Below are 229199 nucleotides of genomic sequence, written 5' to 3'. Positions count from 1 at the left end.
CCGTTAATCAACTGTCCATAGCTGTCTGCGTGAAAGGTATGCTTTCCGATGAACCTGGTATCCAGGTCAAATGAGAACGTGAATAGCGCAGAGGATACTTCAACATAGTATACCATCTGACCGCTTGAGCTCCCTCCTTCACTCATCGACACGAACTTGGTTCCCAAAGCATATCTGCTGTGAAGCTGAGGGTCTATGGAAGTAGCCTTAAGCACTTCCCTGACTGGAATCATGTATCCAGTGAAGAAGCTGGAGGTTCTCTTCACGTTGGGATTTCCAGCATATAGAAAACCGCCTATATCTTCAACCCCACAGTTAGCTACTATTTTTTCTTCAATTTCTTTTTCTGCATTTTCTTCAACTTCTTTTTCCGTTTCTTCTTGTTTTTGTCCGGACTTTTGCCCTTTCTTTTCGGTCTTCTTCGGGGGTTCACTCTTTGTTACCATATTGTAGACTTCAGCATTAGTGCTTTTGAGGAAAATCCCCTTCTCGCAGAGCGGACAAACATTCTCATTCAGCTTTTTGAGCTCTTCGGCCAAAACTACCTGATATGCGTGGGCAATGCTTTCACCAGATATCGCTGGAACAAAAAATGTCAAGTAATTCCCTCCCTCTTTTACCATAACAGGAACTCTCCTTTGCTTCACATAGTTCCCTACGCTTTCAACCATATTAGCAGCTTCAGCCTGGAGCCAAATCCTTCCTCTTACCGATACGTATACCATTACTGCCCACCTCCACTCTTTGTTGGTTCGTTCTGCATTTTCCTTTCAATTTTAGCTGCCTCTGATAGCGCTTGTGCTGATATCAGTGATACAACTTCCCTCAGATCAGCGATACTTTTTGCTTCTCTAATTTCATTTAACTCTTTTTCTAAATCAGTAAATGATATGTAGGAGGCTATATCTTTAGCTTTTTCAAACCCTCTATTCAGCAATGAGTAAAAGTCTCTCAATGCCTCTCTAATATAATAAAGAGCAACATCCTTCGATGAAGCTTGAGAAAGCTTATCTATATAAGTGAAGCTTTCCCGCTCTATGGTTAGAGCCGCTAGAACCTTAGATATTTCGTATATTTCCGGTCGGCTCAAAATTAAGCACCAACTATTTCTTGGGCGCTTCAATATAAAAATTTTATTTCAACGAAAACAGTCGAAAACAAAGGAGTTTTTAAATTGCTGTACAGGATTTTACTGACTTAATAGAGGATGTTTAAAAATATATGAGCTTAAGCCAATAAGCACAACTTTGTAGAGTTTTCCATTTTATCTACCAAAGCTAATTTTTATCTGTATTTGTATAAAATACGCTTAGGGTAAGGGAGACAGAATCTTGTAGAAAGGGGTTTTCAACGCGGAAACTTTTAGCTTCAAATTTGCTGAAAAAAGAGCTCGTAAATGAATGGTTATCAGCTCAAAGCTCTGCTGAGATGAGGAGCTCTTTTTCTTCGGAGGAGTGCCGCGCATGACCTCACCATGGCTGTCTGCACTCCTCCAGATGAAAAGTATTAAAGGAAGCGTGGGGAATTATAAAAGGAGAGAAAGGTCCGCACAGAAGCCCCGAAGGACCTCAGTATCAATTAAGAATGAATTGAAAGGCTCGCTCCAGCCGCCAGTCCATGATTCCGTTATTTGAACAACGTATCAATTAAGAATGAATTGAAAGATTCGCCCAATTCTGAGCAAATGTTTTAGGATCTACTTTGTATCAATTAAGAATGAATTGAAAGACTATGCAGTACACCCCGCACGAAAACGTTATCTCAGAACGAGTATCAATTAAGAATGAATTGAAAGTTCAATCCACCTCAATATTCCATATATTAATATTAAGAAGTATCAATTAAGAATGAATTGAAAGTTTCTATTTCTTTTTGAAACTCACTTTCTTTTTCACTCGTATCAATTAAGAATGAATTGAAAGGGCTTTGAATCTATCCTTAGATGCAACGGCTTTTTTGCTTGGGTATCAATTAAGAATGAATTGAAAGATGTTGAAGAAGGAATGAAGAAAGTTGGAATCAAAACGTATCAATTAAGAATGAATTGAAAGTAGGCGATATCGAAACAATCGACTTCAAGAGATTAGAGAGTATCAATTAAGAATGAATTGAAAGAAATACCGCAACCCGAAGAAGGGGAAGCAACAGTTCCGTATCAATTAAGAATGAATTGAAAGTATCATATAGCAAAATAATGGCTCTTTGCTTTTTTCACAAGTATCAATTAAGAATGAATTGAAAGAGCGTAGTGTTGATATCATTCACCGCGCGGTCTATTATCGGTATCAATTAAGAATGAATTGAAAGGATAGATAGGGGTATGGGGTACAGCGGAGATGTATACGTATCAATTAAGAATGAATTGAAAGTGATGGCCTCCTCGAGGATCCTTCTCAGCTTCAAAGTCTCAGGTATCAATTAAGAATGAATTGAAAGGAGCAGCAACATAGGTTCCGCTCACTACCGCACTCTTTGCTCCCGTATCAACGAAGAATGAATTGAAAGACCATTACATTTAAAAGTTCCTATGTTATTATCATATTGCGTATCAATGCAGAATGAATTGAAAGTTCTGAGATGCTCAGCATAAAAGAGTTTCAGAAGAAAGATGTATCAATACAGAATGAATTGAAAGATAACAGATGCTAGATTTACAGCTCTTTTAAAAAACCTAGTATCAATGAAGAATGAATTGAAAGCCTATAATCTTGGACCTGACGCATGGAATAAACTACACCATATCAATTAAGAATGAATTGTTAAGTTACTTTCGCTTCTTTTGTCCCTTTCTGCTTCTCCCTTTCCACTGAGCTCCACTTTGACAACCCCATAGCCGCCGCTTCTGTTGCCTCCTATGTTGGTAACCTCGCCGATCTTCAACAGCCAAGCTATCAGCTTTCTGGTCTCCGGCTTCGCCTGTTCTTTGAATCTAATCTTTGCCCAGCCGACGAAACCTGTAGGCGCCTCGCCGCTCATCTCCTTTATGTACGGGGTCTTTATATCTACTCCGCTCAGAAAAATTTCGCTGCTCAGCTCCTCGGGTCTAGGGAGGCTCAACCCGAGCGTTCTGTGGAGAAGGGATAATTGAGAGGCCAGCATTAAAGTCAAGTCTGGAACTATGATCTTGTACTTCATATCTCCATGCAATGGATTGAAATATGTCGGCGTTATGAACTTCAGGTCGATCTCCTCCGCATCATTGGGTTGAGAGTCCAGGAGCTGCATCGGTTCAACCAAGCTGAGGCTTATCCTCTCAATGCTGAACTCGTATCCCTTGATGCTTAACTTCATTCCATGGGCTTTTGTTACTAGCTGAGTAACCAGATTGCTAGCCAGTTTTTCATCGAATAGGGCAACGGACATAACAGCTGATGCTTGAGGGGCAAAGACAACGTTTCCATCCACAGGGTATTTTCTGAAGTTGTTAGGAAAGACTAGCTTAAAATTAGAGGTGAAAGTTAATGGCTTCAATGAATAAACTGAGCGCCTGGTACCGCCGAAGTCAATACAATCATGAAGAAGGCTTCCAAGATCTTGGTTGAATGCGGAAGCCAGCGATATGAAAGCAGATCTGCTTTCGTGGCCAACAAACCAGGGCATTGTTCCAGCAGATTGAGAAGATAGGCCGAACTCAATGATAACCCACATAGGAGCATCAACTATTTGGATCCTTCGATTGTTTACTTAAAAATAATTTTTCTTCGGAGGAGTGCCGCGCATGACCTCACCATGGCTGTCTGCACTCCTCCAGATGAAAAGTATTAAAGGAAGCGTGGGGAATTATAAAAGGAGAGAAGGGTCCGCACAGAAGCCCCGAAGGACCTCGGTATCAATGAAGAATGAATTGAAAGAAATGATGAGATTGAGCTGAAGGTGCAGAAAGCAAAGGAGTATCAATGAAGAATGAATTGAAAGGAGATATTCTACTAATAGAGCATATTCCGGATTGTTTCCATGTATCAATGAAGAATGAATTGAAAGTTAAGCGTTGTGCTGGATCCTGTTATGTTTACATTAAACGTGTATCAATGAAGAATGAATTGAAAGTTACTAATCAACTTATCACCTAATTGGTCAAATAAGTTGTGTATCAATGAAGAATGAATTGAAAGGAATACAAAGATCTTTCATCCGCTATTCCCATCGGTTCAGTATCAATGAAGAATGAATTGAAAGATTCATATAATAGCGTTGAGTATGTCAGTGGTTCGAGTGACCTGTATCAATGAAGAATGAATTGAAAGCCTAAATGCTTGCGGTTCGTAAAAGTTCGGCAATTCGGAGTATCAATGAAGAATGAATTGAAAGAGCGTAAAACACTTCTGATAAAAAGCCTTTTCCTTTTGTATCAATGAAGAATGAATTGAAAGAGCGAACTCATGTATATGTGTTCAACGTGCCTGTGTGCGCTGTATCAATGAAGAATGAATTGAAAGAACTCATGATTTTCTGGGGGTTTCTAATTGCTCCATAAGAAGGTATCAATGAAGAATGAATTGAAAGTTATTGAGGTGCGAAGAGCCCATAAAACATTAGTTTTCGTGTATCAATGAAGAATGAATTGAAAGTAAAAGCAGACACAAACGGCACCTACATCTGCAAGATCTGTATCAATGAAGAATGAATTGAAAGAACAACTTCTCTGCCCTAACCTCCCCGTTATAATAACTCAGTATCAATGAAGAATGAATTGAAAGGTGGGCAAGAAACCCGTGGTTGAACCCCAACAGCAAGCTGGTATCAATGAAGAATGAATAGAAAGTTCAGATACTCAATCAAATATGGCCTGCATTTCTCGGGGGTATCAATGAAGAATGAATTGAAAGCTGCCAAGCGGGGTGTTCTCAGTGATGTTCGATCCCAACTCGTATCAATGAAGAATGAATTGAAAGTTATAATATGCCATAGCATAAGTTGCAGGCATTGAAATACATGTATCAATGAAGAATGAATTGAAAGGCGTCTATGTAAAACAGCTCGGTTCGGCCAAACTCATCTCTGTATCAATTGAGAATGAATTGAAAGTATTCGACAAATATGTGGACTATTTCTACAAGATGAAGCTCGTATCAATTGAGAATGAATTGAAAGAAATTCTGCATATATACGCTCTCAGCTTTTCTCCACATCTGGTATCAATTGAGAATGAATTGAAAGCTTTATCTGAAAAAAGCGCCATATCAAGAAATAATATTTGTATCAATGAAGAATGAATTGAAAGGCTGAGCTTGAGGAAATGACATATTCTCACCTCTTGAAAGCTGTATCAATGAAGAATGAATTGAAAGATTTAAAAGCAACGATAACAGAAGCTGGAGCATTTGGCGCTTCAATGTGGAACCAAATTGAAGCGATTTTATGCCTTTGTCAACACTAAAATTTCATGTTTGATTTTAATCTCGTGACAAGTTGAAGCTTTATCAAGAGCTTTTTATATAGATATATAGATTACAGAAGTATTTTTATATAATTACAAACAATTTGCTTTTCCGCTTTTTTTGGCTCAATAAATTTATAAATTTTGGCTGAAGATGCTAATATAGAAGAAATCATAATAAAAAGTACCTAAATTAGGTGGGAATTAATGTCAAATATATATAAAACGTCCTTAATTAGTATATCTGGCATAATACTGCTAATTGCTTTAGCAGCGGGAGCTTATTACTTCTACGAAAGCAAGCATGCGCAATCTCCGACTGGGACTCAACCAAGCTCTTCGGCGATTAGCTCTGCAACTGCAACTTCTAGCACACCGCAGCAGCAGACAACCGCTCCAGCAACAAGTTCGACTGCTGTTTCGACAACTACTTATTCACCTACCGCAACGCAGTCACTGCCGAAAAATGTGGTAGTTACGGGAGGCGGTTCCTCCTTCATAAACCCGCAGATGCAAGCTTGGATAAAGGTTTTCGTTGACATGCACAATGATTCGAATATCGTGATAAACTACCAGTCGATTGGGAGCGGTGCCGGCGAATCAAAGCTGCTCGATGGCTCTCTGGACTTCTCGGGGACAGATGTTCCTATAAGCAATCAGTCAGTAAGCAAGCTCAAAGCAGCTAATGCATCCTTCCTCCAGATACCGATAATAGCTGGGGCTACAGCGATAGTGTACAACGTTCCTGAGTGGAATGACTCTTCCTGCGGGCCAATTAAGCTCACCGGAGAAGTTCTGGCAGACATATACATGGGGAAGATAATTTATTGGGACGACAGCAGGATAAAGGAGCTTCAGTCTGCGCAGTGCGCTTCCCAGCTTCCCCACAAGGAGATTATAGGAGTCCATAGATCGGACGGGAGCGGGACGACCGCGCTCTTCACAACCTACCTCTCGATGCTCAGCAGCGAGTGGAACTCGACCGTGGGGCATGGATACACGGTTCAGTGGCCCAGGGACAGCATGGGGTTTGGGCTAGGCGCCAAAGGAAGCGAAGGAGTCTCTGCGACGGTCAAGTCAACCCCGTACTCTCTGAGCTATGTGGAATATGGTTATGCCATAAGCCTCAACCTCAGCATGGCATTGCTCAAGAACAAATACGGCAATTTCGTACTTCCAAATACCACGACGGTTTCCTCAGCGCTGAACAGCGTAGATTTCTCCAACATACCGAAGCAGGGCGAATACTGGGGGGATTATGCAGCGAAGCTCCTCAACACTGGAGGGCAGCTGTCGTATCCGATTGTCGGTACTCCAATAATAACGCTGAGGCTGGATATTCAGCCGAGCAAGCTTCAAGTCCTTCAAGCATTCCTCATATGGGCCCTTACCGAGGGGCAGAAGGAAAAATACATAGTTCAGGGCTACCTTCCTCTGCCTTCTCAATTCGCTCAGGTCTTCGTCGACCAGCTCAAGGCTATTAATGTGAAGTAGGAGGTGGCTTCCGCTTGAAGGCCAGGAAAAGATCAGATGTTTTTTCATTCTTCAAAATTTCGAACATAGTTATAATAGCTGCCGTTGCGCTTGCAGCGGCGGTCCTCTTTTATAAGAGCGAGTCGATCTTCCAGAGGGAAGGCTTGAGCTTTCTGACTCAGAGCACCTGGAATCCTGCGGTAGAGAGGTACGGAGTGCTCTTTGCAGTTGGGGGCACTCTTCTCACAGCAGCAATTGCGGTGAGCCTCTCCTTGTTCCTCTCCATCGCCTCCTCTGTTGCAATTGTGGAGCTCATTCCCAAGAGGATGAAGAGCGCCTTTTCCGCTCTCATAGATGCTGCTGCGGCCATCCCCAGCGTCATATACGGCCTCTGGGGGCTCCTCATCCTCTCCCCCATTCTGAAGGCGTACGTAATGGATCCCTTCTACAGGGCTTTCGGGCCTGTGCTGGGAATCCCCAGGGGTTTGGGGACTTCGCTGTTCTCAGCATCGGTTGTTCTAGCGATCATGGTGCTCCCTTTTGCAACGAGCATCATAAGGGAGAGGCTTTATTCAGTCCCCCCAGCAATAAAGGAGGCCCTCATATCCCTCGGCATGACCAGATGGGAGTACATAAGGGCAGAGATCAGCTACATCAGGAGGAGCATCATTTCCGCCGTCCTCGTGGCGTACGGGAGGGCCATTGGAGAGACCGCCGCAGTTGCTTTAGTCGTTGGAAATATGGTGGCGCCGGACTTCTACAAGATCTTCAACCCAGGCTACACAATATCGAGCCTCATAGCTAACCAATACATGAACGCGGGCTCCTACGAATACATGGAGAGCGCCATCTTCGGGGCAGCCTTGATCCTGTTTGCACTGAGCGCAGTGATAAACTTGCTCATTGCGCGCTTCTTTGGTGAAAAGCTATGAACGACCTTAAGCTGAGGAAGGTGAAGTCAAACGTGATGCTGGCTTTTTTGTCTGCAGTATTCATAATATCCATACTGCCCATCCTCCACTTGATAGGAAGCATATCGGTCAATGGAATCAGGGTGATCTCTTCAAACTTTCCAGGGATATTCACAGAAACTCGTCCGATCCCAGGAACAACCGATGTGGGGGGAATAGGCCCTTACATATTCGGATCTCTGCTGCTCACTGGAATTGCATCGCTGATTGCCGTGGCTTTAGCTCTGAGCGCTGCTGTCTTCACCTCAGAGTCCATATCGAGGGGAGAGAGGAGGTTGGGGAGAGCTACGAAGCTCTTCTCCAACATGCTCATTGAATTCCCAACGATAATAATCGGGCTCACAGTCTATGAAATTGTGGTAGCTGCAGGAAAACTGACCGGTTCAAGTATTCCGGGATTCAGCGCTCTTTCTGGTATAATAGCCCTCGTCCTCGTAGCGGTCCCGTATATATTTTCGCAAATAGAGGATGCCCTCAGGAGCATTCCGGCTAACATAAGGGAAGCCGTCTACTCCGTTGGAGCTTCGAGGTTCAGGACTTCAACTGTCCTGCTGGGGTATATCAGATCCGCATTCTTCGCCTCAATAACCATTGGGGTTGCCAGGATGCTGGGGGAAACAGCTTCTCTATTATTCACTGCTTTTGGAAGCGACTACTACACATACAGCGAGCCCGGCTTCCTCTTGAAGCCTATAGGAACTCTGACCCTTGCCATATACAACTTCGCCGCTTCCCCCTATGAGAACTGGGTGAACCTGAGCTGGGCAGCGGCCTTCGTTCTCCTTCTCATGACGCTCTCCCTCTTCGCTGCATCCCGCGCCCTTGCTGGGAAGAGGTGATCTCCGTGAGCAAGCCGATTCTCAGAGTGAGGGATTTGAAGGTGAGGATCGGGGGCAGAGAGATAATAAAGGGGGTATCCTTCGATGTTCCAAATAACTCGATATTCACAATTATGGGCCCCTCCGGAAGCGGCAAGTCCACCCTGCTCAGGGCAATAAACAGGCTCCTCGATTTGTACGAGGATGTGAGCGTTGAAGGGAAGATATTCGTCGACGGCGTCGAAGTATATTCTCCCTCCACTGATGCTATAGAGGTCAGAAGATTGGTTGGCATGGTTTTCCAGATACCCAACCCCCTGCCTCATCTCTCTATTTATGATAATGTTGCTCTGGGGCCCAAGATAAACCGCTACGTCCGAAACAAGAGAGAGCTCGATGAGATAGTCAGGTGGGCTCTGGAAAAGGCCTACCTATGGGAAGAGGTCAAGGACAGGCTGCATGTTCAAGCCTCGAAGCTGTCGGGAGGTCAGCAGCAGAGGCTGTGCATAGCAAGAGCTCTAGCTATGAAGCCGAAAATTCTGCTGATGGATGAGCCTACTTCCAATCTGGATCCTGTAGCTACTTCGAAGATAGAGGAGCTGCTCAGCGGATTGAAGGAGGAAACGACCATCGTCCTCGTTACCCACAACCCCCACCAGGCGCGAAGGGTGTCCGATTACGTACTGTTCATGTACAACGGTAGGATCGTTGAGAGCGACAGGGCTGAGCGAATATTCAGGAGCCCATCGTCGGAGCTGACGGAGAGGTATATCAATGGGGCCTTCGGGTGATGAAGAGAAGAAGGCCGAGAGAGTTTTTGCTCTGGAATTGATTGCCAAAAAAATTCTGGGCCTTCATTGCTAATCGAGCAGCTTTTTGAGAGAATCTTCCCAGCTTCCCCTGGCTATGCCCTTCTCTGTAACAATAGCAGCTACAAACTCAGGAGGAGTTATGTCGAAGGCGGGGTTGTATGCTCTCGCCTTCTCCGGAGCTATCCTGAGCTTCCCGAGAACGGTTGTTACTTCATCCTCCGACCTGTTCTCTATCTTCACATCCTCAACTTTTGTTTTTCTGTCGATTGTGGATGTTGGGGCAGCGACGTAGAATGGGTAGCCGTGGATGTGGGCCATTGAAGCAACTACGTAGGTCCCGATCTTGTTAATGACGTGGCCGCTCATGAGGATTCTGTCAGCCCCAACGATTGCCTTGTTGGCTAGTCTGTTTGCGAATGCGTATCCTACCATTCCATCGGTGATGAGCCTGTAGGGGATCCCCTCCTTTTCAAGCTCCCAAGCCGTGAGCCTCGCTCCCTGCAAGAGAGGCCTCGTCTCATCAGCAACTACGGAGATCTCCTTCCCCTTCCTCCAGGCAGTCTTTATGACTCCAAGAGCAGTTCCGTAGCCTCCTGTAGCAAGAGATCCCGTGTTGCAGTGGGTAAGGATCCTGTCCCCGCTCTCGAATAGAGATTCCCCGATCTCCCCCATCTTCAGGTTCCCTTCTATGTCCTCTATGTGTATCGAGAGGGCTTCAGCCAGCAGCTCCTCCTTTATGTCATCTGCGCTGAGGTTCGAGGCCTCCTCTATTTTCTTCTTCATCCTCTCTATGGCCCAGAACAGGTTCACTGCAGTGGGCCTCGTTCTCGAGAGCCTTTCTGCAGCTTTCAAAGTATCTTTGATTACGTCTTCTGCCTTTCCCTTGGAATTGTGGGCCGCCATGGCTATGCCGAGGGCTGTAGCTATCCCAATGGCCGGGGCCCCCCTTATCTCGAGCCTGACTATGGCTTCAGCCAGCCTCTCAACGCTCGAAGTTTCCACGTACTCCTCCTTCCAAGGGATCTGGGTCACGTCGAGCCAGGAGACCTTCCCGTCCTTCCAGAAAACTGGGACTATTCCAACAGTTTCCTTGAGCTGGAAGAATTTCTTCAAGAGGTGATCCGACTTCCCCATGAAAACCGCCTCACGAAACGTACCTGCATGATGTGACTAGGATCTGCCTTATTTTCTCCAGGCTGTACCCCTCCTTAAGCTTTACTACAACGATGTTTCCATGCCCTCCAGCATCGGTTCCTATGCCCTGAGAGAGGAGCTCATCTGCTATTAACTTCGCGGCATTGTTCCTCGTCCTTATAACTAGGATCTCCCCTCCCTTGACCGAGGCGAGGAGGGCGACTGGAGACCTGAGCTTCCTGGAGAGCCTCGTTGCAAGGCTCGAAACCCCCCTCCTCCTCCACTTCTTTCTCGCATCGACGAACCTGAAGCAGCCCCACCTCTGTGCCCCTATAGAGAAGTCCTCCACAGCCCTCTCGAGCTCTTCATCCCTCTTCTTCGCCTCCTCGCTTACCCTGTTGAGTATTTCGAGGTCTCCCTTGCTCATGGGTATGGGGAGGGGATTGGACATCCACCTGACCATTTTCACCCAGAAGCTGCTGTCCCTCTCGAGCTTGAGCGCCCTCGCTATGGAAGCAACTAGCGAGACCGCGTTCATGAGCTCATCTGGAGGCCTCTTCCCCAGCTCTATGTAGCCAACAGCCTTTGCGAAGACCTCAAGCCTCTCGGGAAGGGGCTTTCCGAGCTCGTGGGCGATCTCAGCTAAGTGCATTGAAGTAGGCTTGCTGCTCCCCACCCTCAGCTTAGAGACGTGCTGCCTGAGCTCCTTCAGGCACTCGAGCGTTGAGAAGTGGTGGTCTATGTAGATGACCTCCGTGGAGGGGCACCTGCTTTTTAAGCTCCCCAGAGAGTCGAGGATGCCCTGGTTGCACGCTATGTCGAGAAATGCTATGTATGAGGGGCAGCCCGCGATCGATTTCAGGATGCTGGGAGCATCCCTCGGCCCTCCAGGAACGAGGTTGACGTTCAGCTTCTTCTTCTGGGGGAAGAGCTCTGAGCTCTGGAGGTAGAGGAGGATCGCTGCAGAGACCGCGCCGTCGGCGTCCCAGTCAGAGATTACGAGGGCATCTTCACCGCTCAGCAGCATGGCAAAACGCACTTCCCCTGCCTTCCAAGATCTGCTCAAGCAACAGCTTTTTGTTATTATCGGATAAAAGAAGCTATATATTTTTCCAGCATACCCAGGCTCAACATTTTTATATTTTTTTAACCAAATAAATGAAAGGTGGTAAGGACTTGCCTGAATACGATCTTGTAATCAGAAATGCGAAGACGAGGGAGTTTCCGAACAGGCTCGTGGATATAGCGATCTCAGAAGGGAAGATTGCCGAGATCAGAGAGAAGATTGAAGCGAAGGGGAACGAAGAGATAGATGCTGGGGGGAAACTCGTCTCTCCTCCGTTCGTTGATGCCCACCTGCACATGTGCAAGGTCTACACGTACCTCATGATAGGGGAGGAGGCCATAAGGCACTACCACGAGAGCGAGATGGGGACATCCGAGCTCGCTATTCTGCTCGCCTCCAAGATAAAGGAGAAGTACAGTGAATCGTGGATATATGAGAATGCGAAGAGGGCTGCCCTCGAAGCCATAGAGTACGGGACGCTGTACATAAGGGCGTTCGTCGATACAGATACGAAGGCGAAGCTTGAAGGGATAAAGGCCCTCCTGAGGGTGAGGGATGAGCTCAAAGACAAGATAACGATACAGGTCGTTGCGTTCCCCCAGGACGGAGTTGTGAGGGATCCGGGGGCTGAGGAGTACGTGAGGAAGGCTGTGGAGATGGGGGCAGATGTCGTGGGAGGGATCCCGTGGATCGAGATAACCTCCGAGGACGAGGATGCCCACATTGACAGGATGTTCGAGATAGCTAAGGAGCACAACAGAGATGTAGCTATGCTCACCGATGATACAGGGGATCCGGGGCTCAGGACCACGGAGAAGCTTGCGAAGAAGGCTGTTAAGGAGAACTGGAAGGGGAGAGTCACTGCAAACCACGCGAGGGCTGCCAGCATGTACACGAAGCCTTACCTAACGAAGCTTGCCCAGCTTCTCAAGATGGCCGACATGAGCTTGGTCACTGATCCACACACCGGGCCGCTGCACATACCCGTCAAGTTCTTCCTGTCCCAAGGAGTAAACGTCGCGCTTGGGCAGGACGACATAGCGGATGCATACTATCCATACGGAAACAACAACATGCTTGAAATAGCGTTCCTCAACTCCCACATCCTGTGGATGACGACGCTCCAGGACATGGACACCCTGTTCAGCATGATAACATACAATGCGGCGAAGGCCATGAGGATAAGCGACTACGGGCTGAAAGTTGGGGGGAGAGGAGACCTAGTCGTACTCAACGCTGGAAGCGTCTACGAGGCCATATGGAGACACGAGAAGCCCCTAAAGGTGATAAGGGGAGGAAAGGTCATAAAATAATCAGGAGCTTTTTTGCCCTTTCCTTCTGTCCTCGATCACTTTCGCTACAAACTGGTAGCCGCTTACGGTTACTGCAAAGAAGTTGAGGACTGAAAAAACTACATCCCTCTGGAGGAAGGCGTAGATGAAGAGCATGAGGCTTCCCAGAGAATAGAGCCCGCTCAGCGAAGCTGGAGGCTTGTTTTTTATCGAAGTGACCCAGCCGAGAGATATCAAGATTAACCCAATAATACCAATATAGCTGACAGCATCCATGAGCAGCACCCGAAGAAATGGATGCTAATGCAGAATATAAATGTTGGCCGTGATGCTTCTATGGTTAAGTGCGACAGGTGCGGGGCTAATGAAGCTGTCTACTACCAGCACCACACAGGCTTGAAGCTGTGCAGCAAATGCCTCGTGGAGGACGTAAGGAACAGGATCAGGGGGGAGATCGAGCGCTTCCAGCTGATAAAGGAAGGGGACACGGTGCTGCTGGCCCTCAGCGGGGGGAAGGACAGCTTCGTCCTCCTTGATTCTCTTTCGAGCATAGTCAGCCCAAGCAGGCTCATAGCCTTTTCCATAGTGGAGGGGATCCCGGGGTACAACAGGGAAGAGTACATAGATAGGCTGAAGCAGTACGCCCGGGAGAGGGGGGTGGAGATCGTCGTTTCCAGCCTGAAGGAAATCTTTGGCTACTCCCTCTCTGAGGTTGTAAGCATGGCGAGGGAGAGGAGCGAGACGAAGGAGCTCTCTCCATGCACTTTCTGCGGAGCAATGAGGAGGAGGGCCATAAACGTGGCTGCGAGGGAGCTTGGAGCAACAAAGACAGCAACCGCTCACAACCTTGATGATGAAGTCCAGACAATATTCATGAACATACTGAGGGGGGATCCGGAGAGGCTGATCAGGCAGCACCCCCTCGCCCCAAGGCTGAGCGACCTCCTGGTGCAGAGGATAAAGCCGATGAGGAAGATATATGAGAGAGAGGCTACAGCCTACTCCTACGTCCTCGGCTACAGGTTCCAGGAGACGGAGTGCCCCTACATAATTCACCAGCCAACGCTGAGGGCCAGGATAAGGCACTGGCTCTACATGCTCGAGAAGGAAACCCCGGGCTCAATGCTCTCTATATTGGAGACATTCGATTCGCTTATTCTGAAGAGGATGGAATCTTCGAAGTACGAGAGGCTTCCGACATGCAAGCTTTGCGGAGAGCCGACAAGCATAGGGAGAGATATATGCAAGCTGTGCGAGCTCATGGGAAAGCTGGGAATCGAGCCCTCTCCTCCAAAAAAGCTGAGGTTGGCGACGAGCCTCAGCTCGAAAGCGAAGGGCTAAAGCTGGGAGACAGCTCAATCCTTTGGTGGAGCTTATTTTCGAGGTTAGAATTCTACCTGCTCAGCTATACCAGCCAATGCATAAGGAAGATCGCCCGAAAGGAAGAGAAGAAGAAAGCCATCATTCACAGCTGGGATGATGGGTCAGAATTCGTAGAAGTAATCGGGGATCTCAGCAGTCCTCTTCCCAGCAACGATCTGATCCACTCCGTGAACAGCAGCCCCAAACTCATCGAGTGCTTCCTTGAGCTCCGCCATGTCTATGTCCTCTCCCTCTACAACGACCAGCAGCGTTTCAGTATTGACGTCGAACTCCTTCACAGTTATATTCACGGATTCGACGCCCTTCACGCGCTCAATCCTTGTAGCGAGCCCTTCGATTCCGAGGCCCCTTATCGGGATCAAAACATCGAGGACTACCCTCCTTATGCCCATGAGACCACGCACCTGCAGAATCAGCATAATTACTCTCTGCTTCTTTCTTTAAATCTCTTTTCGATGAACTTCGCCTCGCCGCCGTCGTTCCATATCAAGCGGAGGATGTAGGACTTTGAGTCTTTAGGCGTCTTCGCCCTCATCTCTCTGCTCACTTCTGCATAGGGCATGAGCTCCCCTATGAACTCCCTGTTCACGACCATGCCGGAGGCGAGGCCTATGAGGGAAACTCTCTTCATGGTTCTCCCCGTCAGGTTCTTCACCTTTGCAAGAACAACGACATCGCCGTCCTCGGCTCTCCTCACGTGGGCTTCAAGATCCATCTCGCGCTCCTCCTCCCTGCTCGCGACTATGCTCATGGAAGCTAGTATGGTGTGGCCCTTCTTCTTCCCGAGGAGGTCCTTCAGCCTCCTCAAGGCTATTCCTCTGATCTCGGGTGCGGTAAAGGCCAGCTCAACATCTTCCGCCTTTCTGATTATGTCCAGAGCTCTCGCAACCCTGTCGTTCAGGAGGACTTCGAATGAGTGAGGGGGATCCCTTGCTATGAAGACCCCGTTGAATTTCACGAGGGTGTACTTATCATCATCCAGCCTGAACTCCCTCGACTCTCCCCCTGCAAAAGGCATTCCCCCTCCAGGATAGATCACCTTCTTTTCGCCCCCGCCCTCGAAGAGCGCGAACATGGAAGTGTGGGTCACGAAAAAAGGAGAGGAGCCGTTGTTGAGAACAACGATTCTGCTCCTCGCCCTCGCGGCCTCTCTCTTCAGCAGGGGGGAGACATCTATCAGAATGGATGAGAATATGCTTCCATCAACGCTGAGGCTGAAGTTGGGGCGGAACTCCTTTGCAAGAGAAATTCCATCCATCCAGACCCTCAGCCTCACTTCGCTCGACGGCTCGTGAACGATCCCGATGTCTAGGATCCCCTTTTCGAGAGAGTCCTTCGACGGGATATCGAAGTTCGATACGGCCTTTGTGTGGTTGTACAGGCCCCCCAGAGTTCTTCCAATTGGAACAATCATGTGCTTAACTTTGCTCTTCATTGATGCATTGATCAGCTGCGGGATATCGTCTGACACCGTTCAGCACCACTGGACAGATTCTAAACATTAATCAGTAATACGCTATATAAAACTGACCTCATCCCAGAGGAATTGAAAGCTTCGAACACAGCTGCTTTCCCAGACTTTATATAGAGAGAGCTCCCAATATTTTGCAGAAGATTTTGTGATGAAGGCTGGAGGTGGTTCTTTTTGGGGAAAAAGTGGTGGGTTCTCTCCCACGGAGATGGAGATGGAGTAGCGAGCGCTGCTGTTGCTTCAGCAGTCTTGGGAGATGATGTGAAGGGAATATACTTCACCCACCCAGCGGGCCTCGCTGAGGACTTGAGGATAGTTGAAAGGGGAGACAGCGTGATAATAATGGACATAGCCCTCTCGGCTGGGATGACGGAGAAGGTGATCGAGGAGCTCAGCCGCATAGCGAGAGAAGGCGGTTCTGTTGTTTACATAGATCACCACCCGATCCCCCCTGGCTTTGATCCTCGAGAGATCCCCGGGAGCTTCGTGCACAGCGAGTGCTGCTGCGCTTCCGAGCTGACTTTCCGTTATCTTCAGAAAACTTCCAGCGGAAGCGGTCTGAAAAGCAGGGAGCTTGAGAAGATCGCTCTCTACGGGGCTATCAGCGACTACCTGGATGATACTGAATGGGCGAAGAGGGCTCTGGACAACTGGGACAAGCGCTACATATATTACGAAGCAGGCGTCCTTTCTCAGGGGCTCGAGGGCATGAGGAGGCAGCACAACCTGAAGAGGGAGATAGTCAAGGCTCTCGTTGCTGGAGAGGATCCGAGCTCTATAAGCGAGCTGGTCGTCAACAGCATATTCATGAGCAGGAACGAAAAGGCTCTCATCGAATACGTTTCAAGCCACTACAAAGTTGTTGGGGAAGTGGCTTATGTCCAAGATCCCCCCGGCAGCGTGCCGAGGGCCGCTACCTACGCGAGGGCCGCTTCCGGGAAGAAGGTCGGGGCCGCTTTCGAAATAAGGAAGGGGATGGCTTCAATGAGCTTGAGGGCTTCCGATGCTTCGCTGAGGCTGAACGAAATAGCGATGAGGCTTGCCCCTAAGTTCGGGGGGAACGCTGGGGGGCATCCCCAGGCGTGCGGTGCCAGGATCCCAGTGGAGAAGATAAATGAATTCTTCGAAGCTGTCTCGGAGGCGCTGGGGAAGTGAACTTGTGGGAGCTGGTGAAGGGAAGCGTTAATGATTCGGTGGATTCCCCGAGGAAAGCGGGGGAAAAGCTTGAAGGATACGCAGCTGCTATGAAAGATCAAAAGAATAAAAGGATCGCTGAGAGGGAGTACCGCGGCAGGGTCTTCTTCATAGGGGACATACACGGAGATCTGGAAACGCTGAGCAAGATGCTCAGCAGGATCGAGGTCTCTTCTCTGGAAAGGGAAGAGGCCTTCCTCGTGTTCCTGGGAGACTACATAGACAGGGGACCGAGGCAACTTGAATCCCTCTTCACTGCGCTCGAGGTCTGGTCCCTCTATCCTAGTAGCGTTGTGGTGCTCAGGGGAAACCACGAACCCCTGAGCAGCGTTTCTCCATATCCGCACGACTTTCCAGAAGAGCTCGTCATGAGGTTCGGCTACGAGAAGGGGAGCGAGCTGTACTGGAAGGCCAGGGAGCTGTTCGAGCTGCTTCCCATGGCTTCCATCATAAACGGAGAGATCGCAGCTGTCCACGGAGGGATCCCTACTCTGACTTACCAGAGGAGCGAGAGCGTCTTGGAGTACCTCAGCGGAAGAGATGACGAAGAGAGGATGAAGGTTTCCGTTGAGCTCCTCTGGAATGACCCGACAGATGATCCTGTTGTGAGGCTCCCTTCGCCGAGGGGAGCCGGCTACCTCTGGGGCCCAAAGGTAACGGAGTGGGCGAGGAAAAAGTTCGGGCTGAAGCAGATAGTGAGGGGGCATGAAGCCTGCGATATGGGCTACAAGTTCAACCACGGCGGAGCCGTTCTGACGCTCTTTTCTAGAACAGGACCGCCGTACTTCAACAGATCTGCTGCCTACGCGGTGCTCGACCTCTCAAGGGAAGATTGGACAGAGAGCATCCTCTCCTCGATTTTCTTCATAACCACTTCGTAGCGCTTCAAGAGGAAATTGGAAAGACCGCTGACCGCTCCCTTTTTTAAGCTCTTGCTCGGAGATGCGGAGAACCTCGCTGTGCAATGAGGCTTGTAAAAATCACGGGTTGAGCCTGAAGTAGATCCTTCTGTTGTTTTTCCCTTTATTTTCAAGCTTTATGAAGGCAATTTCCCCAACTTCCGAGGTGTTTGAAACGTGCGGCCCTCCATCAGCCTGTATATCCACTCCCTCTATCTCGACTATCCTCAGCTTCTCCACATCTGGAGGCATGGCCTTGGCGAGCTTCACTATCCCCTCGATCTTCATGGCCTCATCTCTGCTCAGATAGTAGATCTTAACCCTGTGGCCCTCCTTCAGGATCCTGTTGGCTTCGCTTATGACGGAGAGGACGAGGTCTCTGTCAGGCTTTTCCAGGTTGAGATCCACTCTAGAGACGTCTTCTGTTACCTGGTTTCCAGTCACGAGAGCCCCGGCAGTCCTGTTGAAGATGGAGATAAGCACGTGGAGGGCCGTGTGTGCTCTCATTATCCTGTATCTCCTCTCCCAATCGAGAACGACTTTGACCTTTGCTCCTTTCTCAAGGAGAGCTGGCTCCGAGAGAATGTGGTAGACCTCGCCACCCTCTTCCACAGCTTCAGCGATTCTGAACTCTCGGTCTCCGGCTATCAGCTTCCCTGTATCGGAAACGAGCCCCCCAGATCTAGGGTGAATGACTGTTCTGTCCAGAACAACTCTCCCTGGAGAGCCGTCTATGACCTCTGCTTCCGCCTCTCTGAGGTATGAATCATCTTGATACAAAAGCTTAGTCCTCATTGAGACCACTTATCAAGTCTATTCGCACCCGACTCCTTTTAAAGTTTCACGAAGAGTAGAGTTCTGATGCAGGAGATCGGAATGATGAGAGTGGTCTATTTCAGGGACCTCAGCACAGAGGCAAGCTTGGGTGAAAGGAAGCTGAGAGACGCTATTCTCGGGATCTCCAGGAAGTACAAGCTGAAGGTCGATTTCCTCTCGATTGTAATACCAGACATCGAGAGGGATTTCCGCTCAGCTATCAAGGTAAATGAGGGAAGAGCTGTGGAGCTGGAAAGCTTCAATGAATCCCTCCTCGAGGAAGTTCTGCTGAGCGAGATGGCCGGTGGCATTCACTTTGCACACCCGGCTTCAGGAAGGAGCATAGCACAGGAGATGGAGGCTTAGGGCCACTGCAGGGAAAGCTAAAGCAAGAAAAAGGATCAGTGGGTCAGAAATTCGTCAATATGCACAGCGGCATCGATTCCGCTCTTCAGCGCAATCCCTATCTTAGATGGCCCCACCACAACGTCTCCAGCTGCAAACACCCCCTTCCTGGAGGTCATCTGCTTTTCATCGACCTGTATTGTTCCGTCATCCTTCACGGCTACTCCCAGCTTTTCCAGTCCAGGAGGAGGCGTTGGCTTAGCACCGATGGCATTTATCGCAGAGAGGAAGTCTATTTTAACTTCTTCCCCGTAGGCTAGAGCTGCTTCTCTGCTTTTTCCTCCGACCATGAAAGTCTTGAGGAAGATCCCTCCCAACAGCTCACCGGTTTCGCTGCATATGAATTCCTTGGGGGAGAGGTTCTCGAGGAACTCTGCTCCACCCTTCTCCAGCCTCGAGATCTCCGCTTTTCCCATAGGGGCGACATCCTTCGTCCTCCTGTATATTATCTTCGTTCGGTGCTTGAGCTCAAAGAGCGAGACGTGGGCGGCATCAGCTGCTGTTAGGCCGCCTCCTATTATAGCTACGGGATCCCTGAGGGTGAAGTCTTGGTATCCAAACATGGGCTTGTATCCGAGCTTGACTCTGTGGTAGTCTATGAGCCACTCAACCGAGGGGAAAACGTTGGGAGATTCCTCGCACTTGATGCCGATCCTCTTGGTCTTGAGGGTTCCAGTTGAGATGAGCAGAGCCTCAGCTCCATCCAGGGCTTCTCCTGCTTCTATATCCAAGCCGACCATCTTGTTCGTGAAGAAGGAGACCCTTCCCGTTGAGATAAGCTCCCTCACACCTTCGCGGACGCCCTCTTTGCTCAGCCTGTAGTCTGGGATTCCGAAGAGCAGCAGTCCCCCAGGCTCTGGATGAGCATCATAGACAACGACTTCGTATCCGCGGCAGAGCAGATAACCTGCTGCTCCCAGCCCGGCAGGGCCTGCTCCTATTATGGAAACCCTCTTGCCATTTTTTGCTGGAATTTTCGAACTATCACATTTGAGAAACCTCAAGGAAGCTCACCAGTCGAGTCGTTCAGTGATCAGAGTTTGAATCCTTCCTTAATAAGAAATTTCTTCAGAACCTCTGGGATCTTCACATCTATTTTAGAGCACGGAGACTTAGGTATGTAGAGAGGCCTGGGGTATTTAGGGCCCTCTATGATGACACCAACTACTTCCCCCTCTCTGGAGGTGAGGAAAGTTATCCTGTAGCTGCCGACGAATTCAACCCTCTGTTCCTTTACTCCAGACTTAACTCCCATGGAATCATCAACTTTTGGTGGGAAGCTTCTATTATTTCAATAAAAATAATTTCATCCCAAATATAATAACATTATCTATTTTTGTATTGTTGAAATAATGGGAGGCAGGGCATTTTTATGTTAGCCAAAGCAGGTTCGCTTCAGAACTGCCAAGAAGAGCAAAGTACGTTGTAAAAGCTCTGGGAAACGTGGTTCAAGCTTTGAAAAGATGCGCGGTTCAAGTGATTTGATGGTGGACCGGCCGGGATTTGAACCCGGGACCTCTCGGATGCCAACCGAGCGCTCTTCCAGGCTGAGCTACCGGCCCGCGACATTATTCACTTAATACTTGAGGTTTTTAAAATTTAGTTTTGCGGGTGAAAGGATGCTGTATGAAGACATCGGCGTTGAGACCTTCGTTACATCTACGCCCGGAAGCCTTGTTAATGGGTTCATGGACAAGTGCTCCGACTTCATAGTCGTCGAGAGCTCTGTTATTCATCCCCAGGACTACGGAAATTTCCACGCTTATTATCTCATAAAAAGCGGGGTTTCTACAGAGAAAGCGAGGAGGAAGCTTTCTGGAATTGGATACAGAGGAGGCTTTTTCTACTATGGTCTGAAGGACAGCAATTCGCTCTCCGTACAGAGAATAGCCTTAAGCTCATTTGTTGGAAAGGAGCTCTGCATTGAAGGGAAAATCAAGCTCGTATACATCGGAAAAACGCCCTTCGTTCCGAAAAGGGGCGGCTTCGAAGGCAACATCTTCGCAATAAGGATTCCGAGAAGCCAAACGAGTATAGAAACGCTGGAGGAGCTGAAAAAGATCCCATTCATTCCCAACTTCTACGGCCACCAGAGGTTCGGCACGAAGAAGCCTTTGAACCATGAAATTGCTGTCGAGAAGCTGATGAAGGGGGATCTCGACCTGCGGGGCTTTGAGGGGAAGCTTCTGGCCGAATCTCTTCAGAGCTACATATTCAACAGGTGCCTGTCGAGGCTTAAACTGGAGGGAAACATAGGAAAGGCGGGAGTCCTTTTGGGAAGGGGGCACGAAAAGCTCTCTGAGAAAGATATAGCTTCAAAGGAGCACTACAAGTGCTCCCTGGAGGTTTCGAGGGAGCTTGGAGTGCTTGAGCTGATGAGCAGCAGAGATTTCCTCAAGACAAGCATGAGGTTGCTGTACATCGAAAATCCACTGCTGCGGTACTACAGCACCAATGAGAGAATCGTGGTGTTGCTCAAAATGCCCCCAGGAAGCTATGCATCGATCTTCATAAGGGAATTTTTCAAGCGAGACGAGAGCTGGATATACAAGAAGTGCCTCCCGGAGAAGTTGTGCTGAGCAGATCGCAGTGATCGGTAGGGGATCACTACTTATATTAATCTGTTATGCTAATGATAAGATTCTTGAGCTTGAAAAAAGAAGTTCGATTCTGCTGCTGAGCGACGGCGGAGGTGTCGAAAATAGTAAAGATACCCCTCGACTACATCTGCGTCAAGACAGGGATACTCTGTCCCCGATGCCAGAGGCTCGTCGAAACCGGGAAGGTGTCTCGAGAAGAGATCCCGATAATGAAGGCTCTCATCGAGCTTGAAGACGACAAGGAGTTCAAGCAGCTGAAGGAACTGCATTATGAGAGGGCAATATCCGCCAAGGATCTTGTTGTCATAATTGTCAAGAGCGGGGACGCGGATCCTCTCTTCCTGAAGAAGACAGCAAAAGCCTTGAGCGAATCTCTGGGAAAGAGGGTGCAGATAGTTGAGCAGAGCAAAGACCTCAAGAGGCTGGCTTCCGAGCTCCTCAGCCCCGTCAGGATAAACGGCGTGAACACCGTCTGGCTTCCAGACGGAAGCACCGAATACATAGTGAGGATAAGCAGGTTCGATTTGAAGTCCCTCCCCTCGAAAATAGATGTTCTTGAGGAGATCCTTTCTAAGATAATCGGAGCCCCCGCAAGGATAAGGCCAGAATGAGAGGAGCAGCTCTCCGATGATCAGTAGAGCTTCAGGCTCCCCGTTATCTTGTCTACCGCTTCATCGGGAGCCGGTCCTATTCCCACAGCAGTAGCTGTTCCAGGCTCAAGCTCAGTCAGTCCAGCATCGTTTATGAAAGAAGCCGGCAGATTCATGGCCTTAGCTTTCTCGTAGACAATCCCAAGCTCCTCTTGGCTGTTCACCCTCACCACGACCTTCTTCTGCCCCTCACTGATCCACCTTTTCAGCCACTCTTTCCACTCTCTGTTCGATGACTCAATTATGAGGAGGACGCAGGACACGCTGGCATGAGCTACCTGAACAGCCAGCTTGCCGGCGCTCATGTTGAGATCCTTCCTCGCAGCGATCACCTGCTTCAAGGCCAGCCACCTTCCCTGCTAGTTTTATTTAAAATATTTATTAACGATTGTGTCAAGACCGATATGAAGAGCAGAGGGAAGGATCATGCAGGTTAGCTATCCATCAACGAAACTTAGCGTTCATGAAACTGTGAAAACGCGTGTGTGCTCAAGCTGCAAGAGGACAATATCTCCGGATGAGAAGCCAGTAATCTTCATGTGCCCCAACTGCGGCAAGGTTGAGATAATAAGGTGCAGCAAGTGCAGGAAGCAGGGGGTCAAGTACGTCTGCCCAGTCTGCGGCTTCGTCGGGCCTTGAGGTGCATGAGGAATGGCCAGAGTCCTGGCATCTGTGAAAGTATTTCCGAGCGACAGCGAGGCTGACAGAGGAAAGATCCTCGATGAGATAAGGAAGGCGCTCCCCGAGGAATACCACATCCTGAGGGCTGCGGAAGAGCCGATAGCTTTTGGATACGTAGCGCTCAAGCTGTACATAACGTTTCCGGAGGATACTGAAGGGGGAACCGAAAAGCTCGAGCAGCTGCTGAGGTCAGTGAACGGCATCGATGACTTGGAAATAGAGAGCGTATCAAGGCTTAGCAGCTTCTGAGATCCTCAGAGAGCGAATAAAACTTATTTTAACTATTGAGCAATATTATAACACGCGGGTAGGGCCGGGGGCTCGCCCTCCCCAAACCCGAAGTGGGCGTAAGGCGGGGGCCAGTAATCCCGCAGAGTGCAGTTGAAGCGGGAGAGGATCCCCAGATAGCAGTGAGCCCCGCCCCGTGGGGTCGAGGGAAGGGGCTCGCCTGCTGGAGGGCAGGCGGGACTCCTCTCACCGGAGAAAAACGGCCAGGCCCGGAAGGGAGCAACCTATCTCCGGACCTCGACGTTCACGGGTCACCGGGGGGAGCGATTCTGGGGGGAGATCCTCTCCTGCGTAAGCTGCACCTGCGGGAAGCCGCATAACAAAGCGGTGATAGATATGAGCAAATCGAGTAAAGGTACAGTGGAATCGATAATGAGCAAGCCGCCTATAGTAGTCCACAAGGACAATACAGCTCAGGATGCCGCAAAGCTGATGTTCAACAACAGGATAGGTTCTGTTCTAGTAGTTGATGATGACGGCAAGCTGATTGGAATAGTTACCGAGAGGGACCTCGTTTACCTCGTATCTCTCGGCAAATCTCACCTGGCGAGCGAGTATCCTGTGTGGCAGCTTATGACTGAAAACCCTGTCACAGCGAAGCCCACCGACACCATCGAGGAGGCGCTCGCAAGAATGAAGGAGATCAATGTGAGGCATCTTCCAGTTGTTGACGAGGATGGGAGGCCGATTGGGGTGATTTCGATAAGAGATATAATTGATTTCATGCTGAGGCTGATTAGAATTATCCACGGCTAGCAGCACAGCTCAGCTGCAACATTTATAACTCCAAAGTAAAAACAGATTTGAATAACGCAATGCCGGGGTCGCCCAGCCTGGTAGGGCGCCGGCCTGCTAAGCCGGTGGGGGAAACCCCGCGCGGGTTCAAATCCCGCCCCCGGCGCTTCTGCTTTCTCCTAGTATTCGGCTGAACGTGAAAAAGCCTTCGATGTGAAGGAACATGCGTTGCTCGAACTCGTATCACTGACCTCCATCAAAAGCATGATTTGCATTTTGTGAGAAAAGTCACACTTGAAGGGGAGAAGCATTGGAAAAGAAGTGCTTCAAAGATATTGGATGCATATCTTCCCTCGGAATGGGAACATGGGGTATTGGGGGAGGCTTCTGGTCTCCCGACTACTCCCGCGACAGAGAAAGCATTGAGGCCCTCAGATATGGCATAGAAAACGGAATAACAGTTATTGATACGGCCGAGATGTACGGAGGAGGCCATGCAGAGGAGCTGGTTGGGCAGGCCATAAAGGGCTTCAATAGAGAAGACCTGTTCATAGTAACGAAAGTCTGGAATACAAATGCTTCATATGATAGAGTTCTCAGCTCTGCAAGGGCGAGCTCAAAGAGGCTCGGCACCTACATAGATCTCTATCTTCTCCACTGGCCGAGCAGCAGCGTCAGCATCTGCGAAACGATAAGAGCCTTTGAGCACCTCGTCGACGTGGGAACAGTTAGATTCTACGGAGTTAGCAACTTCTCTCTGGAAATGCTGGAGGAAGCCCTTAGCTGTCAGAGAAAGCATGAGCTGGCAGCGGTGGAAAACCAGCTCAGCTTGGGGAGGAAAGACGATCTCCATGGAGTTGTTGAATATGCGGAGAAGCGGAGAATGCTTTACTTAGCCTACACTCCGATCGACAAGGGAGCAGTCAGGAAGAGCAGGATCCTCGAGGAGATCGGCAGAAAATATGGAAAAACGCCCATTCAGGTCGCCCTGAACTGGCTCTTCATGATCCCTCCAGTCGTCCCAATACCGAAGAGCGCAAATAAAGAACACATAAGAGAGAACCTCGGGGCTGTAGGTTGGAGAATGGAATATGAGGACTGGAAGCTGCTCGAAAGAGCAGAAATCCTGTGAAGCATTTCCCTCGTGACGCTCTCTCTGTGCAGTGAAGCGCGTCCTCACTTCGTTCACTAAAAGAGCGGAGGGAGCACAGGACCAAAGAGGAGCTTGGCAAGCTTCAGATACCTGGGAATATATACGTTCTTCTTTTTTTTCTTTGCAATCCCATCATAAATGGCTTCAGCTACTTCTTCCGGCTTGAGCCCCTTCATCGATGCTCTCGAGCCAGCCCTGCTGTGGAAGTTAGTAAGCACAACGCCGGGATAAACGTTCATCAGGTGGATCCCCCTCTCCGCAAGCTCCCTCCTCAGGGCTTCGGAAGCATAGTGCAGGGCGAGCTTGGTAGCGCCATAGAGAGGAAGCTTCCTCATGAGAACAAAGGCTCCTCCGCTTATCACGTTGACTACAGCGGAACCCTCCCTCATAGCCTCCACGAGATTTTTCGTCAGCAGTAGCGGAGCAATGAAATTCACGGAGGTCATGCTGATCACCTCCGAGTCAGTCATCTCGAGTATGCCTCTGTATGCTCCAAAGCCAGCGTTGTTGATGAGCAGGTCCAGAGGCGCAAATCTTTCCTCTACAACTTGAACAAGATCTCTTATCGAAGAGAGATCCGAGAGGTCGCAAATGGCATATTCGAAGTTGCTGCCGCAGGTTCGCTTTATCTCTTCCAAAGCATCGCGGTTTCTGCCTACTCCCAAGATCCTCCAGCCGTCTTTTCCGCATCCCTTCAGGGAGAGAGCTCTTCCTATTCCAGAGGAAGCCCCAGTTATCAAAACGTTCATTTTTCATTCAGCCTCCAAACGGACGATTATGCTAATGTTATTATGTACAAAGCAGTTAAGAGCTATTTCATTCAAAAAGAAATATCCTCCATATATATCAAAAGTTGATAATATAGTGAGGCAATCTTAGCGTTGGAGATAGAAAATGTGCATGTTCTGTTACGGAGGCTGGATGCCTTTTGGATGGGTAGATCCCTGGCAATTTATGCTCTGGTGGGCACTGGGCTTCACCATTTTCATCATCATAGCTGCGGTTGCGGTCTTCGCAGTCGTGAGGCTGCTGAGAGAGAGTAACAGCAGAAAGATTGAGAGGGAGCTTGAAGAGCTGAAGGAGAAAGTGAGGGAGATGGAAAAGAGTCATTAGAGCACCTGAGTTAGGTGGGAGAAAAAGCATTGATGAAGGTTTTGGGAATTCCCGGGTCTTTGAGGAGCAGATCTTACAACAGGCTGCTTCTGGAAAATGCCAGTAGGGTTCTCCCCAGCGGAGTTGAAATGGAGATTTTTCCGCTGAACGAGATCCCTCTGTTCAATGAAGATGAAGAAAACAGGCCTCCTCGTTCGGTTGTAGAATTGAAAAAGGCCATAAGGGAATCGGATGCTGTAGTAATTTCGACTCCTGAATACAACTATTCTATCTCTGGAGTGCTGAAAAATGCCATAGATTGGATAAGCAGGCCTCCTCAGGAGAACCCCCTCGATGGCAAAGCCGTAGCAATAATGAGTGCCTCCACAGGCATTTTGGGAGGAGCTAGGGCTCATTACCACCTCAGGCAGATTCTGGTCTCTCTCAACGCTTGGGTGATAAACAGACCAGAAGTCATGCTTGCTCAAGCAAACAAAAAATTCGACGATAACGGAAATCTGATAGACGAAAGAGCAGTTCAGCTCCTGTCGCAGCTCATGAGCAATCTGATAGCTTTTGCGAAGCAGCTGAAGAAGTGAGCTTTTCATTAGAGAGCTGAAGCACTGAACCTCAATGTAAATTTTTACTTTAAAGCATTGAATCCTTGAATAAGCCGAGGCTGAACCCGTATTAATTTTCGCAGTTGAACCATCCTTGGACGGTGGATATATTCATTTTTGAAAAGAATGTGCGCATATGATGAAGCATTAAATATCGATGCTTATGCTTCAGTTAGACAGCGAAAATGAGAAATATAACATCCAGAGCAGAAAGAATTATCGGGCCCGTGGCCAAGCCAGGATCAAGGCACCGGCCTTCGGAGCCGGGGATCCCGGGTTCAAATCCCGGCGGGCCCGCCATTTATATACCCCATATATAAGCTTTTCTCTTTTTTCAAGGTAAAGTTTTTATACCTGACTATATGTTTCCAACTCATGGATTCTCTGGAAACTCAAGGGTGAACATCACGAGTGATAATGCAAGCGATGGTGGGAGAAGGTAGACATAAGCAGGATAGACCAGGAAACCAGGCGCTCTCTCCTACTCAAGCTCAGGGAAAAGTATCCTACAAGCGAGCTTCTAGCCAACCTTGCTATAAAGATTAGAGCAACACTAACAAAATACCTGAAGTATGGTCGGAGGATACCAGACGAAGTCGTTGCCAGGATGCTTGAGAATTTTGAAGAGGAAGAGTTCTGGAGCTTATTGAGCGGAAGAAAGAAGCTAGAAGCAATAGGCCTCATAGACAGTCAAACCGGGAAAGTCGACTATCAGGGAGTGATGGAGCTATTGAAGCTCGCAATACGGGAGCCAATATTGAAAAAAAATATTCTTAGAATTCATTTCGAAGTACATGCGCAATGAACTATCCAGCTAATGCCTGCTAAGCTGCCAGCAATAGAGATATAAAGTGGACGAACGAGTTCGAAGACTAATTGAGGAATGAGAAAAAATACAGGACGAGGACACAATAAAATACTACAAGAACCTCTTTAAAACACCTGGAAGAAAAGGAGCTAAATGAAAAGCTTGTTAGGAAGATACGCAATGCACCGTCCTGGGTGCGTGTAGTGTTTAGACATTACGTGCGTTACCTGTTCTTTTATAGGAAAATCGATGAAGACACCTTCGCATGGTTACTAACTTTCGTCCCAGGCCGCTCTTATCCGAAGGAGACCTATATACTCAGAATACAACCTAGACAACATACAGAGAACCTTCGAGAAACTATACAACCATGACATAAAGCTGTACTGGTTTTATCGTCTTGTATTAGAGAGCGGAGCACGGCCAGAGCATGTCGCCGAGATGTTAAAAAACTGGAACCCCAACGAGGTCGTGAGCATAAAAGAGCTTCGAGGGCATAGCGAGCCGAGACTAGTATGCTTCGAGGACTTCTGCCGCTATTATATGGGAATCAAGAGGAGAAACAAGCAGGCGGGATGGATATACATGAGCAGAGAAACCTACAAGTACTTCTCAGCAATAGCGCCGATAAGAATAACAAAGGATATAGGCAAGAAGTATAGGAGAAAACATGGACTGCTAAAGCCTAGTGATATGCGTAAGATAGCGGAGCAATGGATGAAAAGCGAATTCTCAAGGAAACCAGATTTACTTGAAGGCGACAGTCCAGAAACAATTATGGCGTTTGTTCAGTTTAGAACCGGGGAGCTGAAGGTTAGTCATCGTCATTATGATAACTTAAGACGTAAAGCTGACAAATTATATCCCTTTTATCATAAATATTTAGAAGAGACGCTATAGAACAACATCATGGTTAAAGCAAGCGACCAGACTAATGCTTTAGATCAGCGGTACACTCGTAACTACATCCATGTTGAATGAGGCTTCAAGGAACTGTCTTGCATAGGAAGCAACTCTAAAAATGTGTCTTCAGTCAATGCGTGTACCTTTATGCAGTTTTCATAGATTCGATAATTGTTGAATTAGTTGTGTGGAGGGCATGTAAATTAGTCCATAATTGGTCTCATGTTTTTCGATTATCGGTTCGAGCGGCAGTCCTTGCCGTATTACTGTAAGGAGCGGTTCATTGGTTTCATTAAGTTTGTCAAATAGTTCGTGAATTTTTTTGTAATATTGATAGACAAGATTGAGTTGTTCATCTTCGAATGTCTTTACCCGAATCTCTATGCGTTTAGCTTCTTCAATATGTATGACTTGCCCGTGATACATGTAAGACTTTACCAATCTACTAGCAATTTCTCTAGCGGTGGATTCTGAGTCCCGGAACATTCTCTTTTTGAGGAGGTCTTCTGCTAGATATTGTATGTGTTCTACAAGGGAGTCATAATGCCCTAACTCAACAATTGGTATCCTCTCGATTAACTCTTTGGTTACTTGTGTATCGGATATACCCACTTCTTTAAGCGTTTTTATGACTTGTTTTAGAGAGCCGGCTATTGCCTTGGCAGATATCCACCTGCCAGTTTCTCTCACGTATATCTGCGGGTCTATTGGTCCAAGTTCTGCTATAGGTGTTAAAAGTATCTCGTCAGCAGCGCATGCCAGAAGCGTCCCGGCCGATTTAGCGTATCTAGGAACTATTACGTAAAGCTTTTTATTCTCTGGTACATAGCTCTGTAGTCTGATTCCAATGTGGTATGCTGCGTCAGGGTCACCACCCATTGTATGAAGGATTACGTAAAGGTCTTCGTTCACTTTGTCCTTATGTTTCTCACGTATGTAGAATTCTAAATCATCTACTACGTCGCGCGTAATGCTGGCAAGCTCGTGGAAGATGAGATGTATTACTTTACCGTTTAGCTGTTTTTCCAAATCATTAACAATGGTATCAATTTCTTTTACTACTTCGTTTACGTTAATGCTTGTCCTCTCCACGTCTTGTTCACCTCTTGCTATAGAGGTCATAGCGCTTTTGCCACTCCTTAACTCGTTCTCTAATTATACTCTGCGTAGTGTATTCCGGGTACTTCCTGTACAAGTATGCGAGAAGGTAGGTAATTGGAAGAGTTGCATAAGCACGTACCCGGGTGTAGAGCATCAAGGCGAGAGCAGGGTTTGTCTGAAGCAGACCTCTGAAGGCTTCTTTACCCTGTTCTACTAAAGACTTACTAGCCTTGTACACCTTTACTGCGCGCTCCTGAAATTCTTTAGGCTCATATTCCTCAACACTTAGCTCTCCTCGCCTTATCAACTCTTGTACTAAGTCTTCGAGTTCTTTCGACCAGGGCCCATATTTTGATGCTATAAATTCGAAGCCCCCCAAACCAAGCTCCTTCTGTAATAAGAAGACTATCTTCTGTAGCCTAGTAGCTCCCTCGACAGCTCCACCTGCTACATAGAACAATAATGCTAGAAGTTCACTTCCTGCTGGCATAATATCTCCCCTTTATTGTATGTATTTTATTTCATGGGGTTAAAATGTTACTACGACTACACACGCTACATGAACTACGAGTTTTTTTCTCATAGGGATGATAATAAACTTATACTTTTATCTTTAAATGTCTCCTGTAGAAGCCTAATGTATGCTGGGTACTGTCAGTCTGCTTCTCTTAGAAGGTCTTCGTATCTGGCCCCTGAGGCTCGTAGATCTCCGAAAGAGCTCTTCACGAACCTAGCTGCCTCCTAGCTCATAGTTTCACCATTAGCATACAGACAGTCTTCCTCATATATTTTGGTAGCAGTAGGTTGTATTTGCATGCTTCTTAACCTGGTGCCTGTTGGTGCGCTACCTAGCAACTTCAGAGAATGCACAGAGAAGCATATCCATTTGCAAGGCCAAGTTCCTTTTCTTAGCCCCATATAGTGTGGCAGAAACTCCTGTCATTGAGGCACACTATTCCTCGTAACAATACTGGTACTAGGTGTCTCAACCCTCTTGTCCAGGTTCCACAGCTCAATCATTCTGAGTACAGAGCGAGGCTGTAGTCTATAGTTCCATCATCTCTGAGTATGCCTAGGGCCTTAACTTCTCCCATACTGATACAAACTCTTCAAATTCTTCTCCAGATAGTGGCTTGACGTACTCTTTTGACTGGAGACTTCCTCTCCAAGAGCCTACATAATGTGACCCAGCTGATATCTGCCTCTTCTTGTTGGCCATGATAATCAAAAATAACGAGCCATCATAAAAACGTTCATTTACTACTAGTTTAGACTTTATGGTTTCATTGTCGCAAGGTATTGGTGGTGTCAGCCAAAAAAAAGTCACATCAAGTGAAAGAGGCTGTTGGAGTGTCTACATACCACAATGGTATGTATTAATCTTTTATTGATTATTTAGTGCTTGCTAGCTTGAGTATTAGGCTTGGATGTCTAGTATGTATTGGAATTAGCTTCTTCGGTTTTATTGAGTCTAATATGTTTCTAAGTTCGTGTGGATAGTAGTGTCCTGAGAGTCTTACTCTGTAGAGCTGTATTCCTAGTGTGTATAGCCAGTATGCAAGTGTTTCCTCCTCGGCCTCTGACTCAGCCTCCAAGGGCTCTGGTGTAGTTATGATAGCCGTAGAACCTCTTGGCAATTTTTCTCTCCAAATACTCATCTGCCTGAGCATTTCCAGGAAACCCACGGGTTCTTGTACTAGTAGATAGCTACCAGGATGCTCTAACACGTCCTGTTTTAAACTAATGTAGTCTACTGGTGCTAGGGATGGTTTCTCTAACTCAGCTGCTACGGCCAACTCTAAGTTATCCATCCTGAACAAGGTAAGCCATTGTGGGAGAACGTCAACTAGTCTAAAAGATGATATGACGACTCTTCTACCATTGAGCGTCGCAAGTTCAGAAATTGCTGTGAACAATTCGAAGTCTAATGGGTCGATTGAGATTATTGTCAGCCCACTTTCCATGAGAACTTTGTTCAAAATGCTCTTGAACTCTTCGGGACCTATAGGCGTTTCTATATCACCTATATTGGTTCCCTCTATTAAAGCAATGTCAGTGCTTCCGGAGCCAAGAGCTTTCTCTAAATTTTGTATGGTATTAATTCTGGGGCCTAGTGGTCCGTTAACTCGTAAGTCACCACTATAGAATACCGTCTTGTCGTGCCCATTGTAGACTAATGCGTAGGAGGGGTAAGCGCTATGGCTTACCGGTATAGGGGTTACTCCAAGCTCGTCTTCTTGGTATGGTTTTAGCTCAATGACGTCTACGTGTAGCTTGTGAGGCAGTTCAGCCATCCATGTAGGGGTTGCCTTATACTATTCCTCAATCGCTTCAAGTATGCTTATTGACGGAACATAGACCCTGGTTCCGGGAGGGAGTGCTCCAAGTAATCCTAAATGGTCCAGATGAAAATGAGATATGTAGAGTGCCTCTATACCCTAGAATACATTTAATGGCGGTATAGCGCCAATGCTTCTCAGCTCGTTTATGCCGCAGGGGCTGTATCCTCCCGCGATAGTACTTCTTGAGCACCTGGAACCTAATACCATTGTCAAATACTATCTTTCTGTTTCTGTCCTTGACGACTACGCAGTTTCCACCAATCTCTCTATACCCGCCATAGAACTCAAGGGTTATCGAACCCTCACTTACAATCAGTTGCGGGTTCAAGATTGACACCTACTCTGGCTTGAACCTATACCTCCTAACGCTGACCTCATTCCACTTCATGTTATTAACAGGGTCATGGACCGCTAAGAGCCTAGGCTTCTCCGTTCCAATCCCATAGACTATATAGAGCCAATATCTCTCGCCTTTCTCCCTGGCAACCTCAAACTCTGTCTCAGTAAGCTCTATTTCGAGGTCTAAGCCAGACTTCCCCTTAACCTCTATAAACCGTATCTCGCCAGTTCGAGGATTCCTACTTAGAATATCAAAATGCTCTTTCATACTGACATCCTCTGGTATTCTTCCTGACCCTTTCTCGTATTCCATGGCTAGTCTCATTGCGATTTCTTCTACTTCCTTGACTCTAATTGGTGGAACAGTCCCGCCAGTACTAGCTTCGGAAGAGGTTGCGAAAATAATTGCTCCAAGATACTCAGACATATCGCTGTATACACTCAAGTCCCTGGGTTCCCAATCTTGATGACGTGTGCTAAATCCCAGCCTCTCAAGTTTCGATACATATTCAACTAATTCCTTTGTCGCTGATAGTGCGACTCTGTTCAGGACAGTCTTTGAGGCTCTCACCTTGAGGGCTTGTAGGAGTTCATCCGAGATATAGTAGTCCTGTGCACTAGATATAACTTGGCTTGGCGATAAAGCATTAGCAATTACATCAAGTAGTTTCCTTTCTCTGAGCAACTCGATAGAACTAGCCTTAACTCCGACTCCCACGGTTTCAGAATAAACAGGTATATTCTTAAAGAATATAATAACCTTGAATAAATGTAACTCCTTCAAATCCTCTAGTTGCGCCGAGGAGACTAGGTAAACAGGTTTGTCTATGCTACCAATATTTGAGAGAAGTGATACAGTACTACTATAAAAATCATGTATATTATTTAGCCTAAATGTGCCTGCGAATACCCTATCCCCATCAATTTTGGTACGTAGCCCTCCTAGCTCTGCTGTTACTACGAATAGTTCTCTGAGTATCCTATCTAGCTCATTTCCTCGGAAATCGCCTAGAACGTCGCTAAGTAGCTTTTCAATTCTAAATGCAACATTTCTCCTACTTAGCCCTACTCTTTCAAGGTTTTTCTTTAGAGACGCTAGAGCATTTATAATACTTTGAACATATTGCTCTAGTCCATTGCGGCCCTCACGCATGTATGTTAATAGTGCTTTGTACTCACTGTATCTTGGTGTTCCCTTCGCTACATCAATAGGGATGGTTGTAGAACCTTCCTCGGTCATCATGTCTATGACTACTTCCTCTCCAATAGATACCCTGGATTCTTGGAGGGAACGGCCCCAGGCTAGTAGCTTCTTGTATAACACGTCTAGAATATCCTTGTCACTCCTATTGGCTGGAAACAGTGTATAGCTTGTTACCTCCTTCTCTTGACCAAGCCTCCATACTCTCCCAAGGCGTTGCTCTACTTTAATAGGGCTCCAGGTGGGCTCATAGTTTATAATGATGTTTGCTACCTGTAGGTTCAATCCCTCCGATGCTATGTCCGTTGAGATAATGAGCTTTACCCGTCCAAGCTGGAGGTATCGTTTCAAGTCCTCAATACTGGGCCTTCTATACCCCCTCCAGCCTGGAATAATTATTCCGTCGGAAGTAATGAGTGCCGTCTCATCAATTATATTAGGCATGTCTTCCTCTAACTTTTCGTAGATGTAGCTAGCGGTATCCTTATACTCCGTAAACACGACAATCTTGTCTCCCTTATCTAGGTGCTCTCGTATAAGCTTGAAAACCCCTCTTAGCCGGCTATCGTTAGGTTTTTCGATGCTTTTCGCAAGACTGGAGAGCCGTTTTAATACCTCTAAGTCTTGTTCTTCTAGAAGGACACTGCATTTCTCTGCAAACTCGTTGATATGCTCGTCAGGTTCTTTCACCTTGTCCGAGTCCCCTACTTCGCCATAATCCTCAAAGCCTAGACCCAGATAAGCCTCAACCATGCTTTCAGCTTCTTCATCGAGCTTGCTTGCTTCAACTAGTGAGGGGGCCTTTCCCTCAACTACCAGAGACCTCCTATGCAACATTCTCTGTAGAGTCAGCATAGCAGCACGCGGGCTCGATGAAGCCCTCTTAGCTATGAGTGCAAGTAGCAGGGGAAGAGCTTTAGGCTCTTCTCCAACGAACTCATAGTACTTCAATAGTTTATCTCTAAGGAAACGGAATAGGAGTTCATTAAACTCGGCCTCTTCACGTGTAGCGCCTATGACTCTAGCGACAAATCTGGCTTTCTTGAATATTTCTCTATGCTCGTAAACCTCGTTTACGTCCATCTTTGTTCTACGTATTACAATCGAGTCACGAGTGAGCATGTAGAATGAATCGTTATCTAGTTCCTTCTCACCTAAAAGGTAAGGGTCAACAAGCTTTAACCTGGAAATATAGTCGATAGCGTGTCCTCTATGCGGAGTTGCTGATAGCAGAATGATGTTTCGATTCGTTTTCTTTGCCAACTCCTCTACAAGTTCATACCTCTCAGTAATTCTCTTCGCGCCTGACACAGTTTTTCCTACTCTATGGGCCTCGTCAACGACAACTACATCCCAGTCTGCACTAATTATCTTCGGCAAGTGTTCCTCCCCCTTAGCGAGGTCGATAGAAGCAATGTACCATCCTTCGGGGAAACCTTGCTGGGCGAGAATAGAGACGTTACTCCTCTCTATGACCTTTGCGTGAATCCCGAACCTCTTAAGCTCTGACCTCCATTGCTCCACAAGAATCCTAGGAACAAGTAGTAGTACCCTTCTAACTCCATCTCTTTTTTCAAGGAGTTTAACTGCGAGTATTGCCTCAATGGTCTTACCTAGTCCTATTTCATCACCAACGAGAATCCTCACGGGCTTACGGAACGCTAATCTTAAAACCAACTCTGTCTGATGGGCAAAGGGCAGTACTGGAGGGTCAGCTCTAGTATTCAGGATAAAAAAGAAGGGATGAAACTCATACCCCCTAATAATTCTGTAGAGAAGGTGTAGGGCCTGCTCTCTAGTCGATTCTGTGGAGGACCCTGAAGGCCTTTGCAACCCCGCACACCCCCCAGAAACCCCTTTTCTCGTACTCTTCGAGGATTTTGCTGTACCAGAAGATTGCCTCGAACTCACCAAGACCAGCTATCACTTCAACAACCTCTGATATTTTTGAAGATGCTCTCAGACACTGTCTACAACCAGCCAGAATAATCAGCTTTCTCAAGAGCTCCTCTGCTCTAGCCCCCTCCAAGTATATTGTCTTACCAGTTCTACTCCGGCCCACCGATCCATTCGTCCTTTCAAGGAAACCCGAAATAACTCCGCGCTCACAATGAGCAAGAAATACTTTACCGCCTGTTGAACTGTAAAAATGGATGACCTCTACAGGTTTCCTATGCTCTCCAATCCTTCTAATGGAAAAACGCAGGACTACTCGTTTCTTACTCTCATCCATGGGTTATCACCTCTCTTCGAATACATTGTAGGTCATATAGTTTTCAATGTCTCTCACCTCATCTTCAGTGAATTTTGGAGCCATAATGTACTCTCCACTACGTGGCCTTAACCTAATCCGATACCGCATGTGACTCACAGAGATTCCGTATCTCTGCGCGATAGCCGGGAAAATGCTCTTCACGTCATCGAGAGCCACGCCATTGAGCTCTAAAGTTGCTTTGGGCCTCCTATTAGCTATTTCAGCTTCTAGTTCAAGTACTGCTTCCTCGACTTCGCACTCCGAACCGAATTTTGTGTCTATTATCCTAAGTGGTTTGAAGTTAAAGGCAGAGACCTCGACTTCTACTAACGAGATCTTCGTGCCCTTAGGCGGAACACCCTTGATCGCTTTAGGACCTCTCGGCTTAACTATGATTGTTACTGAGGAAGTTTTTAGCACCCCTCCTGAGGCTCCCATAATACTCACTTCATAGCTGTATGTACCTGGCTCCTCTGGTACCTTTATTCTCCAATCTATTGTTGCTGACGGCCTCTCGCCACTGATACTGAGTGCTGTAGAGCTCAGTTCGCCGCTCGTAGCTGTCAGAGATAAATCTCCTTTGAAATTGCCAACTCTCTCTATAAGTATCGTTATTGTCACCTCTTCGCCTGGAGAAGCAGTTACTTCGTTCTTGTCTAGTTTAACGTCTAAACCCTCCTCCATGAACTCCGTGATTCTAACTAATGGACTATATTGGAGTGTCTCAAGGTCTAAGCCCTCCAAAGCCTTAGATACAGGCACTAGGTTTCCATCAATATAGAACGCGTACCATATCCTTCTTATTCCACCAGCAACCCTCTCTTCTTTGACCTCCTTCAGACCTTCGAGTTGTTCCTGGAGAGCCATTTTCCATGATAGTATCAAATCAGCTGCCTCTAAGTTATCTGGAGCTGCTCCTACCTCCACCGAAGGAGGGTTGCAGTCTTGTCTAGACCTACATTCATGCACCTTCTTGAAGAATATCTTGCCTGACCTCTTTACTCCAATTCTTAGTTTTTTTACACCATCAATTAGAGCGTCTCTAATGGTCTCTTCTTTCACCATGGGTAGTCTGGGATTAGAGTAGAAATAGTCAACGATATCTGAGACTAGTCTTCCGGATTCCCCCTCGGTTAAGTTGATACCGACCTGAGATAGCATGTATTCGAGCTGCTCAAAGTCCAGCTCGTCGTATAGTTTTGGAGGTCTAGTGCTTCTAAGAGCACGTGTAGCTGTCTCGATTATAGTATCTGCCATAGATGCTCCGTAAGCTTGAACGTGTTCCTATGACTGTTCTCATCGAAGGTTGGATACGCAACAAGGTTTAGGCCAGTAAGTATATTTATGACAAGCTTGCCCTCTACTCCTTCCATTCCCTTACAGTACTTTTCAAGCTTCTTCCTCATGACCTCACGGACTTCGCTATCCTCGTAGGTGGAGTCTAGCTCATCACCTACTATATCACACGCAATCAAGTGCTTGGCAAACCCAATCATCTGCGAAACACTATTACTATCACGTGGATATATAAGGTAGACAGTGTTAGTGTATCTTCTCGATCCACCACTCGGTGTCTCATAGATTATTTTCTCTACTTCGCTCTCCCGAACAGGTGAAAGAATAGCCGCCAATATGTAGTCTCTAGACTCATGGTCCACGAGTTTGGGCTCAGCTAAGACCAGGCTGGAGCTGGCGTTGAAGGGCGAGCTTGTCTCTCCTCCCCTTTGGCTACGCCTTTGCGAACCCAATACTACATCCTCATAAGGCTTAGTTAAGAGCTTCCATGCGTACTCTTCGACCTTTTTAAGCGCCTCATGGTCATCCACAGTTCTAGCCGTCATCTCAACCCTCCGTATAGGTGAGGCGAACTGAGTAAACCAGTAGCGTCCACCCTCGCTTAGAAGGTATACAAGGTTGCTAGAAGCCCACTCCAATGCATCTAGGTAGTCCTTGGGTTGCAGATTAAGCTCTCTCGCCATGCTAGGCTCGAAGGATGATATTATGACTTCGTGTTTATCAGGGTATAGTTGATGATGTCTTGTCGAGCCAGCATAAACGAAGGTTTTAACGAGTATCGTCTTAGCTATAGTCTTGGCTAGCTCTGGTCTATCATATCTCTTAGTTCTCTCAACCACATCCTCTTCCACTACAGTTGCATACTGTCTATAGAGTTCGTGAGAGAGCAGCGTACCCCTTATCTCTCTGTCCTCAACATCGATATGGAAGGGCATAACGAGTTCAACAGGGTTCTTCGCCTCTGCCAGCTTCCTGATAACCTTCCTAGTAATCCTGATAGAATCCCTGGTCTTCTCTAGACCCTCATGCTTATCCACAATGTCTACAAGGGTCTCAATATAGGATGGATGGAACGGGTAAGTCTTCTCGGCTAGATGAGTCTTCCTAACTGCATCCTCCCCGAAAAACTCCCTGTTCTCCTCGGCTCCATATATCTTGACGAGGCCGGAGGATACCGCCTTAGCCGCTCTATGATCTATGCTCTCGAAAATCCTCACCTTGAGTATGCTCGGGATATCTGAGGGGGCTACAGGAACTATCCTCCTCGACGCAACCCTGCTCACAGACTTATATAGGCTTGTAACCACGCTGAGCTGAGACTTGTAGCGCTCCTCAACCTCGAGCCCTTCCCCCCTCTCTTCTAGAGGCATTGAAACTATGAGGACAGAGCGCCTAGACAAGTCGACAGCCTTGGCGAGAGACTCAACGAACGCCAAAACCTGGTCAGCATAACTTCTGAGCCCGGGGTCGCCGGAGGACTTAAGCCTGACAACGTAGTCAGCGAGCTCATCAACTAGAATCAGTACGGGCTCGTCCCCGCAGTCTAGCTATCACGTCGGCTGGGGGGGGCTAGTAGTTTCTCATCGTTCTCCCTCACCTCTCCGAGGCGGCCTAGCTGGTGTGCCAGAGACCCCCAGATAGTCTGGACCCTATAGCCACCAAGAACAATTAGAGGGTTAACCGGGGTCGGGGCAAGCTCGCTAAAGTAGCCATCAATCACAACTACTCTTATACTACCTATCCCGGACAATTCATCAGCTAGCCTACGAATACGCTCCCTTGCCTCACTATCCTCAGTCTTAGCCTCCAAGAGAGCAGCCGGGTTACGGAAAGCATTATAGATAGTGAGCAATGTGTGAGTCTTACCGCCGCCAAACAGCGATAGAAGCATGACCAGCTTATTGCCGCCCTTATCCAGGAGAGCGTCGGCAACATTCTCAAGAGCCTCAGCCATATGTCTGGTGACAAGAGTTCTCCTAAAGAATTCAACCGAGTCAGTGTATATCGTCTCCTCTTTACCCAAGTGTACTCCTCCTAGGCTCGGAGCCGCCTTCTCGTCAAGCCTAGGCTCAAGCACGTCACTCCAAAGCTTAGCGTGGTTTAGGAACACCATCACCTACCACCCCGTAGCCATTTGTCAAGACCGGCCTGGCCAGGTGCAAGCACACTAACAACACGGTTCACAAGCTCACGCTCCGGGTCATTAGACGGGAGAACCTCTGCAAGAAGAAGAGCCAAGCCTAGAGCCTCCTCATACAACGCTGGATACCTGCCACGAAGCTCTTCAACCCTCCTAGTAAACTCGTTCTTAGGCAGAGTCACGGCAAAGTACTCAAGGAGATGCATCATGTCTATGGCAGTCCGGATTGCGGGATTTCTCGGATTAACACCCTTCTTCTCCAAGACAGATCTCACGGAACGAGCCAAGTCATGCTCCCCCCAAGCAGGCTCAAGTAAACGGAACTTGTCACGTTCTTGCTCCACGACCCCGAATTCCTTCAACTTCCTTACTTCATTACGAGTGCCAATAGCCAAAATAGCTATAGTACTCCTGTCTAGAGTCCTCCTAACCTGACGGGGCCTCCTCGCAATGAGCACCTTACCCAGTAGATAGAAAAGGGATGCACCTATAAGCCTCCCAGCAAGCTCTCCTCCTCCAAGAACGCGGGCAATAGCCTCGGCCGTAGCCGGGTACACGTACTTCTTCACAAGCTCATTAGTGCTCTTAACACCAACAACCCTCTCATACTTAGTGAATACCGATAACACGCAGCCTAAAACGCCCACAAACAGGTTAACGCCATCAAACCCCTTCTTTAAAAGGGTTCTCGCATACTCCGTACACTCGTCAAGAGCCTTGAAGTGGGCCTCATCAACATGTATCTGGCCGACCACATCCTTACGCCAGACAGCGACAATGCTAACATCGAGGCCAGCCTTGCCACAAGCCGTGACACGGTGCCTAGACTCAGTAACCACCGCATGAGCTGCCGATACCTGGAGACCGACACCCCTCCAACCAGCATCGAGCAAAGCCTCCCAAGCATCCGGGCTAGTATGAGCATAATACGTAACAAGAACACCATTACCAACTAGCCTGTCAGCCATATTTTGGAAGGAATTAAGAAGGAGACGCTTAAAATATCCTAACCTTCCAACATCTTCCCCAAAGTACGTAGCACGTCCGTCACTTTCACTAACCTCCTTATCAGCAAAGTACTTCCACTGAATCTCAGTCTCGGTTCCGTTCTTGAAGAAAGCCTCAGCAATGAAGCGAGGTTGTCTAACAACTAGGCCACCCACATCAACGACATCGTTCAGAGCACGCTTAAGCCACACGTAGTAGAAGTCGCTTAGCTCAGCATATGGCACATCATCACTATAAGGCGGATCCGTTACAATAACATCAAACTTCTCACCATCAAGCTTTTCCAGCTTGGTAGCATCGTCAAGCAGAACCCTAACTCTGCTAGGACTACCAGAAACATTGGAGATAAGATAAGACAAACCATTGACTTCTTTTTCTATGCATTTAATCCAAGAATTTGTTCTTATCAATCCTCTAGTAATGGCAAAAGGATTAGTATCACCCCAGTTCCATTGCATAGCAATGCCTCTCATCGATAACGCATGTGCTACTTCAACACCTATGGGATTTGATGGATGTAGTAATGTGACAACATTATTATGGTCTACAAACCTTGCTATTGCTATTGCTAGGTATGTTGTTACTGCTTCTGCGTATCTGTATGCTTCCTCCTTGCTCCAGCCCTCCTTCAGCTTCTCTTCTTCAACTTTCTTACCGACTTCGCGTATGAGCTTGACTAGCTTGACTAGGGTTAGGAGCTGGCGTGGATTGAAGAGCTTGAACCATTTGCAGGCTCCAGTAGATGTACATATCATCAATTGTCTTCTCTCGTATTCTGGTATTGGTTCTATTGGTATGTCTAGGTCTCCCCATATCCGCCTGAGTTTCTCTAGTGCTTTCCAGAGCTTCTCGTTATCCTCCTGTGTTGTCGGCTCAAATACTAGGTCGTTACTGGCTATCTTGACTTTGACTAGGAGTCTCGGCCTCGCCTTAGCTGTCTCCCTAAGTGCTTGGAGGTCTATTTGCCCTGAGAGGTATTGCTCTAACTTCTGGTTCCAATCCTTTATAGCCTCCTTGACATACCATTCCTCTTGTCCTTTCCTTATAGTGTTGTTGCAGTGGAGACAAGTGGTAATCTCTCTTCTTGGGTCAATGTTTTTCTGTGGCACTCTGTAAGTCTTGCCATCAACTACTATTGTGCCTTGGCTGGCGTTAACCTTTGCTCTTAGGGTCTTTCTTCCCAGCTCCTTGTTTAGGTCTACTATTTTGATTGCTATGCGCTCCCCAGCCTTGACCGGTTCCATCCATGCTAGCCGCTTGAATGTGCCGCTCCTTGCGCCTTCTTCCTCTTCTTCCTCTCCTTCCTCGCTCGCTTTTTTGGATACGCGTGCTAGCCACCAGTTTCCTACTAGCGATGTCCACCTACCGCAGTGTGGGCACTTTATCTCCCATGTGCCTATGTAGGCTGCTGTGTCCTCGTCGTATAGCTCCCTTATGTCTGGGTCTTCCCTGAGCTTCTCTGTTATCCGTTTGCCCCAGTGCTCCACGTCCTCGACTAGCTTCTGTCCCAGGCCCAGCTCGACAGCCCACTTCGGATATTCAAGAACCGCTTTTAGGAACACGTAAGCTGTGGGTAGTAGCTCGGCTGCAACTATCTCGCCTACTCCGAGCCTCATGGCCTCTAGGGTATGCTCCCAAAGCCCGCGAAGGGGTCCAGTAGCTCGGCTTTGTTGAATATCTCCCTCCAACTAGGTGGTATATTCGGGTTTTTCTCGTGCGCAATGCTCTCGGGAAAGCGCAGGTTATACCGGAACTCACCAGGATTAGTATCCGCAGGTAGCAGCGCTCCAGCTATAACGGCTCTAGCACCAGTTAGGGGTTTCCGAGTCCACCAGAACACCATCTCCCAATAAGGTGGACGACCACCACCTTGCTTCTCCTTAGCAGAAGCCTCATTGACCTCATCAACGGGAAAGTCTGGCGTCTCGATGAACCTCTTGTCGTTTCTACTGCTCACGGTTTCCACCTTTCACATGTTTCTGATAACAATTTTGCTGTCCTCAAAAAGCCATGCTACTTCATCTCCTTCTCGCAAGTTCAATAGCTTGCGTACTTCGCCGGGTATGGTTGTTCGATTGTACTTTCCGACCCGGGTAATCCTGAGGAGCTTCCTGCCGGCAATGGACACTCAGTAAACACCACTATATAGTTTCTTGTAGTGAATATTATAAATATCGTTATCGTTGTAGGATTATCTATAGCGTGGTGTAGGTTCTAATGGACGAGACTTTGAAAGCCAAGAAAGGCCTCATAACTAAAAAGCTAGGCCAGCTTCGGAAAAATCAGTTGTTAACGCTGGCAAGAGCCTTTGACCTAGACGTTAGTGAAGCTATGAGGAAGGCAGATATTATCGATGAAATTGTAAACAATAGGTTCAAGGAAGTCTATGAGTTCTTTGAGAACCTGGAGAAGTTGAAAAGAGGCCTCACTATGTCACAAGCACTTAAAGTTGCAACAGACGTTCTTGGGATTTCTCCTAGCGAGCTACTCAATGTAAAGAGCAAGAGAGACTTACTTGTTATCAATTATGTGAAGTTTGGGATTAATCAGGTTTCAAGCAAAGTAGACGAAATGCTAGATTATGCGAATAAATTAAAGGGTGGAAGGATAGTACGTCATATCCGAGTTGTAACTAAGAAACCTGTCAGTTTTGATGATATTATTTCTAGGCTTAAGGAGTACCAGGAGGAGTATAATAAGAATAGTTTCTTCTGGATTCTCGTAAATGCCAGAATCCAAGGAGATACCTTGAATATTGGTGCTCACGAGGAATATTCTATCAAGTATACGAAGGAATTCGACCCATACCCGTCTATTAGGAGTAAGGAGTATAAGCCTCTTAAGGACCTACGACTAATCATTAGAAAGATGAATGATACAGAATTCGATGCTATTGCCCATTATCGTGTCGATGAGTACAAGAAATTAGGTACCAATCTTCTTGAAAGAATATTTCCGGAAGCCTCCATCGAGTTTATCCACAAGAACATTGCTAGAGATGTGACCGAAAAAATAAGTGATGCCCTCTTAAGTGTTGAAAGAATTGAATCACTATTTGACAGCTTCAGAGAGATGAGGGATTATACTAAGAACGTGGTGCGAGCCTCGAATCTAAGCTATGAAGAACAAGGTGCCCTCCTAAAGGTTCTAGACAACATAGAATTAGTTGGGTTCGCAGTAAATAGGGAAGACTTTAGCTTCGTTATTGAGACAAAGGACTTCAAGTCCTTCCTGAGTAGAGTCTCGTCTCTGCTGTTAACTGATTTACTCAAACAGCTAGTAAGCTCCTATGGAAAAGAGGCCGTAACTATAGAGATGCTAGTCAATGGGAAACCTGTTACAATATCCCTAGCTAAGGGAGTAGAAGGGGCTGGTCTTAGTGAAGAGGAATACAGAGCTTTAGAGCTCTTCGCAAACACGATTAAGGAATCGTTATAGGCGGTGAAGAGCAGATGAGAAGGAGCATCAAGAGCTTGTTGCCCAAGTTTCTTAGAGTATTAGACGAACCCCGGGGCTATAGGATTGACGCCAAGCTACTTCAAAATTACTTAAACCCGGAGGAACTCAACGAGCTCGTTTCTATGAATGTTCTTGAGTCAATAGTACGGGTAAAAGAGGGCGAGGTACTTGAGTCCCAATTCAGGGTATCAAAAATAGACAGAGAACAAAGAATCGTTCAATTAATTAATGTACATAACCCGGGTCCTCCTGAGATTAGGCCCTTACATGAGTACATGGACTATAATATTAGAATAGAGCCTTTTATGATGGCGTTACTAGAGTTAATTGCTGAAAAACTTGAGCTCAAATTACATCTCGAAGAAACTAAGTGCATGGCCTTGTCGGATTATGTCAAATGTAATGTTATATTGAATAGTAGGGAGTTTGCGTTTTTCTTTCAGTTTAAGAGAGTGTATATACCAGAATTTTTGATAGAACTGGCTAGGAATGTTGAGCTTAAGAAACCCGTGGTACTGGTGCTTTCTTCTAACTCTATTGTAAATCTAATGAATTTTGTTGAGCTTGTTACAGTTGGGGCCTTAGCCTATATAGTGACGTTTGTGGACTTAGCGAGACTCATAGAGGGAGATAGGGAAGTTATTAATGATTTTGAGAAGTGGCTAGGTTACGTCTTTGATGTTTTAGAGCTTGAGGATATTGTGTTATCGCGTTTAAGAGATGAAAGGTTTAGGGAATTACGTGAGCTTCTTGTGAAAATTGATACTAATCCTAAATATCTAGTTACAATGTTATCTTTGTTTAAGGTTGCGCAGAAGGCCAAAGGTAAAGATGCTTGGAAACTTTTTGAGGACCTCGTGGGTGTAGCATTGTCTTTCCTTTATGGTGGGGAAGTATTTCAGTTAGGGTACAAGATGGGCTTTGAGAATGTCCCAGATAGCGTTTTTATTGTTAGAAGAAGTAAGCCCGAACCAGGCCGAAGCGAAATAGAACTCGTCGGTATGGTTGATGCAAAATCTGGAGAGTTTGAGTTAAGTCCCTATGATGTATCAAAATATGAGAAGTATTTTGACCTCATACGTGAGTATCCTTGGATAAGTACGTCAAGTGGTGGTCAGCTGGTCATCTTGTACTTTGTTACATTAAACAATTGTGACGAGATAAAGAGAAAGTATTATCGAAGTAGCGAGGATAAAGGCTTGAAAGGTTTCTACAATGAAATGCAAAGTCTACTGCGAAGTAACGAGTACATAGCTGTACTACCCGTAGAATCACTTCTCCTATTCATCGATAACTATATGAGCGCTATTAGAAGAATGAGGCTTCAGCGTGCATGGTCCAGTATATATGATTTTTATAGAGCTATTCTGAGACCAGACAGTAAGTACAGTGATTACATTACGGCAAGAATTGCTGATAGATTTTACTGCATAGATTCTCAAAAGCTCAGGAACCTAGTTAAATCAGAATCAGAGTTTGCAAAAGACATATTAAACGAACTACTTAAAATTGAGAAAAACTAGCTAAGTAAAGCCTTGCTGGCTTAATGGAAATATGTTTCTTCGTTGGGTTCGTAGATGTGTTCGTAGGGGGTATACTGGCTTGATTTCTCTCTTCACCACTAGTTTGTCTGCTATGTTTTCCTCGTATAGCATCTCGTTCATATTGTTGTCCCGTAGTCTTGCTCCAATGTCTCCGTCCTCGTAATGTATTATCTCAACATTGTATATCTCGTCGCCGTATCCAATGTAGCCCTGTCTTTTGAGTTCGTAGTGCAGTCTGCGGGATAGCTGGTTGCTTTCATAGTACTTCCTAACATATTTATTGGCTGTGTTCATCGCATCTAGGTGCTCCTGGCTTTGCTTGCACATTATCCCCTCTCTTAGTCCCAGGAGTTGGAAGTATTGGGAAAGTAGCTGGGAGTAGAAGTAGTGGCAGAAATCCGTTTTCTGCTCGCAGTAAACGAACATAGCATTTAGCCACATCAATAGGTGGCCCGTCCCCCTCACTCCAGCCAAGCTGTATACTAGGAAGTATGCTGCCGCCAGGGAACCATGCTTTCTAGCTATCTTCTGCGCCTTCCTGAACGCAATTCTGGCTAAGTAAGGCTCCTTAGCTGTGCTCCCCTCAATGTGCGAGGACTCCTCCTTTTTGTCCGTGTTTACACCTTTAAGTGAGGGTGTTATCCTTACCTGCGTCTCATCTATCCTACTAAATGCTACTTCCTCCCTTGTCACCAGCGGGTAGTATTTTCCGTCCTCACTCTTGCTTACTAGGCCTTTCTTGATCATGCGCCTGAGTATAACTGCTACAGTAGATTTCCTTACGGGACTACCGCGGGCTAGTTCGTACGCCTTTTTCAGCTCAGTAAAGCTGACTCCATTCGCGTAAACCTTCGTAACAAGGTACCATAGTACTCCCTGCGCTCCGAGCTCCTTGTATATCCTTCTAAGCCTAGTGTAGTATCTCGCTACGCTCTTATCCAGGTTCTTAGGTAATATCAAGAAACCAAGTGGTTCAACGCCGAGAGTCCTTCTTTCCGTCTGCTCTATTATCCAGAAGTCGAAATAGTAGAGGCCCGGAAGTGCCCCTTCATTGACTCTATCTCTATCTCTGAAACGAAGGGTGCAACGCTGCTACCCGGGCTAATTGCAATGCTAGCTATAGATTGCGGGAAACCCTTTTCATATATATCGATTCTGTGGCCTGGAGGTCCATTCACTGCGAGAGAGAACGTTATGCTCTCCCCAGGATACACTACCAGGACATTGACATTCTTTGAGCTGCTCAGTGCTTGCTTCTCTTCCTGACTAGCTTCCTCTGCTCTTTCACGCCTTTTATCTTCAAATAATAGACTCAAGGCGCTCACCATTATTAAAATAGGAGTGAAGCAATAATTATGGGAGACAAATAATCATAGTCTTATAGTGAGAAGCGTTGGACCAGAACAATATTGTTATCGCCAACAAGTTCTTGGAGATTGCCAAAGAGGACTTGAAAGCCGCCGAGGTACTATATGTGAACGAATTGATGCGTCCAAGTCTTTATCACTTAGAGCAGGCATCCGAGAAAATACTAAAGGCATACCCTTATTGGCGTACTGTTCAATCCCATGAAGTTTTTTGTCAATACTGCTGAAAAAGTAGGTACGGCAGAAAAGTTTAGAAATATACACAACAAGTTAAAAGATGCCATAAAAAAATATATAGACCCAAAGAATTTGGGTCACTACTTCAGCGAGTTTACGAATAAATTCCTCCCAGAACTATTTGAAATCTATTGTTCGAGAAGACTAGTCGACTATGTAAGCTTAACCGTGAGTGCTTGGCTCTCTAGCAAGGAAATAAGTAGAGAGCGTGTAATCGCCAAGGTCGTGAAGCAAGGAGTTCCTATGGAGATAGCAGAGAAAGCGTATGACCTGCTTATCCTCACTCTCTCACTACTAACACCTACAGCTATAGTGGGAGATGACCGGAAGGAATTGTGCGAAAAGGCAAAGTCAGAGTTCGGGGCATTCTTAGAAAAGCTGAGAAACAAGAAAAGCCCTGTCTCGAAAAAACAACTCCCTACATAGAAGATGAATCGGCCGAGAAGGCATATAACGATATAATATCAAAATATAATAGAGAACTTCTAGGTAAGAAGATTGGAGAAATACTAGGAGCTGCGAGCCTTAATGATATACTCCCAAAGAGCATCCTTGAAGAAAAAATAGAGGAATTACTAAAATTCCTCATAATAAGTAATGTTTTAATCTTTATGATGGTCCCGCTACAATTCTGTCTATCCAATTACTATAACGCCACACTATATGGCGATGGAACAGTCCCAGAAGAAGAGTTCAAAGCCATACCTATCACCATAGAGAAGCTGAACCACCTCCACGAGCTAACGAGAAGTCTAATATCACTGAGCCTACAGACCAGCCAGCAGGCCTAGATGAATCCGGGTAGACGCAAGCCGTCCGTCTATTCCCAGAATGGATGCGCCTACCCCATAATGAGTAATGGCTCATTCTCGGATAAGGTCCGGTATAACAATAAAGTTTTACTTGTTATTACTAGAATCATTAGGATTATTGTTTAGAAATTCTTTAACTAAATCCAAGACATCCTTTCCAAATCTATCGCTTAGCTTGCTAGCTGCATCGACCGCCCTCTCTAACCTCTCAACTTTTTCCGTGCTGGATGCTCCACCATGAAACAAATTATTCCTAATATCGCACACACACCATTCCTTTCCTTCAACTTCGTAATTAAAGCAGATACCATACTTTTCTCTTATTTCATCTATTACATAAGAGTTTAGGTCATCATAGCCCAGAACCCGTTTCACGAATATCTCTAGTGCTATATAAAAGTATATGAATCTATCCACAGGGTCATAGTCTACAGCGCCTTTATTCCAGAATTTTAATGCTCTTAGAAGCCACTCTTCCTTAATATTATCAAGCCCTTTAATCTTACCAAGATATCGTATTAGTTCTCTCTTAAAATCTTCAGGATTCTTACTTACCTCTGCTACAACGTGCACTTTGATAACTTCACTTAATACTATACCAATAGTGCCTGCCTCTTCATAACGTAAATTTATATCGCTAGGATTGAATTCCATGCCACAATTTGTCATAAGTATGAGACACGGCAGTACCTCTTTCTCAATACGGTCGGCCAGAATCTTTCTAGCCTCATTCTCGTCCGTTATATCGAGATTTACAGAAATTTCTCCATGAAAAACTAAGTTCTCGTCGTCAAACCTGATCTTGAATTCTTCAAGAACAATTTCACTAGTAGGTTTGACAACAGTATTGCAGATAGGCTTTATATAGAAATAAGCTATCCATTTCCTAGACACCATTATCACCATAATTTATAGTCCATCAGACCCTCTGTCAATTATTCATAAAAGTTTTTCCTCTAATACCTGTTTTGGCATAGGGTTCTCATCAGCGAAAAACTTCAAGTACAAAAAGTGGTTAAGGAGTAGATACAACGATAGTTTCCATATAGAAATCGTTAAGTTATCTACCCTCGATACCAGCAAGGTCACTCAGCGGATAAATTAAGATATCTTCCTAACTTCTAGTATTATTATTTTTAGATAGACGCATCCCCTTCGAAAATAACCGAGCGCCTTGTGTCTACCTGACGAGGTAGCTAGTGCTAAATGCTGAGGGATGTCTTCAAATCATATGCTGGATTGCCTTGCTGATGTCTGAGGTTGATAATTATTTAATGATTTCTACAGGGACACCAACATGATATATATCCTCATACCCCTCCTTAAATAATTCAAAAATAATTATTAAGAGTCTTTGAACTTCGTTAATGTTATAATGGCGGTATTTTTTGCTAGGGCAGTTCTTTTATTTAATAACTTTGATTAAGGCTTACTTCCACCTAATTAGGGGATATACAGGTAAAATTACAAAATAGGAGACAAATAGATAAGGTTGCTAAAAAGTGGGACTATCTCCCACCGAGATATGTTAGGATTTTTACACTCCGAAAAATGAGAAGGTGCTGGGAGACAATGATGTTTACTGTTTTGTTGTCGGGAAATTTTGAGATTTGAGTGTCAGTCGGCGACACTATCGACACTATATGGATTTACCCGCTGAAGCTGATTCTATTTATATCAGAATATAGAACATATAAGCAGGGTGCTGCAGGATGCCGCTAACATATATGCTTGACGAAAAATGGTGCAGGAAGATACTCAGCAATCAAGAGGAGACTAGTATTGATGACTCAGAATGGATACGCAATGCTTGCCGCGAGTGGTATACCGACCATGAAATTCCCAGCAAATAAAATCTTCAACTCTTCATAGCAGGCGCAGCGTCGATAGCGAGGAATATCATAATGGTATCCATGGAGGATAATTTGAAGGTTTAAGGGGTATTTGTCTTCCAGCTTTCTGTAGTAGATACCTTGATGGTATCTACCTCCAATTATTTGATGGTTTCTTGAGAGGATATCATAATGATATTGAAGGTAGATATCATGCCGGTTTCTGGAGTAGATATCATTAAATTATCTAGAGGGGAAGCCCTTAAGATTTCTATACCAAATAATTTGACGATATCTCCCGGGGGACAAATCCACAATATAGCACATTTTATATTCATAATTTATCTAATTTAAAAATTTATATAATAAAACAAATATAAATTTTTAATGTCTAAACAAAAGAATAAAAGTTAATATTAAAAGTATTAATGTCATAGTTGAAATTAGAATATTAATGATAGCATTACCTATGTTCTCTGTGGCTTTTTCTAGAGAGACTTGTTTTTTACTATCAATAACTTTATCTATATAATTCCTTACTTCAGGAAGCCTTATCGGCTCTAGGCTTAAGTTCCTGTAAAATAAGAATGCATCATTCAAATATGACGGAGGAAAGAGTATATATTTTAAGAATTTTATTAACAATTTATTTTTATGCGGATTTAATAATTCCTCATACATATACCTTAAATTCTCCTCTATGAACCCTGAAAATTCTAACGACAATAAGCCTAAATATCTTAGTGGGGGATACTCAGCTATTAAGTCGTATTCATTATATTTGCTCTTTCCATTATTATCTATGTGTAATTTACAGCTACGCTCATTGTAGAATTTACTACTACACACATTGCCCCCACTATCAATAGAAGGCAAAAGTGTCTCACAATGATCATAATAAATATCTTTAGGAAATCCCGCAGAAATTGAAACCATCCCTCCAGGCTGGAAGAAGTTTCGATAAAAATTAGCTGTACTAAAGTTATACTCATTGAGATAGCTTTTAGCTTTACTTTCATCTATTCCTTTGGGATGGAGGATAAGTAATCTATATATATTTATGTAATTATCTTCCCATTTTCTTATTTGCTCTTCATTTAAGTTACATACGGAAATGTAGGTATAAAATGTAACAGGATACGTAAATTCCCTGTGTTTAAACACTCCTTCTTCTCCATTCAATTTCATTAGCTCCCTTAAAGAATTAAAAGGGATATTCTCGGGTTTACTCTGGTAATTGATGTATATTTCACCATAAATTCTTGATATCTTTTCGAGGAAAGCGTCATCTTTATCATTCCAATTAAAGTTTTGTTTCTCAAAAATAAAATGGATGTGAAGCGAATAAACATTATGATAATGGTTCTTTACAAGTACATAATCTAGACGAACTTTTCCTTCTAGTTCTTGTGGACTACTTTCTACGCTATAGCCCAAATATTCTATTTTTAAATTTTTTAAGTAAAAATCATTATAAAAGAATTTATATGCTATATTATAGATGTGTTCAAATTCTTGCTTTATAGTATTTTTCTGATCCTGAAGTAATTTTTCATTTTTAAACTTACTTAATATTTTATCAATCTTATCTTTTAACTTTTTACTCTTGGTAGAAAATATTAGGACAAGTGTAATATAGATACGTGGATTTCTACAGGAAGAGTTATCCTGCTCTCTCTTTCTTTCCAGAGAGCTACTAATCAAAGAGTAAACACCAGTTTTTACTATAAAATACGCTATAAAGACTTAAAAGCACTTCGGTTTTATATATTAATAGGGAATAAACTTGAAAATCTTACTCTTAACTTCGGAGTTTCCTCCTTATACTTGGGGAGGATTAGGAAGATATAGTTATGAAGTATATCAGGAGTTGAAAGGGAGAGGTATAAGAGTTACTGTTTTGGATATACCGTCTTATTATTTTATCGTTAGAGGTGAGAAGCCGAAAGATTCTATAATCATTAAAAAGGATGGCCATAATAAAATAATCCATGTTATAAATAATAAAATTCTTAACTTTTATACTACTAAAAGTATTTCGAACATAACCGCTTATGGTCTTAATCTATATCGGAAAACCCTGAAGAAACTCATAAAAGTAATTGATAGGAACTATGACATAATTTTTGTTCAGGATTACTATAATTCTCTGATATCTGCTCTCCTCCATCTTGAGGGTTTTTCAAATAATATTATCTCAATGCATCATCTACCTCTTTATGCTGGCTTCACATACTTTGATAAACCTGTATCCGACGAAATGCATCAATTTCTAGAATCTATATTAACGCGATATTCACAGAAAATCATTGTTCCTTCACAATTTACTAAACGAGTTTTAATTCAGATTTATAATCTAGACCCAGAAGACATAGTTGTAATTCCACTAGGTGTTAGAGTACGTTCTAGGGTAGGAAGCAAATACATTATCAGAAATACAAGAAAGGGCAAAAAGAAAAATCTAAAGCTCTTATCCGTTTTGCGATTCACTGAACATAAAGGGTTAACTTATATAATTGCTCTTACGAATGAACTAAGGAGGAGAGGTCTAAACTTTACATATACTATAATAGGGGATGGACCTAGGTTAGAGAGCTTTTTTAATTTGATAAATAAATATTCTCTTACACCATATATACATCATAAAAAGTTTACTAAAGATGTATCTATATTCTATAGTCATAACGACATTTACATTTCTACATCTCTCTATGAAACTTTTGGGTTAGCACTATTAGAGGCTATGGCATATGGTTGCATCCCTATAGCTTTTAATGTTGGGGCTGTTAATGAAATAATTCAAGATGGTACTACAGGGTTTTTGGTAGATGTCGGAGACATAGATAAGATGGCAGATTATATAGAAATGTTTTCAAGAGAAAGAGATAAGCTTCTTTTAATTAAGAAGAACGCAAGACTATGGGCAAGGAAATTCTCATGGAAAAGGCATGTTGATGAACTTGTGAGAATATTTAAAGAATTATAGGTAATGTCTCATGTTAGACAGAGGGTTCATAGTAATATGGTATTACCATCTTCCATCAGTTAGCACTGATGATGAAATTAAAGACCTAGTTAGAATAAGCTTAAAGCCTTTGCTCCTTCTACATAGGAAATATTCAAAGCCATTCACATTAGCAGTCACTGGCAGTCTATTGAAACGTATAGGTAAGATAGACCATGAAATTATCAATTTGATGGAATCCCTTATTAGTAAAGAAATACTAGAGCTTGCATCAACATTCTATTATGAAATTTTTCCCCCGGTAGTCCCATACAGATTCCTAAAGACCCACTTAGAAAAAGATTTGAGTCTTAAAGGGGAATTATTTGGAGTAAAGCCAACTACTTTTTTCCCTCCTAATTTCACATGGGTATCTATTCTAAGTGAACTGCTGCCTAATCTTGGAATAAAAAATGTGGTATTAGACGAAAGTCATCTTAAATTATGTTTCAAAATTCAGACATGGAAATGGAATGTTTCTAGAACTAATGAGATGAAATCAGTTTTAATAGATACTTATCTTGATAGAAGAGAATTGCATAAAATATATACTTATAGAACCAGCAATAATAAAGAGCTTAGATTGTTTTTTAGAGACTTTGATGCAGTGAAGAACCTAAGTTATGGGAATTCAGGCCTTTTCCATAAACCATTTGAATGGGATAAGCTGGAAAAGTACATAAATAAGGTTATCTCCCAGCTAAGAGAAGGAGACTTCATAACCCTAGCAGATGATGGAGATAGGATTAATCCGATCTCCCTCTATAATTATAATAACTTCTTAAAACATTTTAACGAAAATAATTTCTCTACTCCATCTTTATTGGCTCATAGCCAAATTTCTGCCAATAAAATCAGTTACTTACCATCGTACTCTATAGCAAGTTTAAGAAACTTTTGGCTAAATGATTTAGATAGTTTTTATTATTTAAATTTATTAAACGAAATTTATAAGTTAAGCATTCACAAACCAGAATATATAGAGCCTATACAAGACGATATTATGGAGCTGCAGGACGTTTACTTTCTCTTCTGGAAAACCCTGAGTAGGAAGAAGTATTATATGGAGAAATTGTATAAAATCCTTGAATATATTATAAATCAATAAATTTATTTATAATATTCCAAACTCTATTAAACTTTATATTTGGTATATCTGGGCACCTGAGGGTTACTAGCAGATGATGTAACTACTTGTGGTACTACTACAATATGAAAACAGAGCTTCAACTAAAATTTTGATATTTTTAGTGTCCTCTTCTTTTCTTGTTGCTGGCTTAAGGGACTTACGCTAGGCTGTGGTGCTTGTATCACTTGGATTATGGCTTCTTATGTTACTTCGCCAAATGGAGTAGAGCAATTATAGAGACTTTTCGTTTGATATCTTCTTTTTAAACTAGTTTCCAGATTATCCGTGTTGATACCATGGAAGATAATCGTTCGTGAAAGATGTTTCCACTTGATGTTTTTTATTGGAAACATAGTTAATAAATCCCGAGCCTTTGGCTCCGAAGGTCTCGGGTTCAAATCCCGGCGGGCCCGCCGCAAATATCTCTTCAGTCATCATTAGGCTAAGAGTGAAATGCATCAGTAGCTAAAACTGCTAAATGCGACCAGGATCCACTCAGTCTTGATAATCATGGTGTAACTTTGATCGCCTATGGTATCGAAGTTCACCTGAACTCTAAGGGCTCCTAGGGTATAACCTTCAGCCATGGCACTCGCTTGAAGTCCTCATCGAAAGTAGCAACTGTGCTTATACCATGTTTGAGCGCAGCTACTGCTATTAACGCATCGTTGGGCAGCAGTCCATAGCTTTCTACTAGGTTTACGAGTTCCTCTATGCTAATCTCCTGCATTATCAGGTTGAAGAGCGAGAGTAGAGGTCTCACATCCTCCTCTAAAAGGTTCCTAATCCTATCATCTTGCTTAGTTATTAGCTCTTTGAGCTTATAGCTGGAGGCATCTAATGCGAGCCTTAGATAGACGTATAAAGTCTCACTGACTATCGTCCCTGTTATATATCCACTCCACTCACCGTCAATCGCTTTCTCTACTAGGGTCCTCGCATTCTCATCTCCAGCCAAGTACTTTATCAGTACGTTGGAATCATAGAGGACCTTCAATTTCTACCTCCTCTATAACCTTATCAACATCCTCAGGCCTGACCGGGGGATTCCTTCTCTTGAGAACTCCAAAGAGTTCACCTACTGGCTTCTCAATCGATACTAGCAGAACCTCTCCCTCCTCTAAATCCAAAGGTTCAAGGGGTTTGAGAACCCCATTCTCGTACTTCACTCTAATAACCTTAGACATCTCCTAGCCCCAAGCATATGCTTGGGGTTTTGAAGCAATAAGCCTTTCCCATGGGGCTGGATGTTTCCAGATTATCTCTACCGATATCTATATTGGTAATCAATTGTGGAGAGTGTTTCCAGTTTAAGGTTTACACTGGAAACGTTATTTATAAGTCTCAGGCCTTCGGAGCCGGGGATCCCGGGTTCAAATCCCGGCAGACTGCCACATTATATCAAGTTAGTTGGTAGTATGTTTAATTATAGTAAGGTTCTGTCTATGATGTAAACTGATTGTTCTGGTGGCTTAGAAGTTACGGTATAAGAGGGTGCAGCTCTATAGTGGTAGATGTGACTATTGCCATAAATGGCTTTCTCTCAAGATATTCTAAGGCTACTACAATGTTTCTAGAGAGTCTTACAAGATTGTCTTTTCTTACCGGTTCCGCTATATAGATAAGCCCATACTCTATCTTTCTCCTTAAACTCACTCCTAAGAAGTCGCTGTCTCGTGTCAGTACGATTCTTCCATTGTGGTTTGCTAGGTCTACTATTTCTTTATCGCCTATACCTCGATACTCCGTCTCTGGCATCCATACTATGTCTATTCCTATGTTCCGGAAGAGTCTTATGAGGGGCCATGGTATGTTTTCATCAGCTAGTAGCTTCGACTGCGACCACCTCGACTTTTCTCAGAGTTTCCATGGCAAAGCGTAGAGCCTCATAGACAGCCTCCAGGGGTATCTTGTAGTTTTCTGAGACCTCCTCAGCGGTCCAACCGTTAGCTAGCGCCTCAAGGATATCATCAACTGTTACACGAGTTCCTTTAATGGTTGGCCTGCCACCACGCCTTCCTGGCACCACTTCGAGCCAATTATATCCTGGTAATAGCACCATCTTCCTGGGTACCTCCATGCCTCATCTTACTTATGAGGGTATTGCAGTGCTATATTTTTTAAGGTACTACATAATAGAAAAATTCAAACTGGCTTCATTCCCACCCTGAAGAGTGAGGCTTTCAAATGTAACCGAGACATGCTCTGTCTTGGATAAGATTCCAACAACTAGATCCGACTTTGGCTTTATATCATGGAGCAGATAGACCAGAGCGTTGGAGTCGAGATATATCAAATGTGTTCGGCCTCTTCTATTGCCTCTTCTAACAGCTCTGGGTCTACACGGCCCAGGACTCCACGATATCTCTCTAGTATTCTTTTCCTCTCCTCCACATCGATTATCTTGATAAGAAGCTCTTTGTTATCCTCTATGTCAAGCGACTCTTCAGGTACTAGCACACCGCTCTTATATTTCGCTTTAATGACCTTGGACAACCCTTGCCCCCTCTCCATTTAATCTTATTAGGAAACCAGTCAATTAGGTTTTTCTCCAGTAGTGATCATGAAATAGAAACGATTGGAGACATTGTTTATAAGCCTCAGGTCTTCGAAGCTGCAGGATCCCGGATTCAAGCGATCAGGCCTACTGCATAACTCTCCTATGGTGGACTAGAATTCGTGGAGCATTGGCAGATTAGGAGTATCTCATGATCCTTCCAGCGAGAGAGTCCAAAGGCTTATTAGTATGTAGATACGTATATACGTATAGGAGTATACCATGGGAAAAAGGAAGGTAACTCTGAGCATCGAGGAGGAGGTTCTCAGGGAAGCTAAAGTCGTAGCCAGTCTCGAGGGTAAAAATCTCAGTCGCCTCGTCGAGGAATACCTGGAGAGCTTAGGAGCATCATGGTGGCTAGAAAGGTTCGCCGCCAGTCTAGGCGTAGAGAGGCTGGAGCCGACCTCCGAGGATGAGATCCCGAGTTGGCGGCCTGAGGGCTTCGATGCAGCCCAGGCCGTTAGAGAGGCTAGGAGATCCCGGGAGGAGAGAATACTCCATGACATCAGCAAATAGTGAATGCTACTACTTGGACACTAGCGTCCTCGTTAAACGCTACGTTAAGGAACCAGGTAGCGAGGTAGTTGACGGAATCTATACTAAGGCCTACAGGGGGGTGGCAGTCATAGCCACCTCTTACTGGAACATTACGGAGGCGGCAGTGGTCTTTGATAAATATGAGAGGAAAGGGGGCCTTAGTGCTAGGCGTTTGTTGGGGGCCCTAATACGTGAGTCCCGCACCCTCGCAGGACTTCTAAGGCTGAAGCTGGTGCCAATATCCCCCACCTTGATCCAGGAGACCGCTGAGCTCGTTCTGAAGCACCATATATACAGCGCAGATGCCCTTCAGATAGCCTCGGCGCACTACGCGAACTGCAGGCATCTGGTTACAGCCGACAAGGGGCTCGCTGATGCGGCAGTTGCTGAAAACCTGGAGGTTATCACCGTGGTAGGTGAGGCGCTGGGGTCGGGAGAGAAGCCCTAGACTCGAATCCCTGTCTTTATCCTTCCCGCTCGCACCCAAACGCTTTCTCTGCTATGGTTCCTGCCTTCTTATCTATAGTGAAGTACTTTATTAGTAAGTTGGAGTCATAGAGGACCTTCAACTTTAGCCTCTTCTATAACCTTCTCAACTTCCTCAAGCTTGAACCTAAATCTTCAAGAAATATAGCTGCCCACACCTAGCTATATTTGCTGCTTTAAAGATTAAAGGGTATGCAGTAGAATGATTATACCGTTGAAAAATTACTAATTATGCCTCCTAACATATTGTTGCAAATTCTACTTGAATACATGCAACAAAGCGATATAGATTTCAGCCTTCGTACTCGAAAAGTTCGGGTTTTAAGAGGTGTTCTGTAGTATCGAAATTCACTTTGCCTTTTCATGGCCTTATTATAGGTATTTGTATAGCTTTGACGTATAATAGGCTGTTATCACTATGACCACTTCACCTTCTCTCCTGAAAACGACTACTAAGACCTTATCGTCTTGCTTCTTTAATACACTTAGATTCTCTGCCCTCAATAATCTTCTCCGGATTATTTAGACAGTTTTCAGAATCCTTTAGACTTATGCCTCGTTGCTTCATACGCTCTACTGCGTGAAGAGTATAACGTATCCTCAATTACTAATCACCAATGTTTCAGGGCCCTCCATGACTAGTTTCTTCAGATCTATCTCCCTGCGGGAGAACTCTAGAACCTCTATTCCAACTATTTCTCCCTTGCTGTTAAAGTCAACTATAACGCCAGGAGCAATCTCATCGGAGTCTGCTACCTTGTCATCTTTAAATTTAATGTACAATGCGTCGGCTACCTTGTCATAGCTAATTCTAGCTTCCATAAATACCTCACCTAATATTATGAACCATATCTAGCTAAATAAGGATAACGAGAAATTCCTTAGATATAGATACTCTCATCATAATTAGAGCCGTCAATGCTGACGGCTGTATAGCTGAAATTATTACTGCTACTGACTGACCAAGCTATTTCTGGTCCTGCCCGGGAGCCTACTACTATTGTTCTCCTCTATTTGCTTTCTGGGATGAAGAGCTAGTTGGAACAAATTCAGTACCGATTGATCGGGTTGGCGGTAGTATATGCATTCCAATTAGTACATGTCCAGCTACGATCAATAGAGAAGCCGCAGAGCTCAACAATACGATAAACAATGCGCTCAAGACCGGCGCATATAAACCACGCACGCCACAAGTCAATAGATGCAAACTAGATAAATCCTCTGTGTTGTATAATCCATGATTGATTGCAAAGAGCCGCCAGCCGACTGAAATAGCTGACCCGCCTATTCCACATAAGATATTGGCGAACAAAAATATTCAGAAAGTAGTACCGATGGCATATAGCACAGCCTTGCCGACAATAGCAAGCATTCCTAATCGAAAGGCATTCAGAATATATGCTGGCGTGTCGTTCAGATGCTCTCCCCAAAACCATGAGGCGACTACTAATGCTATACCATTAGCAGCTAACAGCATTCCAATCTGAGTATTGTCTAAACCTAATCGTTTCACTTCAATCAATGGTAGAGCAGGTAGCATCATCACCATTCCGGTACCAGCTATCATGAAAGTTAAAACCATACGGCGAATAAGTTTATCATGGCGCAATATTTGCCACGGTGAAACTTTTCCATTTGTATCTAATTCAGATAAATTTGGGAAAAACAGATAAAACACTGCTGCAAATCCAGTGCTAATAGCAGACATCGTCAAAGTGACGAAGACGCCCAATGTATCCATTAACCAGCCCGCTAGTGCATTAGCTAGAGCATGTACGCCGCTAAAACCGCTTGCACTCGTCCTATGCAAGAGCCGATACGATCGGGGTGAATGACTTCAGCTAGTGCCATGTAAAGAGGATCGTTGGCACCATAGAAGAAATAATAAAGCAATACAAATAAGGCAAAGGTCAGTGGATAGCGCGCAACTCCCAGAAACAAAAGTACGATAGCTGCCCCAACCAGTGAGCCAATTGATAGTTCACGCACACCCCAGTTTCGGGCCTGTGATACCCAAAACGGTGCAAGCAGGTCCGCTACATACGGAGCACTGATAATTAAAGCTAAGACCCAAGGGGAAGCGCCCAAACGAGTAGCAAGCACAGCAAAGAAAGCCGTGCTTAATCCCGTTGCTAATCCAAGATTAGCATGAATAATCATATCAAGTATTCCTGTACGGTTGCTCATTTTTACACCTGAAAGTCTAACGGGGTACTGGTGAATCGCTCAAAGGGAATTTTCGCCCATCAGGGCGGTGAAGAGGTCAACTCCCTTACTATTCTTACTACTGCATCCTTAACTTTGTTGTATGTGTTCTCATCATATTCAAAAGCGGTGAAAGGACCTTTCTTCTTGATTCCTAAATCCAGTTCTAGATTGATATAACTATCAATCTTGATTCCTAAGGATTTAGCTATATTACTAGCACATGCTTGATGACAGCCATCGATTACCACTATATATTTATTTTTTTGCTTGAGCTACTTGCCTAGGAACTTTCGTTGCTAATGCTGGTAGTGATAATACGCCTACATCATTAAAATCTTTGACAATATCTAAGACTACTTTAGAAACCAAGGTACCATTATTCGATGCATTACTGCAACAACCTAGAATACCTATCTTCGGATAGGTCATAGATTTCCCAACTTCGCTCAAGTCCTACTTACCTATTTTTATTGTTTAATTAAACATCATCCCATATATATTCCCACTCTTTGTGGACTCCCTAGCAGTCTTAAGGTACTCCTTGCCCTCCTCAAGATCTACGCTACCTAAAAGCTTCAGCATCCCATCCTCATTTTCATACCTCACATGTATAATCTTAGACGCTTCTAAGCAACAAGTATATGTTTAGAGCGTCGGGCAATCAGCTTTTCCGTAAGCTGATGTTTTCAGATTGCCAGTATTGAGTATACTAAGGGATAACTGTTTGCGAAGCATGCTTCCAGCCTACGGTGTCTATTGGAAACATCTTTTTTTTTATACCACCAATCTTCTGAGCCGAAGATCCTGGGTTCAAATTCCGGCGGGCTGCATACCAAAACCAGAAAAGTTTTCATGTTTCCCGAATGTCGCAAAACAGGAGGATGGTGACCATGGGAAAAGACATGCGCACAGCTAGCGAGGGGCAGGCCGCAGAGGTCCCCCCGAACTTATACCAGAGAGATAGGGCCTTAAGGGGGCCTGGGAGACCTCCTTGGCGTAAGCAGGAGCGCTTTACACAGCATCCTCGATGGCGAACAGAAGCCTTCATTGAAATACTACAGGAACAGCTAGTACAGGTGCCTAGAGGGTAAGGCCTTTGGGTGGCACCTGCTGAATCAGCTGGAGAGGAAGAAGATGATCTGCGATGATAGGGAGTACCACCCGACGTCTTGGTCCAGGCAGATATTCAAACAATACGTGAGGTACCCGTACTTGGCCAGGAAGCTGGACTTCAAGATGTATATGAGGCTTCTTCTCTCAGTACCCAGAAAGCGCTGCGGGCGCAGCTCAGCTAAGAAGACGTCGAGATTGTGAGATGGTTCTGTGAATTGATGTTATATATTAAATTTTCCACCATCTTTATATCGTTGCAAGACAGTAATAAAGTTAGGGAAGAATTATGGCTGATTATGTTTCCCTGCTCATTATAGCACTAATACTGATGTTCTTCGTTGCCCCTCCTGTTTTGAGCACCACGGCTTTCGAGAACTACCCGGGGACATACCCACAGGAGATATACATTAAGGCGGTGGGCGACGATGGTTCTCCTCTCCCCAATGCCAAGGTATACCTCTACATGATGACAGAGAACGGTTGGAAGCTCGTAGGAACGAGGTATTCAAATTCTGCGGGAGTAGCTTCATTCACTCCAGGCCTGCCTGTCTATTACTTCACGATATTCAATCCCCCTTCGTCCGTCGAGTACATCTACAGATCGGTTAACCTCATGGCGGTGGTGGAGAAGGGCTCCTACGTCGGCCTCTACACTTTCGCTGTTGACCCGGGAAAGGACTCCAACACGCAGAAGATGGTTTCTGTGGTGGCGCACAGCATCCCGAAGAACAGCACATTAACTGAGCAGTTGATACGCAACTATCCTGCCCCCTCTCCAGATGCCACGATAGTTCTGAATCAGTGGTACCAGAACACCCCAGTGCTGAGGTTCTCCACCAACTACAACATATCTGCCGTGTGCTACTATCCAATGGGCTCCAAGATAAGGATACAGACAAAATGGAGAGATCCGTCAAGCCCCAGTGGTATTTGGTACGATGGTGGATATGTAGAAATAACCCTTGAGAAGGGTGTCGAAAGCCCTTGGTTCAACGGCGGCCCGCAGATTATAGAAGTTCAGTTCGGATTCAAGTACCAGGACTCGTATGTGACTGGCAGCGGTAGCTATATAGAGGTGGTAAATGCAGTTGACACCTCCAACGATCCTTATCTCTTTAAGTACTTGTTTTACAACTGGGACGGCCAGCCGGTTAGCGGAGTAGTTGATAGTATTATGGATCAAAATAGTACATTATACATTCCTGTTTCGGGAGGCAGCACATATATCTTCAGTGTGCAGATAAGCTTGAACGCCAATATAATTCCTCCTAGCTTCGGCGCAAGCATCTCGCTGGGAGTAACTAAGGTGCCTGATCCTAAAGGCACCTTGACAATAAAAACTGGCTTCTGGTACCCAGGGGCTATGGCCAAGATAGCAAGCTTAGGTGATAGTAGCTACCTAGACACGAGGGCCTTCTGGCTCAGCTCCTCTTGAACAAAATCTTTTTAAAAAAAAACTTGTTTTCAAACTTCTTCCTATGAAGATGAGTGCCTTCTGATGCATTGTTAAAACCTCAAAGAAAGCTGTAGAGAATCCCAAGGAGCCTTGGAAACGGGTTGATCCAGAGGGTAATGCAAGAGGGGATTCATTTATGCTGCACTGCTAAGTAGCAACATCATCTAAGCAGTGAATCAGTCTCAAGCTTTATGGAACCATACGCTAGCGCTCGCAGAATTCACTAAATGCTCAATCAACTAGAATGATTCAGCTATGGCAAACCACTGCTTATCGAACTCTGTGAGTACTATGTATCAATAAGAGGGCTTTCGTCAAACAGCCTACTGCTTGGAATGGAAAAACTAGCTTTGAGGATGGACTGATCAAGGCAGTTGTATAAAGTGGTGAAAATGTCGACGAAGAAAATGAAATATCATAATATTAATCTTAATGAGGCTCAAGAGGAAAAAAAAACCTCTGCTGTCTATACCAGTACGTAGCGAGTATTGGCTACATCACGAAGCTTCAGGAAGCATGCGGGAACACACCGAGCGATCTGTTTGGCTTGATATGGTAGAAAATTATGCTTTTTAATGCTACAGAAACTTCTGTGAAAATTTTTATATTTATACCGAAATTTTATTCTATAGCTTTTATTTAAGGTGTGGAGAGAGTGTTTGTTGAGGCTACAAATTTAGTTAAGAACTACGGTCAGATCAAGGTGTAGGACGGACTTAGTCTGAGAATTGATAAACCAATTGTATATTCGCTTCTGGGTCCCAATGGAGCCGGCAAAACAACTCTCCTCAGTATTCTGGCAGGAATCCAAAAGCCTAACAGCGGGAAGGTGCTGTTAAAAGGCTACGAATCCACTTCCATAGAAGCAAAGCGTGTTGCAGGTTACTGTCCGCAGGACTACTCTCTCTATGAAAGGCTCAGCGGCTGGGATAACATATTCTTCTATGCTTCTCTCTATGATGTTCCAAAGAATGAAGCTAAGAGGAGAGCAGGAGAGCTTCTCAATATGCTCAATCTTGAGAACTTTGCGTCTCAGCGGGTCTCGAAATACAGCGGCGGTATGAAGAAGAAGCTCTCGCTTATTGTTTCACTGTTGCATGATCCAGAAGTGGTTTTGCTTGATGAGCCCACCGAGGGCCTCGATCCCGATAGTAGAGTCAAGGTATGGGAGATGGTGAAAAGGATGAAAAGCGAGGGAAAAGTGGTTATAATCGCCACTCACAATATGGATGAGGCTGATAAATTCTCTGATATTGTTGGAATCATTGATAGAGGAAGGCTTCTTGCGGAGGACTCCCCGGAGAACTTGAAGAGAGTTTACGGGCCGCCGAGCGTTATTGAAATCGCTCTTCCCGAGAAACCTCCTGAAAAACTTTTCAGCTATCTCGGGAAAGTTTCAGAGGAGTTCTATGTCGATGAATACACGCTGAAGGTGCATGTTGATGATTCCGATAGAGCAGTACCAGTGCTAACAGAGCTTATATATGAAGCTGGTTCGAAGATTGAAGCTCTCAGGGTTGTCAGACCAACCCTCGAGGACGTTTTCTTCAAAATTACTGGGAGGAGGCTGAAGCAAGATGGGTTCTAGAAAGCTGTCGGCATTTATAGTGAAAGACTTGAAGATGATTATGAGCGACAGAGCATCAATATTCTGGATAATTGCCTGGCCGCTCATCTGGATTATTCTGGTTGCATATGTATTTGTGCCACCCGGGAGTGCAGCACCTATCAACATAAATGTGGGAGTTGTGAACCTGGATACCACTTCAACCGGGAATGCGAACTTTACAAGCGCAGACCTGATCAATATAATGAATACAACCACGTATAATGGCAGTAGGCTGTTCAATGTAAAGCTGTACAACGATACCGGGGCTCTTGAAGGTGATCTAAGAAAGGGCAGAATCGATGTTGGGATTGTCATTCCAGAAAACTTCAGCACAATGTTAGCTTCTGGCACGGCGGAGCTGAAGGTGTTAATTGGAGGCGGGGACCAGTATTCCAGCTCTATAAACTTTGCAGCAGTGAGCTCATTTATCAATGAGCTTGATAGGCATATAGCTTTAACCAAAGTCGATATAACTATCGGATACATTGAGCACACTTTAGGCGGTTTTCCGCTGTCTCAGCCGGTCATAGATGTTATTAGGAATTTCATGTACGGCATTGCCGTTCCAATCAACGCGAGCTACGAAGAGGTGAAGCCTGAGACATTCTCTTCGAGACCAAACATATTGGGGTGGTACACAATAGGAGCAATAGGAATGATGTTCCTCTACACTGGGTTCTCATATGGAGCAAGCGCCTTATATGAAGAAAAGGAGCGTGGTACCCTCAGAAGAATTCTCGCATCGCCAACGAGGTCGTGGGAACTCGTTGCAGGTATGGTGCTGTCGGGTCTAGCAGCAATGATTCTCTCTGCGATAATAGCTCTTTCTGTAGGGTTGCTGCTTGGAGCACATGTAGTTTTCAACCCGTTCAATCTTTTGCATTGGGTAGCAATACTGCTGCTGTTTGTCGGGGCTGTCATGAGTATAGGCATCGGTATGGTCCTCTCGATTTTCGCGAAAACCAGCAGAGGGGCTGGGGGTCTTGGAACAGTTCTAGGGCTCCTGCTGACATTCTTGGCGGGTATATGGTTTCCAGCATCATTAATGCCGAAATGGGTGCAGGTGTTGGCAAACGCATTTCCGCCGACATGGGTCTTCAACGCAGTCAGGAACATCGTTGTATTCAACTTAGGGGCCGAAGAAATAGGCGCCAGCTTGGCTGAGATACTTGCATCACTGGCTGTAATACTGCTGCTTGACATTGTTATCTATAAGTACAAGCTGAGGAAATATATTGAAGAACAATGAGATTAAAGGTATATTTTATTCCAGAATATTTTTTGAGCTGGACGACATAATTGAAAGTGCTTTTTGGGGTAAATTAGGGGGGAGATGAGGTCGTGGCAGAGAACCCTCAAGACAGGCTTGCATTGAGAGCGTTGAGGCCTATGGTTGTTGATGTTGATCCTGAAGTTGTTGATGAGCTCCTCCGCGAAGAGCAGAGCATGGAAAGAAGAAGTTATGCGAAGATGGCTTCACATGGTGGAGAGAGCAGTCCTAATGCCGACAAAGTTATATGCTAGCGCCTGAAGATAAGTCGTTTAGTCTCCTCTAGGCTTCCCTCTAATTCCTCCTCAGCATTCCAGCAAACGCCTTTCTATATAAAAAGTTTATTAGTTGTGGGGAAGCTTTATTAGGCGAATCTCTGTATCTCAGCCCATAAGATTAAACTCTGAAAGAGGAGAAACTGTAAACAACATTGCTGAAGAGATTCACACTTAATTAAAAGCTCGGTGCTCGCGATATGAGCGTGCTGATGGATTTCAGAGTGGATGCAGAAGCAGAATTTGACTTCAGCATTGTGAAGCTGAAGTTCGAGAGGGTAGCAAGAGATCTGGTCAGAGTAACGACATTCGATGCCGAGGGGAATGTTGAATCTCTTTCAGCTGGCGTGGAGGAAGGCGATCTCATAAGCTTCAGGCCTGTACCTCCGGCTGGTTTCAAAGTCAGCACAGACAAGCTGATGGTCAAGCTTCCGGAAGCTCACGTTTTTCTGCCAAAGAGATCAGCCTCGATTGTTCTTCGGTTCCCCGCTGATCTAGGGGTGTTTGCTGGGGGTTCGCAGATCCTGAGAGTTCCGCTGAGCAGAATCAAGTATGCCCTGTATGGCCCCTCCGATCTGGGCACTCTGTGCAGGTATTTCAGCTCTGATATTCTGGAATCCTCTTACCCAGGAGCTCTTGGCTTCGTGAAGCTGAACGTGGCCAATTCTTATAAGGACCCTGTGTCCGTTGGAAAAATCGTGATTCCCGCTGAGGGTTTGGGAATCTACGTAAACGAAGAGAATGAGATCGTTTTCAGCTCAGTGGACATCAGCATCATTGACCCAGGCTATGCTGAAGTTACAACCAACGTTAAGCCATCGCTAGAGCAAGCAAATTTCAAATACTCAATGAGAGGACGCGCAGTTAAATATTCTATGCATTATGGTTTGGTCTGAGGGGGATGGAGCAATGAGCGTTGATTTTATAGGGGCTTTTATAGGGGCTTTGATCTCCTGGATGAACAGCCACCTAATGACTGCCGCTAAAATATCAGTAGCTCTAATTGCAATCGCACTCTCCTACTATGTAGCTGAGCTGATATCCTCAAGAGCTGTTAGGAAGAGGCTGAAAGCTTCTCCTGAGGTTGCACATAATGTTGCGAGAGGCGTTAAGTGGTCGATAGTTGCCTTAGGGTTCTTGGTCGCCTTATCGGTGCTCGGCATCAACCTCGGCGGTCTTCTCGTTGCCGCGGGCTTCACGGGGATCGTTGTCGGTCTCGCGCTGCAGCAGACTCTCAGCCAGCTCTTTTCGGGAATATCTCTATTGCTTGAGGGAAGAATCAGGGTGGGAGATTGGGTGATGATAGGAACGAGCGGAGGTGTAGTTGAGCATGTAGGTCTCATGACCACTCAGATTAGAGCCTGGAGCGGAGAGATCATTTCTCTTCCTAACAACAACGTCTTTTCAAACAACGTTACAAACTTCTCAAAGGCTGTTGCCAGAAGAGCAGATTTTGATGTTGGCATTTCATATGCTTCCGATATTGATAAGGCAATGAGCGTTGTTCGCTCTGTCCTTGAAAAAAGCGAGCTTGTTCTGATAGACCCTCCTCCAACAATCTGGGTTGATTCACTGGCTGACGGCTTAGTGAACATCAAGGTGATGTTTTGGGTTCCGACGCAGCACTACTGGACTGTGAGGAGCGATATGATTAAGGAAATTAAAAAAGCGCTGGATAGAGCTGGAATTGAGATTCCCTTCCCGCAGAGAGTCGTCTGGCTCAGAAAAAAAAGAGCAAGCTGATGCTTAATAGTTTTTTTGTCCATGGCAATTAAAAAATGAGTTAGTATAGGCATGGATTGCTGAAAAGATTACTGCGCCGTGTAACCACCATCAACTACGACTTCCGATCCGGTCATAAATGAAGATTCGTCGGAGAGCAGGAATACGATCACGCTTGCCACTTCTTCAGGTTTGCCCAATCTCCCTAATGGGTGGAGCTTTGCCAGCTGCTCATACACGGCCTGCTTGTTTCCTGTGCTTTCTGCATACCCTGAGACCATTGGAGTTTCTATGAATCCGGGATGAACCGAGTTCACTCTTATACCGTATTTAGCATAAAGTAGCGCGTCGGTCTTAGTCATCAATCTCACTGCACCCTTAGATGCGTGGTACGGCGGGACGTCTGGAGCGCTGACTATGCCGTAAATCGATGAGAGGTTGACGATGCTGCCTTTCTTGTTCTTCATCATGTAGGGGACAGCGTATTTCGTGCACAAGAACACACCATTAACATTAACGCTCATGACCTTGTTCCACTCTTCTAGGGTTATCTCGTGCGTCGGTTTGTTCACACCCGCAATTCCGGCATTGTTTACCAAGCCGTAGATGTCTCCCAGCTCTTTTGCGATTTTGCTGAAGACTTCTCTGACTTCCTCCTCTTTCGAAACATCGAGCTTGTAGAATTTTGCCTTCCCTCCAAATGCTTTGATCTCTTCCACAGTCCTCCTCCCCTCAGCTTCATTCAAGTCGCAGACGGCAACAATGGCGCCTTCTTTCGCAGCCGCTATTGCTGTGGCCTTTCCTATCCCCATTGCTCCGCCTGTTACAACTACAACTCTTCCCTCAAGCCTACCTGCCATTTTTCTCACCATTTTTCATTATTTAATTATATTAAATTAGTTAATATTTTTTTCTTTTAATCTAAATCTTCTAACTATTTAAAAAGAAATAACTTGTTTTTTAAAAAGTTAAAAATGAAAGCTGTGCATCTTCTCTCAGCAAGTTCAATGATTGCTTTTTTCCATCTAATGATCAAATAAGCGAAGCCCTTCGAGCTGTAGAAGTTGCGAGCTGGCGCTTTTTAAGGAGCGGTATTCGAAGAATTTTTCTGAAGTGGAAGACGTATACGAGGTCGAGCGGCGTCATCTTCGTGGCAAAGCCTACAAGCTCAAATGAATTTTTCAAAAGCTCCTTCAGTGCTTCTTGCCCGCTGAGGGAGGACTGAGAGAAAATGAGGTCTCCGCCATTTCTGAGCTTTTTCACTCCAAAGCGGAGCACCGCTTTCAGGAGCTTTTCATCCCTTCCCCCGCACCAGTTGAGATCCAGGTAATCGAGAGGGTCGAGGGGCAGGTATGGAGGGTTGGAGAGGACCAAATCGTACTTTCCGTTGTGATTGAGAGGGGGGAAATGTCGAAGCAGTGGGCCTCAACGGAGAACCTCTTTGCTATGAATATCGAAAGAGCTCCGGAGCCGCACCCTATTTCAAGAGCTTTCCCCTCGGCGCCTACTTTTCCAATGTACTCCATCATGAGCTCCGTAGAGAATGTGAAAGCAGGGTTGAATATCCCCTCGGGAACGAAAAGATCAATTCCTCTCAAATTGAATCTCCTTTTCACCATTGGAACAGCTTTGTGGGATAGTCTGAGCATCCATCTGGCAAGCTCGGCCCTGAGCTTGCTCGTGCTTCCCCCTTTCATGAAAGGCTCACTTCTTTACTGAATGCTTTTCTACCAAGCTCCTTTTCAGTCTCCACCTCTAGCCTCGATGCTCTCCTCGAGCTTCTCCATTTTTTCGATCAAGCTGAAAATGTATGAAATTAGCAAAGGGACGTAGGACCAGGGCTTCTTCATAATGGCTTCATAGCCCCTGCTTTCAAAAGAATCGGCGATGCTCCTGAATGAGTTCATGAAGAAGAAGATGGATGAGTATGCGTATGCGAAAATCCTGCTCTTGAACATCGTCTCAAAATCCTCGTTAGCTGTCGTCGAAGCGAAGAGCATGAGAGAGATCATTGTTGAGAGAGTGTAGAGTGAAGAGCTGATGACTTTCTCGAGAGAGCCGCCGAAGGCTAGGCTGAGGGCATCTATGGGAATTATCGTTGCTGAGAACAGGATGATCCCGCTTGCAAGAACTCGCAAGCCCCCGGATGAAATCAACATCGCTGAAGCCAAGAAGAGGGCAGAAGCAGCTATTTCGTTTCCGTGAGGCAGCAGAAGGGAAGATATTGAAGCGAAAACGACAAGGAGCTTGAGAACAGCGAAGATCCTTCCTCCTAGCGCGGGCTTCTTTTCCCTGAGCTTAATGATTTCCTCCAGCGGATTCAATGAGGGCCCTCCTCGTGACGATGTTGTATCTTTCCATTTCATCCTCCGAAATTTCTTCTTTCCTTCCATCCTTCACAATTTCTCCTCTCCTGATAAGAACCACTCGATCTGGAGAGAGAGCATCCAGCATCACAGCATTGTTGAGAGCAACGACCACTATCTTTCCTTCCCTCCTGTACAAGTTAAGGAGCCTGAAAATAGAAAGGTAGCCATCGAGGTCCATGTCATTGAACGGCTCGTCCAACAGGACGACGGGCTGATCTGCCACGAGGACGCTGGCTAAGCTGACCCTCCTGGCTTCCCCGCCGCTCAGCTTGAACGGATTTCTGTCCAGCAGCTTCTTCACTCCCAGTATATCGAGGACCTCTTCCCTTCCAGGTAGGCCCGTATTTCTGAGGATGAACTCCACCTCCCTCCTGACGTTTTCCTCAAAGAAGCCGTGGTAGGGGTTCTGCCAGCAGTACCCAATTAGCTTCGCCCTCTCTCTTGGCTTCATCTGTAGTATGCTTCTTCCCTCGAGGAGGACGTCTCCCTTCTGAGGCTTTATGAGACCCGCTATGCTCTTGAGGAGGGTGGTTTTCCCACTACTGTTCTCTCCAACCAGAGCCGTGATCTTAGCGAAAAGATTGAGCGATATGTCCTTGAGGACTTCCTTTCCGTTAAGCTTGACGCTCAGCTTCGTTATTTCCAGCTTCATTCCTCTTCTCTTCCTCCGCACCGAACCTCTTCTCTAGCCCAAGAGCGAGGAGATACCCGCCCGCTCCGAAAGTAAGGATCTCTCCAAGAGCCACTCCTCCAAGAGCATAGATTGTCGGCACTTGGTATATTAAGCTGAGCAGGACGTAGCCTATGGTGAAGTCAACAGCTGCTATGCCGAGAGCTATTCCAGCAGCGAGAGAGATTTTTCGAGAAATTGGGAGCCTGCTGGCAACGAGAACTGCGGAAGATGCGAGGAAGTTGGCAAAGGTTCCGAGGATCATGTCGAAGATCCCATAGGGGGAGGCCAGATTGGAGAGGAGAGCCCCTACTGTGAGGCCTATTACAGCCTTCCAGCAAAACCTCTTCGAGAAAGGTAGAGTGAGGAGGACATCGCTTATCCTAGCCTGCACAGGACCGTAGGCTATTGGGGCAACCAATATAGTGAGGGCAGCGTAACCTCCAGCTATTAGTGATATCTCGAGCGCGTCTTTGAGCTTCATGAGCAACCCCTCTATTCAGCCTGCTCTCCATTCCTTTATTAATCTTTGTTGAATATTCAAAAAAAAATGCAAAGAAGCACGAAAGAATTGAAGGAAGCGAATTCTGATGATGGAGAAAGGCAGAGGAGGAGTCGTAGAGGAGAGGAAGAAGAGGATACTGGAAGGACCTCCCCTCAGAACCCTCCTCTGGCTCTCCTGGCCTACAGTGATTGCGAACTATGTGAACATGGCCTATAATCTGATAAATGCCCTCTGGCTGGGGAGGCTGGGCGTAGGGGAGTTCGATGCGCCGACGATAACATCCACAGTCATATGGATGTTCCAATCGATCGGCATGGCCTACTCCACAGCGGGGTCAACCATAATCTCGCAGTACTTCGGAGGAGGAGAGATGAGGAGATCGGTGAAGTCATCTGGTTTCACGGTGTTCTTTCTCCTCCTCCTCAGCATATTTATAACGGTTCCAGCTTACTTGGCAACGCCCGCCCTGGTCTCCCTACTGAACACGCCGCAGAGCGTTTACCCATATGCAGTCTCGTACATGAAAATAAGCATGCTCGGCACCCCCCTCGTGTTTCTCTCCTTCGCCTTAACCTCAGTGATGAACTCGTACGGAGATACGAGGACTCCGACGAAGATCAACATTGCTGGAATCGTGTTGAACATGATACTGGATCCGCTGCTCATTTTTGGCTTGTTCGGCCTTCCCAGAATGGAAGTGACTGGGGCGGCGGTTACATCCAATATAGCGAGGGCCTTTCAGGCAGCGGGTCTCTATGTGATGATATCGAGGGGAAGCCTCGGCATTTCTATACCGAAAGAGGATGTCTCATTCGATGCTTACATATTCAAGCTCGTGAACAAGGTTGGTCTACCTCTTGCAGTTCAAAACGTCGTGATAAACCTGGCCTTCTCGATAATGATGTCGATCGTCGCTTACTTCGGAGACGCTCCAGTTGCGGCCTACGGAGTAACCCTCCGGCTCCTGGATATAGTCCAGTCCTTCACTTGGGGGCTGAACAGAGGGCTTTCCATAATGGTCGCCCAGGCCCTCGGAGCTGGAATGAAGGATAGGGCGAAGAAGGTAGCAGAGATCGCCCACAAGTTCGTGTTCACTGTTCTTTTGATCGGAGCTGCTCTTATATCGATATTTAGAGCAGAGCTGATAAGGGCCTTTATAAACGATGACTCTGTCGTCTCGGTGGGCTCATCTCTCATGATAGCGTTTGCTGCTTCGCTCCCATTCCTCGGCCTTTTCTTCACAAGCAGCGCTTTAGCCACAGGATCAGGGAAGACTTTGAGCTTCACCATCCTCTCCATTGTGAGGCTGTATGTTTTCAGAATAGGGCTGAGCGTTCTCCTGGGATTCCTTCTGGGGATGGGGATGATCGGCGTTTGGATAGCCATCTCTCTGAGCAACCTCTACGCTGGAATAGGAGGGTACTTGTGGGCGAGGAAGGGGATCTGGCTTTCTAAAGCAGTCTGAAGAGCTTTCACCTTTTCTTGATCTGACCTCCTCCCAGCTCTGAAGAGCGAAGGTTCCCTTCAGGAGTTCACCTGTTCCCCGCATTGTGTTCGAGAATACATCTGCCATCTGCGTCGTAACCAAGAAAGTCAGAGATCCCTTCATCTGGATCGGTATTCTTTCCACAAGTTCGGGGGTAACCCTTATCCTTACCGAGAGGGTTAAAAATTTCATTGCCATTTCATTGTTAACCAAATACTAAGCAAGCTTATAGGCTTTCATCCTCGCTTTAAAAGGCGAGGCTTTCCTTGATGTAACCGTTAAGTATAAGACCTGCATAGATGGCCTGCCCGAGCGAAAGCCCTCCATCTCCGGGCGGCGATAAGCTTGGAACGATCAGCTTCCTCCCTCTCTCCTCGACTGCCCTCTCTATGCCCTTCAGTATTATCCGGTTCACTGCAGCCCCTCCGCTCACCACAACATATTCGCTCCTCGTGCTTTCCGCGGCGATCTTCCCAAAGGCTTCCCCAATTCTGCTGAGAAGAGTGTAAATGTATCTCCCAGCCTCATCTCTTCCAATCAGAGGGATGAGCTCCAACGCTTCTTTTAAACCGATCTTCTTCACTCCATCGATTTCCTCTAATCCAACCGCGAAATCTCCCTCTTCTCCGACCTCAGCGGCATCTTCTAGGATCATCGGTATCTCTCCGTCATAGTCAGCAAAGCATTTCATTCCTAAAGCGCAGCCAACTGCATCGAGGAATCTGCCGAGGCTAGTCGAAGATGGGATCCCCTTATTCTCTGATTCAATTATTCCAAGCAGCTGCATTCCTCTCATTTTCAAATCTTCAGGCATGTTGAAGGAAAGGAGGAGGTCCTCTGCTCCAGAGCCAAAAAGCGACCAGAGGACTCCCGCGAGCGGCCTCACAGCTTCCTTTACGGCGAGATCCCCTCCCAAGAGGGGGAAGTCTCTGAGCGAAGCTATCCTCCTGCATCCCGCTTCATCGATGGAAAGAATTTCGCCTCCCCAAATGCCCCCGTCCTCTCCGTATCCAGTACCATCTATGGCTATAGCTGCAGATCCCTTCAGCTCATCCCACGGAATCTCAGCTGCTGCTTGGAGGGAGTGAGAACAGTGGTGCTGAACTCTGATCTCTTCCTCGAAATCGAAGTGAAGGAACTTCTTGTAGTGGAAATTCTGGGGGAAGGATGGGTGCTTGTCGAGAGCAACGGCGGCCTTTTCTCCGATAAGCCCGTACCAGGAGCCGAGCTTGTTGATTTCGGAGAAGAGGGATTTCATTGAGCTGTAGGTCTCCATGTCCCCAACATGGGGAGTGAGGACAATTTTGTTCTCAAATGCTATAGCCCCGGTGTTGTTGAGGAAGCCGCCGAGAGAAATGACATTTTTTGGGAAGGTAAAGCCGACCTCGATCCATGCTGGAGCATATCCTCTGCTCCTCCTGATCATCAGCTGCTTCTCTCCTGCGAACTTGACCACGCTGTCATCGGCCCTGTTGGCTATCCTTCTGTCGTGATCGAGAATGAAGTCCACAACTCCCCCCAGCGAGTTGATGACGCAGGAAAGCTCAGTGCATGTTGGCTCCCCTGAAATGTTGGCGCTTGTCATCACCGCTACCCTGTCCTTGATCGATTCTAATAGGAGGAAATGGAGCGCCGAATATGGAAGCATGAAGCCCAAGGTCTTCAGGCCGGGAGCAACTTCAGGCGAGATCGGGCTCTCTTCCTTCTTTCTGAGGAGGACGATGGGCCTCTGCGGAGAGAGGAGGGCTTTTCTCTCGCTTTCGCTGACGAAGGCATTTTTTTCGACAGTCTCGAGGTCCAGGGCCATTAGTGCAAAAGGCTTCCTCCCCCTCCTCTTCCTCTCCCTCAGCTTACTGAGAGCTTCTGAAGATGTTGCCAGAGAGGCTAGGTGATACCCACCGATCCCCTTAACTGCGACTATGTACCCTTCATCGATGAGCTTTCCAGCATCTCCAACGGGATCTCGAGACTCAATTTTTCTTCCCATTGAGTCTAGGAGGTGCAGCTTAGGGCCGCAGATCGGGCAGCTTATGCCCTGCGCATAGAACCTCCTCTCATTGTTCACGTCAAAGTACTCTCTCTCGCATTCCGCGCACAGAGTGAACCTTCTCATGGAAGTGTTCTCTCTATCATATGGAGGCTTGAGCATGATCGTGTAGCGTGGACCGCAGTTCACGCATGAGTGGAAAGGGTATCTGTAGAACCTCGATCTCTCATCCCGCAATTCGCGGAGGCAGTCATCGCAGATCCCTATGTCCGGAGACACCATCGATCTTGCCTCGCGGGCATTTCCGCTCTCCAATATCGCAAATTCTTTCCATCCCTCTGTGGGGACTTCCCTCTCATCGATCCTCTCGATAAGAGCTCTGGGGGGGTGGTGGAGCCTGATCTTCCTTATGAGCTCATTTATCTTATCTTCGCTCCCCTCAACGTGCACAATTACTTCGCTTCCTCCCATGTTCTTGACATATCCCTTCAAATCAAGCTCAGAAGCCAGCCTGTAGATGAAAGGCCTGAATCCAACGCCCTGTACTATCCCAGTTATGGTGATCCTCTTAGCTTTCTTTTTTTCCAAGAGACATCGCCCAGATCCTGCATGTTCCCTCAATGCTGACCATGCACGGTCCATAGGGTCTTTCGGGCGTGCACCCCCTCATGAAGTGAGGGCAGTCCGTTGGAAGCGCCATCCCGAGGGTTATTTCGGCGCATCTGCAGCCGGGAAGGGTGTCGTTTTGGTTCTCCTCATCCTTCAGTCCAAATTCATGGAAAGCGTCGAACTGCTTCCACTTTTCTCCCAGAAAGAGCCCGCTGTTCGGGATCCTTCCAAAGCCCCTCCACGCAGCATCTCTAACCTCGAACCACTTCTCAATAGCCATTTGAGCCTTCGGATTGCCTTCATACCTCACAACTCTGCTGTATGTGTTGATCAGCCTTGCCCTCTTTTCCCTCAGCATCCTCAGCAGCTCTATAATCGAGATCAGAACGTCCAGAGGCTCGAATCCCGAGACAACCGTTGGAATGCCGTATTCATTTGGCAGGAATTCCCAGGCCCTTGCCCCAATGACAGCAGAAACATGCCCGGGGGCAATTATCCCGTTTATATTTCCCTTTCCGTGCTTTTCGAGGGTGAATCTCATAACGGGAGGAGTGAGCCTGTGAGCACTCAAGATTTTTATTTTCCTCCTCCTCTCTAGTAGCGAAACGGTCGCCGGCACAGTCGTTTCGAATCCAATAGCAAGAAATACCGCTTCTTTATCTTCGGCCCTAAGAACATCAAGGGGGGAATAGACTACCCTGACCTTCCCTCCTCTCTCCCTCGCTTCCATCAAGCTTCTCGGAAAATCTTTTTTCGTCCACTTTATGCCGGGAAGCTTATAGGAATCGCCGAACGTGATGACTTCGATCCCTTCCATCGACAGCTGAATTGCCTGGTCAACGATCGAGGCGGGAGTTATGCAGACCGGGCACCCTGGCCCAGGTATTAGCTCTATGCCACGAGGAAGAATAGATCTTATTCCAGCAGTTACAATCGTGTGCTCATGGGTGCCGCAGAAGGTCATTATCTTGGCACCTTTTATTCCTTCTGCAGCCTTCTTGACATGTTCTTTAATGTCCAGCATTTCAGCATCAACACCAAAAAGCGGTTCATCACTCCAATGAGAGAATAAGCTCAAAGCATTTAATTTAGATTATGAAGGAGGCTAAAGATTTCAGAGGAAGTTAAATAATCTTTAAAATCCATATTTTCCATCCATGAATTGTCAAGGGGCCGTCGTCTAGCTTGGCTAGGATGCCAGCCTGGGGAGCTTCCCCGTAGCCCGGAACGCTGGTGGTCCCGGGTTCAAATCCCGGCGGCCCCACCTAAAGAATTGAGAGGGTGGTGCATACGTCCGAAGTAAAGAGCAAGAAAAGGCCAATTGAAGTGATTAAACTATCAGATAGAGAGATACCGGTAAATGAGGATCTGCTGAAGATTCTCAGGAAATACGTGCTGACTCAGATGACGCTCGAGGAGCTGGCAAGAGAGCTCGGCCTGGAAAGCTGGGAAAAGGCCTATGAATTTGTGAAAGCAGTCCCAGCGTGGCTGATGTGGACTCCATTCACAATGTGGGAGATAACCGAGTAATCTCCCATTAATTCATTTATTCAGGGTGAAGCAGAGTCTGGATGCAGTCTCTGAGCTTCTGAGGAAGCTGGAGAGGCCAAGGAAGGAAGGCTTCATAGTTTTCCATGTAGCTGAAAAGCACGGCAGAAATCCCTTTCTCCTTCTTGTGAGCATAATTCTCTCCCAGAACACGAGCGACCTCAATGCCCTGAAGGCTCTGAAGAATTTGGAGGAGAGCGGACTAACCACTCCGGAAAGGGTCGCAGCTGCTGGAGAGGAAGCAGTCTTCGAAGCTGTCCGAATATCTGGTCTTGGAAAAATCAAGGCAGAGAGGATACTCTCCCTTTCGAAGTTTTTGCTTGAAAGAAAGAGCTTTTTCGAGGATATTTGCAGGAATCGAGAGGGAGCCAGGGACGAGCTTTTAAAGCTGCGTGGAATAGGGCAAAAGACGGCAGATGTCTTCCTCCTCGTTTACTGCGGCCATGAAGCCTTCCCAGTCGACAGGCACATCCTGAGAGTTACAGAGAGGATAGCAGGTAGAAAGATGAGCTATGAGGAAGCGTCCTCTTTCTGGAAGGGGAGGCTTCTCCCAGAAGAATACGAAGAATCTCATGTGAAGCTAATCGAAATAGGAAGAAAATACTGCAGGCCCAGAAACCTCCTCTGCAGAAGCTGTCCTCTTAGGGAAGGTTGTTCTACCGGGAGAAAAGCGACAGTGGACTGAACATCGGTTCTTAACCAATTGGAAGGAAGAGGATGAAGGGCTGTGAGCGAAAGTTTGCTGAGGAAGAGCGTCAGAGGGATCCTCGCAACAACGAGGGTAAACAGGGAGAGAATTGCGGAGCAAGAGCTTGGAAGCCTGATGATCTCGAGGAACATAAAGTTTGAGCCGAACCCGGTCTTTTTCGAAGGGGGGCTACTATTCTTGACGGAAGAGCCTCTCAAGATCTATAGAATAGCAATTTCCACCGTCCTTTCGGGGCCTCTCAGAATATACCCCCTCCTTACATTCGAAGAAGCTGTGAAACTTTCAGAAGATGTGAGGGTTGAAGATATATCGTGCCTCGTGAGAGGAAATAAGCTGATATGCCAAGAGCTACTTTCTTCTGCTTCAAGATTGCTCGAAAAGGCATCAAGTTCTGGGAAAGGATACAGGGCAGTTCTGAGTATTCAGGGAGTAGGTGATAAGTTCGGCTTCTCCATCTTGCCCAGGGGATGCGAAAGATATGGAGATATTTTGGAGTCTCATTCATTGAGGAAAAGTTGCACCGAGTATTCTCTCTATTTGGAAAAGATGATAACAGAGAGCTAGAATCGAATGGCGGCGGGGCCCCCGCCTTTTGAAGTAGCGGGGGGTGGATTCGAACCACCGACCTCGGGGTTTCTCCGAGGGTCGGGCCCCTTATGAGCTTCGCGGGTTCGGGGCTACCGCCCATCATTTCCTTGCTCCTTGAGGATAAAAAGGTTTACTGTGCAGAAAATGGCAGAGAAGATTTTAGATGAACTTTCTTGAGATCCAAACTCTATTCTTCGGATCCGCCCAGAACTCTCTCTACCCACCCATTTCCATACGCTTCAACAGCATCTCTATTCTCTTCCAGGAACTTTCTAAGAGCCTTTCTCGTTAGGCTGTCTGCCCTGGAATTTTCCTTCCTCGGGATCCACTCTATCTTGTAGCTTCTGAACTTTTTCAGAAGATCGACAGCCCTAGCATGAAGTGGTATGAGCCTTTCAGCTTTAACCTTGTATTTTCCGTTCAGCTGATTCACCACGAGCTGAGAATCCCCCCTCACCGTTATCTCTTCGTCTTGGAGGCCGCTGCCAATAATCCACTCAAGGCCCTTTATCAGGGCAACATATTCAGCGACGTTGTTGGAAACGTCGTCGCCTCTGTAACCGGCTCCAATGAAGCCGCACTCTTCATGTATAACATTCCCATTTCGAGTTACAATGAAACCATATGTTGCTATGCCGCCAGGATTGACTGGCTCGCAGAGTCCATCGAAATAGAGGAAGAGCATGGAAGCGATCCCTCAAAGCTTGTATGCTGAGATGTTCCGCTGCTTCAGTACGGGAAGCTTTTCCCTCGCTGCTTCAACTTCGGCAGTATCTATCTGAACTTCTCTGTATTTTTCTCCCGCTCCTAGATCATGGATGACCTCTCCCATAGGCCCGAAAACAGCGCTCCTCCCGGGGAAGTCCTTTCCGTATTGATTCACCACAACCAAAAAGAGCGTGTTTTCGTGGGCTCTGGCTCTTCCAAGGAAGCTTAGCATTTCCTCCTTCATGTCTCCTCTGTACCATCCAGAAGGAACGAGTATCAGCTCAGCGCCAGCCAGAGCATATGTCCTGAAGAGCTCTGGAAACCTCAGGTCGTAGCAGATAGCTACTGCAATTCTTACACCATTAATTTCCACAACTGGAGAGGGATCTTTGCCCTGAATCAGGAAATCGGACTCTCTGTACCCAAGGGCATCGAACAGATGCGTTTTCTTATATCGGAGCAGAATCTTTCCTTCATTTGAGAGCAAGACTGCTTCGTTGTATGATTTTGGTGTTTCAGCCCTGGAAAATACAGTCACGAGGATGTTGGTGTTTCTCGAAATGGCGATCTCTTTGACCCTTTCAATGAATTCTCCGTTCTCATCCTCCGAGCTTTCATATATCTTTTCAGCATTATCTCCGGTCGGATTATACATGAAGTATTCAGGTGTGACAATGACGTCGGCAGAAGAGTTTTTGGTCATTTCTTCGAGTTTCTTCAGGTTTTTTTCTTTGTCCCTTGTGCTCTCAATCTGCAGGATTCCCACAGTAATTCTTCTTCCCAAGAAAAGATCACCTTGAGACGAGGCGCTTCACATGGCAATTTATTGTTCGCTCAATTAATAAACGCAACAGATGGCAACTTCCGCTTTGATCATATTAGAGCTTCAACTGCTGTCGAATTCTAATCGTTTGTAAAAACTTCAATATGGACATTGAAAGGGCCTTCAGAACGCTTCCGACTTGAGGTCTTCCATAGCGCTCCTCTTACTTCTCGGTTGAACCACGTAAATAGATGTGTACAGGGTAGCCAGATATGCTATTGATGATGATATGAATGATGGCACTGCCATAGCAAAACCACCAATTTCTGCAGAGTATGCTACCGCAGCAATAGGAGTTTTGCTTGTAGCAGACAACATTGCTGATATTGCCACTAGGGCTGCTACAGAAGCGCTGATTCCAGTTAAATGAGAATAATATGCTCCCAAAAGCGCTCCAACTACAACCTGCGGTACAAACAGACCTCCGCTTCCTCCAAAATTGAGCGTCAGCGAAACAAAAATTATTTTCATAGCTGCCAGAAGAATCGGAGATGCGCTGAGGTCAGAGCTCCCGGATAATATTTTCACTATTGCTCCTTTTCCTTCGCCGAATGCTTCTGGAATATAATTGTAGCTATATCCTAAGATGACGCCAACGATGGCAGATAATATTAAAAAAACATATCTATATTTCTGTCCAACCTTTCTGCTGAAAACTTCATTAGATATTCGGAGAAGCCTCATGAATCCTATGAAAAACAGCGAAAAGGGGACTACTAGCAGAGGTATTATAAAAGAGTAAGCGATGTAAGTCATTGAAATGGAGGAAGCATTCCATAATTTTGGAATCCATGGGATATGAAAAAGATAAGCGGAAGCCAGATACGATGTCAAGGAAGAAACGAGCGCAGCAGGAAAGCTCCTCCATTCTATTCCTCTCCTATATAAAACTTCGCATGAATATATGGCGGAAGTCAGAGGAGTTCCCAGGATAGCTGTTAAACCTCTGGAAGAACCCGCTATGAGCAGATCTTTCCTCTTTACATTAAAACTGCTTAGATAGCTTCCGAAGAAGCTGCCAACACCGCCCCCCAAGAGGAAAGACGGAGCTTCCATGCCGGCACTTCCGCCGCTTCCTATGGTAATTGCGCTGGCCACCGCCCTTGATACAGCATCTCTGAGCTTGAGAAGACCTCCTGACTTAAAATATGAATAAATGACGAGCTCTGTTCCGCCTATACGCTTTTTGATATGAGAGAACCTCATCTCAATAAAGAAAGATGATAGTAGAGCTGCTGGAATGATGGCTAAGATCAACCACGGATTTTCCTGGATAGCTATTGTTTTCAAGTGGCTTATCAGGTCGTATAGTAGGAGGAAAAGATAAACTGATAGAGACGATGCGAAGCCAATGGCAACGTAAGCAATATAGGGCAAAGCTGCCTTCAATCTGTTCATGAAGCTTCCCACTATGCGAAATTCTCTAGGCCTCTGGTCTTTAGGGAGCCTCCAGGGGTTATATAGCTTGAATGGTTTTAATTTTCCTTTTTTCTGAATTTTCAACTGTAGAGGTTGTTATACAGGGAAATGCTTATTATTCCCCAGAACAATATATGAAGCACCATAACATAAAGGAAGGTATGAATTTTGAGTGAAGAAAACGAATCAGAACGAAACGTAACAAAAAAAGTTATGGAACTCAAACAGGGTGAAAGTTCCATAACGGTTAAGGGAAGGGTTCTTGAAGCAAACGAACCCAAAACAATAGAAACTAAAAAGGGAACCAGAACAATAAGCGAGGCAGTTCTGGGAGACGAAACGGGAAGAGTAAAGGTAACTCTGTGGGGAGATAAGGCTGGTACTGTCGAAGAAGGACAGGCTGTAAAGATAAGCGGTGCCTGGACCACAGGTTACAGAGGAAAGGTGCAGCTGAACGTCGGCTCCAGCTCCGAAGTTACTCAGATAGATGACAGCGAGGTTCCAAGTGCTGAAGAAGTCCCTGAATCGGAACCGGCAGCTCCCATGGAAGAGAGAAGGAGCTTCGATAGAAGAGGAGGAAGAAGGGACTACAGACAGGGCGGCTTCAGAAGAAGAGAATGGTGAATTTTCGGATGAGCTTTGCCGAGATCAAAGGGAAGAGGTACATAAGAAAAGGTGAAGATGCAGGCACAGACAACGAAAATTTCTTCGTAACCGATGAATCTAATGTAACTTATGAGCTCTCTGCGGCAGTTTACTACATATGGAAGTTGGCAGATGGTACGAAAACGGTAGAAGAAATTGTAAAGCAGGCAAGCATGGAGCTTAATATGCCCGAAGAAGAGCTTCAAGAACCTATTGCTATGATCATGCTTAAGTTGCTGGAAAGTAATCTAGTAGCTGAAAATCTCAAATAAAAATATAAAAACCCTTGCCTCCTTATTTTTTCACGGCGGGGTAAAATAGCGGGGTAGGGCAGCCAGGTAGCCCGCGGGAGGTGCGTGGGCTACCGCCCTATTTTTTTAAGGCCTTTAAAAAACAAAAAAAGGGGGTTTTATTAAATTTAAAAAATTATTTTTAAAAAGGATCTTTATAGTAATTTTTCTACTCTTATGGCTCCTACAGGGCAGGAACCAGCCGCCTGCAGGGCGCATTCATACAGTTCTTCAGGTAATTCTCCCTCTGATAGGGATTCGGTAAGATTTGTTGAATATTTATCTACAACTCTGTTCTTACCATTGTCGCTACCCAATACAAATACTTGGGGGCAGACCGTTGGAGCGACCCCGCATGCAATGCATGTATCTCTGTCAACTGCAACTTTAACTTTTGCCATTCTTGCCACCATTTTTTTTAAATCAAGAAGTTATATATATACTTGGTGAAAAATTTCAACAGATAGTTTTCCACAAGGAATGCGAAAAGTGCTGACAAATTCCTTTTACGTTATCTATGTTTAGCTTTACCCTCTGAATATCAACTACCTTCTTTCTCATCTTCCAAATGAGATCCCTCGGAGCCTTTGAGAATTGCGGGGTTCGAAGCAGACGATTATGTCAATGAATCCTATTCGCTTCAAGTATCAATGAGATAAAAACGATGGGCGGGAGACTCCGCACATAGAGATTATCGCAGGAAAAAGCATAAGAAAGCCAATGTTCCTTGAAGGGGCTTCAACCTTATATTTAAATGGCCAGGTAAAGTAGAGTTTGAGAATAATCAAGATAAGAATATCATCCCCATTTCACTGCTGAATAATATACTTCAGAGTTTCTTGTTCAACAGCTCTTGAATAGTAATGAGAGACTTCAAGTCCCCCGCTGTGGAGAGAACAACGCCGCTTGCGCTGTCTTCCAGTTCTTTGAGGATTGCGATAAGTTCGGATGTTTCAAAAGCTGGTTGTCCCATTTTTTCAAGAATATCCTTGTTCTTTTGCGTTTTCAATATAATGTATGGATAAAGCTCTGCTCCGATTTCTTCCGCTTTTTGGGCGATTCCTCTGAACTTTTCAATGGTTTCGTTAGATAGTCTCAATACCAGAAATTTTCTGAAACCGAACTCCAACCTTTTCAATATGAAATCGTATTCGTACCTGAGGCTCAGTATTGCTCCTGCTTTCCTGTGAAGGTCGTATCTACTTGCTAATACGAAAGCATCTTCTGCAGAAAAGCGGTTTCCTCTCTCCCTATCTTCTTTTTCCCCATATGTAAGGAAGACTGCGTCAATGTCTGCCAGGTCGGCGGCAGAGAGGAGGGAAAGGAAGAGAGTCTGAGATGCATCTGCTAACCTTATGTGTGAAAAAACGACAAGTTGCGGACACGACCTTTTGACGAGAGAGCCAATAACGATTGAATTGATTGAGAGCTTGCCTAGGGGAGATTCCGGAATATCAATACCTGAAAAAGCGCTTCTTTCTGAGCACAGAAGCTCCTCTACCTGTTTAATCCTCTTTTTCCCTTTACCTAGCTCAAACGATATTTCCGCAAGTATTCTCAACTCCAAGCCATCACCTGCTGTTTTCTGATCCCTCATAGTTCGGCTCTGTCTTCTCCACTCTTTCAATACTTGGAGCTCCTCTCTCAGATTGCATATATAGGACTTTTTGATTCTCTTCATTAATGAACAGCACTATATTAGCTCAAGAGAAATGCTTTAAATATTTCGTCACGCCTGCTGGCGTGAAACGCGGGAATGAGCTCGTAACTAAAAGGCTGCAGTTCTGTTTTAGAAAAACTTATACGAAAATTGTGCAATGCTTAAAAACTGCTTCATTTAAGGATATTAAAAACACTAAGAAAAGCCTGGTGAGGTTTCTGAGAATGAATTTGCGATTGAAATTTTCCGGTTCTTTTCCCAGAAGTGAAGCTGTAGCGAGGCTCTATTCTCTAAAAAAATCAAATGAAATAGAAGAATCGATTTTCGAAGAGAAGATACTGCAGCATGAGCTGTCTCTTCTGTCAGAGCTCGAAAAGTTGAATTTTGACTTTGCTACAGATGGTATGCTCTGGGCTGACGATATAATCAATCCTGTAGTTTCAATGGCGAATGTGGAGATCGACGGGCTTGTCAGGTTCTTCGATAACAATTTCTTCGTCAGGGTCCCTGTAGTGAAAATCCCTTTGAGGCTGGATAGGGAGGATGTGCTAAAATGGTATACGGAAATTTTGAAGAGAGGATTCAGGAAGGAAAAGCCTAAGCTGGTAGCCTCCCTCCCCGGTCCAGTAACTCTGGCCTCTTTTTCTAAAAACATGTACTATTCTTCAGTAGAAGCTTTGGTAGCCCAATGGGGAGAGAAGTTCCTCGTCCCCATCATAGAAAAGCTGAGAAAAGAGGGATTCTCAGCATTTGAAATACAGGAGCCCTCGCTTGTTGATGTCAGAGTCAAAAGCGATGTTAAAAATGCTGGAGCTGAAAGTCTTTCGAGCATTTCCGAAAGATTTTCATCTGAAACTTTTTTCATCCTCACTTATTTCAACAGCAGTCCCCAGAACGCTCCTCATCTCTCAAAAATTGTAAAAAACAATTCCATTGTTGGAATTGACATGCATGCGGCAGCTGCCTGGAGAACAGCTGAGAAGTTGGCAGGAGCAGGTGCGAAGTTTGTGTATCTGGGCGTTCTGAACTCGAGGAATCCAATTCCAGAAAGGCGGTCAACAATAGAAAGGTGGATAGGGAAAGCTGAGAGCCTGGGCTTTGAAAGCCTGATCCTTGGAAACAATGCACCGATGGACTTCATTCCCCCCAGATGGGCTTTGAACAAGCTGAGGAAGCTTTCGAGAATAATAAAAGAAAAAAGGTGAGCATTATGAAAGAGGTCGAACTTCCTGTACTCCCCATATCGGTTATCGGCTCATACCCAAAGCCCAAATGGCTCAGAGAGATGATCAAGGCTAGAAAGCAGGGAAGGATCGATGACGCGCATCTCGATGAGGCATATAGAGACGCTGTTTCTGCTGTTGTGAAGGAGCAGGAGCTGATGGGAGTCGATATACCGTCCGATGGGGAGATGAGAAGAGAGGAAATGGTGGAGTATTTCGCCGAGAAAATAGAGGGATTCAAATTCTTTGGCAACGTTAGGGTTTGGGGGAACAACTACTTCAGAAAGCCCGGGATCGTCGGCCCCCTGAAATGGAGGGGACCTATGACAGTCGATGAGTACAAGTTCCTGAGAGAAGTATCTACATCCCCGGCAGTTAAGGTCCCAATCACGGGACCCTACACCATAGCAGACTGGTCATACATAATCTACTATAAAAATAAAGAGGACGCCACCTTTGAGCTCGCCAAGATAATCAACAGGGAGCTTAAAGCCCTTGAGGAGGCCGGCGCCACTTTTGTTCAGATAGATGAGCCGGCTCTTACAACTCATCCCGAGGAAGTCGAGTGGGCAGTTGAAGCTATCAATGAGGCAGTTACTGGAGTCAATATGAAGATAGGGCTCCACGTGTGCTATTCAGACTACAGTATATTGAAGCCCTACTATGACAGGCTCAAAGTCTCTCAATTCGCTCTGGAATTCGCCAACAGGGGGTTCAGCGACCTCGAAGTGGTGAAGGGCCTCAACGTGGAGCTGGGCTTCGGCGTAGTGGATGTCCACAGCAGAACAGTCGAGACGCCGGAAGCTGTAGAAGCAACCATAAACAAAATAATGGAAATAATAAAGCCGGAGTGCCTCTACATAAATCCTGACTGCGGGCTGAAGCTCCTTCCGAGAAGAATAGCAAGAGAGAAGCTGAGAGCCATAAAAATCGGCACAGAGAGGGTGAGAATGCGCTTGAAGGAGAAGGGGCTGGAAAAAACTCTGCTCAGAGCTAAAGTTGATTGCTCTCTCTGAGCTTCAATTCAGAGAAAATTTTTTGTGAGCTCAGCCAGTCTCGCTGTGCCTTCCTTGAACTTGATTTTTCCTTTATAGAACTCCCCTTTGTTCACCGGAATCCATCCTGATGAATCCTCCTCGTCATAGTAGAAATCAACAGCAGTTGAAGAAGATATCATTAAGACATTTCTTTCGTTCTTCAGATAAAGCCTGTAGTAGTTGGCATGCTCATCGTTAGTAAAGTAGCTTCCAAACACCACATCAATGCTGTCTTCTGTCATCATCAGAGCAATGATGTTCAGAGCTGATATAACGTATTCTTTGTACTTTCTAAACACGTTTAAATCAAGGCTATCTTTGACCTCTTGAGAAATCCGGTATCCTAACACAAAAGTGTCGCTGTGCTTCTTTGCTACTTCTTCCGGGATCTTTCCATCAAGCTCGCTGACCAACCAATTTTTATCAACGCTGCCGTTGTGAGCAAGAATTAGTCTGCTTCCATTCTCGGTTATGTACTCGAACGGCTGGACGTTGAATATGTTCACCTTCGTCTCAGGAGATGCCGCTCTAGCGTGGATGAGGTCTATGACGAATGGATTGAAGTATTCTGTATCTACTGAAATATCGGGCTGAATTGTAGGCTTCATTACATAGATCGGATGAATGTGCTTAGCAATCGAGTAGGAAATCCCGCCCCCTTGAAGATAGATCATAGCTCTGCCCCATCCATGCTTATGGGAAGCTCCCTTCGGCCCGAATATTCTTTCTGCATAGGGGTCATAATATGCGGATGAAACGAGAGCGCTAACAAGCTTTTCATATTTGCTGATGGAATGGGTGGAAGGGGTTCCTATTAAAGCCAGCATCCTGCACACGTCATATTACCTCCGTTTCCAAGGTTGGGAACGCATGGGAATTGAAAACCCTAACATGCGAATTTTAAAGCTTGTTTGATTGAACTATGCTATCATTTTCACCACATTTGTTTTTAAGTTTATTTTATTTATTGAAAATTGGTGAGCTTCGATATGGATCTCAGCATCGAACTGATAATCTCGATAGCGGTGCAGCTCTACGCGGTTATGAATCCCCTAGTAGCGATACCAAAGTTCCTCGAGGTTGTGGAGTCCTCTGAAGGAAAATTTATGAAAATTGTTAACAGAGTCTTCCTCACGATTCTCCTCCTCAACATAGTTTTCATTCTTGGCGGAAACTACATATTGAACATATTTGGGATAAGCCTCTCCAGCCTGAAAATCGCGGGAGGAATAATACTCCTGTCGGTTGCTATAGATACGCTGATAACTGGCCATAAACCGGAAAAAGTGGAAACAGGAGATGTGATAGTAGTCCCAATTGCCACCCCACTGATAGTTGGACCTGGAACAATGACAACTCTGATACTGCTCAGCGGACTGAGGGGTGTGGTGATTACAACAGCCTCATCGCTCCTGGCATGCACACTTGTCTACCTCACTCTCCTCACTTCTACCTTCATATCTAGGCTTCTGGGCCCAACTTTCATAAACGGCTTGGGAAAATTCATGTCACTCATAATAGCGTCTTTTGCTGTTGAGATGCTGCTCGGGGGGCTCCAGGGATACTTTCCGAATCTCTTTTTAAAATGACGTAGCCTGCGTTTGCTCTCAGAAGATCATTTTTTATACAAACATGAAGCTTTGGATGCTAAGAAGAACATATAAGAGCCCAGCGTTTCCATTAATGCATGGAAGGTGGCTGAGTGTTGAAGAGGAAGCTAACTCTCGCTGAAGGTGCTGGAGGTTCAGAGACTGAGAAAGCTGTCAGGCAACTCATGGCCGAGGCAATACGCCTGTCTCAGAAATGGAGAGAGAAGGGGATGCTGGGTCTAGACATAATGGACGACTCAGCTTTTGTGAAGCTGTCAGAGGAGCTGTACTTAACATTTACGATTGATTCTTTCACGGTGAATCCCCTTTTCTTCGAGGGAGGGAGCATAGGAAAGCTCGCTGCTGACGGGACGATCAATGATCTAGTCGTTTCTGGGGCAAAGCCAATTGCTTTATTCGATGCCATTGTAGCGGAAGAGGGGATCGAGTTCGATGTTGTTGAGAGAGCAGTCAGCGATATGATAGAGGAGGCGAAGCTGGCAGACGTTGCTATTCTAGGGGGAGATTTCAAAGTGATGCCCAGAGGAGAAATATCCAAGATGGTTATAACCACAGCCGGCTTTGGGCTTTCAAAGCACCCAATTACTGATGACAAGATTGTTCCGGGGGATAAAATACTGGTGACTGGAAGCATTGGCGAGCATGGGGCGGTGATCGCAGCTCATCAGTATGGGTTGGAGCTGCGCGGGAATGCGAAAAGCGATGTCAACATGCTTATACAGCTTCTTCCTGCTATTGATAAGTATGCGGATCAGATTCACGCGGCAAGAGACCCGACGAGGGGAGGAATAGCGATGGTGCTCAATGACTGGGCAATGGATAACAACGTTAAGATCACCATAGATGAGGAGAAAATTCCCGTCGAGGGCTGGGTCAAAGGAATTTCAGATGCTTTAGGGCTCGATCCCCTCAGCTTAGCCAGCGAAGGAAGAGCTGTAATTGCTGTCTCTGGAGAGGTGGCAGATGATTTTCTTGAATTCCTGAAGAAGGGAGGATTCCCTGATGCTGAAATTATCGGAGAAGTTGCCGCGGGGAGAGGAGAGGTCCTCCTGAAAACTGCTGTTGGTGGGTTAAGGGTCGTACCGCCACCCTCGGGAGTTATCGTACCTAGGATATGCTGAGAGGTGTGTCCTGCTGTGTGCCTAGGTGTGATTGGAAAAGTTGTGGAAAAGGATGATGAAAAGAGGATTGCGAAAGTTGATGTCGGGGGGGCAATTATTTCTGCTGATTCCTCTTTCGAAGATGTCGAGGTGGGAGATTACGTAGTTGTGCATGCCGGCGTCATAATCTCTAAATCTACAGAAGAAGAGTACAAACTGAGAGAAGAGATGTTTGAAGCGCTGAAACTGAAGAACTAGGCGGATTCTTTTTCTAGGCTCTCGTAGAACGAGACGACTTCCTCAGTGAACCTCTCTTTCTTGTATAGATAGGCCGGATGCCCCGATGATTCATAGACTCTGATTTCTGCTCTGGGAAGCTGCGATGCAAAAGATTTGATGGCCTCAAGGTCTATTATTGTATCTTTCTCCCCAACGATTATCAGCACAGGAGCTTGTATGTTCTTAGCTTTTTCCTTCACTCTTTCCTCTTCCGTTCCGACTGGACCGATGAGGATCAATCCGCTTACTGGGTTGTTCTCAGAATACAGTATTGCTATATAGCCTCCCATGCTGGCTCCAACGAGAACTGGAGGCCTTCCGTATTTTACTTTAGAACTCATTATTTCTTCGAGGAGAGACAAGTTCATAAGAGCGTCAGATGTCCTCTTGTTGCACTGACTCTTTACACCGTAGGGCATATCTAAAGCGATAAACGGTATTTCCTTTTCTTCGAGCTTTTGCAGTAGCCCGATCTCTTTCCATACATAGCTGCTGAAGCTGTAGCCATGGAGGAGAACTATTGGTATTCTGTCTTCAGAAGGGCTGTAAACGATTGATAGACAGCAAGTACTGCCTATGCAGACCTTTTCTTCATTCAAAGGCCATCATCTTTCTACTTGATATTCGCTTTATAAATAAAATCTTTGTTCTGCTATATTCATTTTTAGCTAAAAAAAGGTTTCTATTAGAAAAGAATCAGGCCTGAGGCTGAGCTTTTTCCCACCACCTAGGCCCTTCCATTATTCTAGCTATCAATGTGGAAACAGCTACGTCGCCTTCCGCATTGATCATTGTTCTGAGCATGTCCATCAATGGGTCTATCGGTGCTATAAGCGCTATACCTTCAAGCGGCATTCCTGCTGCACCAACAGTCATTGCAAGCATCAGCAGCCCTCCGCTTGGTACAGCAGCAGTAGCCACCGCAGCCAATGCTCCAACGAGCACTATGGTTGGATAGAGTGAAGGTGCTATGGTTAAGCCGAAAGCTTGCGCGATGAAAACTGTAGATAGAACTTGATACATAGCTGTTCCATCCATATGACACGTTGCTCCCGTTGGGAGAACCAGCTGAGCTACATAATCCGGCACGTTCAATCTCTTTGCAGCCCTGAAGTTAACTGGGAGGGTTACGGCGCTGCTCCTTGTGGAAAATGCTACAATTGCTGGTTCAATAATGGCGTACCAGTATTTGAGCGGATTCATCCCAGAGGCCCAGACAACTATAGTATAACCAACGAAGAAGTAAAAGAGGCTTATTGCGTAGTCGACCGCGAGAAGCCTGCCGTAAGCTTCGAGAATTCCCGTGCCGTATGTTCCAATCACCTAAGCGGCATACCCGAACACACCGATGGGTGCATACCACATAATTATACCTGTGAGCTTCAACATTACATCAGATAGCTTCAGAAGCGCGTCCGATATAGGTCTTCCTTTGTCTCCCATCAAGCTAACAGCCAACCCGAACAGTATTGAAAAGACTATCGCTTGAAGAAGTCCACTGACAGTTAATATATTTCCGAAATCAGTTGGCACCAAATTTAGCAAGATGTCAGTTACAGTCGGTGGTGTAGGGGGGGTGTAGCCGGCTGGAGGCTTCAGACCAACACCTGCTCCGGGTTTGAAATACAGCGCTGCTCCAAGCATCAATGAAGCAGCTATTATAGACAGCAAGATGAAGAAGAAGAAAGTACCGATTACCAGCTTTCCGAGCTTTCTCAGATCAGCGATCTGCGCTACAGCTGCTGAAATTGTCACAATGACCAACGGCGTCACTATCATTCTCATCAGTCTGATGAAGAAATCCCCCAGAGGCTTCAGGACGCCTGCAGATTTTCCGAATCCAAACCCAACACCCATACCGATTAGAAAGCCGGCAGCTATCGCAAATATCAGAATATATTTTTTCCACTGCACCATAATATGACTACTGTTTTTGTTTTAACAAGTGATGTGATATAAAAACTTTATTAATTTTTAATTTTTTGCTCTCTAATATAAAAAAACGATTATTCTTTAATAATTTAATGCAAATTGCAGTTCATAATAGACATCATTTTTGTTTTTTAAAAAACAAGAGCGTTTTGCCTCTTGTTTCAGCGTTTAAAATGTTATAACAATTTTACGTATATACAAAATATGAGTAAAATTTATTAATAATATCATAACAAAAAGATAGTCAGGTGTTCTAATGGGCGTTGGAGGTCTGCTGACTCTCTCGGCTATGGGCATATACTTTCACGCTATATATATAAGCATAACACTGGGCTTGCCTTTAACAATAATTTTCCTATTGCTGAAGTACAATAAAACCAGAAGTGAAACCTACTTCAGGGCCGCTAAAATCTCTACAATAATATTAATGATGAATTTCGGTTTGGGTGCTATAACGGGTACTCTAGTTGAATTTGGTTTGGTTCAGATTTGGCCTGGTACCATTCTTGCCATTGCCACTTCAGCGCTGATGCCTCTGGCTCTAGAGCTAATTGCTTTCGTGATGGAAGTTGCCCTCCTAGTTCTCTTTTACGTAACGCTTGGAAAATTTTCCGCGAAAAAGAGCGTAGTTATTATTACTGCTTACTGGTTATTCGCTGTCCTCTCGGGAGTTCTGATAACTTCGGTAAATTCTTGGATGGTCTCTCCGTGGGGTACAGGAAATTTGGCTGAGCAACTATATCCATTCATGCCAACATATGGACCTACTGAAATGAACCTGCCGGTTCTCTTCGCAATAAAGGTTCTATTGATTTCGACAGGTCTGCCTCTTCAATCGATAATTCAGGATCCGAGTGTAGCCCAGAAGATTGGGCTGGTCATAAACGATCCCTATGTGGCATTGAAGAATCCCTACAACCTTTCGAGCGATATACATAATATAACAGCAGCCATAATTATCGGGATGTCTATAGCAACACTAGCATGGTCTTTCAGATTCTACAAGACTGGAGACAGAAAGTATATCGAGATAATATCTGCCTTCTTTGTGCCATTCCTAGTTCTCATGGTACTTCAGCCAACTCTCTTCGGCCACCTCATGGGTACTTCAGTTGTGGAGTACAACCCAACAAAATTCTCGATGATGGAAGGAGCTATGCAGAATGTCTCTGATCCATTGATGGGTCTGCTTGCCTATGGAAATCCGAATCAGCAGATACCTGGTCTGGAATATTACATCAACTCATGCTACAGTTTGGGAAATCTAACTCTAAACGATATAGCAGCCTCGCTGAACCTCACAGCAGACAAAATATATTCTATAGCTGAAACTCTTGGATTAAATGTCAGCGACCAAGCTATAAAGGATACCCTGAGCATCAATGCTTCAGAAGTGTGCATAAAGGACCTTAACGCAGACAAAAGCCTGGTTCAAACGATTCACACTTTGTACTACACAAAAATAACAGGAGGAGCTATTGCTCTCCTAGCAACGCTTGCTATGGCAGGGCTTCTATACAGCATTCCTCTCATAACACCAATTTCAAAAATGATTGAGGAGAAAATATTCAGAAATAACAGGAGGCTGAGCATTTTCGCTCTCTCCCTCTTGATATCCATTGGTGCTGCTACTGCAGCTGTGCTGGGATGGTATGTGAGGGAAGTTGGAAGGAAGCCTTGGACAGTCTATGGAATTCTATATTCCTCAGATGTTTCAACTTCAGTTAGCTATGCTTACTCTTCCTCTTTTCTCCTCTTAGCATTTTCCGTGATACTCGCCGTCAATCTTTTGGGCCTATTCGCTATGGCTTTTGTTGCTTTAAAAGGTGAAAAAGTTTCGGAGCAGTTTTCTAAAATGATGGAGAGAATCAGGGGTGAGAATGATGGGCGGTGAGCTTATAGGCTTCACCCTCCTCGGGCTTGCTGTAGTTCTTCACATAGGATTTGTATCAGTAACGCTCGGCGTGGGATTGTTCACGGCCATTTATAGATACCTTTCCTATGCCAGGAAGGATGACAGCTTAGAATTGCTGACAAGAAAGAGCTTCAGGTTAATGATAGTGACCGAGCTGTTCTCTGCGGTCCTCGGAACAGTCATAACTGTTTTCTTAGCGGGCTTCTTTCCCTCGCTTACAGCTTTGGCAACTAACGTGCTCTTTACTCCAATTGCAATATCGATAATCAGCATAATGATCAGAGTCCCATCGATAGCAGTCTTCTGGTATACATGGGGAAAAATTTCCCCAAAGATCCACAGCGCAATAGGGTTCATAATGGCCATATCCGGTTTCGGCATACCTTTCGGCTTCAGAACAATATTTGCCGAAATAACTTCCCCAACAGCACTTTCCGCTTTTATGATGGGCCAATCCCCATCACCTTTCCTCGCCTATACAAGCACCGTCTTTTGGGACTTGTATGCACACACATTCATCGCTTCTATTTCCGTGGGAGGATTTGTGCTGGTTTCCATATTCGCGCTGGAAAAAGATGCGTGGGCAGCGAGAAAAGCCCTCCCATTTGGCCTGATTTTCCTGGTAATGCAGCCTGTTGTCGGCTTCTTCTATCTATCGGCCCTTTATGCCCACGCCGGATATGTTTTTAAGGAAGTAGTTGTAGGAAGCTTTTCTCCCATATTCTTCGTCAAGCTAGGGCTGGCCTCGCTGCTTTTCATTGCCGGTATCTTTCTCTACTACAAGCTGAATCAAAATGAAATCCCAGGCTATTCGAAAATGCTGGGAATTATAGCTATAATCACAGCTATGCTTGGCGAATTCATAAACGACGGTTCTCGCTATCCATATATGGTCGTCACTGGTGATACAGGAATGAAAGTGAGCGATTTCTTCAACTACATGATTTCAATCTCTTCGATCTCTCCTGCCATATGGGTAATACTGGCATTCATATTGATTTCTGTAGCAGTATTCAGCTTGGCAGCTTACTACGCTCTGATCAAGAAGTTCGTGCTTTGACAGTGGCAGGCTTTCAAGCAGAAAGTGCGGGGGGTGGGATTTGAACCCACGCAGGACTACTCCATCGGAGCCTCAGTCCGACCCCTTTGGCCATGCTCGGGCACCCCCGCTCAAACAAAATATCCTATCTCATGGTTTTATATTACTTACTATCTGAAAATTTTCGTTTTAGACGTTAAAATACTTCAGCTCTACTAAATGGACTTGAAGCCAGCAACAGTAGAGCACTGAAGAATTACGGGAAGCTTCAGATATCTCCTGAAGGAAGTACTCTCTTCGTGCCTCTCTCTACCCTTGCGGAAAACTCGTCCTTTAGTTTACATGAAAAGGTATGATGTTTTATCTTGAAATTCAGAGAATCTGTGTCAATTATCTTCGAGTAAAATGAGCCAAGAGCGCGAAAAGACTTTAAAAGAATTATTTTAGAATATTTGAGAATATTTCAGTATATATGTAAGAAATATTTTGATATTTTCAAGCAGAAGTCTTTCAGGTGGATATAAATGGCTCTGTTCATAGATCTCTTACTGCTCAACTATTTGCTATGGCTGGAAGTTTGATATTGATAGCATATGCGTTGCTGAAATTGATGAGATTTCACTCGGTTCAGGGCGAGATACTGGCAGAGCTGAAGCCCCTCTACCCTCCACTGCTTCTGCCCGGAATATATATAGCGGTAGCAGGAGTTTTTGGCAATCTGCTCTGGCCTCTTCCTGGGAGCTACAACATCCTTTTCTACGATCTATATACACTTCTTGGAATAGGGCTTATAGCCATCGCAATCTGCATTAGAAACGGAACCAAGCTCGAGTATGTTGGATTTTTAGCATTGGTTTTGGGCCTAGTGACAATATACTATGGAACACTGGAGTACGTGAATAATATGACAAAGGAACCACTTGCCCTATTTCTGCTGTTCGGCGGAGCGGGACTCTCATCAGTTCTCTTCTATTTTGTCACATACCAGTTAGACAGGAGCAACGTGAACAAAGGGTTGCTGGCATTGGAAGCTGTGCTGCTGATCCTAACAGGATTGCTGGCTGCCTACATATCTGCTAACTCTGTTCCCTCGCACCTACAGATGTTTGCTAAGTGGACTCCAATTCTCTGAACCCAGATTTTTTTCTCTCTATGTATACATCCGCCTGGTAAGTATCATAAATGTCTCTTTTTATTTTATCAAGAATTTCTTCCTCAGCCGGGCTCTTTCCAGCATCTTCTATTGTTACGTGACCCTCCATTCTGCTTTCATCTATGTATCTCATCTTGATTTCTTCGACTTTAAACCCTTCATCTTCAAACTTCTTCTTAATCGAATTGAGAATTGATTCCGGCGGAGCAACATCGCTTATTCTGACGGTTATCTTTTTGAACGACTCGTACAGCTCATAAAATATGTAAACTGTGAGCGCGACTGAGCCGAAGTAGTCCACGAGGTAGCTGAATATAGCTCCAACCAAAGATGAAATGACCACGGTGATCCCCTCGATTACCTCGCTGAGGGTGAATGCAGCGTAGTACTTCAATGTTTCTTCTTTCGATCTGGAGGAGAGGATAATTGAAGCGAGATAGAACATGAGCCCAATGCCAGCCATGACAGGTGCTCCTATAGAAACCTCATACGGCTTGGGGGATATGACCTCAATTAAGGCTATTCCTGCAACGAAAGAATAGGTCATTAGAGTGAAGATCGATCCTCCAAACTTCAATCTGTAGTGGCCGAAGTGGTGATCCTTGTCGGGCGGCTCGTAGCTCTTCTGCAGATAGGTGAAAGTCAAAACGAGAGATAAGAAGTTCGCAATAGAAGTCAGAGCGTCTACGAAAACGGATTTTGAGCTGTACGCGACCCCGCCAATTATTTTGAAGAGACCGCCGAGGAAAGAAAAAAGGAAGATCAGCAGTATTCTGGTTTCCCATTTCATCACTGGTTTTTCCTCCTAGACTCGCACGGCATCATAGCTGAAAATTAACTGAAATTAATACGTTTAAAATCATTTCTGCCAATCGAAGGCGGGCTTAAATTGAAAAATATCTTCTCAAACTAGCGAGCGCTCTGAGCATCCTCAACCTGTTCTTATCTGCTAAAACTGGAACAAGCGCTATGCCGGTTATGAACCCCCCGACGTGAGCCCAGAATGCTATCCCAACATATGGGCCCAAGAGGGAAAAGAATGCCAGGATCAACTGATAAATGAACCAAAATCCTATGAAGGCTATCGCAGGGATCTTGAATAAAACGGGAACAATGAACCAAAGACCTACAGCTCTGACTGTTCCTGCAGGGTACAATATCAAATATGCTCCGAGAACTCCGCTGATTGCCCCGCTTGCCCCTACTGCAGGAACAAGCCAAGGATTGGTGAGCGAACCGTAGGCCGCTTGAGGCGAGAGGGAAACGGAAATCCATACACTGAACACGTGAAAGATGGCTGCGCCTATGCCAGAGAGAAAGTAAAAAACGAGGTACCTCACCTTTCCCAGCGCTGCTTCTACATTGTCTCCAAAAATGTACAGGTAGAGCATGTTCCCAAGTATGTGAGCAAAATCGGCATGTATGAACATTGCTGTAAATATGCTCCAGAGGTTTTCCCCCTTCAGGAGAAAGTAAGGCTTGAATCCGTATGCATTCACTATGTCATCGATGCTGGTAGCCCCAGGTAGAAACAAGCCGGGCTTGAAGTATGTAGCCAGGAAAATCGCGACATTTATGAGTATCAAGAGCTCGTTTACGACCGGCCTCTCCACCTCAATGTTTTCATCGCCCGCTGGAATCAACGAAGCCCACCGTTTTCCAGACTTACCTCTATGACTACTCTGTCGCCGTCTTTCAAGCCGAGCTCACCCCTCAGATATATTGGAGAAATTATTTCAATCACATCCTTTGGATGGCTCGTCCTGTCCGGAATGATTATTCCTGCCTTTTCATATCCATTGATTCTCGCTCTGAAAACTGTAGCGCCTCCATAGTACCTCTCTTCGTTTTTGTATCCTTCGATCCTCAGCCCACTGTCCTTTGTCAATGCTAATCTCTTCATCAGAGAATCTCCTTCTAGCTGCACATTCAGAGTTCCGGGATAGGGGACGAAGTTGAGGAGCTCTGCGATCTTGTCTCTGTAGTAGGGAAGCTTCATATAGTACCTACCTTCCCCCAAGCCGCTCACTACTCTCCCCTCGAGAACTATTACTCCTCTCTCCTCCGAGAGCAGCCTCTGAATTGAACCAAAAAGCTCTTCAGCCGCTCTCATGCCATTCTCAGTCATTTCAATGAACTCTCCCCTCCCTTTCACAGTTCTCACGATGTACCCCTTTTCCTCAAGCGTTTTGAGAAGCCTTGATACAGTTTGCTGGCTGACCCCGAGCTGCTTTGAAACCGCTGATTGAACTATCCTCGCTCTCCTTTTACCGTTCAAAACGAGCAAAATGAATAAGAGCTTCTTAGCGTCCTGATACAACACGCTTCATCACCATCTTGCTGATTTTGTCCGCAAAATTCAGGGGAGCAGGAAGACCGGGATCCTTTCTCAGCTTGCTCACCACACTGGAGGCTTCTTCCAAACTTATTCCACCACCAACGCTCACGTACAGCTTTCGAGATCCTTCAGGTTCACTCAGTATTTTCCCGACTATCCTTCCCTTCAACCAGATATTCCCCCTTTCATCAAGGTAATCCGCCTTCAAAGGCCTCTTTGCAACACCAACTGTTGGCTTTTTCAGAGCGAGGTATAGGTGCGAAGCGGAGCCAGCAAGCCTGGGGTGGAACCTCCCGTGGCCGTCAACGAGAACTAAGTCTACAGAATCGATCTCTATTCTTGAAAGGGCAGCCATGAAGGCAGGCATCTCTCTGAAGCCAAGAAATCCGGGAACATAAGGTATTTTCGTCTTCACGATGGCTGAAGAAGCTCTTTCGATTTCGCCCTTCAGAGCATTGTATATAACAGCAGCTGAGATGGTGAATCCCCCGCGGTAGGAAGCATCCAGCCCCAAAATTCTGACGTATTCCTTCCCCGTCCCCTCTTCTGCTATCAGCTCAGACATTTTTTCTTGATCTTTAGCGGCAACCTCGTAGCTGAAGTGCATCAGGTGAGGCACCCAAGAGACAGCGTCAGCAGAGATTACAGCTTGCTCTTTCCTTCATAGCTTTTCTCTACCGAGATCACTACGTAGTCTATGTCTCCACCTGACAGGGCGTCCCTTCTTATCCCCTGCTTCACGGCTTTCACTGCAAGTTCGACTGCCTCGCTCTCTCCCAGATCCGGCCTGTAGAGCTCTTCTATGACGCCTATTGCAATGCTTCCTCCAGAACCGACGGCTACGAAATCATCCTCCAGCACAGAACCAACGGGATCCAGCACTGCTAGAACAGGAGCGCCGTCTTCAATTCCTCCCACGATGAACTCGGCCATCGCGGGAAATATCTTGAGAGAATAGAGAATATTGGAAAGGAGCTTCGCTGCGCTCCTCACCTTCATCCTGTTCTTCGTTTCGTTTTCGTAGTACCTCATCTCTTCCCTGAGAAGCCTTATTATGTTCTGGAGATCGCCGACCATTCCCGCTGCTCCTATGCCCATTCTCTCATTTATCAGGAAGACCTTCCTGGCATTGGAGCTCTGAATGTAGCTCCCGTAAGTCATTCTCCTCTCCCCTGCTATGACGACCCCCTTCTGAAATTTTATTCCAACTACTGTTGCTCCCTGGTAAAGCTGTTCTCCCATATCATTCCCCTTTGGAAAAATGTACATGCATCCCTAATTAATCCATCATAATAACTTTTCTCATTGAAAAATGCTTCTCAGAAAAGAAAGGTAATTTGAAACATATAAATATGATTGAAGCCTGAATTATTTCTGTGATTGAGCATGAAGAGTAAAGCCAGAGTCTTGGTTATGGGATATGGAGTGATAGGGAAGCGAGTTGCAGATGCTGTCAGGTTGCAGGATGATATGGAGCTTGTTGGGATAGGAGATGTCTCATCAGACTGGAGAATCAAGCTTGCTGTGAAAAAGGGCTACAAAGTATACGCTGCAGTTCCTGAGGCAGTCCAGAAGATGAAGGCTGCTGGGATAGAGGTGGAAGGCACTGTGGAAGAGCTGATCCGCCTCGGAGGTGTCGATGTTGTTGTCGATGCTACTCCAAAGGATATTGGCACCAAAAACAAGGAGAACCTATACAAGAAGCATGGACTGAAGGCGATATTCCAGGGTGGAGAAAAGGCGAGCATCGCTGAAGTCAGCTTTGTTGCTCAGAGGAACTATGAAAAAGCCCTAGGCAAGCAGTTCATAAGAGTTGTGAGCTGCAATACTACGGCTATATCAAGGGTGGTAGGCGGGCTTCACGAGAAGCTTGGAATAAAAAAGGCCAGGGTCACCATAATAAGGAGGGCTGTGGATGTGTGGGAGAGCCATGAAAGTGGAATTATGAACACTGTGGTGCCTGAGACCAAGGTTCCGAGCCATCAAGGAGAGGATGCAAAGACAGTTGTAGAGGGGCTCAACATATACACAATAGCAGTAAAGGGAAGCCACAACCTCTTCCACCTCCACACGGGCATGATCGAGTTCAAAGATGCCGTGAAGCTTGAAGACGTGGTGAGCGCTTTGAACGAGGAGCCTAGGGTATCATTTGTCAGGATAAGCGATGGAGTTGCTGGATTGAACAGCGTTTTTGAGCTGGCGAGGGACTTGAACAGGAGCAGGGGGGATCTCTATGAGGTGCCTGTATGGGAAGATCTGATGAAAGTCGAGGAAAACGAGCTCTATTTGATGTGGGCAACGGGGAATGAAAGCATTGTCATACCGGAAAACATCGATGCTGTGAGAGCTGCACTTGAGCTTGAAAGCGAAGGAAGGAGGAGCATTGAAAAGACAGATAAATCGCTGGGGATCGTAAAAAAGCTCTACTGAGAGATGCACCGGGAGAAGAAGGAGGCATAAATTAACGCGCTCAGAGGATCAGTGTTGAATCTGAGCAGCTTGGCTACTTTTTTCTCCTTCTGCATTCTGAATACGAGCTCCCTCAGGCTGGCCTCCTCCACAGAAGTATACAGCACAATTGATGGGTTCAAATTTTCCACTAGGGATAGTGCAACATCGTTTTCAAAATATCTGGAGCTCTTCCCCGAATCGATCAGCCTGTAGAAGAAGAGGAGCGCTGCGGAAGTGAGGAACGGAGTGAACACGACATCTATCTTATCGTTCTGCCTCAGAAATTCGCCAATGTCCTGACACCTTTCTAGAATCAGCTGGGAATAGACATCCTTGATTGAGTTGAGCTCGCTTTCCAGCCTGGAGATCCTCATATCATCCCTCTTTTCAACTTTCTTTGCAACTCCAATCCCTGCAAAAGCTGAGGCGATGATTTCAGACAAGATCGGGTTAGGTGATCCGGAAACTGAAGCAAAAGCATCTTCCCCAGCTCTGCTCCTGAGAACTGGGTCATCTGGAATAGGAGTAACTATCAGGAAATCAGAGTTCATTATTTCTAAGCCGCTTATCAGGCTGACAGCCAGGTTTCTCTCCCTTGCCGAACCCATATAGAATACTGCTTTGATCTTCTCATCCATATATGGAAGCGTTCCGTAGAGAAAGTCTGTTGCCGACACCATTTTCGGTATCTTTCCCCAGCTGAGGCCCTGAAGGAATGCCTTCAGAACAGCCGCTCCAGCGTGTCCCCTCCCACCGTAAAGGATAACAGGGTCATCGCTTCCTATGAAGGATTCTATCTTTTCCCCAGCGCTCCTCGCTGCTTTGATTATCTCTTCCACTTCTTCATCCAAAAGCTCCCTGCTCAGAGAAGAGCTGCCTCCAGGCTCCTGCAGCAACTGCAGTCCTCCTCTCTAATGTTCGTCGTTATCTTTGGTATCAGCGTATAAATTATTTTCTTGGCCTTCTCAACGTTTTCGCTCATGACCCTTGAGACTTCTTCCGCTGTTACAGGCCTCTCTGCCCAAACATCGTAATCTGTAACCATTGCCAGTGTAGCATAGCACATCTCAAGCTCGCATGCCAGGTTAACTTCAGGGACAAGAGTCATCCCTATGATGTCCGCTCTGAAGACCTCCCTGTAAATCCTGCTCTCCGCCGTTGTGCTGAAGCGCGGCCCTTCGATGCATACGTAGGTTCCTCCTCCATGGATCTTAATATTGAGCTCTTCTCCTGCTCTGATGATTTCTCTTCTGAGATATTCGCAGAACGGCTTCGCCATGCTGACGTGAGCAACTCTAGGACCATCGAAATATGTGTATTCTCTCTTCTTAGTCATGTCTATGAACTGATCTGGCACAACCAGGTCTCCCGGCCTGTAGTCTTCTCTGAGGCTCCCCACGGCGCTCACTGAAATGACGAGCATTACCCCCAAGGCCTTGAGGGCAAGCATGTTTGCCCTGTAATTGATCTTGTGCGGAGGAATTCTGTGGCCTCTCCCGTGCCTCGGAAGGAAGGCGACTCTCTTGCCTCCGAGCTCACCAACAATTACGGCATCGCTGGGTGAACCGAAGGGGGTATTTATCCAGACCTCCTTGGTATTGCTCAAGAAGGAGGCATCGTAGAGGCCGCTCCCACCTATTATTCCAATATCAGCCTTCAGAGGCTCCTTCATTGACACTTTTCTCATCCAATCTTCCAAGTCCAGCACCCCACCTAAAATTGAAGTCGAAGGAAGATTAAATCTTATCCTTCCATCTCTGCTGGAATTCATACATTTATACATTTTGAAGAGCCAAACTAGCTTCGAGATTTTTGCTGACGATCTTTCTTTTTTCATTCTCAAACCGTTGCCATTGACCAAAAAACGCCCGAATAAAATAAAAGTTGAGCATGCATGTATTGTTCTTGGTGAGGAAACTGCCGAAGATTCCTGTTAAGCTCGTGACTTGGGAAGATGTAGTGAAGTGGAGCAGAGATCTCAGTGAAAAAATAAAGGCTGATGGATACGCTCCAGATGTGATAGTTGCTATAGCAAGGGGGGGAGTGGTAACCGCGAGGCTCCTCTGCGATTATTTGGGGGTGATCGATCTCCTTTCGATAAAAGTCGAGCATTGGGTCGAGACGGCTGCGCATGTTGAAAATGCCACGGTGAAATACTCTTTCAACACAGACCTGTCAAAGAAGAAGGTATTGCTGGTCGATGACATCTGCGATACGGGGAAAAGCATTGAGGTTGCTCGAGAGCACATAGAGAGGGCTTCTAAGCCCGCAGAAATAAGGACAGCCACGATGCAGTACATAAGCCCCATCTCGAAATTCAAACCAGATTACTTCGCTGAAGAGGTTAAGGACTGGTACTGGTACATGTATCCTTGGAATTATTATGAGGATTCAATTAATTTGGTCAAAAAAATACTCCAGTCCGACTCTAACAGGAAGTGGAAGTTGGAAGAAATCGAGGAGGAGTTCAGAGAATCCTACGAAATTCGGCCTCCTGTACCGATTGATGAAATTGTAAAAGAAGGAGTGAGGAGAGGCATCTTCTATTTCACAAACGGAGAGATCAGGATCAGGGCTCCATATTTGATGAGATAAACCAGAAACGAGCGAGAGCTGGAGGTACAATCAACGCTAGGCTGTGATGACCGACCTATTGCTGAATAATGAGGAGCCGTGTGAGGTCTGAGCCTTACAGAGTTCCGTAGATGTTTTGGTAAGCAGGTAGAAGTGAAAAGTTAAATAGCTCAATAATTGCTAATTATAATTGCAGTGTTCGGAAAATAAAAAACAGATCTGACAGGTAGTGCTCAAAATGTCAGACTTCGAATTGACGAGGCTTTTCCTTAGACTTGGACTGTCTCTATCGGCTGCCGTAGTGCTGGAGGTTCTCTTGAGATCAAAGACGCCGCTCTCCTTCAGAGAAATTGTGGAGAGAACGGGCTACGCCAAGGGACATGTTTCATTCGTGCTGAAGCAGCTGGAGCTGAAGAATCTCGTTGAGCGGGTCTACGAAGGCAGAAAAATGAAATTCAAACTGAGGGAAAACGCCGTTTCAAGCTTAATTCTGGAGCAGCTCACTGAGATAAAAAGACACCTTGAGCCGATAGCTTCCGACAGCTCCATATGCAACAGAGATCGAAAGCTGCCCAAGATCCTGGAGGGGCTGAGCAAAATTTCCTCTGGTGACCTCAATGCTCAGTAGCAGCTCCGATAAAGGCAGGGGATTCTCAGTCGCTGTTCTGATGAGAGGGGGAAGAGCAGTTCCTCTTCAAATTGTCAATGAACTCCTCACCGAAGCGAGGAGGAGGGGATTTAGGTTGGAAGTTACACTGTTCTCCAACGGGGAACCTCAAGATGCTGTAGCATCGCTGCTTCCGCTGATAACAAGCAACCACTCAGTTACGCTGGTCCTGAACGCAAAGAAAATTAATGAGAGCACGATCCGAAACCTGCTGGACAACTCCTTCGATAAAATTTACGTTGAAAGAGATTTTGCGAAAGAGCTCAATCTGAAGCTGGGGGGATTAGGTGAAAAAACCGAAGAATTTTCAAGCGAGGTGAGAGAACCCAATGACTGATGTTGTTATAACGACAGACAGAACGATGATGTCCAATCATCATGGAAAGGAGTTCCTTGGCTTCGTGGCAACTGGGCCAGCAGTAGGCCTGCCTGAAAAGCTGTGGCTCTGGATATCATCTCCAAAACCAAAAATTCTCGATGGGGGGGAGCCTCTCGAAGCCCCGTATGGGCTCAGAAAGGTTGAAGCTGCACTGGCTAGAAAAGGAATTGAAGCGAGGATAATCGATCCAGATTACCTCCACTTGTACGAGGATGAAGCTAAAGTCCTCATGATAGGGCACCACGACTACTTCGCATTTGGACCTCCGAGCAATGAGTGGTGGCTGATAACTGGAAGGGAGCCTATAAACAGAATAAGCTTCAAGAGGCTCATGGAGAGCGAACCTGTCAGAAAAATGAAGAAAAACGGAGCAAGAATAATTGCGGGTGGTCCAGCAGCGTGGCAGTGGCTCTATGAGAGGGATCTGTGGAAGAAGTGGGGGGTTGACACGGTTGTAGACGGAGAAGCTGAGCGTGTAATAGGTGATCTCGTGAAGAAAGCCCTGAATGGGGAGGAGCTTCCAAGCTATGTTTATGTTGGAATAAAGGATGTCCCATCAATTGATGAGATTCCTGAAATACTCAAGCCAAGCGTGAACGGATTAGTTGAGATAATGAGGGGGTGTCCGAGAGGTTGCAAATTCTGCAGTGTCACCCTCAGACCCCTCAGATTCATGCCTCTGGAAAAGATCGAGAGAGAGATCCTTGTAAATGTGAGATGGGGTCTGAGGTCTGGGCTTCTGCACAGCGAAGATGTACTCCTCTACGGTGGAGATGGGATCAGGCCGAGGGAAGAGCCAATCATCAAGCTGCATGAGACTGCTTTGAGGCATGTAGACAATATTGGGTGGAGCCACGCAAGCATGGCTGCTATAAGGTATGCGCAGGAAAAATACAGGCTCATCACCAAAGTTATGGAGATGGTCAAGACAAAGCAGGACTTCTTGGGGGTTGAGGTCGGCCTGGAGACTGGGGGGATAGAGCTCGCTAAGAAGATCATGCCTGCGAAGTCTGCTCCATATCCGGTGGAAAAGTGGCAGGAAACAGTCGAGGAGGCGATGAGGATCATGCATGAAAACGACATAATCCCCGCCGTAACGCTGATAGTGGGAATGCCAGAGGAGACGGAGCAGGATTTGATCGAGACCTTAGAGCTGCTGGACAGGCTGAAGGGATACAGAAGCTTAATAGTCCCCATGATGTTCGTTCCAATGGGCGCACTGAAAAACAAAGACTTCTACAGAAGAGAGATGCTGACGGATCTGCACATTCAGGTCCTCTACAAGACCTACAGCCACTCAATTTACTGGGCTAAGGAAATCGTGAGGAAATCCTACCTAAGGTCGCCCGCATATCTTCCCCTGAGGGGGCTCCTCGAGTTCTTCATGTGGTATGTTCAGAGAAAGGTTGACAGCATAGCAAGGAAGCTTCCAGCTCTCTCTCCTGGAGCTTCCCTCAGCCTAAGCAACTGATTTTTTCTAAGCAACTTTCAGAAGCCCGCTGAGAAAAGCTGTCTTGTGGGGAACTCTCGTTGAAACGTTAGCAAGGACCTCCTCAGCCGCTCTCGGACCGTCTCCCTCGAACACCTCGTATTCGTTCAAGGCATCCTTCAGAAGGGGCAGATCGATTCCAACGATGGCTGAGTAGGCTTCCAGGAATCTGCCTCTAATTTTAACATAGTCGTAGAGGGATTCTCTGTAGATACGAGCTATCTCTTCGCGACCCTCTTCCCCAAGCACATTGGAGATTGCGAGGGAGCAGCAGAGCTCGTTTTCCATGACCTTCCCGACATCAACGGCTTTGTAACCCATTTCTTCGAACTTCTTGTAGACCGGGTGCCATGTGACTATATAGCCCCTTTTTTCTCTCGGTTTCTGGAAGAGCTCATCCGGCGAGCTGTAGTAGCGCGTTTCGCTTGCTTCGATTGCCCTCTTCCTCAAGAGAGCTCCTCTTATGTAGTCCATGGTGCTCAGCTTGCTTGAATAAACGGTCTCGCCCTCACCAACTTGCACAACCCGGTAACCTCTCCCCATTCCTAGAGGCAGGATCTTGTAGCTCTCATATACTGGGTAGAGGAGGAGCTGCCCCACGAAGGGGGAGATCGAGAGGTCTATTTTCCCATGCACTAGATCATCAACCGCTTCGACGCTGTTTCTGTAGACCGCCACCTCGACATTATACGAAGCTTCTCTCATCTTTTTCAGGAAGTGCCCGAGAAACAGGTATTCGCTGGAAAAAACTATCCCCAGCTTCAAATTCTTCTTCAATATCTTTTCTTCCCTTTCCCTTATTCCTGATAAAACTTCAACAATGTTGCTCCTTCCTATCCGCCTTCTCCTTATAAGACCTTCCCTCTCGAGCTCTGCGAGGATCTCGCTTATTCGGGATTTCGAAGCATCTATGCTTCTGTGTATGTGGGATTGCGGGATGGAGCTGCCCTGGAAGGCGCTCAGAAGCTCGACAACTCTTCTCCTTAATTCGCTCCTGCTCATAATAAAAAATTAAAATGCCCTCTGTAATAAATTTGTCCGAACATATGTTCGGAGATGGCAGCTCTTGAAGGAGAGGACCTTCATCTTCCTCAGTACCATCATAATACTGCTCTACTACCTCGTCCCATACTTTGTTCTGAAAAATGTGAGCAACTCTTCAGCTCCCTTCTTCTGGCTTTCTTTCTCCATTCTATGGATAATTGCCTCGCTCATCTACCTTTGGAAGAGGTGAGCTGTGAAATGAACCTTTTTATTCTGTATTTCGCAGCTTATGCCTTGATCGGCACTGCTATAGCTTTTTTCTCCAGAAGAATGGGAGTGAAGAGCACAAGAGAATACTACACTGCTGGAGGGAGGATGGGGGCTCTTCTTTCAGGAGCTGCATATGCTGCTACGACTTACAGCGCCTTCATGATGATCGGCCTGGTCGGAATGTCATACTCAACAGGATCTGGAGCCCTCGGCTTCGAGCTGCTTTATCTTCTCTCCACAGTTGCCATACTCGCTACACTGGGCTTCGAGATCTGGAAGAAGTCTAAGGAAAAGACGTGGATATCTCCATCGCAGATGATAGGAGATCTATATTCCTCGAGGTTCCTCTCGAAGATCGTGTCCTTGGTTTTCCTCTTTGCCATGGTTCCCTACATTTCTGCGCAGATAATGGGCCTGGGTGTGATATTTCAGATGGGTGGAATGAGCTACGCAGCTGCTGTCATATCTTCAGGCATTATAGTTGCTTCATGGATAGTTATTGCGGGGATGTGGAGCCTAGCAACGACAGATCTCTACAATGCTCTGCTGATGCTCGGAGGGGGGATTATATTCTTCTCTTCAGTAGCGGGAATGGCTCTATCTTTCGGCGGATTTGCGGAAATCAGCAGAGAGCTCAGCAGAAGCGGCTACCTCGGCATAACAGGCTTCTGGTCTTTCCCAACATTTCTGTCCTACACAATCCCCTGGATGTTCTTCGCAATAACGAATCCTCAAGTAGTCTCCAGGCTCTTCATACAGAAAGATGAGCGGGCCTATAAGCTGGGAGCTTCATTTTTCGCTTCATTCGGCCTTTTCTACACGCTTCTTTCGGTTTCCATTGGCCTTCTTGCGAGATTCTTAGCTTTGGAAGGAGCCCTGCCGGGAAATTTGATGAGAGATTATTTGACTCCAACGCTCCTGACCTTGATGAGCCCCTCGATTTCCGGGATAATTGCCATTTCAATAATTGCCGCTGCAGTTTCAACGGCAAATGGAATAATCATCTCGGTCTCCAGCTCGATATTCACCGAATTTCTGCACGGGAAGAAAAAGCTGGCATACTCAGCTGCCCTCGATTTGGCTCTGACATTCATCGCTTCAGCTGCAACATATCTAAAGCCATCTTACATAGTTGAGTTGTCTGTGATAACGTCTCTATTCCTCCTACCCTTAGCCCCAATAACGATCGTAGGTCTGAAGGCAGAAAGGTACATTGGGCGGGCTTCAAGGCTATCGGCTGCGGCAACGCTGATTATTGGAGATGTGCTAGCATTTCTCGCTCTCAAAGCAGTTGGAGCGTCAGCTGTGTTCACATCTCGATTTCTGGAACTTCCAATCTCAGCCCTTGTTTTGTTGATCTCCTCAGCAGCTGTAGCAATTGGGCTGCTTTTCGATGCTATTACAAAGAAGCGAGGAGTTCAGAATGGCTGAGTCTTCAGACCATTGAGCTCGGGATGCCGTCTGGAGCCACCCATCGCACAGGCTTCAGCCCCCTCGATCTCATCAGCCTCTCGACGTGGGGGTAGAGGATAACATATTCTACATCCAGGCACTCTGGGAGCCTCTCGTCTATTTTACTAAGCCTCTCCAGAAGGTCCTTCTCTCCGCCCTCCGGTGTGAAGCCGAGCATGGCTGCCGGGTAAACCTCTCTGCATGGAATGAACCCTGCCTGTACTAGGCTTTCAAGCGCCTGTATCTGCTTGAAGAAGTACTTCCCATCAGCCAACGTTATCGAGCTGAACTCTTCTGGAGATGCTCCTTTTATCGAAACCCTCACAATCAAATTCTGGAAGCTGGAGAGATCTCTTGCATACTGGTCATCTATCAGGATGCCGTTTGTTTCCAGAATGAAGTTAAACCTCTCCTCGATCCCCTTCAGCACATCCAGGAGGTGGGGCTTCGATATCGTGGGCTCCCCGCCTGATATCCTGACGCTCTCGTAGTTGTTCTTTTCCGCTATGCTCATGAGCCTTTCAGAGACTTCATCCGGGGAATAGAAACTCCCGGTTTCGTAGCTGAATGAGCTCCTCCAGGACCAGCACATGCCGCAGCGAAGGTTGCACCCCACGACGTCCCCCGTAGCGATTCCTCCGTACCACCTTCCTCCCCGGAATCGCCAGTACTTTCTGTATACTTTACCCTCTACTATCTTCGTGGTTCTCCTTTCAGCGATTCTGCTTAGCTCTAAAGGGTCGTAGACGGCTCTCCTTTCGTTCAAGTCGACCATCGTTCTCAAAGCCTATTTCTTTGATAAAAAATCCAGCACTTATAGCTTCGTTTTTAAAGCAGGAGCGAATGCTTATAAGTGTTGCGTTTGCTGGTTAACGTCGAGGCAGGTTTCATAGATCCTCAAACACGCAACAGGTCTGCAGAGCTGAGCGCTGAAAACATATCCTGTCCTTAAAAAAAGCACTGCTGTTCACATGTTGCCAGACAGGGATGCTGGGGGTTCCGCACAGCTCTTCATATAAGCTGTGAAGAGAAAGGTCAAAAATATTCTAACATTTTTGAAAGGAACATAACAAAGTTTTCAGCAACATATTAAAGTGGATGGCTGTGAAAAATATGTGCGGCAGAAGCGATGAAAAATGCCGAGGTGGATGAGAGGATACCGCAGGTGCAGAGGAAGGCCCCCAATTGAGATAAGGGGCAGCTTAGATTTGAGCAACATAATGTATGTCCCAATAAAGGGAGAGCTTTCTTCAGCTCAAATGGAAACTGTTGAGCTGTACAACTATGAGATAGAGGCGCTCAAACTCATACATCTCGATGGACTCTCGACAGACGAAGCAGCAATCAGAATGGGGGTTTCGAAAGCGACATTCTGGAGGGTTCTCGAAACTGCCAGAGCCAAGATCGCCGAGGCTCTGTACGAGGGCAAAGCAATAAAGGTCATCTCAGCCTCTAAACCTTCTGAAGAAATGTGAAAGTCTGGTTCTACTTATGAAGCTCGTAGATGTATCCCTATATAGATTCCTGTGGATTGACTAGTGAAGCTGTCAACGCTGCTACGTAGGCTTCTCTGGGGTAACTTCATTATCATCCCTCTCTACGTGTCTTATCATAATAAAAGAAATCTGGGGCTGATTACTGCTTCTTCAAGCTTCCATTTATCTCCCAAAACATATCTACAATCGCATCTACGATCTACCTTCAAAGTCGATAGTCAGGAAGATATCGGTATTAGCGTAGAGTGACATGGTGCCTCCCGGTTGCGGTTCAAAACTCAAGTGGTTATCTTTGACTTGATTGTGCTAGAGTAGCCTACGTAGTAGTTAATATGGTAAAAAGAATCATTTAAAGTCGTTCCATTGGGAGAATAACATTAACGATGGATACGCAACCGCCAACAATATTTGCCAGCCCATATTTAGTGTTAGCATCACATCACAACGGCACCAGCTTTGGAACCAGAATAAGGTTTAAACTTGAAGTTCTCGGTCAAGAGGGTAATGTCCATCAGATGTACAGGAGCTAAAGGCCACGAAGTAGAGGGGCAATGCGCGTCTTGTGACTTAACTCAAGCAGGAGACTAAGCATAGGGAAATATGCAATGTGACATTTCGCGCAATTTCCTTCGGGAAAATGCCGACATAAATGGCGAAAAAATATATATTTATTAATTAATAAAATTTAATGATAGAAAATGAAAAAGATAGGAATAGTGATATTTGGCCTACTGTTTCTATCTTCTCTTAATCTTTATCCATTTCACCCAACCGAAATTGTTAATGGATATAGCTCTTCTTCGAGAAATGAAATGTTTAAGTTCGTTAATGTAATAGTCGAAGTTAGAGATGCCTATGGTCGCTCTGTTTCTGGGGCTTGGATTAAGGCGTTTTCTGAAGATTGGGGAATAACTTATCCCGATTTTGAGGGATGGGGAATTACAAACTCACTGGGCATCTATAATTTTAGATTGCCAAAAGGTAATTGGACTTTCATAGCTTCTACAGGCCAAGGATACTCTAATGAAGGAATATTTATAGCAATTACCAAAAGTATTGACAGCGATGCTTATCTAGTTCTAAAACCTGAAGAAAAGTTAAATATCATATTTATTGATGAAAATAGTGCCTATATTCAGCCGGATGAAATATTCGTATTCTTAACAAGGTTAATCCCAGCATTACCACCATCATTGGTTAGTCAGCACCCCCAAGCCATATTTTCATTATATGTCGGGGGAAATCTAAGTGGTGGCCTAACTATTTTAGGAATAAAACGCTCAACCACGTCAATCAATTATCTCTTAGTGGGTAACACTTCACTCGACACACCAACTGTCGTAATCTCAGCCGAAAATAGTTCTGAAATAACGTTTGAGGCCTATAATCCAGATAAGAGCTCTTCTACTTACTGGGATGTAGAATTCAGACTCCCAGAACTTTACCTTGGAAATTGGGTTTACTGTTTCCAAATTTACGGTAGAACAGCCATAAAAATCTCTCCAACGAAAATAGTATTAAATCCGAGATTTATTCCGCCGAATTGGTATTATTACTTTGAGCATATTTACTTAGAACCTAAAGAAAACAGTAAATACTTATACCGTCTTGGAGGACAGTTTTCATTCCACTTCTGGGTTATAAAAGAAGATACGCAACTCTGGTTTGACATACGGGATGAGTTCGGAAACGTTTTAGCATTCTATTCTAACCCAAACTCTTCGCGTTATATTAAACTTAGAATCTACGAAGATAATGCGGTAGTCTATGATAAGAACATCGGTCCAGAGATACCGGGAACACTATTTTATGGTGTTGGGAGATCTTTTCAAGATAATGCTACTTATAACCTGGAGATAGATACTGGACCTATTCTCGGTTTAATCAAAGAAACAGGTTTTTTATATAGTGAAGAACGTGTAGTTCACTACATGAACTTTACAGTTAATGATTTTATTTTTGATGTACCTGAAGAGTATTTCTGGATTATAGCTAATCAATCTAGAATTAATGGCTTTGTAAATACAGTTTTAAAGCTTTATAATTCGATTGGCAACTTTGTTGGGGAGGATCTAGAAGCAAAGCCATTTACAGTTAAAGTTAATTTTGAATGGTGTGGCGTAGCAGGCTATAGAATTATTGGTTTTGGTGTAGGTGTAGCAAGATGGCCTTCACTAGTTTCTTCTTATGCATCCGTAATCTCTCATGAGCTAGGTCACATGTTCTCTTTTACGAGCAGTAAGCCTTACGGTGTTGAATGTCCTTGGTTCTGTGAACCATTAGCAACCTACCTAGGAATAGAGGGGATAGCTAATATCTATGGTGACAATGTTAGGCTGTGGTACTGGGGTTCACATCCCTTCTTCTTTGATTATATTGAAGGGAAAGCAAACATCACTTCATATCTCGATCAAATTGAAACCATGCAATTCGTCTTCTTCTATATACATAGGATGTATGGTCCTACTGTCCACAAGGAGTTCTTCAAAGAATGGGTTCAGGCGAGTTCTATCCTGAGTAAATATGGTTATTCTAACTTGGAAAGTGTTGTGATCTTATACTCTACGCTCGTAAATGAAGACTTGACATGGCTGTTCAATTTAGCAGGCTTTAGCATAAGCAGTGAGAGGGTGCTTGAAGGAATGAAAATTATTGCTCCCTTTATACTTGATAAGACTCCCCCAACAACGATCGCTGAATATGATGGTTTATGGCATAATTCTGATTTTACAATAAAGTTATTAGCAGTAGATAATGAAAGTGGCGTAGCAGAAACTTATTATCGAGTTAATGCGGGACCTGTTAAGCGCGTTAGTGTTGATGGTTATCCTTTGATTGAGGTTGAGGGTACCAACAATACTTTGGAGTATTGGAGTGTTGATTATGCTGGTAATGAAGAAGAGCATCATATTTTGACTGGTATAAAGTTGGATAAAACTGCCCCTTCAACTTCAATAAATTTTAGTGGGATGGCTGGCGAAAACGGCTGGTTTATTTCAGACGTTACTGTGACGTTTAGGTCTAACGATTCGCTTTCAGGTGTTGACTCTACATTATTCAGTTTTGATGGGGTTGAATGGAGGAAGTATACTGGCGCTTTTACCATAAGCCTTGAGGGTGAAATAAGGCTATACTTCAAGTCTGTTGACGTGGCCGGAAACAGCGAAGCCACAAAGATGGAAACTATTAAAATTGATAAGACTCCCCCGGTTCTCAAAGCTGGAAGAAGCAGAGGTGCAACTGCCGGAGTGCTAGTAACCTTCGATGCAAGCACGTCAACTGACAATATCGGTATAGTCAGCTATGAATGGGATTTCGGAGATGGAGCAAAAGCTTATGGAAAAATCGTAACCCACATTTATACCAACCCCGGAATTTATACTGTAACTCTAATCGTTAAAGACTCTGCCGGAAACACCGCTACCCAAGCAATATCAGTAACCGTCACATATCAACACCATTACCTGCATAAACCACTCTACCAACCATTATAAGATGGCTAAAAAGTGTAGTAGCAACAGTAATACTACTAATCATAATAGCAGTCATAGCAATCCACAAAAGAAAAACGAGCAAAAACCCCAACAAAAACCAAAAGGGGGTATAAAAATACGAGGCTACGTTCTCTACCTAATTGTCAATATCATTCATTTGAGTCCTTAGAGTACACATGTTGAGATACAAGATTTCAACGTTGCACTACATTTACATGAAAAACGTGGAGTTCTAAAAGAATATCTACAGAAGCAGGCTTCATGATGATAAGGTGCAGCAGAGGATGGGGGCTCTCCAGAGATTTTTTGTGTTTCTCATCCCGCCTGTTATCATTTCAAAGGTTTTCCTCGCAGTAGTCCTAGGATTCAGGATTGAAGTAATAACGGGGTTTTCGGCACAGGAGGAGGCTTAATGCTCTTTGTTCTGATAGTTATACCCGGTGAACTACTCCACAGGGCCATCGGGAAGCCGACGCTTATAATGGCCATCGGAGCGCTTATGATCTTGCTGAAAAGGGGCTTAGCCTTCTCAAAATATCTGCTCAGCGCCTCAGTTCTAATTCCGTGAACATGCACTGCACTCCAAGGCGATGAAAAAGATTACCATTTATGTGTGCGTGCCATTATTCTAACATATGGGCTGCGAGAAAGGTCCAAAAACAGCTGACACGAAGGACCCCGGGGGTCAACTCAGACTCATTGCTAGATTTTCTCTCTAACAAAAGCCCAGTAAGGCTGCCTCCTTTTTCAAAGGTGTATCAACAGATGGACCACATAATACACTATCAAAGACACTCCCATCCAATTCACCTGCTTTTCTTGTTTCGCACATTCAGACATCCCAATTACATCGATAATAGAGCTGCTCCTTTCTCTTTGGAATCAGACTTTTATGAACATCGAAGTAGAGAAATTCTGAGAGAGGCGCAACAGCAAAGAGCTCTAAAGAGCTATATGCACTTGACCTATCCAGCAGGTGAAAAAATCCTTTGGAGCACTACCTTTTAACCGCAATATTTCAACGGAAATGCCTTTCGCTCTATATCATTGTAAAACAAATCCTCACATATAAGGGAAAGGAGATTCACGTCTCTATCTAATCAACTAATGTTAAAGCCATTTTCTTCAAATTGATTTTATGTCCATAAAGATATATAATATTCAATGTATTTTCCTCTGGAATGCTGAGCTTCGAAGAACAGTCGAGTATCTATGCCTTTTGCTTCTTTCGACCCACATGAATCGGTTTTCAGCCTTTCTTCTAAGCTACAGAATTCAATTTCAAAGCTGTTTTATGAAGGGAGAGCGCAGAGAACTTCACCGCAGCTTTTTGTGGAATACGTCAATTTCGCGGAAGCTTCTGAAAACGACAAAATACATAGGTGAAGGGAAATGCAAAGAAGCAGAGGAAAAGGATCTTTAAGCCGTTATTTCTTGCGTCCTCCCCCTTAAATAATCTTCTCGGCAGTAAGTGAATAGCGGAGGTGCTTGAGATCTCGGGTTTCAAACGGCTCGGACGCGATCCTCCTCACGACAAGCGGGAGGAAAGTGAGAAGAGGTTAAATCAACCAATGGTGTTTTTAATCTCCAGTTAATCACACTCGATTCTGAGCTCATTTTCAGGAGAAAAAGGCTCGGATGTTTCCATGGGTAGTCTACTGGGATACTTCTCTCACAGCGGGGCATCAGGTGGAAGCTTAATCAAATACTCGCTCACATCGCTTCCCTTCGAAATGCACCTGATCTCCTCTACAGCGTCGCTTTCAGGCTCTCTGCCTAGAACAGAGCGGAGGAATCCTCTGTACACGCCGAGCTGATACCTTCCGCACTCGCTGATGCCCTTTTCTCTCAGAATCTCTTCCTCGATGTTTCTATCTAGCTGAATCCTTATGATGCCTCCCTTGCTATCGCGGAGGGCTTCAATGTGCTTCTGGTGAACGATTCCCCTCTGAGAACCAATTGCATGCAGTATCTCCAGGCACCTTCTCAAGCCTTCCGCTAAGCAGACATCCCTCAGCTTTTCCTCCTATTATCCTCCAGTTCCCCTTATCCTTTGCTCAGCAAGCTAACTGAGGAATAAGGCCGTCAGATAAGGTGGTAGATGAACGTCACTGCTATTAAGCTGATTACCGTCATGGCGAAGGAAGAGGATGCAACAAACTCTGGATTCCAGCCGTACTTCATGGCCATCACTGTGTTGAAGCTGGCTGGAGGCATGAATGAGAGTATTATTATTTCGTTCCTGTAGAGAGGAGGGATGCTGAAGAGGGAAAGGAGGAGTATGTTCACAGCAGGGTTCAGGGCGAATTTGAAAGCGAAGCTGATGAGAAACGCCATCAGGTTCTTCTTTATCGGCTCCGTGTTCATCTGGAGGGCCAGGCCCGTTGCAAATATTGAGATGTAAGAGAGGGCTGAAGGGGCCCAGAAAAGAAGCGATGATACGTAGCTTGAGATTTGGCCGAAGGCGTAGTGAAACGAGGAACCCAGTATCATTCCAATGATCACGGGATTCTTCACGAGAGCTTCTGCCGTGAACCTCCCTCTCCCCATGATGTCTGGAAGGAGAACAGCAAATATGAACGCTATGAAGCCGAAGTAGAGGGACATGGTGGCATCGCCGAAGAGAGAGTAGAGCACCGGGAAGCCGACGAAAAGGTTGTTCTGAATGGTGCTGTTGAGGATCACTCCTCTCTCTATGTTTTTATCAGCGATGCAGTGAGATGAGCGAACGGCTGACCAGACAATCGCTATAAGCAGAACCGATGAGATGAGGGGGATCACTAGATCCCTCGAGACTCCACTCTTCGAGAAGTTTTCTATGAAGGTCAGGGGGACAAGGATCCAGTAGAGGAAGTCTATAAGCCCCTTGGAGAAGGGCTGAAACCACGACTTATCGTAGAATGACCTCCTGAACAGCGAGCCAATGATCATCAGGCCGAATAGCAGAGCGATCGCTTCTGCAGCTTCCAAATGAAGTTCACCGTCTCATTGCTGAACAGTATTGAAGATCGTGTAGAGATCGCTGGTTATAATATTTTGAGCGAAAGCTTCCAGCCAGTTTCTTGCTACCATGTAGGCATGCCGGTTGGAAAGCTCCTTATGTTTAAAGCGTTCATGGAAGAGAAGCTAGAGCTTTATTTTCGGAGGAAGCTTCAAGACAAAGGTAGATATTTTATCTCCCTTGGATATGCACCTGACCTCTTCTACTGAGCCCTCTTCCAGCTTTTCCTCGAGAACCTCTGAGAGGAAACCCTTGTAGACCCCTTTCTGGTGGGCTCCGCACTCTCTTATACCGCTTTCGAGAAGGATCTCTTCCTCAATGAGCCTGTCGAAATCAACTTTTATGAAAATCCCCTCTCTGTCCTGGAATGCCTCGAGGGATCTCTGATGGAGGAACCCCTTAGCCTCTCCTTGAGAGTGAAGCACCTCGAGGCAGGTTTTTGATCCCAGCTCCCTGCACTCGTTCTTCATCTTTGCTCCAAGAGTTTTTCCGTACATCTCTCCAATTTTTTCAATGATAAGTGCTCCCATAGAGGGACCGTACTCCTTCCTTGGTACTACGAAGAGCCCCACAAGGTTTTCATAGCTGAAGACAGCGAGCCTCCTCCCATCTGAGTCTGCCAGAGAATAGATGCTGTGATCTATGAAGTAGCCGCTCTTGATAGGAAAGGTGTAGTAATATTCATCGGCCATCCCCTCTCTCACCATGGATTCCATGACTCTTTTGAGAGCTTTCTCGAACTCTGCCTGAGATGAACCGAATTCTATAACCGCTATCCAGAGAAACGACGGGATCTCTTCTGCAGCCTTCTCCTGAATGTTCAGGAATTTGATGACTGCGCCAAGGGGATTGAGAGCCTCGGCGAGCCTGAGCATCACCTTTTCCTTTGGAGATGATGATCGGAAGACCAGCTTTACAGTGCTCTCCGGCTTGGAAGCGCAGATGAACACTGGAACCAGCTTCTCTATAGGCAGAGGATTATCCTTATTCATGGAGGACCCGCCACATCTTTAAGAAAAAAGTATATATTTAATTTTCTGGTTAGAAAAAATGAAGTAATAGTTATACGGCGGTATTACCACTTTTTTTCTCACTTCTTGGCTCTTATCTCCTCGAGGAGCTCTCTCGCCCTCTTGAAAGATATGTTCCCTTCCTTCTCCATGATCTCTCCTATCCTTTCAGCTTCCTCATAGGTCGCTCCGGCCATCACGGCAAGGCTCTTGGCATGGAGCTTCATGTGGCCCTTCTGTATCCCCTCAGACACAAGGGCCCTCAGCGCTGCGAAGTTCTGCGCAAGCCCAACAGCCCCCATGACTTCGGCCAGCTCGCTGCTCTTCGAGACCCCTAATATCTTCAGGGAGAGCTTTGCCATCGGGTGAACTCTGATCGTTCCTCCAACTGATCCAACAGCGAGAGGCATCTCGAGCGTTCCCACAAGATCTCCCTCAGGGGTGAGCTCCCACCTGGAGAGGGGGAGGTACCTCCCGGTTCTGGAAGCATAAGCGTGAGCTCCCGCCTCTATGGCTCTGTGGTCCTGCCCAGTTGCTAGCGCCACAGCTATGATGCCGTTCATGATCCCCTTGTTGTGGGTGGCTGCCCTGTATGGATCTGCGAAAGCAATCGCTGATGCCCACTCGATCTTCTCCGCTACTTCCCTCCCCCCTATATCCCCAGCCTTCACGATGGCTCTCGACCTCACGAGCCTCCTGTCAGCAAGGTTGCTGAGAATTCTCAGAACAGATCTGCCTCCCGTCATCTCTTCGAGAAGGGGGGCGACCTTCTCGCACATCGTGTTCACAGCATTGGCCCCCATGGCATCCATGACGTTCACGAGCAGGTGGACTGTGAGGACCTTCCCCTTCTCCGTCTGGAGGACCCTCACCTCAAGGTCCTTTGCCCCTCCTCCAAGGGAGGTGAGGACGGGATCGAAGGAGTTGGCATAATCGATTATCTCCTTCTTCATCTCGAGTATCGCTTGCGCTCTGTACTCTGGGTTGCTCACTCCGATGAGGTGGATCTGCCCGATCATGACAGGATCCGTAGAGATGGAGATTATCCCCTTCCCCTCCCTCATCAGTCTCGCCGCGTTCGAGGCGGCAGCAACCACGCTGGGCTCCTCAATGACCATTGGGATGAGATAGTCTCTCCCGTTTATTCTGAAGTTGGGGGCAATTGCGTAGGGATAGGACATGGCGCTGACGACGTTCTCTATCATCGTCTCGGCAACCCTGCCTTCCATAGCTCCCCATCTGTTCAGGAGCTCGATATCCTCCGCGCTGAGGCCTGAGAACTCCTCGATTATCTTGAGCCTCTCCTCCCTGCTGAGCCTGTGAAATCCCTGTATCCTGGATGATTTACCGGTCGGTGCACTCATGCAAAATCACATCTCTCTGAGCTCAAGAGTTGCAGCTCTGCGAAAAAAAGATTTAGCTTCTTCTTGAATATAAATAGATGCCTCAGAACTTAAGCTTACCCTCTTCCTTCATTCTCTGCACGAAGTCCTGAAGGACGTCCTTCAGCGTCGGCCTCCCAACTTCCTGAAGCTCGTAGGTCACCCTCACATAGGGCTTGTTTATCCTCAGGATCCTCCCCAAGTTAACCGGAGTGGCGATTATAACGAGGTCGGCATCTGAAGCATTTATCGTCTGCTCGAGCTCCTCGATCTGCTCTTTGCCGTATCCCATGGCTGGGAGGATGTTCTTCAGGTGGGGGTATATCTCGAAGGTCCTCTTTATGCTCCCGACAGCGAAAGGCCTCGGATCCACGATCTCGGCTGCTCCGAACTTCCTCGCTGCCACGTATCCTGCACCGAAGCTCATTCCGCCGTGCGTAAGAGTAGGGCCGTCCTCTATTATCAGAACCCTCTTCCCCCTTATCTTCTCATATCCGTCGACAAATATTGGGGAGGCAGCCTCTATAACAACTGCTTTGGGGTTGTACTTCCTGATGCTCTCCCTGACGGCCTCGATCCCCTCGAGGCCCGCGCTGTCGATCTTGTTTATGATTATTACATCAGCGCTCCTGAAGCACGTTTCCCCTGGGTGGTAGCTGAGCTCGTGCCCTGCTCTGAGTGGGTCGGCAACCGTTATCCAGAGATCCGGCTTTATGAAGGGGAAGTCGTTGTTGCCTCCATCCCACAGAATCACGTCGCTCTCCGTTTCGGCCTTTCTCAGAATCTTTTCGTAGTCTACCCCCGCATAGACGATGTTTCCATTGGCGATGTGGGGCTCGTACTCTTCCCTCTCCTCTATCGTCAGCCCGGAGCTGTCGAGCTCTTTGAAGCTCGAGAACCGCTGCACTGCTTCCCTGAGGAGGTCCCCGTAAGGCATGGGGTGCCTTATCACAGCTACTTTCAATCCCATTTCCTTGAGTATGGAAGCGACTTTCCTCGAGGTCTGGCTCTTGCCGCTTCCCGTCCTAACAGCTGTGACCGCCACAACAGGCTTCGATGAGCGGATCATGACGCTCTTTGGACCGAGCAGCCAGAAGTCGGCGCCGTGCTTGTGGGATATTGAGGCAAGGTGCATTACGTGGTCGTGGGAGACATCTGAATATGCGAAAACGACGATGTCGACTCCGTAAGACTCGAGTATTTCCTCGAGCCTCGATTCAGAGTATATTGGTATTCCATTTGGATAGAGGCTACCCGCCAGCTCTGGAGGGTAGACCCTGTTCTCTATCCCTGGAATCTGAGTTGAGGTGAATGCAACCACCCTGTACTGGGGGTTGTCCCTGAAGAACACGTTGAAGTTGTGAAAGTCCCTTCCAGCTGCTCCGAGAATCACAACTTTCTTAACCTTCTCCATACCTATCACCTTTTGATTTGGTGCTATCTATTTCAGTGCAACTATAATTTTTAATATTAATTGTTTATTAATAATATTTGGTGCTTCAAGTGTCGAGCAGGAGGAGCGAAGAGATAATAAAGAGGAGCCTTGAGGTTTTAGATGTCCTCACGCAGGACGTGGAGAACCTTCCTCTCGTCCCCGAGAGGGGAGAAGGGGTTTACATATATGATGTCGATGGGAGGAAGTACCTGGACTTTTCAAGCGGGTTTGCTGTAGTGAGCTTGGGACACGCCAACCAGAAGATCGCTGAAGCTGTCTCAAGGCAGGCTGCCAAGCTCATGCACTTCCCCTTGGCAGACTTCTATCACGAGCTTGGGGCGAAGGTGGCAGAAAAGCTCACCTCCACCTGCCCCGGCGGAGGGAAGAAGAAGGTGGTGTTCTCCAACAGCGGAGCGGAAGCGAATGAAGCAGCAATAAAGCTGGCGAAGTCCGCGACGAGGAGAGGGAGGATCCTCGCCTTCTACGGGGCGTTTCACGGGAGAACTATGGGGGCTCTATCCCTGACTGCGAGCAAAAGCGTGCAGCAGCTCGGCTTCTTCCCAACGATGCCTGGAGTTGTTCATGCTCCGTTCCCCAATCCGTTCAGGAATGTCTGGAGGATCAATGGGTATGAGAACCCGGATGAGCTGGTCAGCAGGGCCATTTCGTTCATCGAGGACGTGATATTCAAGGCATTCCCTCCTGAGGAATTTGCGGCCGTTTTCATTGAACCGATCCAGGGGGAGGGGGGGTATGTGGTTCCTCCGAAAGGCTTCTTCCAGGAGCTCTTCAAGCTGGCAAGGAGGCACGGGATACTGATCATGGACGATGAGGTTCAGATGGGCCTCGGCAGAACGGGAAAGATGTGGGCAATAGAGAACTTCAACGCCATTCCGGATTCCATCCAGTTCGGAAAAGCCATTGCCAACGGAATTCCTCTGGGTGGAGTTGTGCACAGAGAAGACATAGCTTTCAGGGTACCCGGACAGCACTCCTCGACCTTCGGAGGAAATCTTCTTGCCCTGAGCGCCGCGGAAGTAGTTCTCGAAGAAACGCCGAAGCTCCTGCCTAATGTTGAGAGGGCAGGAATGCATCTCGGCAGGAGGCTGAGCGAGCTCATGGATGAGTTCGAAGCAATAGGAGATGCTAGAGGTATAGGGTTGGCGAGGGCGGTGGAAATTGTGAAGCAGGGGAGGGGGAATGAGCCAGATCCAAAAAAGAGGAACAGCATAGTGAGAGAGGCCTTCCGGAGGGGGCTGATCGTTATAGGGTGCGGGGAATCTGCGATAAGAATAGTTCCTCCTCTGAACATCGATATGGAGGCTCTCGATGAAGGGATCGAGATTTTGAGGGAAGCCTTGAAGTCTTCTGTTTAAATATCGATTTTTTGATATATATTCAAAGCAGTTATAGCTCTTCATTGTTTTGGATGCAGAGAGGGGAGCTTTGGGTGCAGCTGAGCAGGACTGAAAGGCTGAAGAGGATGCTTGTCATAGGACCGGCGACCGTTGTGGCGGTTGCTTATATAGATCCGGGGAACTTCGGGGCAAATATAGAGGCTGGCTCGAAGTACGGCCTCTCTCTCCTGTGGGTTGTCTGGCTATCTGGAGCAATGGCCGTCATGTTTCAGTACATTTCTGGAAAGATAGGTTTGGTTGCCCAGAGGGGCCTCGTCGATCTTACAATGGAGAGGCTGAGCAGGAATGAGAAGAAGCTCTACTTTCTCGGTCTGCTCATAGCCATTCTCGCTACGGACATGGCAGAGTTCATAGGGATGGCTGTGGGGATCCACCTGATCTTCGGGATCCCCCTGACGGCCTCTGCCCTACTCTCCGTTTTCGATGTTCTCATTCTCTTCTTCCTGACGGAAGACATGGGGAAAATGGAGCTGCTCATAGCAGGGCTCGTGGGTGTAGTAGGGCTGAGCTACTTGATCGAGCTTGCGATAGTTCACGCGAGCCCAGAAGAGATCCTCCTCCATTCATTCATTCCCAGCCTGGGCAGCAGGATGATGATCCTCACCGCAACCAGCATAATAGGCGCCACAGTCATGCCCCACGCAGTAATACTTCACTCATACCTCTCATCGGAAAAATCGCTCAGGGCTCCTCCCTCTCAAAGGAAGGCGGAGCTGAAGCACCACCTGAAGGAAACTGCTGTGAATTTGGGCGGCGCGAGCATTGTGAATGCAGCGATACAGATAATGAGCTACTATGCTTACTACAAGAATGGACTCACCAACATTGTGAGCCTTGACAACGCCTTCTATACCCTCATCCCGCTCTTCGGCTCAGTTTCCTCAATTATATTCGCTGTAGCTCTTCTGGCATCAGGCCTGAGCTCATCTATGGTCAGCGTGCTAGCGGGTGTGAAGATATTCGAGAGCTACATTGGGAGATCTGCGAAGCAGTGGAAGGTCAGGCTTACGCTGAGGCTGATCAATATGATACCGTTCATCATAGCATTGCTTCTTGGGGTCAGCACTATGGAGCTGCTGGTCTACACCCAGGCTGTGCTCTCCTTCTCCCTCCCCCTGGTGCTCTTTCCGCTAACTTACTTCGCGAGAAAGAGGGAACTTATGGGGGAAGAAAGAATAGGCTTTGGGCTGTTCATACTCTCCATGCTTTCATCGATCTTCATCCTTCTGATCAACATCGCCATTCCCCTCATTGGATGATGCTGCTTGAGAGGATGAGTGCAGGTATGCCAAGTATAGGGCTGCCGCTCTCAGCTTCATGTAGGAGCTTATCGCCCTCTCCTCCGCTTCGCTCAGCTTTGTGTAGCCCTCCCTCCTTATCTTCTGGACTATCTCCAGCACGCTTTCCAGAGATGCTTCCCCCTCCTGGGGGTAAAGCGATCTCGCCAGGTGGAGGTAGGGCTCTATGCTCGGAGGCGATATCCTCTTCTCGATCAGCCTCATAACTTCGACCCCCATCTTTTCTACAGCCTCCGGGAGCCTCTTGAGGCCCATGGAGAGGAGCGTTCTCGACAAATCTTCCGATGGCACTAAGAGCTTGAATTCCTCGTAGCTCAGCATGCTCTCGAGCTCGATTTCGAACCTCCTCAGCGCTTCATCGGGCCTGAGGCCTGGAGCTATCGGAGAAATGCTGGCGTAGGCTTCAGCCGATTCGCCGTCGAAGAATGACATGGCAATGAGGTAGAGGAAGGGTTTCTCGTCCCTTTCCACAGGCTCAACGAGTGCGTCGAGAGCAATGAGCTTCAAGCTCCTCGAGGGCTTTGGTATCCTGGCCATCTCTCCCGAGATCATGACCTCCATCGTTTTCCCCTGGTTCAGGTAGTCGAGCAGCTTCAGCGAGTACTCCTTCACGGCATCCCAGTTGAAGCCGAGCTCTATGAAGTCCGCATAAGCGAGCTCATCAACCTCGTTCAGGAGGATGAGATCGAGATCGTCTGGAGTATAGCTCTGTATTTTTTCCCTGAGAGAGAGCCAGTCGAAGCTCTCGATGAACCCAGCGGATGCTGTCTCGTGGATATCGAACATCTTCTTCCCCCCAACGGAAGCCAAGCCGTACTCGATCAGGCTCAGAGATATGCTCTCCATCCTCCTCAGAGCGATTATTATGAGGGCGAGCCCCAAGCGAATGAGCCTCTCCTCCAGCCTCTCATCGACTTCATACACGTAGCCGTAGGTGTAGTCCATGTACTTCCCGTGGACTTCCACGGGGACCTCAATGACCTTCTTGTTCCTCGAGACGAGGACTCTGTTCCCTGCGGAGAAGACCTTCGGCCTCGAGGATGACGCTATCCAGAGGACTCTGTCGGGGATCTTGACCAGGAGCCCAAAGCCGCTTCGTGGAGGGTAAACGGTTACAACGACTCTCGAGCTCAGCAGGCCGTGGGACAAGTCCTTCATGAACGATGGCTCCTCCCCCCACCTCTGCTTTGTATCAATGTACTCTTCCAATGCCCTTCCAAAGGCCTCATCTTCAAAGAACCTGACATCCCTGATCCTCTTCTCTATTATGGCAGTAACTCCCCTGCCTTTTTCCACGATTCTGTGGGAGTAGACGATGGCATCGTTGGAGTAGTCGAAGCATCCTCTCTGGAACATCTCAACGAGATCGCAGAATCCAACGGGCTCGAGAGGCCTCTGCCCCCTCTCCTCCTCGAGAACCCTCTTTATCCCGTAGGGAGGTGCGAATTCGTAGAAGTTCATTCTGTCCCAAACATACTTCAGCCTTGCTCTGTTCACTCCCTCCTTCACGATGATTTTGGCCTTCTTAAGGGCTTCAACTTCAAGCTCAGTCAGCTCATTGACTTTGTACCAAGTCGACATGAGCTTGACAAGGCCTGTGAAGAGCTTCTGGTACAGGTTTCGTGGGTTAACAATGGTCTTCTCTATGGGAAGGGAGAGCCACTTCTCCAGCGCATCGAATCCTCTCGAGAGGAGCTCCCTGTCCCATGTGCCGAACGGGATTATGATTGTTTCGGTGAACGGGATCCCCGGCCTCCTCCCCTTCCTTCCCTCCCTCTGCTTGAACTCCCTCACGCTGTCCGGAAGGCCGACGTGGACGATCCTGACAACCTTCCCTATGTCTATCCCCTGAGAAAGGGTCCTGGGGGAAACGATGACCTTCATCTCGCCCCTTCTCGCTTTCTCCTCTATTTCCTTCCTCTTGTCCTTTGGGACGAGGTGGTGGTGGGTAGAAACTGAGGAGGCTTCCTCTCCGAGCCTCATGCGAAGAGCCCTCCCTATCTCTTCAGCCCTGCTTATGCTCCTTGTGAAGACTATGGTTAGCCCATCATCGCTCCTGTACCGCTCGAGGATCTCCGCTATATCCAGGCTGATCGAGGGAACCGGCACCCCGAGGCCCTCAATGAAGGCAACGATTTTGTAGGGGTTTTCCCTGAACTTCTCGAAGCTCTCCAGTGCCTCCTGGATCTCCCTCTCCCAAGATATGCCTTCTTCCCTAAGCTTCTGCTCTATTTCTCCCCTCCTCTTGAGTATCTCCTCCCAAACGGCCTTCAGGTTCTTTCCGAGAACTATGTGTATCCTGTTCTCTACATGGAATGCCTCACCCCTAACAATCCTGTACCCCCTCCCTGTCATCGCCTTGAGGAAATCGCCGAGCTCTTCTGGATTGGAAAGCGTAGCCGTGAGGACGGCAACTTGAGGGGGCTCCTCCGAAGTCTCGGAGAGGACCTGGATCATTCCGAGGAGGAGGCTTATGCTCCTCGGGTCATAGAAGTCGAACTCATCGAGAACAATGAGGGAGGCTCTCCTGAAGAAGGGCTCGAGAATGCTCCTGTCTCTCTCTACAACGTACTTCTTCAGCTCGGACATGAGGTAGGATGGATTGGTGAGGAGGATTCTGCTCCCAGCTATCCTCTTCCTCAGACCCTTTCTCCCTTCGGCTCTCCTAACCTCCTCTCTCGTGGGAGAATCGAGCCTGAGAACCTCCACTCCGAAGGCCACTCCGTAGGAGGAGATCCTCTTGATCTGGTCCTCTGCCAGAGCAAGCGTCGGGTACACCGCAATAGCCTTGAAAGAACCGCTCTGAGCTGCCATCCTCAGGGCTGGAAGGGCCCAAGCTTCTGTTTTTCCCGAACCAGTGCCTGAGATCATGATGAGATTCATTCCAGATGAGAGGGCATCCATTGCCTCCAGCTGATGAACGTATGGAGATGAAGAGGCAAGCCTCTCCGTTATTTCGTCTGCATGCCGGGAGAGCTCAGGAAAGAGCTGAGAGAATGTTGAGGCTATTCTGGTCGGCTCAATGGGAGGCTCGATCTTTGTTATGACTGTGTAGCCGTCGGCCTCGAGGGAGCTCTTAGAATCCAGTACTTTTCTCACTTCCATCGAACAAGCAACCTCTTTTGATAATTAAGAGTTCAGCATTAAATAAAATGAGAAGATGCAGTTGAAAAGATTTTGCGATATATAGAACCTGTCTCGCAGGAGATCCAAATCTATCTAAGCGAGAGAACTATTTATTGAGGGGGAAGAAAGTAAAAACACATAGAGAGAAAGTCCAATCGTGTGGAGAGGAAGCATGAGAATTTGATGCCGGGGGAGCTGCATCCAGAGACCATCTCTTATATCTTCAGAGCAGATCCTAGCAGAGGAGCTCGTTGAGACGATTCATCGCTCCGAGGAGATGAGGAGGATAATCAAGGAAATCACAGGAAACACGCAGATCTCCAAGATTGAGCTGGAGAACCTGATTTCGATAAGGTTTCATTCAGACCATAACGCTTCCAGTGAGCATCATTTTTAAACTCCGGGAAAGAGATTGAGAGGTGTTCAAGAAGAGATCCAGATGAAATTTCAGTGGAGATGATGCAGAGGATGTCCTGGAGGCTCAGGCTCGAAAGGAAGCTCTCTTTTGCCAACTTCAGCGCAAGCAGGGAAGATTCACCTGTCAGCATTATCGGGGCACCCCTCGACATGTCGAATTCGCATGCGCCCGGGACCATGTATGCTCCGGAGCAAATAAGGAGAGTTGCGGAGAGCCTCGAATGGTACTCATTCATTTCGGAGAAGGATCTCACTGAGATCGGTTTCTACGATGAGGGGGATCTCGTTCTCTATCCGGGAGACCTTCCCAGAAGCATTGAGCTGATTTCTGAAGCTCTGTCTTCGCTTAGCAGTGAAGGAAGGTTTCCGCTCATGCTTGGAGGAGAGCACACTGCTACTCTTGGAGCAGCGGAGATGCTCAGGAGCAGCTGCCTCATAATCGTTTTCGATGCCCACCTCGATCTCAGAGAAGATTATCTGGGCTCTTCTCTCAATCACGCCACCGTGATGCGGAGGCTGTGGGAGAAGATTCCTTCAGCTGATTTCGTCTTCATTGGGACGAGGGCTGCTACCCCGGAAGAGCTCCAATTCGCCAGAAAGGAATCAATGGAAATATTCACCAGCAGGGCCATCTGGAAGTTCGGAGCTGCAGAAGCCGCGAGAAAGATCAGAAAGATGACTGAAGAGGCTGAATGCACCTACATCACCTTCGATATGGATGCTATTGACCCTGGGTTCGCTCCGGGCGTCGGGACCCCTGAGCCTCTCGGCCTGGATCCCCACACTGCGGTGGAAATGCTCCACTCCTTCATAGGAAGGAGAACGGTGGGGATGGACATTGTTGAGGTAAATCCGCTGAGAGACTGCGGAGAAGCGACGACCTCTCTGGCAGCGAGAATAGCCATCGAGTCTGTAATAAAGTATGGATTGAGCAGGAGAGAAGGCTAGATCGCTTTTATCCTCTTGACATAAGGCTTTCTCATTTTGTAGACTATTTTGCTTCCGCAGTAGACGCATTTTATGCTGTGGAGGAGCTCAAAATCCTGAGGTCTGAGCTCTCTCCCGCACCTTGCGCAGATGTAAATCACTTCACCGCCAGCCTGCTGCTCTTCCAAAACAAACCACCGTTTACAAAAGAGAATGCTGGGATTATTAAGCTATTGCTCTAAAAAAGTTGGTGTAAAGTTAAGTGTTTTTGACTGCTTCGGGAGTGGATTCCTTGCGAGCTCCCTGAGCTAGCTGATCCATCGTGCTCGATAGCCAAATGGCGAGAGGTCTGTAAATTGCATGACTGAACTTGGTGAAAGGAGCTGTTATTAGCAAGTCGAATACCGCTACTAAGTGGACCAGCAGAAATATATATGTGAGGAAAGGATACCCCATGAACCTGAACATTGTTACTAAGAACCCAGTTATTCCTGCGAGGAAGAGCAGCCAGAGGAATACCCAGTCTGTGTGATGAGAATATTTCGCATATGCCTCTTTCTTGCTGAACCTCCCAACAATGAAGTAAAGTGAACCGTAGAGCAGAAGAGCGCCGAAAACCACTCCTATTCCCAGAGGGACTACCGGAGGTATATTAATGCCGTAGAAATCCCTCAGGAAGTCGGTTATGGTAGCTATGGACAGCCCCACGAATCCCCAGAAGAGGCTCATGTGTCCGATATATCTGAGCTTATTCTCGCATTTTGTATATTTCAGCTGTAAAGCGACTTCATCTATAAGCGTCATCACTGAGCTCTTCACCCAAAGCCCAAAATTGCCTTTTGCTCCTACGATGTAACTTTTAGAAATGTTTTTGTACATTATGTAAAGGTTTGCCAACCCCAATGCGATTACAATTACACCTAAGATCAGCCCAGCATCATGGATAAACCCCTTTCCTATGAAGCAGTACGGAAAGCTCTGTCTCATCTCGTCGACGCTGACATTTGGATTCATGAACATCAGTAGACCTACCAGAGCAATTAATGAGAGAATCGTCCATGACAGCGCAGCAGTTACCTTGTTATAGAATAGCCCTGCTATCCTGCCCACCGAGTACTTGATTGTAGCATATCTCCTTAGGGCCATCATAAGCCCAGCGGGATCCGCCTGTCTGGGGCATGACTTCGTGCATTCACCGCAGTAATAGCACAGCCACAACTCAGGCGCTGATACGATCTTGTTCTCCATCCCCAATATCGAGTACCTGATTAACTTTCGCGGAAACTCGTGCCCCTGCGTGGACAGAGGACATATTGCTGTGCAAACGCCACAGTTATAACAAGCGGTTATGTCGAATGCTCCTAATTTTTTCACTCTTTCAATGAATTTTGGGTCCACTCTCGCCAATTCTTATCACTTCTTGATTCTATATTTATAGTAACCCTCATCGGTCCTGCTTTCAGGCTCCAGGATGCCATACCTCACGAATGTCAGGACATACCAAGCAGTGAGGCTTTTCTCCATTCCTATCTCCTCAGAAATCTCTGGAATGGTTTTAGAACCGTCTCTAAGTGCATTCAAGATCTTCGTCCTTACCCTGCTTATCTCCTTCACAAGCTCATTCAGTTCCTTCGAGGGCTCTGCTCCAGTTTTCTTTCGGTACTCCAAAACAGTGCTCCTTTTAGCTCCTCCGCTCACCTATCACCACCTCCCTTCCTGCTGCCTCTATCATCGCCCTTATCTGGTTGTTAGTCAATCCATTGAGATGTATGGCTTCGGTAGGACAGACCGCAACACATGCGCCGCACCCCATGCATTTCGCTTTGTTCACCCATGCTCTCTCACCAATATCTCCATAGTTCTTCACCTCTATTGCTTCATATGGACACACCTCGATGCATCTCTTGCTCAAATTACATGCATTTGGATCTACCTCTGCTTTGAACGGCTCCAGCTCAATTATCTCTTTCAACGTTATAGCAGCTACCTTTGATGCAGCTGCGTTCGCGGAGGTTAAAGTCTCATATAGATCCCTGGGCGCCTGACAGGTACCTGCAATAAATATGCCTCCTATTGCTGTTTCCACAGGCCTCAATTTAGGATGAACTTCCACGTAGAACCTGTCTCTTCCTCTGGATATCCTCAACAGCTTATCAAGCTCAGGACTCTTCCTTGGAACCATGCCTGTCACTAGAACGACTAGATCGACTGGCACTTCCAGATGCTCCCCTTCTGTAAGAATATCTTTCACTTTGATCAGCAGCTTTCCCCCCTCTTCTCTCACTTCGGGAGGTTCATCTTCGCTGTATTTTATGAAGATGCCCCCTCTACGGCTGACATCCTCATACATCCTCTCATATCTTCCGTAGGTTCTGACATCCCTTACTATGTGATATGTACGTATACCCTGATCCATTAGAAGAGAGGATATGTACATGGCAGCATTGCAGCAGTATCTAGAACAGTATTCGTTAACCTCTTCCTCGGACGTCCTCTTCTGCCTGCTTCCCACGCAGTAGATGAATGCTACATCCTTTATATCCCTCCCATTCAGCTTCAGTTTCCCACCATTGAGGTTCATCAGCCTGTGAAGCTGAGGGAGGGTTATCACACCCTGTTTACCATAGCCGAACTCTCCCTCTTTTGGCTCGTATGGGTCAAATCCCGTAGCAACTACAACGGCTCCAACCTTGAGCTTTACTGTTTCGGACTTTTGATCTAGATCTACCGCATCTCCCAGCAGTTCCTTCACTGCTTTCAGATCGCTGCAATGCTCTTTATCTAATACAGGTATGGGCGGAAAAGCTCCCTCATATGGGTAGTATATCGCTTTCCTCCTGACAAGACCATAGTTGAATTCATCCGGTACCTCATCAGGCAGCTTTTCAATCTTCTCCTTGATCTCATCATAGGGCACTTTTATATACCTAGGCTTTATCTCAATCTCAACCTCGAAGTTTCCTATATAGCCAGTGAATGACTTTATTTCAGCGTTGGTATATATGGCAACATTATCCCTCTTCACGAGCTCGCTCGCTAATTCTTTTACTATTTCAGTACCATTCTTCCCGTTCGGATATACTTTGTAGAGCTGAGAAACCCTTCCCCCAAGAAATGGATACTTCTCCACCAAGTAAACGCTCAGTCCTAATCTGGAGAGGTCCAGAGCAGCTCTTAATCCAGCAACTCCACCTCCGATTACCAGGACTGCATGCATTGTCTTCTGCTTTATTGGTTCCAGAGGTTTGGCTTCCCTGACGTATGCTATTGCTGCTCTTACATGTCTTATGGCCTTCTCGGTGGCCCCTTCTCTTGTGTCGGTATGAGCCCATGATACCTGCTCCCTTATGTTTGCATGGTAGTAGAGGTAGGGGTTGAGTCCAGCTCTCCTCACCACTTCCCTAAAGGTGAGCTCGTGTAGCTTAGGGGAGCAGGATGCCACCACCACCCTGTTCAGCTTATGTTCCCTGATATCAGCTATCATCTCGTTTTGAGATGAATCTGAACATGCAAACATAACATCTTTAGCTACTACAACTCCAGGCTCCTCTTTTATAGCTTCTACGACTTTCTTCACATCAACATAATCGGATATGTTGCCCCCGCAATGGCAGACATATACCCCTATTCTGAGCTCCTCGCTCATTCTGTCCGCCTCGCCTGTTTCTTCCGCACCTCAGAGAGATATGCGGCGCATTGGATGGCAGCGGCTCCACCTTCGAGGACAGAATCGGGTATGTCTTTGGGCCCCAGTATGGTGCCAGCCGCAAAAACTCCTTTTATGTTTGTTTTAACTGGATTCTCACTGATGGGCCTTATCCAGCCTATATCATCTAATTCAAGCTTCTGATCTTTGAACGCATCCGCCGTATCATTATTCGGCAGTAAACCCACCGAGAGGACAACTAAATCGTGCTCTGCCTTGCTAAGTCTTCCACTTTCTATGTCCTCATACCAAACTATGAGGTCGCCGTTCTCCTTCTGTTCTATCTTGGCGACCCTCCCTTTGACGAACTTTACTCCCATGTCCTTGGCCTGCTGGTAGAATTCCTCAAATGATTTCCCGAATGCTCTTATGTCCATGCAGTATATGGTGATATCGGCAAGCGGCAGGGCCCCCATTAAGAGCTGAGCCTGCTTTATTGAGTACATGCAACATATCTGAGAGCAGTTAGGGTTGTTCACTATCCTATCCCTAGAGCCAACGCAGAGGACATATCCTATGTTGCTGGGCTCCTTTCCATCTGATGGGCGGAGAATCGTGTGATAAGGCCTTGTAGGCGCCAACAACCTGTCCATTTGCATCGCAGTGATTACATTAGGATATTCCCCGAAGTGATAGCTTTCCTTTAGCCTAGCATCAAAAAGATGGAAGCCAGTAGCTATTATTATGGCTCCAACCTTGAGATGATGTATTTTTGGCGCCTGTGTGAAGTCTATCGCTGGAGGCTCTGTTGGACAGACCCTCTCGCACTGACCGCAGTATATGCAGTGATCCAAATCAACTACTGCTACCCTTGGAACAGCGGTATCGAAGGGTATGTATACTGCCTTCCTGCCAACTAGCCCCCAATCGTACTCACGGGGCAATATCACAGGGCATGCTAGTTCGCATCGACCGCAGCCAGTGCACCTGGAAGAATCAACGAATCTCGGCTTCTCAACTATTTTTACCCTGAAATCTCCCTCTCCCTTCTTTTCTATTTCCTCCACTTCAGAGTAGACTAGCAATTTAACCATGGGATGATGGGATACTTGCGCCATCCTGGGAGTGGCTATGCAACTTGCGCAGTCCATTGTGGGAAAGGTTTTGCTCAGCTTGTACATGAAGCCGCCTATTGATGGCTCTCTTTCGACCAGGACTACCTTGAACCCCATGTTTCCGAGATCTAGCGCAGCTTGAATTCCAGCTATTCCCCCTCCTATGACCAGAACGTCGTACTCCTCTTCTGGCAAGTTTTCTATATCTTTATAATACTTCTTCTCGTACCAAGGTTTGACGGACATTTTCATATCTCCCCGATCTTCACCTTGCCGAGTTCCTTGATCCTGCCGTAGAAAGCCTCAATCGACCTGACAAACGGCTCGGCGCAGACTGAGCATATTCCAGCTATTGCAAGCCTCTCGGGTTTTATTCCATTCTGCTTTAGGAGGCTCTGAGCTTCTGTCATCCTTCGAGACGTTATATCAACACAGGCAGTTGAGAGGTAGGGGCAATCTGGACCATCTGCTGCTATGAATACACCATCGAATCCATGAGTCAGCGCATATAGGACAAATTGCGGCCTGACCATTGAGGAGCAAGGAAGCCTCAGTATCACAGTCCTGACCGGATAGTGAAGGTGCATTAAGCCAGCGAAATCTATGCCTGGATCAGATATGGTATTCGTAGAAAAAATCAGAATGAGTGGAGCGTTTGAATCTTCCATTTAAGGTCACAGTTCTACTTTCTCCTTCTGACAAAAATTCTATAGTATCCCGATTCTTCCATATATCCAAGAAACTCATGTCCCATCTTTTCAGCCCAAGCTTTAACATTCCCCACAGTTGCAGCATCTGAGGAAAGAACTTCCATTACCCCCCCTACCGGAACCTGACCTATGTTTCTCTTGGCTTCGAGAAGAGGGCCAGGACATGAAGTACCTCTCGCATCCACCACTTTATCAGGCTTCAAATTCTTCAGATCGGTTGTCATTTTCAATTCCTCCTTTCAGATGAAAAATGATAGTTTAGCATCGCGCACTTTTTCTATGAACTCGCCTGCCTCCATGATTTCGTCTACCATCTCTAGGTCGTCTTTTGATACCCCCCATGCCTTAGCTGCTGTGCTGCAGGCATATATGTGGATGTTTCCGGTTTCCTTGCCCTGCTTAAGTATATCATACCACATCGGAAAGTTCAATTCCTTAATCCTCTTTAAAACGGCATCCTTTAACTCCCCAAATTCGGAGAAGTTCATGTTCTTCTTAATAACATCCTTTTTGAAAGCGTGAACTCCCCAGAGCTGCAGGAATATATCAACTTCCCAGTCCATAGCAGCTGCGCTGCTTGCCAAAATGGACATCCCAAGCAACCTATCCACGCTTCCACTAAATACGACGATAGCCATTTTATCTGCCACAGTGCCACACCGATATTATTTTTAGGTAAAATTTGCTTAAAAACTTAACTTTCTCAAGTTAAGTTTTTTATAATTATAAAGAGGTTTATGATTTTCCCTAGCATAACTAAACATAATCCCGAAGATAAGCGAAAATTTTATTCTTTTCAGTGCTTTATGCATTGTTGAAGTGATAGCTTTGGGATTGAAAATAGAAGATCTGGAAAAGCTCGTTCTCGTTTCCGACCCTAAAATGAATCCCGCTTCCAGAAAAGTAGCATTCGTTGTGACGAGGATTTCCTCAAAGGATGACAGGTACTATTCATCGATCTGGCTCTACAACATGAACGATGAGTCCCTCATCCAACTCACAGAAGGCCCCTCTGACTACTATCCAACGTGGAGCCCGAGCGGCAGATACCTGGCCTTTGTTAGGAGGGCAGAAGAGCAGGGCAAAATCTCTTTTGAGCTCAGGGTAGCAGACTTGAAATCCTGCAGCCCCTCAAGGGTTCTGCTGAAGATCGAAGGAGGGATAAGCAGCATAAGCTGGAGCCCAGACGAGAAAGAAATCATATTTATAAGCAGCAAGGGAGAGCCAGAGAAGGACGTGAAGCACATAGAAAGCATACCGATCTGGTTCAACGGGGCCGGCTTCGTTTACAACAGAACTTCGAGGATATACTTAGCGGACTTCACCTCGGGGAACTTCGAGGAAATCCCCATAGGTGAGGGAGAAGACGTTTCATATGCTAGGTGGTCTCCCGCTGGCAGAACGATAGCATATGTCTCCTCCTCAGACAGGCTTAAGCCCTACATAACAGATATCCACATATACGATCTAGAATGCGGGAAAGAGGAAAAGCTGACTGAAAGCGATATGTCTATCGAGGACTTCGCGTGGAACTCATCGGGAACAAAGATAGTCTTCAGGGGGAGCGATCTCTCGAGGGGGCTGGCGGGCCATCTGAGGCTGTGGATCCTAGATGTAAGGACGAAGGAAATGGTAGAGCTGGACCTCCCCGACAGAGACGTTTCCAATGCCATGAACTCTGATGCGAGAGGGCCTAGCGGGGGGCAGAAAGTTCAGTGGGTGGGAGACTACATCTACTTCCCCCTCATGATGGGCTACAAAGCTTCGCTGTACAGGTGGAGCGAGAAGACCGGGGCTGTTCCTGTAGTAGATGGAGAGTTCACAGTTGAAGACTTTTCGGTGATGGGCGATGTTGTGGCAGCGACTATTATGAGCTCGGTTTCTCCCCCAGAGCTCTACATGCTGAGAGGGGAGAGCCTGAGGAAGATAACTGCTTTCAATGACTCACTGCTGAAAAAGGCAAATCTCGCCAGGCCAGAGAGGTTCGCTGTGAGGGCCAGCGATGGCGCGGAAATCGATGCTTTCGTGCTAAGACCTGCGGAATTCAGCGAGGGAAAGAAGTACCCAGCGGTCCTCTACATTCATGGAGGGCCAGCCACAGCGTATGGGGAATCCTTCATCCATGAGTTCCACGTCCTGTCGGATGCAGGGTTCGCTGTGATATTCTCCAACCCGAGAGGTAGCACGGGATACAGCGAAAGCTTCAGAGATATAAGGGGGAAGTACGGGACTAGAGACTACCAGGATATTATGGAGGTCCTGGATGCGGCGCTGCAGAAATTCCAGTTCATCGATGCTGAAAGAATAGGAGTTGCAGGAGGAAGCTATGGAGGCTTCATGACAAACTGGATAATAACGCACACAGACAGGTTCAGAGCCGCTGTGACGCAGAGATCTATAAGCAACTGGATAAGCTTCTATGGGACTACGGACATAGGATTCTACTTTGCGGAAGACCAGGTCATAGGGAGGCTGGGGAAGAGGCTTTGGGAGGAGGGATCGTTCGAAAAACTGTGGGATTCTTCTCCCCTCAAGTATATCGGAAACGCGAAGACTCCGACGCTTATCCTTCATTCGGATGAGGACTACAGGTGCTGGCTGGACCAGGCGATACAGCTTTTCACTGCGCTGAAGCTGAAGGGAGTGCCGACGAGGCTGGTGATATTCCCGGGAGAGAATCATGATCTGTCCAGGAGCGGTAAGCCGAAGCACAGGATGGAGAGGCTCAAAGAAATAGTGGGATGGTTCAACAAGTACCTGAAGACTCCCTGATGCTACCTCCCGCTGGCTATCCCCTTTACCAGATTTTCATGCCTCATTTCATCCTCTCTTATCAGCCTGAAGATCTCAAAAGAGCTCCCCCTTTCCTCGAAGATCTTCGCTATGGAGAGCGACATCGCTTCCTCGTAAACGCTTTTCTCGTGAGAGATGAGCTCTTCGAATATGTTCATAAGATCGCTTTCTTCGATTTTTTCCATGCCCTCGATCCGCCGCTTGAGCCTTTCTGTAGACTCGAGCGAGTTCTGGAAGACCTCTCCAAGTATTTCGGAGCACTTCTCTGAAGTCGCTTCATCCTTTCTTCCTCCCAGCCTCTCATAGAGGAGGTGGTGCTTGTATGTATCCATAGCAATGAAGAGGATAATTCCTTTCCTCGGGTCGCTATTATTCATCCTCTTTTGTAGCTCATCGTACATTTCGTATGTTCGGAGCTCCAAAAGGCTCAGGCAGGAAAGAGATAGCTCATAGTCTTCCAACGGAACCACTTCCTAAGCTTTTCGAATTTTATGTATTAAATAAATTTAAATATTTTTTGTTCCTTTTTGATATATATTTTATTTACTTGTTTGGTTGCTTCGAAAATTGCTTTGATGGCAACGCAGGGAGTTTCAGCTTTATTACTTTTTTTCTCCCCTCTTTTTCTGGTGGTGCGATTTTGCTCAGATTTGTAGCTTCAGCGGACATAGGAGCAACGAGGACGAGGATAGGAATTTTCGAGTACTTCAGGATGGCTCCGCTGAGGAGGTATGAGCTACTTACGGCTCCCCTTCTGGAGAAGGGAGAGCTCATAAACGAGATCGTTCGGATAATAGAACAATTCTCGAGAGAAAATGAGAAAGCTAAATTGATCTCAGTGGGAATAGGTTCGATCGGCCCCCTCGACTTGAGGCGTGGATCAGTTATTAACTCTCCGAACGTAGGAAGAGCCAGCTTCGAAGTAAAGAGGCCTCTGGAGGAATCCCTGTCAGCTCCTGTCCACATCGTGAATGACTGCGCCGCAGCTGTCTACGGTGAGTTCATGGCCGGCCATGGCGTTGGAAAGAGGAACATAGTCTACGTGACTCTTAGTACCGGAATAGGTGCAGGAACAGTTGTTGATGGGAGGCTAATTTTTGGAAAAGATGGGAACGCCCACGAGGTTGGACACCTAGTTATTTCCTATGATTCAGACATAGAGTGCGGATGCGGAGGTCGAGGTCACTGGGAGGGTTTAGCTTCTGGAAAAAACCTGTGGAAAATTGTGAATAAGATCAGGTCGAGAACGGCAGAGCATACGAATCTGAAAAGCGAGGTCATTTCTCCAGAAGAGCTCTTTTCCAATTGGAGAAAGGGAGATGCCTTCGCTTCCCGTGTTGTAGAGGAGCTCGCGAAGATCAATGCTGCCGGTATAGCATCAGTCATAAACGCATATGACCCTGAGCTTCTCATCATTGGAGGGTCAATAGCGCTCAAGAACAAGCCATTTATCGATATGGTTTTGAATAGAGTTTCCGAATACACAATAAACAGGCTCCCAGATTTTGCTCTGCCATACTACGGAGATGACTCTGTTTTGGTGGGGGCAGCCTGGATAGCTAGGAAGCCTCCGCTGGAGCTGCTTCAGCTCGAAGACAGCGTTTGAAGGAATGGGAGTTGGAGAATTTCAATTCCGGTGTCTGATCGTGACAGAGAAGGAAGCTTTGAAAGCGGGGCATGTTTTTTAAAAAAAGCATGCAACGATCTCGGTACCATAGCCTGACCTCCTCCTGCTCTGAAGGGGAAAGGTTCCCTTCATGGGGGTCACAGGTTCCCAGCATCTGTTCAGGTCCACATCTGGCTTTCAGTTATAAGAAACATGTTTTTTGAGACGATGCATAAAATTCTTGAAGTCCTTGAAGAACTCCTCCATTCAGTCCTGCGCTTGGAATTCAGTTCCTCAAAGCCTGTGCTCTCTCTTTTTGAACTTTCTTTGAAGCTAGATGAACTCCTATCATAAAAACTATGTAGAAGGGGATCGCCAGCATGAACATGGTTATTCCTGAGGGATCCGGGGTGATGAGTGCTGCTATGAATAGAATAGCTATGAAGACCAGCCTGCTGTTGTATCCCTTCAGCTTCTCAGCATCTATGACACCGTAGACTATGAGGTAGTAAATGATTAGGGGGATTTCGAACACCGCTCCAGTAGCGAGCGTTATTCCAACGATGAATGAGAGGAGGCTGGAGTAGGTCATGCTTATCATGAAGTTCTCCGTTGGCGCCGGCGCTGCCTGGAGCATGAGCATTATCTTCATCGTTATTGGAGAGAGGCCGAAGTAGCCTAGAGAAGCACCCAGTATGAACAAACCAACGCCAGCCGTCGCGACACCCTTCATCCTTTCCCTCTCAGAAGGATAGAGTGCAGGCTTTACGTATTCGTAGATTTCGTAGGCGATGAAGGGAGAGGATATGATTGCTGCAAAGAGGAGAGAGGTGTAAAGAATCACATTGAAGCCTTCAAATGCTGATGTGTAGATTACAGTAACGTTGAAAGTGTGGCCGTACCAAGTGATGTTCTGAGGGAGGACATAGGAGACCAGATCCTTCGAGAGCTCAGCTACGAGGGGGACGTAGGAGTGGGAAAGGTCAACAGGGATGAACGTTATAACTATCCAGACGGATATGAAAAAAATGAGAATCTTCTTGATTCTTTCCGAGAGCTCTTCGAGGTGCTTTTCCAGCGGCAGCTCCTCAGTTGGAGCTTCTTTGCCCATCCGATTCAGCCCTTTGGAAAAAATTGCTTACTTCCCTATTCTCTCCTGAATTTTCTTGAGGATTTCCGAGTCGCTCAGACCGCCGACATCGATTCCCAGCTTCTTCGCTATGTCGAGAAGAACCTGCTTGTCATCGCTCGATATGCTCTGCTTTGCAGCAATTGAAGCTACGGCCTTCTTGTCCTCTTCGGTTGCTCCTGAAGCTGCTTTCCTGAATTCTCTCAGAGCCTCGCCTATGGACCTAGCGAGCTGGGGAAGCTTAGATGGGCCGAGCAGCAGTAAGGCAATGACGAGTATTGCTATGATTTCGGGAGTTCCCAGTGAGCCGGGCATCCTTTCCATCTCCGATATTATTTTTTTATAACAACCTAAATAAATTTATCTTTTAAAATTTAGCAAAATTATGTCAGAAATGCGGTTCCAGCTTATTGAAAAATTTATATGAAACCACCTCATTAGAAGGATAAATTGAGAAAATATTCAAGATGAACAGCCATGGGAAGGAGTGTTTTTGAAAAAATTCTGAGAGAGCACCTCGTTGAAGGCAAGCCGGAGCCAGGAGAGGAAGTTTCAATAAAGATAGACCAGACTCTCACTCAAGATGCTACAGGGACAATGGCTTTTTTGGAGTTCGAGGCCATTGGGATACCAAGAATAAAGACAGAGCTGAGCGTAAGCTATGTCGATCACAACATGCTCCAAATAGACTACTTGAACCCTGATGACCACCTATACCTCCAGACAGCAGCTGCCAAGTTCGGTGCATACTTCTCGAGGCCAGGAAACGGGATATGCCACCAGGTACATTTGGAGAGGTTCGCCGCCCCAGGAAAAACGCTGCTCGGTGCGGACAGCCACACCCCAACTGCTGGAGGAGTTGGTTCTCTAGCTATTGGTGCCGGCGGGATGGAAATAGCAGCGGCGATGGCTGGGGCTCCCTACACGTTCAAATTCCCGAAGCTCGTGAGGGTGGAGCTCAAGGGAAGGCTGAGGGAGTGGGTTTCCGCGAAAGATGTAGCTCTAGAGATGCTGAGGAGGCTAACGGTGAAGGGCGGAGTGGGCAAGGCCTTCGAGTTCGTGGGGGAGGGGATAAAGGGCCTCACCGTTCCGGAGAGAGCTACAATAACGAACATGATGGTGGAGAGCGGAGCAACGACCAGCATCTTTCCAAGCGATGAAGTGACGAAGAAATGGCTCGAGGCTCAGGGAAGGGTGGAACAGTGGAGGGAAATCCTTCCAGATAGTGATGCTTATTACGATGAATCCATGGAAATAGACCTCTCGGAAATAGAGCCTCTAGCAGCAATGCCGAACTCCCCAGACAACGTCAAGCCTGTCTCCGAAGTTGAAGGAATAGAAGTCGCTCAGGTTGCCATAGGCTCCTGCACAAACTCATCGCTGAGGGACTTGAAAGTTGTGGCCAACGCGCTGAAGGGAAGAAAGATATCACAATCAACATCCCTCCTCATAAACCCGGGATCGAGGCAGGTAGTTCTCAACCTGATAGCAAGCGGTGAATATAAATATCTCATTGAAGCTGGTGCGAGGATTCTGGAGAACGCGTGCGGTCCCTGCATAGGCATGGGTGGAGCTCCCCCCTCCGGATCTTTCAGCGTGAGGACGTACAACAGAAACTTCAAGGGGAGGAGCGGTACAGAAGATGCAGGTGTGATTTTGACGAGCCCTGAAACTGCAGTGGCGACTGCCCTTTCCGGAAAGCTGACAGATCCGAGAAGCCTCGGAAAGATGCCAGAGATCTCCCTTCCGAATAAGTTCATAATAGACGACAGCATGATAATCCCCCCGCCCCCGCCGCAGGAAGCTGAGAAGGTAGTAATAAGGAGGGGACCAAACATAAAGCCGCTCCCCTCTTTCGATCCCCTACCGAGCAGCTTCGAAGGAGAGGTGCTCATAAAGCTCTCGGACAACGTCACAACAGACGACATCCTGCCAGCTGGAGCTAATGTCCTTCCGCTCAGGAGCAACATCGAGAGGATCTCGAAGTTCATATTCCACAGGATAGACCCAACATTCCACGACAGGGCAAAGGAGAAGGGCGGAGGCGTGATACTCGGAGGCGAGAACTATGGTCAAGGGTCGAGCAGAGAGCACGCCGCCATCGTTCCGAGATATCTGGGGATAAGGGCTGTGATAGCGAAATCTTTCGCGAGGATCCACAGGTCCAACCTGATAAACTTCGGGGTTCTCCCATTGATGCTCAAGAGCAGCTCCGACTACGATCTGCTGGAGAAGGGGGACAGGATGAGGATCAGCTTCGGGAGGCTGGAGGAGAAGGAGCTCAGCGCCGCGGTGCTCAATAAGGGGATCGCCATATCTCTGAGGCATGACCTCTCCGAGAGGGAGAGGGAGATAGTTTTGGCGGGAGGGCTCCTCCCGTGGATAAGGTTGCGTTTTTCTTGAAACTTTCAGGAAGGCTTTGATTTGAAGGGTGATGGAAATGGTTCAGAGGGAAGAAATTGAGAAAGTGAAGGAATATTTTGGAAAGCTCGTGGAAGAGCAGCTCGAGAGGGCAGAGAGGATAAAGGCTTCCTCGGTGCCAATAGACTTCTCAAAGGTCAGGCCGATAATTATAGGAGTTGCAGGAGGAGACGGGATAGGCCCGATAATTGTCAGCGAAGCGGAGAGGATACTCAAGCACCTGCTTAAGGAGGAGATCGAGAAGGGAGAAGTCGTCTTCAAGGAGATCGAAGGGCTCACCATCGAGAACAGGGTCAGGGTCATGAAGGCTGTTCCAGACGATGTACTCGAGCAAATAAAGAAGACCCACGTGCTGCTGAAGGGCCCGACGCACACGCCTTCTGCTGGAGACCCCTGGCCCAACATTGAAAGCGCCAACGTAGCCCTAAGGAGGGAGCTGGACCTCTTCGCCAATGTAAGGCCGGTGAAGAACCCCCTCCTCGGCATAGACTGGACTTTCTTCAGGGAAAACACAGAAGGGGAGTACATTTTGGGAAGCAGCGGGATTGATATCGGAGATGTCTCGATAGACTTCAAGGTCATAACTGAGGCGGGCAGCGAGAGGATAATAAGGATGGCCTTCGACTACGCAAAGAAGACCGGGCTGAACAGGGTCTCCGTCGTGACGAAGGCCAATGTTGTGAAGAAGACGGACGGGAGGTTCTACAGAGTTGCGGAGAGGGTAGCTAAAGAGTACCCGGAAGTGAAGTGGGATCACTGGTTCGTAGACATATTCTCAGCTAAGCTTCTGGATCCCGAGAGGAGGAGCGACTTCAAGGTGATCGTTTCTCCCAACCTCTACGGAGACATACTCACGGATGAGGCAGCCCAGCTGCAGGGAGGAGTGGGAACTGCGGGAAGCGCGAACATCGGGGCGAGATATGCCATGTTCGAGGCGATCCACGGAACTGCCCCCCGAATGGTGAAGGAGGGGAGGGCGATCTATGCCGATCCAGAGAGCATACTGAGGGCATCTGTCCTTATGCTCAGGCACATAGGCTTCAACGAAAAGGCCGATGTGCTGGAGAAGGCTCTCGATATATGCAGCATATACGAGAGGAAGATTGTCGTAACAGGAAGGCCCGGAGGAGCTACAACGAGGCAGTACGGGGACTACGTGCTGAGCTGGATCGAGAACCCTGCTCTCAGCGAAGAGTGGGAGAGGATGAAGGAGGAGTTCTTGAAAAAAGCGAAGCAGGGTGTGATGTGAAGTGCCTCTGAGATCCAAGGGGAAAATGTTCAGGGAAGCTCTCGAAAAGCCTGGCCTGCTGTTCAGGCCCTGCGCTTATGATGCTCTCTCTGCTGTGCTTATAGAGAAAGCCGGCTTCGAGGTAATCGGGACAACGGGATATGGAATAGCTGCCAGCCTGATAGGGCAGCCAGATATAGGATTGGTGAGCTATGGAGAGATGCTTGAGAGGGTCAGGAGCATAATAGCGGCAGTGAGCAGGCCCGTCGATGTTGATGCTGACACAGGATACGGGAATGCCCTCAACGTCTACTGGGCTGTCTACAACTTTGCCCTAGTTGGTGCGGGAGGTGTGAGGATAGAGGATCAGGTGTGGCCCAAGCGCTGCGGGCACATGGCTGGGAAGCAGATAATACCGAAGGATGAAATGGTTCAGAAGATAAGGGCTGCTATAAGGGCGAAAAACGAGGTGGACCCGGAGATGGTCATAGGAGCTAGGACAGATGCGAGGAGCGTTGCAGGATTCGAAGCCGTTGTAGAGAGGGGGAAAGCTTATGCGGAGGCGGGGGCGGACTACGTATATGTTGAGGCCCCTCAATCTATAGAAGAGCTCAAGAATCTGGTGAAGAGCATTCCCGCTCCAATAGCTCTCAACATTATACCTGGAGGGAGGACCCCACCTTTCACAGTCGAGCAGCTGGAGGAAGCGGGGGTGAAGTACTTGTCCATTCCAATGATAGCTCTCTACCCTGCTGCTAAGGCGATCTCTGAGGCTCTGAAGACTTTCAGGGAGACCAAAGACCTGATGAAGCTCGCTTCAATGGGGGTGAGCTGGAGCGAGTTCAACGAGATAGTGGGGATGAGCAGGTGGAGGAGCATGGAGCTGGAGTTCTCGACGAAGGAGGACCTCATTGCCAGGTACGGAACGGATGATCTGGAAGAGATAAAGAGAAAAGAGCTGGGAGAAACCGAGGAGAAGTGGAAGGGATTAAAGAAGTAGCTTCACAAGTCCAAGGGGGAACGAAAGCAGGAAGGCAATGTATCCTATGAAGACTGCCGTTGCCAGGGGGATCCCGTAGCTTGCTATCAGAAACTCTCCATCAATCGAATATTTTTCCGGATCCAGAGGATCCAGCTCCATGTTCGCGTGGAGCCTCTTCATTCCCGGAGCCAGAAGGGGAAAGTAGAATTTCTTTTTTCTGAACTCATCTCTGCTCATGACTTCTCCGAAAATGAAGTAGTAAGCCTTCGAGAGGATCCCCAAACCTCTCGTGAGGACTCTGAATTCATCGATCCTCTTCAGGTTCACCGCCATATTCCTCAGAATGATGAAGAGGGGGAGGAAGAACGAAAAAGCTACAGCAATGAAGCCAGGGAAAATGGGGATTCCGAGGAAGTAAACCGGGAAAGGATTGAGCAGGAAAATGTAGGAGACTAGGAAGGCATCTCCCCTCCCCATGAGGCCGAAAATTGAAAGAATGTAAATTAAGAGGAAGGAGAAGAGCCCGACTGCGGCATTTACAAGGACTGGGAGCTGGTAGGTCTCGAAGAAGAAAGCGTTTATGGCTATTATCACTGGTGCGAATAAATAGAAGGCCTTGGAGCTTATCTCCCTGCTCCTCCAGTCCTCATAGGAAAGGTAGGCATAGTAAACGAGAGTTGCTGCTGCGGAAAGTAAAACAAGGGAGGGCATAGTGCATCAGCCTAAGCTCTGTAAACGGCAATGCTGAGCCTCTTGTCATCGCATGAAACGCCTGCTATAGCCCTGACATCCGAGCCTTCGAGCTCAAATTCCTTCGAGAATCCTCCTATGCCGTCGTCGACCTTCCATCCTTTTCCCATTAGCTCGTGAACTGTTGCTCTGTCGCTTATGTTGCACTTGCTCCTCACCTCCTCAATCTCCTTCATGAGCTGGGGGGAAAGGAACTGCTGCGCTGCCTTCCTGGCAACTTTTTCGTTTATAGGATGGAAGTAAGTGACCTCGATTTCCTCATTATTGAGCTCAAATATCATCTTCTTGATGAAGAACCTGCTGATGTCTTCCATATCTTCCTCCTCAGAGATAGTAGTATGCGAAAGCCCAGTATTTATCTTCTATCTGTATGAAGAAGACGAGGACCTCGGTGTACTGTCCAGATGCATTGACCTGGAGAAGAATGGCTGGAGAAGAGGAGAAGTCGAGCCTGTAGAGGCTTACGGTCCTCCCACCCAACCAGAGATCTAGGGAGTAGTAGGAGCTGTCGGAGCTGTATATAGGCTGGATCATTACGCTCGAGGATGAAACTTGAGATGCGGGAGGAGTAATCCATTGAGTTGAATCGCTGAGGTTGGCAAAGCCGCTCGCTACATAGGGAATAAGGATCTGGTCCTGAGAGCTGAATATGAAGGAGCTGCCCCTTATTCCCAGGAGAGCAGCATAGATTGTTGAATTGGCTGAGTAGGAGACTTGAAAGACGTATTGGGGAGGCTGGGAGAAGACTCTGAGCACCGTTATTTTCGTTGAGCTCTCCGCTATCATGTTCTGGATTGTCTGGGAGGATTTCAGCTGCGTTGCTGAGGACTGAGCATAGCCCCAGAGAGCGAAAGCCATTCCGAGCACGGCAGCCACAAGTATAACTGTTGAGATGAGCTCGCTAGACCCCCTCATATTTATCCTCTCGCGTAGAGCTGGAACCCTATGAACTCCAAGCCTGTGGTTACCTCGTCGTTGTTCGTTCCGTCCAAGTCAAAAGAGTAGGGATCCCAGAATGAGACGGCTACTTCGTAGAGGTGAGGGGTGTTTGGAATTGGCAGGGCGACGTTCACTGAAAATGAGGAGGTGCTTGGGGGAAATGTGGACTCCAGAGATGCTAAGTCTTGGTAGGTGAAGTTCCTGGAGCTGACTATCGCGTAGCTGTTGTTCACGTCTACAACTGCTAATGAAATTAAAGCTCTGTCTGTGGCTCTCACTGTCTGGAGCTCATAGGTGTCGTAAACGCTGTCGTGGAAAAACAGAGATGCCACGACGTTGACGCCAAGATATTGGGTTCCATTGAAAGCAACTTGCGAGAGGATAAGCTGCAGGGGCTTAGTTGTGTAGTCTACGGCAACCCAATTTCCATATGAGTCAGCAACTGTATAAGATTTTTGATTTCCCCCTCCGGTTGGCTTGTATGAGAACACGAGGTCTTCTGTTGTGAATATAAGCTCCGGGTATCTGTTTCCGTCGGTATCAGCTATAAGCAGATATGGATCGTAGGTGCTTGGCTTTCCTGTGAGAGATGTATTTATTCCATAGAATTTCAAAGAGCTCACCGTTCCGTTCAATATGATGCTGATAGGAGGGGTTGCAACTTGGAGATCTTGGTTTTGTTTAGTTATATCAATGTTGCCATAGTAATATTTGCCGATGGCCTGGGTTCCGTTTTTCCAAATGTAATTGAAGTTTCCAGAAGAGATATTGTAGATGTAGTACTTCACAGCAATTTGAGAGGCGTTCAGGCCCTCGATCTTTATCCTCCAGGTGGACCCATTGGCTTTCCCATTAAACCAATCAGCGATGAAAGATGAGGAAGGATCCGAAGAGCTCCAGTCGCTTTTATTCGGGTTATTGCTATATATGTAAGTTATGTTAAAAGAGCAGGAATCCCCAGTCACATTGAAGAAGCCCCCAGAAGCCATCGCCCCTGCCAGCAGAATATTGAAGACGGGGAAGTTGTTATTGCTGTTAGGATCGTTCTCCCACTCCGGCTGATAGCCTATATAGGCGTTCCCTGTAAGATCCAAGCTTATATGAACCATAACATTTGTACAGCTCTTGTATAGCATTAAGGGATACGCTTGAGACAGATCACTATCAGACTTGATCCTGAGAACGCCGCCCGTCAGATTAGCGATTGTTGATGGGGTAGGAACGTTTATGAGACTCATATCAAATTTGATTTTTCCGCTTTCCATTTCCTTTTCGAGGTCAGAAGTGAAAAAGGTTACAGGGTTGAGGAGATAGCTTACCCCTCCGGGGAGATTGCTGTTGTAATTGTAGTTGGTATTGCTAGAAACCCCAGAAGTTTGAACATAAGCTATTGCTCCGTCAACTGTTGTTACTGCTACTGGAAGGTACTGATAGAGGGGGAATTTTAGCGAGAGGGAGGAGCCAGGAGGCAAGGATAGGTAGAAAGGAGTGAACTGGGCGTTTCCGATGAGAGATGGGGAGAACTGGGAGAGGAAGCTGAGGGATGAGGAGTTCATTGGGACGAAAATCAGGCTCCCAGTAGAGTTCAATATCAAATAGGAGATCTTCTCAGTTGAAGTCCCACTGTTTTCAATGATGAGAGTGCCATCAGAGAAAAGTGTTAGGGAGAGGGCCTTGTTGAGCCTGGTTACAGCGTTCCCAGCCATCTGATTTACGTTTATGGCGTATTTAGTCGATGAGCTCAGATAGGTCTGGAGGAGGGGAAATATGAGGGTTACCAGTATTATTATGAATATTATGCCCGCTATTATATTTGCGCTTCCTCTCAATGCTGTTTCCTCAAAAACTTATCATTTTATAAATAGTTAAAAAAAGTTTATTTATTTTTTCACTAGCTTATGCTTTTGCTATCACGATGTGACTATTGGGGTCAGCTCTATGAAGTAGCTTCCTCCTGCATCAGTATATACTGTGATTTTGTAGGCTTTACTTGGAGTGATTGTTATTCCTGAAACACTATTTTTAGTGATGTTCACCCACACATCCTGGCCAGCCTTTACGATAAAAGGAATGGTTGTTGTAGTTGTTGTAGTGTTATATACATAACCAAGTTGACTAGATTGACCTGTTTGTACATTCGTTGAGTCAATTTTTATTGATACTATCTTTGAATCAATGGAGCCAGCGTTCTTTATATGCAGTGTTAGGTTGTCAAGCTGGTAATTACTATCACTTTGCTTTACGTACAAGGCGCTGTCAGGCATCAGCTGAAGCTGCTCTCTTGAACCAGCTCCTCCTATGAGCCCTGACAACCACAGCGCTACTCCTACGGCAAGGGCTATCGTTACTGCTACCAGTATTACCGTTGCAATAATTGGGGAGATTGCCTTCATTTTCATGTTTCCACCTTCAACTTCTTTTCTAAACTATGCTCTAGGTATATAAAAAAATGGAACATTTTCTACAAAACATTATTATTGACAGCTCCTCATATATAAAGTTAATTATAAGAAGTGCGTTTGTTTTTTGAAAGAAAAGTAATACTGCTATCCAGTCATGCTGAAGAGAGGCCCGAGCAGAACATCAACAGTTACCACAGCTACAGCTATGCTGACGGCTGTGAGAATGGCGGAGTGCTTGAAGCCCCCTGCCACACTGGTTGTGACCGCCTTTCCGACCAAAAGCCCAGCGAGCCACGAATTCAGGATCAAGCTGAGGAGGAGCTGAAATGTCAGCGTAGCCAGGTATATTGGGTTGACTGCAAGGCTTCCTCCTGCTGGACCTCCAGGAGACATCGGCTGCATAATGTTGATCGAGCTCACCATGAGGTAGATTATCATAACCGTTGAAACGATGTTCAATATAGATCCGAGGTACGGGAGAAATGTATCGGTTCTCAGAGCAGCTTTAAGCTGGTTCTCGAAATCCGCGAGCCTCCTGCCGTACGATGCTATTGTATCCAGCAGCTGGGGGGTGCCTCCGCCGTACTCTATGATGTCCACGAGCATCCTCATTATCGTCCTCATGAACCAGTTCTTGTACCCTAGGATTGCCAGCCTCACGGCCTTCTTTATATTCAGCCCTACCTGGAGGGAGGCTGAGAGCTTCTTCAGTATTGGGTTGAAGCTTCCGTAGTCCCTTGTGCTCAGGTAGATGATGCTCTTCTCGGGGTTCAGGCCTGCTTTCCTTATCTCTGAGAGGTCTGTCAGAAAGCTCCCCAAATATTTCACCACCCCCCTCTCCCTCCTATCTATCCTCCTCCACTCTATCATGGGGAATGCTGAAGCTATTATGAATGCTGCCCCGATGGCCAGAATCGCCACGGTCATGTTCACTCGATCGGGCATTATGAATGCCTTGTAGCCGCCAAGAGCCATCATTATTGAGAAGACGAGGACTCCCGCTGGGACTGAGACGAAGAGCGTGAGGTAGGGCTCGGTGTAAGTGACGTGGTACTTCGGAAGAGTCCCTCCTATGATGAATATCATGAAGACTGTTATCATGGGCATGAGGATGAAGTTGAAGAGGACTATCATGGCAGTTGCGTTTGTCGCTGAGCCAATGAACCTGGCGAGGCCTGCGCCTTGAATGGCTATGACTATGTTTATCGTGAGCCCAACGAGAACATAGATTATCAGGTAGGTGCTCAGGGACAGGCTTACCCTCTCCACGAGCTTGTCCATGTCCCTCTCCTTTTCCTTGAAGTAGGCTTCAGTCTTCAGCTGGAGGTAGTGAGAGACGTCTCCTCCTCCCCTTATGGTTGAAGTGTACCCCATCATGAACTCTCTGAACTCCTTGCTCGGATGGTTTCTTGCAACAGTCTCAATTGCACTCAGTGCATCGAGCCCTAGGACCTTCATGTTCCTCCTTATGAGCTGGGCCTCCCTCCTTATGGCATGGAAGAGGTTCGACTCGGCAATAGTTTCTATGACTCTCTCTGGGCTTATCCCCGAGACCACCATCGATGTTATGTAGGAAGCGAAGAGGGGGAGCTCCGACTCAACTTCATGCGCTCTGGAGGAGATTGCTGAGGAGAGGAGAGCTATCCTCAGCAGGAAGTAGAAGGCTGGGATGAAGAAAATGAGAACGGGGATAACTACCCCCATGGCCCCGAGGAGGGAGTAGAGAGCCTTGTATTCCGCGAGCAGAACCAGAGCTGCAATTATTGAGGGAACTGCCAGGAGGAAGGTGTCCATCAGAAGCCTCGAAGCATAGACAACTGGGTGTGTGAATATCATGGCCTTTGTTAGCTTGTCCTCAAGCTCGTAGGCCTTCGCCAGACTCTTCCCATACTTGCCAAAGTACGCTAGCGCGATCCTCTCGTAAACGAGGGAAAGGGAAAATCTTTTATTCTTCTCTCTTTTGCTGCTCAACCTCTCCTCCCTTCCTGCCCCTCCCTCCTGTTCCTCAGCTTCTCGTCCACTTCGCGCATGAGCTCATCAGGCTTCTGGTAGTACATCCTTATCACTTTGGCTATATCGAGGTAGAACCTTTTGCCCTCGATCCTCAAGTACTCGAGAACTTTTTTCCTGTTCTCAAGCTCGCTGACTATCCAGCTCCAGTCCTTGCCCCTCATCTCTGCAACCTTCTTGAGCATTGTGCTCCTGGATATATCAGCTGTGTGGATGTCCTTCGAGGGATCCCACCTGAATATCTCTTGGTACTCTCCGTAGTCCAATATTTCCCAGAGGTTGGTCACCCTCCTCACGATCTGGAAGCTACCATCGGGAGATATCATCATCTGCCTCCTGGTTACTAGGGCGAAGTTGAGGAACTGAATGAACGACTTTGGAGTATTCATAGGCTCGCTCGTCAGCCTGTTTATGGCTTGAACTACGTTTTCCGCGTGGAGGGTGGTAAGGCCTCCGTGGCCGGTGGCAACTGCCTGCATCAGAGCATAGGCTTCCTCTCCCCTGACCTCTCCAACTATTATGTAGTCTGGCCTGTACCTCAGGCTGACCTTAATCAGGTCAAATAGGCTTATCTCCCCGATCTTCTCCGTCCCTATCCCGTAGCTCTGCCTTGTAACGAGCTGGACCCAGTTCTCGAGGGGGAGCCTGAGCTCGGGGGTGTCCTCGATGGTAACTACCTTCATTGAGGGCCTTATGAGAGAGGCGATTGCGTTCAGGGCCGTTGTTTTTCCAGAACCGGTTACTCCGAGGACGAGCCCCGTCATCTTGTGTTCAAGCATGATCCACAGATAGGCTCCCATCTCCTCGGAGAGATTGTTCCACCCAATCATGTCTACGAGCGTTATCGGATCCTCCCTGAACTTCCTTATGGTGAATGTTGAGCCCTTTGTGGTAACCTCCTTCTTGAATGTTCCGGCGAGCCTGTGCCCCCCAGGAAGAATGGCGTCGACTATCGGGAATGCTACGCTTATGTGGGCCCCAGCCATGTGAGAGAGCCTGACAAGGAAGCTGTCCAGAGCGTCTTCGTCATCGATCCTCAAGTTTGTTGGGAGGCTCTCGTAGTTCCTGTGCCAGACGTAGATGGGTTTTCCCACACCATCACAGGAAATGTCCTCGATGTACGGGTCTCTCATTAGGGGATCGATGTAGCCGTACCCGATCACGTCCCTCTCTATGTAGTACAACATTTTAGCCCATGAAACTCCTGGGGTTCTGCCCATCCTGATGGCGTATCTCCTGAGGATCTCCCTAGCCCTCTCTCTGAAGTACTGCATTATGTCCACGCCGCTGGGAGGAGGTTGAAGCTCGTGGATCATTATGTTGAACAAAATACCGTAGACTTTCCTCTCGAGAGGTGAGAGAGAGACCTCATCAACCGCATACAGGTAAGTGCCGTCCTCCCTGTTGAACAGAATCCTCGCATAAGCCCACGGAGGGTTTAGTGGGTATCTCTCCACTTCTCTGTAGTTGGGGCCTACCTCGGCGAAGACTGCTCCACCAGCTCTCTGCATGTGGTACAGAGTCGTTCCTTCTTCGAACAGCTTCTCGAAGGAGAGGGGCTGCTCTCTCCTGCCCTCGGCTTTGGCCCTTTCTTTTTCATCTCTTCTGAGCCTAAGGGAGAGCAGTTCAGAACACCTCCTCTTCCAGCTCTCTCTGCGCCAGCAGATCAAGCCTCTTCTTGACGTACCTCCTCATGTAGAGTATGATGACAACTGCTACAGCGATTATGAGGACGTATACTCCGTAGACCTTGAAGTATCCCAATATGGTGTAGCTCATCCTGAATTCGAGCGTCTGGGGAGAGGGGGATGAGATGTTCCAGACTTGAACCTGAGTAACGTAGTCCGGAGCTGATACTGTTATCTTGTAAAGACCGAGGGGGATGTTGGCGGTAATCTCTCCGGTGATATCTGTAATGAAGGTGTATGAATTGACGTTGTCTATTCCATCGATGCTTATGTATGCATTCGAGAGAGGAGTCCCTCCGGGCTGGATCACCTTAACCGTGAGAGTACCGACTATTCTCCTCACTCCAATTGAAATGGATAAATTGCTGTAAAGATCAACCGCTTTCTGGGAAGAGACATATATCCCTCCCTGTACATATACGGTATAATTACCGGCTGGTAGGACGAAGGAAACTGTACCGTTCGGGCCCAAAGTTGAAGAGTAGGAGGCTACTTTCACGGTTGCTCCGGTAGCTGGGATGTTAGTATCGAGATCCATGACTGTGATCGCAAGTGTGTAGTTCCTTCTCTGAACGAGCACGGGGTTGACGAGCTGCGTTGAAACGAAAGCAGAAGTCTCCAGCGGATAATACATTTGGGAGCTCCTGCTGTCCGAGGGAGTGACGAGTGTAGTCATGTCTCCAACATCATCCATCGAAATGTAGGCAATGGTGCCGTAATCGGTTACGCCTGTATGCGTTCTGTTCATCGTGTCTATTACAGTGACTTCGAATGTGCCTGACGCTGGGCTCTTCGTGAGCGCATCGATGACCTGAACGCCGAATAGGTAGCTCTGCCTCTGGAGAGTTACTGATATGCTGGTATTTTCGGGAACCGAAATTGGCAACTTAATCGCAGGATATATTGAGGAGAACTGCGGGTTCAAGGTGAGCGTGTAGCTCCCGTAAGTGGCATTCAAGTGCAGCATGCCTGAAGAGGGATCCCACGTGCCTGAAGCTAAGCTGACGCCCTGCTTGGAGAAGGAGTAGGAGAAGGTTCCCTTCGGAGGCCCACCGCTCAGAGCATCTGTAAGGCTAACCGTCAAGTTGAACTGATGCAGGGGGAGGGAAACGTTGAAGACCCCGCTTCCGGCTATTGCAATGGGAACAGTTACTGGATCGTATATGTTCTGAGATGGATATACGCTCAAGGTGTAGTTTCCTGGAAGCACGTTCCTCATTATTATTGGAGAAGAGCCGTTTCCAGCTGCAGAGTAAGTTATCCTCCCGCTCATCACGGCCCTTAGCTCCCCAGGGATGCTCCCGTCTTCTCCAAATATGCTGAAACTCACTGTCCCCAGCGTTCTCGTTGTCAAGTCCAGTGTCTCAAAGCTGAATATCTCCTTGAGCCCGTCGATGACAAGAGCATGGCTAGGGAAGAAGAACAGCATTGTGTCATCTGTTCCCGGAAGAGCAAGCGGGGCTCCCACATAGTATCCCAAGCTGTTCTCGCTCCTCAGTATCGGCCAGAGAGTGAGGTTTCCGTCCGAGTAGATGAGAGCGCTGAGGTAGGAGCCATCATATGCTATGATGGAGAGGGGAGATGAAGATTCAACTCTGATTACGGAGGGAGAAGAGGTCAGCTTGTAGCTGTGAAAGACCTTATATCCATTCGGTCCCAGCTTGAAGGAAATCAGGGTTCCGTCGGAGAACCCAACAGCGACGAAGCTTCCAGAGATGTCGGCATCGAAAGATGATACGGCTGACATGTAGTAAGTGTCTTTTCCTGTCAGCTGGAGAGACTGGGTCAGCCTCTCCATTACTAGCTGCCCCCCTGAAGATATGAGAAGCAGGTATCTGAATCCGAGAGAGCCGTCTTCTGCTTTAATTCCGAAGACTTTGTCGGCCGAGAACGGAAAAGAACCGGTGAGCTTCAGTCCCCCCGGAATTGGAACAGCGGAGTACAAGACGTAGTTGTTGGCGATGTAGGTCAAAAGAGATGAGCTGAACGGGAGGAGGGTATGCTATTGAATTAAGCTTGTTCATCAGGTCTCCAACAGTTGACTGGAGGTAATAGAAGAACCCAGCCTTCTGTGAAGAGATGTATATCGATACTGGCGACGATGCGTTTTCGCCGGGCGGAACGCCGAATTCGATGTACCCCTCGTCATCTGTAGTACCTGAAAGGGTGAAGCCCGTGTCTGTGAAATTCAATATCACCCTCACTCCGGATACAGCTGTCTCATTGGTCTGAGGAATTAGCTGGAAGTATATCTTTCCTATCGGGGAGTAGGAAGGTGAGCAGAGAAGCAGAAGGGTTCCTCCATCTTTCCACAAGTCAAGAACTTGGTACTGCTGAACGGTCTCAGTTGAAGAAGAAACCGAAAAAGTCCTATATGATGTCCAGGAATCGCTTGCAATATCGTATTCTGACATGGTACCATCGGAAAAGAGAGCAAAGACGTACCTCCCGGAGAGAATCTGAATGCGGAAGACTGATCCGAATCCTGCTTCGAACCTTCTCGCTGAATAGTTGGAAGACTCATCGATTAGTATGATTTCTCCTCTTTCGGTACCTACAGCAAGGATAGAACCGTCTTCATCGACACTTGTAATCATTCCGTTAGTCGAATACCTGAATATTATTGAATTCGTGAAGTAGTTGTATATTTCCATTGAGTTGGGAGACGGCTGGTAAAGCACTGCTTGACCTCCGCTGATGATGAATGGGTTTTGAAAAGATGCCTCCATAGTGTAAATGAAGGGCTTCTCAATTGTTTTCTCGAGGTCAACTAAGCTGATGCTTTCCACAGACTGAGAAGAAGCTTCTACCGATGAGAAGTACAGTGATAAGAGAACTATGAAAGTGAAAGAAAGGATGGTTGCGGAATGTTTCAAATTCAAGTCAGGATACCTACTTGGACGTTCTTATGAGTATGTATTTTGGGATGTCGTTCTCAAGGATTAGGGTTGCCGAGAGTTGAAGCTCTGGGCTCGATGGTATCTTAGCGAGGGCATTTTTCAAGTTCCTGTAGGCGCTGAGCTTCTTGTTGAGATTCTCCGAAAGGGCTTCATATATGTTCACCAAGGCCTCCGCTGGGGGATCGACCATTAGGATGACCTCCCCTCCGAGGTTGATCCCCTCGTATGGCTTCTCTTGAGTCTTAATGTTCAGAACATCGAAGAACTTCTTCTTGACCTCGAGAGTGCTATGTAGCATGTCAACCCTTCTGAGAACTTCTCCGAGCTCTGCGCTTATCTCCGCTATCCTCTTGTCTGTAAACTGCTTGAGCTTCTCAAGGTTTTCGAATTCAAGCATTGTAGATTGAGCGCTCATGCTCAGAAAACACCCCGATCATTAACAAGATTTTCTATCTTCTAATATAAATAGATTACAGATCACTTCACTCGACTGGAGCCTGAGAGGCCTTTCTGAAGATGTACAGTGCAACAGACACGCATAAGGCTGCGACTATCGAAGTATATATCATCCCGTAGATTGAGAGTATACTTGCTGTGAACGAACCCAGAATAGCTCCGATTCCCGTCATAGCATTCATCTTGCTCACAGATTCCCCCTTCCTTTCAGGAGGAACGTGCATCATCATTATGAGGGGAAGAGATGCGGAGATCCCAGCCCAAGTTGCTCCTATCGAGACGTAGAGGATCGGGAACACGATTTTGTAGGGGAATATTACTGTAGCTAATGGGAGGAGGAAGAGGATGGGCCTGAAGGAAACTGAAGCGAGGAGGATCCTCCAGCTCTGCTCCCAGCCTCCGACCGCTTTCCTGGTAAAGTCATATAGGAGGAGGGTTGTCAAGTTGCTCAGCAAGTATAGTGCATATATCTCCTTGTCGCTGTAACCGAAGATTCTGAGATAAGCGGGCATGGGGGTGAAGAAGATGTTGATAGCAGTGAACAGAACGACTGTTCCGATGAGCGTCAGCGTCGTGGCCCTTCCAATCCTAACTTTCAGCATTTTTCTCATTTCCCTTCCGATCTCCCCAAATGATATGATCCTTTCCCAGTGCACGACCATTGAGGGGAGAGACCTCATCTTTCCAACGAGGTGGGAAAGCATTGGAGCGAGGGCGACCTTTTCCGGCATTTTCGCTCTGAATTTCTGCGGGAGGAAGAAGGATGCTGGGGCCGCTGCTAGAATAATTGCCCCGTTCAGAATGAGGATCTCCCGCGGAGGGAGGAAGCCGAGAAACGATGCAGATAGGTAACCGAATATCGTGCCCAGGCTCACGAGGATGTTATACCTCGTAACAGCGATGCTGTCATTTATGAGGTAGTTCACAATAGCAGAGGTGAGAGTGGGTGAGCCCAGAGCTGCCCCCATTCCGAAGAAGGCGTTCATCGACAAAACTGCATAGGGATTGGAGAGAAGGGCCATGAGAAGAGACGAGGATCCAATGAGAGCGAAGGATATCAAGATGAGTTCGATCGTTGAAAACCTCTTGTAGGCGATCTTCCCATAGTAGTAGCTTGTTAGCAAGTAGAATATGTTGTAGATGAATGTGGTGAGGGATAGGAGAGATGGAGAGCCCGTTAGAGAGTAGATCCTCAGTCCTGAGGTAAGGTTGATGACAGCTGTGGTGAAGCTGAAGGCGAAGATGCTCGAGTAAAGGATCCGCGATGATTTATCCAAATCGATCCCACCGTAGCTTCAGGCACGCTTCTTTTCCTTCATTCTGAATCTTTAAGTTCAGTTCTGAGAATGCTTTAATTTTTCAAAAGCAAATAAATCTTCAAAGAATTTATGCTTTGCCTCGAAGCTTCAATAAAGATACCTAGTTATTGTGAGACTTGCTCATCAAATCAGCATGTAGTAGATAACTGTGAACGCAATTACTGCAATCGCTGCTGGGAGCATGTATTTGTAGCTGCTTCCAACACCCCTGTTGAAGTAGTTAGCTGTGTATATCAGGCAGAGATGGGTGGGGGATATAGTGTAGGAAATGAAGCTACTCGTGTATATCAGAGATGCCTCGTATATTGATATCTGGTGGAACGAGGATATTAAAGGAGCTACAGTAACGATCCCCGTTACCGTAGAGGATGTGAGGCCGGAGAGAATACCTGGTACGACTGTCTCAAGAAAGATCAGCGGGATGCTGCTACTTCTGATCGCACTTCCTATAGCAATGGACGCCCCGGTATCGGTGATCGAGTGCTGCAGGAGCATTATTGAAAACGAAGAAGCTGTCAGAGATGCTACCATCCTGCTCTTCAGAGATCCCTTTATGATCCCGATATTCGGCTTCAAAATGATTAGGAGGGAAGCTATGCCTAGCAATATTCCAATCGGTATTCCGAAGCTTCCCATGACTTGGTTCAAGAGGAGAGATGCCACGATCGAAATGAGGAGAGGGGAGCCGCTCTTCCAGAGGCTCATCTCATAGCTAAATTTTCTTTCAGAGAGCTTCTGGCCTCCCCTCATGAAATACGCCCCAGCTAAAAGCATCACCCCAGCAATGGGAAGCTGAAGGACGGCGAGAGATATGGGATCATATCCCATAGTTGCTGAAGCTACAATGAGAGACTGTCCCATAGGGTAGAAGAGGAACAGCACGTGCCTGAACCAGACGTTCAGGAAAATCATGAGGTCAGGGGACATCTGGAGCTCCTTTCCTATGACATCTACTATGGGGGCAGACATGAGGGCTCCTCCAGCTATGGGGAGGAGGCCGAGTACCGCTGGAACTATGATTATGACTCCCTTGGGGGTTCTGATCTTTGAGGCAATACCTCTGCTGAACTCAGAAATCGCTCCCGTCCTCCTGTAGAGTTCTGCAAGCAGAGATATTGTCAGCGACGTTGCCAGGAGAAATATCGTTCTCGAATCCTTGAGCGTAGAAGCTATGACATATGGAGATGAAAGCCTTGAAAAGTAGAGCAGAATTACGGATGCTCCGGCGAGGAGAGCAATGTTTATGTCAGCCTTGAAGTAGACCAGCGTTATGATTAGAGCGAAAGATATGAAGATCACAGCAAGCTCAAGCATGTTTTATCACTTAGTTTAGCGCAACGAAATGGCTTTTTTTCTTTTACGATTAATATTCGTTTGTGAGCATAGAAAAAAGTTAAGGAATTAGTGCAGTTAGAAGCAGAGTGCAAAGGAAAAGCGTTCAAAAAAGCGACGAGAATTTCTTCCCTATTTATTAAATGCTGCTAACCTCAAAAAAGAAAAGAGCAATTTTTTACAAGTTCGTCCGATAGCCTGCTGAAAAATTCCTCAGTTTCAGGGGAACTAGGTATCAAATGGATCTTACAGAGGCTAGCTTCTCTCTTTGAAGCTTCTTGTGATAAAACAGAAGCCCAGAAATTCTGCGACTGCCTCTGATATTCCAGCACAGGGCATTTGGGGCAGACGTCGTTTTCGAGAACTTTATTGAGAATGAACCCTTTCACTTCAATTCCATTCTGCTTCAGCTCATCGAAGAGAGATAATGAGGTTTTGGTGGAAAATGAATCTGGATTTGATACGATGAAAGCCCTATGCTGCTCAGAAGAGAGGAAAGACAGTATAGATTCCGACATCCCTTTCCAGCTTTCTATGAGCTTCAGGGGATCTCCTCCGTTTTTTCTCCTTATGCTCTCCAGCGTCCCTCTGATTCTGAGGTACAGCCGAGCAGCCTCTCCCATGTGAGAATAGAGCTCCTTTTCAAGCTCGAGAAGCACCAAGCTGCCTCCAGCTGCTATGGTATCCCACACGATAGCATCATATCTTCCGCTCTTCCAAGCATCCCAGATGTAGTATAGCATGAACTCCTCGGAAATCCCCGGAGCGCGAGCAACATACTCTATTATGCTTCTGTCAACAGGAAGAAATGAAGACGCTACTTCGTAGACCTCTTCCCCGAATCTCTCTTTCCAAAGCTTCCTAACATCTTCTTCTGTTAGAACCTTCAGGGATAAGTGGAAGTGCCTTTCACTCTCATGTTGGAAAGCATTTATGCTGTCCAGAGCGAACTTAGACGCGGGATCCGTTGATATGTACAGAACTTCTCTTTGGGTCTCCTCTTGAAGCAGTTTAGCAACAGCAAACGAAATAGTCGTCTTCCCAACCCCTCCCTTCCCCCAGAAGCTCAATACCTCTGTCACTGCTCCACACCAGCTCTCTCTGGATAAAAATTGAGTAAAATCTTTATTTTCCCCTTGAGAAAATGAGTCATGGAAAATGAGCGGGGGTGCCCGAGCATGGCCAAAGGGGTCGGATTCAGGCTCCGATGGAGCAGTCCTGCGTGGGTTCAAATCCCACCCCCCGCACCTTCTTGAAAGCTTTTCGTCGAACACTTTATAAAGAAGCAGAAGCTCTTGAACATATCATCGAAGGATTTCTTCGTTTTTGGCGTACGGCGAGACGATAGACAGAGGAGATTGAGTTGGCAAACTTAAGAAAATGGGAGACAATTGCATTGATGATAATTGCATGGATGAGCATTTCCTCTGCTTCTGTTCTCGTCCTGCTATCGAATGCAAATGCTTACGCCGCTGCGTTCTGGAGGCTCCTCTTTTCGTTTCTCATGCTTCTTCCGTTGGGTCTCCTTAATCATGGGAGCTCTCCACTGCGATTTTCCCCTGCTTCATTCACAGCAGGAGTGCTCCTCGGACTCCACTTTCTTCTGTGGATGCAGTCCCTCTTCATGATTTCTGTGTCACTGAGCACTACCATAGTTGTGACATATCCAGCAGTCATATCCGTTCTCGAGAGAGTCTTTTTGAAGGAGGAGCTGAGTGCCCAGCAGCTTGCTGGAATAATTTTGGGTACGGCTGGAGTGGCAGTTTTGGTGAGGCCATCTCTCCAAAACGAAAGCTTCGTGGGCATAGCACTAGCTGGAGCTGCATCCCTGCTGGCAGCCGGCTACTTCATGCTAGGAAGAATTTCGAGGAGAGGCGGAGAGGATCTTTTTTCGTATGTGCTCCCTGCCTACTTAATGGTGCTGAAATGTATTGATTATTAGAGGAAAAGTTTATAATTGTTGATATTCAGATATATTCGTAGAGATTAATATGAGCGATACAAGCGAGCATCTGCTGAGGCCTAAAGAGGTTTGTAGAATCCTCGGCGTTAGCTATCCTACTCTTCGCAGATGGATTAAGGAGGGTAGGATTAGAGCTATTCAAACAGTTGGTGGTAAGTACCGTATTCCTGAAAGTGAAGTGAAGAGGTTGTTGAGCGGAGTAACGGGTAAGGAAGTTAGAGCCATCATATATGCTCGTGTGAGCTCTAGCAAACAGAAGGGCGATTTGGAGAGGCAGGTACAGTACCTCACGCAGTACTGCACGGCTAAAGGATACAGAGTAGTTGACGTTCTAAGCGATATTGCAAGCGGGTTGAACACGGAGCGGAGAGGTTTGCTGAAGCTGTTCGACTATGTAGCCAACAGGCAAGTGGATGTTGTAGTCGTTGCATATAAGGATAGGCTCACGAGGTTCGGCTTCGAGTACCTAGAGTACTTCTTCAAGCAATATGGCGTAAGGATAGAGGTCATCTTCGGAGAAGAACCTAAGGATGCTTATCAAGAACTAGTTGAAGACTTGACAGCAATAGTGACAAGCTTTGTTGATAAGCTCTATGGAATGAGGAGTCACAGGAAGAAGAAGCTTACCGAAAGCTTCAGGAAGCTCCTAGAAGAGGTTGAGAAGAGTGAATAGAATAACGAGGACAGTTATTGTTAGAAGCATCCCGCTCCAGAGGAAAACGTTGAGAGTATTTGTTGAGCTTGAGGGTATGTACAGAAACATGGTTGAACAACTAGCAATCTATGCTACTAGGAATGATATAAGCAGCTTCATCAGGCTCAAGGCATTGAAGTACCGTGAGATGAGGAAGCTCTACCCTCATTTGCCATCTCACTACGCTTACACAGCATGCCAGGATGCTGCTGCTAGGGCTAAGAGCTTCCTTAAACTGAAGGAGGAGGGCCGTGCAAGAAGAGAACTACCAGAGGTTAGGAGGATAACGATATGGTTAGACGACCACCTGTGTAAGCCAAATGGCTATACATCTATAGAAATTGCTACTCATAAGGGATGGATACCCGTAGAAGTTGAGCCTCACAAGCAGTACTGGAAGTATGTAAATAGAGGGTGGAAAATAGCTGGTGAAGCAAAGGTAAAGCTGGATAAAAGGAGCAGACAGCTAATAGTATACTGGACCTTCTTCAAAGACATCGAGGAGTATGAGCCAAAAGGCTTCATCTCCGTAGATGTCAATGAGAACAATGTATCGATGCTGGCTGATGGTGTTGCATATCTGCTTGAGACAAACACCAAGGATGTTGTCTTAGGCTACCACTACCGAAGGAAGAGGGTTCAGGAGAAGTATGATAAAGCATATGGAACTAATTCGAGGACTAGGAGGAAGGTTCTGAGGAAGCTCAACGAGAAGCATAGGAAAGAGGACATCAGGTGGAAGATTGCGAACATAATTGTTAGAAATGCATTTAGAAAGCGGTGTGCTATTATACTTGAGAACCTAGGAGATAAACCTGCTGAAGGAATGATTAAGAAAATCAAAGACGAGCAGCTCAGGCACAGGATATTTCAATCATCCTTCAGAGGAGTTCAGGAAGCCGTAGAGGAGAAAGCAAAGGAATACGGCGTTCCAGTGCTCTACGTGGATCCAAGAAATACATCGAGAACCTGTCCAATACATAACTCAAGGATTATTTATAGAAACGGTTCTAGAATCGGGAAGTGCTCAAAAGGCGGAGAGCTGTGGCACAGAGATGTCGCAGCTGTATGGAATCTCCTCCGTAGAGCCCACCTAGGCGATGGGAGCAGTGCTCCAAGCCTAGGTGGTGCCCCAACTCTAGATGGGAGCCCCGTTCCGTTGGGCTCGACGGCCGCCCATGACCCTATAGGGATAAATAAATCTCTGTGGACGAGGTGGAACTCCCTAGATGTGAACATGAAAACATGTGAAATGATCGGAATGAACATCTAGGGAGAAACGGCTACCATCCTCAGCTACTTCACCCTGCACCAGGGCATCACCGGAGAAGCAATTGCTGGAATGATGATAACTCTAGCGGGAATGTTGTTGGTAATAGCAGGAAGGAAGGAATCTCGGAATTAAAAAGCACTCATCAGCTCATAACTCTGGAGAGAGCCTCGTCAAGCTGCTGCTTGCTGACAACTCCCTCGTTCCTCTCCTGCTTAGCTATCTCGCCTCCAGCGACTCTGAAAAAGATCGTTGTGGGAGATGCCCTCACTTCATTCAGGGTAAATGTGAGAGAGGCGGCCTTCGAAGAGCACTCCCTCGCAAACCAGTCGCACAGGATTATGAAGAACATGGCTTTTCCGCTGTTTTCCTTCACGAATGGGAACCATTCCCTGTCAAATCTCCTGCATGCGGGGCACTTCGTGTTGTCGAAGTATAAGACATAGATGCCGTCTCCCATCTCTCCCGGGTGGAGAGGAAGGCCTTCGCTTCTCAGGAGCTTCCAGCTGCCATCTCTGAACATATATATTCCATTGGGCGATGCTGGACCAACCTCATAAGCCCCTGGCTGCGAAGATTCCGAAGAAACCCTAGACAGGATCTCGCTGATGAGTCTGTCTAGCAAGTTCTTAAGTTCGTCCTCTGAGCTCAACCCTGCCTCTCTCCTCCCATCATATATCTTATGATCGTAGCATAGTCCTTCCTCCCAAGCCCAGACCTGACAGCTGAGATGTAAGCTTCATATGCTCCAGCAACAGTGGGAGTGAAGCTGCCTCCTTTTCTTCCGGAAAATATGGCGTAAGAGAGGTCTTTAGCAACTAGCTCGAGGTAGAACTGCGGCGGGAAGCTGGGATCGAGGCCCCTCTGAAGGTAGTTCGAGAAAATCGTTGAGAGGACTGTCTGCGAAGCTACTTTTCTCACCGTCTCAACATCGATCCCCCAGGAAGATGCTAGGGAGAGCATTTCACCGATAATTTCAACAACCGTGAAGGTTCCCGAGTTGAATACGAGCTTCAGAGCTGACGCCTTTGGGACCTCACCCACATAGAAAACTTCCTTGGCCACCTTTCTGGTTGCCTTCGAAACCAGCTCTGCTTCTTCCTTCTCTCCCCCTAGAAGCGAGACAAGCGCCCCGCTCAGCGCCGCCTGAGGCCCTCCCAATACTGGGGCCTCCACATACTTAATCCCATACTTCTTAAGAGCCCTCTCGAGCCTCATGCTCATAAACGGAGTTATCGTAGAGACATTGGCAAGGATGGTGCCGCTAGGGAGCTCTTTCAGCTTTTCCTCGTTCTTCAAAATAACCTCTTCTACAGCTTCATCGTCGCTGAGAACAAAGAAGGTCACTTCAGAGCTTTTCTCTACGTCCCACGGAGAAGGGAGGGGCTTCACCCCTTCAACCTTCGTAACCTTTTCCCGAGTCCTGTTCCACCCATATACCTCGAAGCCCTCTTTTACAAGCTTCTGGGCGATCGCACTCCCAAGATTACCAAAGCCTACGATTCCAATCTTCATTCTAAACACCTCAAGCCTTAACTGGTTGAAAAATAAAATAGACGAAACAGATAATACTTTTTACGTCTGAACACTTTCTGCACAAATAGAAAGCCGAAAGTTGGCAATTACAGCTTGAGATGGTTGGTACAGCAAAAAACGAGAGTGATGCGAATTTGCCTGAAAGGGATATAGAAGAGGAGAGGAGGAGAGCACTGGAGAGGGAAGGGGGAGACTTTTCCGGTGGATTTATTCTTGGTTTAGTGTATTCTGCCTTTCTCTTCTTCATGAAGTTAATAGCAGGAAGCTTTCTAACAGAAGGATTGTTTGAGGTGATAGGAATTGCGGCTATAGCGATCCTCAGCTGGCTCTCTCGAGTTTTCTACGCCTCCGTGGTCTTCATAGCATCCTACATATCGGCTGGAGTGATAGCATCTCTGGTATTTTACTACTACGAGAGCTCTACTGTGCTTCTGTATTCCTTCCTTCTCGGCTCACTTCTAGGATATCTGATATCAATCCTCGAAGTGAGCATCTTCCCTAAAGGAAACCATGATGAACTGCTCTACAAAAATATGGAAAAAACGAACGCGGGGGGTAACCCTGCTGGAAGAACTAAGAAATTACAAGTAGATGAAGGCGCTTGAGACTTGGAAAAGGTCTCCTTAAATTAGCCCCTTTTCCTTCAGTCTGGCCAATACTCTTTGGTGAAGAGACATGAGAAGCTTTTTTCTGTCCTCCATCAGCACAATGTCTTGATATCCTATGGCAATTATGTGGTGGGAGAACGGGCTCGGCAGGTCACTAGGGCCTGTGAACTTGATCTTGATCTTGCCTTCTTCAATCCATTTGAGAACTTTCTTCGCGGAGTTCACGTCCATGTGATCCTCCATTACTTCCCTGAATGTCTCCTTTATTACTATGTTCTCGCGATCCTCTCTCAGAGCATCCAGTATTGCCTGCGCGCTGAGCTGCATTCTGTGAGGCGACCTCTCCCACCCCTTGTAGTTTCTCAGTATCATGAAGGCTCTCTGCGCGCAGTGCCTGAACCTCCTTTTGAAGAGCTCGGTATTGTACAAGGCCTTTTTCAGAACTTCCTCGATATTCTTGCGGTTCAAGCTTTTGATGAGCTGCATAACATCGATTTCAGGTCTTCCAGGAACGGCAAGCACGAATGCGTTGTCGCTGACCGTTATCCTGACCGGAATCCTGAAGTTTTCAGATAGGATGTAAGCGTAGGCTCTCGAGAGGGCATCGTTCGTCCTCCTCCCGAAGAGAGAGTGGAATATGAGGTTCCTCCCTCTTTCATCATCGTAGATCTCAACATGAATCAGCTCATCGCTTGCTACAATCCCGCCTGTGAAAAGATACTGCTCTTCTATGTAAGCAGCAATTTCTTCAGCCGCAGCCTCATCGAGAAGCATCTCCTCAGCTATCTTCCGCGACGCTGCTTTCAAATCTATTCCACTCTTCTCGAGCAGCTCAACGACTATACTCCTGAACTTTCCAACAAGCAGGGCAGAATCGAAAGCGAGAGGAAGCATTTCGCTGTACCACGAGGGAACGGTCGGCCTCAGCCCCTCGGCGCTCTCAACATATACTCTGTTGCCGCTGAGCTTCAGGAACCTGTACGTCCTCCCTCCTAGAACGAACACGTCCCCTGGCGAGAGTATCTGAACAAACCCTTCATCGAGATCTCCTATATAGAACCTCCCCTTCAAGTAAACTCTGAATTTCGCCTCATCTGGTATTGTTCCCTGATTCAGGTAGTATATCATCCTCGCCCCCCTCTTCCTGCCGAAGGTTCCCTCTTCGGGATCGTACCAGATCTTCCTGTAAACGTTGGTCTCCTCCAGGGCTTTGTTTTCCCCTCCAAGATATCTGAGCACGCTCTCGAATTCCTCCTCGGTTAAATCGTGGTAGGGGTAAGCTCTCTTTACGAGCTTGAATGCCTCATCCTTGCTCCACTTTCTTTCCAAGCTCATCGCCACAATCTGCTGAGCAAGAACATCGAGGGGCTTCATGGGAACAGAAGCCCTATCGATCTTCCTTTTCCTTGCTGCTTCTGCGAGAACCGAGCACTCCACTAAGTCATCTCTATCCACAACTATGATCCTGCCTTTGCTTACCTCAGAAAGCCTGTGTCCTGCTCTTCCAACCCTCTGGAGCAGCCTACTGACGCTCTTTGGGCTGCTTAGCAGGAGGACCAAGTCAATGTACCCGATGTCTATGCCCATTTCAAGCGAAGTCGATGACACTACTACCTTCAGATCCCCCCTCTTCAGCCTCTCTTCAACGTCCAGCCTTATGTCTCTGCTCAGGCTGCTGTGGTGGGCTTCAATATCATCCATGCTTATCATCGAGTTAGAGCTCAGCAGGCTCTTCAGCTTGTAAACGACTCTTTCTGTAGCGCTCCGCGTGTTCGTGAAAATCAGCGTGGATCTATGCTTCATCACAAGATCAGCTATAGTTCTGTAGATGGCTTCATTCAGCTCTTCGCTTGTAGAATATGTCAGATTTCTGACTGGAAGTATCACCTTTATATCAAAGGGCTTCTTGAACCTGGCATCTATTATCTTCACTTTCCTGGGCTTCCCGCTTTCATCATACCCCCCAAGGAAGAGCGCTATCCTTCTGAGAGGTGCTATTGTTGCGCTCAGGCCTATTCTCTGAAGAGGCCTTCCCGCGAGCCACTCCAGCCTCTCCAGCATTAGGGAGAGGCTCGTCCCCCTCTTGGAAGAGGCCATCTCGTGTATCTCGTCTACAATGACCCACTTAACATCTTTCAGCTTCTCCCTGAACCGGGGGGAAACCAGTATCAGCGAAAGGGATTCTGGAGTCGTGATTATGAAGTGCGGGGGGTGCTTCACCATTGCCTGCCTCTCTTTTTCAGGCGTATCGCTCGTCCTCACAGAAGCTTTGAGCTCAGGGAGATCCATACCGTACTTCTCCAATGCTGTTTTTCTTATCCCCTCTATGGGCTCCTTGAGGTTTCTCTTTATGTCGTTGTTCAGAGCTCTCAATGGAGAAACGTAAATGGCATAGATTTTCTCTTCAAGCTTTCCTTCAGAGGCCATTTTGAAGAGCTCGTCTATTATGCCCAAGAACGCAGCCAGCGTCTTCCCTGTTCCGGTTGGGCTCGATATCAGAACATTTTCCCCTCTCTTTATCAGAGGAATTGCTCGTATCTGAGGCTCAGTCAGACCTCCGAATGCCTGCAATATCCAGTCTCTAGTGTATGGCTGAAGCAGCGAAAGCGCTTTTTCCTCCCTTCGAGACGGCATAGAAGCAGCTCCTCCTTGGTTAAAAATAGACTGGTGAAATCCGCCTAATGTTCTTTTTGTTCTTATTGAAATACGTATTTCCTTCTATTTGGAGGAAAGGTTTCTCCTTTCAATGATTTAGCGAAATCATGAAAGCCTCGCAATAACATGAGGGAATACCCATCTAAAACAAGACTTAAATTAGAATTATAAATGTAGCCTTTTTTCGCCGATTCCGGCCTTCAAACAGTATTATCTTCTCTATCGGGAAATGGTGAGCTAACCAGCCATTACTTTCTTAACAAGATTTTCCCCGATCCGATCTTGGCTGAGATCAATGAACATTTACGCTCTCGAGGCCAGATCCAAGCTCATATCGGAATTGAAGAAGCTGAACGCTGACGAGAAACTCATCAAGAGAGGTCTTTCAATGATAGATGCTATATACAGAGAGATACCAACCGCTGACTCAGATGCCGTCGTCCTCTCCCTCATGAGGTACCTCTGCGATAGTGCTGAAAAGAGAGAGCGCTTCGCATATAGAGCTGGAATCAGAGAGTGGGAAGAATCTGAACTTTTGCTCCAAGTTATATCCAAGATTGCCAATATATGTCCGAAGAATTAATGCGTGGGAGTTGTCTCGAAACTTATTTTCCATAATCCTTTAAATTCTACTGAGCTTCCCTTTTCATAGGAAGGGAGAGCAGAGTTTGAGGAAGCTGAGAATAATTAGAGCGGACGAAGCATACAGGTTTGAATGCATTCGATGCGATATGTGCTGCGGGACTGGCCCCAATGTTTCAATCACAATTTTCGATGCTGTCAGGATCGCTAAAAGGATCGATGTCTCAATTGATGACTTTATCAGAACATATGTGAGGGTAATACTGGCCGACATGATCCCCGTCATGAGCCTGGCTGGAGACATGAAGGGAAGGTGCGTCTTTCTAGGATTCGATGCTGATGGAAAAACTTACTGCAAAATTTATGACTCGAGGCCGATGAAGTGCAGAATCTATCCGCTGAAAGTGATCAGGCTCGACGGCAGCGAGATTGCCCTAGACGAGGAGTGTCCGGGAGTCGGTAGAGGGGAAGAGGTTAAGCCTCCTGCCGATGAACTAAAGAAGTACATAGAAGAGCTGAGGGAGCACTATAGAATCATCACGGAGCTCGTAGTTGAAAAAGGAGAAGAGCCCCTGAAAGCTCTGAGGGAAGCTCTTCTCTATGCAGAGAAGAAGCTGGAAGGAGAAGGCTGAGGTCTCGGCATGTGAAGGAACACTGCATTGCGAGCTAAAAAGGCTCATCTTCAATAAAGTTTTTATAATTGACAATTGTATTAAATTTCCCCTTGTCGTGGTGAGAGTATATTGAAGGTCAGATTGCTCGACATCCAGTTCGTCAGCAACGCGGCAATCATAAATCCAGAAGATGCGAAGGCTTTCGGAATAGATGTAGAATCCAGGCTGATGGTAAAGCAGAATGGTACCCCTCTCATGGCCTTCACTCCAATGATATCGTCCGAACTCGTTAACAAAGGAGAGCTGGGGATCCCAAGGGAGATCGCTAAGATATTCAAGCTAAGCGATGGAGATGATGTGGCTGTAGAGGGCGTTAGCCCTTCAGAGAGCATTTCCATACTTCAGAAGAAGCTGAACAGGGGAAAGCTTAACGAAGCAGAGATCAAAAAGATCGTTTCAGATATGGTGTCAGGCGTCTTGGAGGACTCTGCCATAGCAGAATTCGTGACCCTGCAGTCCACTATAGGCATGGATGACGATGAGACCTATGAGCTCATCAGGTCAATGGTCGAAACAGGAACTAAGATAACCTTCCCATACCCTGTTTATGATGAGCACAGCATTGGAGGGGTTCCTGGAAACAGCAAGGTGGCTATGCTCGCTGTCCCTACAGCTGTGTCTCTCGGGCTCAAGGTTCCAAAGACGAGCAGCAGGGCTATAACCTCTCCAAGCGGGACTGCTGACAGCATGGAGGCCCTGGCAAACGTCTCCCTCACGGCAGAGGAGATAAAGAAGGCTGTTGAGAGGGCGGGTGGCACGATCGCCTGGACGGGTTATCTGAATCTCGCTCCAGCAGACGACATAATGGTGAGGGTTGAAAGGAGGCTGCTCCTGGATCCTCCCTCTCAGGTAGTGGCAAGCATACTCTCGAAGAAAGTTGCTCTCAGTATATCGGGCCTGGTTGTGGACCTCCCAGTGGGGAGGGGAGCTAAGCTGGCAACCGAGACTGAAGCCGAGCAGCTGGCATCGATCTTCGTGAGGCAGGGTGGGAAGTTCAATATGAAAGTTAAAGCTCTGATAACCTTTGGGGGAGAGCCGATAGGATATACGATAGGGCCAAATCTCGAAGCCATGGAAGCTCTCTCTGCTCTCATTAAGAGGGAGGCCTCTCCAAGTCTCTTGGACAAGGCCATGCACATCGCGGGAGCTCTCTACGAGCTTGCTGGCAAAGCCAACGTGGGGGAAGGGGAAGCTTTTGCAAGGGAAGCTTTCCTGAGCGGAAAATCATACGAAGCTTTCAAAAAGATGATCGAGTGGCAGGGAGGAGATCCTAACAGGAAGCCTGAAGACATACCGCTGGGAGAGTACAGGGAAACGATCTACTCCAATAAGAGCGGAGCTGTTACTTTCATAGATAACAAGGCATTCAGCACCATTGCCAGGCTGGCAGGAGCTCCATTCGATAAAGCTGCTGGAGTCAAGCTCTATGTGAAAATCGGGAACAGAGTTAAGCCGGGAGACCCCATGTACACGATATACTCATCATCTTCCAGGAGGCTCTCCGACGCCCTGGCATTTGCAAACAGCGTCAAGGAAATTGAAATCGGGACCATGCTGCTGAAGGTTTTTCCGTGAAAGTATAAATCTTGCACAATCGATATGAAGGAATAGCAATGATGTTCAACGGGGAAGTGAAATGATAGCAATTGAGGTAGATGACAAGGGATTTCTGAAAATAACCAACAACGGAAGCAACCCAATAACCATATGGAAGATCGAGTTCACATACTATATCTTCACGCAACCTTTGAGGAAGGAGGAGCAGAGAGAAGGGAGGAGATACATCAGCGAGTCCATCGACAAAAAGTTCGAGCTGAACCCAGGAGAAACGTTGAGGTACTACATCAAGCTACCTCGGGAAGTCATAAAAGAAGTAATTGTTTATTATGAAGAACAGGGCTCATTTAAGAAAAGCTACATGAAGTTCGCCTGAGCTGAGGTGAGAATCATGTCCTCTACCGGAAAGGCGGACTCCCCAACTGTAGAAAACCGAATGTACCACATAATGGTAGCTCCGGGGGAAGTCTCCAAATACGTTCTGCTTCCGGGCGATCCTGCCAGAGCAGATCTCATAGCTAAGACTTGGGATGAGAGCAGGCTGATAGCAAGGCACAGAGAGTTCACGACCTACACGGGAAAGTACAGAGGGGTCCCCATTTCAGTAACCTCTACTGGGATTGGGGCTCCCAGCACAGCTATAGCGGTTGAGGAACTACTCCGCGTTGGTGCAGATACCTTCATTAGGGTTGGGACAACTGGAGCCATACAGCCATACATAGAGACAGGAGATCTCATAATAACATCTGCTTCTGTCCGCCTTGAGGGAACGAGCAAGCAGTATGTGATCCCGGAATACCCAGCATCATCTAGCCCCGAAGTTGTTATGGCTTTGATAGAGGCAGCCGAATCTCTGGGAGAGAGGTACTGGGTTGGGATAACAGCATCGACAGACAGCTTTTATCTCGGACAGAGCAGGCCTGGATACAGAGACTATTTCCCGTCTTTCGCCAGAAACATTCTTCCTGACCTGAGCATGGCCAATGTTCTGAACTTTGAGATGGAGTCCTCCGTGATCCTAACCCTTTCAAATATCTATGGGGCAAGGGCGGGGGCGGTCTGCGCAGCTATAGCCCAGAGATCGAAGAACGAATTTGCTCCAGGAAGGGGGATTGAGAGGGCAATCTCAGTTGCCAATGAAGCTGTGAAGATCCTCAATGAATGGGATGAGAGGAAGAAGAAGGCAGGAAAGAAGTTCTTCTTTCCATCGCTCTTGAGGTGAAAAGACCATTATCCGAAAGAACATTGTTCACGCCGCAGTTGGAAACATAAACATAGACTTGACTATATATTTGGAAAAGCTTCCGAGCCCCGATGAAGCTGTGAAAGCGAAGGACTTCTCCATGGGAAAGGGGGGAGGGGCATTAAACTACTCAGTTGCTGTATCTAGGTATGGGCACGCAGCCAGGCTGATAGGAGTTACAAGCAGAATCTTTCCTGAATTGGGATTCCTGGAAGAGCTGAAGGAGGAAGGAGTTGATATAAGCGGCATCAGAATTCTGGACGAAGGAACCCCCGGCTTTTCCACTATACTGAACGTTGAAGGAGAACAGAGGAGGCTTATAACTTACAGGGGCGTAAATGCAAAGCTGAATGAGGCATTAGTTCTCGATGGGTTAAAGAGCGAGCCGCTTCCAAAGATAGCGCATTTCTCAAGCGTGAACCCATCCCTACTGGAAGGTGTCTTAAACTCAATAGGCAAATTGAGAGACGAGATCTTGATTTCCTATGACCCTGGCACAGAGACCAGAGGGAACGAGGAAAAAATTTTGAAGGTTGCTGAAAGGGTGGACGTGATTTTCCTCAATGAAAGTGAAGCGGAAAGGATATTCGGAAAAAATGCGGAAGAAAGCATTAGGATAGCTTCTCATCAAAATGAAAAAAAGATCTTCATCCTGAAGAAGGGAGCAAGAGGCGGAACTGCATATATTAATGGGAGAGCCTATTGTGCCGCCGCTCCATCGATAGTACCTGTTGACACGACGGGGGCAGGAGATGCCTTCGACGCAGCGTTCAATTCATGCTATGCAGAAGGAGGGGAAGTGCAGAGGTGCATAGAAGTAGCAGTTGCCGCAGGAAGTCTTAAGTCGCTCAGGAGAGGATCCTCATCATCTCCCTATTTCCAGGAGATAGAGGACTTTCTGAAGAAATCTTTAAGGAAATAGAGCTCCATTTGTTTTTAATAGATTCCCTGACAGGAGTGCTTTTTCAAACCTTCCAGATAGAGCCGAAAGAACAAAGCTTTTTTCAGGCAGAAGGTGCGGGGGGTGGGATTTGAACCCACGCAGGACTGCTCCATCGGAGCCTAAGTCCGACCCCTTTGGCCATGCTCGGGCACCCCCGCTCGCTAAATGAGTTTGGGGAAAGAGGAAATAAATGTTACTTTGAGGAGGCTACAGCTTATAATGAATAATGTGAGAAGGGTTGCTATGACTTTTCTCCATATGTGAGGAGCAGACGCTTCATTTTTTGAAATTGAACCATCTGTGCAGAAAGAGCAGTTGCGTACTTTTCAACGATATCCTTTCTGAAATCTTCAGGTAACTTAAGTTCCTTGATCGCTTTTTCGAATTGCCTCTGGTATTTGTATTTTATCACTCTAAATCTCAGACAGAATGCAGCGATTGAAAACAATATCCTCAAATACAGAGCAAAAGCGCATACCAGAACAATGAACTTAAAAACTTTCATCTCACCATTCCATCCTTCAGTGATAAGTACTGTTAAGTATTTTTTTATCTCAAGCTATCAAACCTGCTAAGTGGATCGCTAGCGGGTTTTCGCAGTTTAATCCGGTTATTTCTTTTTTTTTAAGGAACCCGATACAACGAGCTAAGGATGAGATTCAGAGCCACGCTCTTCTCTTCTGCTTCTCACAACCATTTCAATGACTTCGCCGATGTTCGACATGCTTGGAATAGATTTCAACCTTTCATCAAGGAACCTTTCAGTCCACTTCTTCGCCGTTTCCGCATCAAGACCGGAATCAATTAATGATCTGTAGAAAGATGCGACTTCTTTTCCTATCTTATCGCCGCTGAATCCCTCTGTAAGCACCCCTATGAAGCTTTCCAATGGTTCTCTCAGATTTTTCAGGAAATCCGAGACCAACGCAAGGAGCTCTCTTACCTCTTCAATTTTATACTTCCCTTTCTCTTCGTTTTCCACATTTCCACCTAACTAAAGATTTAATGGGTTCTCAAAAATAATACTTTTCCCATTGACAAACGAAGAGCTACCTGCTGTCTTTACAACTGAAGGCCTCGCCTCTTTGGAAAAGCTAGAAAATATTAATTCTTATCTAAGAATCAAAATACAAATTATTGAGGCACTTAAAAATGGAGAGGAAATGCAGTGGCGTTGGGATTTTCGTCAACCCTGAGAGCGCTGAAGCAACCAATTCGATCCACAAAATAAGAAATGAGGCAGAAAGGCTTGGAGAGGAGGTCTTCCTCATCGCTGAAAGCTTGAACGAAAAGCTAAGGATGGGCGGAATTGAAATTCGCTCAGTAGCGGATCAGCAGCCCTGCTGGACAGTTGTAGTTGGGGGAGACGGGACCCTCCTAAAAGCTTTGAGATATAGAAAGATAAGAGATTCTCTCCTTATAACAATCGGTGCAGGTAGGAGATGTTATTACTTCGATCTCACTACAGAGAAGCTCGACGGTGTTCTGAAGAAGATAAAGATGGGCATGTATGCGGAACAGCACCTGTGGATGATGAACGCAGCAGGGGAGGGTTTCAATGAAGACTTTCTGAACGAGCTTGTTCTCACTGGAGGCTCCGCAAAGGTCATGGAGCTCGACGTTTCAGTAGATGGAGAAAAAGTCTACAGGATTGCGGGGGACGGAGTTATAGTGGCAACAGCATCTGGGTCAACAGCCTACAGCCTCAGTGCAGGCGGACCCATAGTCGATCCATTTCTCGCTTCCGCAGTGATCACGCCGCTTAATCCCATGACTCTTCACGCTAGAACGTTGGTAGTCGATCCCCATTCCTCCATAATTCTCGAAATCGTCAGGAGAACTGGAAAGGAGAGAGTTGTTGTTGATGGCCAGGTAGAGCTCTATCCTCCAGATGTAATCCGCGTGAGTCTGCTTGAAAGACCACTGAGATTCGCCCGAATGAGGCGGCTGAGGTTCTATGAGAGAGTCATCCGAGGAAGCTGTGGTCATAATATTTGATACTGCTGCCTTCTTAGCGGGGCTTCACCTGCTGATGAGAGAGAGAATCGTGACTGTCGAAGAAGTTATAGCAGAGGTTAAGGACTACTACAGCAGCGAAAGGCTGATCTATGGAATTGAAGCAGACAGGATTGAGGTGCGAGAAGCGGGAGCGATAACGGTCGACAGAGAAATCCCGGAAGCTCTAAGAAGAAAGCTGAGCGAAACAGACCTGAAGCTCATTCAGCTGGCCAGCAACGAAAAGAGAACTGGCAGGAAGCCTATCGTGTTTACGGATGACTACTCTGTCCAGAAGTCGCTAGAAATATTAGGCATAGAGTTCAGGCCTGTAAGACACAGAGGAATAAAGGAAATGCGGAAATGATGATCCTGATAGAAAAAAGCTTCTCTCTTCAAGAACCCGTTATCTGGTAGATGATTACAGCTACAAATATTTTGTCCGTACCAGAGTTGTATATTGGATCGACAACTATTCTGAAGGGAGCGAGTCTGCTGAAGGGCATGTCATCTACTACAGCTCCAGACACGAAGTCCATGAACGTTATGTTCCCGGTGATCCCGAGCGGAGTTCCCCTCAGAATAGCTGTATCGTTCAGGTGGTACATAGCATCAACCATCATTCTGTAAATGAGCGTTCTCTGAACCAGCGGATCCGTCCAGTTAGGTCCCACCACTGGGTAGTTTGTTCCCTGATAGGGAACGCTCTCAACAGCAAAGTATGGAGAATAAGATGTCAAGTTCAGCCTTCCGCCTATTCTGAGCATCCAAATCGATTTCGGTATGTCTGCAAGACCAACAGTTCCAGTGTATATGGAAGAGTAGGGGCCCACAGCCCAGCTACCATCAGATATTTGGCGCGCCCAGAAGACATCAAAGACGACAACGTATGAGCTGTTTGCAGGTGCTTTGAAGTCGTTAAGAGCAATATCAACTGCTTCGCTCTCGTTGGTGGATGTGAGCAACTTTGCAAGGAGAGCTATCTGCGTTCCGTTCAGGGTAGCTCCGTCGGCAACCGTTGCCCTTCCTGTCATAACTGGAATCCAGTAGCCGTAGTCCCACCAAGGCATGAAAACGCTATTCTGAAGAGTTTCGTTCCTGATGACATCAAGCGCATAAATCCATGCCTTGTTCTGCATGGCCAGCCCAATGCCTCCCGAGAGAATGAGGGGCGGGGATCTAGCCTGCGCAAAGGTCACGGAGAAGTGGAATGTCCCTATTATTACGAGAATCACTATCACAGAGCTCCACACAATGATCCCCATATCGTCTCTCTGTCTAGCGATCTTTTTGGACTTCTTCTCCTTGATCTTCTTCGATGCGCTCTCTTCCATCAAGCCCAGGCTCTTTACCAGCAAAGAGGAAACTGGAGCTACCCCCATTCCACCTGTGACCGAGAGGATCGTTGCTACGAACATCAGGAGATATGATGCCCTCAGCCCCATATATGTGACCAACGGAACAAGAAGAACGAACAAGAGATTTATCGGCTCTTTCTTCATTCTGAAGAGGCCGTAGAAGAAGTATACCCAAGACAGCAGCAGGCCCAACCCTGTGAGAGTTACCAAAGCGGTGAAGCTAAGCGACTGGTGCTCAGATACTGAGGCAACCAAAGCGTCGTTTGTTTGAATTCCTAGGAAGTAGTAAGCTCTGCCAGATATGTTGAGGAAGTTGAAGTACATTGCTATGAGGCCGAGGGCTCCTATTGCGATGATTGTTCCTCCGAAAACGGTCCTCCAGCCAATTCTCCTACTTCCGGCTTTAGTTATGGATGGGAACAACTTCATCTCTGCGAAGCCAAGGAGGTAGAGTGCATATCCGCCTATCAGAAATAGCCCCGCTCCCTTGAGCAAAGCTACAGGCGAGACCGTGGGGGAAGCGGACTGAACGGCTAGGGATATTGCTATGAAGAGGAGGAGGAAGAGAGACTCTCTCCTTTCGGGATCTTTTACTATCGGATAGAGCCCTATGAAAGCTCCTATGACGAGATCAACTATCTGATAGCCTCCCCAGCTCCAGGCTACTGAAGAGAGGATCACTGCCGCCAAAATCATGTAGACCGTCTTCAGCTTTGGCTTATTAGCTTTGATCATCTTAACAAAGAAAAATATGCCCAAGAGCACAATGGGCTGCGCCATCCCCAGCTTCACGAAGAATCCCGCATTGGTCCTGTCTAGCGTGCCAGGAATCACAGCAGCTATGAATGCGGAGAAAATTCCTGCCAGCTCTCCACCTATTTCTCTGGCTATAAGATAAGAGAAGATGACTATGAGGGCTCCTGCTATTGGCGGCTGTAGCACTGCCCACTGAAGAATCGAGAATCCAAAGAGCTTCGCGAGTGGGTAAGTTAGAGCTGCCAGCATCATGTTCAGCGGATAGTCCGTGTGAGCTACATCTCTCCCCCATGGATACCAAAATATGTGAGTGGCATTGTTGGAGGCCGTCAGGCTGTACCAAGAAAGGATGCCGTGCTGTACCATGTAGTTCGTGCCCCAATACATGAAGTATGGGTCGGCCTCGTCGAGATAGTAGCCGTACAGGAATACCCTCTGTATCCTCACGTAGAAAGCAATTGCTGCTATTCCAACCGCTACAATGAGCGCGAGCAATTTTCTTCTCTGATAGATTTTTTCCAAAATAGAGGCATTCGAGGCTTCTCCGCTATCTGTTCTGCCTGAAGACATGCTGCTCTCCTGATCTTCGTTGTTCCTTATCAATGAAAAACACACATGGTTATATTGTTTTTCAAGTGCAATTACAGCTCAGCTTTGTATACCGAGAAAGAAAGCCTTCATACTTTAGCTGCTTTTCGAAAAACGCAAGCATTTTATTTGCCACAGAAGAACTCTTCAGAATGAGCTCAGAAAAGGGATGAAGAAAATGTTCATAATCCGCGTAGATGCTGAAAACCCCGATCCATCAGAGATGGAAAAAGTGGGAAAATTGCTGGCACTGGGAAGAGTAGCAATATATCCAACAGACACTGTCTATGGAATCGGATGCGATGTCTTCAATGAGAGGTCTGTTCTGAAAATCTTTGAGTTGAAGAAGAGAGAGATGAAGCCGTTTCCTATACTGCTCTCAGAGCCTGAGGTAGCTGCGGAGATAGCTGCAATCAGTGAATTGGCAAAGAAGCTCATGGAGCGTTTCTGGCCCGGAGGGCTAACTTTGAAGGTTTATCCCAAGAAGAAAATCCCGAAGTACTTCCTCGATGAAGAGGGAAAAATAGCAATAAGAGTTCCAGATCATCCGGTCCCCAGGATGCTGGCAAAATATATAGGAGGAATGATCGTCGGAACAAGCGCAAACATATCAGGCATGAAGCCTCCAACCACGGCCCAAGAAGCGCTTGAATACATTAAAGATGTTGATGTTGTTGTAGATGCCGGTCCAGCAAAGGCAGGAAAGCCTTCGACCATAGTGGATGCTTCAGGCGAAAAAATTGTGCTGGTCAGGGAGGGGGCTGTTCCATTTTCGGAGATAGAGAAGGTGCTGCTGGATTGACATCTTTTAAAGGAGGTTCGTTCTTCGAAGAATTGATCACGCCAGTCGCGGAAGCTTATGGAATTTCTGTCGAGAACCTTATGCTGCAGCTCTCCGCCCCCATGAGGAAGTACTACCTGCGGGTCAACAAAATGAAGGTCGACGTTTCCAACTTGATCCAATTGCTCAGAGGTGAGGGGGTAACTGCAAAAAGAAGTGGGCTCACTGAAGAAGCAATATACATCGAAATCATGGAAGGAGATAAAGTTGAGTTGAGAGATAAAGCTGTTGTGGCTGAAAGAGAGGCAGCAGAAAGAGTCATGCTTGGAGCGGATTTGTACATGCCTGGGCTGAAGAGAATAATGAATGCGAGGAAGGGAGACTGGGTTTCGGTTTTGAGCGAGGACGGAACTCCTGTTGCCGAAGGGATCTTGGAAATTGAGCCGAAAGATATAAGCAGAAGGGCCAGGGGAGTCACAGTGAAAGTGGAAAGATCTCTCTACAGGCTTCCAAAAATCAGAGAGCTGGAGGCCTACAAGGAAGGACTGATCACAGATCAGTCATATCCATCAATGCTGGTTTCAAGGATGCTCAGCTTTTTTGCATCGGAAGCGTTCACATATGTAGATATGACTGCTTCACCAGGAGGCAAAATAGGCCACCTCTATGAGCTCACGGAAGGTAAAGGGAGATACTTTGCATTCGATCATACAGATAAAAAAGTGGAAAGGCTGAAGAGAGAGATTTCGAGGATAGGAGCGCAACGGGTTTTCATCGTAAAGGCAGATTCGAGGTATCTTTCGAAAGATTATCCGCAATTGAAGTCCAACTTCACACTGGTCGATCCCCCATGCTCGGGGCTGGGTAACAGGCCGAGAATTTTCTCCAAGGGCATTACGAAGGAGGAATTGAAAAATCTGGTATCTCTGCAGAGGCAGCTTCTAGCAGAGGCCGCCAGGATCACCCTTCCTGGAGGATACATATCATACTCAACTTGCACGATAACTTATGAGGAAAATGAAGGACAGGTTGAATGGGCATTGAAAAACCTGCCGCTTGAAGTCGCATATCCCAACTTTCCATACCCCCAGTCCAAGCTGAGCGATCATTCAGTCGCGAGATTTGTTCCAGGCATCCACGATACCATAGGCTTCTTCGCAGCGATTTTCAGGAGAATATAGCTGCTTGTCTCTCCCCAAACTGCTCAGAGAAGAGGCCTCGCTTCTATATCAAATACCACCTGCACCTTTCTCGGACCTACAGATCTCACTTTTCTGACATTCTTGAGATGAGCAGCCCACCCAAATCTCATTATCATTGATTCTATTTCCCTGAATTTCTCTCCAATAGCAACGTTAGGATCGTCCTCGAAGGAAACAAATTCATACATGTGGAGAAAACCTCCCCTCTTCGCGAGAGCTTTCAAAGCAGCCTGATAGAATGTTTCATCTATTCCTGGGAGTGGGAGGAGGATTCTGTCCGATCTCTCTCTCAGGTAGAGCTCAGCTATGTTCCTGGCGTCTCCGTGGAAAACTCTAACTCTTCCCTCAAGTCCGTTCAGGATTATGCTCTCCTTCTGAAGCTCAACGGCTTCCCTATTTATGTCAATAGAGTTCACTAAACCAACCTTGGAATGCTTCGCGATCACCAAGGAGAAACCCCCAATTCCTGAAAAGAAGTTGGTCACAATTTCACCCTCTCCGACCAGCTTTGCAACCCTCATGTGCTCATAGCTGAGCCTAGGAGATATGTAGGCTTTAGCTATGTCGACCAAGAAGGAAACGCCGTGCTCCCTGTAAATGGTCCTCGTCCTCTCCTCTCCTGCAAGGTGGATCAGCCTTCTGATCCTCTCTTCACCATATATCGGAGTTGCGGAAAGCCAAACGCTCTTTATATATGGGAATTTTTCGATTAGCTTTTTCGAAATCCTTTCCAATAATTCTGGATTGGTTGGCTTTATCCATACTGGGAATCGAAGTATGGCAATATCTCCGACAATTTCCAAGCTTCCCTCAATGCTCTCTTCAGCGCCGACCTCTCTAGCAATTTCCTTCAATACTTTTCTCCTCATTTTCGATCACACAGCTCAAGCAAGGACCTCTGCAACCATCGATTTTGTTAGACTGAGCTTGGCTTTAAATAGCAGCGGTGCTCTTCATGTCAGATCTTTCACTGCTCCGCAATCAATCATGTTCTATGCGTTTCAAAAAAGTTATTAGTTTGGGGCCTAAAAATGTTTCCAAGAAAGAAACAACGAAAAGCATTGCTGTCGAGGTGCTGAAAATTGCTGAGCAGAGATTCTGTCATTTGTCCAAAATGCCATACCGCAATGGAATTCTCGATGGAAGCAGAAACCTTCGGAGGAGGCATAAAGAGGGTGACGACGTTCTACAGATGCCCTGTGTGCAGCTACAGGATCCATGACTTGACTGTAGAGATAAACAGGTACAACGGCTCAGCGAAAATCAAGCTGAGCAGAAACCCCTAATTTTTTTGAAAGCCGCATCTAGCGGCAGAGTTTTTCCAATGTTAGTTCAATCTCTCCTCTAGAGTGATTTTTATTGAGTAACAGCTGTTTTGAAGTGGATTTGCTGAAAAAATACTGCCAAATTAATAACTACTGCAATGCTACATAGGTAAAGCTGGGGCTGACATTTGATTGAAAGCATTCATTTCTACAACTGTGAAGGAATAGCTGGAGAATCCAGAGGAAAAACTGTTCTAGTAAAGGCAAATGAGTTAACTCTACGTGAGCAGGGACTTAGCTACAGAGAGCACGACAGGAGCGAGTTAACGATTGACTGCAGAGGGGGGTTTCTAATACAGGCATTCTTCAATCCATTCTTCATTTTACCCCATGTCAGCACAGAAAAGGGTAGCACAATATTTCTAAAGATGATGCAGGTTGGGTGGGGAGGCGGAATATACAAAGATCCAGGTTTTGATTCACCACAATTTCTTTTCCCCTATTTCTACCCGGCGACTGCCCTCAGAAAAGGCGGGGATTTAAGAAAAGAGGAAGGCTCTGAGCTTAAATGGCTGAAGGGATCTCCAGCCATTCTGTACCTAGAAGAGCTGCATCTTCTCGAAGACGATTATCTGGAATCATTAAAAGAGCTTATGACGAAGAAAGATTTTCTTCTCTTTGTGAAGGCTCAAGCGGATGCTGACGAAGTATTCAAGAGTCTGGACCTTTACAAAAAAACACCCATCGGGAGGCTTCTTGAGCACGATCTTCTGACGGAGAAAACTGTAATAATCGGAGGGGACTGGCTCACAGGAAGCGATGTAGAAGCTATCGCTTCCAACTATTCCTGGATAGTTCACCTCCCCGCGGAGATGCCTGAGCTTGGAAGGGGAAGCAGCTTTCCTATATTGAAGTTTCTGAGTAGAGATTATGGGAAGGTTCTTATTGGAACAGGATCCAGATTATTCGACCCCCCTCTCTTTCTGGCTACCTTCTCACGCCTCCTCTACAGGTTCACTTCGTGGTCGACATCCATTGATTCAAGCAACATTCTAAAAATGCTCTGGTCTGGGTGGAAGCTTGTTGATGAAAAATTGTCCTGCATAGATGAGGGTTGCAGGCCAATGCTCTATTTATACAGAAAAGATTGCTTCATGGAAGGTGATGTCATTGAGGAGCTGGCTGGAGCTGGGTTCTGCTTCACCCCTCTGATGCTTTGCAGTTCAGATAAAGGATGCTTTTCATTTCAAAAAGAGCTAAATATGTTGCATAACAACATATTATCAGCATCCAATGATGAAGCTTTCAAGGGATGAAATGAGAATGATGAAACGAACCCGCGCCTGAGGGTGGTAGAATGACTTGTCCTTTCTTTAGGGATGGAAGGTGCAGAAGCCCGGTTTTGGGTTCTCTTTCAACGGAGGAACTCTATGAGAGAGGAAAGTGCGATGGAGAAGGCTACAAGAGCTGTCCATACTACAGAGATGCCATTAAAATGGCCGACAGCGGGATAAGCCTCGACAAAAGGCCAGATCCTCTTCTGAATATTGTTGATAGATTCCCAAAGGAATCTTGCTCTCTCATGAAAGTTATAAAAGCGGAACGTGGCTATGCGGCATACTGCAGTGCTTTAGATAGATACTTGACTCGCTTTGAAATTCATCTATGCGAGCAGGACTATCAGAGATGCCCGTTCAGAAAGATCGCTCTCACAGCTTAGTTTTCCCACTTTTCAAACAATTCAGCAGAGGACTTAATGGAAGAATGATTTGCAGAACGAGAGAAGGGTTTCAGCTGATCATGTTATCAAGTTTATGCCTGCATTCCTCTGTCGGTTAAAAGCTTCCACCAGTTTTCTTTCTGATAGCGTTTATGCTCATTATGATGTCGCTTATTGCCACACCAATCGCCTTCTTTATGTATGGTATGCAGGACTTATCTTCTATTTGGAATCTGAGCGACTCGAGCTCTCTCTGTGCTGATATAAGGGAAATTGGAACTGCCCCTTTCATCCCGTCTTCTAAAGCCTTCCTAGCAATTGTCATTCTTACAATGGTCGCATCTAAAACATCTTTGGTTGGAACCCATATGTTTGTCTCGACAGTGCCCCCTCTGCTCTTCATTTCCGCCGTCTCCCTGGCCCTTTTGAAAATATCAAGGTAATAATCGAATTTAGCTTCGAGAGCTATAATTTCGTATTTCAGCTCGAAGGCCAGGTTCAATTCTGCTAACCTCACTGATCCAGTAGAAGGCTTGTACATTTAAAAAAAGAGAGGCGAGCGAACGTGTTTCTCAAGGCTTGATTGTTATTGACAAAAGCGATGGAGAAAGAGACAGAGCTTTACTCTCAGAATCAATATCGAGAATGCTCGTTGCTAGCTTGAAGGAATGGTGTGAAGCTTACCTGACTGCATAATTATTAACTCAAGCATGTCTGTATCTACCTCTTTCTCCAGTCGTCATGAGGAGTTCTCCTTCTCTGGCGATTGCTAGAGCACCATCCACTGTCAATCCAGCCTTCAAATAGAGATCGCTGATGCTTTTCAAGACTTCGTTCTCTCCGCTCACCATGATGGTTACTAATTGCACATTCTTCCAAGAGTGGTCTCTCTGAATTGAAAATCTGTCCTCCCCATCGGTTATTAGAAGAATTATCGAGCGCTTCCTTCCTCTTTCTTTCGAGATGTCTTCTAAAGCGACGCTGATTGCTTTTCTAATGTCAGTTCCTCCGTTTGAAGGAATTGTGAGGACTGCCTGTATCATATCATTTAAATTTTCCATGGGGGATCCATAAGGATAGGGCTCCGAATCGAAAAGCCTCATGAATGCTTTCATTCCCTTTGAGCCTGCTAGCCTGAGGAGGAAAAGAGCGACGCTGCGCGACCACACAAGCTTGTGACCGGACATCGATCCGCTCTTGTCGAGCAGGAGGTAGAAAACAGCCTTTTTGCTCTCTTCCTTCTCAATGGTCAGCAGGCCCTCGCTTGAATATTTCGCCAAGAAGATTTGTCGAGGGACGGCGAATTCTTTTGGTATGGCCTTCTCCAATTTTTTAGTTCTTCCATATCCTCTCACTTCTTCTCCGTGAATTTCGAAGATCTTTTCGGAGTGGATGGTCTTCGAAGCGGCTTCCTTCATAACTCTGAACATATTCAAAATCTCCCTGGCTTCTTTCACTTCTATGACGGCTTCCGTTAAATCCAGTAGTCTCTTGATGCTTCCCCTTTCCCTACTGGCTCCGCCGCTGAAGCCAATGTCCTTCAACTGTTTAGCAAGCGATGCATATTCGGAGGCCTTCGATAGAGCTTCCATGATGACCTGCTCGGAAGCATTTTCGGCCTCATTGGGCGTTTGAGCCAACGATTCGGCTGTAGGCTCATTCTCGCGATTCCTTTCCTCATAAATGTCTGTTGCGGTCCTTCTATCGCCTCCCTCTCCTTCGTTGCTTTTTTCTTCAGAGGACCCCTTTCCCTTTCCTCCACCTTCCACTTCCCCGCTCTTCCCCTTACTTTGAGTCGCTGAAGTCGTGAGGCTCTTCATTAGGTTCCTCAAGAAGGCGACGGAAAAGATGAGCGAGGTCTCTTCATCCAGCTCAGTGGAAATTCTGGTTCTCAGGAATTCCTCGGAATCGATATATCTGAGCAGTATCAGTCTGGCGCTCTCTAGAAATTCGTCTTCGCTCCGGTCCGACAGAATAGGGTGGGAGGAGTAGTGAAGAAAGAACACATCAGTCGACAAAATCTTGGCTTTTTCATTCCTAGCGGCCTCTTTAGACAAGTCCTCGGGAAGGAGAGAGAGAATTATTCTGCTTATAACGTTGTAGATGCTATCCCTATTGGTTATGTTCACTAGCAGATTGGTCGCTTTATCCATTTCCCTTTGATTCCCTCTTCAGCTCAGATAGAACAATCTTCGCTTTCTCGATCTTTTCTTGAAGGCTCTCTCTGTAGTTCTCCAGCCTTTCACTGTCTCCAGCTCTTTCCAGAAAGCTCTCTGATTTAGAGAGAACATCGCTGAGAGCTCTGATGTTTGAATCTGTTGGTACTGCCCTGGCCCTTTCCGTCACATTTTTCAATTCCGTTTCCAAGGTCTTGAGCTGTCTAACCTTATAGCTGGATGAGGAGAGGCCGGTCTTAACGAGCACTTCCTCTACCTTCTTCAAGTCATCTTCTGTTGACGGAGCAGTAAATCTGACTGCTTCGCCCAGCGATTCCAAACTTATCTCGTTCTCATGATAGATGTAAGAGATTGCCGAAGCTACGATGAGAGCTTTAACCTTTCTCCTATCACTCAATTCGACGGCAGAACTTTTCAATTCAGCAAGAACTTCCAGGTACTTATTGATGAGCTTTTCATTCTTCAGCGATTCCCTTGTTCTTTCCTTGACCTTTTGCTGAATAATTCTCACTTCATCAGCACTCAATATTGGAGCAAGATTTTCACCGTATCCCGTCTCGAGCTCAATGCCCTTCTCCAGAAGCTGTTTCCACAAATCGAAACCTACGGGACCGAAGAAATCCCTTATAGTGAACCTGTCGTAGAGAGCAGCATCTTCGCTTTCCAGACTGACTTCGTTGGATGCGGTGTATATAGTAAGTATTGGGGCTTTCTGGTATTCACTCCCATTGTAGATCCTCTTGTAAAGAATTATGTCAAGCAAAAAGTTTCTTATGGCGCTGGATGCTCTGAAAATTTCATCGAGAAAGACTATTTCCGAATCAGGAAGCCTTCCCTTTGTCACTCTGACATATTTCCCCTTTCTAAGCAATGCTACGTCTACTGGTCCGATCAGCTCATCAGGCTCAGTGTACTTCGTTAAAAGATAGTAGAAGTATCTCGAATTGAGCATCCTTGAGAGGGTTTCTATTAGCTTTGTTTTCGCTGTGCCTGGCGGAGAAATGAAAATCGCCGGTTCTCCGGAGAAAAGGGAAGCGAGAGCTGCTTCCACTTCCCTCTCTCTGTCGACAAACAGATTGTTCAACTTGTTTCTGAGAAAGGAAATTTTTGTGTTCAGCTCAGCTGCTTCCATTGCTTTCTACCTTTTAATCTTTCAATCGTTCTGTAGGAAGATTTTTCCCGCTAATTTTCATTCATTAACTGAGATTAATGTGTTTTGAGCTCATATGCAAGAGATGTCCCGAACGTTACAGCTATACCGAGCGTCATTGTCCTATTTATTCAAAAATTTTTGCGAAAAAGGTTAATTTATATTTTTACTTGTCTGCCAAAAGAAAGAGCAGATTGAGAAATATTCTTAAACGATAAAAATCTGAGGGAGACATTGGTTGCGTTTGTAGTTTGTCTAAAGGTTTGCTCCTGTTAACGTAGAGTATAATCACTTAGAAATATTTTGGAAATAGAAAACTTATAAATAATTTTTCATCCTCACACTGAAAAGTGAGGTTCGGTTGTAGAGAAGGTAGATGACGAGGATGCCACGAGTCAAAGCTGACCTCCACATCCATTCATGCTACAGCGACGGAGAATCCTCTCCAGAGGAAATACTCATCGAGGCGGCTGAGAAAGGCTTGGGAGCAGTCTCTGTAACCGATCACAATACATTCAAAGGTTCGCTTGAGGCTCTGAGAATAGCCAAAGAGAAAAATATTGATATCATAGTTATCCCCGGAGCAGAAATTAGAACTGATCTCGGGGACTTCTTAGTTTACTGCAAAGATCCCGTGCAAGTCCAGCCTAATATGTCCGCAGAGGCCTTGCTCGATATAGCAGAAGGAAGCGGATGCATAGCAGTACCAGCACATCCATTCGACACAGTTAGAGCGGGAATAGGAATTGCTGGGCTGAAAAAAATACTGAGGAGGATTGCAGCGATTGAATGCTTCAATGCCTTCTCGAGCTCTCTTTCCAACAGGAAAGCTCATGACTTCGCTACAATGAACGGCTTGGGCTGCTTTGCCAACAGTGATGCACACACAATTAAGGCTATTGGACAATTCTACACGATTTTCGAAATAGATCCAACTGGTCCGCTTGATTCTCTGAGAAATTCGATAGCAGCAAAAAAACTGGAACCAGTAGTGCGAAAGATTGACCTAGCGATTTATATCGAGAAGTTGAGATGGAGCTTAGAGAGGAGGATTTCAAAACGAAGGTCGAAGTGCTTGTAAATCCGAAGAAAAAAATCAAGGTAAGCTCTGACTGCGACGGATGTGGGAGCTGTGTTTCTGTATGTCCAACCGAAGCAATCAAGATTGTAAATGGAAAGCTGAACATAGAGGGAAGGAAGTGCGTTGCGTGCTATGCATGTGCAATACTGTGCCCTAAAGGAGCTATTGAAATTTCGTGGTTCGATGGTAAGAGCCTCAAGTTGGATTTAGAGCAGAGATGATTCCCCAAGGATATTGGACAGCTGAATATTCCTCAAAAAATTATTTGATGGAAAGTTTGTCATATTAGTTTGGTGTCAGTAGCTTGATAGAGAAAGAACTGCTGTCAATTGGGTTCATTCTCGTTTTCGTAGGGTTTGTCGTGTTAATCATAGGCGGCATTTTGATGGCCCTCAGAAGCGGCGGAGAAGTCGAGGGAGGGGGTGTGATTTTCATAGGACCCATTCCAATAGTATGGGGGTCTTCAAAGGAAATAACAAAAAGCCTTTTAATTGTTACGGCGATCATCAGTAGTTTGTTGTTAATTGCTTACATCCTGCAATACACAAAGCACTAGGAAGTGTAGTGAGTTGGAGGCAAGCGCTTCGAAGAAGAAGTTCACAGTCAGGAACGCTACATATGAAGACCTACCTCAAATTATCAGGATCAATATGGAAGCTCTGCCTGAAAATTATCCAGAATACTTCTTTATCTTTCATCTGGATAACTGGGGGAAAGCATTCTTCGTTGCTGAAGTTGAGGGCAAAGTCGTCGGCTATATCATGAACAGAATAGAGACTGGTCTGGGGTTCACAAGAAAGCTAATAGTCAAGAAAGGACATGTGGTTTCAATAGCAGTGCTGGAAGGGTTCAGGAGAATGGGTATTGGGGAAGAGCTGATGAAGAAGGGTATGGAAAGCATGAAAAACGACTACGGCGCCAAGGAAGTCTACCTGGAAGTCAGAGTCTCCAATGAGCCCGCAATAAGGTTATATGAGAAGCTCGGTTTCAAGAAAATTAAAGTCATAGAAGGATACTACAGTGACGGAGAAAACGCTTACGTGATGGCCGCCCCACTCTGAGCAGAACTGAAAACTTTTTCGTGACACAACAGCAGTTCTGTCTAAAGATTCATGCTCTTTCTTTTCGCAAAAGATATAAACATGCGCCGGGGGGAGGGCTCGAACCTCCGGCCACCGGGTTAACAGCCCGGCGCTCTACCCGCTGAGCTACCCCGGCTCTGTTTTCGATGAAAGATAGGCGAAAACCATATTTTAAGATTTACTCTGATCTCTCTTACAGCCTAGAGAGTGAATACGGAGGATGGAGGCATTGAAAATAGGCGTTATTTCAGACACACATGATAACTTGGCACATGCAATGAGGTGGGCAGAATTTTTCAAAAAGGAGAACGTCGATGCAGTTATCCACCTCGGAGATAACAATTCGCCCTTCATCTTCAAAAACATATTTGATAAATTCCAGGGAAGAGGATTTGCAGTACTTGGAAACAACGATGGGGACAGGCTGCTGATAAGCAAATTGGCTGGCCTCTTCAATATAAAAATTTCTGAATACATTGCTGTCCACGAGATCGAGGGCATGAAGTTTGTTCTGATGCATGGCTTCGGCTCGCCGGAGCAAACTAGGATGATAGTTGAGTCTCTCGCAAAATCTATGAACTTCTCCGCTGTTCTTTACGGCCATACACATGAGCCAAAGGTCGAAAACCAGTACGGAACCCTCATTCTCAATCCAGGAGAGGCTGGAGGAATTCTGACCGGAAGAGCTACAGCTGCGATTCTATACACCAAACCGCTTTCAGCCAAGATAATAGAAATCGGAGAAATATCTCAATAAAAACTAATCCGTTTAATCGGAAGAAAATTTTCTTTAAAAAACCTAAGTTGCTTTCGATTGGTATAGATGTTAGAATGACATTGTTTCTTCTTCCAGACTGCTCAGCCTCAGAGTCTTGTGCTTGACGACCCTCTTTGGTTTCAGCTTGCTCACAACATACTCGAAAGCAACATCTGGTTTTGTGTGCTCTCCGCAGGTGTAGATGTCCAGCGTCGCGTAGTTGTATTCGTTCCAAGTGTGGAGTGCGAGGTGGCTCTCTGTAACGAGTATTATCACGCTTACTCCTCCTTTCTTCCCTGGAAATGACCAGCTCTTCACTTCCACAAGCGTTGCATTGGCGATTTTGGCCGCTTCTATCATAGTTTTTCGAAGAAATTCTTCGTCGGTCAACAGCTTCTCGTCCATCCCGTAGAGGTTTCCATATACGTGCTTACCAACAATTATATCTTTTTTATTCCTTTCTTGATTCTCTTCTACCTGTTCCATCTCCTTGACCCTTCTATTCATGCCTAACTACATTAAAAGGATTTTTAAGGTTATTCCCAACCTATTTTGCTTTTTCTGAGCAATTTATATTATAGATAGAGTAATACCCTTCGAACTCACTGAGCTTAATGATATTACCGGAGAGGGATAGGCGGCACTTCATCAGAGGAGCATCGAGCACCATAGTTTCTGCTTCGCCGCCTTCGAAAGCGGGATTGAAGCCGTATTTTCTCGACAATTTGATGATTTCTTCGGTGGCTTTTTCATCTATTTCTCTGCCTAAAAGCCTAAGAGGGAGCCCGTATGCTGAAATTTTGATTATAGCATATCGGAATCCAAGCCTGGGAAGGCTTCTCATGTAGCTTATCTGGTCTCGGCGCCAAAGCGGAGTGTAAGCTTTCATTCCCAGCTTTCTCAAAATCTTCGAGAAACGAATGTATTGGAAGTCTGAATCGATAGCGCCTATGGAAACTGCTTCTGCATTGAAGTCTCTCTTGACAGCTTTCAACAATAACTCCAGATCGTAGATCTCGTCCCCACTACCTTCTTGCAAGTAAAGCGGTACTTCATAAGCTTTTTCATAAATTCTCAAATGTTCTATGGCCGGTGTGTGATAAAGCATGGAATCTTTGTCGACAGGCTTTACAGCCGCAAGGCATTCTATGCTGTGTCCAGATATGACAGCCATATGGAGGGCGAATGTGGAGTCCTTGCCACCGGTGAAAAGCGCGCACATTCTCAATGCTGTCCACTTAGGGCTTCGTTCTGTCTCTAAGCCTTGGAAAAGGTGTGGCATCTCTTATATGCTCCAGCCCAGCAATCCACATGGCAACCCTTTCAATGCCCAATCCATATCCGCTGTGCGGCACAGAACCGTACTTTCTTAGATCCAGGTACCAATAGTAATCGCGCGGGTCATAACCTTGCTCCTTTATTCTGTTCAGGAGAACCTCGTAGTTGTCCTCCCTCTGGCTTCCTCCAATGATTTCGCCGTAGCCTTCTGGAGCAAGGAAATCGAATCCCTTCACAACCTTTTCATCTTCTTCGCTGACCTTCATGTAGAACGGCTTTACACTCTTTGGGAAGTGTGTTACGAAGAACGGCGTTTCGAATGATCTAGTGAGAACTGCCTCCTCATCTGCTCCATAGTCATCTCCCCAGTTTATTTGAACTCCTTTCTTCTTCAGAATGTCAATGGCTTCAGTGTACGTTATTCTTGGGAATGGAGCCTTAACTCTCTTCAATGGCTCTACGTTTCTCCCCAAGATTTCCAGCTCCTTTGCTCTTTCGTCCAAGACGTTTTGGACAACGTACTCAATCGACTTCTCTGTCACATCCATAAGCTCCTCCATGCTCATCCATGCCGCCTCTACTTCGAAGTGGTAGTATTCAGAAAGGTGCCTCCTCGTTCTCGACCTTTCAGCTCTGAAGCTTGGAGTTATTGAAAACACTTTTTCCAGGCTATATATTAATACTTCCAAGTAAAACTGCGCGCTCTGACTGAGATAGACGGGCTCTCCGAAATAATCAACCTTGAAGAGAGTTGCTCCACCCTCTACAGCAGAGGATGTGAGGATGGGAGGAGTTGTCTCGTACCATCCGTCATTTAAGTAGAATTCCCTCAAAAGCTTCATAATCGAGTGCTTTATCTTCATTACAGCTGTTAGATGGGTGCTCCTCAGCCAGAGATGTCTGTTATCCAGCAGGAACTCAACCCCTTCTCCTCCTTTGATGGGAAAGTCTTCGCTGAATGAAACTACCCTCCCGCCCATTACCTCTACTTCTTTTCCTCCCGGAGCCCTGCTGTCTTCCTTCACTATCCCTTCAATCTCTATGCTGCTTTCCCTCTTCGCTTCTTCAAAGCTGCTGAAAACGTTCCTCTCAACTTTCTCCTCCTCGACAACGCACTGAATGTAGCCGGTAGAATCTCTGAGCCAAATGAAGATCTTTTTTCCGACGTGGAACTTCCTGTGAATCCATCCTCTTAGCCTGACTTTGTCTCCGCTGTTCATCGAAAATGCCTGTTCCACTTTTGCGAAACCATCCAAAAGCCTTCACCTTCGCTACAGCTTGAACTTTGATTGAAACCCATTTATTTCTTTTATATCCCTGCCACGTTCACTTTCTTCAATCCAAAGCTTTTATAATTCAGCACAGGCTTCAAAGACAAAGCTATTTCCCTTGCCTGCATTTATGTGTGAAAGACTTTTTTCCACGAGGTTTTGGGCAAGGAAAGGAAGGATCTAAACTGAAAAAGAAAAGTCATCGATCTCTCTCTCAAAGCAGAGCCTATCAAGGAAGAAATACATCCAAAAGGAATTTATGAAGCCAAGAGTAGCTAGAGATGTTGAAGCTATCCACACCCATCCTGGGCCCTTCCCTGAAATTTTTCCCAATTTAACAGAGGCTCCAGTTCCAATTGTGAGGAAAGAGAATATGCTCAGAAGGAGCGCTTCCTTAAACCTTGTCCCCATTCTTCCATTGCTGTAGGAGGAGAAGCTTTCGATGCGGAGTGTAAAAACAGAAAGAGCTATAGATGTGAGGACATATGCAGCTAGATAAAGGGGGATTGCGTATTGTAGAATATAATTATGGGAAAGATAGCTGAACATAGCAAAAACGAACAAGCTGGAATTCAAAAGCGGCAGGAATATGCTGAGAAGCTTCCAGGACCGAGAGCACCAAATCATTCTTCGTCCTCCAGAACCACGGTTAGATAGTTAAACTGCCGGTCATATGCCAGCTCTTCGATGCGGATCTCCTCTATGAAGCCGCTCTCAACTGCATAGTTCTCCATCTCTCCATAGGGTATTTTCTGATCGAAGGTCGTGTCAGAAGGAAAGGCGAAGACCACTGAGAATCTGTTCAGAGAAGGCAGAGGAAAAGCCCCTTGCAGACAAGCAACGAATGGGTTTACTATTAGTCTTTTCCATATGGTCTCCCTCAGAGCGAAAGTTGCTCTAGAGAAGCTCAGGGTGTTCAGAACTATTGTGTCCCACTCAGTTCCCTTGAGGTTTTCAGGAGATATGAGGGATATTCCGTTTAATCCCTTCAATTTAGCCTGCAATCCGAAGAAGGTGGCATCACTGAAAATTCTTGCCAGGAGATAGCTCTGGAGACCATCGCCTCCGACAACTAGGGTCCTCCCTTCTGAGCTGGTTATTATTGTATATAGTACATCGTAAATGAAGAGCATCTCAGGAAATCTGAGGCTGCTTGGAGGCTTCCTCAAGCGATCGGCTGGATAGGGAAATATTTCGCTTCCTAGGCCTTCAACTCCTATAGGGGGGAGGGTGGAGCAGTCCTTGGGGTAAATTGATGCCTCTTCTGGAATACTCTGCGAATGCTTTTCTAGAACTCTTCCATAGCCAAGAGTTCCAATAAACTTTCTATCTAAGACTCCACTGAGAATCCAGGAATCCAAAGGGGTTAAGAGCACTCTCCTCATTTTTATCGGAACTTCTCCTTTGCTGAGATCTAAGGGAGGTATGGGATCCTTCTCCACCACTATGCCTTCATGACCTGCTCTCATTCTCCTTATCATTCTCATGTTTCAATTCTCCCTCATGCCTCGCTTCTCCAAGCGATAGTATTCTTTCGATTTTTTCCCTTGGAACTTTGAACACCCTCCTAGCGATCGTAGCGATGTACCTGTCATCGGGGGCCAGCTTTCCGCTACCCAGCTTAAGGACCATCGCCTGCTTCATAGCTTCTTTTTCAAGCCTGTTCCTGACCTCCCCGGTCGTTATCATCTCTGCCAATTTAAAGCCTATGTAGAATTTCTTGAAGTTCCTAACGTCCTTGGCATTTTCTGGAAATATCCTCTCAATTTCAGACATGAGCCTGAGAAGCTCATCTTCTGAAGAGAAACCAAATACGACCTTCGTGAACTCGACCCTCAATATTCTCGCCACATCGTTGCTGGTAAGCACATCTGTCCCAAGCTTCTCCAGCGCCCTGGACTTCTTCGTGGCATCATCATCGTTGGAAAGGATTTCTCTAGCAAATTCCTCGTACTTTATTTCGCGATCGAAGAGGCTGCTGAAAAGCTCTGGATAGTCTTCGTCTATGCCCATTCCGTATTTCCCTATCACGTAAAGGGTCGCCATCTCCTTATCATAGAGATCCTCGGGTTGAGCGATACCTCTGAATGGGGATATTCTGAGCTCCTCGTACTTTCTCTTCAGCAGGTCAACAACTTCTCCTCTATCTGAAAGACCTCTCTCTGCTATCTCGCTCAGGACATCTATAGCTACAGACACTTTCTTTCGGTACACGCCTTTCTGTACTGCCAACCGAAACACTCTCCCGATCCGAGTTTTGAAAATACGAAAGGATATTTCTTTTCTTGCTGTCTAGTTTGTCTTGTTTCAATTTTCTATTATTTTAATCCTACTGTTTAGCAATTGTCTGCCTTCGCTTTATCTGACCAGTTTTTTGATAGGTGAAGCTTCACTCGCTAAGCTTTAGCATCGAGGCTTATATATTGAATTTCGACAAAGAATCGATGGAAGCTCGTCGAAGCAAAGGATAGAATAAGGTCGCAAGGGCAACCATCACTCAAGCAAACTGTGCTCATGAAGTTAAGTTTTTTACTTATTCTTAGATCAGATCTAATCAAGGTCGAGCCGATTGAAGATTGAGAGTAAAATTAATTCAATGCTCCTCAGTTATGAAACTAGGCTAAGCGCATTTCTAGAAGATTACGGGGATCGCGGGAGGGCAGTATTAGAAGCTGCGCTCAGGAGGGCAGAGGAGCTCTCAGCACATGGCAATAATTCTCTCGGAGACTTTGACTACAAGGGAGTGAAAGAAATTCTCGAGAAAATGGGAGAAAGCGCAAATCCCAGCACTTTGCTTGGAGTAATGGAAAGGAAATATGGTCTGATTGAAACATCATACAAATCAAGCAAGCAACACTGGTGGAGGTTCTATGATTTTTCCGCAATTGCTAAGGCTCTGAGGGGAGTAGAAGAAGGTGATGAGGATAAGAAGATCGTTCTGGCCATGTATGCTTCTCTTGAACCGAAAAAACTTTTGGGAAATCTGAAGAAGATTTCCTCTAAGCCTAGGCTCGACCATGCCGATAAAGTGCTCTTCAGAAAAATTGCCTTTGAAGAATTGAATAAAGTTGGAGAAGTTTTGAAGAAAATGATGGAGAGGGAAAGTGAATTCAAAGAAGAGATCGGGATCTTGAAAGAGATCATTAGGATGGCCGAGGAAATATCCATTAAATTAATAAGGGAGCAGTAGGAAGAAAAAACGATAAATAAAAATGCAGGATAGTCTGATATGAGAAAAAACGGTCATAATAAAATGAGCCTTATTCTTTTCAAGGCAGAGCTAATGAGGCATGCCTTCACCTTCGAAGTCCGTGGTGATCTTCTTAATGACAAAATACAGAGACCATAAGGAAGTATATACAAGAGACTACTCCAGATGGAGCGTTTATCCCAAAATCCCGAAGCCAGACGAGTTTGGACCTCAGAACAAAATATATCCTGGAGCTGTATTGACGCTGGAAATAAGTGATATCGACGAGAAGGGACGCGGCGTTGGAGTTTTGAACAAAGTGAAAATCCACGTGAACGGGGGATGCACTGTAGGAGAAAAAGTCAAAGTCAAAATAGTGGAGAAAAGAGGTGAAGAGGCGCTCGCAGATCTCATAGAAGTACTGAGGTGAAGATGTTGGGCGCTTCGCCCTCGCTCAGGTTCGAAATTGTCCAGCTTAAAATCCCCGAATCATCCAATGTCATTGTGGGAAGGAGCCACTTCATCAAAAGCGTGGAGGACATATATGAGGCTCTGGTAACAAGCTCAACTTCAATAAGATTCGGGCTAGCTTTCAATGAAGCAAGCGGTAAAAGGCTGATAAGATATGATGGCAACGACGAAGAGCTGGAGAAAGCTGCCATTGAGAGCGCTAGAGCTATTGGAGCAGGACACATCTTCGTTGTATATTTGAGAAATGCTTGGCCGATAAACGTTCTGAACGCGCTGAAGAACGTGCATGAAGTAGTTACAATATATGTGGCAACGTCCAATCCTGTTCAGATAATAGTAGCAGAGACGGATCAGGGAAGAACAGTTATAGGAGCAGTTGACGGATTTACACCGATCGGCGTCGAAAGCGAAGAAGATAAAGAAGAGAGAATAGAGTTTCTGAAAAAGATAGGATACAAAAGATGACGATCTTTTTCAAAGTTTTCTAGCAGTTCCGGGAAGAATCCTGAGCTATGGTTGTTTCAATAATAAGTTTTTATTAAAAGTCAAAATCAAAAAAATGTTCTTATTAAATGAAAAGGTTTTTGCTCGACTCACTTCATGTGCTCCTCTATGAATTCTTTGATCAGTTCGGTTCCCTTTTCGATGTTCTCTCTTTTCGTAGCATAGCTGAACCTTACGAATTCATCTCCGTATTTTTCAGAGAAGCTTCTGCCTGGAAGGATTAGCACTCCTTTCTTCCGCAACAGTGACAAAACGAATTCTTCAATGGATAAGCCGGTCATCTTCAAAGCTTCTGCTATTCTCGGGAAAACGTAGAATGCACCCTCGGGAACATACGTTTCTACACCAGGTATGCTGCTGAGCTTTCTGTAGAGGAGATCCCTTCTCTCTCTGAACTCTCTGACCATCTCATAAGTTCTGGAAAAGTCGCTCTTGAGAGCGGTTATTCCGGCCCACTGCACGAAGTTCGGAGCACAGGAGTAGACATTGACTGCGAGGGTGTCCAGCAGGGAGATCAAATCGCTCCTTCCCGCAATATATCCAAGTCTCCAACCTGTCATGCTGAATGTCTTGCTGAACGACTGTATCAATATAGCGTGCTCCTGCCACCCTTCAAGCTGCGTTACACTGAAGAAGTTTCCGTCGTAGATGAAATAATCATAGACTTCATCGGAAATGAGGGCTAGGTTGTGGTCTGCCGCCAGCTCGTATAGTGCTTTCACCACGCTCTTTCCGAACACGTTTCCAGTGGGATTGTCTGGATTGTTGATCACGATTGCGCTCGTCTTAGGGCTGATCTTTTCTTTAACGTCTTCTATTTCCAGCTCAAATCCTCTATCCTTTCCGAGCCACCTCATAGTAACATAAACCGGCTTTGCCCCAAGAAACTTTGCCGTCTGCCCATAAGCATAGTAGGAAGGCTCTATTACTATAACTTCCGAACCTCTAGGAACAACACCGGACATTGCCAGGAATATCGCCGTCTTTCCCCCAGTTGTGACCAGTATGCTCTTCGAGCTCACATTGGCACCGTATTTCTTGTTCAAATACTCCGAAATAGCCTCTCTCAGCTCTGGAATTCCTGCGGATTCCGTGTAACCCGTCTTCCCTTCATCAATAGCTTTCTTTGCTGCCTCCTTGATATGGGGGAAAGTGTCGAAGTCGGGCTGACCTATCCCGAAGCTTATTATCTCCTTCCCAGTTTCTCTCGAGACCTCTCTCGCCTTAGCGAGGTAGTAAAAGGCCTGCTCCCCTTCCAGCTGATTCAGTTGTTCGTTGATTTTCATATAGAGATACACCAAGGATAAATAGTATTTTTAATAATTTAAAAATTTTTAATTCCTTTATATACGCTGTTGTTCATTTAATTAATTTTTTTCACTCCAAATTTGTATTAATTAGGTTGCGCCCTAAATTGCCTGCACTTCCAACTTTCATAGAAGACAATTCGAACTATAAACTAAATAATACAGTTCTGCAGAAGAAAAGAGAGGGGATAGATTTGGCAAGGAAGAGAAGAACTAGAACGAGCACTGCTGAAGAGAGCGCAGCAGCTGAGTCGAAGCTTGAAGTTATGGCTACAGTGACGGTCTACCAGCCATATCTCTTAGACTTGGGAGAGATTGCCCTCTATGGATACGTTCCATTTGAAGAGAACTTCTCAAGTGAAAAGATCGAGTCCTACTCTGTCCTGGATTCGATAAAACAAGGTACGAGGCTGCTGGAAAAGTGGAAGACTTCCATGAAGTCCAAGCTAAGGGAAGGTTTGATAATAGTAGATCTTGCAGGGAGGGGCTTTACCATTCATCTCGGCTCTTATTTGGAGGAGAGCTCATTTCCTCAGCTCCTCTTCCAGAGACCTGCCAGACTGAATGGTGTGGGAAAGTTAGCCAGGAACGGTGAGAAATGGCATATAGAGTGGTTGAGAAAGACAATTTCCAAGGAATTTTACATTTACGAAGGAGAAGTGAGGTTTTCTGGAGATCCCTTTGATGTGATTTTGGAAACCGATCAAGGGATGAGAGTGGTGTTTGTTGAGGAGCAGGCCGTGGCAGATGGAAATAGAGCCGGAAAGACCGGATGAAATAAGAGCTATGTGCATTTCGATAAAGGCTGCAGAAGACCTCATTGCTGAGGGGGCGAAAAGAGTTTGGCTCGATTTGGAAAGCAGGAAAATCATCCTAGCAGATGTGCTAGACAGCGAGGTGATAAAAGAATTCGTCGAGAAATACGGAAATGAGGTTGAGATCTCCACAGGTGAGTCATCGCTTGCTCGAGCTATTCCCATCAGTTCTGCTTACCTCCAGTTTCCCCACATATTCTCAGAAGCATCGAGGAATGTTTTGGGGGCAATAATAGAGAGAACAATGAAAATAGGAAGAGAACACGCCGCATTTTTTACGGATAGCGGAACGGCTATAGCGATAGAGGGAGAGGAGAGGAGGGTCCTCTTCCCCATATCTTCTCTCTGCGCCGCAGTCCACACGCATCCGGTGGACAGAAGATACCACCCCATGGCTTCATGCTTTCCTTCCAAGGCCGATATGAGGAATGTCGTCAGCTTTTATCTGGACGGCGGTCTCCTTTTCGGAATAGGCTGCTCCAGCTACATCCTTTACTTTCAGAGGACGAAGATCATAACTAATGATGTGCTGGAAGACCTGGCTGAACTCCCAAATAAAGTAGAGAAAATTGCTAAACGTGCAGCGAAAGAGAGTATTGATGTATTTGGGGAGCTCACCAGAGCAACGGAAGGGCTTCCACTGAAGATTTTGACATATCACTTAGCTTGAACTACGATGCACTTATCGAGAGCAACATGGAAAATGAATAGCAATGAAGAGATTGATCCATTAGTTGTTTAGTTTCCCTAAAGAATCACAGATGAAAATTGCTGTGAGTGGGCCGGTATCTCCCCCGTTTAGAAAAGTCATTCTAAGCCTAAAATGCTCTTTATAATGCTGAGAAGAACGTTAGAACTCTTCTCTTCTATTGCGCTGTAAATTGGAACGGAGGGATATAGGTCTTCTGGGATCACTGTCTCCTTCTCCATAACATCCTGCATATACTCGGATTCCATTTTAGCTATAATCTCCTCTACTGCATGAGGATTTACTAAGCCGAGCTCCTTCTTCAGCTCAAGCAGGCCTCTCCCTGAGATGTATGTTGCTTTAGCAATCTCGTCTGAACTCATCCATTTTGTCTCATAGTTCAGCATGTCTCTCCAATCTCTCGAGCCTGCAATCAGCTTCACATGGTCTTCGAGATTCTTGGCTTTCAGCCTGTATCCAAGCTTCTCATTGAAGTCGAAAGCCAAGCTTCCAGGGTCTATGAAGGGGGCAAGAGGCGCGACAAAGAAGTCGAGCTTTTCAATGCAACCCTTATCTAATTTTCTCGAAAGGCTAGCCAAGTATTTGGGAAGAGATGCGGCATCTTCCAGCCTCTGCTTTGGAAGCCCCACGAGAAAGTAAAGATCGATTCTCCTTACATCAGAACGAATGGATTGCCTGATGAAGTTCTCCAGCGCCTCATTTCCATAGGGCCTGCCGTAGTATTTTCTTATGCTCTCTATGTGCGATTCAGGACTTATCTGGAAGAAAACTTCCGCATCAAGTGAAGCTAAATCATTTACGAGAGATTGAGGAGGGGGAGTGAAGAATTCAAAGAATATCGAGTTCAAATTTATGCGCTCACTCTTCAACGCATAGAGGAGTTTTTCCATATTCTTCATTCCGATGAGCTGGATGTCCCCCACCAAAAATATCGGTATCTTCATGTAGTCTGTTATGCTCTTTATCTCCTCAACGACCGATTTCGGAGACTTCGGAGCTACTGCTCTCCTTTTGAAGTACTTCGAATATGCATAAGCTGAACCGCCGCAACCCAAACAATTATATTTGCAACCTTTGAACAGAAATATCGCTCCGATCGGATGCTCTATGAAGTCGGCAAAGGGGATCCACCAAACAGGCTCAGAAGTGCGAGCTAAACTGCCGAAAAGAGCATGGTAGTCTATTGAAAACTCATCTAGGTTGTAAGGGACATAGGCGATATCGTTTACAATGATCCTCCTACCGTCTCTGTAAGCTAAGTTCGGAATCTCTCTCATCTTTTTGGCGCTCATCTTGCTCTCGAGCACCTTTTCAATAATTGGCTCAGTCGTATCGCCGAGAACTGCGAGATCTATCCAATCGTACTTGGAGAGGATTTCCTCATGAAATATGGTTGTGGAGAGGCCTCCGAGCATTATCGGGAGATCTGGCCTTTCCTCCTTTATGCTTTTCGCCAAATCTATTGCTCCGCTCGCATGCACCATCCAGTGCAGGTCTATGCCGACCAATTCAGCTTCTATTCTCCTGATATAGCTCTTCAGATCGAAGTAGGGATCCATTATCATCCTTGCAGCTAAATTGAATATCTCCACCTTGTAGCCTCTTTTCGCTAGGTAATTGGCCATTGAGAGGAATCCGTAGGGGTACATATCGAACAGCGGGGTAGACGGTACCACATCGGCTATGGGGCCGTACTTCCTCCTCTCCTCCCTGAAGCGGAGATAGCTTGGGGGATGTATCAGCAAAAGGTCAGCCATTTTTCTTTTCCTCGGCAGACAGCTCATCTATTAGTTCATTTATTCTGATATTATTTCTTTTCTTTAAAATTAAATCAACAAACTTCAATATCTTTTCATTGCCTGAGTACTCCGCCAGCGATTTAATTTTCTCATAAAGCAACTCTTCTGAAAGGTTCCTCGACGGATCCCCATACGGTATTTCCTCGTACTCTTCCAGGGTCTCTCCACTCTTAAGCTTAATTCTCACAGTCACTGGATGCTTGCTTGGAAAGCTCAGCGTGTAATCCTCTCGAACGGATATCCTGACCTTCCTCTCCAGCTCCCTAACTTGAGGATCAGAGAGAGATTCGCGAATTTCCTTCAGACCGATCCACTTCTTGACAAGTGAAGCGGCTGCAAGAAACGACAGGCTGAACATGGCTTCCTCAATGCTTGTTGGAAATCTCACATCGGCAACCTGTGCGGCTTCTTCGAAAACCTCTATCTGAATGCTCTCTATTTGCGAGGGATCGACCTTCTGGCTGAGCTTTATAGCTGCCTGAATTGTTGTGTGGCTGTTCCTGCACGTCGGGAATACCTTGTAGCCTACTCTGAAAATGGCCGGCGAGACACTTTCGTCCTCTGGAAATTCCTCGCACTGCTTGGTCAGCAGCTGGCACATTTTATGTTCCACATCTTCGAGGTTTTTATTCAATCCTGAAAAGGTTGAGTTCAGGAGATAGGAAAAATACCCAACGATGCTGGCGTGAGAAGGACTGAGAGGCTTTATTGAGACCAACTTGTTCAAAAGGGGCATGAACCCACCAGCGTAGGTTGCTGCTATAACCACAGAGTTCAGAATCTGCTCCTCGCTTCCACCATCTATCCATGAGAGCGATGCGCCCACGGCCATCCCAGCAATAGTGGAAGAATTGTGCCATATCTTGTAGTGAGATTTTCCGAGCCATCTTCCCAACTGCTCAGCAAACTGGTACCCAAAAATTATACCGCGCAGAACGTCTTCAATTGACATGTCGCTCTTCTGAGCTACGAGAGTGAGGGATGGAACGAGCGATGCGCCCGGATGCAGTATGCCGAGCGGAAGCCAGTCATCTAGCTCGAGAGAGTGCGCCGCGAAGGAGTTTATGAAAAGAGCATTGATTGCACTGGTTCTCATAATGCTGTCTCCGAAAACCGCAAAAGGACCCTCCTCATTTCCTTGAAGAAAGATCGCTCTGAGCCTCTTCACTCTGGAGTCTATGGTGTGCGAAGCCATTGCGATTGACATCGTGTCTGCGAACGATTTTAGAGCGGCCTTGTATTCGGCCTCAGCCGATTTTTCAGCAACGCTGGAAGCATTCTCTAAAAAAGATTGGAGCCTAGCCTTCAAGCTGCACACCACAGAACCGCTTATCCTCATTTGGAGAAAAGAAGTTAATATTAATCGAGGATAATACTTTCGGACAACTACTTATTTAAGGTGCTTGATCTAACTAAACCCTTAGCGGGAAGGGGAAATGACTTACTATGAAAGGATAATAGAGAGCGAGCTGAAGTCGCCCTCTGTTTTCAGGGAAAAGCACAAGCTGTATCCGGAGTACACGCCTGAACGCCTTCCCCATAGAGAAATGCAGCTCAGAGAACTCGCGCAGAGGTTCAGGAGCTTTCTCTCCTCCCCAGGAAAAGAGATGCTGAGGGTGGTGCTGGCTGGCTCGTATGGAACTGGGAAAACTGTAACTGCTAAGGTCTTCGGTTCAACCGTAACGTCTCTCGCAAGGAAGAAGGGCATAAATCTCAAATATGTGCACATCAACTGCTTCAAAGCAAGAACACTGCCGCAAGTAGTCCACTCGATTTCATCCGGATTGGGCATCTCTCTTCCCCAGAGGGGGCTCAGCGTTCAGGAGCTCCTCAGGGGGCTTCTGGACGATATGGAGAGGAAGAACCTATATGCTCTGATAGCTCTCGACGAATTCGATTATTTCATGGTCTCCAACTCAACGACTAACTCCCTTTATACACTCGTAAGGCTCTATGACGACTACTCTGTAGAAAAGAAGAGGATCAGCTACATGTTTATAGTGAGGGATCCGAGCGTCTTGGAGCTGGGTGGGGAGGCTTCGAGCTCGTTTTTCGTGCGCGACATAATAACTTTTCCCCCATATAGATCCGCCGAGCTCTACGATATATTGCGCGACAGAGCCCAAGAGGCCCTTTACCCTGGAGTAGTCACGGATGAAGGCCTGAATTACATTTCTGATTTGGAGGGATACGATAGGGGTGGAACCGGCAGCGCGAGAACCGCTCTGGAGATCTTGGTGAGAGCTGGAGAGATAGCCGACGCAGAAAAGCGGGGAAGCATCACGATAGACGATATAAGGAGGGCACAAGTGATTGTGAGGCCCGAGTCCGCCATCCTTCAAGACCAGCTGGAGTCCCTGGAAACGCATGAGCTTCTGATATTCCTCTCCGTGGTCAAGGCTCTGAAAAAGAGCGAGAGCAGCTTCGTTAGGATGGGTGAGGTAGAAGAAATCTACAGGAGAGTATGTGAAAACTACAGGGAAAAGGCCAGGAAGCATACTCAGCTCTACACGTATGTAATGAAGATGAAGAACATGGGAATTATTTCGGCAAAGAGCAGCGGAAAGGGATACAGGGGGAAGAGCACTCTGCTCGGGATAAACGGCGGATCGCTGGATGAGCTCGAAAAGAGGGCGGAGGAGCTGCTGGCGAGGAGGGGGAAATGAAGCTTGAGCTCTCTGATAGGCAACAGAGGGAAGTACAAAGTTCTCAAGACAATATATGATTACGGAGAAGTAAACATTTCGAGGATTGCCAGGGAAACTGGACTGAATTATGAATATGTGAAAAGATACCTCTCAGAGCTGAAGAGCATGGGAATAATAAACGAGAGAACTTTCGGCAGGGCGAAGCTTTACTCGATAAACTATACCAGCTCGAAGGCTCTGCTCATCAGAGACCTTCTTAGAGAGCTGGAGAAGATGGAGCTGTAGGGATGCTGAGCTCTATCTCAGAGAAAGATTTTCCCGGAAAACTAAATAACATCGAGTGATGGAGCAGTACTCCTATCATCAGCTGGGTAGGCTGGGAGAATCAGTTGGGAAGCTCAAGGAAAAAGATCACAATACTCGACGGCTACACAGACGAGCCGGCCGGGCTTGGAGTCCCCCCGTACATTGATGTCTATCCCAGATACATAGCTGGTGCCGTATGGAGCGCAGAGCCTGATGCGCAGATAGTTTATTATACGATAGACCAGGCGAGAGGGGACTTTTCAAGATTCTTTAAGGAGGCTTCCTCTTCCGATTTAGTCATAGTCATTGCGGGGGTCGTTGTTCCTGGAAAATACATAGGCGGAACCCCTATAACGCCTGAGGAAGTCGAGCAGATCGGCCGAGTGCTCAACAACACCTTCACCGTTCTGGCAGGTCCTGCGGCAAGATTTGGAATGGGGGAAGAAGGGGGGAAGCCTGCTGTACCTCCCTCGAGGTTCAAGACCTTCTACAGAGCTGTGGTCAGCGGCGACCCGGAGATCTATGTGTGGGAGCTACTCAATTTTGGCGAAGAAAGGGCTGCAGAGTGGGTGAAGAGGAGAGACTACAGTCTGACGAGCAGATTTGCTCTGGTGGGAGCGAAAATTGTGAAGCAGCACCCCAACTACGGCTATAACCTGACTGCTGAGATAGAAACCTACAGAGGCTGCAGCAGGTGGATAGTAGGGGGATGCTCTTTCTGCATTGAGCCTCTCTACGGAAAACCAGTTGCAAGAGACCCAAACGATGTCATCGCAGAGATTTCAACCCTATATGAATTGGGCGTGAGGAGCTTCAGAATTGGGAGGCAACCAGACATACTTGTTTACGGTTCGGAGGAGCTCGGAAGGAAGGAGATCCCAAGACCTAATCCTGAATTTCTCGAAAGCTTCTTCAAGAAAGTGAGGGAAAGCGCAGGAAGCTCAAATATACATGTCGATAATGCGAATCCTGCTGTCATAGCAGAATATCCTGAGGAATCGAAGAAAGCCTTGCTAGGAATAATAAAGCATCATTCTCCTGGAGATGTCCTAGCATTTGGACTGGAGAGCGCGGATAATTACGTGGCGAAATTGAACAACCTGAACGTCGATTTCGAAGGAGCTGTCAAGGCTGTAGAGATAGTGAATATGGTTGGAAGAGAGAGAGGATCCAATGGACTCCCGCACATGCTTCCTGGGATAAATTTTATATTGGGTCTTCCAGGCGAATCTGCCAAGACATACGAGAAAAATCTGGAGTTCCTCGACATTCTTCTGGAAAAGAAGCTTATGGTCAGGAGAATCAACATAAGAAAAGTTCTTGTTCTCCCGAACACCAGGCTCAGCTTCCTCTGGAAGGAAAAAATGCTCGAGAAAAACCAGGATAGGGCAAGGAGATTCGTGTGGATGGTCAGGCACAAATACGACCCCGCGTTCCTCAGAATGGTTGCTCCTCCTGGAACGGTTCTCACCGATCTCTACGTGGAGAGAGAAGGGGGAGGGGATTACACTTATGCCAGGCAGCTGGGCTCTTACCCTCTGATGGTAGAAGTGAGGGGAAGGCTCAAACCTCCATGCATAATAGATGCGAGGGTCGAGGGGTACAAGGGGAGGAGCGTGAAGGGAGTAGCCATATCCCCCTGCCGGAGAAAGCCGTCATTCTCCTGAAGGTCTAACGGCTCTCTGATGAAGCTTCCCTCAAAACATAGCGCATGATCTCTCTGGCCAGGGCATCGCCTATTCCTTCGATGCTCTTAAGCTTAGATTCTCCGGCTTTGGCAAGATCTTCTAAGCTCTTGTAGCCGTGGGCGTAAAGCCTCCTGGCTCTGACCCTTCCGATGTTCGGTATTTTTGCCAGCTCAACCAGCTCTTTCTTGACTCCCTTTTCGACCCTGATGACCATCTCCTCAAGCAAGCTCCTGTAGGGCCGCGTTTCAGGAACTACTTCAGCCAGCCTGCTCAATGCATATGCGATCCAGCTCGCAGACTCTATGAAAGAGTATATGTCTCCAGGTCCTATGTCGTATCTGTCGCATATCTCCTGCTCCGGCACTTCGTTTATCCAGTCCAGCAAGAAGGATGCGGTTTTTATCTCTGACAGAGCCTCTTCATATTCTACATCCCTGTCTTGAAGGCCAAGCAGAATTTCTGGGAGGAACTGCATCATGAGCTCATCGAGCGATTCCATTTCTTTTCTCTTGATCCTCAATTTAGGCATGTCTGGAGAGGCCGCAATCAAGTGGAGGATGGAGAATTCCGAGGGACGCTTTCCTTTTTTGAAGGCCCTTATGGAATACATGGCAGTGAGGGGATCTATATAGAGCTCTGATACATATCTTCCAAGCTCAGTTGGGATGTATGCGCTGTCTGACATTATCACGAAGCCTCCATCCACTAGCATTTTCAGCGATTCCCTGGCGAGATCAACAAGCTTTTTCCTTTCAATCTGCCTCGAGAGAAGAAGCCTCTTCAGATATTTCTCTATATCCTCGCCTCTAGCTCCATTGTATGTTGCGATGTACGACAGGAGGTATGTTCTGAACTTGAGGGGGGATCCCATCTTTGAACTTATCTTCTCCGGCTTCCCGTTTATGTATAATTCGAAGAGATCTTCCACCTCGTACTTCTCCCTAGCAATGAGAATGGCTTCACCGTATTCATCAAAATCCGGCCTGCCAGCCCTTCCTGCGAACTGCTTGTATTCGAGGACCTTTATCGATTCGTTCCCTCCTCCTGCAACATACCTCTCAGAGCTTTCAATAACGACCCTTCTTGCTGGGAGGTTAACCCCCGCTGCAAGTGTTGGTGTCGCTACTATAACCTTCAATGCTCTCTCTCTGAAGGCCCTCTCTATTTCCCTTCTCTGCTCAACAGTGAGGCCAGCATGGTGGAAGGAAACACCAAACAGTACGAGGCGAGAAAGTTCCTGGTTGAGTGTTGAAACTTCACTCAGGTTTTTCATCTTCTCCGAAAGCTGCTCAGCGTTTGCATCTGTCGGCAGCTTCAGCCTCTCGGCCAAGGTCTTGGCCAGAGAAACCGCTCTTCTCCTGCTGTTGACAAAGACTAAAACCTGCCCCCCATCCTCAATAGCATCGTAGACAAGATCGAGTATGGGAGCTGAAAATTTAGATTTGACCTTCTTAGTTTCCCCATCTTTATATATAATGGTTCCCCTATAGAAAACCCCTTCTTTCAGGGGGACTGGCCTCCAATCGCTCTTTACAAGCTCCGCCTCCATCCATTCAGCGATTTCTTCCGGATTTCCAATGGTAGCAGAGAGGGCAAAGAACTGCGCTTGGGGAATGAGAAGCTTGAGGTTTGCTATAAGGCTCTCAAGGACAGGCCCTCTCTTTTCATCGTCCAAATAGTGAATCTCATCCACTATGATCAAACCGACTTCATCCAGCCACTTGGGCCTGTGCCTGACAAGACTGTCCATCTTTTCGTAGGTCGTGCAGATTATATCGTATCGCTCTAGTCTTGGCTCATCGGAATCGTAGTTTCCGACGGTTAGTATTGTGTTTAAATTGAAGTCACCGTAATAACTCTTGAAGTCCCTGTACTTCTCGTCGGCGAGGGCTTTCAGAGGGCTCAAGTACACAACCTTTCCTCTCCCCTTGAGCACCGTGTCTACGCCGAGCAGCTCCGCCAAGAGAGTTTTGCCCGAAGCTGTCTGAGTCACCATCAGTATGTTCTTCCCGCCGAAGAGACCTTTCCTGACCGCTTCTTCCTGAGGAGGAAAGAGCTCCTTGAGACCCCTGATCTCAACTTTCTTCTTCAAGAGCTTATGGATTGGCAGATCTGAAAAAAGCATTCGAAGTCACCGATGGACGAAAAAGCTACACTTTCGTATAGCAGTTCATCTTTTTCTCAGTCAGTATCCCTTCCTTGTGCATCCTCCTTATCAATTCTTCTAGCTCCTTTTCTGATATGCCCTCATGCTTCACTCTTTCATATATTTCCTTTATATTGGCGCACTCTGCTCCCGTCTCGTTCATGATCTCCGTCACTGTATCCTCTATCAGCATGAGCTTCTCTTTCTTGCTCTTGGGGACTCCTACCATAAGAGCGTCTATATCTATTACTCCAGTATCGCTCTGATAGCCTACTTGGTTGAGAAATACCTTCATCAGCCTTATTGCCTCATAAGCGTCTTCTTCTGTAACTTCGCTTTTCAGCGACATCTTCGCGTGGGCCTCAGCCAGCCTTATGAGAGCTTCAAGCTGCCTGGGAGTTATGGAAACAACGCCTGGTTGAGCTTCACTGCCCATCCTCCTCATTTCGACGAAGAAGTTCATGAGAGCTCTGTTGGCTTCTTCTGTTAAAACAGGCTTGACATGCCTTCTCGCATAGCTTATGTATTTCTTCAGAATGTCAATAGGTATCTCAGGCTGGATCATATCTGCCTCTCTGTGAACTTGGAGCATGTGCTTTGCCAGCATTGAGTCGTAAGCTACAGACGGCTTATCCTTGAGGATGAATATAAGGTCAAATCTGCTCAAGATAGTGACAGGCAGGTTTATGTTGTCTGTCACTGTCCTCTCGGGAACGTATCTTCCGTACTTTGGATTCCCAGCTGCGATAACGGCAGCTCTAGCATTCAGCCTCGCAACAATTCCTGCCTTAGCTACACTAACTGTATTGTGGAGAACCACTCCACCGCTCAGAAACCTGCGTGTGGGCTCTATGGTGAGGTCGTAGACCCACTCCTCTCCTCCGTTTTCCACCTCTTCGACGCTTTCTACTGCGTGCCAAGAGATGGAGTTGAGCTTCTCGATCTGATCGAGCACATTCGCCTTTTCGCTGCCAGCAGGCATGTTTTCCCTGCATGAAGCTACAAGCAGGGATATCTCCTCTCTAATCGGAGTGAATGGGGCAGGACATCTTATCGATGTGAAGAGCTTCTTAAATATCTTAAATAGAATTTCATCGGGAAATGGTGCCGTGTCGCTTATCCCTGGAGAACCAGGAACGAACGCCCCCTTTCTGATGGCATCGGCTCTCATCACATCTATCCCGGAGCTGGTCAAAACGAAAACCGGGTGCTCAGGCGTTACGGTGATCTCATATCCATTCGAATACCTTATCCTGTAGAACTTTGATGGAGCTCTGTGCTTGCTTATTAGGGCAGGCTTGACAGCAAAAACTTCTCTGAAGTCGGTAGTCTTGAGGAGAATATCATCTGGGATTTTCAGAAGATAAACAGTATCACCTACAGTTTGGGTGGGGAGCTGCTTCATGAGCGACTCGACGAATTCTCCGATCCTTATGAACTGACCATCCGCTAGCTCTAAGCGTGATTCTCCATGGAAGCTCTGCTGCTCCATAGCTTCGTGAATCGCCACTCTGTCCTCTTCCCTCATTTTGTCGATCTCGTCTATGAGGGCTACTCCCCCATCGGCGAGGACCATAGCACCTGCTTCAAGATAGAAATCGCCCGTCCTCTTGTCCCTTATCACAGCTGCCGTGAGCCCTGCGGCTGAAGATCCCTTGCCAGTAGTGTAGACTGCCCTGGGAGCAAGCCTGCTTACATACTGCAGAAGCTGGCTCTTTGCTGTACCTGGATCACCAACCAGGAGGATGTGGATGTCCCCCCTTATCCTCATCTTGTCCCTTGTTTCTTTCGGAACTCCTCCGAAAAGGGCTAGCGCTATTGCCTCCTTTTCGTCCCAGTGATCATAAATTGCGGGAGCTATGCTCGCTATTATCTTCTTCCTGATCCAGGGATCTCTGGAAAGCTCAAGTATCTTCTCCTCGTCTTCCCTTGTTATATCGACTTCCTCCAGAGTTTTCTGGCTCACCAATATGTTGTTTGCTTCTAGCTCCAAGTCATAGAGCGTCCTGTTTTTCTCCTTTGGAGGAACCACCCTCAGAATTCCCACTACTGTGATTCTGTCTCCTGGCCTTGCCAAATCGACGAGGTCTCTTGATAAAGTGACTTCTATGCTCCTGGGAATCTGCCCTGGGGGTATCTCTTCTGGCCTCTCCTGAACAACCACTCGCTGCCAGTCCGCATAAATGCTCTTCTCAGGAATAAGTTTGAAAGTCCCTCCAAGCCCGCATATAGGGCATGTCTGCGGATACTCGATAACATCTCCCAGCTCTTCATGGTCCTCGGGTGGCCATAGGAACTCCGCGCCGCACTCTTTCAATTCGCCTTTATCTACCTCGCCTTTTTTCCGAGAAATTGCGACGTGTTTCATCATAGCTCTAATGAGCTTCTGCTTCACAGGAGAAACTCTGACCAGGATACCCTCAAGTGATATCAGTGTGTTTACATGCTCGCTTCTTATGCTTCTTATGGGGATGTTCTCTGGGAGGTTGGCTAATCTAACGAAGAAGCTCCTCTTCTCTTCCGCATACCGCGGGTCGATATCCCCGATTACACTCCTCAGAGCTTGATTGAACTCATTTAGAGCTTTATCGGGGCTCTTGAGGATGTAGTAAGCTAGAGAGTCATCCATATAATGCAGATCGCTCCAGTCGACCTGAAGGGAGACCATACCGTTGTATATCATCTGCTTTATTCTCGAAACATATTTTCTCTCTTCGCCCTCCCTCGAAAAGGTGAGGAGGAATTCTCTGAACTTTTCCACATTGTCCTCCAGCTGAGTTTCACTCTCGTACTGTTGCTCTGTCATAATCCCAGCGCCTCTTTCCAGCTCTTAAAATCTCTGTAGAATTTTTCTACTAATATCATCTCTTCTGGGGTGACCTTTGTCTGGAGAGTCTGGACATCTATATCGTAGTTCAGTATAGATTCAAGCACCAGGTAAAGCCTCCTGGTAACTATCTTGCTGATCAGTTCCGTTACTCTCTTCTTTTCCTGAATGTAGCTGGGATCAGGGTTTTTCTTCAGGAGGGCTTCCAGGTGACGAAGGTGCTCAGAGCAGACCCAGTAGAAGTTGCTTGGCAACTGCTCTAGCTCTTTCGCCGTCCTCATCTTCCTGGTCTTATATTCTATTTTACTCAGCTCATCTACGGAGAACTCGTTCCACTTCCTCTGGACTATCCCCTTATCCTCAAGAGCATTGGCATACCAGCGCGGGAGCTCTATTTCCTCTCCCTTCTTAACGTTCACAGTAGCTCCGCTAGGAAGCTTGAGAGTTTCGCTCTCTGAGACCACCACAACCTTCACAGGAGTTCTTTCGAATGCCTCCTTCAGCAATGCCATCTCTTCCAGCATATGAGTGCACCGAGAGAGAATGGACGATCGAGTCCTCAAACTCCATAACTATTTAAGAATGAAGATATTATTACCTTTATTGTCTGAAAGGCATTACTCAAGGTGATAGCATTTGTCAAGCGAGGAAGAACACCTGCTTTGGGCAGAGAAGTACAGGCCGAGGTCTCTTGATGAAATCGTCAACCAGAGAGACGTTGTCGTGAGGCTGAAGAAGTTCGTGCAGGAAAGGAACGTCCCGCACATGCTCTTCACGGGACCTCCCGGAACAGGAAAGACAACAGCCGCCCTCGCCTTCGCAAACGATCTCTACGGCAGCAACTATCAGCAGTATGTGCTAGAAATGAATGCCTCCGATGAGAGAGGTATAGAGGATATAAGAACAAAGGTGAAGGAATTCGCGAGAGCGAGAGTTGTGGGGGAGGTTCCCTTCAAGCTGATAATTCTGGATGAAGCAGACAACATGACGGCTGATGCCCAGCAGGCCCTCAGGAGAATGATGGAAAACTTTACCGCAACTAGCAGATTCATTCTCATTGCCAACTACGCTAGCAAGATAATAGAGCCTATTCAGTCAAGAACAGCCCTCTTCCGGTTCACGCCGCTGAGCAAGGAGGACGTTATTCAGAGGCTCAAGTGGATTGCCAGCAAGGAAGGTGTGAAATTTGAAGAAGATGCGCTCGAAACCATCTACGAGATCAGCGAGGGAGATATGAGAAAGGCGATAAATCTCCTGCAGTCCTCCAGCGCGGTGGGGAAAGTCACCACTGAAGTTGTTTACAAGATCGTCGGTTTGGCTCAGCCTAAAGAGATAAGGGAAATGATCTCCACGGCTCTGGAAGGAAAGTTCGAGGCAGCAAGAGAAAAGCTCAGAAAGCTGATGATAAACTACGGACTTAGCGGCGTAGATATAGTGAAGCAGATCCACAGAGAGATTTTCAGCAACGGGCTTCAGCTCTCTGAAGAGATGAGGCTTCTGATAGCTGACTACAGCGGTGAGATTCTTTTCAGAATGACCGAAGGAGCTGACGATGAGATCCAGCTGAACAGCTTCCTTGCCTGGCTTGTCCTTCTCGGAAGGCGCGTTCCGCAGGAATGATTGAGATGCAGGCGAGAGCCTACATACCCTGGATCATAAAATATAGGCCAAAAAGGCTGTCGGACTACGTCAACCAAGATGAAGCCAAAACCATCCTTCTCTCTTGGCTGAAGGCTTGGGAGAAGGGATCACCGGCTAAGAGGAGCGCGACCCTGTACGGACCTCCTGGGGTTGGGAAAACGTCTTTGATTGAAGCAGTTGCGGGGGAATTGAACTATGAAATCGTAGAAACAAACGCCAGCGATTTCAGGAGGAAGGATGATGTTGAGAGGAGAATAAAGCCCGCCGCGACAAAAATGACGCTCTCCGGAAAGAAGAGAATAGTTCTAATAGACGAAGTCGATGGTTTGTCCGGCACAGCTGACAAAGGAGGGGTAGAAGCTCTTCTCGAACTCATTTCAGTTGCCCGCCATCCGATAGTTATGACTGCTAATAACCCATTCCACCCCGATCTGAAGCCTCTGCGGGACTCCTCTGTAATGATCGAGCTGAAGAAGCTGAATCAGAGGGATGTCCTGAGAGTCTTGAAAGGGATCTGCGAGAAGGAAAACATACAGTGCGAAGATGATGGTCTAAAAATCATTCACACGAAGAATGAGGGGGATTTGAGAGCGGCGATCAATGACCTCCAGGCTATAGCTGAAGCTTACGGGAAAGTGACAGCAGAGCTAGCCAACCAGCTTGTCTACTACAGGGACAGGGAGATAAACCCCTTTGATACTCTCAGAGCGATCTTCACATCGAGATACTCATGGCAGAGCAAGCTGGCAGTATCCCACTCGCAGGCGGATCCGGATACTCTCATAGAGTGGCTGTCCGAGAACATACCAATACAGCTCAGCGATCCTCAGGATGCTTTTATGGCCTTTCAAGCTCTTTCTAGAGCAGATGTGTATAGAGGAATGATAGTAAAAACGCAGAACTATGATTTCCTGGCATATGTTATTGATATGATAGGTCCAGGCGTCTCGCTTTCAAGAAAGAGGACAAAATTCAAGTGGTTGAAATATGAATACCCGAAGAAAATCAAAATGATGTCAGAGACGAAGAAGTCGAGGGAGCTTCTCAACAGTGCCGCGCGGAAAATAGCGAAGAGGATGCACTGTTCAACAAGCACTGCCAAAAGCGAGTTCATACCATTCCTCAGAGCAGTCTACAGAGCAGACAAGCTCACTGCGGAAAAGCTGATGAAGGGGCTCAAGCTCGAGGAAGACGAAATAGGAGTGATTTTGGGAACAATGAAAGAGGAGAAGCCGGAAGAGCAGGTCACGGGTCCCAAGATTGAAGAATATAGTTCAGAAGCCTCTGCTGGGACACAGAAGAAAAGGTCAAAGGCAAAGAAGAAATGACTCTTACTGAAACCTCCTTCAAGCTCTTCAATTCCCTATGATGGTATGGAGTGCCAATCCTCAGAAGTATAAGTTTTTCAGCTTCAGCTTCTCCGCCTGGCCACATTTCCAAATTCTGCTCAGGAGAGAGCTCTTCCTTATATCTGCGAAGAAAAGAAACCACTCTCCTGACGAAGTGATAGGGGAAGGATTCTCCTTTTATTTTTAGCAGAATATACCCGTCGAGCTCGACCATGCTTGAACTGAGGATCCTTCTCTCGAAGTAGTTTTTATTGAACCTTTCGAGCTTGAAGTTTCTATAAAAAGGAGCTAGCGATCTCAGGGAACTGATCCAGCTGAGCGCCCTTCTTAGCCCATCGAAGCTCGAAAGATACCTCCATCTTTCATCAATGTATAAATACTCCCTCCACAGCGCCCAAAATCTTGCCCTGAACTGAGGCGGCAAATCTCCTCTCCATCCCCACACATACACCCCTCTGCATCTATCATTGATGGCTTCTGCTGCTTTCTCAGGAGTGCATCTTTCAGGTAAAGAAAGAGAAATGATCTGCCCAATAGCATTTACACCGCTGTCAGTCCTCCCCCCGTGGCTGTAAGTCCTCTTGGAGAAATCATCAAAGCATGAGCTTTCTTTGAGGGCTGAAAAAACACAGCCCTCGATGGTCTCATAGTTTGGCTGTTTTTGGAAGCCGTGATATCCTCTGCCAATGTAAGCAACAGTCAACGATGAAATCTCTCTCATCGCTTTACCCGCTTTTCTACAAGCTCAATCGCATCCAGCAGCTTTTCCAAGTGCTTCCTCTCCACGTGCGGCATCACAACAACTCTTATGCCTCTGCACTTAGTGCCTCTGTATACGAACAGCTTCATTTTGGTGAGCTCGTTTATCAAAGCAGAACTCTCGATGAAACCCTGCGTGCTCAAGCAGCCTATTGGAACTTCTGGTTCATTGACCTTCCTTCCCAGCCCCCTCCTTTCTGCCTCGTTCAGAAACCAGACCGCGTCGCTATATGCTCTCCTTGAAACAGAAATTATACCTTCCTTTCCATAGTATTCCATTGTTGCGAGAGCAGCAGGAGAAGAAAACCCAGGCCTTGTTCCCAAGATGCCAGCCTGCTTTCCAGCATTTATGTATTCCACCTCGAAGAAAAGCTTGTCGTAGAGATCTTCCGGCACAAAGAGCATCCCAGAAGGGATGGGGGCGCCCAAAAATTTGTGAAAATCGACGCTGAATGTGAACGGCACATCTTCTTTTTGAAGATGCTGCATTATATCTCTATACTTCCTCTCATTCAAGAATGGGAAATTGAATCCCCCGAACGCGGCGTCAATATGAATGGGTAAATCGCCCTTTATGAGCGAAAGGTCTCTGGGATCGTCTACCCCTCCCAACTCTGTTGTGCCCATGGTGAGCACAACCGCAGATTTGCCTTCCTTTCTCTCTCCAATCGGATCATCTGAAATGGGGTGGCCGGAGGGATCTGTTGCGATCCTCGTCTCGCTCAGCTTCAGCAGCTTCAATGCTTTCGATATGCTGTAGTGCGCAGTGTCTAGAAAGATTACATTTTCTATCTGCAGTGCCTCCCTGAAGGCGTAGAGGGCGAGAATGTTCGACTCTGTGCCACCGCTTGTCATTATTCCCTTCATTTTGGAAGGAAGGCCTAAGAGATCTCTGGTCGCTTTTTCAAGCTTTTCAGTAATGATTTCGAGGCTCCTGAAGAGAGAGGGATCCCCCAAGTTCTTCGAAATGAAGTGAACTACAGCTTTCAGTGCTTCTGGAGGAGGAGGCGTAGTCATAGAACCTAATACCTCTCCTCCCTCATGCTTTGGATCTTCCGCAGAGCTACCATATATCAGCTCAAAAATGTCTTCAAGCAAACTCAACACTTCCAAGAGCATAGTCTGAACTTTCAAAAATGAATTATCTAGAGGGTTTTTATTGATAAGTGCGGAAATAGGAGCTGCATAACTCCAAGGCCAAGCAGCAGTAGCAAAATGGAGATCGTTACATAAGCAATCCTCATCTCGAACCTCTTTCCTTCACCTCTTCCGCTGAACATCACGGATATTAGCCTTCCGTAGTAGTAGCTGGAGATTCCGCTGTTGATGATTGCTATGACTACCAACGGAAGGCTGTAAGAGACAGCTGATTCAAAGAGGTAGAGCTTTCCCCAGAATCCTATCAGAGGAGGAAGGCCGAGCAGGCTGAGCAGGAAAGTCATCATGGAGATTGTGCTCACAGAGTCCGCTGAGAGTATGCCTCTCAATCTTTCATCCCCAGCTGCCGTTCCGAGCTCTCCCGAGAAGAGGTAAGATGCAGACTTGGCAAGCCCATATGCCACTGCCTGAACCGCTATTCCACCGGATGCCAAGTACACGAGGTTCTGATCTCCCGTTGATGCGCCGTAAAGCATTCCAACGATACCAACGAGGATGTAGCCGATCTGCGCAATGCTGCTGTAAGCCAATATTCGGGGGAGCACCCTTGTAGTGAGGGCTGCAATGTTTCCAAAAGTCATTGTGAGGATGCTCATTATTGCTATGAAGTCTATCATCTGCCTGCTTGGACCAATGAAGAAAGTGTAGTACATCATTCTGGAAAAGCCCAGAATGGCTCCTATTTTTGCCACACCCGTTATCAGCGCAATTGAACTTCCTTCAGCGTATGTATATACATCTGGCATCCACCACTGAAATGGAAAAATCCCCAATTTGAATCCAACTCCAGCTAGCAGGAAAGCAGAAGCTAGGAGGAACAGCTTCCCGCTACCGTACCAATTGGCTGAGTATATGTTATCACCGGCCAAATAGGATCCGGAGCCTAGCCACATAACTATGAAAACTGTTGAGAGTGCTCCCATCAGAGCGTACTTAAGAGCGGCATCTGATGCTTCCTTTGATTTTGCAGCAGCAACAGCAGCATAGGAAGAAATGCTGAGCAACAGCCACGATGAGATAAAGAGAGATATTGATGAAGTTGATGCAAGAAGGAAGCTGCCGAGCAGCGATAAGAAGCTTGCCATAACGAATATCGCTGCTTTATCCCTGTTTTCATTTTCCACGAAGACTGACTGAAGGACCAGCTGCAGAATGAAGGAAGCAAGGAAAAGAGGCACGGCCGAAAAGCCGTCGAAAACTATAATCCCGTTCAGTGCTGAGGAAAATTCTCCTGATATGGCGAAGTAAGATATGAAGCCCATTATGACAATTTCAACCATCCCGAGAATCGATGCCGCTGCTCTGATGTTCTTCATTCCTGCATTCAAGAAAAAGGCCATTGCAGCTATAAGAGCAGATGCGAAGACCGGAAAAGCTATCGCAGTCAAAGCAACCATATCGTTTATTCCAAGCATATCCAACACCTCATAGGACCAAGAGGAGGAATATTATTATCATGATGCCTGCCACGAACATCAGCATATATGAAAAAAGATCTCCGCTCATGGGCTTTCTGAAGTATTTACTAAGCGATGAAGTTAGCCTGGGGATTCCGTAGTTTATCGCCAAATCGAGACCCCTTTCAACGAACCTGTAGACCCCTTCGCCCAGCTTAAGAAAAACTATTCCAGTGTTGTAGAAAAACACATTTATGAACCACCTGTCTCTCAGGAAGCCGTCTAATCCAGGCATGCTTGAGATGACCTTCTTAGAATCTATTGTCCTAAACAGATAAGCCAGCAGAGAAAGAACTATTCCCGTCAGAACCAGTGATATTGAGGAGACGACTGCGAGAGTTTCCTCACTGCTGTAACCCTGGATCGGCTGCAGGAATGACTGCGTGAGGAACTCCGCCATTTTTTCGCCAAATACAGGCCACAGGAGCCCCAATATTATCGATAGCAAGCCGAGGATGCCATATGTGGATAGAACATACAGCGGAGGCTCGTGAACCTCTTCTTCCTTTCCGGGATACCTGTGGCTGTACAGGAGGTATCTGGTAGAGTAGAAAGCTGTAAATAGAACGGTTATGAGGAGGAGAGAGCTCGGTAATATCATTCCGGTTGATAGGTAGCTCTGAACCAGCGAGTCCTTTGTCCAGAAGCCGATGAATGGAGGGAGGCCCGCTAGCGACAGCACCAGAAGCCAGTTAAGTGAAGTTGTTGCTCTCATTCTGTGGATGTCAGGCCATTCATCGATGAACCTGCTCTCTCCTGCATGGATGTAGATGCCAGCTCCCAAAAACAGCCCTGCCTTGAACACTGCATGCGCAATCAGATGCGCCACGACAAACGCTAAAACGAGAGAAGGGACTGAAGAGAACATTGAAGCCCCTATTCCCGCGAACATGTAGCCGAGCTGGCTTCCAGTAGAATAAGCCAGTATCAGCTTAGCTTCTCTTGCGACAAGGGCCATAGATGCCAGTGAGAATGCGGTGATTGCTCCCACTATCATCAAGCCTAAATAGAAGAGCTGAACTTGTGTCATGACGCTTTGTCCCAGAGTGGGATCGATTTCGAGGAGGCTTCTGGCACCATAGGCGAAGATTGGGGTAATCCTGACCATATAGTAAACTCCTGCCTTGACCATTGTGGCTGCATGTATGAGGGCGCTAACAGGGGTAGGGCCCGTCATAGCAGTGACGAGCCACTCGTGGAACGGAAACTGAGCGCTCTTCGCTAGAGCACCGATTGAGAGAAGGAACATCACGGGCATCAGCGCTCCGGATTTAGCAAGCTCTGCCAGAAACTGCGCTTTAGCCGCGAAGAGGTCGCTGATGTTGAAGGTACCCGTATAGATGTAAACTGCGAATATTCCAATCAGCATCAGTATGTCCGGGATTCTTGTGAAGAGGAGGGCTCTGAGCCCGCTCATGCTCGGGTAAGAGAACATGGGGGTGTTGGCAACGTATCTGCCCTCTTCTCCGATCATCTTGTCCTTCTCATCGTGCCTCCAGTGACCTATCAGAGCATAGCTCGCAAGGCCCGTTCCCTCCCATCCCAGGAAGAGGATCAGCAGGTTGTCAGCTGATACTACAAGCAGCATGCTGCCCACGAAAAAGGTGAAGTATGTGAAATACCTCCCGTAACCTTCATCGCCCTCCATATAGTAGAGGCTGTATACTGCGATGATGAGGGATAGGAACGATACAAGGCTGATCATAATTCCGGTGTAGGAGTCCGCGAAGAAGGAAAGAGAAAGGCCTATACTGTTGTAGCTTCCGAAACTGACGATCCCGCCTATCGATCCTTCTAAAATGAGGTAAAGGATGTAGAATGACGATGCAGCTGAAATGAAGAGAGATGCTACGCTCAGATAACCCGGGAGCCTCTTCCTCGAGGAGAAGGCGAGAATTATCGCTGAAAATATGAAGGGTTGGAAGATGGAGAGCGCATAGAGGACGGTTGCGTTCATCTTCACGCACCTCCTGCAACAGCACCCATTGAGCTCATGTACTGAACCAGGATATTAGCGAGGCTGGGACCGAAGACGAATAGAATAACTGAAGCCGCTGCGAGAGCAACTAGGGAGCCTGCTATGAAAGCATTTTCCTTCTTTCTTTCCTCTATCTTCGGAGGCCCCTGGAAGACGTTCTTGTAAGTGTAAAAAGCATAGGAAATCGAGAGGGAGAAGCCTATGAAGAGCAGAGCGATTATGGCGATCCCCTCTGCCCCGCTAAACAGGAAGGCTTCCACTACCCCTCTTACTATGAAGAGCTCGCTCCAGAATCCTATCGTGGGAGGCATGCCTGTGATGGTGAAGAATCCTACAAGGGCAGAGTTACCCGTTATTGGAAGCGCCTTGAGAAGGCCCCCCATTTTCCTTATATCCCTGAGCTCATTCTCGTGGTAGATTATGGAGCCCGCGGAGCCGAAGAGCGTAGCCTTTCCGAAAGCGTGTGCTATGTAGTGAAGGAGGAGGCCTATGTAACCGTAGACGTTCCCGGCAGCGACGGCAGTTATGAGGTATCCCATCTGCGAAATGCTGCTGTACGCAAGGAACCTCTTGAAGTCCTTCTCGAAGAGTGCGTTGAGTCCTCCATATACTATTGTCAAGACCCCCCAGAATGCTAAGGTTACTCTCAATGCCTCAAATTGTGCTGGAAAGAGGGGGATGATGAATCTGAAGATTACATATGGGCCGATACCTATGAGGAGGGGGGAGAGGAGGGCGCTTATTGGAGTTGGCGCTTCTGCATGGGCATAAGGCAACCAGAGGTGAAAGCCGAAAGCAGCTGCTTTCACCAGCATGCCTACAAGCATCAAGATGAATATGGCTCTAGCTATGTTGCTTCCAATGGCCGCAGTGGAAACAATGCTACCCGCATCAATGAAGATGTTAAAGCTGCCGAGAATATACCCGAAGGCCAGGGAACCGACCAGAAATAGAACTGCTCCGATGTGGGTCCAAACTAGATACATTATTGCTATTTTTCTTCTATCGCCATACCCATAGTTATTTATCAGTATGAAGCTGGATATCAGGCCGACTTCTAAAAACAGATAGAACTCTATGAAGTTTGTCGATATAACTGAAGCGAACATTGAAACTGCGAAAATGTAGTAGAGGATGTAAAATAGCCGCATTTCCCTCAGGAGGTCTTCCTTTTCTTCCTCGATCCTCCTCTCCATGTATGGGTATGCATACACGGAAATCAGCAGGGAGACGAGCAGAACGGTGATCGCTATGGGGCCAGAGATATAGTCGATTTTGAAATTGAATTCTCCGAGGTAGCTTGCTTTCAGAAATTCTTTATCCAGCGCTCCGCTCCCTCCGGAGAGAATTAGTTCAAGTGAAGCAACTATGGCTAAAACAGCCAGAAGAGATGAAACGATCAGAGGCAGATGCCTGGCCTTTTTGGCAAAGCTTCCTGCCCCGATCACCACCAATATCGATACAGAGAGAGTTATCAGTATGAGATGGAAGAACTGGACCGGCTCAGTCATCACCTGCTCTCCTCCGGTATTTCACCTTTGACCTCCAAATCTCCATGCGTCCTGTAGTAAAGTATGACAATCGATACTGCTACGAGGAGCTCAGCGGAAGCGATTAAAATTGCTAGCAGGGAAAAGAGAGCTGAAGCATAGGGATAGACTGTGCCTATCAGGACCAGATAGAGGAGTGAGCCGTTGAACATGACCTCTATGCCTAGTAGCATTTTCACGAGGGATCTTGAAGAAAGCAGTATCCCTACTCCGAGTCCGAGCAAAAGAGAAGCGGCTATCTTGTAGATTTCAATGAATGGAATGCTCATCCTTTCTTTCCCCTCCTCTTGGCGAAGTATATGGCGAAGATCGAAGTGAAAGCGAGGGCTGTAACTATGATCGAGAGCTGAAGAGTGAACTCCCCCGCCAAAAATCGGGAGAGAGTTGAAGCCGTTATAGTTGTTGGACCGACTTCATATCCTAACTCTTCTGTGACAATTGTAATTAGGTAGTAGAACAGCGCAGAGGCAATGAGGCCTGCAGGGAGTGATATGTAGAGAGGAGTGCTTTTCACTTTCAAGTTGCCCATCATGGAGAGAGAAATTATGAAGAACATGACAGATGCTCCTACATAAACTATTAGCTGGGCGGCAGCTATGACCTGATATCCTAGAACTGAGATCAGCCCGGCTACGGAAACTCCAACTCCTGCGAGCATGAAGGATCCATAGACCAGAGATCTCTCCCTCAAAATGAGAAGAGCCAGTATTACAGCGCTTGTCGCTGCTCCGGCCACTGCAAGGTAGATGCTCCAAACCATCGCATTACCTAACAGGCTCATATACCAACCCCCTCTTCTCGTCTACTCTGACTCTCAGTATCCTCACTCTTCCAGACAAGGTCTGGGTATCTGGATCAACTGTGAACTTCTCCCCTATGTACAGCATGCTTTCCCCGTTTTCAAAGACCGCATCATGCGTTCTGGCATGCTTGAGAGCGTTCTCGGGACATATGTCCACGCAGTATCCGCAGAAAACGCACCTTTCGTAGTTGATGGCCGGCCTCAGCTTCTTCTCTCCAGCTTGGAACATCTTCATAGCAGATGCGGGACATATCCTAGCGCAGAGGGAGCATCCTATGCATTTGTTGTCATCCAGAACAATGAAGCCCCTGTATCCTGGGTCTGGGAGCTCCTTGACAACGGGATATCTGTAAGTTATCCGCAGCGGCCTCACAAGGAGCTTCGCTCCAATTACTAAAGCTCTTATGTGGTTTCTTGCCTTGCTCAGCAGAGAAAGATTTCTCGAAGAGACCGTCTTTTCAATATACTTTCCTCCCATTCAGATCACCTGCCTCAGCAGAGGTACCGCGCTTCCCCACACAAGCCCAGCAAAAGCGACGAAGAACCAGAACTTCCATGCTCCTCCAAGGGCCTGGTCTATCCTCAGCCTTCCATATATTGCTCTTGTGAAAACCATTGTGAGAGAGACGAGTATCGTTTTCAGAATAACGACCGTGCCTGGTATAATCACGTAAGAAATGAAGGTGTGACCCTGGATCGTGAAGAACGGCTGCCAACCCCCCAAGAAGAGCAGCGTGAATATCAAGTTGTAAACAAACATTCTCGTATAGGAAATCCCCATGCTGAGACCGTAGAGGAGACCGCTGTATTCAGTATACGCTCCCATGACTATTTCTGCTTCGGCTTCGGCTATCTCGAAGGGGAATCTCCCGGTCGCCATCAGGACGGCAACGTAGAACGATAGAGCAGATATCGGATTAATCAGTATGCCCCAGATTTTCTGCTGAAAAGCTACTGCATCCGTGAAGCTCGAAGTGCCGTACATAACGATGGAGCCTATCGAAGAGAGGATGATTATAAGCTCATAAGCGGCTATGAGGAAGCTCTCCCTGGCCCCACCAATCAGGGAGAATTTGTTGTTGCTCGACCAAGCCGCCAGTATGTTAAGAATAGGAGCCAAGGTAGTTAGGGCAAGAGCCACAAATATCGAATTGTTCATTGGGGATGGGAAGTATACAGGAGATATCGGGATTGCTGCAATTGGCGAGAGGGAGATCACGAATCCTGCTATCGGCGCTATCAGGTAAGGCAGTGTATCAACAGTTCTGGGAATTATGATCTCCTGAAACATGTACCTCGTGAGATCGGCCATGAGCTGAATGGCTCCTCCCAGCTTGGGTGCTATCTCGAGAGGACCGTATCTCATCTGGATCCTCCCTGCTATTTTCCTCTCCGCCCAGATGAGGAGGAGGAGCGAAATGAGTATTGTGACAAGCCCGGGGGCTAACAGCAGGTAAAAAACGGGCGGCCAGAGTAGGAGGTTCTTAAAGAACTCTATCAAGGTTTCCAGCATCATCTATCTGCCTCCGGAGGGAAGTAATCGATGCTTCCATATATTGCTGGGAGATCCGCAAGCCTCTCGCCCACGGGAAGGTACTTAAGCAGAATTGAATTCCTGAAAGAGGGGGTAACAACTCTGACTCTGTATGGCTTTGCCTCACCGTTGCTCTCAAGGTAGAAGAATACCTCCCCCCTTCCCTCTTCAACTCTCCCGTAGCTTTTGCCCGCTGGGGGCCTCAAGTTTGCAAAGAGAGATGGAAGCTTCACCCTCTTTTCAGAATCCCACACATCCTTCATTTTCTTGGTAAAAAGCTTCAAGTACTTCTCGTTCAATACAGGTCCTTCAGGTATGTTTTTCATGAGCTGCCTCAGGATTGAGATGCTCTGCCTAATTTCATCCATTCTCTGAAAAGCCCTTGCCAGAGCATCCCCTTCCTTGTAAACGGGGACTTCGAAGTCCACATAGGGATAAGCACCGTACGGTTCTTCAACTCTCACATCGTAATCTACGCCGCTTGCCCTGAGGTTTGGGCCGGTCACTCCGAGCTCTATAGCCCTCTCCTTACTGAGGATACCCACGTTCTCCAGCCTGCTCCTTATGACGGGATTGTTCACAAACATGGTTTCGTAGTCCTTCAACCTCCTTTCGATGTAGTTCAGCCCCTTCTCCAGCTCCTCGAAGAAAGCGCTGGAGATATCTCTCCTCACTCCTCCAGGTATGTGGTAGGTGTGGGTCAGCCTCGAGCCAGTTATCCTTTCTGCCAGCTGAACCATTATCTCTCTGTCTCCGAAGAACCACATGTAGCCTGTTGAGGAACCGATCATTATGGCGAAAATTCCCATCCCATAGAGGTGGCTGGATATCCTGTTTATCTCGCTCAAGATCGTCCTAAGATAAAGCGCCCTGGGGGGAGGCTCGATGTTCAAGAGCCTCTCTAGAGCGATGATATAAGCCTGCGTAACGTTCCCTGCATCAAGGATCGCCAATCGCTCGAAGAGAACAGTATTTTTTATCCATTCTTTCGTCTCACTTAATTTTTCCATTGTTCTGTGCACATAGCCTATGTCGGGATCGCTCTCCATTATTATGTCTCCGTCGAGCTTCACGATTATCCTCATGTGGCCACTGCTCGGATGCTGAGGTCCGAAGAACAGAACCATAGTTCTGTCATCGATTCTTTCCCCAGTCAATCCGCCAACGCTAATTTGTTGTCCCACTTTTGGTATCACCTTTGACCTTCAGCGTTATATCCTCTTCGGGAACTTTGAAGTCCTTCAATAATGGGTATACTCCCGAGAATTCTTCGGGATCCAGAAGTATGTTTCTCAGATCTGGATGCCCTTCGAAAATTATCCCGAACATCTCATATGCCTCTCTTTCCTGAAATTCAACCGAAGGCCACACCTCCATTAGCGAAGGAACTTTCGGCTCGCTCCTGTTGAGCTTCACCCTGATCTCAAGAACTTTTGGCAGCAGATCTTTCCTTGTGAAGCTTGAAACATGCACAACCAAGTGGAGCTCATTGCTTTTAGGGTAATCAACCGCGCTCAGGGATATCACATGGTCATAGCCCTTCTCTTTGAGCTCCCTCGCAGTTTTTATGAGATCTACTGGGGATTCTAATATTATACTGTTCGAAGAATTGGATTCGAGCTTTTCATCTTTACTGGCTGCGGACGCCTCAGGCACGTCATTCACCCCCCTTCCTCCAAAATCTGCTTAGTAGCTAACCTCATCGAGGTTATTCTTCTTTGAAGCGCGCTGATAGAATTCGTTACTGCCTCCGGCCTTGGAGGGCACCCAGGTATGAAAATCTCGATCGGAAGAACATCTCTTGGTCTTACTATGTTGTAGCTATTGAAGAATATTCCTCCATCTATTGCGCATGCCCCCATTGCTACCACAAACTTTGGCGATGGCATTTGCTCATATACAACTTTCAGAGCTTTCGCCATCTTTTTCGTGATAGTTCCTTCTATGACAATAGCGTTTGTATTCCTCACATGGGTGAAGGGGAGCGAGCCCAGCCTCTCAGTGTCTAGCCTCGGGCCGTAGCTTGCCGCGAACTCGCAGCCGCAGCACGAAGTGGTGAAGTGCACAGGCCACAGGCTGAACTTTGTAGCCCATTCTATTAATGGAGAGAAGGGCTTCAGCAGTCCCCTGGCAATCTTCTTCATGCTCTTTTCAGCTATTTCTCCAATAGCCATGGTCTACTCCCACATCCACTCGTCTTTTCTCTCCGAGACTCTAATAGCTGCGAGAAGAATTGGTATTGAAAGGATTAGAGTAAACAGAACGAAGTAGAAGACATTCCCAGCATAGAAAGAAGAGGCGGGAGAGAGGAAAAGCAACAACAGAACAATGGGCTCGAATGAGGCGAAAATTATGAAGAAGCCCAGATACTGCATTCCATACCTCACTCGGGCCTCATATTTTGGGACGTTGCCAGCTTCATACCTCGAAACTTTAATCTCGCTTCCCTCTTTTTTCAGCGCAAAGTAGAATATAATGATGACAGAAAGGAGCAATATGAGCAGCAGAAATGGTACGATGCCGAATGAATATATCGAAGTAACGTCCACGGCCAGCACCATCTAGGTCTGTTTTTTGAAAAAATCGGCATATATAAGTATTTTTTGAGATAAATCGTTTCGATAAAAAAGAAAAAAGTTGGAAAAAGAATTAACGCTACGGGGACAGGAAGTCCGATATCTTTGGAGGCTCTGGAGGTAGTCCCTTTCTCTCTCTGATCTTCCTGACCAGTTCAGGAAGGAGGGAATCAGGAACCGGAGCCCATCTGCTGAACTCGAGTCCCCAGAACGCCCTTCCTACGGTCGCGCTTCTGAGTTCACTCGCCAGATCGAATGATTCAGCTACAGGTATTTCCGCTATCAATCTTGTCATGTCTCCAGCCTCGGTAACGGTCAGGATCTTCCCTCTCTTCTTGGTAAGAATTGCTGTGACATTTCCGAGATAGTTCATGGGCATTCTTATATCGAGTTTTTGTATAGGTTCCAATATAGTTGGTTTTGCGGACAGCATGCCCGCAAATATAGCGTTTCGCACGGCCGGATATATCTGGGCCGGTCCTCTATGAGCTGGGTCTTCGTGGATCACTGCATCATGGAGAACAACCTTGATTCCTCTCACAGGTTCTGCCGCGAGGGGTCCTTCCTTCATTGCTAGCCTGAATCCCTGGAGTATTGTATCTTTTACTTCTCTGAGATACTGAAGTCCTGTGGTCTTGTCCACGAATATGTTGATGTTCTCATCAACGAGCCATATTCTTCTTGCTTCATCGTAGTCCCAAGACGCTTTATCTCTCAATATCTTAGCTCTTTCTCTGAAGTCTTGGTCATTTGTCACCTGACCTTCCTGTATGAGCTTAATAGTTTCTTCATTGAGAGGCTCAACGCTTATGTAGAACTTGTTGTGCTTGTTGGGGCTCTTCCCTTCAAATACATCACTGTTCGCTCTCACGCTTTCTCTATATACGATAACAGGCGGCGAGGTTGTTACTTCTACTCCGTAATTGTCTTTCAGAAAAGTGAGCGCTATCTCGAGGTGGAGTGGACCCATCCCCGAGAGGAGATATTCTCCGGTCTCCTCATTGATTTTCACGACCAGGTTGGGATCCTCTATGCTCAGCCTGTGAAGGCTTTCAACTAGCCTAGGGAGGTCCTTTGTATTCTTGGGCTCGACAGCTACAGTTACAACTGGCTCGCTAACATAGTGCAGTCTTTCAAATGGGGCCATCTGGTCTTTGTAGGCTATATCAACAACAGTTTCTCCAGCCCTCGCCTTATCCAGCCCAAGCACTGCGAGGATATTCCCTGCAGTTATCACATCTGCGACCTCCCTCGTTGGGCCCATATACAGGCTCACTTGGAGAATTCTCTGCGGAACCTTTGAGTTGACCAGCCACACTTCCTTTCCGCTTTCCATTTTTCCAGAGAACAGTCTTCCCGTTGCCACCAATCCGGCATGAGGATCGACTCTCATATCATTTATAAGCATGACAGCTGGGCCATTGACATCTGCTTCCATCATTGCCTTTCCTATTGGAGAATTTATATCTCCCTTCCATATCTTTGGAATTCTATATTTCTGAGCCTCCCTAGGATTGGGGATGAACTTTATGGCCATATCGAGCAGAGCTTCAGCGATGGGGACTCTTTTAGAGAGCTCTTCAACAGCGTCCTTCCCCCTGTTGTAGGCATCAATTACATCGGAAAGCTTCAGGCCAGTTTTCAGCGATACTGGAATGGTGAATCCCCACTTCTCCTTGGCCGAACCAAATGCTACCTGGCCTTTGGCTGGATCTAAGAGCCACTTGTCTCGGAACTCCGGCTCGGCTTGACTGGCAATCAGCTTATTCACTTCCTTTATTATTTCAACAAATCTCTGCTGGATTTGATTTGGCGAGTATTTGAGCTCCTTAATGAGTCTGTCCACTTTGTTGATGAACAGGAGAGGCCTCACTCTTTCCTCGAGTGCCTGCCTCAGGACGGTTTCAGTTTGCGTCATTATACCCTCTACAGCATCAACTACTACTATCGCCCCATCCAGTACCCTCAAGCTCCTAGTCACTTTACCGGTGAAATCTACATGCCCTGGAGTATCGATCAGGTTTATGACATATGGCTTTCCTTCCAGTTCGTGGTAGAGGCTCACGTTGGCTGCTTTGACTGTTATTCCCCTCTTCTGCTCGACCTCAAGATAATCTGTTGCTAGAGCTTCCCCAGCAACTTTCTGAGAAATGATGCCTGCGGCAGCTAAAAGTGTGTCAGATGTCGTGGTTTTTCCGTGGTCTACATGGGCTATTATTCCGATGTTTCTTACCTGCTCCAGATTACCCATCAACTTTAAGATTTCAGGCACCATTTTGTACTTTACCATTCCGAAATCACCTATCCGGACGACGGAGCGCTTGCAGGTCTCCCGCTTTTCTAACCAACGTTTAATCGTTTATTTTAAAAAGATTATAAACACTTTTTTTGAAGGAAGATTGCGATGCTCTTTTTCTGTTGTTGAGTAATAAATCTCAAACGTTAGCTAATCTAAACTATGATAAAGGCATGTGAAAAGACGGTGAATAATGGTCGAATTGAAGGATTCATTCCATTGAAGATACGATGGAGTCGCGCAATTCTGTCAGCAATTTCTGAGCTTCCCTTTTACCTAGCCTCTCCTTCTTTACAAATATTAGCATGTCCTCGTGACCACCTCCCTTCACTCCGAGGACTCTTTCGGCAGATCCCGCAATTTTCTTTTTTATGTTTTCTTCTAAATCTTCCCTGAACTTCACAACCATCCTCAGCTCTTCTTCTTTGGGAGAAATGACCAATGCAACATCGCTACCTCCCTTCAGCAAAAAATCGGCCACATCGCTTTCAAAGCTACCGATGAAGGTGAATGCCAGTATATGTTCTCCCAATACTTCAACGGTCATTCTCTGCATGGCTTTCAATCTGGCGATTCGGAGGGACCTGTCTTCTTTCAGCCCATACAGACATCTTTTCACGTCTTTGTAGCTGACCTTTCTCGCCAAAATACCCATAGCCTCGAATGTCTTGTAATCAGCTCTTGAGAATTTTCCCGTATCTGCGAGTATACCCAAAATGAGCATTTTCGAAAGCTCTTCATCGATCAGGTGGTGGGAGAGCGTGCTGGCTACTATCTCGCTCAGCGATGCTGCGCCTGGTTCCCAGTAGTAGTTGAAAACTGCAGCTTTTAGGTCGTTGCTGTAGTGGTGATCTATCAGAAAAATTTTTTCATTGCTACTGAGAAAAGGCGAAACCCATTCCGGCAATTGAGAAGAAGATGCGGTATCAACTATCAGAGCATAAGAATCTCTCAGAAGCTCGGGCTCGATATCAACCACATATTTCCCTTCTAAGTTTATTCCGCACTTTTTCAGTGCGTCCTCCGCGCTCTTGCTTATACCTTCTGGGAAGACCAAAACGATGTCAGATTTATGAGGAAAAACTTCTTCCGATATGAAGCTCTTTAAACCGAAAGAAGACGCTACAGCGTCTAGATCGGCTTGCTTATGCGTCATTATCACGATTGGCTTCTTTTCCGATAGAAATTCCGCTATCTCTCTCCTCAGCAGCAAGTTCACTTGCCAGCTCCTCCACAGCCTTTTTTGCTTCATTGACCAATTGAGCGATTTTTTCCTCGGCCTTGAAGCTGCTACCCCGACTGTACATATCAACTTCTACTTCCGCGCTCAATTTTCCCTCATTTTCCTTCAGCTCCAGTACCAAAGTCAGCATTAAATCCTCTCTCCCCTTCTTGCCCCTGCTTTCCAACACCTTTCCATATTTTTCGAGAATTATTTCAGCCTTGTCCAACGCCTTTTTGCTCAATTCTCCTTCCATCCAGCTTCAGGAGCCTGAAGCGCCGGCCCCCTTTCCAGTCGTTGTAGAGACCTTCTGATAGTATTTAGTCAGCAGGCCTTTCAGCTTATCTTGAAGGGAAGCTATCTGCTTCTTGAGCTCCTCCTCTTCCTTCTTGTACTTTTCAACGATCAGCTCATCTGTGCTTTTCCTCTCTTCAAGCTCTTTCAAGAGCTTTTCCCTATCCTCTTCGAATAATATGTTCCCTATGTTTCTGTAGACCTTCGTCTCAGGCGAAAGACCTTTCAATGCATCCAGGATTCTGCTGAGCTCCTTTACTTCATTTTCGAGAAGAATCCTCTGATTGGTGATAACTGTATATCTGTCCTGCAATTCGTCAAGCTGCTGGGCGACCTGCTCTATCTCAGGCGGAACCTTTTCAGCCATGCATCAAATACCTCCTGAATATGTTCGTCTCAAAACTTCCGACTAGGACCTAATATATCTTAGTTTTGTTGAGGAAAAGCTATCAATTTAAATTAAAAAGTTTGTAGAGGACTGTCCAGCCTGCTTTGTTTCTATCTTGAAGCCGCTTTCAGCGAATCCTCAGAGGCCTTTACAAGGTACACGTAAGAATTCAGCAGTGCTCTGAATCCGCCATCGCTCTCGCTTTCGATTGCGATCTCCAACACTTTCCCCTCTGCATCCTTTGTTATGTGCACTTTTCCTCTCTTTTCATCCGTTTGGGAAGACTCCTCTGGCTTGAGAGATAAGTACAGGCTTTCGATTTTTTTGCTGTCACCAGACAAAATCTTCAGTTTGAGTTCATACTTGAGAGCTTTCAGCTTCCTCACCAAGCTCTATTTGTTTTCCCGGAGATGAAATCTTTTTGTACCTTATTACGGGACCTACAAGTTGATTTCCTGGGTTCAGCCTAAACTTTATCATATTGTAAACAGTGTTTATATTGATGGAGATGTACTTTCCATCTTCAGGAGGCTTCATTCCTGAATTGAAAAGCTGATGAAGCGCGAAGAACGCAATCTTGCTCTCTTCGTTTACCTCCTTGGGGGGCTCTATGAGAATTTCTTTCACGTCTTCCGAGTTGACTCCCTGATGTCCGAGCTCTCTCGAGAGGGAAACTCCCTTCAATATGATTGTATACGTGTGAAGAACTTTCCCAGTAAGGGTTGCATCGCTCAAATCGTAAAGCCTTATAATTGAAGGGTTGCCCTTCATTTCTCCAACAACAACGAGAGTGCTCGATCCTTCCGAAACAGCCTCCTCAACTATATCATAAAAAGTCATTTTGCCCCTGTTCAGTCTCACAAGCCAACTTGCCAGAGAGCAAAGATCCTTGACGAAGCTTCTAGTCCTGGGAGAAGGTTCGCGAGATGTCGTTATAACAACTTTCCTTTTCAAACTTACCTACCACATTATTAGATTAAAAATTCTCGGTTAAATGAGGACGGGCTCATCTGGGAATTACTTTCGGAAACAGCTTGTTCATTCCGCTTCTAGGTACGTAAGATCCGCCAGCCCATACCATCCCGCATTTCTCGCACTTCCATATTCCCGTGCTTATTCTCTTAACCCTTCCCGACATGCCGCAGAATGGGCAGACATGCTCGGCATATCTTTTTTCCATTATTTCTCGATACTGCTTTCTCAGCGTAGATCCGTATCTAGCTCCGAACTTCCCTGCTATGCCAACAATCTTTGTCTTCCCCATATCCTCCACCATTCAATATGAATGCTACTGCATCCCTTTTTGAATAATAAACTGGGTTTATTAAGCTGATCCTTCCGAAGACCTCTCAGCAACGCCTTTCCCAGCTTCCTCGGCAACTTCAGCGCTCTTCTCCTCAACAGATTTCAGAGCAGAGTTGACTTCTTCCAAGTATTTCTGCGCTATTTTCCATGCCAGCTCGACCATAGCATCGATATCCTTCTCGTCCAGTGAACCAGTTCCGATCTTCTGCATTCCAGCAATCATTCCGTCCTCAGTGAAGGATACAGAGAGTCTAGCATCGCTGACGTATTCTTCTTCTTCAGTGGGATCTGCTATGTAATAGTTGCCAATTTTGGCTACTGTTGCTGTGATTATTTTCTTGTTTATTTTCAACGAGCCTCTGTATCCATTCCCTTTCGAAATTGTCCCTCCTTCTCCAATTTCATAGTTGGGCACTTTTGTCCTCATCAAAGCAACAAGTGTAGCTATTGCTGAGGCATCTATCAGGTTGCCAGAATGATTGAGCACGTAGATGTCATTCCAAACTACAAGAACTTTCTGTCCCGGAATTAAAGCGAGCTCTTTCAGTTCAATCGCCTTAGTTTCCCTGAATGATCTGTCTATGATCCTAGCAAGCTCGTAGGCGTTTTCATCTGGAGGACCGGGCTCGAAGAGGGGGGAGGCAAGCGGTACAAATTCTGCGTTTATCATCAAAACACCTTCATCAGGGTTGTCAGAATATGGAAGACCAGGCTCTATTTTTATTCCGACCAGCACTACAGTGTCACCCAAATTCACCAACGCTGAACCATCGCTCTTCTTCACGTAGTCAGGCGCAATGGTTATCTTCCTAATATCCTCCAGGCCTCTTCCATCAGCTCTCTTTCCCACTTCCAGGAGAGAGAGTATCGTATCTCTCTGTATCTTAGAAACCAATGGATATTCGCTCGGAGTTACGCTCATTAAGCTTCAGCCTCCTTTTCCTCTTCTGTCAATTTGTAATATTTCTCTCTGAGAGTTTGCTTTTGAATTAGGTATATTTCCTTAATAGCCTTCGTTGCCATGCTGAGGGCCTCTTTGAATTCTTCTCTAGTCAAGCTACCATTCAGCTGCAATAGAACTATTTTTCCCAAATTGGGCATCATTCCCACAGGCATATCAGCTTCACCGCTGCTGTCTTCCGCTTCATTTATGTCGAGCACCAGCTTCCCTTCCACCTTCCCCACAGCTATGCCAGCTATCAGATCCCTCATGGGGATCCCTGCATCTGCTAGAGCCAGGCTTGCCGCTGTTAGACTGGTCGTCCTAGTTCCCCCATCTGCTTGGAGAACCTCTATGAAGACGTCGATTGTTGTCCTTGGATACAGTTCCGTAAAAACGGATGCTTCAAGAGATTCTCTTATTACTTTCGAAAGCTCAACTTCTCTTCTTGTAGGTGCTGGCGATTTTCTCTCTGTAGTGCTGAAAGGCGCCATATGGTATCTCACCCTCAGTATTGCTCTATCAGGAAGCGTCAGGTGTCGTGGGAGTGCTTCCCTTGGCCCATACACCGCAGCTAAGACGGTTGTCTTGCCGTAGGAGACCAGAGCTGAGCCCTGGGCGTTTTTCAGAACTCCCACACTCATTGAAATTGGCCTCATCTGGTCAGGCCTTCTCCCGTCTATTCTTATTCCATTTTCATCAATTAATTTTACATTGCTTTTAACCATTTATTCCACCTCTCTTTTCCTTCTCTTTCCGAATCAGTTCAACTAGTTCGAGAGTTGAAATTGAGAGATCGCTCGCTTCGATCTTTTTCAAAGCTAGCACCGCCAGATCCTCATTTATGGAATCCTTACCAACGATCCAGACCCTTGCGTTGTTCCCTATGAAGATGTTCGTCTCGGTTTCTTTTGCTACAGCCTCAACCAAGCTCCTCCTCTTGTAAAGGAGCGCATTAGCTATCCTTGATGATAATTCTATAACCTTTCCATCAGTGATCTTTCCGAGCCCTTTCCCCCTCATGCTGAGGACGGGATCTCTCAGCCTATCGAAGGACAGAACTTTCAACACAACGTGATCCCCTATGCTCAGAAATTTCCTAAGCGTATCAACAGTCGCTTGCGTTTGCCTCAACAAGGTCTCTCCTACGGGAAGCTGACCTTCATAAGGACTGTTTATATCAACGCTCCAGTAAGTGGGTCCAACATCGGTTATGAGACCCACGACTAAGTCGTTCGGTTTGGGAATATAAGCGTGCTCTATGGGGATCAGAGTGATTTTGTCTTCTTTGACCTCCACTATACCTACAATGCTGGAGTAGTACTTGTTCCCCTCTCTATATATGTAAACGCTGTTGGCTTCGATTTTCCCTTCGGCTAGCAGGTCTCCTGGAAGGACTATATCCCTCTGCTGTACGTATAAAACTGGCTTCAATGTTTCACTCAACTTTCAACACCTTGACGATAACATCTCCCTTTGTAATCTTATTTAGCTTATCGATTACATCCTCCTGCATCCCAGCAGGTATCTCGAGCTCTATGGTTACGCTACCATCGTCTTTCCAGTTGACTTTATGGGTTATGCCGAGGCTTTTTGCCTCATTATAAGCCCTGCTGGAATGCTGAGCAGGTATTGTAACTTCCAGAAGCGCTTTTGCTATCTTTATGGGTATCAGCCTCGATATCGACTTTACGACCGCGAGAGCCTGCTCTTCTACGGATTTGTATAAGTCTATTCCCACTCTTGCCTCCTCCATTGCCTTCTCTATTCTCTGAGGTGGTATTGGAAGTTTCGTCTTTGGATCAACCGCGTTCCTGGAAATGTAATTGACTATCAGCTTCCTCTTAGATTCCAGCATTTTTCTCCTCTGCTCCGTAGTCAGCTGAAGATCTCCTTCCTTTAGAATTTTCTCGGCAATGGCCTTTAGGTCCTCTGTACCAAATACAGACCTGACATCTTCTGGAGAAGCTTTCAGCCCCTTTCTAACATCCTTGTAGACAAAATCGCTCTTGACCACTTCTTCAATGCTCGGCTTTCCTGTTTCTTTGTATTGAAATGCTAGATTCGGATCTACAAG

239 protein-coding genes, 8 tRNA genes, 1 other RNA gene, 4 pseudogenes and 2 CRISPR repeat arrays (2 of these 254 cut by a window edge) are annotated in these 229199 nt (G+C 46.6%); of the genes and pseudogenes, 105 read left to right on the top strand and 147 right to left on the bottom strand.

Going from position 1 to position 229199, the window contains the following annotated elements; genetic code table 11:
• The 3 genes and pseudogenes from cas7a to ACLGLO_RS07115 all read right to left on the bottom strand — a co-directional run.
• Positions 1 to 725, bottom strand: the 5' portion of a protein-coding gene (cas7a, locus tag ACLGLO_RS07125; RefSeq protein WP_492128202.1) for a type I-A CRISPR-associated protein Cas7/Csa2. Its footprint begins 349 nt before the window's first position; 725 of the gene's 1074 nt are visible here — the first part of the coding sequence; the start codon lies at positions 723 to 725; its stop codon lies off the left edge, out of view.
• Positions 725 to 1090: a type I-A CRISPR-associated protein Csa5 gene (locus ACLGLO_RS07120; RefSeq protein ID WP_492128201.1), complete on the bottom strand. Its 366-nt coding sequence runs from the start codon at positions 1088 to 1090 to the stop codon at positions 725 to 727. The genes cas7a and ACLGLO_RS07120 overlap by 1 nt, the downstream gene beginning before the upstream one ends.
• Positions 1091 to 1571: 481 nt before the next feature.
• A CRISPR array of direct repeats spans positions 1572 to 2763; the repeat unit is 25 nt; unit sequence GTATCAATGAAGAATGAATTGAAAG.
• Between the two features lie 117 nt (positions 2764 to 2880).
• A pseudogene (locus ACLGLO_RS07115) lies at positions 2881 to 3135 on the bottom strand (hypothetical protein); the annotation flags it as partial.
• Between the two features lie 690 nt (positions 3136 to 3825).
• Positions 3826 to 5288: direct repeats of the CRISPR family, unit length 25 nt; unit sequence GTATCAATGAAGAATGAATTGAAAG.
• Between the two features lie 296 nt (positions 5289 to 5584).
• Between ACLGLO_RS07115 and pstS the strand changes: the two are divergent.
• Genes pstS through ACLGLO_RS07095 form a run of 4 tightly spaced genes read left to right on the top strand, consistent with a single transcriptional unit; the run spans position 5585 to position 9430 of the window.
• Complete coding sequence (gene pstS, locus ACLGLO_RS07110) at positions 5585 to 6871, top strand: phosphate ABC transporter substrate-binding protein PstS (protein ID WP_492128200.1); 1287 nt, start codon at positions 5585 to 5587, stop codon at positions 6869 to 6871.
• A gap of 14 nt (positions 6872 to 6885) precedes the next feature.
• Positions 6886 to 7782 (top strand): phosphate ABC transporter permease subunit PstC, encoded by an 897-nt coding sequence (gene pstC / locus ACLGLO_RS07105; protein WP_492128199.1) that lies wholly within the window; start codon positions 6886 to 6888, stop codon positions 7780 to 7782.
• Positions 7779 to 8660, top strand: a complete 882-nt coding sequence (locus ACLGLO_RS07100; RefSeq protein WP_492128198.1) for a PstA family ABC transporter permease — start codon at positions 7779 to 7781, stop codon at positions 8658 to 8660. The genes pstC and ACLGLO_RS07100 overlap by 4 nt, the downstream gene beginning before the upstream one ends.
• Before the next feature lie 5 nt (positions 8661 to 8665).
• A complete protein-coding gene (locus tag ACLGLO_RS07095; protein ID WP_492128197.1) occupies positions 8666 to 9430 on the top strand; it encodes a phosphate ABC transporter ATP-binding protein in 765 nt (254 codons plus the stop codon).
• A gap of 69 nt (positions 9431 to 9499) precedes the next feature.
• Here the strand turns inward: ACLGLO_RS07095 and mtnA are convergent, their stop codons facing one another.
• Both mtnA and ACLGLO_RS07085 read right to left on the bottom strand, forming a co-directional pair.
• Positions 9500 to 10585 (bottom strand): S-methyl-5-thioribose-1-phosphate isomerase, encoded by a 1086-nt coding sequence (gene mtnA / locus ACLGLO_RS07090; protein WP_492128196.1) that lies wholly within the window; start codon positions 10583 to 10585, stop codon positions 9500 to 9502.
• 10 nt (positions 10586 to 10595) lie between these two features.
• A complete protein-coding gene (locus ACLGLO_RS07085; RefSeq protein WP_492128195.1) occupies positions 10596 to 11651 on the bottom strand; it encodes a hypothetical protein in 1056 nt (351 codons plus the stop codon).
• 110 nt (positions 11652 to 11761) lie between these two features.
• Here ACLGLO_RS07085 and ACLGLO_RS07080 point away from each other — a divergent pair, with 110 nt between their 5' ends.
• The gene (locus ACLGLO_RS07080) at positions 11762 to 12964 is read left to right on the top strand and encodes an amidohydrolase family protein (protein WP_492128194.1); all 1203 of its coding nucleotides are present in this window, start codon (positions 11762 to 11764) and stop codon (positions 12962 to 12964) included.
• Here ACLGLO_RS07080 and ACLGLO_RS07075 read toward each other — a convergent pair whose 3' ends face one another.
• Entirely contained in the window at positions 12965 to 13219 is a 255-nt protein-coding gene (locus ACLGLO_RS07075) for a hypothetical protein (protein ID WP_492128193.1), read from the bottom strand.
• A gap of 60 nt (positions 13220 to 13279) precedes the next feature.
• On the opposite strand from ACLGLO_RS07075, the gene ACLGLO_RS07070 reads away from it, so the two are divergent.
• A complete protein-coding gene (locus ACLGLO_RS07070; protein WP_492128192.1) occupies positions 13280 to 14284 on the top strand; it encodes a TIGR00269 family protein in 1005 nt (334 codons plus the stop codon).
• Positions 14285 to 14427: 143 nt separating this feature from the next.
• Here the strand turns inward: ACLGLO_RS07070 and ACLGLO_RS07065 are convergent, their stop codons facing one another.
• The gene (locus tag ACLGLO_RS07065; protein WP_492128191.1) at positions 14428 to 14718 is read right to left on the bottom strand and encodes a DUF211 domain-containing protein; all 291 of its coding nucleotides are present in this window, start codon (positions 14716 to 14718) and stop codon (positions 14428 to 14430) included.
• 29 nt (positions 14719 to 14747) lie between these two features.
• Positions 14748 to 15797, bottom strand: a complete 1050-nt coding sequence (locus ACLGLO_RS07060; protein ID WP_492128190.1) for a hypothetical protein — start codon at positions 15795 to 15797, stop codon at positions 14748 to 14750.
• A 174-nt stretch (positions 15798 to 15971) separates the two neighbouring features.
• Here ACLGLO_RS07060 and ACLGLO_RS07055 point away from each other — a divergent pair, with 174 nt between their 5' ends.
• Positions 15972 to 16952 (top strand): DHHA1 domain-containing protein, encoded by a 981-nt coding sequence (locus tag ACLGLO_RS07055; RefSeq protein ID WP_492128189.1) that lies wholly within the window; start codon positions 15972 to 15974, stop codon positions 16950 to 16952.
• On the top strand, positions 16949 to 17872 hold the full coding sequence (locus ACLGLO_RS07050) for a metallophosphoesterase family protein (RefSeq protein WP_492128188.1): 924 nt from the start codon (positions 16949 to 16951) through the stop codon (positions 17870 to 17872). Before ACLGLO_RS07055 ends, ACLGLO_RS07050 begins: the two co-directional genes overlap by 4 nt.
• Positions 17873 to 17971: 99 nt before the next feature.
• On the opposite strand, the gene alaXM is transcribed toward ACLGLO_RS07050, so the two are convergent.
• The gene (gene alaXM, locus ACLGLO_RS07045) at positions 17972 to 18685 is read right to left on the bottom strand and encodes an alanyl-tRNA editing protein AlaXM (protein ID WP_492128187.1); all 714 of its coding nucleotides are present in this window, start codon (positions 18683 to 18685) and stop codon (positions 17972 to 17974) included.
• Positions 18686 to 18766: 81 nt separating this feature from the next.
• On the opposite strand from alaXM, the gene ACLGLO_RS07040 reads away from it, so the two are divergent.
• A complete protein-coding gene (locus ACLGLO_RS07040) occupies positions 18767 to 19072 on the top strand; it encodes a hypothetical protein (RefSeq protein ID WP_492128186.1) in 306 nt (101 codons plus the stop codon).
• A gap of 35 nt (positions 19073 to 19107) precedes the next feature.
• On the opposite strand, the gene ACLGLO_RS07035 is transcribed toward ACLGLO_RS07040, so the two are convergent.
• The 3 genes from ACLGLO_RS07035 to ACLGLO_RS07025 all read right to left on the bottom strand — a co-directional run bounded on the left by ACLGLO_RS07035 (position 19108) and on the right by ACLGLO_RS07025 (position 20673).
• Complete coding sequence (locus ACLGLO_RS07035) at positions 19108 to 20115, bottom strand: FAD-dependent oxidoreductase (RefSeq protein WP_492128185.1); 1008 nt, start codon at positions 20113 to 20115, stop codon at positions 19108 to 19110.
• A 29-nt stretch (positions 20116 to 20144) separates the two neighbouring features.
• Positions 20145 to 20366, bottom strand: a complete 222-nt coding sequence (locus tag ACLGLO_RS07030; protein ID WP_492128184.1) for a hypothetical protein — start codon at positions 20364 to 20366, stop codon at positions 20145 to 20147.
• A gap of 230 nt (positions 20367 to 20596) precedes the next feature.
• Positions 20597 to 20673: transfer RNA gene (locus tag ACLGLO_RS07025), tRNA-Ala, on the bottom strand.
• Positions 20674 to 20730: 57 nt separating this feature from the next.
• Between ACLGLO_RS07025 and truD the strand changes: the two genes are divergently transcribed.
• Positions 20731 to 21690, top strand: coding sequence for a tRNA pseudouridine(13) synthase TruD (truD, locus tag ACLGLO_RS07020; protein ID WP_492128183.1), 960 nt, complete (start codon positions 20731 to 20733; stop codon positions 21688 to 21690).
• A 113-nt stretch (positions 21691 to 21803) separates the two neighbouring features.
• The gene (locus ACLGLO_RS07015; protein WP_492128182.1) at positions 21804 to 22322 is read left to right on the top strand and encodes a transcription elongation factor NusA; all 519 of its coding nucleotides are present in this window, start codon (positions 21804 to 21806) and stop codon (positions 22320 to 22322) included.
• A 20-nt stretch (positions 22323 to 22342) separates the two neighbouring features.
• On the opposite strand, the gene pth2 is transcribed toward ACLGLO_RS07015, so the two are convergent.
• Positions 22343 to 22702, bottom strand: a complete 360-nt coding sequence (gene pth2 / locus ACLGLO_RS07010) for a peptidyl-tRNA hydrolase Pth2 (protein ID WP_492128181.1) — start codon at positions 22700 to 22702, stop codon at positions 22343 to 22345.
• A gap of 85 nt (positions 22703 to 22787) precedes the next feature.
• Between pth2 and ACLGLO_RS07005 the strand changes: the two genes are divergently transcribed.
• The 6 genes from ACLGLO_RS07005 (at position 22788) to ACLGLO_RS06980 (ending at position 25197) form a co-directional block, all read left to right on the top strand.
• Complete coding sequence (locus tag ACLGLO_RS07005) at positions 22788 to 23000, top strand: zinc finger domain-containing protein (RefSeq protein WP_492128180.1); 213 nt, start codon at positions 22788 to 22790, stop codon at positions 22998 to 23000.
• Between the two features lie 12 nt (positions 23001 to 23012).
• A complete protein-coding gene (locus ACLGLO_RS07000; protein WP_492128179.1) occupies positions 23013 to 23291 on the top strand; it encodes an elongation factor 1-beta in 279 nt (92 codons plus the stop codon).
• 51 nt (positions 23292 to 23342) lie between these two features.
• Positions 23343 to 23649: signal recognition particle sRNA (ffs, locus tag ACLGLO_RS06995), an RNA gene on the top strand.
• 17 nt (positions 23650 to 23666) lie between these two features.
• On the top strand, positions 23667 to 24086 hold the full coding sequence (locus ACLGLO_RS06990; RefSeq protein WP_492128178.1) for a CBS domain-containing protein: 420 nt from the start codon (positions 23667 to 23669) through the stop codon (positions 24084 to 24086).
• A 61-nt stretch (positions 24087 to 24147) separates the two neighbouring features.
• Positions 24148 to 24231, top strand: a tRNA-Ser gene (locus ACLGLO_RS06985).
• A gap of 144 nt (positions 24232 to 24375) precedes the next feature.
• Entirely contained in the window at positions 24376 to 25197 is an 822-nt protein-coding gene (locus ACLGLO_RS06980; protein ID WP_492128177.1) for an aldo/keto reductase, read from the top strand.
• Between the two features lie 56 nt (positions 25198 to 25253).
• Here the strand turns inward: ACLGLO_RS06980 and ACLGLO_RS06975 are convergent, their stop codons facing one another.
• Positions 25254 to 25967, bottom strand: a complete 714-nt coding sequence (locus ACLGLO_RS06975) for an SDR family NAD(P)-dependent oxidoreductase (RefSeq protein ID WP_492128176.1) — start codon at positions 25965 to 25967, stop codon at positions 25254 to 25256.
• A gap of 205 nt (positions 25968 to 26172) precedes the next feature.
• On the opposite strand from ACLGLO_RS06975, the gene ACLGLO_RS06970 reads away from it, so the two are divergent.
• From ACLGLO_RS06970 to ACLGLO_RS06950, 5 genes are all read left to right on the top strand, one after another.
• On the top strand, positions 26173 to 26331 hold the full coding sequence (locus tag ACLGLO_RS06970) for a hypothetical protein (protein WP_492128175.1): 159 nt from the start codon (positions 26173 to 26175) through the stop codon (positions 26329 to 26331).
• A 32-nt stretch (positions 26332 to 26363) separates the two neighbouring features.
• Positions 26364 to 26909: an NADPH-dependent FMN reductase gene (locus ACLGLO_RS06965; RefSeq protein ID WP_492128174.1), complete on the top strand. Its 546-nt coding sequence runs from the start codon at positions 26364 to 26366 to the stop codon at positions 26907 to 26909.
• Between the two features lie 242 nt (positions 26910 to 27151).
• Positions 27152 to 27230, top strand: a tRNA-Arg gene (locus ACLGLO_RS06960).
• Positions 27231 to 27576: 346 nt separating this feature from the next.
• Positions 27577 to 27735 carry a hypothetical protein gene (locus tag ACLGLO_RS06955; RefSeq protein WP_492128173.1) on the top strand — a complete coding sequence of 53 codons (159 nt, stop codon included), beginning with the start codon at positions 27577 to 27579 and terminating at the stop codon, positions 27733 to 27735.
• 300 nt (positions 27736 to 28035) lie between these two features.
• Positions 28036 to 28638 carry an integrase gene (locus tag ACLGLO_RS06950; protein ID WP_492129169.1) on the top strand — a complete coding sequence of 201 codons (603 nt, stop codon included), beginning with the start codon at positions 28036 to 28038 and terminating at the stop codon, positions 28636 to 28638.
• 159 nt (positions 28639 to 28797) lie between these two features.
• Here ACLGLO_RS06950 and ACLGLO_RS06945 read toward each other — a convergent pair whose 3' ends face one another.
• The 12 genes from ACLGLO_RS06945 to ACLGLO_RS06890 form a co-directional block, all read right to left on the bottom strand.
• Complete coding sequence (locus ACLGLO_RS06945) at positions 28798 to 29733, bottom strand: SDH family Clp fold serine proteinase (protein ID WP_492128172.1); 936 nt, start codon at positions 29731 to 29733, stop codon at positions 28798 to 28800.
• Positions 29734 to 29740: 7 nt separating this feature from the next.
• A complete protein-coding gene (locus ACLGLO_RS06940) occupies positions 29741 to 30232 on the bottom strand; it encodes a hypothetical protein (protein ID WP_492128171.1) in 492 nt (163 codons plus the stop codon).
• A 582-nt stretch (positions 30233 to 30814) separates the two neighbouring features.
• Positions 30815 to 30961, bottom strand: coding sequence for a hypothetical protein (locus ACLGLO_RS06935; protein WP_492128170.1), 147 nt, complete (start codon positions 30959 to 30961; stop codon positions 30815 to 30817).
• A gap of 172 nt (positions 30962 to 31133) precedes the next feature.
• Positions 31134 to 32036 (bottom strand): hypothetical protein, encoded by a 903-nt coding sequence (locus ACLGLO_RS06930; RefSeq protein ID WP_492128169.1) that lies wholly within the window; start codon positions 32034 to 32036, stop codon positions 31134 to 31136.
• A 385-nt stretch (positions 32037 to 32421) separates the two neighbouring features.
• Complete coding sequence (locus ACLGLO_RS06925) at positions 32422 to 35457, bottom strand: protein NO VEIN domain-containing protein (protein ID WP_492128168.1); 3036 nt, start codon at positions 35455 to 35457, stop codon at positions 32422 to 32424.
• Complete coding sequence (locus tag ACLGLO_RS06920; RefSeq protein WP_492128167.1) at positions 35420 to 35857, bottom strand: hypothetical protein; 438 nt, start codon at positions 35855 to 35857, stop codon at positions 35420 to 35422. The genes ACLGLO_RS06925 and ACLGLO_RS06920 overlap by 38 nt, the downstream gene beginning before the upstream one ends.
• 6 nt (positions 35858 to 35863) lie before the next feature.
• Entirely contained in the window at positions 35864 to 37135 is a 1272-nt protein-coding gene (locus ACLGLO_RS06915) for a DUF499 4th domain-containing protein (protein ID WP_492128166.1), read from the bottom strand.
• Positions 37120 to 38697, bottom strand: a complete 1578-nt coding sequence (locus ACLGLO_RS06910; RefSeq protein ID WP_492129168.1) for a DUF499 family protein — start codon at positions 38695 to 38697, stop codon at positions 37120 to 37122. Before ACLGLO_RS06910 ends, ACLGLO_RS06915 begins: the two co-directional genes overlap by 16 nt.
• 20 nt (positions 38698 to 38717) lie before the next feature.
• Positions 38718 to 39287, bottom strand: a complete 570-nt coding sequence (locus ACLGLO_RS06905; RefSeq protein ID WP_492128165.1) for a DUF499 family protein — start codon at positions 39285 to 39287, stop codon at positions 38718 to 38720.
• Positions 39287 to 41938 carry a DUF1156 domain-containing protein gene (locus ACLGLO_RS06900; protein ID WP_492128164.1) on the bottom strand — a complete coding sequence of 884 codons (2652 nt, stop codon included), beginning with the start codon at positions 41936 to 41938 and terminating at the stop codon, positions 39287 to 39289. The genes ACLGLO_RS06905 and ACLGLO_RS06900 overlap by 1 nt, the downstream gene beginning before the upstream one ends.
• A gap of 5 nt (positions 41939 to 41943) precedes the next feature.
• Positions 41944 to 42279, bottom strand: a complete 336-nt coding sequence (locus ACLGLO_RS06895) for a DUF1156 domain-containing protein (RefSeq protein ID WP_492128163.1) — start codon at positions 42277 to 42279, stop codon at positions 41944 to 41946.
• Positions 42280 to 42291: 12 nt separating this feature from the next.
• Positions 42292 to 42450, bottom strand: a complete 159-nt coding sequence (locus tag ACLGLO_RS06890; RefSeq protein WP_492128162.1) for an AbrB/MazE/SpoVT family DNA-binding domain-containing protein — start codon at positions 42448 to 42450, stop codon at positions 42292 to 42294.
• An 89-nt stretch (positions 42451 to 42539) separates the two neighbouring features.
• On the opposite strand from ACLGLO_RS06890, the gene ACLGLO_RS06885 reads away from it, so the two are divergent.
• Positions 42540 to 43760 carry a hypothetical protein gene (locus ACLGLO_RS06885; RefSeq protein WP_492128161.1) on the top strand — a complete coding sequence of 407 codons (1221 nt, stop codon included), beginning with the start codon at positions 42540 to 42542 and terminating at the stop codon, positions 43758 to 43760.
• Positions 43761 to 43774: 14 nt separating this feature from the next.
• Positions 43775 to 45304: a hypothetical protein gene (locus ACLGLO_RS06880; RefSeq protein ID WP_492128160.1), complete on the top strand. Its 1530-nt coding sequence runs from the start codon at positions 43775 to 43777 to the stop codon at positions 45302 to 45304.
• Here ACLGLO_RS06880 and ACLGLO_RS06875 read toward each other — a convergent pair whose 3' ends face one another.
• The gene (locus ACLGLO_RS06875) at positions 45305 to 46285 is read right to left on the bottom strand and encodes a BlaI/MecI/CopY family transcriptional regulator (protein ID WP_492128159.1); all 981 of its coding nucleotides are present in this window, start codon (positions 46283 to 46285) and stop codon (positions 45305 to 45307) included. It abuts the gene before it with no gap.
• A 47-nt stretch (positions 46286 to 46332) separates the two neighbouring features.
• Complete coding sequence (locus ACLGLO_RS06870; RefSeq protein WP_492128158.1) at positions 46333 to 46641, bottom strand: hypothetical protein; 309 nt, start codon at positions 46639 to 46641, stop codon at positions 46333 to 46335.
• 77 nt (positions 46642 to 46718) lie between these two features.
• Here ACLGLO_RS06870 and ACLGLO_RS06865 point away from each other — a divergent pair, with 77 nt between their 5' ends.
• The 3 genes from ACLGLO_RS06865 to ACLGLO_RS06855 are packed head-to-tail and all read left to right on the top strand — an operon-like array spanning position 46719 to position 47720.
• On the top strand, positions 46719 to 46919 hold the full coding sequence (locus ACLGLO_RS06865; protein WP_492128157.1) for a HEPN domain-containing protein: 201 nt from the start codon (positions 46719 to 46721) through the stop codon (positions 46917 to 46919).
• Entirely contained in the window at positions 46894 to 47355 is a 462-nt protein-coding gene (locus ACLGLO_RS06860; protein ID WP_492129189.1) for a hypothetical protein, read from the top strand. The genes ACLGLO_RS06865 and ACLGLO_RS06860 overlap by 26 nt, the downstream gene beginning before the upstream one ends.
• Positions 47265 to 47720 carry a hypothetical protein gene (locus tag ACLGLO_RS06855; RefSeq protein WP_492128156.1) on the top strand — a complete coding sequence of 152 codons (456 nt, stop codon included), beginning with the start codon at positions 47265 to 47267 and terminating at the stop codon, positions 47718 to 47720. Before ACLGLO_RS06860 ends, ACLGLO_RS06855 begins: the two co-directional genes overlap by 91 nt.
• 108 nt (positions 47721 to 47828) lie before the next feature.
• Here the strand turns inward: ACLGLO_RS06855 and ACLGLO_RS06850 are convergent, their stop codons facing one another.
• Together ACLGLO_RS06850 and ACLGLO_RS06845 are read right to left on the bottom strand one after the other, a co-directional pair.
• Complete coding sequence (locus tag ACLGLO_RS06850; protein ID WP_492128155.1) at positions 47829 to 48635, bottom strand: hypothetical protein; 807 nt, start codon at positions 48633 to 48635, stop codon at positions 47829 to 47831.
• A 1322-nt stretch (positions 48636 to 49957) separates the two neighbouring features.
• The gene (locus tag ACLGLO_RS06845; protein ID WP_492128154.1) at positions 49958 to 51277 is read right to left on the bottom strand and encodes a hypothetical protein; all 1320 of its coding nucleotides are present in this window, start codon (positions 51275 to 51277) and stop codon (positions 49958 to 49960) included.
• An 82-nt stretch (positions 51278 to 51359) separates the two neighbouring features.
• Here ACLGLO_RS06845 and ACLGLO_RS06840 point away from each other — a divergent pair, with 82 nt between their 5' ends.
• A complete protein-coding gene (locus ACLGLO_RS06840; protein ID WP_492128153.1) occupies positions 51360 to 52559 on the top strand; it encodes a glycosyltransferase family 4 protein in 1200 nt (399 codons plus the stop codon).
• Positions 52560 to 52569: 10 nt separating this feature from the next.
• The gene (locus tag ACLGLO_RS06835; RefSeq protein WP_492128152.1) at positions 52570 to 53685 is read left to right on the top strand and encodes a hypothetical protein; all 1116 of its coding nucleotides are present in this window, start codon (positions 52570 to 52572) and stop codon (positions 53683 to 53685) included.
• A gap of 586 nt (positions 53686 to 54271) precedes the next feature.
• Here ACLGLO_RS06835 and ACLGLO_RS06830 read toward each other — a convergent pair.
• From ACLGLO_RS06830 to ACLGLO_RS06810, 5 genes are all read right to left on the bottom strand, one after another.
• Complete coding sequence (locus tag ACLGLO_RS06830) at positions 54272 to 54703, bottom strand: type II toxin-antitoxin system VapC family toxin (RefSeq protein ID WP_492128151.1); 432 nt, start codon at positions 54701 to 54703, stop codon at positions 54272 to 54274.
• On the bottom strand, positions 54687 to 54893 hold the full coding sequence (locus ACLGLO_RS06825; protein WP_492128150.1) for an antitoxin family protein: 207 nt from the start codon (positions 54891 to 54893) through the stop codon (positions 54687 to 54689). The genes ACLGLO_RS06830 and ACLGLO_RS06825 overlap by 17 nt, the downstream gene beginning before the upstream one ends.
• A 292-nt stretch (positions 54894 to 55185) precedes the next feature.
• Positions 55186 to 55479 carry a DUF5615 family PIN-like protein gene (locus ACLGLO_RS06820; protein WP_492129167.1) on the bottom strand — a complete coding sequence of 98 codons (294 nt, stop codon included), beginning with the start codon at positions 55477 to 55479 and terminating at the stop codon, positions 55186 to 55188.
• A 46-nt stretch (positions 55480 to 55525) separates the two neighbouring features.
• Positions 55526 to 55786, bottom strand: a complete 261-nt coding sequence (locus ACLGLO_RS06815; RefSeq protein ID WP_492128149.1) for a DUF433 domain-containing protein — start codon at positions 55784 to 55786, stop codon at positions 55526 to 55528.
• Between the two features lie 212 nt (positions 55787 to 55998).
• A complete protein-coding gene (locus tag ACLGLO_RS06810) occupies positions 55999 to 56202 on the bottom strand; it encodes an antitoxin family protein (protein ID WP_492128148.1) in 204 nt (67 codons plus the stop codon).
• Between the two features lie 283 nt (positions 56203 to 56485).
• Here ACLGLO_RS06810 and ACLGLO_RS06805 point away from each other — a divergent pair, with 283 nt between their 5' ends.
• On the top strand, positions 56486 to 56779 hold the full coding sequence (locus ACLGLO_RS06805; RefSeq protein WP_492128147.1) for a DUF6364 family protein: 294 nt from the start codon (positions 56486 to 56488) through the stop codon (positions 56777 to 56779).
• Positions 56709 to 57248, top strand: coding sequence for a type II toxin-antitoxin system VapC family toxin (locus tag ACLGLO_RS06800; protein WP_492128146.1), 540 nt, complete (start codon positions 56709 to 56711; stop codon positions 57246 to 57248). The genes ACLGLO_RS06805 and ACLGLO_RS06800 overlap by 71 nt, the downstream gene beginning before the upstream one ends.
• A gap of 498 nt (positions 57249 to 57746) precedes the next feature.
• Here the strand turns inward: ACLGLO_RS06800 and ACLGLO_RS06795 are convergent, their stop codons facing one another.
• From ACLGLO_RS06795 to ACLGLO_RS06770, 6 genes are all read right to left on the bottom strand, one after another.
• On the bottom strand, positions 57747 to 57890 hold the full coding sequence (locus ACLGLO_RS06795) for a DUF4258 domain-containing protein (protein WP_492128145.1): 144 nt from the start codon (positions 57888 to 57890) through the stop codon (positions 57747 to 57749).
• Complete coding sequence (locus ACLGLO_RS06790) at positions 57887 to 58108, bottom strand: DUF2283 domain-containing protein (RefSeq protein ID WP_492128144.1); 222 nt, start codon at positions 58106 to 58108, stop codon at positions 57887 to 57889. The genes ACLGLO_RS06795 and ACLGLO_RS06790 overlap by 4 nt, the downstream gene beginning before the upstream one ends.
• Before the next feature lie 496 nt (positions 58109 to 58604).
• A complete protein-coding gene (locus ACLGLO_RS06785) occupies positions 58605 to 59027 on the bottom strand; it encodes a hypothetical protein (protein WP_492128143.1) in 423 nt (140 codons plus the stop codon).
• Positions 59028 to 59050: 23 nt separating this feature from the next.
• Positions 59051 to 59473, bottom strand: coding sequence for a hypothetical protein (locus ACLGLO_RS06780; protein WP_492128142.1), 423 nt, complete (start codon positions 59471 to 59473; stop codon positions 59051 to 59053).
• 59 nt (positions 59474 to 59532) lie between these two features.
• Positions 59533 to 59745 (bottom strand): putative zinc-binding protein, encoded by a 213-nt coding sequence (locus tag ACLGLO_RS06775; RefSeq protein WP_492129166.1) that lies wholly within the window; start codon positions 59743 to 59745, stop codon positions 59533 to 59535.
• Between the two features lie 223 nt (positions 59746 to 59968).
• Entirely contained in the window at positions 59969 to 60106 is a 138-nt protein-coding gene (locus ACLGLO_RS06770; protein WP_492129165.1) for an antitoxin AF2212-like protein, read from the bottom strand.
• A 522-nt stretch (positions 60107 to 60628) separates the two neighbouring features.
• On the opposite strand from ACLGLO_RS06770, the gene ACLGLO_RS06765 reads away from it, so the two are divergent.
• The 7 genes from ACLGLO_RS06765 (at position 60629) to ACLGLO_RS06735 (ending at position 66960) form a co-directional block, all read left to right on the top strand.
• On the top strand, positions 60629 to 60808 hold the full coding sequence (locus tag ACLGLO_RS06765; protein ID WP_492128141.1) for a hypothetical protein: 180 nt from the start codon (positions 60629 to 60631) through the stop codon (positions 60806 to 60808).
• A gap of 85 nt (positions 60809 to 60893) precedes the next feature.
• The gene (locus tag ACLGLO_RS06760) at positions 60894 to 62042 is read left to right on the top strand and encodes a hypothetical protein (RefSeq protein ID WP_492128140.1); all 1149 of its coding nucleotides are present in this window, start codon (positions 60894 to 60896) and stop codon (positions 62040 to 62042) included.
• Positions 62043 to 62784: 742 nt separating this feature from the next.
• Positions 62785 to 63651, top strand: coding sequence for an ABC transporter ATP-binding protein (locus ACLGLO_RS06755; RefSeq protein ID WP_492129164.1), 867 nt, complete (start codon positions 62785 to 62787; stop codon positions 63649 to 63651).
• Positions 63641 to 64921 (top strand): ABC transporter permease, encoded by a 1281-nt coding sequence (locus tag ACLGLO_RS06750; RefSeq protein WP_492128139.1) that lies wholly within the window; start codon positions 63641 to 63643, stop codon positions 64919 to 64921. The genes ACLGLO_RS06755 and ACLGLO_RS06750 overlap by 11 nt, the downstream gene beginning before the upstream one ends.
• A 92-nt stretch (positions 64922 to 65013) precedes the next feature.
• Positions 65014 to 65196 (top strand): hypothetical protein, encoded by a 183-nt coding sequence (locus ACLGLO_RS06745; protein WP_492128138.1) that lies wholly within the window; start codon positions 65014 to 65016, stop codon positions 65194 to 65196.
• A 221-nt stretch (positions 65197 to 65417) separates the two neighbouring features.
• Positions 65418 to 66113, top strand: a complete 696-nt coding sequence (locus ACLGLO_RS06740; RefSeq protein WP_492128137.1) for a DUF432 domain-containing protein — start codon at positions 65418 to 65420, stop codon at positions 66111 to 66113.
• On the top strand, positions 66100 to 66960 hold the full coding sequence (locus tag ACLGLO_RS06735) for a mechanosensitive ion channel family protein (RefSeq protein ID WP_492128136.1): 861 nt from the start codon (positions 66100 to 66102) through the stop codon (positions 66958 to 66960). Before ACLGLO_RS06740 ends, ACLGLO_RS06735 begins: the two co-directional genes overlap by 14 nt.
• Positions 66961 to 67028: 68 nt before the next feature.
• Here the strand turns inward: ACLGLO_RS06735 and ACLGLO_RS06730 are convergent, their stop codons facing one another.
• The 6 genes from ACLGLO_RS06730 to ACLGLO_RS06705 all read right to left on the bottom strand — a co-directional run bounded on the left by ACLGLO_RS06730 (position 67029) and on the right by ACLGLO_RS06705 (position 70462).
• Positions 67029 to 67799 carry an SDR family NAD(P)-dependent oxidoreductase gene (locus ACLGLO_RS06730; protein WP_492128135.1) on the bottom strand — a complete coding sequence of 257 codons (771 nt, stop codon included), beginning with the start codon at positions 67797 to 67799 and terminating at the stop codon, positions 67029 to 67031.
• A 172-nt stretch (positions 67800 to 67971) separates the two neighbouring features.
• On the bottom strand, positions 67972 to 68202 hold the full coding sequence (locus ACLGLO_RS06725; protein ID WP_492128134.1) for a hypothetical protein: 231 nt from the start codon (positions 68200 to 68202) through the stop codon (positions 67972 to 67974).
• A gap of 20 nt (positions 68203 to 68222) precedes the next feature.
• Positions 68223 to 68636, bottom strand: a complete 414-nt coding sequence (locus ACLGLO_RS06720; protein WP_492128133.1) for a hypothetical protein — start codon at positions 68634 to 68636, stop codon at positions 68223 to 68225.
• 45 nt (positions 68637 to 68681) lie between these two features.
• Positions 68682 to 69263 (bottom strand): energy-coupling factor transporter transmembrane component T family protein, encoded by a 582-nt coding sequence (locus ACLGLO_RS06715; RefSeq protein WP_492128132.1) that lies wholly within the window; start codon positions 69261 to 69263, stop codon positions 68682 to 68684.
• Entirely contained in the window at positions 69238 to 69981 is a 744-nt protein-coding gene (locus tag ACLGLO_RS06710) for an energy-coupling factor ABC transporter ATP-binding protein (RefSeq protein WP_492128131.1), read from the bottom strand. The genes ACLGLO_RS06715 and ACLGLO_RS06710 overlap by 26 nt, the downstream gene beginning before the upstream one ends.
• The gene (locus tag ACLGLO_RS06705; protein ID WP_492128130.1) at positions 69923 to 70462 is read right to left on the bottom strand and encodes a QueT transporter family protein; all 540 of its coding nucleotides are present in this window, start codon (positions 70460 to 70462) and stop codon (positions 69923 to 69925) included. The genes ACLGLO_RS06710 and ACLGLO_RS06705 overlap by 59 nt, the downstream gene beginning before the upstream one ends.
• Before the next feature lie 106 nt (positions 70463 to 70568).
• On the opposite strand from ACLGLO_RS06705, the gene ACLGLO_RS06700 reads away from it, so the two are divergent.
• Entirely contained in the window at positions 70569 to 71948 is a 1380-nt protein-coding gene (locus tag ACLGLO_RS06700) for an MATE family efflux transporter (RefSeq protein ID WP_492128129.1), read from the top strand.
• Positions 71949 to 72216: 268 nt separating this feature from the next.
• Here ACLGLO_RS06700 and hypF read toward each other — a convergent pair whose 3' ends face one another.
• Both hypF and hypD read right to left on the bottom strand, forming a co-directional pair.
• The gene (gene hypF / locus ACLGLO_RS06695; RefSeq protein WP_492128128.1) at positions 72217 to 74544 is read right to left on the bottom strand and encodes a carbamoyltransferase HypF; all 2328 of its coding nucleotides are present in this window, start codon (positions 74542 to 74544) and stop codon (positions 72217 to 72219) included.
• A complete protein-coding gene (gene hypD / locus ACLGLO_RS06690) occupies positions 74525 to 75589 on the bottom strand; it encodes a hydrogenase formation protein HypD (protein WP_492128127.1) in 1065 nt (354 codons plus the stop codon). The genes hypF and hypD overlap by 20 nt, the downstream gene beginning before the upstream one ends.
• A gap of 145 nt (positions 75590 to 75734) precedes the next feature.
• Here hypD and ACLGLO_RS06685 point away from each other — a divergent pair.
• The 4 genes from ACLGLO_RS06685 to ACLGLO_RS06670 all read left to right on the top strand — a co-directional run bounded on the left by ACLGLO_RS06685 (position 75735) and on the right by ACLGLO_RS06670 (position 77386).
• Positions 75735 to 75829, top strand: a tRNA-Pro gene (locus ACLGLO_RS06685).
• Positions 75830 to 75846: 17 nt separating this feature from the next.
• The gene (locus ACLGLO_RS06680; RefSeq protein WP_492128126.1) at positions 75847 to 76095 is read left to right on the top strand and encodes a hypothetical protein; all 249 of its coding nucleotides are present in this window, start codon (positions 75847 to 75849) and stop codon (positions 76093 to 76095) included.
• A gap of 25 nt (positions 76096 to 76120) precedes the next feature.
• Entirely contained in the window at positions 76121 to 76798 is a 678-nt protein-coding gene (locus ACLGLO_RS06675) for an endonuclease III domain-containing protein (protein ID WP_492128125.1), read from the top strand.
• 42 nt (positions 76799 to 76840) lie between these two features.
• On the top strand, positions 76841 to 77386 hold the full coding sequence (locus ACLGLO_RS06670; protein WP_492128124.1) for a hypothetical protein: 546 nt from the start codon (positions 76841 to 76843) through the stop codon (positions 77384 to 77386).
• Between the two features lie 211 nt (positions 77387 to 77597).
• Here the strand turns inward: ACLGLO_RS06670 and rnhA are convergent, their stop codons facing one another.
• The 3 genes from rnhA to ACLGLO_RS06655 all read right to left on the bottom strand — a co-directional run bounded on the left by rnhA (position 77598) and on the right by ACLGLO_RS06655 (position 80339).
• The gene (gene rnhA / locus ACLGLO_RS06665) at positions 77598 to 78095 is read right to left on the bottom strand and encodes a ribonuclease HI (protein ID WP_492128123.1); all 498 of its coding nucleotides are present in this window, start codon (positions 78093 to 78095) and stop codon (positions 77598 to 77600) included.
• Positions 78096 to 78107: 12 nt separating this feature from the next.
• Positions 78108 to 78902, bottom strand: a complete 795-nt coding sequence (locus ACLGLO_RS06660) for a carbon-nitrogen hydrolase family protein (protein ID WP_492128122.1) — start codon at positions 78900 to 78902, stop codon at positions 78108 to 78110.
• Positions 78903 to 79064: 162 nt separating this feature from the next.
• Positions 79065 to 80339 carry a chloride channel protein gene (locus ACLGLO_RS06655; RefSeq protein ID WP_492128121.1) on the bottom strand — a complete coding sequence of 425 codons (1275 nt, stop codon included), beginning with the start codon at positions 80337 to 80339 and terminating at the stop codon, positions 79065 to 79067.
• A gap of 189 nt (positions 80340 to 80528) precedes the next feature.
• Here ACLGLO_RS06655 and ACLGLO_RS06650 point away from each other — a divergent pair, with 189 nt between their 5' ends.
• Together ACLGLO_RS06650 and ACLGLO_RS06645 are read left to right on the top strand one after the other, a co-directional pair.
• Positions 80529 to 80984 carry an OB-fold nucleic acid binding domain-containing protein gene (locus ACLGLO_RS06650; protein WP_492128120.1) on the top strand — a complete coding sequence of 152 codons (456 nt, stop codon included), beginning with the start codon at positions 80529 to 80531 and terminating at the stop codon, positions 80982 to 80984.
• A gap of 8 nt (positions 80985 to 80992) precedes the next feature.
• Complete coding sequence (locus ACLGLO_RS06645) at positions 80993 to 81277, top strand: PqqD family protein (protein ID WP_492128119.1); 285 nt, start codon at positions 80993 to 80995, stop codon at positions 81275 to 81277.
• 173 nt (positions 81278 to 81450) lie between these two features.
• Here the strand turns inward: ACLGLO_RS06645 and ACLGLO_RS06640 are convergent, their stop codons facing one another.
• Positions 81451 to 81696, bottom strand: coding sequence for a ferredoxin (locus tag ACLGLO_RS06640; RefSeq protein ID WP_492128118.1), 246 nt, complete (start codon positions 81694 to 81696; stop codon positions 81451 to 81453).
• Between the two features lie 428 nt (positions 81697 to 82124).
• On the bottom strand, positions 82125 to 82976 hold the full coding sequence (locus ACLGLO_RS06635) for a hypothetical protein (RefSeq protein WP_492128117.1): 852 nt from the start codon (positions 82974 to 82976) through the stop codon (positions 82125 to 82127).
• Positions 82977 to 83179: 203 nt separating this feature from the next.
• Here ACLGLO_RS06635 and ACLGLO_RS06630 point away from each other — a divergent pair, with 203 nt between their 5' ends.
• Together ACLGLO_RS06630 and ACLGLO_RS06625 are read left to right on the top strand one after the other, a co-directional pair.
• Positions 83180 to 84160, top strand: coding sequence for a uroporphyrinogen decarboxylase/cobalamine-independent methonine synthase family protein (locus ACLGLO_RS06630; protein WP_492128116.1), 981 nt, complete (start codon positions 83180 to 83182; stop codon positions 84158 to 84160).
• Positions 84161 to 84165: 5 nt separating this feature from the next.
• Positions 84166 to 85194: a methionine synthase gene (locus tag ACLGLO_RS06625; RefSeq protein WP_492128115.1), complete on the top strand. Its 1029-nt coding sequence runs from the start codon at positions 84166 to 84168 to the stop codon at positions 85192 to 85194.
• Positions 85195 to 85202: 8 nt separating this feature from the next.
• Here the strand turns inward: ACLGLO_RS06625 and ACLGLO_RS06620 are convergent, their stop codons facing one another.
• Positions 85203 to 86051, bottom strand: coding sequence for a class II glutamine amidotransferase (locus ACLGLO_RS06620; RefSeq protein WP_492128114.1), 849 nt, complete (start codon positions 86049 to 86051; stop codon positions 85203 to 85205).
• A 141-nt stretch (positions 86052 to 86192) separates the two neighbouring features.
• Here ACLGLO_RS06620 and ACLGLO_RS06615 point away from each other — a divergent pair, with 141 nt between their 5' ends.
• From ACLGLO_RS06615 to ACLGLO_RS06605, 3 genes are all read left to right on the top strand, one after another.
• Entirely contained in the window at positions 86193 to 86804 is a 612-nt protein-coding gene (locus tag ACLGLO_RS06615) for a MarC family protein (RefSeq protein WP_492129163.1), read from the top strand.
• Positions 86805 to 86917: 113 nt separating this feature from the next.
• A complete protein-coding gene (gene hypE / locus ACLGLO_RS06610; RefSeq protein ID WP_492128113.1) occupies positions 86918 to 87946 on the top strand; it encodes a hydrogenase expression/formation protein HypE in 1029 nt (342 codons plus the stop codon).
• Between the two features lie 15 nt (positions 87947 to 87961).
• Entirely contained in the window at positions 87962 to 88183 is a 222-nt protein-coding gene (locus ACLGLO_RS06605) for a HypC/HybG/HupF family hydrogenase formation chaperone (protein ID WP_492128112.1), read from the top strand.
• Here ACLGLO_RS06605 and ACLGLO_RS06600 read toward each other — a convergent pair.
• Positions 88180 to 88803 (bottom strand): alpha/beta fold hydrolase, encoded by a 624-nt coding sequence (locus ACLGLO_RS06600; RefSeq protein ID WP_492128111.1) that lies wholly within the window; start codon positions 88801 to 88803, stop codon positions 88180 to 88182. The two genes, ACLGLO_RS06605 and ACLGLO_RS06600, sit on opposite strands and share 4 nt — an antisense overlap.
• Before the next feature lie 97 nt (positions 88804 to 88900).
• Positions 88901 to 90121 (bottom strand): annotated as a pseudogene (locus tag ACLGLO_RS06595) (dicarboxylate/amino acid:cation symporter).
• Positions 90122 to 90392: 271 nt separating this feature from the next.
• Here ACLGLO_RS06595 and ACLGLO_RS06590 point away from each other — a divergent pair.
• Together ACLGLO_RS06590 and ACLGLO_RS06585 are read left to right on the top strand one after the other, a co-directional pair.
• The gene (locus tag ACLGLO_RS06590) at positions 90393 to 92030 is read left to right on the top strand and encodes a cytochrome ubiquinol oxidase subunit I (RefSeq protein ID WP_492128110.1); all 1638 of its coding nucleotides are present in this window, start codon (positions 90393 to 90395) and stop codon (positions 92028 to 92030) included.
• Positions 92020 to 93111 carry a cytochrome ubiquinol oxidase subunit I gene (locus ACLGLO_RS06585; protein ID WP_492128109.1) on the top strand — a complete coding sequence of 364 codons (1092 nt, stop codon included), beginning with the start codon at positions 92020 to 92022 and terminating at the stop codon, positions 93109 to 93111. Before ACLGLO_RS06590 ends, ACLGLO_RS06585 begins: the two co-directional genes overlap by 11 nt.
• A gap of 25 nt (positions 93112 to 93136) precedes the next feature.
• Here the strand turns inward: ACLGLO_RS06585 and ACLGLO_RS06580 are convergent.
• Positions 93137 to 93221, bottom strand: a tRNA-Leu gene (locus tag ACLGLO_RS06580).
• Between the two features lie 434 nt (positions 93222 to 93655).
• Between ACLGLO_RS06580 and ACLGLO_RS06575 the strand changes: the two genes are divergently transcribed.
• Positions 93656 to 94222, top strand: coding sequence for a DUF981 family protein (locus tag ACLGLO_RS06575; protein WP_492128108.1), 567 nt, complete (start codon positions 93656 to 93658; stop codon positions 94220 to 94222).
• Here ACLGLO_RS06575 and ACLGLO_RS06570 read toward each other — a convergent pair.
• The 5 genes from ACLGLO_RS06570 to ACLGLO_RS06550 form a co-directional block, all read right to left on the bottom strand.
• Complete coding sequence (locus tag ACLGLO_RS06570) at positions 94200 to 95033, bottom strand: cation diffusion facilitator family transporter (RefSeq protein ID WP_492129162.1); 834 nt, start codon at positions 95031 to 95033, stop codon at positions 94200 to 94202. The genes ACLGLO_RS06575 and ACLGLO_RS06570 overlap by 23 nt on opposite strands.
• Positions 95034 to 95127: 94 nt before the next feature.
• Entirely contained in the window at positions 95128 to 95886 is a 759-nt protein-coding gene (locus tag ACLGLO_RS06565; RefSeq protein WP_492128107.1) for a rhomboid family intramembrane serine protease, read from the bottom strand.
• On the bottom strand, positions 95883 to 96566 hold the full coding sequence (locus tag ACLGLO_RS06560; RefSeq protein WP_492128106.1) for a DUF120 domain-containing protein: 684 nt from the start codon (positions 96564 to 96566) through the stop codon (positions 95883 to 95885). Before ACLGLO_RS06560 ends, ACLGLO_RS06565 begins: the two co-directional genes overlap by 4 nt.
• On the bottom strand, positions 96547 to 97200 hold the full coding sequence (locus ACLGLO_RS06555; protein ID WP_492128105.1) for an endonuclease V: 654 nt from the start codon (positions 97198 to 97200) through the stop codon (positions 96547 to 96549). Before ACLGLO_RS06555 ends, ACLGLO_RS06560 begins: the two co-directional genes overlap by 20 nt.
• A gap of 23 nt (positions 97201 to 97223) precedes the next feature.
• Positions 97224 to 97823, bottom strand: coding sequence for an Ntn hydrolase family protein (locus tag ACLGLO_RS06550; RefSeq protein ID WP_492128104.1), 600 nt, complete (start codon positions 97821 to 97823; stop codon positions 97224 to 97226).
• Positions 97824 to 97967: 144 nt separating this feature from the next.
• Here ACLGLO_RS06550 and ACLGLO_RS06545 point away from each other — a divergent pair, with 144 nt between their 5' ends.
• The gene (locus ACLGLO_RS06545) at positions 97968 to 99011 is read left to right on the top strand and encodes a type II glyceraldehyde-3-phosphate dehydrogenase (RefSeq protein ID WP_492129161.1); all 1044 of its coding nucleotides are present in this window, start codon (positions 97968 to 97970) and stop codon (positions 99009 to 99011) included.
• Here ACLGLO_RS06545 and ACLGLO_RS06540 read toward each other — a convergent pair.
• A complete protein-coding gene (locus ACLGLO_RS06540) occupies positions 99005 to 99928 on the bottom strand; it encodes a hypothetical protein (RefSeq protein ID WP_492128103.1) in 924 nt (307 codons plus the stop codon). The genes ACLGLO_RS06545 and ACLGLO_RS06540 overlap by 7 nt on opposite strands.
• Positions 99895 to 100719: an S-methyl-5'-thioadenosine phosphorylase gene (locus tag ACLGLO_RS06535; RefSeq protein ID WP_492129160.1), complete on the bottom strand. Its 825-nt coding sequence runs from the start codon at positions 100717 to 100719 to the stop codon at positions 99895 to 99897. The genes ACLGLO_RS06540 and ACLGLO_RS06535 overlap by 34 nt, the downstream gene beginning before the upstream one ends.
• A gap of 230 nt (positions 100720 to 100949) precedes the next feature.
• Between ACLGLO_RS06535 and ACLGLO_RS06530 the strand changes: the two genes are divergently transcribed.
• From ACLGLO_RS06530 to ACLGLO_RS06515, 4 genes are all read left to right on the top strand, one after another.
• Complete coding sequence (locus ACLGLO_RS06530) at positions 100950 to 101627, top strand: phosphoribosyltransferase (protein WP_492129159.1); 678 nt, start codon at positions 100950 to 100952, stop codon at positions 101625 to 101627.
• 217 nt (positions 101628 to 101844) lie between these two features.
• Entirely contained in the window at positions 101845 to 102234 is a 390-nt protein-coding gene (locus ACLGLO_RS06525; protein WP_492128102.1) for a MarR family transcriptional regulator, read from the top strand.
• Positions 102224 to 102610 (top strand): hypothetical protein, encoded by a 387-nt coding sequence (locus ACLGLO_RS06520; protein WP_492128101.1) that lies wholly within the window; start codon positions 102224 to 102226, stop codon positions 102608 to 102610. The genes ACLGLO_RS06525 and ACLGLO_RS06520 overlap by 11 nt, the downstream gene beginning before the upstream one ends.
• A complete protein-coding gene (locus ACLGLO_RS06515) occupies positions 102603 to 104123 on the top strand; it encodes a B12-binding domain-containing radical SAM protein (RefSeq protein WP_492128100.1) in 1521 nt (506 codons plus the stop codon). The genes ACLGLO_RS06520 and ACLGLO_RS06515 overlap by 8 nt, the downstream gene beginning before the upstream one ends.
• Positions 104124 to 104129: 6 nt before the next feature.
• On the opposite strand, the gene ACLGLO_RS06510 is transcribed toward ACLGLO_RS06515, so the two are convergent.
• Entirely contained in the window at positions 104130 to 105143 is a 1014-nt protein-coding gene (locus tag ACLGLO_RS06510) for a DUF7343 domain-containing protein (RefSeq protein WP_492128099.1), read from the bottom strand.
• Between the two features lie 64 nt (positions 105144 to 105207).
• Between ACLGLO_RS06510 and ACLGLO_RS06505 the strand changes: the two genes are divergently transcribed.
• Positions 105208 to 105375, top strand: coding sequence for a hypothetical protein (locus tag ACLGLO_RS06505; RefSeq protein WP_492128098.1), 168 nt, complete (start codon positions 105208 to 105210; stop codon positions 105373 to 105375).
• An 8-nt stretch (positions 105376 to 105383) separates the two neighbouring features.
• Entirely contained in the window at positions 105384 to 106826 is a 1443-nt protein-coding gene (locus ACLGLO_RS06500; RefSeq protein WP_492128097.1) for a sodium:solute symporter family transporter, read from the top strand.
• 4 nt (positions 106827 to 106830) lie between these two features.
• Here ACLGLO_RS06500 and ACLGLO_RS06495 read toward each other — a convergent pair whose 3' ends face one another.
• Entirely contained in the window at positions 106831 to 107613 is a 783-nt protein-coding gene (locus ACLGLO_RS06495; protein WP_492128096.1) for a radical SAM protein, read from the bottom strand.
• 370 nt (positions 107614 to 107983) lie between these two features.
• On the opposite strand from ACLGLO_RS06495, the gene ACLGLO_RS06490 reads away from it, so the two are divergent.
• The 4 genes from ACLGLO_RS06490 (at position 107984) to ACLGLO_RS06475 (ending at position 112405) form a co-directional block, all read left to right on the top strand.
• Complete coding sequence (locus ACLGLO_RS06490) at positions 107984 to 108322, top strand: DUF134 domain-containing protein (protein WP_492128095.1); 339 nt, start codon at positions 107984 to 107986, stop codon at positions 108320 to 108322.
• Between the two features lie 719 nt (positions 108323 to 109041).
• Positions 109042 to 111837: a PKD domain-containing protein gene (locus tag ACLGLO_RS06485; RefSeq protein ID WP_492128094.1), complete on the top strand. Its 2796-nt coding sequence runs from the start codon at positions 109042 to 109044 to the stop codon at positions 111835 to 111837.
• Between the two features lie 272 nt (positions 111838 to 112109).
• Positions 112110 to 112250: a hypothetical protein gene (locus ACLGLO_RS06480; protein ID WP_492128093.1), complete on the top strand. Its 141-nt coding sequence runs from the start codon at positions 112110 to 112112 to the stop codon at positions 112248 to 112250.
• Positions 112250 to 112405, top strand: coding sequence for a hypothetical protein (locus ACLGLO_RS06475; protein WP_492128092.1), 156 nt, complete (start codon positions 112250 to 112252; stop codon positions 112403 to 112405). The genes ACLGLO_RS06480 and ACLGLO_RS06475 overlap by 1 nt, the downstream gene beginning before the upstream one ends.
• Positions 112406 to 113509: 1104 nt before the next feature.
• On the opposite strand, the gene ACLGLO_RS06470 is transcribed toward ACLGLO_RS06475, so the two are convergent.
• The 5 genes from ACLGLO_RS06470 to ACLGLO_RS06450 all read right to left on the bottom strand — a co-directional run bounded on the left by ACLGLO_RS06470 (position 113510) and on the right by ACLGLO_RS06450 (position 118644).
• A complete protein-coding gene (locus ACLGLO_RS06470) occupies positions 113510 to 113827 on the bottom strand; it encodes a hypothetical protein (RefSeq protein WP_492128091.1) in 318 nt (105 codons plus the stop codon).
• A 95-nt stretch (positions 113828 to 113922) separates the two neighbouring features.
• A complete protein-coding gene (locus tag ACLGLO_RS06465) occupies positions 113923 to 114807 on the bottom strand; it encodes an AEC family transporter (RefSeq protein ID WP_492128090.1) in 885 nt (294 codons plus the stop codon).
• 156 nt (positions 114808 to 114963) lie between these two features.
• Positions 114964 to 115830, bottom strand: coding sequence for a hypothetical protein (locus ACLGLO_RS06460; RefSeq protein ID WP_492128089.1), 867 nt, complete (start codon positions 115828 to 115830; stop codon positions 114964 to 114966).
• Between the two features lie 98 nt (positions 115831 to 115928).
• Positions 115929 to 117212, bottom strand: coding sequence for a hydroxymethylglutaryl-CoA reductase, degradative (locus ACLGLO_RS06455; protein WP_492128088.1), 1284 nt, complete (start codon positions 117210 to 117212; stop codon positions 115929 to 115931).
• A gap of 82 nt (positions 117213 to 117294) precedes the next feature.
• Positions 117295 to 118644 carry a cyclic 2,3-diphosphoglycerate synthase gene (locus tag ACLGLO_RS06450; protein WP_492128087.1) on the bottom strand — a complete coding sequence of 450 codons (1350 nt, stop codon included), beginning with the start codon at positions 118642 to 118644 and terminating at the stop codon, positions 117295 to 117297.
• 89 nt (positions 118645 to 118733) lie between these two features.
• On the opposite strand from ACLGLO_RS06450, the gene ACLGLO_RS06445 reads away from it, so the two are divergent.
• Both ACLGLO_RS06445 and ACLGLO_RS06440 read left to right on the top strand, forming a co-directional pair.
• Positions 118734 to 120041, top strand: a complete 1308-nt coding sequence (locus ACLGLO_RS06445; protein ID WP_492128086.1) for an acetyl ornithine aminotransferase family protein — start codon at positions 118734 to 118736, stop codon at positions 120039 to 120041.
• Between the two features lie 74 nt (positions 120042 to 120115).
• Positions 120116 to 121342: an Nramp family divalent metal transporter gene (locus ACLGLO_RS06440; protein WP_492128085.1), complete on the top strand. Its 1227-nt coding sequence runs from the start codon at positions 120116 to 120118 to the stop codon at positions 121340 to 121342.
• On the opposite strand, the gene ACLGLO_RS06435 is transcribed toward ACLGLO_RS06440, so the two are convergent.
• Complete coding sequence (locus ACLGLO_RS06435) at positions 121292 to 124486, bottom strand: DEAD/DEAH box helicase (protein ID WP_492128084.1); 3195 nt, start codon at positions 124484 to 124486, stop codon at positions 121292 to 121294. The genes ACLGLO_RS06440 and ACLGLO_RS06435 overlap by 51 nt on opposite strands.
• 489 nt (positions 124487 to 124975) lie before the next feature.
• Here ACLGLO_RS06435 and speB point away from each other — a divergent pair, with 489 nt between their 5' ends.
• Complete coding sequence (gene speB / locus ACLGLO_RS06430; RefSeq protein ID WP_492128083.1) at positions 124976 to 125872, top strand: agmatinase; 897 nt, start codon at positions 124976 to 124978, stop codon at positions 125870 to 125872.
• On the opposite strand, the gene ACLGLO_RS06425 is transcribed toward speB, so the two are convergent.
• From ACLGLO_RS06425 to ACLGLO_RS06390, 8 genes are all read right to left on the bottom strand, one after another.
• Positions 125869 to 126039 (bottom strand): TFIIB-type zinc ribbon-containing protein, encoded by a 171-nt coding sequence (locus ACLGLO_RS06425; protein ID WP_492128082.1) that lies wholly within the window; start codon positions 126037 to 126039, stop codon positions 125869 to 125871. The two genes, speB and ACLGLO_RS06425, sit on opposite strands and share 4 nt — an antisense overlap.
• Before the next feature lie 70 nt (positions 126040 to 126109).
• Complete coding sequence (locus ACLGLO_RS06420; protein WP_492129158.1) at positions 126110 to 127225, bottom strand: 4Fe-4S dicluster domain-containing protein; 1116 nt, start codon at positions 127223 to 127225, stop codon at positions 126110 to 126112.
• A gap of 39 nt (positions 127226 to 127264) precedes the next feature.
• Positions 127265 to 127549 (bottom strand): ArsR family transcriptional regulator, encoded by a 285-nt coding sequence (locus ACLGLO_RS06415; protein ID WP_492128081.1) that lies wholly within the window; start codon positions 127547 to 127549, stop codon positions 127265 to 127267.
• On the bottom strand, positions 127533 to 129497 hold the full coding sequence (locus tag ACLGLO_RS06410) for a CoB--CoM heterodisulfide reductase iron-sulfur subunit A family protein (RefSeq protein ID WP_492128080.1): 1965 nt from the start codon (positions 129495 to 129497) through the stop codon (positions 127533 to 127535). Before ACLGLO_RS06410 ends, ACLGLO_RS06415 begins: the two co-directional genes overlap by 17 nt.
• Positions 129494 to 130858 carry an FAD-dependent oxidoreductase gene (locus tag ACLGLO_RS06405; RefSeq protein ID WP_492128079.1) on the bottom strand — a complete coding sequence of 455 codons (1365 nt, stop codon included), beginning with the start codon at positions 130856 to 130858 and terminating at the stop codon, positions 129494 to 129496. Before ACLGLO_RS06405 ends, ACLGLO_RS06410 begins: the two co-directional genes overlap by 4 nt.
• Positions 130859 to 130860: 2 nt before the next feature.
• On the bottom strand, positions 130861 to 131280 hold the full coding sequence (locus ACLGLO_RS06400) for a hydrogenase iron-sulfur subunit (RefSeq protein WP_492128078.1): 420 nt from the start codon (positions 131278 to 131280) through the stop codon (positions 130861 to 130863).
• Positions 131281 to 131294: 14 nt separating this feature from the next.
• Complete coding sequence (locus ACLGLO_RS06395) at positions 131295 to 131546, bottom strand: sulfurtransferase TusA family protein (RefSeq protein WP_492128077.1); 252 nt, start codon at positions 131544 to 131546, stop codon at positions 131295 to 131297.
• A gap of 15 nt (positions 131547 to 131561) precedes the next feature.
• Positions 131562 to 131972, bottom strand: coding sequence for a DsrE/DsrF/DrsH-like family protein (locus ACLGLO_RS06390; RefSeq protein WP_492128076.1), 411 nt, complete (start codon positions 131970 to 131972; stop codon positions 131562 to 131564).
• Between the two features lie 178 nt (positions 131973 to 132150).
• Between ACLGLO_RS06390 and ACLGLO_RS06385 the strand changes: the two genes are divergently transcribed.
• Positions 132151 to 134094, top strand: coding sequence for a S9 family peptidase (locus ACLGLO_RS06385; protein ID WP_492128075.1), 1944 nt, complete (start codon positions 132151 to 132153; stop codon positions 134092 to 134094).
• Between the two features lie 2 nt (positions 134095 to 134096).
• Here ACLGLO_RS06385 and ACLGLO_RS06380 read toward each other — a convergent pair whose 3' ends face one another.
• On the bottom strand, positions 134097 to 134576 hold the full coding sequence (locus ACLGLO_RS06380) for a hypothetical protein (RefSeq protein ID WP_492128074.1): 480 nt from the start codon (positions 134574 to 134576) through the stop codon (positions 134097 to 134099).
• 179 nt (positions 134577 to 134755) lie between these two features.
• Between ACLGLO_RS06380 and ACLGLO_RS06375 the strand changes: the two genes are divergently transcribed.
• Positions 134756 to 135721: an ROK family protein gene (locus tag ACLGLO_RS06375; protein WP_492128073.1), complete on the top strand. Its 966-nt coding sequence runs from the start codon at positions 134756 to 134758 to the stop codon at positions 135719 to 135721.
• Between the two features lie 286 nt (positions 135722 to 136007).
• Here the strand turns inward: ACLGLO_RS06375 and tatC are convergent, their stop codons facing one another.
• Complete coding sequence (gene tatC / locus ACLGLO_RS06370; RefSeq protein WP_492128072.1) at positions 136008 to 136832, bottom strand: twin-arginine translocase subunit TatC; 825 nt, start codon at positions 136830 to 136832, stop codon at positions 136008 to 136010.
• 27 nt (positions 136833 to 136859) lie between these two features.
• Positions 136860 to 137165 (bottom strand): twin-arginine translocase TatA/TatE family subunit, encoded by a 306-nt coding sequence (gene tatA, locus ACLGLO_RS06365; RefSeq protein WP_492128071.1) that lies wholly within the window; start codon positions 137163 to 137165, stop codon positions 136860 to 136862.
• 162 nt (positions 137166 to 137327) lie between these two features.
• Here tatA and ACLGLO_RS06360 point away from each other — a divergent pair, with 162 nt between their 5' ends.
• Genes ACLGLO_RS06360 through ACLGLO_RS06350 form a run of 3 tightly spaced genes read left to right on the top strand, consistent with a single transcriptional unit; the run spans position 137328 to position 141499 of the window.
• A complete protein-coding gene (locus tag ACLGLO_RS06360; RefSeq protein WP_492128070.1) occupies positions 137328 to 139253 on the top strand; it encodes an aconitate hydratase in 1926 nt (641 codons plus the stop codon).
• Between the two features lie 37 nt (positions 139254 to 139290).
• Positions 139291 to 140520 (top strand): isocitrate/isopropylmalate family dehydrogenase, encoded by a 1230-nt coding sequence (locus ACLGLO_RS06355; protein ID WP_492128069.1) that lies wholly within the window; start codon positions 139291 to 139293, stop codon positions 140518 to 140520.
• A 1-nt stretch (position 140521) separates the two neighbouring features.
• Positions 140522 to 141499, top strand: coding sequence for an isocitrate lyase/PEP mutase family protein (locus ACLGLO_RS06350; RefSeq protein WP_492128068.1), 978 nt, complete (start codon positions 140522 to 140524; stop codon positions 141497 to 141499).
• Here the strand turns inward: ACLGLO_RS06350 and ACLGLO_RS06345 are convergent.
• The 13 genes from ACLGLO_RS06345 to ACLGLO_RS06285 all read right to left on the bottom strand — a co-directional run bounded on the left by ACLGLO_RS06345 (position 141488) and on the right by ACLGLO_RS06285 (position 156437).
• Positions 141488 to 142192 (bottom strand): prepilin peptidase, encoded by a 705-nt coding sequence (locus ACLGLO_RS06345; protein WP_492128067.1) that lies wholly within the window; start codon positions 142190 to 142192, stop codon positions 141488 to 141490. The two genes, ACLGLO_RS06350 and ACLGLO_RS06345, sit on opposite strands and share 12 nt — an antisense overlap.
• An 11-nt stretch (positions 142193 to 142203) precedes the next feature.
• Positions 142204 to 142545, bottom strand: coding sequence for a hypothetical protein (locus ACLGLO_RS06340; RefSeq protein WP_492128066.1), 342 nt, complete (start codon positions 142543 to 142545; stop codon positions 142204 to 142206).
• A gap of 10 nt (positions 142546 to 142555) precedes the next feature.
• Positions 142556 to 143146, bottom strand: coding sequence for a hypothetical protein (locus ACLGLO_RS06335; protein ID WP_492128065.1), 591 nt, complete (start codon positions 143144 to 143146; stop codon positions 142556 to 142558).
• Between the two features lie 2 nt (positions 143147 to 143148).
• A complete protein-coding gene (locus ACLGLO_RS06330) occupies positions 143149 to 144999 on the bottom strand; it encodes a hypothetical protein (protein ID WP_492128064.1) in 1851 nt (616 codons plus the stop codon).
• Between the two features lie 81 nt (positions 145000 to 145080).
• A complete protein-coding gene (locus tag ACLGLO_RS06325; RefSeq protein ID WP_492128063.1) occupies positions 145081 to 145563 on the bottom strand; it encodes an archaellin/type IV pilin N-terminal domain-containing protein in 483 nt (160 codons plus the stop codon).
• A 153-nt stretch (positions 145564 to 145716) separates the two neighbouring features.
• Positions 145717 to 147543, bottom strand: coding sequence for a type II secretion system F family protein (locus ACLGLO_RS06320; RefSeq protein ID WP_492128062.1), 1827 nt, complete (start codon positions 147541 to 147543; stop codon positions 145717 to 145719).
• Positions 147540 to 149252 carry a type II/IV secretion system ATPase subunit gene (locus ACLGLO_RS06315; protein WP_492128061.1) on the bottom strand — a complete coding sequence of 571 codons (1713 nt, stop codon included), beginning with the start codon at positions 149250 to 149252 and terminating at the stop codon, positions 147540 to 147542. The genes ACLGLO_RS06320 and ACLGLO_RS06315 overlap by 4 nt, the downstream gene beginning before the upstream one ends.
• The gene (locus ACLGLO_RS06310) at positions 149209 to 151242 is read right to left on the bottom strand and encodes a carboxypeptidase-like regulatory domain-containing protein (RefSeq protein ID WP_492128060.1); all 2034 of its coding nucleotides are present in this window, start codon (positions 151240 to 151242) and stop codon (positions 149209 to 149211) included. Before ACLGLO_RS06310 ends, ACLGLO_RS06315 begins: the two co-directional genes overlap by 44 nt.
• A complete protein-coding gene (locus tag ACLGLO_RS06305) occupies positions 151133 to 152152 on the bottom strand; it encodes a hypothetical protein (protein ID WP_492128059.1) in 1020 nt (339 codons plus the stop codon). Before ACLGLO_RS06305 ends, ACLGLO_RS06310 begins: the two co-directional genes overlap by 110 nt.
• 10 nt (positions 152153 to 152162) lie before the next feature.
• A complete protein-coding gene (locus ACLGLO_RS06300) occupies positions 152163 to 152585 on the bottom strand; it encodes a hypothetical protein (RefSeq protein WP_492128058.1) in 423 nt (140 codons plus the stop codon).
• 67 nt (positions 152586 to 152652) lie between these two features.
• A complete protein-coding gene (locus tag ACLGLO_RS06295) occupies positions 152653 to 153903 on the bottom strand; it encodes an MFS transporter (RefSeq protein ID WP_492128057.1) in 1251 nt (416 codons plus the stop codon).
• 165 nt (positions 153904 to 154068) lie between these two features.
• Complete coding sequence (locus tag ACLGLO_RS06290; RefSeq protein ID WP_492128056.1) at positions 154069 to 155259, bottom strand: DUF401 family protein; 1191 nt, start codon at positions 155257 to 155259, stop codon at positions 154069 to 154071.
• Between the two features lie 173 nt (positions 155260 to 155432).
• Positions 155433 to 156437 carry an ArsA family ATPase gene (locus ACLGLO_RS06285; RefSeq protein WP_492129157.1) on the bottom strand — a complete coding sequence of 335 codons (1005 nt, stop codon included), beginning with the start codon at positions 156435 to 156437 and terminating at the stop codon, positions 155433 to 155435.
• A 2-nt stretch (positions 156438 to 156439) separates the two neighbouring features.
• Between ACLGLO_RS06285 and ACLGLO_RS06280 the strand changes: the two genes are divergently transcribed.
• The 4 genes from ACLGLO_RS06280 (at position 156440) to ACLGLO_RS06265 (ending at position 159207) form a co-directional block, all read left to right on the top strand.
• Positions 156440 to 156524, top strand: a tRNA-Leu gene (locus ACLGLO_RS06280).
• Positions 156525 to 156640: 116 nt separating this feature from the next.
• Positions 156641 to 157219: an EamA family transporter gene (locus ACLGLO_RS06275; RefSeq protein WP_492128055.1), complete on the top strand. Its 579-nt coding sequence runs from the start codon at positions 156641 to 156643 to the stop codon at positions 157217 to 157219.
• 49 nt (positions 157220 to 157268) lie between these two features.
• Positions 157269 to 157913 carry an IS607 family transposase gene (locus ACLGLO_RS06270; RefSeq protein WP_492128054.1) on the top strand — a complete coding sequence of 215 codons (645 nt, stop codon included), beginning with the start codon at positions 157269 to 157271 and terminating at the stop codon, positions 157911 to 157913.
• 1 nt (position 157914) lies between these two features.
• Positions 157915 to 159207, top strand: a complete 1293-nt coding sequence (locus tag ACLGLO_RS06265; RefSeq protein WP_492129156.1) for an RNA-guided endonuclease InsQ/TnpB family protein — start codon at positions 157915 to 157917, stop codon at positions 159205 to 159207.
• A 142-nt stretch (positions 159208 to 159349) separates the two neighbouring features.
• Here ACLGLO_RS06265 and ACLGLO_RS06260 read toward each other — a convergent pair whose 3' ends face one another.
• Together ACLGLO_RS06260 and ACLGLO_RS06255 are read right to left on the bottom strand one after the other, a co-directional pair.
• Positions 159350 to 159856: a YbbN family protein gene (locus ACLGLO_RS06260; protein WP_492128053.1), complete on the bottom strand. Its 507-nt coding sequence runs from the start codon at positions 159854 to 159856 to the stop codon at positions 159350 to 159352.
• On the bottom strand, positions 159853 to 160728 hold the full coding sequence (locus ACLGLO_RS06255; protein WP_492128052.1) for an NAD(P)-dependent oxidoreductase: 876 nt from the start codon (positions 160726 to 160728) through the stop codon (positions 159853 to 159855). Before ACLGLO_RS06255 ends, ACLGLO_RS06260 begins: the two co-directional genes overlap by 4 nt.
• Before the next feature lie 146 nt (positions 160729 to 160874).
• Here ACLGLO_RS06255 and ACLGLO_RS06250 point away from each other — a divergent pair, with 146 nt between their 5' ends.
• Entirely contained in the window at positions 160875 to 161345 is a 471-nt protein-coding gene (locus ACLGLO_RS06250; RefSeq protein WP_492128051.1) for a hypothetical protein, read from the top strand.
• An 18-nt stretch (positions 161346 to 161363) separates the two neighbouring features.
• On the opposite strand, the gene ACLGLO_RS06245 is transcribed toward ACLGLO_RS06250, so the two are convergent.
• Positions 161364 to 163982 (bottom strand): ATP-dependent helicase, encoded by a 2619-nt coding sequence (locus tag ACLGLO_RS06245; RefSeq protein ID WP_492128050.1) that lies wholly within the window; start codon positions 163980 to 163982, stop codon positions 161364 to 161366.
• A gap of 316 nt (positions 163983 to 164298) precedes the next feature.
• Here ACLGLO_RS06245 and ACLGLO_RS06240 point away from each other — a divergent pair, with 316 nt between their 5' ends.
• The 6 genes from ACLGLO_RS06240 to ACLGLO_RS06215 all read left to right on the top strand — a co-directional run bounded on the left by ACLGLO_RS06240 (position 164299) and on the right by ACLGLO_RS06215 (position 168981).
• Positions 164299 to 164586, top strand: coding sequence for a hypothetical protein (locus ACLGLO_RS06240; RefSeq protein ID WP_492128049.1), 288 nt, complete (start codon positions 164299 to 164301; stop codon positions 164584 to 164586).
• Positions 164587 to 164671: 85 nt separating this feature from the next.
• Positions 164672 to 165217, top strand: a complete 546-nt coding sequence (locus ACLGLO_RS06235) for a YkgJ family cysteine cluster protein (RefSeq protein WP_492128048.1) — start codon at positions 164672 to 164674, stop codon at positions 165215 to 165217.
• Positions 165218 to 165328: 111 nt separating this feature from the next.
• Positions 165329 to 166834 (top strand): AMP phosphorylase, encoded by a 1506-nt coding sequence (locus ACLGLO_RS06230; protein ID WP_492128047.1) that lies wholly within the window; start codon positions 165329 to 165331, stop codon positions 166832 to 166834.
• Between the two features lie 61 nt (positions 166835 to 166895).
• Positions 166896 to 167192, top strand: a complete 297-nt coding sequence (locus ACLGLO_RS06225; protein ID WP_492128046.1) for a hypothetical protein — start codon at positions 166896 to 166898, stop codon at positions 167190 to 167192.
• Between the two features lie 15 nt (positions 167193 to 167207).
• Positions 167208 to 168038, top strand: coding sequence for a uridine phosphorylase (gene udp / locus ACLGLO_RS06220; protein ID WP_492128045.1), 831 nt, complete (start codon positions 167208 to 167210; stop codon positions 168036 to 168038).
• Positions 168039 to 168045: 7 nt separating this feature from the next.
• The gene (locus tag ACLGLO_RS06215; protein WP_492129155.1) at positions 168046 to 168981 is read left to right on the top strand and encodes a carbohydrate kinase family protein; all 936 of its coding nucleotides are present in this window, start codon (positions 168046 to 168048) and stop codon (positions 168979 to 168981) included.
• A gap of 94 nt (positions 168982 to 169075) precedes the next feature.
• Here the strand turns inward: ACLGLO_RS06215 and ACLGLO_RS06210 are convergent.
• The 3 genes from ACLGLO_RS06210 to ACLGLO_RS06200 all read right to left on the bottom strand — a co-directional run bounded on the left by ACLGLO_RS06210 (position 169076) and on the right by ACLGLO_RS06200 (position 169984).
• Positions 169076 to 169160, bottom strand: a tRNA-Leu gene (locus ACLGLO_RS06210).
• Between the two features lie 83 nt (positions 169161 to 169243).
• Positions 169244 to 169507 (bottom strand): hypothetical protein, encoded by a 264-nt coding sequence (locus tag ACLGLO_RS06205; protein ID WP_492128044.1) that lies wholly within the window; start codon positions 169505 to 169507, stop codon positions 169244 to 169246.
• A gap of 141 nt (positions 169508 to 169648) precedes the next feature.
• A complete protein-coding gene (locus ACLGLO_RS06200) occupies positions 169649 to 169984 on the bottom strand; it encodes a hypothetical protein (RefSeq protein ID WP_492128043.1) in 336 nt (111 codons plus the stop codon).
• A 170-nt stretch (positions 169985 to 170154) separates the two neighbouring features.
• On the opposite strand from ACLGLO_RS06200, the gene ACLGLO_RS06195 reads away from it, so the two are divergent.
• Together ACLGLO_RS06195 and ACLGLO_RS06190 are read left to right on the top strand one after the other, a co-directional pair.
• Positions 170155 to 171000 carry an NAD(+)/NADH kinase gene (locus ACLGLO_RS06195; protein ID WP_492128042.1) on the top strand — a complete coding sequence of 282 codons (846 nt, stop codon included), beginning with the start codon at positions 170155 to 170157 and terminating at the stop codon, positions 170998 to 171000.
• The gene (locus ACLGLO_RS06190; protein ID WP_492128041.1) at positions 170960 to 171364 is read left to right on the top strand and encodes a hypothetical protein; all 405 of its coding nucleotides are present in this window, start codon (positions 170960 to 170962) and stop codon (positions 171362 to 171364) included. Before ACLGLO_RS06195 ends, ACLGLO_RS06190 begins: the two co-directional genes overlap by 41 nt.
• A gap of 28 nt (positions 171365 to 171392) precedes the next feature.
• Here ACLGLO_RS06190 and ACLGLO_RS06185 read toward each other — a convergent pair whose 3' ends face one another.
• Positions 171393 to 173681, bottom strand: a complete 2289-nt coding sequence (locus ACLGLO_RS06185) for an STT3 domain-containing protein (RefSeq protein ID WP_492128040.1) — start codon at positions 173679 to 173681, stop codon at positions 171393 to 171395.
• A 187-nt stretch (positions 173682 to 173868) separates the two neighbouring features.
• Between ACLGLO_RS06185 and ACLGLO_RS06180 the strand changes: the two genes are divergently transcribed.
• Together ACLGLO_RS06180 and ACLGLO_RS06175 are read left to right on the top strand one after the other, a co-directional pair.
• Positions 173869 to 174501 carry an L-threonylcarbamoyladenylate synthase gene (locus ACLGLO_RS06180; RefSeq protein WP_492128039.1) on the top strand — a complete coding sequence of 211 codons (633 nt, stop codon included), beginning with the start codon at positions 173869 to 173871 and terminating at the stop codon, positions 174499 to 174501.
• Entirely contained in the window at positions 174498 to 175661 is a 1164-nt protein-coding gene (locus ACLGLO_RS06175; protein ID WP_492128038.1) for a PUA domain-containing protein, read from the top strand. Before ACLGLO_RS06180 ends, ACLGLO_RS06175 begins: the two co-directional genes overlap by 4 nt.
• Before the next feature lie 23 nt (positions 175662 to 175684).
• On the opposite strand, the gene ACLGLO_RS06170 is transcribed toward ACLGLO_RS06175, so the two are convergent.
• Positions 175685 to 176551, bottom strand: a complete 867-nt coding sequence (locus ACLGLO_RS06170; RefSeq protein WP_492128037.1) for a class I SAM-dependent methyltransferase — start codon at positions 176549 to 176551, stop codon at positions 175685 to 175687.
• A 270-nt stretch (positions 176552 to 176821) separates the two neighbouring features.
• Between ACLGLO_RS06170 and ACLGLO_RS06165 the strand changes: the two genes are divergently transcribed.
• The 3 genes from ACLGLO_RS06165 to ACLGLO_RS06155 all read left to right on the top strand — a co-directional run bounded on the left by ACLGLO_RS06165 (position 176822) and on the right by ACLGLO_RS06155 (position 178667).
• Positions 176822 to 176968 carry a hypothetical protein gene (locus tag ACLGLO_RS06165; protein WP_492128036.1) on the top strand — a complete coding sequence of 49 codons (147 nt, stop codon included), beginning with the start codon at positions 176822 to 176824 and terminating at the stop codon, positions 176966 to 176968.
• Between the two features lie 167 nt (positions 176969 to 177135).
• A complete protein-coding gene (locus tag ACLGLO_RS06160; RefSeq protein ID WP_492128035.1) occupies positions 177136 to 178263 on the top strand; it encodes a hypothetical protein in 1128 nt (375 codons plus the stop codon).
• A 41-nt stretch (positions 178264 to 178304) separates the two neighbouring features.
• Complete coding sequence (locus tag ACLGLO_RS06155; protein WP_492128034.1) at positions 178305 to 178667, top strand: hypothetical protein; 363 nt, start codon at positions 178305 to 178307, stop codon at positions 178665 to 178667.
• A gap of 115 nt (positions 178668 to 178782) precedes the next feature.
• Here ACLGLO_RS06155 and ACLGLO_RS06150 read toward each other — a convergent pair whose 3' ends face one another.
• The 3 genes from ACLGLO_RS06150 to ACLGLO_RS06140 all read right to left on the bottom strand — a co-directional run bounded on the left by ACLGLO_RS06150 (position 178783) and on the right by ACLGLO_RS06140 (position 181976).
• Positions 178783 to 179169, bottom strand: coding sequence for a hypothetical protein (locus ACLGLO_RS06150; RefSeq protein WP_492128033.1), 387 nt, complete (start codon positions 179167 to 179169; stop codon positions 178783 to 178785).
• 202 nt (positions 179170 to 179371) lie between these two features.
• Positions 179372 to 180820 carry a vWA domain-containing protein gene (locus ACLGLO_RS06145; protein WP_492128032.1) on the bottom strand — a complete coding sequence of 483 codons (1449 nt, stop codon included), beginning with the start codon at positions 180818 to 180820 and terminating at the stop codon, positions 179372 to 179374.
• Positions 180813 to 181976, bottom strand: coding sequence for an AAA family ATPase (locus ACLGLO_RS06140; RefSeq protein ID WP_492128031.1), 1164 nt, complete (start codon positions 181974 to 181976; stop codon positions 180813 to 180815). Before ACLGLO_RS06140 ends, ACLGLO_RS06145 begins: the two co-directional genes overlap by 8 nt.
• Positions 181977 to 182370: 394 nt before the next feature.
• Between ACLGLO_RS06140 and ACLGLO_RS06135 the strand changes: the two genes are divergently transcribed.
• The 4 genes from ACLGLO_RS06135 to rimI all read left to right on the top strand — a co-directional run bounded on the left by ACLGLO_RS06135 (position 182371) and on the right by rimI (position 184136).
• Entirely contained in the window at positions 182371 to 183075 is a 705-nt protein-coding gene (locus ACLGLO_RS06135) for a PHP-associated domain-containing protein (RefSeq protein WP_492128030.1), read from the top strand.
• Entirely contained in the window at positions 183027 to 183296 is a 270-nt protein-coding gene (locus ACLGLO_RS06130; protein WP_492128029.1) for a DUF362 domain-containing protein, read from the top strand. Before ACLGLO_RS06135 ends, ACLGLO_RS06130 begins: the two co-directional genes overlap by 49 nt.
• A gap of 83 nt (positions 183297 to 183379) precedes the next feature.
• Positions 183380 to 183631, top strand: a complete 252-nt coding sequence (locus tag ACLGLO_RS06125; protein ID WP_492128028.1) for a TIGR00304 family membrane protein — start codon at positions 183380 to 183382, stop codon at positions 183629 to 183631.
• A gap of 13 nt (positions 183632 to 183644) precedes the next feature.
• Entirely contained in the window at positions 183645 to 184136 is a 492-nt protein-coding gene (rimI, locus tag ACLGLO_RS06120; RefSeq protein WP_492128027.1) for a ribosomal protein S18-alanine N-acetyltransferase, read from the top strand.
• Positions 184137 to 184220: 84 nt separating this feature from the next.
• On the opposite strand, the gene ACLGLO_RS06115 is transcribed toward rimI, so the two are convergent.
• Positions 184221 to 184293: transfer RNA gene (locus tag ACLGLO_RS06115), tRNA-Asn, on the bottom strand.
• An 84-nt stretch (positions 184294 to 184377) separates the two neighbouring features.
• On the opposite strand from ACLGLO_RS06115, the gene ACLGLO_RS06110 reads away from it, so the two are divergent.
• Positions 184378 to 184914, top strand: coding sequence for a metallophosphoesterase (locus ACLGLO_RS06110; protein WP_492128026.1), 537 nt, complete (start codon positions 184378 to 184380; stop codon positions 184912 to 184914).
• Between the two features lie 69 nt (positions 184915 to 184983).
• Here the strand turns inward: ACLGLO_RS06110 and speD are convergent, their stop codons facing one another.
• The 6 genes from speD to ACLGLO_RS06080 form a co-directional block, all read right to left on the bottom strand.
• Positions 184984 to 185400 (bottom strand): adenosylmethionine decarboxylase, encoded by a 417-nt coding sequence (gene speD / locus ACLGLO_RS06105; protein WP_492128025.1) that lies wholly within the window; start codon positions 185398 to 185400, stop codon positions 184984 to 184986.
• A 61-nt stretch (positions 185401 to 185461) separates the two neighbouring features.
• Positions 185462 to 186136, bottom strand: coding sequence for a diphthine--ammonia ligase (locus tag ACLGLO_RS06100; RefSeq protein ID WP_492129154.1), 675 nt, complete (start codon positions 186134 to 186136; stop codon positions 185462 to 185464).
• Between the two features lie 16 nt (positions 186137 to 186152).
• Positions 186153 to 187412 (bottom strand): asparagine--tRNA ligase, encoded by a 1260-nt coding sequence (gene asnS, locus ACLGLO_RS06095; protein WP_492129153.1) that lies wholly within the window; start codon positions 187410 to 187412, stop codon positions 186153 to 186155.
• 231 nt (positions 187413 to 187643) lie between these two features.
• Complete coding sequence (locus tag ACLGLO_RS06090; protein WP_492128024.1) at positions 187644 to 188039, bottom strand: hypothetical protein; 396 nt, start codon at positions 188037 to 188039, stop codon at positions 187644 to 187646.
• A 47-nt stretch (positions 188040 to 188086) separates the two neighbouring features.
• Positions 188087 to 188944 carry a hypothetical protein gene (locus ACLGLO_RS06085; RefSeq protein ID WP_492128023.1) on the bottom strand — a complete coding sequence of 286 codons (858 nt, stop codon included), beginning with the start codon at positions 188942 to 188944 and terminating at the stop codon, positions 188087 to 188089.
• Complete coding sequence (locus tag ACLGLO_RS06080; protein ID WP_492128022.1) at positions 188916 to 189695, bottom strand: DUF2192 domain-containing protein; 780 nt, start codon at positions 189693 to 189695, stop codon at positions 188916 to 188918. The genes ACLGLO_RS06085 and ACLGLO_RS06080 overlap by 29 nt, the downstream gene beginning before the upstream one ends.
• Positions 189696 to 190032: 337 nt before the next feature.
• Between ACLGLO_RS06080 and ACLGLO_RS06075 the strand changes: the two genes are divergently transcribed.
• From ACLGLO_RS06075 to ACLGLO_RS06065, 3 genes are all read left to right on the top strand, one after another.
• Positions 190033 to 190653 (top strand): hypothetical protein, encoded by a 621-nt coding sequence (locus tag ACLGLO_RS06075; protein ID WP_492128021.1) that lies wholly within the window; start codon positions 190033 to 190035, stop codon positions 190651 to 190653.
• A gap of 136 nt (positions 190654 to 190789) precedes the next feature.
• Positions 190790 to 191083, top strand: coding sequence for a TRAM domain-containing protein (locus ACLGLO_RS06070; RefSeq protein ID WP_492128020.1), 294 nt, complete (start codon positions 190790 to 190792; stop codon positions 191081 to 191083).
• 5 nt (positions 191084 to 191088) lie between these two features.
• The gene (locus ACLGLO_RS06065; protein WP_492128019.1) at positions 191089 to 191589 is read left to right on the top strand and encodes an adenosine-specific kinase; all 501 of its coding nucleotides are present in this window, start codon (positions 191089 to 191091) and stop codon (positions 191587 to 191589) included.
• Between the two features lie 128 nt (positions 191590 to 191717).
• Here the strand turns inward: ACLGLO_RS06065 and ACLGLO_RS06060 are convergent, their stop codons facing one another.
• Positions 191718 to 192926 (bottom strand): pyridoxal phosphate-dependent aminotransferase, encoded by a 1209-nt coding sequence (locus ACLGLO_RS06060; RefSeq protein WP_492129152.1) that lies wholly within the window; start codon positions 192924 to 192926, stop codon positions 191718 to 191720.
• 203 nt (positions 192927 to 193129) lie between these two features.
• On the opposite strand from ACLGLO_RS06060, the gene ACLGLO_RS06055 reads away from it, so the two are divergent.
• Both ACLGLO_RS06055 and ACLGLO_RS06050 read left to right on the top strand, forming a co-directional pair.
• On the top strand, positions 193130 to 193711 hold the full coding sequence (locus ACLGLO_RS06055; RefSeq protein WP_492128018.1) for a hypothetical protein: 582 nt from the start codon (positions 193130 to 193132) through the stop codon (positions 193709 to 193711).
• A complete protein-coding gene (locus ACLGLO_RS06050) occupies positions 193662 to 194420 on the top strand; it encodes a hypothetical protein (RefSeq protein WP_492128017.1) in 759 nt (252 codons plus the stop codon). The genes ACLGLO_RS06055 and ACLGLO_RS06050 overlap by 50 nt, the downstream gene beginning before the upstream one ends.
• A gap of 137 nt (positions 194421 to 194557) precedes the next feature.
• On the opposite strand, the gene ACLGLO_RS06045 is transcribed toward ACLGLO_RS06050, so the two are convergent.
• Both ACLGLO_RS06045 and ACLGLO_RS06040 read right to left on the bottom strand, forming a co-directional pair.
• Positions 194558 to 196216 (bottom strand): TIGR04190 family B12-binding domain/radical SAM domain protein, encoded by a 1659-nt coding sequence (locus tag ACLGLO_RS06045; RefSeq protein ID WP_492128016.1) that lies wholly within the window; start codon positions 196214 to 196216, stop codon positions 194558 to 194560.
• Positions 196209 to 197567 (bottom strand): MmgE/PrpD family protein, encoded by a 1359-nt coding sequence (locus ACLGLO_RS06040; protein WP_492128015.1) that lies wholly within the window; start codon positions 197565 to 197567, stop codon positions 196209 to 196211. Before ACLGLO_RS06040 ends, ACLGLO_RS06045 begins: the two co-directional genes overlap by 8 nt.
• A 127-nt stretch (positions 197568 to 197694) precedes the next feature.
• Here ACLGLO_RS06040 and ACLGLO_RS06035 point away from each other — a divergent pair, with 127 nt between their 5' ends.
• From ACLGLO_RS06035 to ACLGLO_RS06025, 3 genes are all read left to right on the top strand, one after another.
• A complete protein-coding gene (locus ACLGLO_RS06035; protein ID WP_492128014.1) occupies positions 197695 to 198924 on the top strand; it encodes an ORC1-type DNA replication protein in 1230 nt (409 codons plus the stop codon).
• A 3-nt stretch (positions 198925 to 198927) separates the two neighbouring features.
• Complete coding sequence (locus ACLGLO_RS06030; RefSeq protein ID WP_492128013.1) at positions 198928 to 199191, top strand: winged helix-turn-helix transcriptional regulator; 264 nt, start codon at positions 198928 to 198930, stop codon at positions 199189 to 199191.
• 104 nt (positions 199192 to 199295) lie between these two features.
• Positions 199296 to 200879, top strand: coding sequence for a radical SAM protein (locus ACLGLO_RS06025; RefSeq protein WP_492128012.1), 1584 nt, complete (start codon positions 199296 to 199298; stop codon positions 200877 to 200879).
• A gap of 4 nt (positions 200880 to 200883) precedes the next feature.
• On the opposite strand, the gene ACLGLO_RS06020 is transcribed toward ACLGLO_RS06025, so the two are convergent.
• From ACLGLO_RS06020 to ACLGLO_RS06000, 5 genes and pseudogenes are all read right to left on the bottom strand, one after another.
• Positions 200884 to 202992 (bottom strand): DEAD/DEAH box helicase, encoded by a 2109-nt coding sequence (locus ACLGLO_RS06020; protein WP_492128011.1) that lies wholly within the window; start codon positions 202990 to 202992, stop codon positions 200884 to 200886.
• A gap of 58 nt (positions 202993 to 203050) precedes the next feature.
• Positions 203051 to 203275 carry a hypothetical protein gene (locus ACLGLO_RS06015; RefSeq protein ID WP_492129151.1) on the bottom strand — a complete coding sequence of 75 codons (225 nt, stop codon included), beginning with the start codon at positions 203273 to 203275 and terminating at the stop codon, positions 203051 to 203053.
• Between the two features lie 69 nt (positions 203276 to 203344).
• Positions 203345 to 204511 (bottom strand): annotated as a pseudogene (locus tag ACLGLO_RS06010) (hypothetical protein); the annotation flags it as partial.
• Positions 204512 to 205852, bottom strand: a pseudogene (locus ACLGLO_RS06005) (AAA family ATPase); the annotation flags it as partial. It abuts the pseudogene before it with no gap.
• Positions 205849 to 206397: a DNA replication complex GINS family protein gene (locus ACLGLO_RS06000; protein WP_492128010.1), complete on the bottom strand. Its 549-nt coding sequence runs from the start codon at positions 206395 to 206397 to the stop codon at positions 205849 to 205851. The gene ACLGLO_RS06000 and the pseudogene ACLGLO_RS06005, both read right to left, overlap by 4 nt.
• A gap of 112 nt (positions 206398 to 206509) precedes the next feature.
• On the opposite strand from ACLGLO_RS06000, the gene ACLGLO_RS05995 reads away from it, so the two are divergent.
• On the top strand, positions 206510 to 207493 hold the full coding sequence (locus ACLGLO_RS05995; RefSeq protein WP_492128009.1) for a replication factor C small subunit: 984 nt from the start codon (positions 206510 to 206512) through the stop codon (positions 207491 to 207493).
• Complete coding sequence (locus ACLGLO_RS05990) at positions 207490 to 208842, top strand: replication factor C large subunit (protein ID WP_492128008.1); 1353 nt, start codon at positions 207490 to 207492, stop codon at positions 208840 to 208842. Before ACLGLO_RS05995 ends, ACLGLO_RS05990 begins: the two co-directional genes overlap by 4 nt.
• Here ACLGLO_RS05990 and ACLGLO_RS05985 read toward each other — a convergent pair.
• The 24 genes from ACLGLO_RS05985 to ACLGLO_RS05870 form a co-directional block, all read right to left on the bottom strand.
• A complete protein-coding gene (locus ACLGLO_RS05985; protein ID WP_492128007.1) occupies positions 208760 to 209584 on the bottom strand; it encodes a tRNA pseudouridine synthase TruA family protein in 825 nt (274 codons plus the stop codon). The two genes, ACLGLO_RS05990 and ACLGLO_RS05985, sit on opposite strands and share 83 nt — an antisense overlap.
• The gene (locus ACLGLO_RS05980) at positions 209581 to 210720 is read right to left on the bottom strand and encodes an aminotransferase class V-fold PLP-dependent enzyme (RefSeq protein WP_492128006.1); all 1140 of its coding nucleotides are present in this window, start codon (positions 210718 to 210720) and stop codon (positions 209581 to 209583) included. The genes ACLGLO_RS05985 and ACLGLO_RS05980 overlap by 4 nt, the downstream gene beginning before the upstream one ends.
• A gap of 47 nt (positions 210721 to 210767) precedes the next feature.
• The gene (locus ACLGLO_RS05975; RefSeq protein ID WP_492128005.1) at positions 210768 to 212195 is read right to left on the bottom strand and encodes a proton-conducting transporter transmembrane domain-containing protein; all 1428 of its coding nucleotides are present in this window, start codon (positions 212193 to 212195) and stop codon (positions 210768 to 210770) included.
• A 10-nt stretch (positions 212196 to 212205) separates the two neighbouring features.
• A complete protein-coding gene (locus ACLGLO_RS05970) occupies positions 212206 to 214194 on the bottom strand; it encodes an NADH-quinone oxidoreductase subunit 5 family protein (RefSeq protein WP_492128004.1) in 1989 nt (662 codons plus the stop codon).
• 2 nt (positions 214195 to 214196) lie between these two features.
• Positions 214197 to 215726 (bottom strand): complex I subunit 5 family protein, encoded by a 1530-nt coding sequence (locus ACLGLO_RS05965; RefSeq protein WP_492128003.1) that lies wholly within the window; start codon positions 215724 to 215726, stop codon positions 214197 to 214199.
• Positions 215726 to 216034 (bottom strand): NADH-quinone oxidoreductase subunit NuoK, encoded by a 309-nt coding sequence (locus ACLGLO_RS05960; protein WP_492128002.1) that lies wholly within the window; start codon positions 216032 to 216034, stop codon positions 215726 to 215728. Before ACLGLO_RS05960 ends, ACLGLO_RS05965 begins: the two co-directional genes overlap by 1 nt.
• Positions 216031 to 216546 (bottom strand): NADH-quinone oxidoreductase subunit J family protein, encoded by a 516-nt coding sequence (locus ACLGLO_RS05955; protein WP_492128001.1) that lies wholly within the window; start codon positions 216544 to 216546, stop codon positions 216031 to 216033. Before ACLGLO_RS05955 ends, ACLGLO_RS05960 begins: the two co-directional genes overlap by 4 nt.
• Positions 216530 to 217045, bottom strand: a complete 516-nt coding sequence (locus ACLGLO_RS05950; protein WP_492128000.1) for a 4Fe-4S binding protein — start codon at positions 217043 to 217045, stop codon at positions 216530 to 216532. The genes ACLGLO_RS05955 and ACLGLO_RS05950 overlap by 17 nt, the downstream gene beginning before the upstream one ends.
• Entirely contained in the window at positions 217046 to 218083 is a 1038-nt protein-coding gene (nuoH, locus tag ACLGLO_RS05945) for an NADH-quinone oxidoreductase subunit NuoH (protein WP_492127999.1), read from the bottom strand.
• Positions 218080 to 219228, bottom strand: coding sequence for an NADH-quinone oxidoreductase subunit D (locus ACLGLO_RS05940; protein WP_492129150.1), 1149 nt, complete (start codon positions 219226 to 219228; stop codon positions 218080 to 218082). Before ACLGLO_RS05940 ends, nuoH begins: the two co-directional genes overlap by 4 nt.
• Positions 219229 to 219268: 40 nt before the next feature.
• On the bottom strand, positions 219269 to 219757 hold the full coding sequence (locus tag ACLGLO_RS05935) for an NADH-quinone oxidoreductase subunit C (RefSeq protein WP_492127998.1): 489 nt from the start codon (positions 219755 to 219757) through the stop codon (positions 219269 to 219271).
• A 5-nt stretch (positions 219758 to 219762) separates the two neighbouring features.
• On the bottom strand, positions 219763 to 220275 hold the full coding sequence (locus ACLGLO_RS05930) for an NADH-quinone oxidoreductase subunit B (protein ID WP_492127997.1): 513 nt from the start codon (positions 220273 to 220275) through the stop codon (positions 219763 to 219765).
• Between the two features lie 3 nt (positions 220276 to 220278).
• Positions 220279 to 220650, bottom strand: coding sequence for an NADH-quinone oxidoreductase subunit A (gene ndhC, locus ACLGLO_RS05925; RefSeq protein ID WP_492127996.1), 372 nt, complete (start codon positions 220648 to 220650; stop codon positions 220279 to 220281).
• A gap of 106 nt (positions 220651 to 220756) precedes the next feature.
• Positions 220757 to 222967 carry an elongation factor EF-2 gene (locus ACLGLO_RS05920; protein WP_492127995.1) on the bottom strand — a complete coding sequence of 737 codons (2211 nt, stop codon included), beginning with the start codon at positions 222965 to 222967 and terminating at the stop codon, positions 220757 to 220759.
• A gap of 217 nt (positions 222968 to 223184) precedes the next feature.
• On the bottom strand, positions 223185 to 224192 hold the full coding sequence (locus ACLGLO_RS05915) for a DHH family phosphoesterase (protein ID WP_492127994.1): 1008 nt from the start codon (positions 224190 to 224192) through the stop codon (positions 223185 to 223187).
• Positions 224119 to 224451: a hypothetical protein gene (locus tag ACLGLO_RS05910; RefSeq protein ID WP_492127993.1), complete on the bottom strand. Its 333-nt coding sequence runs from the start codon at positions 224449 to 224451 to the stop codon at positions 224119 to 224121. Before ACLGLO_RS05910 ends, ACLGLO_RS05915 begins: the two co-directional genes overlap by 74 nt.
• A gap of 6 nt (positions 224452 to 224457) precedes the next feature.
• A complete protein-coding gene (locus ACLGLO_RS05905; RefSeq protein WP_492127992.1) occupies positions 224458 to 224856 on the bottom strand; it encodes a prefoldin subunit beta in 399 nt (132 codons plus the stop codon).
• 131 nt (positions 224857 to 224987) lie between these two features.
• Complete coding sequence (locus ACLGLO_RS05900; RefSeq protein WP_492127991.1) at positions 224988 to 225263, bottom strand: KEOPS complex subunit Pcc1; 276 nt, start codon at positions 225261 to 225263, stop codon at positions 224988 to 224990.
• Positions 225235 to 225831 (bottom strand): Brix domain-containing protein, encoded by a 597-nt coding sequence (locus ACLGLO_RS05895; protein ID WP_492127990.1) that lies wholly within the window; start codon positions 225829 to 225831, stop codon positions 225235 to 225237. Before ACLGLO_RS05895 ends, ACLGLO_RS05900 begins: the two co-directional genes overlap by 29 nt.
• A 52-nt stretch (positions 225832 to 225883) precedes the next feature.
• Positions 225884 to 226141 carry a 50S ribosomal protein L37ae gene (locus tag ACLGLO_RS05890; RefSeq protein ID WP_492127989.1) on the bottom strand — a complete coding sequence of 86 codons (258 nt, stop codon included), beginning with the start codon at positions 226139 to 226141 and terminating at the stop codon, positions 225884 to 225886.
• A 60-nt stretch (positions 226142 to 226201) separates the two neighbouring features.
• Positions 226202 to 227104 carry an exosome complex protein Rrp42 gene (rrp42, locus tag ACLGLO_RS05885; protein ID WP_492127988.1) on the bottom strand — a complete coding sequence of 301 codons (903 nt, stop codon included), beginning with the start codon at positions 227102 to 227104 and terminating at the stop codon, positions 226202 to 226204.
• The gene (gene rrp41 / locus ACLGLO_RS05880; RefSeq protein ID WP_492127987.1) at positions 227104 to 227850 is read right to left on the bottom strand and encodes an exosome complex exonuclease Rrp41; all 747 of its coding nucleotides are present in this window, start codon (positions 227848 to 227850) and stop codon (positions 227104 to 227106) included. The genes rrp42 and rrp41 overlap by 1 nt, the downstream gene beginning before the upstream one ends.
• Positions 227843 to 228568: an exosome complex RNA-binding protein Rrp4 gene (gene rrp4 / locus ACLGLO_RS05875; RefSeq protein ID WP_492127986.1), complete on the bottom strand. Its 726-nt coding sequence runs from the start codon at positions 228566 to 228568 to the stop codon at positions 227843 to 227845. The genes rrp41 and rrp4 overlap by 8 nt, the downstream gene beginning before the upstream one ends.
• Positions 228561 to 229199, bottom strand: partial view of a ribosome assembly factor SBDS gene (locus ACLGLO_RS05870; RefSeq protein WP_492127985.1) — the 3' portion only. The gene runs 60 nt beyond the window's last position; 639 of the gene's 699 nt are visible here — the last part of the coding sequence; the start codon falls outside the window, past its right edge — the gene reads right to left on this strand; its stop codon occupies positions 228561 to 228563. Before ACLGLO_RS05870 ends, rrp4 begins: the two co-directional genes overlap by 8 nt.

Source organism: Fervidicoccus sp. SLHALR4, from assembly GCF_058692745.1.
This window is presented reverse-complemented; position numbering and strand designations above follow the sequence as displayed.

Excerpts from the sequence above, each read along its gene's own strand:
- pstS (WP_492128200.1), top strand. The coding sequence starts at position 5,585 with ATGTCAAATATATATAAAACGTCCTTAATTAGTATATCTGGCATAATA.
- ACLGLO_RS07100 (WP_492128198.1), top strand. The coding sequence starts at position 7,779 with ATGAACGACCTTAAGCTGAGGAAGGTGAAGTCAAACGTGATGCTGGCT.
- mtnA (WP_492128196.1), bottom strand. The coding sequence starts at position 10,585 with ATGGGGAAGTCGGATCACCTCTTGAAGAAATTCTTCCAGCTCAAGGAA.
- ACLGLO_RS07075 (WP_492128193.1), bottom strand. The coding sequence starts at position 13,219 with ATGGATGCTGTCAGCTATATTGGTATTATTGGGTTAATCTTGATATCT.
- ACLGLO_RS07070 (WP_492128192.1), top strand. The coding sequence starts at position 13,280 with ATGGTTAAGTGCGACAGGTGCGGGGCTAATGAAGCTGTCTACTACCAG.
- ACLGLO_RS07065 (WP_492128191.1), bottom strand. The coding sequence starts at position 14,718 with ATGGGCATAAGGAGGGTAGTCCTCGATGTTTTGATCCCGATAAGGGGC.
- alaXM (WP_492128187.1), bottom strand. The coding sequence starts at position 18,685 with ATGAGGACTAAGCTTTTGTATCAAGATGATTCATACCTCAGAGAGGCG.
- ACLGLO_RS07040 (WP_492128186.1), top strand. The coding sequence starts at position 18,767 with ATGATGAGAGTGGTCTATTTCAGGGACCTCAGCACAGAGGCAAGCTTG.
- ACLGLO_RS07030 (WP_492128184.1), bottom strand. The coding sequence starts at position 20,366 with ATGGGAGTTAAGTCTGGAGTAAAGGAACAGAGGGTTGAATTCGTCGGC.
- truD (WP_492128183.1), top strand. The coding sequence starts at position 20,731 with ATGCTGTATGAAGACATCGGCGTTGAGACCTTCGTTACATCTACGCCC.
- ACLGLO_RS07005 (WP_492128180.1), top strand. The coding sequence starts at position 22,788 with ATGCAGGTTAGCTATCCATCAACGAAACTTAGCGTTCATGAAACTGTG.
- ACLGLO_RS07000 (WP_492128179.1), top strand. The coding sequence starts at position 23,013 with ATGGCCAGAGTCCTGGCATCTGTGAAAGTATTTCCGAGCGACAGCGAG.
- ACLGLO_RS06990 (WP_492128178.1), top strand. The coding sequence starts at position 23,667 with ATGAGCAAATCGAGTAAAGGTACAGTGGAATCGATAATGAGCAAGCCG.
- ACLGLO_RS06975 (WP_492128176.1), bottom strand. The coding sequence starts at position 25,967 with ATGAACGTTTTGATAACTGGGGCTTCCTCTGGAATAGGAAGAGCTCTC.
- ACLGLO_RS06970 (WP_492128175.1), top strand. The coding sequence starts at position 26,173 with ATGCTCTGGTGGGCACTGGGCTTCACCATTTTCATCATCATAGCTGCG.
- ACLGLO_RS06965 (WP_492128174.1), top strand. The coding sequence starts at position 26,364 with ATGAAGGTTTTGGGAATTCCCGGGTCTTTGAGGAGCAGATCTTACAAC.
- ACLGLO_RS06940 (WP_492128171.1), bottom strand. The coding sequence starts at position 30,232 with ATGCCAGCAGGAAGTGAACTTCTAGCATTATTGTTCTATGTAGCAGGT.
- ACLGLO_RS06935 (WP_492128170.1), bottom strand. The coding sequence starts at position 30,961 with ATGGCCAACAAGAAGAGGCAGATATCAGCTGGGTCACATTATGTAGGC.
- ACLGLO_RS06930 (WP_492128169.1), bottom strand. The coding sequence starts at position 32,036 with ATGGCTGAACTGCCTCACAAGCTACACGTAGACGTCATTGAGCTAAAA.
- ACLGLO_RS06920 (WP_492128167.1), bottom strand. The coding sequence starts at position 35,857 with ATGGATGAGAGTAAGAAACGAGTAGTCCTGCGTTTTTCCATTAGAAGG.
- ACLGLO_RS06915 (WP_492128166.1), bottom strand. The coding sequence starts at position 37,135 with ATGGCAGATACTATAATCGAGACAGCTACACGTGCTCTTAGAAGCACT.
- ACLGLO_RS06905 (WP_492128165.1), bottom strand. The coding sequence starts at position 39,287 with ATGGTGTTCCTAAACCACGCTAAGCTTTGGAGTGACGTGCTTGAGCCT.
- ACLGLO_RS06900 (WP_492128164.1), bottom strand. The coding sequence starts at position 41,938 with ATGAGGCTCGGAGTAGGCGAGATAGTTGCAGCCGAGCTACTACCCACA.
- ACLGLO_RS06885 (WP_492128161.1), top strand. The coding sequence starts at position 42,540 with ATGGACGAGACTTTGAAAGCCAAGAAAGGCCTCATAACTAAAAAGCTA.
- ACLGLO_RS06880 (WP_492128160.1), top strand. The coding sequence starts at position 43,775 with ATGAGAAGGAGCATCAAGAGCTTGTTGCCCAAGTTTCTTAGAGTATTA.
- ACLGLO_RS06860 (WP_492129189.1), top strand. The coding sequence starts at position 46,894 with ATGAAGTTTTTTGTCAATACTGCTGAAAAAGTAGGTACGGCAGAAAAG.
- ACLGLO_RS06835 (WP_492128152.1), top strand. The coding sequence starts at position 52,570 with ATGTTAGACAGAGGGTTCATAGTAATATGGTATTACCATCTTCCATCA.
- ACLGLO_RS06825 (WP_492128150.1), bottom strand. The coding sequence starts at position 54,893 with ATGTCTAAGGTTATTAGAGTGAAGTACGAGAATGGGGTTCTCAAACCC.
- ACLGLO_RS06815 (WP_492128149.1), bottom strand. The coding sequence starts at position 55,786 with ATGGAGGTACCCAGGAAGATGGTGCTATTACCAGGATATAATTGGCTC.
- ACLGLO_RS06805 (WP_492128147.1), top strand. The coding sequence starts at position 56,486 with ATGGGAAAAAGGAAGGTAACTCTGAGCATCGAGGAGGAGGTTCTCAGG.
- ACLGLO_RS06800 (WP_492128146.1), top strand. The coding sequence starts at position 56,709 with ATGCAGCCCAGGCCGTTAGAGAGGCTAGGAGATCCCGGGAGGAGAGAA.
- ACLGLO_RS06790 (WP_492128144.1), bottom strand. The coding sequence starts at position 58,108 with ATGGAAGCTAGAATTAGCTATGACAAGGTAGCCGACGCATTGTACATT.
- ACLGLO_RS06785 (WP_492128143.1), bottom strand. The coding sequence starts at position 59,027 with ATGGATACATTGGGCGTCTTCGTCACTTTGACGATGTCTGCTATTAGC.
- ACLGLO_RS06780 (WP_492128142.1), bottom strand. The coding sequence starts at position 59,473 with ATGAGCAACCGTACAGGAATACTTGATATGATTATTCATGCTAATCTT.
- ACLGLO_RS06765 (WP_492128141.1), top strand. The coding sequence starts at position 60,629 with ATGATCTGCGATGATAGGGAGTACCACCCGACGTCTTGGTCCAGGCAG.
- ACLGLO_RS06760 (WP_492128140.1), top strand. The coding sequence starts at position 60,894 with ATGGCTGATTATGTTTCCCTGCTCATTATAGCACTAATACTGATGTTC.
- ACLGLO_RS06750 (WP_492128139.1), top strand. The coding sequence starts at position 63,641 with ATGGGTTCTAGAAAGCTGTCGGCATTTATAGTGAAAGACTTGAAGATG.
- ACLGLO_RS06740 (WP_492128137.1), top strand. The coding sequence starts at position 65,418 with ATGAGCGTGCTGATGGATTTCAGAGTGGATGCAGAAGCAGAATTTGAC.
- ACLGLO_RS06735 (WP_492128136.1), top strand. The coding sequence starts at position 66,100 with ATGGTTTGGTCTGAGGGGGATGGAGCAATGAGCGTTGATTTTATAGGG.
- ACLGLO_RS06730 (WP_492128135.1), bottom strand. The coding sequence starts at position 67,799 with ATGGCAGGTAGGCTTGAGGGAAGAGTTGTAGTTGTAACAGGCGGAGCA.
- ACLGLO_RS06720 (WP_492128133.1), bottom strand. The coding sequence starts at position 68,636 with ATGAAAGGGGGAAGCACGAGCAAGCTCAGGGCCGAGCTTGCCAGATGG.
- ACLGLO_RS06705 (WP_492128130.1), bottom strand. The coding sequence starts at position 70,462 with ATGAAGCTCAAAGACGCGCTCGAGATATCACTAATAGCTGGAGGTTAC.
- ACLGLO_RS06700 (WP_492128129.1), top strand. The coding sequence starts at position 70,569 with ATGATGGAGAAAGGCAGAGGAGGAGTCGTAGAGGAGAGGAAGAAGAGG.
- hypD (WP_492128127.1), bottom strand. The coding sequence starts at position 75,589 with ATGCTGGACATTAAAGAACATGTCAAGAAGGCTGCAGAAGGAATAAAA.
- rnhA (WP_492128123.1), bottom strand. The coding sequence starts at position 78,095 with ATGCTCTTCCTCTATTTCGATGGACTCTGCGAGCCAGTCAATCCTGGC.
- ACLGLO_RS06655 (WP_492128121.1), bottom strand. The coding sequence starts at position 80,339 with ATGAACAGATTGAAGGCAGCTTTGCCCTATATTGCTTACGTTGCCATT.
- ACLGLO_RS06645 (WP_492128119.1), top strand. The coding sequence starts at position 80,993 with ATGAGCTTTGCCGAGATCAAAGGGAAGAGGTACATAAGAAAAGGTGAA.
- ACLGLO_RS06640 (WP_492128118.1), bottom strand. The coding sequence starts at position 81,696 with ATGGCAAAAGTTAAAGTTGCAGTTGACAGAGATACATGCATTGCATGC.
- ACLGLO_RS06635 (WP_492128117.1), bottom strand. The coding sequence starts at position 82,976 with ATGAAGAGAATCAAAAAGTCCTATATATGCAATCTGAGAGAGGAGCTC.
- ACLGLO_RS06630 (WP_492128116.1), top strand. The coding sequence starts at position 83,180 with ATGAATTTGCGATTGAAATTTTCCGGTTCTTTTCCCAGAAGTGAAGCT.
- ACLGLO_RS06625 (WP_492128115.1), top strand. The coding sequence starts at position 84,166 with ATGAAAGAGGTCGAACTTCCTGTACTCCCCATATCGGTTATCGGCTCA.
- ACLGLO_RS06590 (WP_492128110.1), top strand. The coding sequence starts at position 90,393 with ATGGGCGTTGGAGGTCTGCTGACTCTCTCGGCTATGGGCATATACTTT.
- ACLGLO_RS06585 (WP_492128109.1), top strand. The coding sequence starts at position 92,020 with ATGGGCGGTGAGCTTATAGGCTTCACCCTCCTCGGGCTTGCTGTAGTT.
- ACLGLO_RS06575 (WP_492128108.1), top strand. The coding sequence starts at position 93,656 with ATGGCTGGAAGTTTGATATTGATAGCATATGCGTTGCTGAAATTGATG.
- ACLGLO_RS06570 (WP_492129162.1), bottom strand. The coding sequence starts at position 95,033 with ATGAAATGGGAAACCAGAATACTGCTGATCTTCCTTTTTTCTTTCCTC.
- ACLGLO_RS06550 (WP_492128104.1), bottom strand. The coding sequence starts at position 97,823 with ATGGGAGAACAGCTTTACCAGGGAGCAACAGTAGTTGGAATAAAATTT.
- ACLGLO_RS06545 (WP_492129161.1), top strand. The coding sequence starts at position 97,968 with ATGAAGAGTAAAGCCAGAGTCTTGGTTATGGGATATGGAGTGATAGGG.
- ACLGLO_RS06535 (WP_492129160.1), bottom strand. The coding sequence starts at position 100,719 with ATGAGAAAAGTGTCAATGAAGGAGCCTCTGAAGGCTGATATTGGAATA.
- ACLGLO_RS06525 (WP_492128102.1), top strand. The coding sequence starts at position 101,845 with ATGTCAGACTTCGAATTGACGAGGCTTTTCCTTAGACTTGGACTGTCT.
- ACLGLO_RS06520 (WP_492128101.1), top strand. The coding sequence starts at position 102,224 with ATGCTCAGTAGCAGCTCCGATAAAGGCAGGGGATTCTCAGTCGCTGTT.
- ACLGLO_RS06515 (WP_492128100.1), top strand. The coding sequence starts at position 102,603 with ATGACTGATGTTGTTATAACGACAGACAGAACGATGATGTCCAATCAT.
- ACLGLO_RS06510 (WP_492128099.1), bottom strand. The coding sequence starts at position 105,143 with ATGAGCAGGAGCGAATTAAGGAGAAGAGTTGTCGAGCTTCTGAGCGCC.
- ACLGLO_RS06500 (WP_492128097.1), top strand. The coding sequence starts at position 105,384 with ATGAACCTTTTTATTCTGTATTTCGCAGCTTATGCCTTGATCGGCACT.
- ACLGLO_RS06490 (WP_492128095.1), top strand. The coding sequence starts at position 107,984 with ATGCCGAGGTGGATGAGAGGATACCGCAGGTGCAGAGGAAGGCCCCCA.
- ACLGLO_RS06485 (WP_492128094.1), top strand. The coding sequence starts at position 109,042 with ATGAAAAAGATAGGAATAGTGATATTTGGCCTACTGTTTCTATCTTCT.
- ACLGLO_RS06475 (WP_492128092.1), top strand. The coding sequence starts at position 112,250 with ATGCTCTTTGTTCTGATAGTTATACCCGGTGAACTACTCCACAGGGCC.
- ACLGLO_RS06460 (WP_492128089.1), bottom strand. The coding sequence starts at position 115,830 with ATGAATAAGGATAATCCTCTGCCTATAGAGAAGCTGGTTCCAGTGTTC.
- ACLGLO_RS06455 (WP_492128088.1), bottom strand. The coding sequence starts at position 117,212 with ATGAGTGCACCGACCGGTAAATCATCCAGGATACAGGGATTTCACAGG.
- ACLGLO_RS06450 (WP_492128087.1), bottom strand. The coding sequence starts at position 118,644 with ATGGAGAAGGTTAAGAAAGTTGTGATTCTCGGAGCAGCTGGAAGGGAC.
- ACLGLO_RS06435 (WP_492128084.1), bottom strand. The coding sequence starts at position 124,486 with ATGGAAGTGAGAAAAGTACTGGATTCTAAGAGCTCCCTCGAGGCCGAC.
- speB (WP_492128083.1), top strand. The coding sequence starts at position 124,976 with ATGTCCTGGAGGCTCAGGCTCGAAAGGAAGCTCTCTTTTGCCAACTTC.
- ACLGLO_RS06410 (WP_492128080.1), bottom strand. The coding sequence starts at position 129,497 with ATGAGCGAGGAGCTCAGAATAGGGGTATATGTCTGCCATTGCGGGGGC.
- ACLGLO_RS06405 (WP_492128079.1), bottom strand. The coding sequence starts at position 130,858 with ATGTCCGTCAAACCTTGGTACGAGAAGAAGTATTATAAAGATATAGAA.
- ACLGLO_RS06400 (WP_492128078.1), bottom strand. The coding sequence starts at position 131,280 with ATGGAAGATTCAAACGCTCCACTCATTCTGATTTTTTCTACGAATACC.
- ACLGLO_RS06395 (WP_492128077.1), bottom strand. The coding sequence starts at position 131,546 with ATGACAACCGATCTGAAGAATTTGAAGCCTGATAAAGTGGTGGATGCG.
- tatC (WP_492128072.1), bottom strand. The coding sequence starts at position 136,832 with ATGGGCAAAGAAGCTCCAACTGAGGAGCTGCCGCTGGAAAAGCACCTC.
- tatA (WP_492128071.1), bottom strand. The coding sequence starts at position 137,165 with ATGCCCGGCTCACTGGGAACTCCCGAAATCATAGCAATACTCGTCATT.
- ACLGLO_RS06360 (WP_492128070.1), top strand. The coding sequence starts at position 137,328 with ATGGGAAGGAGTGTTTTTGAAAAAATTCTGAGAGAGCACCTCGTTGAA.
- ACLGLO_RS06355 (WP_492128069.1), top strand. The coding sequence starts at position 139,291 with ATGGTTCAGAGGGAAGAAATTGAGAAAGTGAAGGAATATTTTGGAAAG.
- ACLGLO_RS06345 (WP_492128067.1), bottom strand. The coding sequence starts at position 142,192 with ATGCCCTCCCTTGTTTTACTTTCCGCAGCAGCAACTCTCGTTTACTAT.
- ACLGLO_RS06340 (WP_492128066.1), bottom strand. The coding sequence starts at position 142,545 with ATGGAAGACATCAGCAGGTTCTTCATCAAGAAGATGATATTTGAGCTC.
- ACLGLO_RS06335 (WP_492128065.1), bottom strand. The coding sequence starts at position 143,146 with ATGAGGGGGTCTAGCGAGCTCATCTCAACAGTTATACTTGTGGCTGCC.
- ACLGLO_RS06325 (WP_492128063.1), bottom strand. The coding sequence starts at position 145,563 with ATGAAGGCAATCTCCCCAATTATTGCAACGGTAATACTGGTAGCAGTA.
- ACLGLO_RS06300 (WP_492128058.1), bottom strand. The coding sequence starts at position 152,585 with ATGAGCGCTCAATCTACAATGCTTGAATTCGAAAACCTTGAGAAGCTC.
- ACLGLO_RS06290 (WP_492128056.1), bottom strand. The coding sequence starts at position 155,259 with ATGCTTGAGCTTGCTGTGATCTTCATATCTTTCGCTCTAATCATAACG.
- ACLGLO_RS06270 (WP_492128054.1), top strand. The coding sequence starts at position 157,269 with ATGAGCGATACAAGCGAGCATCTGCTGAGGCCTAAAGAGGTTTGTAGA.
- ACLGLO_RS06245 (WP_492128050.1), bottom strand. The coding sequence starts at position 163,982 with ATGCCGTCTCGAAGGGAGGAAAAAGCGCTTTCGCTGCTTCAGCCATAC.
- ACLGLO_RS06240 (WP_492128049.1), top strand. The coding sequence starts at position 164,299 with ATGAACATTTACGCTCTCGAGGCCAGATCCAAGCTCATATCGGAATTG.
- ACLGLO_RS06225 (WP_492128046.1), top strand. The coding sequence starts at position 166,896 with ATGATAGCAATTGAGGTAGATGACAAGGGATTTCTGAAAATAACCAAC.
- udp (WP_492128045.1), top strand. The coding sequence starts at position 167,208 with ATGTCCTCTACCGGAAAGGCGGACTCCCCAACTGTAGAAAACCGAATG.
- ACLGLO_RS06205 (WP_492128044.1), bottom strand. The coding sequence starts at position 169,507 with ATGAAAGTTTTTAAGTTCATTGTTCTGGTATGCGCTTTTGCTCTGTAT.
- ACLGLO_RS06195 (WP_492128042.1), top strand. The coding sequence starts at position 170,155 with ATGGAGAGGAAATGCAGTGGCGTTGGGATTTTCGTCAACCCTGAGAGC.
- ACLGLO_RS06190 (WP_492128041.1), top strand. The coding sequence starts at position 170,960 with ATGAGAGAGTCATCCGAGGAAGCTGTGGTCATAATATTTGATACTGCT.
- ACLGLO_RS06185 (WP_492128040.1), bottom strand. The coding sequence starts at position 173,681 with ATGTCTTCAGGCAGAACAGATAGCGGAGAAGCCTCGAATGCCTCTATT.
- ACLGLO_RS06180 (WP_492128039.1), top strand. The coding sequence starts at position 173,869 with ATGAAGAAAATGTTCATAATCCGCGTAGATGCTGAAAACCCCGATCCA.
- ACLGLO_RS06170 (WP_492128037.1), bottom strand. The coding sequence starts at position 176,551 with ATGAGGAGAAAAGTATTGAAGGAAATTGCTAGAGAGGTCGGCGCTGAA.
- ACLGLO_RS06165 (WP_492128036.1), top strand. The coding sequence starts at position 176,822 with ATGGAAGCAGAAACCTTCGGAGGAGGCATAAAGAGGGTGACGACGTTC.
- ACLGLO_RS06155 (WP_492128034.1), top strand. The coding sequence starts at position 178,305 with ATGACTTGTCCTTTCTTTAGGGATGGAAGGTGCAGAAGCCCGGTTTTG.
- ACLGLO_RS06145 (WP_492128032.1), bottom strand. The coding sequence starts at position 180,820 with ATGGATAAAGCGACCAATCTGCTAGTGAACATAACCAATAGGGATAGC.
- ACLGLO_RS06140 (WP_492128031.1), bottom strand. The coding sequence starts at position 181,976 with ATGGAAGCAGCTGAGCTGAACACAAAAATTTCCTTTCTCAGAAACAAG.
- ACLGLO_RS06135 (WP_492128030.1), top strand. The coding sequence starts at position 182,371 with ATGACGAGGATGCCACGAGTCAAAGCTGACCTCCACATCCATTCATGC.
- ACLGLO_RS06130 (WP_492128029.1), top strand. The coding sequence starts at position 183,027 with ATGGAGCTTAGAGAGGAGGATTTCAAAACGAAGGTCGAAGTGCTTGTA.
- ACLGLO_RS06110 (WP_492128026.1), top strand. The coding sequence starts at position 184,378 with ATGGAGGCATTGAAAATAGGCGTTATTTCAGACACACATGATAACTTG.
- speD (WP_492128025.1), bottom strand. The coding sequence starts at position 185,400 with ATGGAACAGGTAGAAGAGAATCAAGAAAGGAATAAAAAAGATATAATT.
- ACLGLO_RS06100 (WP_492129154.1), bottom strand. The coding sequence starts at position 186,136 with ATGTGCGCGCTTTTCACCGGTGGCAAGGACTCCACATTCGCCCTCCAT.
- asnS (WP_492129153.1), bottom strand. The coding sequence starts at position 187,412 with ATGAACAGCGGAGACAAAGTCAGGCTAAGAGGATGGATTCACAGGAAG.
- ACLGLO_RS06085 (WP_492128023.1), bottom strand. The coding sequence starts at position 188,944 with ATGATAAGGAGAATGAGAGCAGGTCATGAAGGCATAGTGGTGGAGAAG.
- ACLGLO_RS06070 (WP_492128020.1), top strand. The coding sequence starts at position 190,790 with ATGACAAAATACAGAGACCATAAGGAAGTATATACAAGAGACTACTCC.
- ACLGLO_RS06045 (WP_492128016.1), bottom strand. The coding sequence starts at position 196,216 with ATGGCTGACCTTTTGCTGATACATCCCCCAAGCTATCTCCGCTTCAGG.
- ACLGLO_RS06035 (WP_492128014.1), top strand. The coding sequence starts at position 197,695 with ATGACTTACTATGAAAGGATAATAGAGAGCGAGCTGAAGTCGCCCTCT.
- ACLGLO_RS06015 (WP_492129151.1), bottom strand. The coding sequence starts at position 203,275 with ATGGTAGGAGTCCCCAAGAGCAAGAAAGAGAAGCTCATGCTGATAGAG.
- ACLGLO_RS06000 (WP_492128010.1), bottom strand. The coding sequence starts at position 206,397 with ATGCTGGAAGAGATGGCATTGCTGAAGGAGGCATTCGAAAGAACTCCT.
- ACLGLO_RS05990 (WP_492128008.1), top strand. The coding sequence starts at position 207,490 with ATGATTGAGATGCAGGCGAGAGCCTACATACCCTGGATCATAAAATAT.
- ACLGLO_RS05985 (WP_492128007.1), bottom strand. The coding sequence starts at position 209,584 with ATGAGAGAGATTTCATCGTTGACTGTTGCTTACATTGGCAGAGGATAT.
- ACLGLO_RS05975 (WP_492128005.1), bottom strand. The coding sequence starts at position 212,195 with ATGCTTGGAATAAACGATATGGTTGCTTTGACTGCGATAGCTTTTCCG.
- ACLGLO_RS05970 (WP_492128004.1), bottom strand. The coding sequence starts at position 214,194 with ATGAACGCAACCGTCCTCTATGCGCTCTCCATCTTCCAACCCTTCATA.
- ACLGLO_RS05965 (WP_492128003.1), bottom strand. The coding sequence starts at position 215,726 with ATGACTGAGCCGGTCCAGTTCTTCCATCTCATACTGATAACTCTCTCT.
- ACLGLO_RS05960 (WP_492128002.1), bottom strand. The coding sequence starts at position 216,034 with ATGAGCATTCCATTCATTGAAATCTACAAGATAGCCGCTTCTCTTTTG.
- ACLGLO_RS05955 (WP_492128001.1), bottom strand. The coding sequence starts at position 216,546 with ATGAGCCTGTTAGGTAATGCGATGGTTTGGAGCATCTACCTTGCAGTG.
- ACLGLO_RS05950 (WP_492128000.1), bottom strand. The coding sequence starts at position 217,045 with ATGGGAGGAAAGTATATTGAAAAGACGGTCTCTTCGAGAAATCTTTCT.
- nuoH (WP_492127999.1), bottom strand. The coding sequence starts at position 218,083 with ATGATGCTGGAAACCTTGATAGAGTTCTTTAAGAACCTCCTACTCTGG.
- ACLGLO_RS05940 (WP_492129150.1), bottom strand. The coding sequence starts at position 219,228 with ATGGTTCTGTTCTTCGGACCTCAGCATCCGAGCAGTGGCCACATGAGG.
- ACLGLO_RS05930 (WP_492127997.1), bottom strand. The coding sequence starts at position 220,275 with ATGGCTATTGGAGAAATAGCTGAAAAGAGCATGAAGAAGATTGCCAGG.
- ACLGLO_RS05920 (WP_492127995.1), bottom strand. The coding sequence starts at position 222,967 with ATGGTAAAGTACAAAATGGTGCCTGAAATCTTAAAGTTGATGGGTAAT.
- ACLGLO_RS05910 (WP_492127993.1), bottom strand. The coding sequence starts at position 224,451 with ATGGAAGGAGAATTGAGCAAAAAGGCGTTGGACAAGGCTGAAATAATT.
- ACLGLO_RS05905 (WP_492127992.1), bottom strand. The coding sequence starts at position 224,856 with ATGGCTGAAAAGGTTCCGCCTGAGATAGAGCAGGTCGCCCAGCAGCTT.
- ACLGLO_RS05890 (WP_492127989.1), bottom strand. The coding sequence starts at position 226,141 with ATGGGGAAGACAAAGATTGTTGGCATAGCAGGGAAGTTCGGAGCTAGA.
- rrp42 (WP_492127988.1), bottom strand. The coding sequence starts at position 227,104 with ATGAGCGTAACTCCGAGCGAATATCCATTGGTTTCTAAGATACAGAGA.
- rrp41 (WP_492127987.1), bottom strand. The coding sequence starts at position 227,850 with ATGGTTAAAAGCAATGTAAAATTAATTGATGAAAATGGAATAAGAATA.